General features: G+C 34.9%; 203 protein-coding genes, 3 tRNA genes, 14 pseudogenes, 2 riboswitches and 1 other annotated feature (2 of these 223 only partly in view). Of the genes and pseudogenes, 175 read left to right on the forward strand and 45 right to left on the reverse strand.

What is annotated here, in order from left to right; all coding sequences use genetic code 11:
* On the reverse strand, window positions 1-272 hold the 5' portion of the coding sequence (locus tag EGX70_RS01165) for a hydroxymethylglutaryl-CoA synthase (protein WP_001873466.1). 901 nt of this gene lie to the left of the window's left edge; 272 of the gene's 1173 nt are visible here — the first part of the coding sequence; it begins with the start codon at window positions 270-272; the stop codon falls past the left edge of the window.
* Between the two features lie 153 nt (window positions 273-425).
* Here EGX70_RS01165 and EGX70_RS01170 point away from each other — a divergent pair, with 153 nt between their 5' ends.
* The 4 genes from EGX70_RS01170 to yihA all read left to right on the forward strand — a co-directional run bounded on the left by EGX70_RS01170 (window position 426) and on the right by yihA (window position 3890).
* A complete protein-coding gene (locus tag EGX70_RS01170) occupies window positions 426-1265 on the forward strand; it encodes a thymidylate synthase (protein WP_000158597.1) in 840 nt (279 codons plus the stop codon).
* Window positions 1266-1344: 79 nt separating this feature from the next.
* Window positions 1345-1839: a dihydrofolate reductase gene (locus EGX70_RS01175; RefSeq protein WP_000166043.1), complete on the forward strand. Its 495-nt coding sequence runs from the start codon at window positions 1345-1347 to the stop codon at window positions 1837-1839.
* Between the two features lie 217 nt (window positions 1840-2056).
* Complete coding sequence (gene clpX, locus EGX70_RS01185; protein WP_000918412.1) at window positions 2057-3283, forward strand: ATP-dependent Clp protease ATP-binding subunit ClpX; 1227 nt, start codon at window positions 2057-2059, stop codon at window positions 3281-3283.
* A gap of 10 nt (window positions 3284-3293) precedes the next feature.
* A complete protein-coding gene (gene yihA, locus EGX70_RS01190) occupies window positions 3294-3890 on the forward strand; it encodes a ribosome biogenesis GTP-binding protein YihA/YsxC (RefSeq protein WP_000796925.1) in 597 nt (198 codons plus the stop codon).
* Here the strand turns inward: yihA and EGX70_RS01195 are convergent.
* Complete coding sequence (locus tag EGX70_RS01195) at window positions 3871-4500, reverse strand: TetR/AcrR family transcriptional regulator (RefSeq protein ID WP_000140673.1); 630 nt, start codon at window positions 4498-4500, stop codon at window positions 3871-3873. The genes yihA and EGX70_RS01195 overlap by 20 nt on opposite strands.
* Window positions 4501-4771: 271 nt before the next feature.
* Between EGX70_RS01195 and EGX70_RS11110 the strand changes: the two genes are divergently transcribed.
* The 4 genes from EGX70_RS11110 to mmuM all read left to right on the forward strand — a co-directional run bounded on the left by EGX70_RS11110 (window position 4772) and on the right by mmuM (window position 8358).
* Entirely contained in the window at window positions 4772-5095 is a 324-nt protein-coding gene (locus EGX70_RS11110) for an HXXEE domain-containing protein (protein WP_000959713.1), read from the forward strand.
* 157 nt (window positions 5096-5252) lie between these two features.
* The gene (locus EGX70_RS01210; RefSeq protein ID WP_000120090.1) at window positions 5253-5903 is read left to right on the forward strand and encodes an HXXEE domain-containing protein; all 651 of its coding nucleotides are present in this window, start codon (window positions 5253-5255) and stop codon (window positions 5901-5903) included.
* A 129-nt stretch (window positions 5904-6032) separates the two neighbouring features.
* Entirely contained in the window at window positions 6033-7409 is a 1377-nt protein-coding gene (locus EGX70_RS01215; RefSeq protein WP_000427480.1) for an amino acid permease, read from the forward strand.
* Between the two features lie 4 nt (window positions 7410-7413).
* Window positions 7414-8358: a homocysteine S-methyltransferase gene (gene mmuM / locus EGX70_RS01220; RefSeq protein ID WP_000532341.1), complete on the forward strand. Its 945-nt coding sequence runs from the start codon at window positions 7414-7416 to the stop codon at window positions 8356-8358.
* A 92-nt stretch (window positions 8359-8450) separates the two neighbouring features.
* Here mmuM and EGX70_RS01230 read toward each other — a convergent pair whose 3' ends face one another.
* Window positions 8451-10559: an AAA family ATPase gene (locus tag EGX70_RS01230; protein ID WP_000002806.1), complete on the reverse strand. Its 2109-nt coding sequence runs from the start codon at window positions 10557-10559 to the stop codon at window positions 8451-8453.
* Between the two features lie 270 nt (window positions 10560-10829).
* Window positions 10830-10963, forward strand: a sequence feature (ribosomal protein L10 leader region).
* 29 nt (window positions 10964-10992) lie between these two features.
* Between EGX70_RS01230 and rplJ the strand changes: the two genes are divergently transcribed.
* The 11 genes and pseudogenes from rplJ to EGX70_RS01295 all read left to right on the forward strand — a co-directional run bounded on the left by rplJ (window position 10993) and on the right by EGX70_RS01295 (window position 21949).
* A complete protein-coding gene (rplJ, locus tag EGX70_RS01235) occupies window positions 10993-11493 on the forward strand; it encodes a 50S ribosomal protein L10 (RefSeq protein WP_001287285.1) in 501 nt (166 codons plus the stop codon).
* A gap of 63 nt (window positions 11494-11556) precedes the next feature.
* Complete coding sequence (gene rplL / locus EGX70_RS01240) at window positions 11557-11922, forward strand: 50S ribosomal protein L7/L12 (protein WP_001196976.1); 366 nt, start codon at window positions 11557-11559, stop codon at window positions 11920-11922.
* A 276-nt stretch (window positions 11923-12198) separates the two neighbouring features.
* Window positions 12199-15810 (forward strand): TaqI-like C-terminal specificity domain-containing protein, encoded by a 3612-nt coding sequence (locus tag EGX70_RS01245; RefSeq protein ID WP_123947841.1) that lies wholly within the window; start codon window positions 12199-12201, stop codon window positions 15808-15810.
* A 13-nt stretch (window positions 15811-15823) separates the two neighbouring features.
* The gene (locus EGX70_RS01250) at window positions 15824-16315 is read left to right on the forward strand and encodes a hypothetical protein (protein WP_001129984.1); all 492 of its coding nucleotides are present in this window, start codon (window positions 15824-15826) and stop codon (window positions 16313-16315) included.
* A gap of 51 nt (window positions 16316-16366) precedes the next feature.
* Window positions 16367-17572, forward strand: a complete 1206-nt coding sequence (locus tag EGX70_RS01255; protein ID WP_000884910.1) for a hypothetical protein — start codon at window positions 16367-16369, stop codon at window positions 17570-17572.
* A gap of 234 nt (window positions 17573-17806) precedes the next feature.
* Window positions 17807-18121 carry a hypothetical protein gene (locus EGX70_RS01260; protein ID WP_000857661.1) on the forward strand — a complete coding sequence of 105 codons (315 nt, stop codon included), beginning with the start codon at window positions 17807-17809 and terminating at the stop codon, window positions 18119-18121.
* Window positions 18121-19197: pseudogene (locus EGX70_RS11250) on the forward strand (ATP-binding cassette domain-containing protein). Before EGX70_RS01260 ends, EGX70_RS11250 begins: the two are co-directional and overlap by 1 nt.
* A 1-nt stretch (window position 19198) precedes the next feature.
* A pseudogene (locus EGX70_RS11115) lies at window positions 19199-19812 on the forward strand (hypothetical protein).
* 134 nt (window positions 19813-19946) lie between these two features.
* Window positions 19947-20513, forward strand: coding sequence for a replication protein (locus tag EGX70_RS01285; RefSeq protein ID WP_000031192.1), 567 nt, complete (start codon window positions 19947-19949; stop codon window positions 20511-20513).
* 3 nt (window positions 20514-20516) lie between these two features.
* Window positions 20517-20750 (forward strand): DUF3173 family protein, encoded by a 234-nt coding sequence (locus tag EGX70_RS01290; RefSeq protein ID WP_000198709.1) that lies wholly within the window; start codon window positions 20517-20519, stop codon window positions 20748-20750.
* Window positions 20751-20767: 17 nt separating this feature from the next.
* Window positions 20768-21949 (forward strand): site-specific integrase, encoded by a 1182-nt coding sequence (locus EGX70_RS01295; RefSeq protein WP_001284550.1) that lies wholly within the window; start codon window positions 20768-20770, stop codon window positions 21947-21949.
* Window positions 21950-22150: 201 nt separating this feature from the next.
* Here the strand turns inward: EGX70_RS01295 and EGX70_RS01300 are convergent, their stop codons facing one another.
* Window positions 22151-23386 (reverse strand): AbiH family protein, encoded by a 1236-nt coding sequence (locus tag EGX70_RS01300; protein WP_000248013.1) that lies wholly within the window; start codon window positions 23384-23386, stop codon window positions 22151-22153.
* Between the two features lie 415 nt (window positions 23387-23801).
* Here EGX70_RS01300 and EGX70_RS01305 point away from each other — a divergent pair, with 415 nt between their 5' ends.
* Window positions 23802-25616, forward strand: coding sequence for an exonuclease domain-containing protein (locus EGX70_RS01305; protein WP_123947843.1), 1815 nt, complete (start codon window positions 23802-23804; stop codon window positions 25614-25616).
* 191 nt (window positions 25617-25807) lie between these two features.
* On the opposite strand, the pseudogene EGX70_RS01310 reads toward EGX70_RS01305, so the two are convergent.
* Window positions 25808-26830: pseudogene (locus EGX70_RS01310) on the reverse strand (IS3 family transposase); the annotation flags it as partial.
* A 106-nt stretch (window positions 26831-26936) separates the two neighbouring features.
* Here EGX70_RS01310 and EGX70_RS01315 point away from each other — a divergent pair.
* From EGX70_RS01315 to EGX70_RS01330, 4 genes and pseudogenes are all read left to right on the forward strand, one after another.
* The gene (locus tag EGX70_RS01315) at window positions 26937-28094 is read left to right on the forward strand and encodes an ISLre2 family transposase (protein ID WP_161517632.1); all 1158 of its coding nucleotides are present in this window, start codon (window positions 26937-26939) and stop codon (window positions 28092-28094) included.
* A gap of 535 nt (window positions 28095-28629) precedes the next feature.
* A pseudogene (locus EGX70_RS01320) lies at window positions 28630-31954 on the forward strand (S8 family serine peptidase).
* A 235-nt stretch (window positions 31955-32189) separates the two neighbouring features.
* Entirely contained in the window at window positions 32190-33110 is a 921-nt protein-coding gene (gene lmb / locus EGX70_RS01325) for a metal ABC transporter substrate-binding lipoprotein/laminin-binding adhesin Lmb (RefSeq protein WP_000715197.1), read from the forward strand.
* A gap of 12 nt (window positions 33111-33122) precedes the next feature.
* A complete protein-coding gene (locus tag EGX70_RS01330) occupies window positions 33123-35591 on the forward strand; it encodes a pneumococcal-type histidine triad protein (protein ID WP_123947845.1) in 2469 nt (822 codons plus the stop codon).
* 182 nt (window positions 35592-35773) lie between these two features.
* Here the strand turns inward: EGX70_RS01330 and EGX70_RS01335 are convergent.
* From EGX70_RS01335 to EGX70_RS01350, 4 genes and pseudogenes are all read right to left on the reverse strand, one after another.
* Window positions 35774-36013: pseudogene (locus EGX70_RS01335) on the reverse strand (integrase core domain-containing protein); the annotation flags it as partial.
* Window positions 36014-36052: 39 nt separating this feature from the next.
* Window positions 36053-37185: pseudogene (locus EGX70_RS01340) on the reverse strand (IS3 family transposase).
* Between the two features lie 223 nt (window positions 37186-37408).
* Window positions 37409-38513: pseudogene (locus EGX70_RS01345) on the reverse strand (IS3-like element ISSag2 family transposase).
* A gap of 188 nt (window positions 38514-38701) precedes the next feature.
* Window positions 38702-39298 (reverse strand): Ltp family lipoprotein, encoded by a 597-nt coding sequence (locus EGX70_RS01350; protein WP_123947847.1) that lies wholly within the window; start codon window positions 39296-39298, stop codon window positions 38702-38704.
* Between the two features lie 221 nt (window positions 39299-39519).
* Here EGX70_RS01350 and EGX70_RS01355 point away from each other — a divergent pair, with 221 nt between their 5' ends.
* The 3 genes from EGX70_RS01355 (at window position 39520) to EGX70_RS01365 (ending at window position 41877) form a co-directional block, all read left to right on the forward strand.
* Window positions 39520-40017 (forward strand): hypothetical protein, encoded by a 498-nt coding sequence (locus EGX70_RS01355; RefSeq protein WP_000582587.1) that lies wholly within the window; start codon window positions 39520-39522, stop codon window positions 40015-40017.
* 3 nt (window positions 40018-40020) lie between these two features.
* Window positions 40021-40437 (forward strand): VOC family protein, encoded by a 417-nt coding sequence (locus tag EGX70_RS01360; RefSeq protein ID WP_000245056.1) that lies wholly within the window; start codon window positions 40021-40023, stop codon window positions 40435-40437.
* Between the two features lie 99 nt (window positions 40438-40536).
* Entirely contained in the window at window positions 40537-41877 is a 1341-nt protein-coding gene (locus tag EGX70_RS01365; protein WP_000285046.1) for an MATE family efflux transporter, read from the forward strand.
* A gap of 58 nt (window positions 41878-41935) precedes the next feature.
* Here the strand turns inward: EGX70_RS01365 and EGX70_RS01370 are convergent, their stop codons facing one another.
* Window positions 41936-42703, reverse strand: coding sequence for an epoxyqueuosine reductase QueH (locus EGX70_RS01370; protein WP_000567585.1), 768 nt, complete (start codon window positions 42701-42703; stop codon window positions 41936-41938).
* 158 nt (window positions 42704-42861) lie between these two features.
* Between EGX70_RS01370 and uvrC the strand changes: the two genes are divergently transcribed.
* On the forward strand, window positions 42862-44643 hold the full coding sequence (gene uvrC / locus EGX70_RS01375) for an excinuclease ABC subunit UvrC (protein WP_001003954.1): 1782 nt from the start codon (window positions 42862-42864) through the stop codon (window positions 44641-44643).
* 41 nt (window positions 44644-44684) lie between these two features.
* Here uvrC and EGX70_RS01380 read toward each other — a convergent pair whose 3' ends face one another.
* Window positions 44685-46466: a glycerophosphodiester phosphodiesterase gene (locus tag EGX70_RS01380; RefSeq protein WP_000942622.1), complete on the reverse strand. Its 1782-nt coding sequence runs from the start codon at window positions 46464-46466 to the stop codon at window positions 44685-44687.
* A gap of 169 nt (window positions 46467-46635) precedes the next feature.
* On the opposite strand from EGX70_RS01380, the gene EGX70_RS01385 reads away from it, so the two are divergent.
* From EGX70_RS01385 to EGX70_RS01415, 6 genes and pseudogenes are all read left to right on the forward strand, one after another.
* A complete protein-coding gene (locus EGX70_RS01385) occupies window positions 46636-47238 on the forward strand; it encodes a nitroreductase family protein (protein WP_000670189.1) in 603 nt (200 codons plus the stop codon).
* Between the two features lie 46 nt (window positions 47239-47284).
* Window positions 47285-48691: a dipeptidase PepV gene (pepV, locus tag EGX70_RS01390; protein ID WP_000150958.1), complete on the forward strand. Its 1407-nt coding sequence runs from the start codon at window positions 47285-47287 to the stop codon at window positions 48689-48691.
* Window positions 48692-48787: 96 nt separating this feature from the next.
* Window positions 48788-49372 carry a uracil-DNA glycosylase family protein gene (locus EGX70_RS01395; RefSeq protein WP_000130600.1) on the forward strand — a complete coding sequence of 195 codons (585 nt, stop codon included), beginning with the start codon at window positions 48788-48790 and terminating at the stop codon, window positions 49370-49372.
* Between the two features lie 14 nt (window positions 49373-49386).
* A complete protein-coding gene (locus EGX70_RS01400; RefSeq protein WP_001205488.1) occupies window positions 49387-50121 on the forward strand; it encodes a PHP domain-containing protein in 735 nt (244 codons plus the stop codon).
* 168 nt (window positions 50122-50289) lie between these two features.
* Window positions 50290-54052, forward strand: a pseudogene (locus EGX70_RS01410) (pullulanase).
* Window positions 54053-54186: 134 nt separating this feature from the next.
* Window positions 54187-55104, forward strand: a pseudogene (locus EGX70_RS01415) (TDT family transporter).
* 41 nt (window positions 55105-55145) lie between these two features.
* Here the strand turns inward: EGX70_RS01415 and EGX70_RS01420 are convergent.
* Entirely contained in the window at window positions 55146-55322 is a 177-nt protein-coding gene (locus EGX70_RS01420) for a DUF3042 family protein (protein WP_000239229.1), read from the reverse strand.
* Between the two features lie 110 nt (window positions 55323-55432).
* Between EGX70_RS01420 and miaA the strand changes: the two genes are divergently transcribed.
* The 15 genes from miaA to rfbB all read left to right on the forward strand — a co-directional run bounded on the left by miaA (window position 55433) and on the right by rfbB (window position 71827).
* Complete coding sequence (gene miaA, locus EGX70_RS01425; protein WP_001226486.1) at window positions 55433-56323, forward strand: tRNA (adenosine(37)-N6)-dimethylallyltransferase MiaA; 891 nt, start codon at window positions 55433-55435, stop codon at window positions 56321-56323.
* A gap of 90 nt (window positions 56324-56413) precedes the next feature.
* Window positions 56414-57652, forward strand: a complete 1239-nt coding sequence (gene hflX / locus EGX70_RS01430) for a GTPase HflX (protein ID WP_000573351.1) — start codon at window positions 56414-56416, stop codon at window positions 57650-57652.
* The gene (locus EGX70_RS01435) at window positions 57645-58292 is read left to right on the forward strand and encodes a cystathionine beta-lyase (RefSeq protein WP_000568324.1); all 648 of its coding nucleotides are present in this window, start codon (window positions 57645-57647) and stop codon (window positions 58290-58292) included. Before hflX ends, EGX70_RS01435 begins: the two co-directional genes overlap by 8 nt.
* 41 nt (window positions 58293-58333) lie before the next feature.
* The gene (rnz, locus tag EGX70_RS01440) at window positions 58334-59263 is read left to right on the forward strand and encodes a ribonuclease Z (protein WP_000405388.1); all 930 of its coding nucleotides are present in this window, start codon (window positions 58334-58336) and stop codon (window positions 59261-59263) included.
* A 1-nt stretch (window position 59264) separates the two neighbouring features.
* Complete coding sequence (locus EGX70_RS01445; protein WP_000124587.1) at window positions 59265-60026, forward strand: SDR family oxidoreductase; 762 nt, start codon at window positions 59265-59267, stop codon at window positions 60024-60026.
* The gene (gene recJ, locus EGX70_RS01450) at window positions 60023-62221 is read left to right on the forward strand and encodes a single-stranded-DNA-specific exonuclease RecJ (RefSeq protein ID WP_000622227.1); all 2199 of its coding nucleotides are present in this window, start codon (window positions 60023-60025) and stop codon (window positions 62219-62221) included. The genes EGX70_RS01445 and recJ overlap by 4 nt, the downstream gene beginning before the upstream one ends.
* Window positions 62222-62372: 151 nt before the next feature.
* Window positions 62373-64937: a GBS Bsp-like repeat-containing protein gene (locus EGX70_RS01460; RefSeq protein ID WP_001247509.1), complete on the forward strand. Its 2565-nt coding sequence runs from the start codon at window positions 62373-62375 to the stop codon at window positions 64935-64937.
* Window positions 64938-65059: 122 nt separating this feature from the next.
* Window positions 65060-65578 carry an adenine phosphoribosyltransferase gene (locus EGX70_RS01465; RefSeq protein WP_000365343.1) on the forward strand — a complete coding sequence of 173 codons (519 nt, stop codon included), beginning with the start codon at window positions 65060-65062 and terminating at the stop codon, window positions 65576-65578.
* Window positions 65579-65695: 117 nt separating this feature from the next.
* A complete protein-coding gene (locus EGX70_RS01470; RefSeq protein ID WP_000221657.1) occupies window positions 65696-66376 on the forward strand; it encodes a DnaD domain-containing protein in 681 nt (226 codons plus the stop codon).
* A 103-nt stretch (window positions 66377-66479) separates the two neighbouring features.
* Complete coding sequence (locus EGX70_RS01475; protein WP_000365677.1) at window positions 66480-67163, forward strand: tRNA (adenine(22)-N(1))-methyltransferase TrmK; 684 nt, start codon at window positions 66480-66482, stop codon at window positions 67161-67163.
* A complete protein-coding gene (locus EGX70_RS01480) occupies window positions 67153-67941 on the forward strand; it encodes a Nif3-like dinuclear metal center hexameric protein (RefSeq protein ID WP_000647414.1) in 789 nt (262 codons plus the stop codon). Before EGX70_RS01475 ends, EGX70_RS01480 begins: the two co-directional genes overlap by 11 nt.
* Before the next feature lie 8 nt (window positions 67942-67949).
* Window positions 67950-69053, forward strand: a complete 1104-nt coding sequence (locus EGX70_RS01485; RefSeq protein WP_000716830.1) for an FAD-binding oxidoreductase — start codon at window positions 67950-67952, stop codon at window positions 69051-69053.
* 58 nt (window positions 69054-69111) lie between these two features.
* A complete protein-coding gene (gene rfbA / locus EGX70_RS01490; RefSeq protein WP_000676112.1) occupies window positions 69112-69981 on the forward strand; it encodes a glucose-1-phosphate thymidylyltransferase RfbA in 870 nt (289 codons plus the stop codon).
* Entirely contained in the window at window positions 69981-70574 is a 594-nt protein-coding gene (locus EGX70_RS01495) for a dTDP-4-dehydrorhamnose 3,5-epimerase family protein (protein WP_000139159.1), read from the forward strand. Before rfbA ends, EGX70_RS01495 begins: the two co-directional genes overlap by 1 nt.
* A 206-nt stretch (window positions 70575-70780) precedes the next feature.
* Entirely contained in the window at window positions 70781-71827 is a 1047-nt protein-coding gene (gene rfbB / locus EGX70_RS01500; RefSeq protein WP_000134275.1) for a dTDP-glucose 4,6-dehydratase, read from the forward strand.
* A gap of 51 nt (window positions 71828-71878) precedes the next feature.
* On the opposite strand, the gene hylB is transcribed toward rfbB, so the two are convergent.
* On the reverse strand, window positions 71879-75097 hold the full coding sequence (gene hylB, locus EGX70_RS01505) for a hyaluronate lyase (RefSeq protein WP_000403414.1): 3219 nt from the start codon (window positions 75095-75097) through the stop codon (window positions 71879-71881).
* 217 nt (window positions 75098-75314) lie between these two features.
* Between hylB and EGX70_RS01510 the strand changes: the two genes are divergently transcribed.
* The 6 genes from EGX70_RS01510 to budA all read left to right on the forward strand — a co-directional run bounded on the left by EGX70_RS01510 (window position 75315) and on the right by budA (window position 81271).
* Window positions 75315-75797: an 8-oxo-dGTP diphosphatase gene (locus EGX70_RS01510; RefSeq protein WP_000163512.1), complete on the forward strand. Its 483-nt coding sequence runs from the start codon at window positions 75315-75317 to the stop codon at window positions 75795-75797.
* Complete coding sequence (locus EGX70_RS01515; RefSeq protein WP_000796053.1) at window positions 75787-76248, forward strand: NUDIX hydrolase; 462 nt, start codon at window positions 75787-75789, stop codon at window positions 76246-76248. Before EGX70_RS01510 ends, EGX70_RS01515 begins: the two co-directional genes overlap by 11 nt.
* A 91-nt stretch (window positions 76249-76339) precedes the next feature.
* Entirely contained in the window at window positions 76340-77530 is a 1191-nt protein-coding gene (locus EGX70_RS01520; RefSeq protein ID WP_123947851.1) for an AI-2E family transporter, read from the forward strand.
* On the forward strand, window positions 77520-78746 hold the full coding sequence (locus tag EGX70_RS01525) for a hypothetical protein (protein ID WP_000934868.1): 1227 nt from the start codon (window positions 77520-77522) through the stop codon (window positions 78744-78746). Before EGX70_RS01520 ends, EGX70_RS01525 begins: the two co-directional genes overlap by 11 nt.
* A gap of 109 nt (window positions 78747-78855) precedes the next feature.
* The gene (gene alsS, locus EGX70_RS01530; RefSeq protein WP_000140344.1) at window positions 78856-80538 is read left to right on the forward strand and encodes an acetolactate synthase AlsS; all 1683 of its coding nucleotides are present in this window, start codon (window positions 78856-78858) and stop codon (window positions 80536-80538) included.
* Between the two features lie 13 nt (window positions 80539-80551).
* Entirely contained in the window at window positions 80552-81271 is a 720-nt protein-coding gene (gene budA, locus EGX70_RS01535; RefSeq protein WP_000005478.1) for an acetolactate decarboxylase, read from the forward strand.
* Between the two features lie 53 nt (window positions 81272-81324).
* On the opposite strand, the gene EGX70_RS01540 is transcribed toward budA, so the two are convergent.
* Entirely contained in the window at window positions 81325-82980 is a 1656-nt protein-coding gene (locus EGX70_RS01540; protein ID WP_000006713.1) for an NFACT family protein, read from the reverse strand.
* A gap of 358 nt (window positions 82981-83338) precedes the next feature.
* Between EGX70_RS01540 and trpX the strand changes: the two genes are divergently transcribed.
* The 13 genes and pseudogenes from trpX to EGX70_RS01605 all read left to right on the forward strand — a co-directional run bounded on the left by trpX (window position 83339) and on the right by EGX70_RS01605 (window position 95792).
* Window positions 83339-84343, forward strand: a complete 1005-nt coding sequence (gene trpX, locus EGX70_RS01545) for a tryptophan ABC transporter substrate-binding protein (protein WP_000790867.1) — start codon at window positions 83339-83341, stop codon at window positions 84341-84343.
* 12 nt (window positions 84344-84355) lie between these two features.
* Window positions 84356-85219 (forward strand): ABC transporter permease, encoded by an 864-nt coding sequence (locus EGX70_RS01550; RefSeq protein WP_000587302.1) that lies wholly within the window; start codon window positions 84356-84358, stop codon window positions 85217-85219.
* Window positions 85219-85980 (forward strand): ABC transporter ATP-binding protein, encoded by a 762-nt coding sequence (locus tag EGX70_RS01555; protein ID WP_000245085.1) that lies wholly within the window; start codon window positions 85219-85221, stop codon window positions 85978-85980. The genes EGX70_RS01550 and EGX70_RS01555 overlap by 1 nt, the downstream gene beginning before the upstream one ends.
* Window positions 85981-86275: 295 nt before the next feature.
* Window positions 86276-87937, forward strand: a complete 1662-nt coding sequence (locus EGX70_RS01560) for a ribonuclease J (RefSeq protein WP_123947853.1) — start codon at window positions 86276-86278, stop codon at window positions 87935-87937.
* 56 nt (window positions 87938-87993) lie between these two features.
* Window positions 87994-88781, forward strand: a pseudogene (locus EGX70_RS01565) (alpha/beta hydrolase).
* Between the two features lie 89 nt (window positions 88782-88870).
* Entirely contained in the window at window positions 88871-89581 is a 711-nt protein-coding gene (locus EGX70_RS01570) for a matrixin family metalloprotease (protein WP_123947855.1), read from the forward strand.
* Between the two features lie 237 nt (window positions 89582-89818).
* Entirely contained in the window at window positions 89819-90490 is a 672-nt protein-coding gene (gene rpiA / locus EGX70_RS01575) for a ribose-5-phosphate isomerase RpiA (protein WP_000343882.1), read from the forward strand.
* A 56-nt stretch (window positions 90491-90546) separates the two neighbouring features.
* Window positions 90547-91758 carry a phosphopentomutase gene (locus EGX70_RS01580; RefSeq protein WP_000077187.1) on the forward strand — a complete coding sequence of 404 codons (1212 nt, stop codon included), beginning with the start codon at window positions 90547-90549 and terminating at the stop codon, window positions 91756-91758.
* Window positions 91759-91808: 50 nt separating this feature from the next.
* On the forward strand, window positions 91809-92216 hold the full coding sequence (gene arsC / locus EGX70_RS01585) for an arsenate reductase (glutaredoxin) (protein WP_000411550.1): 408 nt from the start codon (window positions 91809-91811) through the stop codon (window positions 92214-92216).
* A 38-nt stretch (window positions 92217-92254) separates the two neighbouring features.
* Entirely contained in the window at window positions 92255-93064 is an 810-nt protein-coding gene (locus tag EGX70_RS01590; RefSeq protein ID WP_000173387.1) for a purine-nucleoside phosphorylase, read from the forward strand.
* A gap of 1 nt (window position 93065) precedes the next feature.
* Window positions 93066-94322, forward strand: a complete 1257-nt coding sequence (locus EGX70_RS01595) for a chloride channel protein (RefSeq protein WP_000254661.1) — start codon at window positions 93066-93068, stop codon at window positions 94320-94322.
* Window positions 94306-95016, forward strand: coding sequence for a purine-nucleoside phosphorylase (gene deoD, locus EGX70_RS01600; protein ID WP_000022113.1), 711 nt, complete (start codon window positions 94306-94308; stop codon window positions 95014-95016). Before EGX70_RS01595 ends, deoD begins: the two co-directional genes overlap by 17 nt.
* Window positions 95017-95024: 8 nt before the next feature.
* Complete coding sequence (locus EGX70_RS01605) at window positions 95025-95792, forward strand: hypothetical protein (RefSeq protein WP_000129264.1); 768 nt, start codon at window positions 95025-95027, stop codon at window positions 95790-95792.
* Window positions 95793-95816: 24 nt separating this feature from the next.
* On the opposite strand, the gene EGX70_RS01610 is transcribed toward EGX70_RS01605, so the two are convergent.
* On the reverse strand, window positions 95817-96740 hold the full coding sequence (locus tag EGX70_RS01610) for a LysR family transcriptional regulator (protein WP_001222600.1): 924 nt from the start codon (window positions 96738-96740) through the stop codon (window positions 95817-95819).
* A gap of 189 nt (window positions 96741-96929) precedes the next feature.
* Between EGX70_RS01610 and EGX70_RS01615 the strand changes: the two genes are divergently transcribed.
* The 20 genes from EGX70_RS01615 to EGX70_RS01710 all read left to right on the forward strand — a co-directional run bounded on the left by EGX70_RS01615 (window position 96930) and on the right by EGX70_RS01710 (window position 115437).
* Window positions 96930-98387 carry an LCP family protein gene (locus tag EGX70_RS01615; protein ID WP_029140708.1) on the forward strand — a complete coding sequence of 486 codons (1458 nt, stop codon included), beginning with the start codon at window positions 96930-96932 and terminating at the stop codon, window positions 98385-98387.
* A gap of 5 nt (window positions 98388-98392) precedes the next feature.
* Window positions 98393-99124 (forward strand): capsular polysaccharide biosynthesis protein Cps4B, encoded by a 732-nt coding sequence (cps4B, locus tag EGX70_RS01620; RefSeq protein WP_029140707.1) that lies wholly within the window; start codon window positions 98393-98395, stop codon window positions 99122-99124.
* A gap of 8 nt (window positions 99125-99132) precedes the next feature.
* Entirely contained in the window at window positions 99133-99825 is a 693-nt protein-coding gene (locus EGX70_RS01625) for a Wzz/FepE/Etk N-terminal domain-containing protein (RefSeq protein WP_123947857.1), read from the forward strand.
* A 10-nt stretch (window positions 99826-99835) separates the two neighbouring features.
* Window positions 99836-100534 (forward strand): tyrosine-protein kinase, encoded by a 699-nt coding sequence (locus EGX70_RS01630; protein WP_000197400.1) that lies wholly within the window; start codon window positions 99836-99838, stop codon window positions 100532-100534.
* Between the two features lie 12 nt (window positions 100535-100546).
* A complete protein-coding gene (locus EGX70_RS01635; protein ID WP_000659580.1) occupies window positions 100547-101935 on the forward strand; it encodes a sugar transferase in 1389 nt (462 codons plus the stop codon).
* A gap of 23 nt (window positions 101936-101958) precedes the next feature.
* Entirely contained in the window at window positions 101959-102408 is a 450-nt protein-coding gene (locus EGX70_RS01640; RefSeq protein WP_000686635.1) for a UDP-N-acetylglucosamine--LPS N-acetylglucosamine transferase, read from the forward strand.
* Window positions 102408-102899, forward strand: a complete 492-nt coding sequence (locus EGX70_RS01645; RefSeq protein ID WP_000578443.1) for a glycosyltransferase — start codon at window positions 102408-102410, stop codon at window positions 102897-102899. Before EGX70_RS01640 ends, EGX70_RS01645 begins: the two co-directional genes overlap by 1 nt.
* Window positions 102886-103980 (forward strand): hypothetical protein, encoded by a 1095-nt coding sequence (locus EGX70_RS01650; protein WP_000700586.1) that lies wholly within the window; start codon window positions 102886-102888, stop codon window positions 103978-103980. Before EGX70_RS01645 ends, EGX70_RS01650 begins: the two co-directional genes overlap by 14 nt.
* Window positions 103981-104018: 38 nt before the next feature.
* Window positions 104019-104744 carry a glycosyltransferase family 32 protein gene (locus EGX70_RS01655; RefSeq protein ID WP_000612460.1) on the forward strand — a complete coding sequence of 242 codons (726 nt, stop codon included), beginning with the start codon at window positions 104019-104021 and terminating at the stop codon, window positions 104742-104744.
* Window positions 104745-104769: 25 nt separating this feature from the next.
* Complete coding sequence (locus EGX70_RS01660) at window positions 104770-105657, forward strand: glycosyltransferase family A protein (RefSeq protein WP_000965736.1); 888 nt, start codon at window positions 104770-104772, stop codon at window positions 105655-105657.
* A gap of 3 nt (window positions 105658-105660) precedes the next feature.
* The gene (locus EGX70_RS01665; RefSeq protein WP_000420467.1) at window positions 105661-106644 is read left to right on the forward strand and encodes a glycosyltransferase family 2 protein; all 984 of its coding nucleotides are present in this window, start codon (window positions 105661-105663) and stop codon (window positions 106642-106644) included.
* Window positions 106637-107602, forward strand: coding sequence for a glycosyltransferase family 2 protein (locus tag EGX70_RS01670; protein ID WP_000362087.1), 966 nt, complete (start codon window positions 106637-106639; stop codon window positions 107600-107602). Before EGX70_RS01665 ends, EGX70_RS01670 begins: the two co-directional genes overlap by 8 nt.
* Window positions 107599-108555: a glycosyltransferase family 52 protein gene (locus EGX70_RS01675; protein ID WP_001058925.1), complete on the forward strand. Its 957-nt coding sequence runs from the start codon at window positions 107599-107601 to the stop codon at window positions 108553-108555. Before EGX70_RS01670 ends, EGX70_RS01675 begins: the two co-directional genes overlap by 4 nt.
* Window positions 108552-109952 carry an oligosaccharide flippase family protein gene (locus tag EGX70_RS01680; protein WP_001093057.1) on the forward strand — a complete coding sequence of 467 codons (1401 nt, stop codon included), beginning with the start codon at window positions 108552-108554 and terminating at the stop codon, window positions 109950-109952. The genes EGX70_RS01675 and EGX70_RS01680 overlap by 4 nt, the downstream gene beginning before the upstream one ends.
* Entirely contained in the window at window positions 109952-110977 is a 1026-nt protein-coding gene (gene neuB, locus EGX70_RS01685) for an N-acetylneuraminate synthase (protein WP_000262516.1), read from the forward strand. Before EGX70_RS01680 ends, neuB begins: the two co-directional genes overlap by 1 nt.
* 76 nt (window positions 110978-111053) lie before the next feature.
* Window positions 111054-112208: a UDP-N-acetylglucosamine 2-epimerase gene (neuC, locus tag EGX70_RS01690; protein ID WP_000717639.1), complete on the forward strand. Its 1155-nt coding sequence runs from the start codon at window positions 111054-111056 to the stop codon at window positions 112206-112208.
* Window positions 112205-112834: an acetyltransferase gene (locus EGX70_RS01695; protein ID WP_000727601.1), complete on the forward strand. Its 630-nt coding sequence runs from the start codon at window positions 112205-112207 to the stop codon at window positions 112832-112834. The genes neuC and EGX70_RS01695 overlap by 4 nt, the downstream gene beginning before the upstream one ends.
* 10 nt (window positions 112835-112844) lie before the next feature.
* Window positions 112845-114086, forward strand: a complete 1242-nt coding sequence (gene neuA, locus EGX70_RS01700) for an N-acylneuraminate cytidylyltransferase (protein WP_123947859.1) — start codon at window positions 112845-112847, stop codon at window positions 114084-114086.
* Between the two features lie 113 nt (window positions 114087-114199).
* On the forward strand, window positions 114200-114685 hold the full coding sequence (locus EGX70_RS01705) for a hypothetical protein (protein ID WP_001209321.1): 486 nt from the start codon (window positions 114200-114202) through the stop codon (window positions 114683-114685).
* 98 nt (window positions 114686-114783) lie between these two features.
* Complete coding sequence (locus EGX70_RS01710; protein WP_000682956.1) at window positions 114784-115437, forward strand: uracil-DNA glycosylase; 654 nt, start codon at window positions 114784-114786, stop codon at window positions 115435-115437.
* Between the two features lie 65 nt (window positions 115438-115502).
* Here the strand turns inward: EGX70_RS01710 and plsY are convergent, their stop codons facing one another.
* On the reverse strand, window positions 115503-116141 hold the full coding sequence (plsY, locus tag EGX70_RS01715; protein WP_001877125.1) for a glycerol-3-phosphate 1-O-acyltransferase PlsY: 639 nt from the start codon (window positions 116139-116141) through the stop codon (window positions 115503-115505).
* Window positions 116142-116254: 113 nt separating this feature from the next.
* On the opposite strand from plsY, the gene parE reads away from it, so the two are divergent.
* The 8 genes from parE (at window position 116255) to EGX70_RS01755 (ending at window position 123935) form a co-directional block, all read left to right on the forward strand.
* Window positions 116255-118204: a DNA topoisomerase IV subunit B gene (gene parE, locus EGX70_RS01720; RefSeq protein ID WP_001118432.1), complete on the forward strand. Its 1950-nt coding sequence runs from the start codon at window positions 116255-116257 to the stop codon at window positions 118202-118204.
* A 133-nt stretch (window positions 118205-118337) separates the two neighbouring features.
* On the forward strand, window positions 118338-120797 hold the full coding sequence (parC, locus tag EGX70_RS01725) for a DNA topoisomerase IV subunit A (protein WP_000065535.1): 2460 nt from the start codon (window positions 118338-118340) through the stop codon (window positions 120795-120797).
* A 112-nt stretch (window positions 120798-120909) separates the two neighbouring features.
* Window positions 120910-121932 (forward strand): branched-chain amino acid aminotransferase, encoded by a 1023-nt coding sequence (locus EGX70_RS01730; RefSeq protein WP_000217780.1) that lies wholly within the window; start codon window positions 120910-120912, stop codon window positions 121930-121932.
* An 82-nt stretch (window positions 121933-122014) separates the two neighbouring features.
* Complete coding sequence (locus tag EGX70_RS01735; protein ID WP_000037098.1) at window positions 122015-122245, forward strand: DUF2969 domain-containing protein; 231 nt, start codon at window positions 122015-122017, stop codon at window positions 122243-122245.
* Window positions 122246-122305: 60 nt separating this feature from the next.
* Window positions 122306-122386 (forward strand) — tRNA-Tyr (locus EGX70_RS01740).
* A gap of 5 nt (window positions 122387-122391) precedes the next feature.
* Window positions 122392-122463, forward strand: a tRNA-Gln gene (locus EGX70_RS01745).
* A 125-nt stretch (window positions 122464-122588) separates the two neighbouring features.
* A complete protein-coding gene (rpsA, locus tag EGX70_RS01750; RefSeq protein WP_001001614.1) occupies window positions 122589-123791 on the forward strand; it encodes a 30S ribosomal protein S1 in 1203 nt (400 codons plus the stop codon).
* Between the two features lie 72 nt (window positions 123792-123863).
* Window positions 123864-123935 (forward strand) — tRNA-Arg (locus EGX70_RS01755).
* 45 nt (window positions 123936-123980) lie between these two features.
* Here the strand turns inward: EGX70_RS01755 and EGX70_RS01760 are convergent.
* The 9 genes and pseudogenes from EGX70_RS01760 to EGX70_RS01810 form a co-directional block, all read right to left on the reverse strand.
* Window positions 123981-125037, reverse strand: a pseudogene (locus EGX70_RS01760) (site-specific integrase).
* A gap of 127 nt (window positions 125038-125164) precedes the next feature.
* Window positions 125165-125791 carry a hypothetical protein gene (locus EGX70_RS01770; protein WP_000438039.1) on the reverse strand — a complete coding sequence of 209 codons (627 nt, stop codon included), beginning with the start codon at window positions 125789-125791 and terminating at the stop codon, window positions 125165-125167.
* Between the two features lie 54 nt (window positions 125792-125845).
* Window positions 125846-126545, reverse strand: a pseudogene (locus EGX70_RS01775) (S24 family peptidase).
* 385 nt (window positions 126546-126930) lie between these two features.
* The gene (locus EGX70_RS01785; RefSeq protein ID WP_223297780.1) at window positions 126931-127209 is read right to left on the reverse strand and encodes an Abi-alpha family protein; all 279 of its coding nucleotides are present in this window, start codon (window positions 127207-127209) and stop codon (window positions 126931-126933) included.
* Between the two features lie 284 nt (window positions 127210-127493).
* Complete coding sequence (locus EGX70_RS01790; protein WP_000612517.1) at window positions 127494-128117, reverse strand: DUF3862 domain-containing protein; 624 nt, start codon at window positions 128115-128117, stop codon at window positions 127494-127496.
* Between the two features lie 68 nt (window positions 128118-128185).
* Complete coding sequence (locus EGX70_RS01795; protein ID WP_000224248.1) at window positions 128186-128881, reverse strand: LrgB family protein; 696 nt, start codon at window positions 128879-128881, stop codon at window positions 128186-128188.
* Entirely contained in the window at window positions 128862-129254 is a 393-nt protein-coding gene (locus EGX70_RS01800) for a CidA/LrgA family protein (RefSeq protein WP_000781331.1), read from the reverse strand. Before EGX70_RS01800 ends, EGX70_RS01795 begins: the two co-directional genes overlap by 20 nt.
* A 158-nt stretch (window positions 129255-129412) precedes the next feature.
* Window positions 129413-130648, reverse strand: coding sequence for a cation diffusion facilitator family transporter (locus tag EGX70_RS01805; RefSeq protein ID WP_123947860.1), 1236 nt, complete (start codon window positions 130646-130648; stop codon window positions 129413-129415).
* A 63-nt stretch (window positions 130649-130711) separates the two neighbouring features.
* Entirely contained in the window at window positions 130712-132058 is a 1347-nt protein-coding gene (locus tag EGX70_RS01810) for a sodium:alanine symporter family protein (protein ID WP_000956716.1), read from the reverse strand.
* Between the two features lie 156 nt (window positions 132059-132214).
* A riboswitch (glycine riboswitch) is annotated at window positions 132215-132347 on the reverse strand.
* Between the two features lie 307 nt (window positions 132348-132654).
* Between EGX70_RS01810 and EGX70_RS01815 the strand changes: the two genes are divergently transcribed.
* From EGX70_RS01815 to tpx, 14 genes are all read left to right on the forward strand, one after another.
* Window positions 132655-133980, forward strand: a complete 1326-nt coding sequence (locus EGX70_RS01815) for a uracil-xanthine permease family protein (protein WP_000174081.1) — start codon at window positions 132655-132657, stop codon at window positions 133978-133980.
* 132 nt (window positions 133981-134112) lie between these two features.
* Window positions 134113-134499 (forward strand): PaaI family thioesterase, encoded by a 387-nt coding sequence (locus tag EGX70_RS01820; protein WP_000671267.1) that lies wholly within the window; start codon window positions 134113-134115, stop codon window positions 134497-134499.
* Between the two features lie 105 nt (window positions 134500-134604).
* Entirely contained in the window at window positions 134605-136884 is a 2280-nt protein-coding gene (gene pcrA / locus EGX70_RS01825; protein ID WP_123947862.1) for a DNA helicase PcrA, read from the forward strand.
* A gap of 409 nt (window positions 136885-137293) precedes the next feature.
* The gene (locus EGX70_RS01830) at window positions 137294-137539 is read left to right on the forward strand and encodes a GlsB/YeaQ/YmgE family stress response membrane protein (protein ID WP_000523015.1); all 246 of its coding nucleotides are present in this window, start codon (window positions 137294-137296) and stop codon (window positions 137537-137539) included.
* A gap of 47 nt (window positions 137540-137586) precedes the next feature.
* Window positions 137587-137835 (forward strand): GlsB/YeaQ/YmgE family stress response membrane protein, encoded by a 249-nt coding sequence (locus EGX70_RS01835; RefSeq protein WP_000053321.1) that lies wholly within the window; start codon window positions 137587-137589, stop codon window positions 137833-137835.
* 14 nt (window positions 137836-137849) lie between these two features.
* Entirely contained in the window at window positions 137850-138431 is a 582-nt protein-coding gene (gene amaP, locus EGX70_RS01840) for an alkaline shock response membrane anchor protein AmaP (RefSeq protein ID WP_000033484.1), read from the forward strand.
* 9 nt (window positions 138432-138440) lie between these two features.
* Entirely contained in the window at window positions 138441-138635 is a 195-nt protein-coding gene (locus tag EGX70_RS01845) for a DUF2273 domain-containing protein (RefSeq protein ID WP_001288927.1), read from the forward strand.
* A 55-nt stretch (window positions 138636-138690) separates the two neighbouring features.
* On the forward strand, window positions 138691-139233 hold the full coding sequence (locus tag EGX70_RS01850) for an Asp23/Gls24 family envelope stress response protein (protein ID WP_000141117.1): 543 nt from the start codon (window positions 138691-138693) through the stop codon (window positions 139231-139233).
* 46 nt (window positions 139234-139279) lie between these two features.
* Window positions 139280-139477, forward strand: a complete 198-nt coding sequence (locus EGX70_RS01855) for a CsbD family protein (RefSeq protein WP_001288036.1) — start codon at window positions 139280-139282, stop codon at window positions 139475-139477.
* A gap of 21 nt (window positions 139478-139498) precedes the next feature.
* Entirely contained in the window at window positions 139499-140050 is a 552-nt protein-coding gene (locus EGX70_RS01860) for an Asp23/Gls24 family envelope stress response protein (RefSeq protein WP_000431295.1), read from the forward strand.
* Between the two features lie 163 nt (window positions 140051-140213).
* A complete protein-coding gene (locus EGX70_RS01865) occupies window positions 140214-140855 on the forward strand; it encodes a TrkA C-terminal domain-containing protein (protein WP_000253260.1) in 642 nt (213 codons plus the stop codon).
* A gap of 4 nt (window positions 140856-140859) precedes the next feature.
* Window positions 140860-141624 (forward strand): HAD-IIB family hydrolase, encoded by a 765-nt coding sequence (locus EGX70_RS01870; protein ID WP_123947864.1) that lies wholly within the window; start codon window positions 140860-140862, stop codon window positions 141622-141624.
* Entirely contained in the window at window positions 141624-142283 is a 660-nt protein-coding gene (locus EGX70_RS01875) for a DNA alkylation repair protein (RefSeq protein WP_000362931.1), read from the forward strand. Before EGX70_RS01870 ends, EGX70_RS01875 begins: the two co-directional genes overlap by 1 nt.
* Window positions 142284-142355: 72 nt before the next feature.
* Window positions 142356-142850 carry a thiol peroxidase gene (gene tpx, locus EGX70_RS01880; RefSeq protein WP_000206525.1) on the forward strand — a complete coding sequence of 165 codons (495 nt, stop codon included), beginning with the start codon at window positions 142356-142358 and terminating at the stop codon, window positions 142848-142850.
* A 75-nt stretch (window positions 142851-142925) separates the two neighbouring features.
* Here the strand turns inward: tpx and EGX70_RS01885 are convergent, their stop codons facing one another.
* The 3 genes from EGX70_RS01885 to EGX70_RS01895 form a co-directional block, all read right to left on the reverse strand.
* Window positions 142926-143459, reverse strand: a complete 534-nt coding sequence (locus EGX70_RS01885; protein ID WP_123947865.1) for a DUF3278 domain-containing protein — start codon at window positions 143457-143459, stop codon at window positions 142926-142928.
* 99 nt (window positions 143460-143558) lie between these two features.
* The gene (locus EGX70_RS01890) at window positions 143559-143798 is read right to left on the reverse strand and encodes a helix-turn-helix transcriptional regulator (protein WP_001931014.1); all 240 of its coding nucleotides are present in this window, start codon (window positions 143796-143798) and stop codon (window positions 143559-143561) included.
* A 154-nt stretch (window positions 143799-143952) separates the two neighbouring features.
* Window positions 143953-145236, reverse strand: a complete 1284-nt coding sequence (locus EGX70_RS01895) for a hypothetical protein (protein WP_000061232.1) — start codon at window positions 145234-145236, stop codon at window positions 143953-143955.
* A gap of 478 nt (window positions 145237-145714) precedes the next feature.
* Here EGX70_RS01895 and EGX70_RS01900 point away from each other — a divergent pair, with 478 nt between their 5' ends.
* The 4 genes from EGX70_RS01900 (at window position 145715) to EGX70_RS01920 (ending at window position 150656) form a co-directional block, all read left to right on the forward strand.
* Entirely contained in the window at window positions 145715-146401 is a 687-nt protein-coding gene (locus tag EGX70_RS01900) for a hypothetical protein (protein ID WP_000714060.1), read from the forward strand.
* 107 nt (window positions 146402-146508) lie between these two features.
* Window positions 146509-147516 carry a YeiH family protein gene (locus tag EGX70_RS01905; protein WP_029140704.1) on the forward strand — a complete coding sequence of 336 codons (1008 nt, stop codon included), beginning with the start codon at window positions 146509-146511 and terminating at the stop codon, window positions 147514-147516.
* A 73-nt stretch (window positions 147517-147589) separates the two neighbouring features.
* On the forward strand, window positions 147590-148966 hold the full coding sequence (locus EGX70_RS01910; RefSeq protein WP_000323650.1) for an NAD-dependent succinate-semialdehyde dehydrogenase: 1377 nt from the start codon (window positions 147590-147592) through the stop codon (window positions 148964-148966).
* Between the two features lie 142 nt (window positions 148967-149108).
* A complete protein-coding gene (locus EGX70_RS01920; protein WP_000037479.1) occupies window positions 149109-150656 on the forward strand; it encodes a BCCT family transporter in 1548 nt (515 codons plus the stop codon).
* A gap of 22 nt (window positions 150657-150678) precedes the next feature.
* Here the strand turns inward: EGX70_RS01920 and EGX70_RS01925 are convergent.
* Window positions 150679-151374 (reverse strand): annotated as a pseudogene (locus EGX70_RS01925) (polysaccharide deacetylase family protein); the annotation flags it as partial.
* Between the two features lie 368 nt (window positions 151375-151742).
* Here EGX70_RS01925 and EGX70_RS01930 point away from each other — a divergent pair.
* The 14 genes from EGX70_RS01930 (at window position 151743) to EGX70_RS01995 (ending at window position 164777) form a co-directional block, all read left to right on the forward strand.
* A complete protein-coding gene (locus EGX70_RS01930; RefSeq protein WP_000152824.1) occupies window positions 151743-153026 on the forward strand; it encodes a homoserine dehydrogenase in 1284 nt (427 codons plus the stop codon).
* 1 nt (window position 153027) lies between these two features.
* Entirely contained in the window at window positions 153028-153894 is an 867-nt protein-coding gene (thrB, locus tag EGX70_RS01935) for a homoserine kinase (RefSeq protein ID WP_001220328.1), read from the forward strand.
* Window positions 153881-154768: an EamA family transporter RarD gene (gene rarD, locus EGX70_RS01940; RefSeq protein WP_001224294.1), complete on the forward strand. Its 888-nt coding sequence runs from the start codon at window positions 153881-153883 to the stop codon at window positions 154766-154768. Before thrB ends, rarD begins: the two co-directional genes overlap by 14 nt.
* Before the next feature lies 1 nt (window position 154769).
* Window positions 154770-156032 (forward strand): folylpolyglutamate synthase/dihydrofolate synthase family protein, encoded by a 1263-nt coding sequence (locus EGX70_RS01945; protein ID WP_000222113.1) that lies wholly within the window; start codon window positions 154770-154772, stop codon window positions 156030-156032.
* Between the two features lie 18 nt (window positions 156033-156050).
* A complete protein-coding gene (folE, locus tag EGX70_RS01950; protein WP_001133588.1) occupies window positions 156051-156614 on the forward strand; it encodes a GTP cyclohydrolase I FolE in 564 nt (187 codons plus the stop codon).
* A gap of 3 nt (window positions 156615-156617) precedes the next feature.
* Complete coding sequence (gene folP / locus EGX70_RS01955) at window positions 156618-157421, forward strand: dihydropteroate synthase (RefSeq protein WP_000690157.1); 804 nt, start codon at window positions 156618-156620, stop codon at window positions 157419-157421.
* Between the two features lies 1 nt (window position 157422).
* On the forward strand, window positions 157423-157785 hold the full coding sequence (gene folB, locus EGX70_RS01960) for a dihydroneopterin aldolase (RefSeq protein ID WP_000358071.1): 363 nt from the start codon (window positions 157423-157425) through the stop codon (window positions 157783-157785).
* Entirely contained in the window at window positions 157782-158270 is a 489-nt protein-coding gene (gene folK / locus EGX70_RS01965; RefSeq protein ID WP_000214498.1) for a 2-amino-4-hydroxy-6-hydroxymethyldihydropteridine diphosphokinase, read from the forward strand. Before folB ends, folK begins: the two co-directional genes overlap by 4 nt.
* Window positions 158271-158413: 143 nt before the next feature.
* Window positions 158414-159316, forward strand: coding sequence for a UDP-N-acetylmuramate dehydrogenase (gene murB / locus EGX70_RS01970; protein WP_000598027.1), 903 nt, complete (start codon window positions 158414-158416; stop codon window positions 159314-159316).
* 48 nt (window positions 159317-159364) lie between these two features.
* A complete protein-coding gene (locus EGX70_RS01975) occupies window positions 159365-160519 on the forward strand; it encodes an ABC transporter ATP-binding protein (protein ID WP_000184098.1) in 1155 nt (384 codons plus the stop codon).
* A complete protein-coding gene (locus EGX70_RS01980) occupies window positions 160503-161297 on the forward strand; it encodes an ABC transporter permease (RefSeq protein ID WP_000753812.1) in 795 nt (264 codons plus the stop codon). Before EGX70_RS01975 ends, EGX70_RS01980 begins: the two co-directional genes overlap by 17 nt.
* On the forward strand, window positions 161294-162070 hold the full coding sequence (locus tag EGX70_RS01985; protein WP_000712712.1) for an ABC transporter permease: 777 nt from the start codon (window positions 161294-161296) through the stop codon (window positions 162068-162070). Before EGX70_RS01980 ends, EGX70_RS01985 begins: the two co-directional genes overlap by 4 nt.
* Complete coding sequence (locus tag EGX70_RS01990; protein ID WP_001255365.1) at window positions 162063-163136, forward strand: PotD/PotF family extracellular solute-binding protein; 1074 nt, start codon at window positions 162063-162065, stop codon at window positions 163134-163136. Before EGX70_RS01985 ends, EGX70_RS01990 begins: the two co-directional genes overlap by 8 nt.
* A 108-nt stretch (window positions 163137-163244) precedes the next feature.
* On the forward strand, window positions 163245-164777 hold the full coding sequence (locus EGX70_RS01995; protein ID WP_000427431.1) for a ClC family H(+)/Cl(-) exchange transporter: 1533 nt from the start codon (window positions 163245-163247) through the stop codon (window positions 164775-164777).
* A gap of 56 nt (window positions 164778-164833) precedes the next feature.
* Here the strand turns inward: EGX70_RS01995 and EGX70_RS02000 are convergent, their stop codons facing one another.
* On the reverse strand, window positions 164834-165763 hold the full coding sequence (locus EGX70_RS02000; RefSeq protein WP_001086430.1) for an AraC family transcriptional regulator: 930 nt from the start codon (window positions 165761-165763) through the stop codon (window positions 164834-164836).
* Window positions 165764-166387: 624 nt separating this feature from the next.
* Between EGX70_RS02000 and EGX70_RS02010 the strand changes: the two genes are divergently transcribed.
* From EGX70_RS02010 to radC, 5 genes are all read left to right on the forward strand, one after another.
* Window positions 166388-167209: a Cof-type HAD-IIB family hydrolase gene (locus tag EGX70_RS02010; protein ID WP_000598505.1), complete on the forward strand. Its 822-nt coding sequence runs from the start codon at window positions 166388-166390 to the stop codon at window positions 167207-167209.
* Between the two features lie 100 nt (window positions 167210-167309).
* Window positions 167310-167924, forward strand: a complete 615-nt coding sequence (locus EGX70_RS02015; protein WP_000895129.1) for an SGNH/GDSL hydrolase family protein — start codon at window positions 167310-167312, stop codon at window positions 167922-167924.
* 159 nt (window positions 167925-168083) lie between these two features.
* The gene (locus tag EGX70_RS02020; protein ID WP_000989485.1) at window positions 168084-169523 is read left to right on the forward strand and encodes a 6-phospho-beta-glucosidase; all 1440 of its coding nucleotides are present in this window, start codon (window positions 168084-168086) and stop codon (window positions 169521-169523) included.
* Between the two features lie 90 nt (window positions 169524-169613).
* Window positions 169614-170747, forward strand: a complete 1134-nt coding sequence (locus tag EGX70_RS02025) for an AI-2E family transporter (RefSeq protein WP_000667241.1) — start codon at window positions 169614-169616, stop codon at window positions 170745-170747.
* A 95-nt stretch (window positions 170748-170842) separates the two neighbouring features.
* The gene (gene radC, locus EGX70_RS02030; protein ID WP_000274752.1) at window positions 170843-171523 is read left to right on the forward strand and encodes a DNA repair protein RadC; all 681 of its coding nucleotides are present in this window, start codon (window positions 170843-170845) and stop codon (window positions 171521-171523) included.
* A 12-nt stretch (window positions 171524-171535) separates the two neighbouring features.
* Here radC and EGX70_RS02035 read toward each other — a convergent pair whose 3' ends face one another.
* The 5 genes from EGX70_RS02035 to EGX70_RS02055 form a co-directional block, all read right to left on the reverse strand.
* The gene (locus tag EGX70_RS02035; RefSeq protein WP_000605176.1) at window positions 171536-172174 is read right to left on the reverse strand and encodes a redox-sensing transcriptional repressor Rex; all 639 of its coding nucleotides are present in this window, start codon (window positions 172172-172174) and stop codon (window positions 171536-171538) included.
* 154 nt (window positions 172175-172328) lie between these two features.
* Window positions 172329-172676: a DUF1831 domain-containing protein gene (locus tag EGX70_RS02040; protein ID WP_000863499.1), complete on the reverse strand. Its 348-nt coding sequence runs from the start codon at window positions 172674-172676 to the stop codon at window positions 172329-172331.
* Between the two features lies 1 nt (window position 172677).
* Window positions 172678-173793: a cysteine desulfurase family protein gene (locus EGX70_RS02045; RefSeq protein WP_000639602.1), complete on the reverse strand. Its 1116-nt coding sequence runs from the start codon at window positions 173791-173793 to the stop codon at window positions 172678-172680.
* Window positions 173794-173796: 3 nt separating this feature from the next.
* The gene (locus EGX70_RS02050; protein ID WP_000840698.1) at window positions 173797-174771 is read right to left on the reverse strand and encodes a ribose-phosphate diphosphokinase; all 975 of its coding nucleotides are present in this window, start codon (window positions 174769-174771) and stop codon (window positions 173797-173799) included.
* Window positions 174772-174947: 176 nt separating this feature from the next.
* A complete protein-coding gene (locus tag EGX70_RS02055) occupies window positions 174948-175520 on the reverse strand; it encodes a CYTH domain-containing protein (protein ID WP_000149081.1) in 573 nt (190 codons plus the stop codon).
* A 109-nt stretch (window positions 175521-175629) separates the two neighbouring features.
* On the opposite strand from EGX70_RS02055, the gene EGX70_RS02060 reads away from it, so the two are divergent.
* The 6 genes from EGX70_RS02060 to EGX70_RS02085 all read left to right on the forward strand — a co-directional run bounded on the left by EGX70_RS02060 (window position 175630) and on the right by EGX70_RS02085 (window position 181969).
* Window positions 175630-176301 carry a GTP pyrophosphokinase family protein gene (locus EGX70_RS02060; protein WP_000061344.1) on the forward strand — a complete coding sequence of 224 codons (672 nt, stop codon included), beginning with the start codon at window positions 175630-175632 and terminating at the stop codon, window positions 176299-176301.
* Complete coding sequence (locus EGX70_RS02065) at window positions 176276-177112, forward strand: NAD kinase (RefSeq protein ID WP_000192906.1); 837 nt, start codon at window positions 176276-176278, stop codon at window positions 177110-177112. Before EGX70_RS02060 ends, EGX70_RS02065 begins: the two co-directional genes overlap by 26 nt.
* Window positions 177109-177993, forward strand: coding sequence for an RluA family pseudouridine synthase (locus tag EGX70_RS02070; protein WP_000667471.1), 885 nt, complete (start codon window positions 177109-177111; stop codon window positions 177991-177993). Before EGX70_RS02065 ends, EGX70_RS02070 begins: the two co-directional genes overlap by 4 nt.
* 25 nt (window positions 177994-178018) lie before the next feature.
* Window positions 178019-179011, forward strand: a complete 993-nt coding sequence (gene pta, locus EGX70_RS02075; protein WP_001257100.1) for a phosphate acetyltransferase — start codon at window positions 178019-178021, stop codon at window positions 179009-179011.
* A gap of 61 nt (window positions 179012-179072) precedes the next feature.
* Window positions 179073-179834, forward strand: a complete 762-nt coding sequence (locus tag EGX70_RS02080) for an SDR family oxidoreductase (protein WP_000625601.1) — start codon at window positions 179073-179075, stop codon at window positions 179832-179834.
* A gap of 134 nt (window positions 179835-179968) precedes the next feature.
* Entirely contained in the window at window positions 179969-181969 is a 2001-nt protein-coding gene (locus EGX70_RS02085) for a KUP/HAK/KT family potassium transporter (protein WP_001164949.1), read from the forward strand.
* Between the two features lie 70 nt (window positions 181970-182039).
* On the opposite strand, the gene EGX70_RS02090 is transcribed toward EGX70_RS02085, so the two are convergent.
* Window positions 182040-182711 carry a hypothetical protein gene (locus EGX70_RS02090; RefSeq protein ID WP_000853102.1) on the reverse strand — a complete coding sequence of 224 codons (672 nt, stop codon included), beginning with the start codon at window positions 182709-182711 and terminating at the stop codon, window positions 182040-182042.
* 291 nt (window positions 182712-183002) lie between these two features.
* Between EGX70_RS02090 and EGX70_RS02095 the strand changes: the two genes are divergently transcribed.
* From EGX70_RS02095 to EGX70_RS02110, 4 genes are all read left to right on the forward strand, one after another.
* Window positions 183003-184343: an MFS transporter gene (locus EGX70_RS02095; RefSeq protein ID WP_000162146.1), complete on the forward strand. Its 1341-nt coding sequence runs from the start codon at window positions 183003-183005 to the stop codon at window positions 184341-184343.
* A gap of 202 nt (window positions 184344-184545) precedes the next feature.
* Entirely contained in the window at window positions 184546-185529 is a 984-nt protein-coding gene (guaC, locus tag EGX70_RS02100) for a GMP reductase (protein WP_000481327.1), read from the forward strand.
* A gap of 55 nt (window positions 185530-185584) precedes the next feature.
* A riboswitch (purine riboswitch) is annotated at window positions 185585-185680 on the forward strand.
* A 102-nt stretch (window positions 185681-185782) separates the two neighbouring features.
* The gene (locus tag EGX70_RS02105; RefSeq protein WP_000770389.1) at window positions 185783-186364 is read left to right on the forward strand and encodes a xanthine phosphoribosyltransferase; all 582 of its coding nucleotides are present in this window, start codon (window positions 185783-185785) and stop codon (window positions 186362-186364) included.
* Window positions 186364-187638 (forward strand): nucleobase:cation symporter-2 family protein, encoded by a 1275-nt coding sequence (locus EGX70_RS02110; protein ID WP_000671140.1) that lies wholly within the window; start codon window positions 186364-186366, stop codon window positions 187636-187638. The genes EGX70_RS02105 and EGX70_RS02110 overlap by 1 nt, the downstream gene beginning before the upstream one ends.
* Before the next feature lie 98 nt (window positions 187639-187736).
* On the opposite strand, the gene EGX70_RS02115 is transcribed toward EGX70_RS02110, so the two are convergent.
* From EGX70_RS02115 to EGX70_RS02140, 5 genes are all read right to left on the reverse strand, one after another.
* Window positions 187737-188525 carry a formate/nitrite transporter family protein gene (locus tag EGX70_RS02115; RefSeq protein WP_000051848.1) on the reverse strand — a complete coding sequence of 263 codons (789 nt, stop codon included), beginning with the start codon at window positions 188523-188525 and terminating at the stop codon, window positions 187737-187739.
* 98 nt (window positions 188526-188623) lie between these two features.
* Window positions 188624-189859, reverse strand: coding sequence for an NAD(P)H-dependent oxidoreductase (locus EGX70_RS02120; protein ID WP_000673645.1), 1236 nt, complete (start codon window positions 189857-189859; stop codon window positions 188624-188626).
* Between the two features lie 23 nt (window positions 189860-189882).
* On the reverse strand, window positions 189883-190485 hold the full coding sequence (locus EGX70_RS02125; RefSeq protein WP_000766628.1) for an NADPH-dependent FMN reductase: 603 nt from the start codon (window positions 190483-190485) through the stop codon (window positions 189883-189885).
* A gap of 17 nt (window positions 190486-190502) precedes the next feature.
* Entirely contained in the window at window positions 190503-191441 is a 939-nt protein-coding gene (locus EGX70_RS02130) for an FAD:protein FMN transferase (RefSeq protein WP_001177176.1), read from the reverse strand.
* A 148-nt stretch (window positions 191442-191589) separates the two neighbouring features.
* Window positions 191590-191772 (reverse strand): 4-oxalocrotonate tautomerase, encoded by a 183-nt coding sequence (locus tag EGX70_RS02140; RefSeq protein ID WP_001117229.1) that lies wholly within the window; start codon window positions 191770-191772, stop codon window positions 191590-191592.
* A 137-nt stretch (window positions 191773-191909) separates the two neighbouring features.
* On the opposite strand from EGX70_RS02140, the gene EGX70_RS02145 reads away from it, so the two are divergent.
* The 10 genes from EGX70_RS02145 (at window position 191910) to EGX70_RS02190 (ending at window position 201666) form a co-directional block, all read left to right on the forward strand.
* Entirely contained in the window at window positions 191910-192479 is a 570-nt protein-coding gene (locus EGX70_RS02145; RefSeq protein WP_000068112.1) for a thymidine kinase, read from the forward strand.
* A 34-nt stretch (window positions 192480-192513) separates the two neighbouring features.
* Window positions 192514-193593 (forward strand): peptide chain release factor 1, encoded by a 1080-nt coding sequence (gene prfA, locus EGX70_RS02150; RefSeq protein WP_001028826.1) that lies wholly within the window; start codon window positions 192514-192516, stop codon window positions 193591-193593.
* Window positions 193593-194423 (forward strand): peptide chain release factor N(5)-glutamine methyltransferase, encoded by an 831-nt coding sequence (prmC, locus tag EGX70_RS02155; RefSeq protein WP_001104948.1) that lies wholly within the window; start codon window positions 193593-193595, stop codon window positions 194421-194423. Before prfA ends, prmC begins: the two co-directional genes overlap by 1 nt.
* Window positions 194416-195012, forward strand: a complete 597-nt coding sequence (locus EGX70_RS02160) for an L-threonylcarbamoyladenylate synthase (protein WP_000998735.1) — start codon at window positions 194416-194418, stop codon at window positions 195010-195012. Before prmC ends, EGX70_RS02160 begins: the two co-directional genes overlap by 8 nt.
* A gap of 91 nt (window positions 195013-195103) precedes the next feature.
* On the forward strand, window positions 195104-196360 hold the full coding sequence (gene glyA / locus EGX70_RS02165) for a serine hydroxymethyltransferase (protein WP_000575550.1): 1257 nt from the start codon (window positions 195104-195106) through the stop codon (window positions 196358-196360).
* 4 nt (window positions 196361-196364) lie between these two features.
* On the forward strand, window positions 196365-197342 hold the full coding sequence (locus EGX70_RS02170) for a nucleoid-associated protein (RefSeq protein ID WP_000968655.1): 978 nt from the start codon (window positions 196365-196367) through the stop codon (window positions 197340-197342).
* A 1-nt stretch (window position 197343) separates the two neighbouring features.
* Complete coding sequence (locus EGX70_RS02175) at window positions 197344-197946, forward strand: lysozyme family protein (RefSeq protein ID WP_000472259.1); 603 nt, start codon at window positions 197344-197346, stop codon at window positions 197944-197946.
* A gap of 11 nt (window positions 197947-197957) precedes the next feature.
* Window positions 197958-199679 carry an ABC transporter ATP-binding protein gene (locus tag EGX70_RS02180; protein ID WP_000826947.1) on the forward strand — a complete coding sequence of 574 codons (1722 nt, stop codon included), beginning with the start codon at window positions 197958-197960 and terminating at the stop codon, window positions 199677-199679.
* Entirely contained in the window at window positions 199680-201413 is a 1734-nt protein-coding gene (locus EGX70_RS02185) for an ABC transporter ATP-binding protein (RefSeq protein WP_000647638.1), read from the forward strand. It begins immediately after the preceding gene.
* Between the two features lie 13 nt (window positions 201414-201426).
* A complete protein-coding gene (locus EGX70_RS02190) occupies window positions 201427-201666 on the forward strand; it encodes a hypothetical protein (protein ID WP_000746858.1) in 240 nt (79 codons plus the stop codon).
* A 22-nt stretch (window positions 201667-201688) separates the two neighbouring features.
* On the opposite strand, the gene EGX70_RS02195 is transcribed toward EGX70_RS02190, so the two are convergent.
* From EGX70_RS02195 to coaB, 4 genes are all read right to left on the reverse strand, one after another.
* Entirely contained in the window at window positions 201689-203407 is a 1719-nt protein-coding gene (locus tag EGX70_RS02195) for a phospho-sugar mutase (protein ID WP_000222543.1), read from the reverse strand.
* 109 nt (window positions 203408-203516) lie between these two features.
* Window positions 203517-204089 carry an ECF transporter S component gene (locus tag EGX70_RS02200; protein WP_123947867.1) on the reverse strand — a complete coding sequence of 191 codons (573 nt, stop codon included), beginning with the start codon at window positions 204087-204089 and terminating at the stop codon, window positions 203517-203519.
* 45 nt (window positions 204090-204134) lie between these two features.
* Window positions 204135-204677, reverse strand: a complete 543-nt coding sequence (gene coaC, locus EGX70_RS02205; RefSeq protein ID WP_123947869.1) for a phosphopantothenoylcysteine decarboxylase — start codon at window positions 204675-204677, stop codon at window positions 204135-204137.
* Window positions 204670-205356 carry a phosphopantothenate--cysteine ligase gene (gene coaB, locus EGX70_RS02210; RefSeq protein ID WP_032456578.1) on the reverse strand — a complete coding sequence of 229 codons (687 nt, stop codon included), beginning with the start codon at window positions 205354-205356 and terminating at the stop codon, window positions 204670-204672. Before coaB ends, coaC begins: the two co-directional genes overlap by 8 nt.
* Window positions 205357-205509: 153 nt before the next feature.
* Here coaB and EGX70_RS02215 point away from each other — a divergent pair, with 153 nt between their 5' ends.
* The 22 genes and pseudogenes from EGX70_RS02215 to EGX70_RS02325 all read left to right on the forward strand — a co-directional run.
* On the forward strand, window positions 205510-206346 hold the full coding sequence (locus EGX70_RS02215; RefSeq protein ID WP_000455156.1) for a lipoate--protein ligase family protein: 837 nt from the start codon (window positions 205510-205512) through the stop codon (window positions 206344-206346).
* Window positions 206339-207538 carry an NADH-dependent flavin oxidoreductase gene (locus EGX70_RS02220; protein WP_001067079.1) on the forward strand — a complete coding sequence of 400 codons (1200 nt, stop codon included), beginning with the start codon at window positions 206339-206341 and terminating at the stop codon, window positions 207536-207538. Before EGX70_RS02215 ends, EGX70_RS02220 begins: the two co-directional genes overlap by 8 nt.
* On the forward strand, window positions 207535-208521 hold the full coding sequence (locus tag EGX70_RS02225) for an MsnO8 family LLM class oxidoreductase (protein ID WP_000778223.1): 987 nt from the start codon (window positions 207535-207537) through the stop codon (window positions 208519-208521). The genes EGX70_RS02220 and EGX70_RS02225 overlap by 4 nt, the downstream gene beginning before the upstream one ends.
* Window positions 208522-208549: 28 nt before the next feature.
* Entirely contained in the window at window positions 208550-208882 is a 333-nt protein-coding gene (locus tag EGX70_RS02230; RefSeq protein ID WP_000717327.1) for a glycine cleavage system protein H, read from the forward strand.
* Window positions 208875-209693 carry a protein-ADP-ribose hydrolase gene (locus EGX70_RS02235; RefSeq protein WP_001133610.1) on the forward strand — a complete coding sequence of 273 codons (819 nt, stop codon included), beginning with the start codon at window positions 208875-208877 and terminating at the stop codon, window positions 209691-209693. The genes EGX70_RS02230 and EGX70_RS02235 overlap by 8 nt, the downstream gene beginning before the upstream one ends.
* Window positions 209662-210540 (forward strand): NAD-dependent deacetylase, encoded by an 879-nt coding sequence (locus EGX70_RS02240; protein WP_123947871.1) that lies wholly within the window; start codon window positions 209662-209664, stop codon window positions 210538-210540. The genes EGX70_RS02235 and EGX70_RS02240 overlap by 32 nt, the downstream gene beginning before the upstream one ends.
* A gap of 26 nt (window positions 210541-210566) precedes the next feature.
* Complete coding sequence (locus EGX70_RS02245; protein WP_000280832.1) at window positions 210567-211586, forward strand: lipoate--protein ligase; 1020 nt, start codon at window positions 210567-210569, stop codon at window positions 211584-211586.
* A gap of 87 nt (window positions 211587-211673) precedes the next feature.
* Window positions 211674-213344, forward strand: a pseudogene (locus EGX70_RS02250) (formate--tetrahydrofolate ligase).
* A gap of 118 nt (window positions 213345-213462) precedes the next feature.
* Window positions 213463-215058, forward strand: coding sequence for a phosphatidylserine/phosphatidylglycerophosphate/cardiolipin synthase family protein (locus EGX70_RS02255; protein WP_001867974.1), 1596 nt, complete (start codon window positions 213463-213465; stop codon window positions 215056-215058).
* A gap of 684 nt (window positions 215059-215742) precedes the next feature.
* Entirely contained in the window at window positions 215743-217071 is a 1329-nt protein-coding gene (locus tag EGX70_RS02265; protein ID WP_123947873.1) for an LPXTG cell wall anchor domain-containing protein, read from the forward strand.
* A gap of 208 nt (window positions 217072-217279) precedes the next feature.
* Complete coding sequence (locus EGX70_RS02270; RefSeq protein ID WP_000542448.1) at window positions 217280-218356, forward strand: aspartate-semialdehyde dehydrogenase; 1077 nt, start codon at window positions 217280-217282, stop codon at window positions 218354-218356.
* Window positions 218357-218525: 169 nt separating this feature from the next.
* Window positions 218526-218864, forward strand: a complete 339-nt coding sequence (locus EGX70_RS02275; protein WP_001165746.1) for an ATP cone domain-containing protein — start codon at window positions 218526-218528, stop codon at window positions 218862-218864.
* A 130-nt stretch (window positions 218865-218994) separates the two neighbouring features.
* Window positions 218995-220536: an ABC-F family ATP-binding cassette domain-containing protein gene (locus tag EGX70_RS02280; RefSeq protein WP_000025410.1), complete on the forward strand. Its 1542-nt coding sequence runs from the start codon at window positions 218995-218997 to the stop codon at window positions 220534-220536.
* 39 nt (window positions 220537-220575) lie between these two features.
* Window positions 220576-221808, forward strand: a complete 1233-nt coding sequence (locus EGX70_RS02285) for a threonine/serine exporter ThrE family protein (RefSeq protein ID WP_001178659.1) — start codon at window positions 220576-220578, stop codon at window positions 221806-221808.
* 212 nt (window positions 221809-222020) lie between these two features.
* Window positions 222021-222722: an orotidine-5'-phosphate decarboxylase gene (pyrF, locus tag EGX70_RS02290; RefSeq protein ID WP_000890168.1), complete on the forward strand. Its 702-nt coding sequence runs from the start codon at window positions 222021-222023 to the stop codon at window positions 222720-222722.
* 12 nt (window positions 222723-222734) lie between these two features.
* On the forward strand, window positions 222735-223364 hold the full coding sequence (gene pyrE / locus EGX70_RS02295) for an orotate phosphoribosyltransferase (protein ID WP_000362324.1): 630 nt from the start codon (window positions 222735-222737) through the stop codon (window positions 223362-223364).
* 11 nt (window positions 223365-223375) lie between these two features.
* Window positions 223376-224668 (forward strand): dihydroorotase, encoded by a 1293-nt coding sequence (locus EGX70_RS02300; protein WP_000275472.1) that lies wholly within the window; start codon window positions 223376-223378, stop codon window positions 224666-224668.
* 164 nt (window positions 224669-224832) lie between these two features.
* Window positions 224833-225756, forward strand: a complete 924-nt coding sequence (locus tag EGX70_RS02305; protein ID WP_001016471.1) for an aspartate carbamoyltransferase catalytic subunit — start codon at window positions 224833-224835, stop codon at window positions 225754-225756.
* Window positions 225757-225769: 13 nt separating this feature from the next.
* A complete protein-coding gene (locus EGX70_RS02310) occupies window positions 225770-226846 on the forward strand; it encodes a carbamoyl phosphate synthase small subunit (protein ID WP_000826115.1) in 1077 nt (358 codons plus the stop codon).
* Window positions 226847-226876: 30 nt separating this feature from the next.
* Window positions 226877-230059, forward strand: coding sequence for a carbamoyl-phosphate synthase large subunit (gene carB / locus EGX70_RS02315; protein ID WP_123947875.1), 3183 nt, complete (start codon window positions 226877-226879; stop codon window positions 230057-230059).
* A 125-nt stretch (window positions 230060-230184) separates the two neighbouring features.
* Window positions 230185-230508 carry a hypothetical protein gene (locus tag EGX70_RS02320; protein ID WP_000921238.1) on the forward strand — a complete coding sequence of 108 codons (324 nt, stop codon included), beginning with the start codon at window positions 230185-230187 and terminating at the stop codon, window positions 230506-230508.
* A protein-coding gene (locus tag EGX70_RS02325) for a WxcM-like domain-containing protein (protein ID WP_001867955.1) crosses the window boundary here: on the forward strand, window positions 230505-230686 show its 5' end (the start). The gene runs 601 nt beyond the window's last position; only the first 182 of its 783 coding nucleotides appear in the window; it begins with the start codon at window positions 230505-230507; the stop codon falls past the right edge of the window. The genes EGX70_RS02320 and EGX70_RS02325 overlap by 4 nt, the downstream gene beginning before the upstream one ends.

Here is a 230686-nt window from a genome sequence, read left to right on the forward strand (position 1 = left end):
TAGACAGAAGCCGCCTTACTCTGATCGATACTTGATTCTGTAGCGACAATCACCATATCAATAGTTTCTTTGTCCTCATCAGATAAAATATCATTAGCTGCAGAGGCTGCAAGTGTAACGATATCTTCTGTAACTGGCGTAATACTAAGTGAATCTAACAATAATCCCTTGCTGAATTTTTCAGGGTCAACTTGGCGAGCAATAGCCAAATCAGTCATTTCAAGGACATATTGACTGGTTGCAAAACCAATCTTATCAATTCCTATTTTCATTGGTAAACCTTTCTGAATAAAAGTCATTTTTGCTAAATTCCATTTTACCATAAAGAAGCTAAAAATATGAAAAAAAGCTTTAACCTTCAAAGTCTTGTTTCTCACTAGAATATCTTTTAAAAATCTGATAAAATAAGACTTTGGAGGTATCTCATGACAAAAGCCGATTTATTATTTAAAGACAATATCACGAAAATTATGTCTGAAGGTGTATTTAGCGAGCAAGCCAGACCTAGATATAAAAATGGGGAAATGGCTAATTCTAAGTATATTACAGGTGCCTTTGCAGAGTATGATTTATCAAAGGGTGAATTTCCTATTACAACTCTACGTCCAATTCCAATAAAATCTGCTATTAAAGAAATTTTCTGGATTTATCAAGATCAGACAAATGATTTAGTAGTTTTGAATGATAAATATGGTGTGACATACTGGAATGATTGGGAAGTTGGCCATACTGGCACGATAGGTCAGCGCTACGGTGCAGTTGTTAAAAAACATAATATTATATCAAAACTCTTAAAACAGCTTGAAGATAACCCTTGGAATCGTCGTAATGTTATTTCATTATGGGACTATGAAGCATTTGAAGAAACAGAAGGCCTACTACCTTGTGCTTTTCAAACGATGTTTGATGTGAGACGCGTTAATGGTGAGCTTTATTTGGATGCCACATTAACACAACGTTCTAATGACATGTTAGTTGCACATCATATTAATGCTATGCAGTATGTAGCACTTCAGATGATGATTGCAAAGCATTTTGGTTGGAGAGTTGGGAAGTTTTTCTATTTTATCAATAATCTTCATATTTATGATAACCAGTTTGAACAAGCTCAGGAACTCTTAAAACGCCAACCGTCTGAGTGTAACCCCAAACTAGTATTGAATGTTCCAGATGGAACAGACTTTTTTGATATTAAACCAGATGATTTTGCGTTAGTTGATTATGACCCAATTAAACCTCAATTACGTTTTGATTTAGCAATCTAACTATCTCATGTTTTTTAACAAGCAATTTGAGGTAAAATTTGTTAGAATATCTAGAGATAAGTTAGTGAGGAAAAAAGTCATGACAAAGCAAATAATTGCCATTTGGGCTGAAGATGAAGACCATTTGATTGGAGTTAATGGCGGTTTACCATGGAGGCTTCCTAAAGAGTTACATCACTTCAAAGAAACGACCATGGGGCAGGCTTTGCTTATGGGACGAAAGACCTTTGATGGAATGAACCGTCGTGTTTTACCTGGTAGAGAGACAATCATCTTAACAAAAGATGAACAATTCCAAGCAGATGGAGTGACAGTCCTAAATAGTGTTGAACAAGTTATAAAATGGTTTCAGGAACATAATAAGACCTTATTTATTGTAGGTGGTGCAAGTATTTATAAAGCATTTCTGCCTTATTGTGAAGCAATCATAAAAACTAAAGTTCATGGAAAATTTAAAGGTGATACCTATTTTCCTGATGTTAATCTATCTGAGTTTAAAGTTATCTCTAGAGATTATTTTGAAAAGGATGAGCAGAATGCTCATGCTTTTACTGTGACATATTTTGAAAAATAAGGAAGGAATACTATTCAATGCAACGTAGCCTTTTTGGGGTCTTTACCGCATTTTTAGCTGTGATTTGTGTTTTATGTGCAATTCCTGCTATAAAGAAAAAAAGATATGGATTAGGAACGGTTTTTTTGATGAATGCTTTCACTAACCTTGTCAACACAATCCATGCCTTTTATGGAACCTTATTTTAAATTAAATGAATAGAAAAGTTGAGGAAAAAATGGCTGGGAATCGTAATAACGATATGAATGTCTATTGTTCATTTTGTGGCAAAAGCCAAGATGAAGTAAAAAAAATTATTGCAGGTAATGGTGTTTTCATTTGTAATGAATGTGTGGCCTTATCACAAGAAATTATTAAGGAAGAATTAGCTGAGGAAGTACTTGCTGATTTAGCAGAAGTACCAAAACCTAAGGAACTATTAGAAATATTAAATCAATATGTTGTAGGGCAAGATCGTGCTAAACGTGCTTTAGCAGTTGCTGTCTACAATCATTACAAGCGTGTTAGTTATACCGAGAGTAGTGACGATGATGTAGATTTGCAAAAATCCAACATTTTGATGATTGGTCCAACTGGCTCAGGAAAAACCTTCTTAGCACAAACACTAGCTAAAAGCCTTAATGTACCGTTTGCTATTGCAGATGCGACTTCATTGACCGAAGCAGGATACGTTGGAGAAGATGTTGAGAATATTCTTCTTAAATTGATTCAAGCTGCTGATTATAATGTCGAACGTGCTGAGCGTGGTATTATCTACGTTGATGAAATAGATAAAATTGCTAAGAAAGGCGAAAATGTTTCTATCACACGTGATGTATCTGGTGAAGGTGTACAGCAAGCCCTTCTTAAAATTATTGAGGGTACGGTAGCAAGTGTTCCCCCACAGGGTGGGCGTAAACATCCTAACCAAGAAATGATTCAAATTAATACCAAGAACATCCTTTTTATTGTCGGTGGTGCTTTTGATGGTATTGAAGACCTTGTGAAGCAACGTTTAGGCGAAAAAATTATTGGTTTTGGACAGACAAGCCGCAAAATTGATGACAACGCTTCTTATATGCAAGAGATAATTTCTGAGGATATTCAAAAGTTTGGACTGATTCCAGAGTTTATTGGCCGTTTACCAGTAGTTGCAGCGTTAGAACTTCTTACTGCAGAAGATCTGGTTCGTATTCTGACAGAACCACGCAATGCTTTGGTTAAACAATACCAAACCTTATTATCTTATGATGGTGTAGAATTGGAATTTGATCAGGATGCTCTATTGGCTATCGCTGATAAGGCTATCGAGCGCAAGACTGGTGCACGTGGTTTACGTTCTATTATTGAAGAAACGATGCTTGATATCATGTTTGAAATTCCAAGCCAAGAAGATGTAACAAAAGTTCGTATCACAAAGGCTGCTGTTGAGGGTACTGACAAGCCTGTTTTAGAGACGGCTTAGGGAGATAGAGATGGCAGAAGAATTTTTAAATACTCATAATGCGTCTATTTTATTGAGTGCAGCTAACAAGTCACATTATCCTCAGGATGATCTCCCAGAAGTTGCTCTCGCTGGTCGTTCAAATGTTGGTAAATCAAGCTTTATCAACACGCTTCTTGGTCGTAAAAACCTAGCGCGTACGTCGAGTAAGCCAGGTAAGACACAACTACTCAACTTTTATAACATTGATGACAAACTGCGTTTTGTCGATGTCCCTGGATATGGCTACGCTAAGGTGTCTAAAACTGAGCGTGCTAAGTGGGGCAAGATGATTGAAGAGTACCTTGTAACACGTGATAACCTTCGTGTTGTTGTTAGTTTAGTTGATTTTCGTCATGATCCAAGTGCGGACGATATTCAAATGTATGAATTTCTTAAGTACTATGAAATTCCAGTAATTATTGTAGCGACAAAGGCAGATAAAATACCTCGTGGCAAGTGGAATAAACATGAGTCGTCTATTAAGAAGAAATTAAACTTTGATAAAAAGGACCATTTCATCGTCTTTTCATCTGTTGACCGCACAGGTCTTGATGAATCATGGGATACTATTTTATCTGAGTTATAATTTGAGAGTTTATGACAAAAAGAGCTTTGCAGTAGCTGTTGAGACTACTGCAAAGCTCTTTTTTATTTTTTAAATGATTGATAATATCGAAGGAAACTTGAGTTAATTCTTCGATACTTGTTTGGCAGTCTTGATGAATCCACTCAATTAGAACACTGAAAATACCACCAATCGCAAATCGCTGAGCATAGGTATTGGAAGATAAATCACCACGACCTAACTCTATCAAATCAATATGTCGGAACCAGGATTGTTGAAATTGAGGGAGTAGGTCATTCTTTCTAAGAATGAGAAGAAGGGATTTATAATCAGACCAATAACTAAAAAAATTCTGGAAAACTTGGCTAAAAGTAGCTTGTTCCAATTGACCAAGTTGCTTAAAGAGATTTAATGTTAGTCTTTCGATGAAAAGGGTAAGTAGGTCATCTCGACTGTCAAAGTGTCGGTAAAGGGTCCTTCTAGCATAGCCAGATTTCTTGGCAATTTGGCTGATCTGAATTTTCTCATAGGGATACTCTTCCAAAAGTTGGCCAAAAGCTGTTAAGATATCCTCTTGTGTTTGAGTGATTTGTTTTATTCTCTTTTTATTAACTGTCACACTTTCAGTCATTTGTGCATAAAACCTCCAAAGGTATTGATATTATAGGTTCACTTGATTATACTATATGGTATCAAATGTCACAAATCTTGGAGGTCATCTTATGAAAACATTGATAACAAAATGGTACCTCTTTTGTCCCTATCTTGCCTCTCTTTTTGCCTTAGCATTATTTTTTGGAAATTGGGATTTACGAGTGCAGTCACTACTTATATCGGGACTTTTTATTTAATTACACTTTTTCGAAGAATTTGGTTTCCCTGGAGGTTTTCCGCTTATCGCTATGCTAGTTGAACTTAAATCGGTTGAAACTGATACTAGTAAGTGGGACTTAAACCATCTATTAGCCTTTTTCGGGAATCAGTGGTTTGCAGTGATTGTTTATCTTTTGCCGATTTTTTGTCCCAATATACCATTTTTAACACTTGCAGTCATGATTTTTGCATTTGCAGAACTTGCCATGCATCTTTTCTTTTTTAATCTTTCCTTGAAGAAGTGGTATAATCCAGGACTTCTTACGACCTTAGTAGGTCTTGTCCCTGTTTCTGTCTATTATTTAGCTCATGATTGGAAGTTGTATTCTGGACTTGATTGGTTTTTAGGCTGATATGGATTGTTCTTAACTACTTTATAGCCTTTCGTTCCCCAATCTATAAGCGTTTAGGTCGACATTCAAATTACGCATTTAGTGATGTTGATCTTTCACGCTCAAAACCATTTTTAACACATTTTCGTGAAACACAGTTTAAATAGGAGGTATTATCATGTCATATTTTAGAAATTACTGGTATCGTTTTGGAGCAATTTTATTTATTATTTTAGCAGTAATATTGCTTGTTTTTAGACCTGACTGGTCAATGCTTCACTATCTATTGTATTTTAACTTTATGGCACTTCTAGCGCATCAATTTGAAGAATATCAGTTTCCCGGTGGGGCATCACCTATCATTAACTATGTTGTTTATGATGAAGAAGAGCTGATGGATCGTTTTCCAGGCAATACTCAGTCTATTATGTTGGTTAATACTATTGCTTGGTTGCTTTACATTGCTAGTATTGCTTTTCCTCAAGCTTATTGGCTTGGATTAGGAGTCATGTTCTTTAGTCTAACGCAGCTCTTGGGTCATGGTTTTCAGATGAATATTAAACTTAAAACTTGGTATAATCCTGGTCTAGCAACGACAGTATTTCTCCTAGTACCAATAGCTTGCGCATACATCTATCAAGCTAGTGCAGAAGGAATGCTCACTTGGGGAGATTGGCTAGGTGGTTTTATCATGTTGATTGTCTGTGTACTAACTAGTATTATTGCACCTGTACAGCTATTGAAGGATAAGAAGACCAATTATATTATTAGTCCTTGGCAAATGGACCGTTTTCATAAGGTCATTAATTTTGTAAGGATAAAAAAATAAGGTTACCGCTATTTATGATTCGCTGATTTTTTGTAATAGTTTTTCTTTATCATATATGATAGCTAATACCTATTCCCCAATACGACTAGATTGTGGTAGGATAAAAGTATTAGTTTCTTGGAGGTTGTTATGGAAAATCATCGTTATGAAGATGAAGGTAAATTCCAGCGTAAGATGACCAGTCGTCATCTCTTTATGTTATCTCTAGGTGGTGTTATCGGGACTGGGCTTTTCTTGAGTTCAGGTTATACCATTGCACAGGCTGGTCCGCTTGGAGCTGTGCTGTCTTATTTGATTGGTGCCGTTGTGGTTTATTTGGTCATGCTATCACTTGGTGAATTGGCAGTTGCCATGCCGGTGACGGGGTCATTCCACACTTATGCCACTAAGTTTATCAGTCCTGGCACAGGTTTTACTGTTGCCTGGCTATATTGGATTTGTTGGACGGTCGCCTTGGGAACTGAATTTTTAGGTGCTGCCATGCTCATGCAGCGCTGGTTCCCAGATGTGCCGGCTTGGACATTTGCTTCTTTCTTTGCCCTTGTGATTTTTGGCTTAAATGCTCTCAGTGTGCGCTTTTTTGCAGAAGCAGAGTCTTTCTTCTCAAGTATTAAGGTTATTGCTATCATTATCTTTATTATCTTGGGCTTAGGTGCTATGTTTGGTCTAGTTTCCTTTGAAGGTCAGCACAAAGCTATTCTTTTCACTCATCTGACTGCCAATGGTGACTTTCCAAATGGTATCGTTGCAGTTGTCTCAGTCATGTTGGCTGTTAACTATGCCTTCTCTGGTACTGAGTTGATTGGTATTGCGGCAGGTGAAACGGATAATCCAAAAGAAGCTGTGCCAAGGGCTATTAAAACGACAATCGGTCGCTTGGTTGTTTTCTTTGTACTGACAATTGTTGTCCTAGCTTCGCTATTGCCAATGAAAGAGGCAGGCGTATCCACAGCACCATTCGTTGATGTCTTTGACAAGATGGGAGTCCCTTTTGCGGCGGATATCATGAACTTTGTTATCTTGACAGCCATCCTGTCTGCTGGTAACTCAGGTCTCTACGCATCAAGCCGTATGCTCTGGTCCCTTGCCAATGAAGGTATGTTGTCAAAATCTGTCGTGAAAATCAATAAATACGGTGTCCCAATGCGTGCTCTTCTCTTGTCAATGGCAGGAGCAGTGCTGTCGCTCTTTTCAAGTATTTACGCTGCAGACACAGTTTATCTAGCCTTGGTTTCAATCCCGGGCTTTGCTGTTGTTGTCGTATGGCTAGCCATTCCAGTCGCACAAATCAATTTCCGCAAGGAATTCTTGAAAGAGAATCAACTAGAAGATTTGTCTTACAAAACACCTTTTACACCAGTTCTCCCTTATATCACAATCATTTTGCTCTTGATTTCGATTGTAGGGATTGCTTGGGATAGCTCACAACGTGCTGGGCTTTACTTCGGTGTTCCATTTATTATTTTCTGCTATATTTATCACAAACTACGTTACAAGAAATGGTGATCTTATGGGAAGATTTAAAGAACTTTTAGAGAGTAAAAAAACTCTCATCCTACATGGTGCCTTGGGGACCGAGCTTGAGAGTAGAGGTTGTGATGTTTCTGGGAAACTTTGGTCAGCCAAATATCTGATTGAGGATCCAGCAGCTATTCAGACCATTCATGAAGATTATATTCGTGCTGGCGCTGATATTGTGACGACATCAACTTATCAGGCGACTTTACAAGGACTAGCTCAAGTTGGTGTCTCTGAAAGTCAGGCAGAAGATTTGATTCGCTTGACTGTTCAGTTGGCAAAAGCTGCGCGTGAGCAAGTTTGGAAAAGTTTGACAAAAGAAGAAAAATCAGAGAGAATCTATCCTTTGATTTCTGGGGATGTTGGTCCCTACGCTGCCTTTTTAGCGGATGGCTCTGAGTACACTGGACTCTACGATATTGATAAGCAAGGTCTTAAAAACTTCCATCGCCATCGTATTGAGCTTCTTTTAGATGAGGGTGTTGACATTCTGGCACTTGAAACCATTCCAAACGCTCAGGAGGCTGAGGCTCTTATTGAGCTACTTGCCGAGGATTTCCCTCAGGTTGAGGCTTATATGTCATTCACCTCTCAAGATGGTAAGACCATCTCAGATGGTAGTGCTGTTGCAGACTTGGCGAAATCTATTGATGTTAGCCCACAGGTCGTGGCGCTGGGCATTAACTGTTCAAGTCCATCGTTAGTTGCTGATTTCTTGCAAGCAATAGCAGAGCAGACTAACAAGCCTCTTGTGACCTATCCAAACTCTGGAGAGGTTTATGATGGGGCAAGCCAATCTTGGCAATCTAGCCCTGATCATTCACACACCCTACTTGAAAATACAAGTGACTGGCAAAAACTTGGCGCCCAAGTTGTCGGAGGTTGTTGCCGAACTAGACCAGCTGATATTGCTGACCTCTCTGCACATTTAAAATAAGTAAAGTATCTTGAAGAAGGTTAGGGTAAGTTTGATTTCCTTTTTCAATCCACTAGAAAACCCGCTTGGATTCTTCCAAACGGGTTTTGTTTTTATCTTTCAGAAATGACGATTTGGCCATCTTGCAAATTAGCTTTTAGGTGTTTAACGTCTGTATGATCGAGATAGTAGTCTGTGATGCGATCTCGAATTTCTTGCTCGATGACACGGCGCAATGGACGTACTCCCATTGCTTCGTCATAACCCAGTTCAATTAAGTGTGATTTAACATTTTCATCTACCACAAGGTCAATTCCTTTTTTGCCAATTGTTTGGTTAACTTCATCAAGCATCAAATCTACAATTTCGCTTAAGTCATCTTTGCTTAGGTGAGAGAATTCAATAACACCATTGAAACGATTTAGAAATTCTGGACGGAAATATGGAGAAATTCGTTCCATAATTTTCAAGTCTTTATCGCTGTCACCTGTAAATGCTTCGTTTCCAAAACCTGCATTTGAGGTTGCAATGATAACAGTATTTTTAAAGTTAATAGTGTTTCCTTGACCATCAGTTAAACGGCCATCATCTAGAACTTGAAGGAGAAGCGTGATAACTTGCGGGTCAGCTTTTTCGATTTCATCAAGAAGAACAATAGAATAAGGATTTCGACGGATACGTTCTGTTAGTGTATTACTATTGTCGTCATAACCAACGTAACCAGCAGTCGCTCCAATTAGCTTAGAAACTGCTGTACGATCATTATATTCAGACATATCAAGTCTAACGATAGCATCCTTTGATCCGAACATATCAAAAGCTAATTGCTTTGCTAGCTCAGTTTTACCAACTCCAGTTGGTCCAACAAATAGAAAGCTACCAATCGGACGATTACCATCATCGAAACCAGCACGATTTCGGCGAATAGCTCTTGCAACTGCCTCAACAGCATCATTTTGACCAATGACTTTACCTTTTAGACGATTGCCAAGTTCTTTTAAGCGTTCAATATCACTAGCACCCATATTTGATACAGGAACTCCAGTTAGACGCTCAATTGACATAGCGATATCATTGATAGTTGCAGTGACTTTTTGTCCTTCGGTATGATTATCAATCTGGTTTTGTAACTCTTCAATGCGTGTCTTGACCTTAAGAGCTTCTTCAAAATCTTCAGTATTGACAGCTTTTTCTTGCTTGTCTCTTTGCGCAGCGATTTCTTTTTCTAAGGATTTAAGGTCAGTTACGGGATGTTGCGCAGCTAGGTGTGCAGCAGTCATATCAATAAGGTCAATTGCTTTATCAGGGAGACTTCTTTGTGGTATGTATTGAATAGATAAATCTACAGCTGCTTTCAAAACAGAGTCAGGTAAAACAACATTATGATGTTGCTCATAGAGGTTTCTTATCCCCATAAGGATATTGAAAGTATCTTGTGCAGAAGGTGCATTGACTTTAACTTCGTTAAAGCGGCGTGCTAAGGCAGCATTCTTGAGAATGGTGTTACGATATTCATCTTGAGTAGTTGCACCTATAACCGTTAATTCACCACGTGAAAGTGCAGGCTTAAGTATATCTGCGAGCCCCTTAGAGCCACTATCACCACCAGTTGAACCGGCTCCTAATATTTGGTGTATTTCATCAAAGAAGAGAATAATATTTCCTGTTTCCTTAACTTCTTTTATGATATTTTGAATATTTTCTTCAAAACTACCCCTATATTGGGTGCCAGCTTCAAGGCTAGAGATATCTATCGAAATGATTTCTTTATTTTTGATAGCAGCAGGGACATCACCATTTATAATTGCTTGTGCCAAACCTTCAATAACAGCTGTTTTACCAACACCTGCATCACCAACTAGAACAGGATTATTTTTAGTACGACGAGCTAGAATTTCTGCAGTTTCCTGAATTTCTTTGTTTCGTCCAATAACTGGATCTAGCAAATGCTGACGTGCTTGATCGGTTAAATTAGTTCCTAATTTAGTCAAAACACTATCTGCAGAGACTTGGTTTGTAGGAGTATTTTGGTTATTTAGCTCTTGACCGGGGAGTTTTCCAGTTTGACGATATTGACTGAATTCTTCAGGAGTAACTTCCCGTCCATTGATTAAGTATCGTTTATTCTCACTATTATAGCCCCCCATATTTCCCATTAGAGAATTAAAAATATCATCCATATTTCCAAAAGGGTCACGATTATAAAAATTATTATTTGCCATATATTAAATACCTCAATTGATTTTAATTTTTGAAAGTTAATTATTGATTCCTATACTTTAATACATATAGAGAGGTCTAATTTAAATATTTAATTATCTTTCTGGTACTATAATACACCTTTGGTCAGCGAAGGTCAATAAATAAATACTAAAATATTAATTTTTTGATATAAAAGATAACTATTTTAGTATTTTTTGGTACTATAAAATTATTTCAGAAAAATAATAAAAATTATTGACAATGCTAGAATTATAAGTTATACTATTTAAAGTTTCTGATGAAACTGACCTAAGACAGTAGGGGAGCAGTGCTCATAATATTCCTACCGAGGCACAAAACGTCATTATAAAATAACGTATTGTACTTTCGTGTCTAGGTTTAGGTGCGATTTTTTTGTGCCTATCCCAAAAAATAAAAACGGAGGTAAAACTAATGAGTGAAGCAATTATTGCAAAAAAAGCTGAACAAGTTGAACTTATTGCTGAGAAAATGAAAGCAGCAGCAAGTATCGTTGTTGTTGATTCACGTGGTCTTACTGTTGAGCAAGATACTAATTTACGTCGTTCACTTCGTGAAAGCGATGTTGAGTTTAAAGTTATCAAAAACTCAATTTTAATTCGTGCAGCTGAAAAAGCAGGTCTTGAAGACCTTAAAGAACTTTTTGTTGGTCCATCAGCAGTTGCGTTTTCTAACGAAGATGTTATTGCACCAGCTAAAGTTATTAGCGATTTCGCTAAAGATGCAGAAGCTCTTGAAATCAAAGGTGGTTCAGTAGACGGTAAATTCACTTCAGTTGAAGAAATTAACGCTCTTGCTAAATTACCAAACAAAGAAGGTATGCTTTCAATGCTCCTTTCAGTACTTCAAGCGCCAGTACGCAACGTTGCATATGCTGTCAAAGCAGTTGCAGAAAAAGACGAAGAAGTGGCATAAGCACTCTTCAAGTAGCCTAGCTACATAATTTTATATTAAAACATATTTTTGGAGGAAATAACAATGGCATTAAACATTGAAAATATTATTGCTGAAATTAAAGAAGCTACAATTCTTGAACTTAACGATCTTGTAAAAGCTATCGAAGAAGAATTTGGTGTAACTGCTGCTGCTCCTGTAGCTGCTGCCGCTGCTAGTGGTGAAGCTGCTGCTGCTAAAGACTCATTTGACGTTGAATTAACAGCTGCTGGAGACAAAAAAGTTGGCGTTATCAAAGTTGTTCGTGAAATCACAGGCGAAGGTCTTAAAGAAGCTAAAGCTATTGTTGACAACGCACCATCAGTTATTAAAGAAGGTGCTTCAGAAGCAGAAGCTAACGAAATCAAAGAAAAACTTGAAGCTGCAGGTGCTTCAGTTACTCTTAAATAATAGAGTATCGCAATTTGATTGCGGAAGCCTAGTAAATCAAGGTTTTAGAATTGCTTAGAGCGATAAAAAATCGGGAGAATGTTATCATTCCCCACCAAAACCCCACCAAGATTAAATCTTGGTGGGGTTTTATTTATGATATAATATGTATATATATCGCTAAGGGTACCCTTAGTCTATTGCTTACACAATAGACTAAGGGTACCCTTAGTCTATTGCTTACACAATAGACTAATACTATCAGTTCTTAAATAAATCTGTTTAGGAGTCTATTTCATGGCAATAAAGGGAATTACATTAAAAGAGAGTATGAATCGCTCTGTTCAAGCAATTATGCCACTTGATGAAGAAAAAGAGGTATTTAATCAAAAATTGGTTAGTTATTTGACTCATTTAAAAGACAAAGAGGATGAGTCAGAGGAATACCAGAAAAATCTTCTCAAGGTATTTTTAGAAAGTGTATTACCTTACAATTTTATAAATACTTCTAGTAGGATTGACCTTGCTATCTATAATGGTAAAGATGCCAATTCGTCACTAGGTATTCTTTTTGAATGCAAGAGTCTTTTCAATAAATCTGAAATGATGTCAACGGAAAAAATTAATTCTAAAGCATTTCAAGAAATTGTCTATTATTACCTACAAGAACGCCTATTTAATAAAAATTTAGAAATCAAAAAGTGTATTATCACAAACGGTCTATCTTGGTTTGTAATAGAGGCTAAAGAATTTGAAAAGCATTTTTTCCAAAATAAAAAGCTAGTTGACCTCGTGACAAAGTTCAGAAATAATCAACTTTCTAGCAATAAAACAGATTTCCTTTATAGTGAGGTTATTGCACCAGAAATTGACAAAGCATTTGAAAAGGGAATCGTTATTGCTCACTTTGATCTTAGTCAAGCTCTAGTTAAGACCAGTAAGTCTATTGAAATCAAGAAAAATAATCTGACTCAGCTTTATCGATTCTTCACAGCAGAGAATCTCCTCAATAAAGAGATTTTTACTGATTCAAACAAACTCAATAAGAATTTCTATGATGAATTGCTTTATTTGATGGGGCTGGAAGAAACGAAGTCAGGGACTTCAAAAATTATTTCACGCTTAAAACCCATCAAACGTCAGCGATATTCTTTTGTTGAGAATATCATTAATAAATTGGAGATGAAAGATGTTTCAAAAGAAAAGCAGGAAGATATTGCTATTCAACTAACAGTTGTCTGGACAAATAGAATTCTATTTTTGAAACTGTTAGAATCTCAGCTTGTACTCTTTAACAAAGATGAATCTTATAGGTTCTTGACGTATGAAAAACTCCCTAATTTTGAAGAAATTTACGGTCTATTCTTTGCTGTACTTGCTAAGAAAGTATCGGAAAGAAATGATCGAGTGCAAGAAAAGTTCGGTTATGTCCCTTATCTGAACTCATCACTGTTTGAAGAAACAGAAATAGAAATTTCTAGAGATGGGATTGGTATTGATAGATTACCAGAGGGAGATATTGAAATTTTCTCCAAAACAGCCCTTAAAGGCGTAGATAAAAAACGTAAAAAAGGGAACATCAATTTTATTGAATATCTCTTTGAGTTTTTGGATTCTTATGACTTCTCGACCTCCATCAGCCACCATGAAAAATCTAAGAATGACCTTATCAATGCGTCAGTTCTGGGATTAATTTTTGAGAAAATCAACGGCTACCGTGATGGCTCTTTTTATACGCCAGGTAACATTACAATGTATATGTCACGTAAAGCGATTCGTACAGCAGCAGTGGACAAAGTTAATGAATTGCTTGGTTGGAATTGTGAAACTGTTGAAGAGATTAAGTTTGCGATTGGACATAGTGTTGAAAATGCTCGTAAAGTCAGCCAAGCAATTGATGATCTTAAGGTTTGTGACCCAGCGGTTGGATCCGGTCACTTCCTTGTTTCAATCCTGAATGAAATTATTGCTCTTAAAAGTGATTTAAATATTTTGTTTGACGCTGATGGCAACTATATTGGAAACCTGATTCAATGTTATGTTATCAATGATGAGCTAGTCATTCAAGATATGTCTGGAAATAATTTTTTGTATCAGACAGGTAATCAGCAGTCAGAACAAATTCAAAAGGCAATTTTCAACCAGAAAAGGCATATTCTGGAAAATTCGCTCTTTGCAGTGGATATTAACCCAAGCTCGGTCAATATTTGCCGTTTGCGTCTTTGGATTGAACTCTTAAAATCTTCTTATTACTACCAGGATACTGATACCAACCAACCTGTTTTGACGACTTTGCCAAATATTGATATCAGTATTAAAGTAGGCGATAGTCTCTTACATAAGTTTGAATTTGACTATGAATTTGATATGAGAAAAACAGATTTCAAGGACTATCTATCTCTAGTTAAAGACTATAAGGAGACGAATAATAAACGAGTTAAAGCAGAAATCTGGGAGAAAATCGAAAGGCTCAAACATTCCTTTGATGACACAGCTTCAAGCCCTGAATTAAAGAAATTATCTCGGCTCATATCTGAACGAAATAAGGCTGGTGCCATTAGCTTATTTGAGGATGAAAATAAAAATTCTAAAGAAGTAGCGGAATTAAATAAGCAACTAGCAAAAGCTGAAAAGGAATTGGAATACAGACTGAAAAATCCATTATTCGCTAAAGGTATGGAATGGCGAATGGAATTTCCTGAGATCTTGGGAGAAGCTGGCGAATTTATCGGCTTTGACCTTGTAATTGGGAATCCGCCTTATATCTTTGCTCGTAATCAGTCCTTTACAGATGAGATGAAATCCTACTATTCAAGGACTTATCAAGTAAGTGAATACCAAGCCAATACCTATACTATATTCATGGAATTGGCTTATCAACTCTTACGTAAAGGTGGGACATTCTCTTATATCATTCCAAATAATTTTCTGACCATTCAGACCAATTCAAGAGTTCGTCAGTTTATCACGGAGCAGACGAGTGATGTTGTTCTGATTAATTCTCTGGATAAGATTTTTGCGGATGCTAGCGTGGATAACTGTATCATTTTCTTCAAGAAGAATGCGCCAAACTGGATTGAAGTAGCAGAATTGTATCACGGCGAGTTCAACACTGTTGGACGAGTTGCGCCAGATTTCTTTGGTGAAATCCCTACCTTTTCAATCTCGATGGTCAAGTATCGTCAGGCGATTGATATCTTCTGGAAAGTAAACCATTTTCCAATACTAGGACGACCAGAAATTTCGACTGTAAAATCTGGAATCAAAGCCTATGAAACTGGAAAAGGGAATCCTAAAATGACCGCTCAAGATAAGAATAATCGAATTTATCATGCAAGAGAAAGGTCAGATGATTCATACCGTCCCTATCTTGATGGCGAGAATGTATCACGCTATAAACTGACTTGGAATGGTGAATATGTCAAGTATGGTGAAAATTTAGCTGCACCAAGAGATAAAGAAATTTTTGAAAAACCACGAATTTTAGTTCGTCAGATTCCAAGTAAATCAACTTATGCTGTTGAAGCTGTTTATACTGATAGTGATGTTATTAACGACTTAAACTCCATGGTCATCACAGATATTCAGGTTAATCCTTTTTATCTTTTGGGTATTTTGAACTCTCGCTTAATCTCTCTTTGGTTTTTCATGAAGTTTGATAAATTCCAACGTCGCCTATTCCCACAGTTCAAAGTTAATGAACTAGGAGATTTTCCAATTCCAGATGCTACTGATTCCCAGCAAGAAGACATAGCACAAGTTGTTGAGCAACTGATGGAGGAGATGAAAAAAGATTCTCCTGACACTGAAAAAGTCAATCAGCTTAATCTGGAAATTGATGAACTTGTCATGGACTTGTTTGACTTGGCTGAAGAAGAAAAACAAACAGTTAGAGATTTTGAAGTATAGAAAGTAGGTGTAAATGGCAAAAAGTTTGCAAAGTCAATTCAGAGATATTGAGAGAAATTTAGTCAGAGAAACGAATAAAATGGTGAAGAGAGCTAATAAGAAGATAAAACCTGTTATCCTTCCAACACAACTAGATTCCTCTAAAACAGCACTAAACTTTAACGAATATCATCAAGATAATAGTACTCATGTTTCTGTTAATGGAGATTTGATAAACTCACAGATTGGTGGACAAAATAATGCGTTAAATATTACCTATACTGAGATAGAAATTGAGAGAGTATTTGAGAATATCAGAGAGTACTCTAGAACATTAGATGAAGAAGAACAGACAGAATTAGTGACAATTTTAAATGAGGTACAAGAAGTCGGAAAAGTTGATAACCATCAAACTTTTTTTGAAAAACACCCTATACTTGCAATGGCTCTTAGTGCTAGTGTAAGCTGGGGAGTGGAGAATGGAATTGATAGATTAGTTAGTGTCATTTCAAATACATTTAAGTGAAAAGTTTTTTATTTGATGGAAATAGAAAATGGAGAGTTTGAGGTGTAGATGATGTTGGACTTAGAGAAAATTTTGAGGGGAATGATTTCTGCAAAATTCAAGGACTTGAGGGGAAGCATTCCACCAGATATCATTTCAAATGGCCAAAGAACTGCAATCTACAACATTGAAAAAGGTAAAAATCCTAAAAGCGGAAATTTTGTAACCGATACTTTACTGGAGGATTACTCTAGCTATTTTGGAATGGATAAATCAGATCTTATCTTTGGAGATGCTCTATTATTAGAACTGACTCTTTACCATGTATTTTCTCAAATTTTTTATCAAATAGTACCAGATGATAATCGTATTGGCTTGAAGATTGATAGGAACAAAATTCAAAACAATATTGATTCAAGCATTATTGAGCCATTTTTAGAACTATTCTATATTTTTGGGGATTTTGGGCGATGGTATAATATTAGAAGGAAGGATGATGATGAATCAGATAAAGATATAGATTATACGACAATGTATGAAATCGTTTGGCGTTTGATAAAAAGTAGAGTGGTTAGTTCATTTAATCAACATGTAGTTGGAGAAATGTTTGAAAAAGACAAGGTATTTAATTTTAATCAAATCAACAATGTCTTTAATAATTGGTATCATAAGCATTTTGTAAAAATCATAATCCCTGAGGCGTTAAAAAAATTGGAGTCTGACAGTATTTTTAAGATGGGATTTATGGTTAGGAATTTGATTGAAAATTTTTTGGTTTTAGATTTACCACTATCATATTTAGAAGATGTTCCATTAGAGGAATACTACTTACCAATAACGAACTATACCATAGATATTTCAAAGATAGAATCTGAAGAAGTAGAGAATAAAGTTTTAAGAGAATATTTAAGATGGATATTAAGATATAACAGCTTAGAAACATCTGATGATGCAAAGAAATTTGCTGATGAAAATTTTTTTGAAGAATTTGATTTTGTTACTGAAGAAAGGCGTCCATTAGTTGACCAAACCACTAAAATAAATGTAAAAGAGTTGTTAGATTCTATTATAAAGTCCCCAAAACAATTTGATAATGGTCATATTTTACATGCTAGTATAAGAGAAATTCCAGGACTATTAACAGTCAATAGTCAGGTATCAAAATTATTTCAAACAAGAGTTAATGAAGTTTACTTAAAACAAATAGATGATTTAGTCATGTATCAAAACATATATATCAACTTAATCAAACCAGATGAACTAGATTCATTTTTATAACCAAATTATTAAACGGACAGTTACAGGAGTACTTGTCCGTTTTCATTTTGTCCATAAAAGAAGTAGAAACTGAGAACTAAAGTAAGAATTTAGAAGAATGTATTCTCCGATATACTAAAGACATCAAAGCACAGCAAATCTTTGGTAGTCAACGCTCAAGAGAGTTGCAAATCTGTTGAGTCACTTTTCAGGAAGTTGCTGATTCCTGAACGGGTTTTTAATGGAGGATAAAACATGAAGACAAGAAATCGTAAAGGTGGTTATTTAGCGAATACTGCAAATGAGTACATCGACTCTAAACAGGCAATTCATTGCTTGAGTGTAGAACTTGAACCGCAAATTAGGTTTGAAGAGGGTCAGCCTACTGGGGAGATTATCGCTTATAAGGCTTGGTTCTCTCAAAAAGGGCTTCCGCCTTTTATGGTGAAGTTTGAAAATGAAGTGACACTACCAGCATATATGGTAATGGTGCAATTTGAGAATCTTCAAGCTTGTGAGGTTGGGTTCAATGTTTATTTCAAGGCAGACAATCTCAAGGAGGTCAAATAATGACCAAGAAGGAATTGTCACAGTATCTGCTTCAAAGTCTCAATATGGGACTTGGAGCTCTTATGCAAGGGGAAACAAGTTATACCAATAGTTTTGACTGCAAAATTATGGAAGAAGGATTTCTCTTTCTTCCCCGCTTACCAGCGGGATATATTATTGATGATGAACTCTATCAAAAAATATTCCTAATCGCCAATGCTTCACTCTTCCCTCGTTACACACTATTGAAACAAAATTCTGCCTATTTCATGGCACTTGATACAGAAGATATTCATGTTCAACGTGGGCTATTTTTCCCATGGAAAGAAGGCGTATCTGAACGCTTAATCATTTCTGACTTGGAAGATTTCGCAAGCTCTCAAAAGGAAACTCTGATTCCTATCATGAAAAATCTATCTCTTGATTTTAACAAGGTCAATCATATTGCCATTGCAGGAAATTCAGGATCAGGTAAATCTTATGCTCTGACCTACTTTCTGAGTCTCTTAAAAGGGATTTCTTAACTGATTATCGTTGACCCTAAATATGATACTCCAAGCAGATGGGCAAGAGAAAATGGTATTGCAGTGATTCACCCTCAAAAGAATCGCTCTAAGTCTGATTTTGTATCGGAAATCAATGAGAATCTAAGTTCGTGCTTAGAGCTTATCCAACAACGCCAAGAAATTCTCTATGAAAATCCTGACCACGAATTTGACCATCTAACCATTGTCATCGATGAAGTTTTGGCACTTTCAGAAGGAGTGAACAAAGTTATCAAAGAATCCTTTTTCTCACTACTTTCTCAAATAGCTTTACTTGGTAGAGCTACTAAAATTCACTTACTACTGGTATCACAACGATTTGACCATAACACGATTCCGATTTCCGTACGTGAACAGTTAAATGTCTTGATTCAAATTGGCAACATCAATAAAAAAACGACTCAGTTCCTCTTTCCTGACTTAGACCCTGAAGGTATTGTCATTCCAATAGGAAAAGGAACTGGCTTAATTCAAATACTTGATAACGAACATCCTTATCAAGTATTGCCACTCCTTTGTCCAACCTACTATACTAAGAAAGGTATTTTATAAAATGAAAAGAAGTTTCTTCCAAAAAACGTTTAACCTGAATCTGAATTTGCTTTTCTTTGGTTTCATTGCCTTCTTAATCAGTTATGGATTCCATGTACTAGGCAATCAAATCAAGACAAGTTCTTTCTTGAGCTCTCAATCAGTCTTTGCAGATATTCAAACTAAGTTACAAGTGGTAGACCAGTATACTCAGTCAATAGCATATTTGTTTATTCTGATTGCCATTATTCTAACCTTGACTGAACTCTGTCAGCGAATTATGAAGGACTCAATATGGAACTATTTTAAGTCTGTTTATCAAACCTTATGATTGAGACAATTCTTAGACAGGAAGAACATTCTGAACCTGTTATGACAATAGAAAATCAAACGGTCACTCGCTTTAATCCTATCCTAAGAAGTTTCAATCGGGTTGTTTCTAAGTGCACGGTGGATGCCCGAAAGGATTCTGTTTCTGTCTTTCTAAAAGTCCCTAAAACGCAACAGGCACAAAAACTCTTGCGAGAAATGGAAGAACATATCAAGGAAGAAATTTCGAGCCGAAATCCTAAGTATTATTTCTCTACCCCAAATCGGGAGAAAAGTAAGCTCTGGTTTACAGGTACTAAACGGTAAGGGAAAGAGTGGTGCTTGGCTCACGAAGTGAAAGCCAAAAGCACCACTCTTTCTTATAACTGTTTTTAACATGTGTAATGGGGTTACTACGCCCCCCCATTACACCAATAATCAATAATCACGAAAGGAAGTATATGTCAAAAGACAAACGCTCGAATAAATGGGCTTTTCTGCTCTATCAGGAAAGTGTGCCTAAGAACTATTTAGAGGTGCTTGAAGAGTTACATATCCCCTTTGTTTTAAGTCCGTGGCATGATAAAGACGTAAACAAGGAAACAGGGGAATTCAAAAAAGCTCACAAACATGGGGCTCTCTTCTTTGAATCTCTCAAAAGCTATTCACAAGTCTCTGAATTATTGACGAAGCACCTAAACACACCAAGTCATGTTGAAGTTATCATGTCACCTAAAGGAATGTATGACTACTTTATTCATGCGGAGAATCCAGATAAAACACTCTATGATATCAATGACATTGAATCAGGTTGTGGATTTGAGTTAGATAAATTTCTCACCAGCAATAACAATGATAAATTTTTATCTCTGGTAATTGACATTATCGAAGAACAAAATTTCACAGAGTTTAATAATCTGGTTAGATATGCGAGAAGTGAAAATCCTCAACTGCTTGCCTTGATAATGAATAAAACCTATTTCTTTGCAAAATATCTGGATTCGAGAAGATATTCAAGGAGGAAGTAACGATTGACAAGAACAATAAATCATAAAAGATTAATGGAGCTTGGCTTTCCAGAACATACTGCAAGAAATATTATTAAACAATCAAAAGCGATAGCAGTAGCAAAGTTTGAAGAAACTAGTAATTCTACAAATAATTTGGTAAAATTGAGGAAATCGCCCTTTGAAAATTCTAGACTAGACCTTGCACCTACCTATATTGTAGAAGATTTGCTAGGCTTCGAGTTACCTTTTAAGTAAAGAAAGGAAACTTGAAAATGGCAAATAAAAAATATCGTGGTGTATCACGTGATAAACAAGGAAGAATATATTATCAAACGGAGTTCAAGGCTAATAATATAACTGGTAAACGCCAACGCAAAAAGAGTTATAAAGACCAATTTGGAAATCCTTTTCGTTCCGAAAAGCAAGCATATGATGAACTTTGTAGAGTGAGAGTTGAATTCCAAACGAAAGATAACAATGATGGTTATTATCTAAGTTTTTCTCAATACATGGAAGAAGTGTATCTACCTTATTACAAACAAACGGTTCAAGCGGTCACTTATCGGACTGCTCTAACTCATCACAAAATGTTTGTTGAAATCTTTGGTAGTAAAAGACTTTCTGAAATTGATGTTCGAGAGTGCGAAAAATTCAGGATATATCTGATTGAAAAGTATTCACCAAATTATGCTAAAGGTGTATGGATTCGATTTAAGCATTGTATTGGGTACGCAGAGAGGCTGGGATATATTGATGAATTCCCTTGCAAATCTCTTGATAATCCGAAAGGGAAAAGACCAGATACAAAGTTTTGGACTCTAGAAGACTTAAAAAAAGTAGTCGCTACCTTTGACCTACGGGATTATGAAGAAAGGCATAGATTTACTGCCATATGGCTCTATTTCTTTACGGGTCTTCGTGTATCAGAGGGTTTAAGTTTAATTTGGTCTGATATTGATTTCGACAAAAAGCTCTTACATGTTCAAAGTACACTTGAGTATGAAGGAAACGGAGTCTTTACTCGCAAAAATCCAACTAAGACTTCAGCTGGTATAAGGTGGATTGAGTTAGATGATGAAACTCTAAATGTTCTTCTAAGATGGCGTTCAATTCAAGTGGAAAATGGTGATGACAGTTATGTATTGGCTAGATTCGGAAAACCACTCAATAAATGCACATTAAGTAGAATTCTAAAACGCCAAGCTAAAAAAGCAGGAGTAGAAGTAATCACTGGAAAAGGGTTGCGACATTCTCACGACAGTTTTTTGATAAACGTACTAGGAAAAGATGTTCTGTATGTTTCTAAACGTTCTGGACGAGTTGATAAGGCAACTACCTTGAATACCTATTCTCATTTGTATGATAGCAAAAAAGCTAGTGGTGGAAGAGAGATATCCCAAGCATTACATAAGTTTGGAGTATCATCAAACCCCACCAAAACCCCACTAAACTAAATAAGAGCAAGAAAAACCCGATTATATCAATGTTTATAAGCATTGTGTAACTGTTACTCTTAAATAATCATCTATTGGTTGTTTAAAGGTGAAAGCCTAGTTTTAAAGTCTTTTCGTTAAAGTTAAGGCGATTAAAAAAGGAAAGATTCAATTGAATCTTCCCCACAAACACCCCCACAATATTTTGTGGGGGTGTTTTGTTTAATATGGATTTAGAATATCATTATAAAGTATTTCTTGAATAATTAAACGATTTTCTAATTGAAGTTTTGTGAATAAATTTCTGCCATGATTCTTATTATTAAAAGTATCTCCATATTTTTCAATTAATTTATGTACTGCATGAACTTGTTGAGATTTAATTTGTTCCCTAATATTCTCGTTATAACAACTCCAATAGAAAATTAGTACAGTGTCACTGGAATAAAGATTAATTGAGTCAAAAATTGATTGAAAATAAGAATAGTCTGCTTCACCCAGACCATGACCATAAAATTTTATAAAAGTTAATTCAGAGGGAATTGGATATTGAAATATATTTCCGTTCTGTAATATCCTGTATGATTTGGTAAATTCAACAGGCAGGGTAACATTTTTATCTTTTTGTATATCAATTAAAGAATCATAATCTATTCCAAAAATAATATTTTTATCATTCAGGGTTCCATGAATATTACGTTGTAATTTATCTATTCTAGGTAATGTATAATTAAAATTCAATATTGATGTTTCAACATTAAATTCATTATTACTTTCTAAGTCATAAATGTAGCTAAGAAATCCTTCATAGGAATTGAAACAATTTTCGTTATGAAAATCATGTAGTGCAACAAAAGAATTACATGTGAATGCACTAGAAATATTACTTTTATACAAGAGTTCAAAAATAATTCGAGATTTTAATAAGTAATTATTTCCCAAATTAGTTATATCTTTAAAATAATCATCTTTTGATTGTTCCTGGATCTCTATTTGATTAGTTAAATAAGAACAAAACTCATCTTCGACTATTTTTAAATCTTTTTGAATTAGTAATAATAAATTATCTAGTTCTGGAACAATAGGTATACCATTATGATTCCACAAAAAATTATGGAGTGCTTTTTGCGTTAGCTCCTCACTGGTAGAGTAATCATTTCTTGAGTAATCAGTGCTTAATGTTTCGATATATATACTCTCAATATCTTTGCCACTTAAAATTGTTTCGTTATTATATAGTGTTATAATGTTTTTTAGATGTACTGAAATTAATTTCTCAATATCACTCCATAAATCGCTAGACCATTTTTTATTATAACATGATCTCAAAATATAATACCAAAAACTACTAGTACTGTCTGAATCTTTAAATCTAAAATTGAAAAAATCCATATATCCTGACTTTAAATCCGAAGCTCTATCAAATCCATTTTCTAAAATTATTAATTGGTTTACCATTTCTTAAGTCTCCTAAATAATCTAAATATATTATAATTCATTATTAGATTATTTGTTATAGAAAATTTATTTAAAAAGATATTAACAGGTTTAATATCAAGTACAAAATAATATTTTTGTTTTAGATAGTTTTTTATCTTATAGTACTATTTTTAAAAATTCAATATTTTAAAAATAGTACTATAATTATATATATTAAGGTATTTTGATGATTTCAGAAGGAAATTCCTAAATTATGAATAAACACTATTTCGAATTATTAATATTTTCTTTGGGAATTGTTTCTAGATTATCAGTCTCTCTTAAAAAATACCAAATCAATATAAAATTTGGTCATTTAGAAAACTAATATATTAAAATTACATATAGTTAGTATTTGTCGTAAATATTTATATAGATATTATCGGAGGAAAAAATGAGTTTTTTTGGAAAATTATTTAGCAAGTTTAATAAAAAGACAACTAGTGATATTGTTCAATTCAATAATAATTCTCATATTAATCCATTTGGTTTTGTAGATTCCCAACAAATGGATATTAATGACAATAATATAAACTTTATAAAAAATAGATTTATTGCTTTTGATATAGAAACGACAGGTTTAAACTCACAGCAAGATAGAATTGTTGAAGTAGGTGCAGTTCTTTTTGAAAATGGTAAAGTCGTTGATTCATATGAATCATTAGTAAATGCTAAAGTTAACATTTCAGCAGATGTAACTCGAATTAATAACATTACAAATCGTATGATTAAGAATGCTCCATCTGAAAATCAAGTATATTATGAATTAGTAAATTTTTTGGGTGATGCATTAAATGGTAAAACACCGGTTTGTGCACATAATGCTAAATTTGATATGGGATTTTTATGTAATACACTAAGTAGACTTGGATATAATGGAGAAATTAAGTATTTGGATACTCTATCCCTTTCAAGAAAAAATGTAAAAGGGTTGAGGAATTATAAACAAAATACAGCTGCTGAATATTTTAATCTACAGAATAAAAATTCTCATAGAGCTAAAAGTGATGCAATCATTTGTGGTAATATATTAACAAAATTATTTTTTATTATTGAAAACCAAAAATCAAGAAAAAGTTTTTCTTCTAAAAACAACAAAATTTCTCCAGAGGAACTTGAGGTTTGTGCAGTTATACAAAATATTATTTTTGAAAGAAAAGGTGATACTGATTTAGTGGGATATTATAAAAATAGTAGTGGTTATATTGATGTGTACTATTTATACAAGATTGTAAGGTTTAAATTTACTAAAAAAGGTAAGTATATTATCGTACCTAGAGATTTGAAAGGTTCTGAAAATTTTATTCTAGAGTCTTGTACTTTATCAGAAGGTGGTCATGATTTTGTTAGACTATACTTTAATTCTCCACTTGAAGTGAAAGAAATTTCTAGTTATATTTTTGAAGAATATATAAATACTAAAAGATCTGCAACTGAGTATTTAAATTATAATAAAAACTATGTTGATGAATATAAGGCAAGTCCTCTTATGGAAAATGTACTTTCAAACACTGATGTAAAAAATATTTTAGTTAGTATAAATAATAAAGTTTATAACTCACAAAATAATATTATTGAGAAAGATCTTATTGACAGAAAAGATATAAAAATTAATCCTGTTAATAATCGAATTCCTGTTTCAGAAATACAAAATTTGACTAATTGGCATAAAGGATTTGATTTGGGTTTTCCATTCTGGGAAGAAGGGGAAAAATATAGAAAAGAAGGAAATTTAAAACGATCAATTTTGTTATATGATTTAGCTAGATCTAATGGCTATTGTTCGCCCGCACTTTTTGAGTCATATGCAATGGCTTTTCATAGATTAAAAGACTATGAAAATGAAATTGATATCTTAGATGAAGGAATAGAGCGTGAGGGCAATTTAGGTAGATTAATTACACGTAGAAATAATGCGATGAAAATGTTAATCAAATCAAGAAACGAACAAAAGAAAATAAAAGAAAATGAAAGTGCTGAAAACATCCTTTTTAGTGAAATAGAGATTTTAAAAAGAAAAAAAACTAGAAAAAATGCACGTCCAGTCTTGAAAATGGACGATGAAATGAATATATTAGAACATTTTGAGTCTATTTCAGATGCAGTAAAAAAAACAGGAATTAATTCAAAAAGTATACGTGATGCTTCAAAAGGTATTCAAAAGCATGCAGGTGGTTTTGTCTGGAGATACGAGGACGAATATAAGTAGATTCATTCACATATATAAAAGGTTTGATAAGTAATTAATGATTTCATAATAATCGTATTGAATGAAATAATTTACTAAAGTAGACAAGACAAAATAATAATATCAGTGTTTATTTTTAGTCATTATTATAGCATTGGTAAAAACCTGAAAAGGCAACACTTTATAAATGTTGTACAGAAAAGTGTTGCCTTTTCAGTCTTAAGAGCTAGTTCTTCCAGCGATTGAAAGGTTTCTTGATAAACAAATTCAATTTTGAAAGCACGATACGTACTTTCAGCTACGGCATTGTCATAAGGACAACCAGCCTGACTAAGCGAACGTGTGATTCCAAAGGCTTCCAATATTTCATCAATTAACTGATTATCAAACTCTTTGCCACGATCTGAATGGAACATCTTGACTTTGGTCAGGGCGTAAGGGATGCTTTGTATGGCTTGCTTAACGAGTTCAGCGGTCTTGTGCCAACCAAGAGACAGGCCGATGATTTCACGGTTGTATAGGTCAATGATGAGGCAAACATAAGCCCAACGATTGCCTACACGAACATAGGTTAAGTCAGTGACTAAGGCTTGTAGTGGTCTTTCTTGCTTAAATTGCCTGTCTAAGTGGTTGGGAATAGGGGCTTCATTCTTGCCTCTAGAATGTGGTTTGAAGGTGGCTTTCTGATAAACAGAAACCAAATTGAGTCGCTTCATAATGCGTCGAATCCGACGACGTGAAAGTGTGATACCTTCGTTATTCAAGCATATTTTGATTTTTCTGGATCCGTATCTAGACTCGCTATCGAGAAAAATTCTTTTAATAGTTTCTTCAAACTCCGTTTCAGATACTGACTCCACGGCTTGAATAGTAATAACTTGAGCGTGGCATATTCAGCCAGCGACACATCTTTGAAATGCTGTATTTATCCTTATTAGCAGTGATTATTTCCCTTTTTGTGCCATAATCACCGCTGCTTGCTTTAGGATATCTAATTGCATTTCGAGTTCTTTATTGTGTTTTCTGAATTCAATTAGCTCCCGCTGTTCATCTGTCAGATTATCAACAGACTTGAATGAACCAGTTGTTTTGGCTTGTCTAACCCACTTATCGAAGGTGGAAGGGGTTAGCTCATATTCCTTGATGAGACTGCTACGCTTTCTACCAACATTGTAAAGGTCAACAATTTGTTGCTTAAAATCATCGGTGAAGTGACGACGTACTTTTCTAGACATGGTTTTTCTCCAGTTTTTCTTAAGTGTAGAACACTTTATAATTTCTGTCTAGTTTAGTGTAACCTATTCACAGTCTGAACGTACGGTTGTTTTCTCTTTTGGAGAAATAACATTTAGTAGGAGTCGCTGGACAAATGGCTTTGAAACTAGAATACCAGTAGATGAGTGGTTAGGTCTTGAAAAATATAAGAGATATTCAATAGAATTCTTATATCATGTTGCAAAATTGGCTACAATGATGCCTTATCGTCAAGTTTGCAAAGTAATAGATAGCACTTTGCAAACAATCATAACAAAAGACTGTGTTTTAAAAGCAGTAAAATTTGTAGAAAAATTGTTAAAAGAAAAAGAACGCTATCGTTTTTATTTGGAAGAGCCACCCGAACGTAAAAAAGTGAAAAAACTGTATGTTGAGGGTGATGGAGTCATGATTAAAAGCACAGATTCTAGAGAGGAAAGAAGGTATTTAGATTTAACACATTTTGTTATTCATACAGGCTCAAAAAAAGTTTCTACTAAAAGATATGAATTGCAGGACAAGCACGAAATATTACAGCTTAATTATGATAAAGCTAAATATAATCTTTTAGATTATATTTATAATAACTATGAAGTAGATGACGATACTATTTTAATCACTAACTCTGATATGGGTAAAGGCTATACTAGTAGAGTTTTTAAGGAATTAGGAAAAGCACTTAAGGTAAAGAAACATGAGCATTTTTGGGATATCTATCATGTTAAAGAAAAGTTAAGTTCATACCTTAGAAAATATCCAATTGAATTAACCGATTTTGCTTTAGATGCGGTAAAAAAATATAATTCTGATAAGCTTGAATTAGTTTTTGATACTGTTGAATCACTGATTTGTGATGAACTTGAAGATCAAGAATTTCAGAAGTTTAAGAAAAAAGTATTAAATAATTTCAAATATATAAAACCAGCTCATCTTAGAAATCTTTCAAATCGTGGTATTGGTATCATGGAATCACAACACAGAAAGATAACGTATAGAATGAAGCGACGTGGCATGTATTGGTCAAAGTGGGGAATCTCCACAATGGCAAATATGATTATACTTGAAAGAGCTAACGGTTTACGAGAATTATTTTTCGGTTCTTGGAGAAAGGTATACAGTGAGTATAAAGAAGGTTCATTTAGTGCAGGGCGACTTTTTAAAAAGACAGATGAATTAGATAAATTTTCTAAGCCCCTTCTAAAAAATGGCAGAAAATGGAGTATAACAGGAATCAAAACAAAATAGAAAAAGTCTAAAAATACCTTTATTTTAGCGTTTTTTTGCATGTTTTAACTTGCATTAAATCTTCTAAAGTAGTATAATTATATTAAAGAAAAGCAAAAAATACTTGTTTTGGTCTTTTTAAGAATAATTCAAGTTTTCTTAAATTTATGAGGTATCGACTAATCTCAAAATTTCAGACACATACCTGAGTGAACATCAAGAGAGAACCGATCGGTTCTCTCTTTTATGATAGAATAATGAGATTAAGGAGGTCACAAAATAAGCAACTCTTAAAAAGCTGACCTTTACTAATAATAATCTTTGTTTTATAATAAATATGTTAGTAATATAATTAATAAATGAGATACATTTAATCATTATGACAAAAGCAAGAAAAATAGCTGTATCATATGCAAATAACCTCCTGTTTGCTCTTTAAAAAAGACGTTATCCTTATTTCTCCACGCACAGATGGATAACTAGGAGAGAATCGTTTGATTCTCTCTTTTCTTAATGGTCATAAAGACAAAGTCTCTCATCATGAAAGGACGACACATTGCGTAAAAAACAGAAACTACCATTTGATAAACTTGCCATTGCGCTTATGTCTACGAGCATCTTGCTCAATGCACAATCAGACATCAAAGCAAATACTGTGACAGAAGACACTCCTGCTACCGAACAAACCGTAGAAACTCCACAACCAACAGCGGTTTCTGAGGAAGCACCATCATCAAAGGAAACTAAAACCCCACAAACTCCTAGTGATGCAGGAGAAACAGTAGCAGATGACGCTAATGATCTAGCCCCTCAAGCTCCTGCTAAAACTGCTGATACACCAGCAACCTCAAAAGCGACTATTAGGGATTTGAACGACCCTTCTCAGGTCAAAACCCTGCAGGAAAAAGCAGGCAAGGGAGCTGGGACTGTTGTTGCAGTGATTGATGCTGGTTTTGATAAAAATCATGAAGCGTGGCGCTTAACAGACAAAGCCAAAGCACGTTACCAATCAAAAGAAGATCTTGAAAAAGCTAAAAAAGAGCACGGTATTACCTATGGCGAGTGGGTCAATGATAAGGTTGCTTACTACCATGACTATAGTAAAGATGGTAAAACCGCTGTCGATCAAGAGCACGGCACACACGTGTCAGGAATCTTGTCAGGAAATGCTCCATCTGAAACGAAAGAACCTTACCGCCTAGAAGGTGCGATGCCTGAGGCTCAATTGCTTTTGATGCGTGTCGAAATTGTAAATGGACTAGCAGACTATGCTCGTAACTACGCTCAAGCTATCAGAGATGCTATCAACTTGGGAGCTAAGGTGATTAATATGAGCTTTGGTAATGCTGCACTAGCTTACGCCAACCTTCCAGACGAAACCAAAAAAGCCTTTGACTATGCCAAATCAAAAGGTGTTAGCATTGTGACCTCAGCTGGTAATGATAGTAGCTTTGGGGGCAAGACCCGTCTACCTCTAGCAGATCATCCTGATTATGGGGTGGTTGGGACACCTGCAGCGGCAGACTCAACATTGACAGTTGCTTCTTACAGCCCAGATAAACAGCTCACTGAAACTGCTACGGTCAAAACAGCCGATCAGCAAGATAAAGAAATGCCTGTTCTTTGATAAGATTGCAAAAGCTAAAAAAGCTGGTGCTGTAGGAGTCTTGATCTATGACAATCAGGACAAGGGCTTCCCGATTGAATTGCCAAATGTTGATCAGATGCCTGCGGCCTTTATCAGTCGAAAAGATGGTCTCTTATTAAAAGACAATCCCCAAAAAACCATCACCTTCAATGCGACACCTAAGGTATTGCCAACAGCAAGTGGCACCAAACTAAGCCGCTTCTCAAGCTGGGGTCTGACAGCTGACGGTAATATTAAGCCAGATATTGCAGCACCCGGCCAAGATATTTTGTCATCAGTGGCTAACAACAAGTATGCCAAACTTTCTGGAACTAGTATGTCTGCGCCATTAGTAGCGGGTATCATGGGACTGTTGCAAAAGCAGTATGAGACACAGTATCCTGATATGACACCATCAGAGCGTCTTGATTTAGCTAAAAAAGTATTGATGAGCTCAGCAACTGCCTTATATGATGAAGATGAAAAAGCTTATTTTTCTCCTCGCCAACAAGGAGCAGGAGCAGTCGATGCTAAAAAAGCTTCAGCAGCAACGATGTATGTGACAGATAAGGATAATACCTCAAGCAAGGTTCACCTGAACAATGTTTCTGATAAATTTGAAGTAACAGTAACAGTTCACAACAAATCTGATAAACCTCAAGAGTTGTATTACCAAGCAACTGTTCAAACAGATAAAGTAGATGGAAAACACTTTGCCTTGGCTCCTAAAGCATTGTATGAGACATCATGGCAAAAAATCACAATTCCAGCCAATAGCAGCAAACAAGTCACCGTTCCAATCGATGCTAGTCGATTTAGCAAGGACTTGCTTACCCAAATGAAAAATGGCTATTTCTTAGAAGGTTTTGTTCGTTTCAAACAAGATCCTAAAAAAGAAGAGCTTATGAGCATTCCATATATTGGTTTCCGAGGTGATTTTGGCAATCTGTCAGCCTTAGAAAAACCAATCTATGATAGCAAAGACGGTAGCAGCTACTATCATGAAGCAAATAGTGATGCCAAAGACCAATTAGATGGTGATGGATTACAGTTTTACGCTCTGAAAAATAACTTTACAGCACTTACCACAGAGTCTAACCCGTGGACGATTATTAAAGCTGTCAAAGAAGGGGTTGAAAACATAGAGGATATCGAATCTTCAGAGATCACAGAAACCATTTTTGCAGGTACTTTTGCAAAACAAGACGATGATAGCCACTACTATATCCACCGTCACGCTAATGGCAAGCCATATGCTGCGATCTCTCCAAATGGGGACGGTAACAGAGATTATGTCCAATTCCAAGGTACTTTCTTGCGTAATGCTAAAAACCTTGTGGCTGAAGTCTTGGACAAAGAAGGAAATGTTGTTTGGACAAGTGAGGTAACCGAGCAAGTTGTTAAAAACTACAACAATGACTTGGCAAGCACACTTGGTTCAACCCGTTTTGAAAAAACGCGTTGGGACGGTAAAGATAAAGACGGCAAAGTTGTTGCTAACGGAACCTACACCTATCGTGTCCGCTACACTCCGATTAGCTCAGGTGCAAAAGAACAACACACTGATTTTGATGTGATTGCAGACAATACGACACCTGAAGTCGCAACATCGGCAACATTCTCAACAGAAGATCGTCGTTTGACACTTGCATCTAAACCAAAAACCAGCCAACCGGTTTACCGTGAGCGTATTGCTTATACTTACATGGATGAGGATCTGCCAACAACAGAGTATATTTCTCCAAATGAAGATGGTACCTTTACTCTTCCTGAAGAGGCTGAAACAATGGAAGGCGCTACTGTTCCATTGAAAATGTCAGACTTTACTTATGTTGTTGAAGATATGGCTGGTAACATCACTTATACACCAGTGGCTAAGCTATTGGAGGGCCACTCTAATAAGCCAGAACAAGACGGTTCAGATCAAGCACCAGACAAAAAACCAGAAGCTAAACCAGAACAAGACGGTTCAGGTCAAACACCAGATAAAAAAACAGAAACTAAACCAGAAAAAGATAGTTCAGGTCAAACACCAGGTAAAACTCCTCAAAAAGGTCAACCTTCTCGTACTCTAGAGAAACGATCTTCTAAGCGTGCTTTAGCTACAAAAGCATCAACAAGAGATCAGTTACCAACGACTAATGACAAGGATACAAATCGTTTACATCTCCTTAAGTTAGTTATGACCACTTTCTTCTTGGGATTAGTAGCTCATATATTTAAAACAAAACGCCAAAAAGAAACTAAAAAATAGTATTACTTAAACTGATAAGAGCTTATTTAATAGAGAGAACCAATTTGGTTCTCTCTATTTTTTTATATGTGCTACCTCATCAAAAAGAAGTTAGGACAAATAGCTGTCAACAATTGCCTTTTGCTTATCCCTTCAGTTGATGTGATAAAAGATGGTAGTTGCCATTGACAAAGCATTGATAAAGGAGTAAAATTAACTGGTTAATAACTGGTTAAATTATAATTGAGGAGGTACTATGAAAAAAGGGTTTTTTCTCATGGCTATGGTTGTGAGTTTAGTAATGATAGCAGGGTGTGATAAGTCAGCAAACCCCAAACAGCCTACGCAAGGCATGTCAGTTGTAACCAGCTTTTACCCAATGTATGCGATGACAAAAGAAGTATCTGGAGACCTCAATGATGTGAGGATGATCCAATCAGGTGCAGGCATTCATTCCTTTGAACCGTCTGTAAATGATGTGGCAGCTATTTATGACGCGGATTTGTTTGTTTACCATTCACATACCTTAGAAGCTTGGGCAAGGGATCTAGACCCTAATTTAAAAAAATCAAAGGTTGATGTGTTTGAAGCGTCAAAACCTTTGACACTAGATAGAGTCAAAGGGCTAGAAGATATGGAAGTCACACAAGGCATTGACCCTGCGACACTTTATGACCCACATACCTGGACGGATCCCGTTTTAGCTGGTGAGGAAGCTGTTAATATCGCTAAAGAGCTAGGACGTTTGGATCCTAAACACAAAGACAGTTACACTAAAAAGGCTAAGGCTTTCAAAAAAGAAGCAGAGCAACTAACTGAAGAATACACTCAAAAATTTAAAAAGGTGCGCTCAAAAACATTCGTGACGCAACACACGGCATTTTCTTATCTGGCTAAACGATTCGGCTTGAAACAACTTGGTATCTCGGGTATTTCTCCAGAGCAAGAGCCCTCTCCTCGCCAATTGAAAGAAATTCAAGACTTTGTCAAAGAATACAACGTCAAGACTATTTTTGCAGAAGACAACGTCAATCCCAAAATTGCTCATGCTATTGCGAAATCAACAGGAGCTAAAGTAAAGACATTAAGTCCACTTGAAGCTGCTCCAAGCGGAAACAAGACATATCTAGAAAATCTTAGAGCAAATTTGGAAGTGCTCTATCAACAGTTGAAGTAAAGGAGATTATTAGTGAAGAAAACATATGGTTATATCGGCTCAGTTGCTGCCATTTTACTAGCTACTCATATTGGAAGTTACCAACTTGGTAAGCATCATATGGGTCTAGCAACAAAGGACAATCAGATTGCCTATATTGATGACAGCAAAGGTAAGGCAAAAGCCCCTAAAACAAACAAAACGATGGATCAAATCAGTGCTGAAGAAGGCATCTCTGCTGAACAGATCGTAGTCAAAATTACTGACCAAGGCTATGTGACCTCACACGGTGACCATTATCATTTTTACAATGGGAAAGTTCCTTATGATGCGATTATTAGTGAAGAGTTGTTGATGACGGATCCTAATTACCGTTTTAAACAATCAGACGTTATCAATGAAATCTTAGACGGTTACGTTATTAAAGTCAATGGCAACTATTATGTTTACCTCAAGCCAGGTAGTAAGCGCAAAAACATTCGAACCAAACAACAAATTGCTGAGCAAGTAGCCAAAGGAACTAAAGAAGCTAAAGAAAAAGGTTTAGCTCAAGTGGCCCATCTCAGTAAAGAAGAAGTTGCGGCAGTCAATGAAGCAAAAAGACAAGGACGCTATACTACAGACGATGGCTATATTTTTAGTCCGACAGATATCATTGATGATTTAGGAGATGCTTATTTAGTACCTCATGGTAATCACTATCATTATATTCCTAAAAAGGATTTGTCTCCAAGTGAGCTAGCTGCTGCACAAGCCTACTGGAGTCAAAAACAAGGTCGAGGTGCTAGACCGTCTGATTACCGCCCGACACCAGCCCCAGGTCGTAGGAAAGCCCCAATTCCTGATGTGACGCCTAACCCTGGACAAGGTCATCAGCCAGATAACGGTGGCTATCATCCAGCGCCTCCTAGGCCAAATGATGCGTCACAAAACAAACACCAAAGAGATGAGTTTAAAGGAAAAACCTTTAAGGAACTTTTAGATCAACTACACCGTCTTGATTTGAAATACCGTCATGTGGAAGAAGATGGGTTGATTTTTGAACCGACTCAAGTGATCAAATCAAACGCTTTTGGGTATGTGGTGCCTCATGGAGATCATTATCATATTATCCCAAGAAGTCAGTTATCACCTCTTGAAATGGAATTAGCAGATCGATACTTAGCTGGCCAAACTGAGGACAATGACTCAGGTTCAGAGCACTCAAAACCATCAGATAAAGAAGTGACACATACCTTTCTTTGTCATCGCATCAAAGCTTACGGAAAAGGCTTAGATGGTAAACCATATGATACGAGTGATGCTTATGTTTTTAGTAAAGAATCCATTCATTCAGTGGATAAATCAGGAGTTACAGCTAAACACGGAGATCATTTCCACTATATAGGATTTGGAGAACTTGAACAATATGAGTTGGATGAGGTCGCTAACTGGGTGAAAGCAAAAGGTCAAGCTGATGAGCTTGCTGCTGCTTTGGATCAGGAACAAGGCAAAGAAAAACCACTCTTTGACACTAAAAAAGTGAGTCGCAAAGTAACAAAAGATGGTAAAGTGGGCTATATGATGCCAAAAGATGGTAAGGACTATTTCTATGCTCGTGATCAACTTGATTTGACTCAGATTGCCTTTGCCGAACAAGAACTAATGCTTAAAGATAAGAAGCATTACCGTTATGACATTGTTGACACAGGTATTGAGCCACGACTTGCTGTAGATGTGTCAAGTCTGCCGATGCATGCTGGTAATGCTACTTACGATACTGGAAGTTCGTTTGTTATCCCACATATTGATCATATCCATGTCGTTCCGTATTCATGGTTGACGCGCGATCAGATTGCAACAGTCAAGTATGTGATGCAACACCCCGAAGTTCGTCCGGATGTATGGTCTAAGCCAGGGCATGAAGAGTCAGGTTCGGTCATTCCAAATGTTACGCCTCTTGATAAACGTGCTGGTATGCCAAACTGGCAAATTATCCATTCTGCTGAAGAAGTTCAAAAAGCCCTAGCAGAAGGTCGTTTTGCAACACCAGACGGCTATATTTTCGATCCACGAGATGTTTTGGCCAAAGAAACTTTTGTATGGAAAGATGGCTCCTTTAGCATCCCAAGAGCAGATGGCAGTTCATTGAGAACCATTAATAAATCTGATCTATCCCAAGCTGAGTGGCAACAAGCTCAAGAGTTATTGGCAAAGAAAAATACTGGTGATGCTACTGATACGGATAAACCCAAAGAAAAGCAACAGGCAGATAAGAGCAATGAAAACCAACAGCCAAGTGAAGCCAGTAAAGAAGAAAAAGAATCAGATGACTTTATAGACAGTTTACCAGACTATGGTCTAGATAGAGCAACCCTAGAAGATCATATCAATCAATTAGCACAAAAAGCTAATATCGATCCTAAGTATCTCATTTTCCAACCAGAAGGTGTCCAATTTTATAATAAAAATGGTGAATTGGTAACTTATGATATCAAGACACTTCAACAAATAAACCCTTAACCAAAAGAAGATCTCATTGTCAAAGCAAGTTACGGTGATTTTGAAGTCATTCTATGTAACGAGTAGTGATAAAAGTTGGATAATAGCGGTTTTCTTTTGCAAAGAAATGGTATCCATGTTAGAATAGTAAAAAAAGAGGAGGATTCTTGGACTAATGTCAAATAAGTAGACAGAAAACTGTGTTATTTTATTGCGTTAAAATAATTTTCTTCTTTCTGATTAGGGGTTAGTCCTAGATTAGCCGTATGTGGGTTGTAATTGTTATAAAAATTCTCAATGTATTCAAAGCAGTCTAATTGAACCTGTTTGATATTTTGATAATGTTTTCGGTTGATTTGTCTATGCTTTAAATACTTGAAAAATGCTTCAGTTACGGCATTATCATAAGGATATCCAGGATTAGAAAAAGAATGCATGATATTGGCACTGCACCCTAATAGTGAGACGCAAGAAAAACACTTTTAGGCAATCAGTTTTCTGTACTGTACAGGCGACTGGTCGTTTAATCTCTGTTGAATTCTAGTTTCATTATAAAATGTAATGTAATTTTTAACAATATTTGTTATACTATCTTTGTTGTATTTTCTCCTATTATGGAAATAAAAGGTTTCAGTCTTTAGGACGGTGTGAAACCATTCAATACAGGCATTATCTGCAGGTGTTCCTTTTCGAGACATTGAGCGGATAATGTCTTTTTCCGTGCAAGCCTGGTAGTAAGCCATAGAAGTATACACTGAGCCTTGGTCACTGTGTAAGATTGCTCCTTTATTTAGGCAATTTTAACTGATTAAGGGTGTCTAGTACAAAATCCGTGTCCTGACAATCTGAGATAGTGTAAGCTATAATTTCTCGGTTATAGAGATCCATAATTGATGAGAGATACAATTTACAGTTACCGAAATATAGGTAGGTAATATCTGTTACGAGCTTTTCCTTAGGCTTATCGGCATGGAAATCCCGACTCAATTTATTATCTGTTAAATAATAAGCTTTACCCAAATTGGGAACTTTCTTGGTACGTGTCCGACAAAGCCAGCCATTATTTTTCATGATACGATAGACTTTCTTTGTATTAACAGTCAATCCGTGGATTTTTTTGAGCAATCGTGTAATGGTACGATAGCCATAAATAAAGTGATTCTCCATACAGAGCTGTTCAATTAATTCAATAAGGTCATCTTTTTTTGCGGCTTCTCATACTCCTTTTTCCAACGGTAATAGGTCGACCGCTTGACCTTAAAACAGTCTAGAATGAAAACTATCGGGTAGTTGTTTTTATAGTCTTCCACAAGCTTGATAAGACTTACTTTATCGATTTCCTTATCAAGCCTCGATACTTTTTTAAGAGGTCAACCTGTAATTGTAATTGTTCCACTTCAGACAGATGTTCCAAGCCTTTACCGTAGGTATATTGCTTGCCAACACCTTGATGAAAACGATAAAGCTCCTCGTTTTCGTACCATTTCATCCAAGTATAGATTTGACTATTATTTTTGATGCCTAAAGTCTCCATAATAACTCTGTTAGACTTGCCTGCTTTCTTCATATCGATGCAAGCCAGCTTAGTTTCCCATGAATATGCTTTTTTAACCATAATAAAACACTCCTGTTTCTAGTTTACTAAATTTCAACAGGAGTGTTTTTCTTTTGTCTCATTTTAGGGATTCAGTGCCTATTGTTGTCATCAATTATTTTTCTAAATTCCCCGGACTTAAATTGTGACCCTTGGTCGGAATGAAAGAGAAGTGTTCCTTCAATCTTTCTTTTATTAAGTGAAAAGGCAACACTTTTCTGTACAACATTTATAAAGTGTTTTTCTAGGCAATTAATCTTTTAGTCATTGGTGTTTGGTAGTTGAGACTACCATGAATGCGGTGGTAATTCCACCAATGAACATAGTCTTTAGTCTTAAGAGCTAGTTCTTCCAGCAATTGAAAGGTTTCTTGATAAACAAATTCAATTTTGAAAGCACGATACGTACTTTCAGCTACGGCATTGTCATAAGGACAACCAGCCTGACTAAGCGAACGTGTGATTCCAAAGGCTTCCAATATTTCATCAATTAACTGATTATCAAACTCTTTGCCACGATCTGAATGGAACATCTTGACTTTGGTCAGGGCGTAAGGGATGCTTTGTATGGCTTGCTTAACGAGTTCAGCGGTCTTGTGCCAACCAAGAGACAGGCCGATGATTTCACGGTTGTATAGGTCAATGATGAGGCAAACATAAGCCCAACGATTGCCTGCACGAACATAGGTTAAGTCAGTGACTAAGGCCTGTAGTGGTCTTTCTTGCTTAAATTGCCTGTCTAAGTGGTTGGGAATAGGGGCTTCATTCTTGCCTCTAGAATGTGGTTTGAAGGTGGCTTTCTGATAAACAGAAACCAAATTGAGTCGCTTCATAATGCGTCGAATCCGACGACGTGAAAGTGTGATACCTTCGTTATTCAAGCATATTTTGATTTTTCTGGATCCGTATCTAGACTCGCTATCGAGAAAAATTCTTTTAATAGTTTCTTCAAACTCCGTTTCAGATACTGACTCCACGGCTTGAATAGTAATAACTTGAGCGTGGCATATTCAGCCAGCGACACATCTTTGAAATGCTGTATTTATCCTTATTAGCAGTGATTATTTCCCTTTTGTGCCATAATCACCGCTGCTTGCTTTAGGATATCTAATTGCATTTCGAGTTCTTTATTGTGTTTCTGAATTCAATTAGCTCCCGCTGTTCATCTGTCAGATTATCAACAGACTTGAATGAACCAGTTGTTTTGGCTTGTCTAACCCACTTATCGAAGGTGGAAGGGGTTAGCTCATATTCCTTGATGAGACTGCTACGCTTTCTACCAACATTGTAAAGGTCAACAATTTGTTGCTTAAAATCATCGGTGAAGTGACGACGTACTTTTCTAGACATGGTTTTTCTCCAGTTTTTCTTAAGTGTAGAACACTTTATAATTTCTGTCTAGTTTAGTGTAACCTATTCATATTGATAAAAACCCTCCTAAGTCTTAATGAACTTAGGAGGGTTCTTGCTATTTTACAGCTGGAATATTAGCATAAGCTATCAATTCTATTACATAAGGATAGACTATTGGTATGTCATCATTTCAAATGATCTACAGCATATTGGGCTTCATCATTTGTGAATTTATCGCCCAGCGTAGATGTCAATTGTTTATAGATTTCTTCTTTGGATAAAGAAGAACTACTTTGATAACTTTTAGCAGTCTCAAGAGCATTTTCTTTGAAATCTACTTTGAGATGGTCTATAGCATATTGGGATTCTTCTTTTGTAAATTTATCAGAGTGGGTTGCCTTATCTGGAGACTCCGAATAGAGCTGTTCAAAGATAGATTGTTTAGATAAATTCATGGTCTTTGAATAAATTTTGGCAGAAATCAAGGCATTTTTTTTGTAATCAACCTTGAGGTTATTAATCACAAAGTTGATGTCTTCTTGACGATATTTCTTAGAATCCTTTTTTAAATTTTCAATGATACTATCTTTAGACATATGGCCAGACTTAGCATATTCTCTTGCTTTTTTGACAATTTTTTTTTGAGTTTTATTAAATTTAATTTTTGCTTTCTTGGTGGCAGCATAAACGTTGTTATGATTAAAAATAGAAGTTGTTGGTGTATATAAGGCTATTCCTACTAAAAGAGTAGCGCAGATAAATAAGAATATCTTTTTGGTCATGTTTAGCTCCATCAGCTTTTTAGGTGAATCAGGTTTACACCTTGATTGATGCTTTGACATTAAGTCTAGATTAATTATAAGTATTAAGTAGAGAAAGGTCAAGAAATTACTGAGGTGGTAGTGTTCTAAATGTACTACTTTTTATAAGTGATTAGAATGTACTTTTTCTTCAAAAAAGAGTATACTAAATTATCGAAGATTTTAATCAAAAAGGAAAGAACATGATTATCGACTTTAAAACCGTTTCAACTAAAGGTTTGGAGACTTCTCCAGTGGCAGAAGCCTTGGCTGGTTTGCGTGCAAATGAAGCTCGCTATTTCTGGAATAAATTCAAAGTAGCCTACGAAACATTTCCAGTATCAGACTATCCAGAATTGATGGCAGATATTAATCACCTTCTAAAAAATGAACGTAACCTTGTTTTTGCTGCAAAGCCTTTAGAGATTTCACAGCTTTTTTTAGAGAATCGTATTTTATGGACACATGTTTTCTATGAGGATGGTTTAGCCATTAATATTTTATATGAATTAGATAATCCTAAAAAGAGAGCTGTAGGTTTAAAATTATCAGATGGAATGGATATTCCTATTGAATTAGCGGACAAGTTTAAGTTTGCTCGTCAAAAGTCAAAACTCGCAGGTATAATACGTGGTTCTTATTTTACCCTAAAAGGGGAAAATGAAACTCTGATGCAGCGTTGGTTGGATAATATGAAGTGAGGTATGGTAATGAAAGCAATTGAAATTTATATGAATATTAATGGTCGTGGGGCCGAAGCTATTACATTTTATGAAGAGGCTTTTAATACAAAAGCAGAACACGTCACAACTTTTGCACAGGGTTGGCCAGATTGTCCGCCAGAACTTGAACATTTAATTATGAACGCTCAATTTAATATTGATGGTATTCGAATGCAACTTTCTGACAATAATCCTATTTTTGATTTTCAAATTGGACAAAATATGACAGCAGCTTTAATTGTGGAATCTGTAGAAGAAGCGCAAGAGTTATTCAATAAGCTTTCTCGAGATGCAATGAACATTAAAATGCCTCTACAAGCAGTTCCGTGGAGTCCAGCTTATGGAAATGTGACTGACAAATATGGTATGACATGGCAAATCAATACTGAGCTTAGCTAAAATGGGGTTGAGGATTATTTCTCAACCTTTTTAAATAGCATTGACAGAGTATCCTAGCTAAGCTAAAATAAATTGATTAAGGTGAAAAGGAGAAAAAAGATGTATCAAACTCAGACAAATAAGGAAAAATTTGTTTTATTTTTGAAATTATTTATCCCAGTATTGATTTATCAATTTGCTAATTTTTCAGCTACTTTTATTGATTCGGTTATGACTGGACAGTATAGTCAGCTACATTTGGCAGGTGTATCAACTGCTAGTAATTTATGGACTCCGTTTTTCGCTTTATTAGTAGGTATGATTTCAGCATTAGTACCAGTAGTTGGTCAACATTTGGGTAGAGGAAATAAAGAACAAATTCGCACAGAATTTCATCAATTTCTATATTTAGGTTTGATACTGTCCTTAATATTATTTTTAATCATGCAATTTATTGCTCAACCTGTCTTGGGGAGTTTGGGTTTAGAAGATGAAGTTCTAGCAGTTGGTCGTGGTTATTTAAATTATATGTTGATTGGAATCATGCCGCTGGTGTTGTTTAGCATTTGCCGTTCATTCTTTGATGCATTGGGGTTAACAAGGTTATCTATGTATCTGATGCTTTTAATTCTACCCTTTAATTCATTTTTTAATTATATGCTTATCTACGGTAAATTTGGTATGCCTAGACTAGGAGGTGCGGGGGCAGGTCTTGGAACTTCTTTAACTTATTGGGCTATTTTTATTGTTATTATTATTGTGATGTCACTTCATCCTCAAATTAAAACATATCATATATGGACTCTGGAAAGAATAAAAGCTCCTTTGATTATTGAAGATATTCGATTGGGATTACCGATTGGTTTACAAATTTTTGCAGAAGTTGCAATTTTTGCAGTAGTAGGCTTATTCATGGCAAAATTTTCTTCAATCATTATTGCAGCACATCAGGCTGCTATGAATTTTTCATCATTAATGTATGCCTTTCCTTTAAGTATTTCCACTGCTCTAGCTATTACAATATCGTTTGAAGTAGGGGCAGAGCGCATTCAGGACGCAAACACTTATAGTAGGATAGGACGCTTAACAGCGGTAGGGATTACATCAGGAACCTTACTATTTTTATTTCTATTTCGTGAGAATGTAGCAGCAATGTATAATAGTGACCCTCACTTTGTCGCTATTACAGCTCAATTCCTAACTTATAGTCTCTTTTTCCAGTTTGCAGATGCTTATGCAGCTCCTGTACAGGGGATTTTACGAGGCTATAAGGATACAACAAAACCATTTATGATCGGTGCGGGCTCTTATTGGTTATGTGCTTTGCCATTAGCGGTTATCTTAGAAAAAAATAGCCAGTTAGGTCCGTTTGCCTATTGGATTGGTTTAATCACAGGTATTTTTGTTTGTGGTCTATTTCTAAACCAACGTCTGCAAAAGATTAAGAAGTTGTATTATTAAAGTTTGACAAGATTTATACCAAAAAGGCTTAGTTCTTTACTAAGTCTTTTTTTATCATTTACATTGACTTGCCATTAAATGTGAAGCGTATATTAGGAAATTCTTCTTTGCCGTCTTTATCACTCACGAAAGCTTTCGCATCTTTTTTGATTTGGAGAAGATTTATCCCTTGATCTTTAGCACCGAAGATACACCCACAGTAACATTGTCGGTAGATATCATAATCTTTACACATCTCAACGGAACGTTGGTAACCTTTATTTTTTTTAAGGTCGCTAGGAAGATACTGAGTATCATAAATTTTTTGGACATCAATACCAATAGTATTGATTGTTTGAGAGTTTTTGTGAGGACTAATAGTTAGGGCACTGCCAAAGTAATCAAAACCTAGTTCAACGGCTTTTTCCGCTGTCTTATCAAGACGGAAATCATAGCAAACTTTACAACGATCCCCACCTTCAGGTTCTTCTTCTAACCCATGAACAATTTTGAAAAATTCATTTGGTTCATATGGTGCTGATAAGAATTGTACAGAATATCCAGTATTTTTGTTGAAATCATGAACAAATTTTTGAGTAACATATTCGCGGCGATAATATTCATCTTTAGGATGGATATTTGAATTAGCAAAATAGATGGTAACATCTGCCCATTGTGATAAGTATTCAAGGGTATATGTACTACAAGGAGCACAGCAAACATGCATCAGAATTTTCGGACGGATATCACTAGCTTGCCACTGCTTAACCATTTGTTGCATGACCCAATCGTAATTGATTTTTTGGTTAGGTTTCATTTTTTCAAGAATATTCTCAACGTCTATCATAAAAACTCCTCAATAATTCACTTGTTTAAAGTGTAACATAAAATAATTGCTTAGACTAGGAGTATTGGGGTTTTATTCAAGTATTGGAAGATACAATAGATGTTGGGGAATAGTATTTATTTCGTAAAGATTACAGTACATTTTGTTATAATAGTTCTATGAATGAACTGATTAAACATAAGCTAGAATTGTTACCAGACAGTCCTGGTTGTTACCTTCATAAAGATAAGAATGGGACAATTATTTATGTAGGTAAGGCTAAAAATCTTAAGAATCGTGTGAAAAGTTATTTTCATGGGAGTCATAATACTAAGACAGAACTTTTGGTCTCTGAGATTGAAGACTTTGAATACATTGTGACAACATCTAATACCGAAGCTCTATTATTGGAAATTAATTTAATCCAAGAAAATATGCCGAAGTATAATATTCGATTGAAAGATGATAAGTCTTACCCATATATCAAAATAACAAATGAACGTTATCCTCGTCTTATGATTACACGTCAAGTAAAAAAATCAGATGGCACTTATTTTGGACCTTATCCGGATTCTGGGGCAGCAACTGAGATTAAGCGGTTACTAGATAGGCTCTTTCCTTTTAAGAAATGTACTAATCCAGCAAATAAAGTATGCTTTTATTATCATTTAGGGCAATGCAATGCACATACAGTTTGTCAAACTAATAAAGCTTATTGGGATAGTCTGAGAGAAGATGTAAAACAGTTTCTTAATGGTAAAGATAATAAAATTGTTAACGGATTAACTGAAAAAATGAAGAGCGCTGCTATGACTATGGAATTTGAGCGTGCGGCTGAATATCGAGATTTGATCGAAGCAATTAGTTTGTTGCGTACTAAGCAGCGTGTTATTCATCAAGATATGAAGGATAGAGATGTTTTTGGTTATTTCGTTGATAAGGGTTGGATGTGTGTACAGGTCTTTTTTGTTCGAAATGGAAAATTGATTCAGCGTGACGTGAATATGTTTCCTTATTATAATGAACCAGAGGAAGATTTTCTAACTTACATAGGGCAATTTTATCAAGATACAAAACATTTTCTACCCAAAGAAGTCTTTATTCCACAGGATATTGATGCTAAGTCGGTTGAAACAATTGTAGGCTGTAAGATTGTTAAACCACAACGTGGTGAAAAGAAACAGTTAGTAAATCTGGCAATAAAAAATGCTCGTGTCAGTTTACAACAGAAGTTTGACTTACTGGAAAAAGATATTCGTAAAACTCATGGGGCAATTGAAAATTTAGGTAATCTTCTTAATATCCCTAAACCAGTACGCATAGAAGCATTTGATAATTCCAATATTCAAGGGACAAGTCCAGTAGCTGCTATGGTGGTATTTGTGAATGGAAAGCCAAGTAAAAAAGACTATCGAAAGTTTAAAATTAAGACTGTTATCGGACCAGATGATTATGCTAGTATGAGAGAAGTCATTCATCGGCGTTATAGTAGGGTTTTAAAAGATGGCTTGACACCTCCGGACTTGATTGTAATTGATGGTGGTCAGGGGCAAGTAAATATAGCGCGTGATGTTATTGAGAACCAATTAGGTTTAGCCATACCTATTGCAGGTTTGCAAAAGAATGATAAACACCAAACACATGAATTACTTTTTGGAGATCCTTTAGAAGTAGTAGAACTACCGCGTAATTCAGAAGAATTTTTCTTACTTCACCGTATTCAAGATGAGGTACATCGTTTTGCTATTACTTTTCATCGTCAATTACGCTCCAAAAATTCCTTTTCTTCAAAATTAGATGGTATCACTGGGTTGGGACCCAAACGTAAACAATTGCTAATGAAACATTTTAAAAGCTTATCTAGTATCCAAAAAGCTGATATTGAGGACATTATTATGTGTGGTATTCCTAGGAATGTAGCAGAAAGTCTCCGAGATTCTCTTAATGATCCTCCTAAATAAAAAACTTAGTAGATACTGTTCTACTAAGCTTTTTATTTAATTTAACCCTCGCTATCAATAAGTTGGAGAGCTCTTTGATAATAATTAGGGCTATTTTTGATATCTTTATTAATGACCTTGAAAAGATTGAGTTCATCTGTGATGATTCCATTAACTGGGCTTTGTAAATAACGTATCATAAGGTTATCACGGTTAATAGTCCAAACATAGAGCTGTTTATTATATTCTTGGGCGAGATATGCAATCCAATCATTGTATGAAAATTCCTCAATCCCATAAAAGTCAACGTTATGATTTTGAAGCGTTCCCCAATGTAGTGGGATTAGGTAACCTGTATCAAGTTGTGGCAATTTTTTCTCAACCTTTTCAATGAGTGTCAAGTTGAGAGACATTACTTTATGCTTGGTTGATAGACGAAGCTCTTTAAATTCTTTGATAAATTCATCCGCATAGATATCGAGGTTTTGATTATACGGTTTCAATTCAATCATGATTTTTTGATCTAGTGACTGAGCGGTCTTCATAAATTCTGCAAATGATGGAATGTAACTAGCAAAACGCCCTTGGTGAATTGGGATTTTTGTAACTTGATCTAAAGTTAGTTTAGAAACATCTTTGTTCATACCAGAGAGTCGTTTGAGATTATCATCATGAATGACTACTAATTTATGATCTTTTGTCATGATAACATCCATCTCTGAATAATCTGCTTTTGCTTTATGGGCTGCTTTTAATGCTTCAATAGAATTTTCAACGCCATGTGATGTATCACCACGATGGGCTATTAATTCTTTTTTAATTGAAATGTTATCTTGTAAGAGAGCCAGAGCTATAGCATTTTTTAAGGCAGTGGTACCAATAGCTAGAGCTAGAATAACACAAGCAATGTGTTTAAATTTTTGCTTATGGTGGACGCCTTTCCAAGCTCTCCATTGTTGAACAATACTTTTATTTTGTTTAATATCTGCTAATAGGTGACTTATGATTAAACATTTAATAAGAAGTGTTACGGCAAAAAGTATTGATTTTAAAAGGTTATAGAAAGTGGCTTGAAGAGGAAAATTGTTTCCAGAATGATCAATGAATGAAAATGTACCAGCAACAACAGCTAGTGCAACTGTTCCAATTACAGATATAAATAAACTGGTTAAAATAATTTTACTTAGAAGACGCCACTGACGCTTTCCGCGGCTAAGTTTCCAACTCTCTAAAAGTGCTTCTTTAGCATTGTAGTCAGTTAAAATGGTCAGCGGGAGAAAATAAATTAATCGAAGGTTTAAGTAACAAATAAGCAGTAAAAGGGTAGAGTAACCTATCTTTCCAAAGACTGTCTTTGTTAACTCGCCAGAAATAAAGTCAGGGATTTTAAGATGCTCTAGTATACTTGACCTTAGACCAAGGTTAGCTAGAGGAATTGTCAAAAGTAAGTAGATTGATACCCAAATTAGCTGTGGTCCTAAAAGTGATTTTATTTTTTTAGGAAAGATTGTTAGCCATTTTTTGATACTGAGAGAAAATTCAGTTTTCAGTATGGCAATAGTATAGATAGCGAACTCAGTATAGATGAACCCAATTAGGATTACGATATAAAGTATAAAGAGTAATAAAGCTAAGGGATGATTAAAAAGCAAAGTCCAATTGTCTTTAGTCACTGCGGGAGTATTTGACAATATCAATATCCGACGAAAGATAAAACTCAGAATTCCTTTTACTAAATAAGCAACTAAAGTTTGGATTAAGATACCAGTTCCAATGTAAACCCAAAATTGATTTTTTAAAGAGGTTAAGGTTAGAAAAAAATCTTCTTTTAATGCTCGTAGCATGAATAGCTCCTTTTTTATAGTCATTAGATATTGTACCACAAGTTTGTTTGTTTTTTATGGTAGTTTTCAAAACGGTTTCACTTTTTTATCAATTTTGCCTTCAAAAGCTGAAACGCATTTTAAAAAGTGATAGAATAGTAGGGAAAATCAAATAGAATAGGAGGTTTTTATGAAATTTCTAGAATTAAATAAGAAGCGCCATGCTGTGAAACATTTTAATGATAAACCAGTCGACTTTAAAGATGTTAGAACTGCTATTGAAATTGCGACATTAGCGCCATCTGCTAATAATATTCAGCCTTGGAAGTTTGTCGTTGTCCAAGAAAAAAAATCTGCTCTAGCAGAAGGTTTACCGGAAAGTAATTGTAACCAAATTAATCAAGCGCAGTATGTTATTGCTTTATTTACAGATACAGATTTAGGACAGAGATCACGGAAAATAGCTCGTATTGGTCGTAGATCTCTTCCTGATGATTTAATTGGTTATTACATGGAAACTCTACCACCACGCTATGCTTTATATAGTGAAAAACAAACTGGAGAGTATCTCTCTTTAAATGCAGGTATCGTTGCTATGAATTTAGTACTTGCCTTGACAGATCAAGGTATTAGTTCTAATATGATTTTAGGGTTCGATAAAGCGATTACCAATGATGTCTTAGAGATAGATAAACGTTTTAGACCAGAAATATTAATTACTGTTGGTTATAGTGATGAAAAGGTTGAGCCTAGTTATCGTTTGCCGGTTGATCATATTATTGAAAAACGTTAATTTTTAAGCACAAACTACATAATATTTTATAGAAGGAGTTGCCGTAATGACAATTGATTTTAGAGCAGAAGTAGACAAACGCAAAGACGCTTTGATGGACGATTTAATAAATCTTCTTCGCATTAACTCGGAGCGTGATGATTCACAAGCTGATGCAGAGCATCCATTTGGTCCTGGACCTGTAAAAGCCTTGGAATTTTTCCTTGAGATGGCTGAGCGAGATGGCTACGAAACAAAAAACGTAGATAATTATGCGGGACACTTTACATTTGGTCAAGGCGAAGAAGAACTAGGTATTTTTGGGCATTTAGATGTTGTTCCTGCAGGCAGCGGTTGGGATACAGACCCTTATGAACCAGTTATCAAGGATAACCGTTTATATGCTCGAGGCTCATCAGACGATAAGGGACCAACAATGGCATGTTATTATGCTCTAAAAATTATTAAAGAGCTTGGGCTACCAACATCTAAGAAAGTTCGTTTTGTTGTAGGAACTGATGAAGAATCTGGATGGGGAGATATGGATTACTACTTCGAACATGTTGGTCTTCCAAAACCTGATTTTGGTTTCTCTCCAGATGCAGAATTTCCAATTATAAATGGTGAAAAAGGTAATATCACTGAATATTTACATTTTTCAGGAGAAAATAAGGGAGCTGTTAGACTGCATAGCTTTTCTGGCGGACTTCGCGAAAACATGGTTCCAGAATCAGCCACAGCACGTTTCACAAGTCATTTAGATCAGACAACACTTGGAGCTAGTCTAGCTGATTTTGCAAGTAAACATAATTTGAAAGCAGAATTATCTGTAGAAGATGGGCAGTATATAGCTACAGTTTATGGTAAATCTGCTCATGGTTCAACACCACAAGAAGGTGTTAATGGGGCGACTTATTTAGCTCTTTATCTAAGTCAATTTGATTTTGAAGGTCCTGCTCGTGCTTTCTTAGATGTCACAGCCAACATTATTCACGAAGACTTCTCAGGTGAAAAACTTGGAGTAGCTTATGAAGATGACTGTATGGGATCGTTGAGCATGAATGCAGGTGTCTTCCAGTTTGATGAAACTAATGATGATAATACTATCGCTCTTAATTTCCGTTACCCACAAGGGACAGATGCTAAAACTATCCAAACTAAGCTTGAGAAACTTAACGGAGTTGAAAAAGTGACTCTTTCTGACCATGAACACACACCACACTATGTACCTATGTACGATGAATTAGTATCAACCTTAATAGCTGTCTATGAAAAGCAAACTGGTCTTAAAGGACATGAACAGGTTATTGGTGGTGGGACATTTGGTCGCTTACTTGAACGGGGTGTTGCATACGGTGCCATGTTCCCAGGAGATGAAAACACTATGCATCAAGCTAATGAGTACATGCCTTTAGAAAATATTTTCCGTTCGGCTGCTATCTACGCAGAAGCTATCTATGAATTAATCAAATAAAATAATCCTTAAACTAAATATGTGATCAATGATAAAGGGTGGTGAAGACATGAAAGTGTCTTTGCCTCTTTTCATAAGGTTAGATTTGGAGGCTTTATGACTGACTTGGAAAAAATTATTAAAGCAATAAAAAGTGATTCACAAAATCAAAATTATACAGAAAATGGTATTGATCCTTTGTTTGCTGCTCCTAAAACAGCTAGGATCAATATTGTTGGCCAAGCACCTGGTTTAAAAACTCAAGAAGCAAGACTCTATTGGAAAGATAAATCTGGAGTTCGTCTACGCCAGTGGCTTGGAGTTGATGAAGAGACATTTTACCATTCTGGAAAATTTGCTGTTTTGCCTTTAGATTTTTATTACCCAGGCAAAGGAAAATCAGGAGATTTACCCCCTAGAAAAGGTTTTGCGGAGAAATGGCACCCTCTTATTTTAAAAGAAATGCCTAATGTTCAATTGACCTTGCTAGTTGGTCAATATGCTCAGAAATATTATCTTGGAAGCTCCGCACATAAAAATCTAACAGAAACAGTTAAAGCTTACAAAGACTATCTACCTGATTATTTACCCCTGGTTCACCCATCACCGCGAAATCAAATTTGGCTAAAGAAGAATCCATGGTTTGAAAAAGATCTAATCGTTGATTTACAAAAGATAGTAGCAGATATTTTAAAAGATTAAGGATAGGAGTTGGTATGAGAGATAATCATCTACACACGCATTTTTCCTATGATTGTCAAACGGCATTTGAGGACTATATTAATGGTTTTACAGGTGAATTTATCACAACAGAACATTTTGATTTATCAAATCCTTACACCGGTCAAGACGATGTTCCTGATTATAGTGCTTATTGTCAAAAAATAGATTATCTTAATCAGAAATATGGAAATCGATTTAAAAAAGGAATTGAAATCGGTTATTTTAAAGATAGGGAATCAGATATTTTAGATTATTTAAAAAATAAAGAATTTGATTTAAAACTATTGTCAATCCATCATAATGGTAGGTATGATTATCTGCAAGAAGAAGCTCTGAAAGTACCAACAAAGGAGCTTTTAGCAGATTACTTTAATCGTATGGAATTTGCCATAGGCCGTGTGGAAGCGCACGTTTTAGCTCACTTTGATTATGGTTTTCGTAAGTTAAACTTAGATGTAGAAGATTTAAAGCCGTTTGAAACACAATTGAAGCGCATTTTCAGAAAGATGTTATCTAAGGGGTTAGCTTTTGAACTAAATACCAAATCCCTTTATCTATATGGGAATGAAAAACTTTATCGCTATGCTTTAGAGATACTAAAACAGCTTGGTTGTAAACAATACTCTATAGGCTCTGATGGTCATATTCCTGAACATTTTTGTTATGAATTTGATAGACTTCAAGGTCTGCTAAAGGACTATCAAATTGATGAAAATCATTTGATATGAGGAAATTTTTGATAAAAAAGCTAGGCAATATTGCTTAGCCTTTTTGTAATGTCATTGATAGTTTTAGTGAAAATTTCAAAAAAATAAAGAAATCATTTACTTATTGCAAGCGCTTGCGTAAATTGTTATGATTTTATTGGTAACAATTCATTAAAAAAGGAGAATGATATGAAAAGAAAAGACTTATTTGGTGATAAACAAACTCAATACACGATTAGAAAGTTAAGTGTTGGAGTAGCTTCAGTTGCAACAGGGATATGTATTTTTCTTCATAGTCCACAGGTATTTGCTGAAGAAGTAAGTGTTTCTCCTGCAACTACAGCGATTGCAGAGTCAAATATTAATCAGGTTGACAACCAACAATCTACTAATTTAAAAGATGACATAAACTCAAACTCTGAGACGGTTGTGACACCCTCAGATATGCCGGATACCAAGCAATTAGTATCAGATGAAACTGACACTCAAAAGGGAGTGACAGAGCCGGATAAGGCAGGCGACAAGCCTGCTTGAAGAAAATAAAGGTCCTGTTTCAGATAAAAATACCTTAGATTTAAAAGTGGCACCATCTACATTGCAAAATACTCCCGACAAAACTTCTCAAGCTATAGGTGCTCCAAGTCCGACCTTGAAAGTTGCTAATCAAGCTCCACAGATTGAAAATGGTTACTTTAGGCTACATCTTAAAGAATTGCCTCAAGGTCATCCTGTAGAAAGCACTGGACTTTGGATATGGGGAGATGTTGATCAACCGTCTAGTAATTGGCCAAATGGTGCTATCCCTATGACTGATGCTAAGAAAGATGATTACGGTTATTATGTTGATTTTAAATTATCTGAAAAACAACGAAAACAAATATCTTTTTTAATTAATAACAAAGCAGGAACAAATTTAAGCGGCGATCATCATATTTCATTATTACGACCTGAGATGAACCAAGTTTGGATTGATGAAAAGTACGGTATACATACTTATCAGCCCCTCAAAGAAGGGTATGTCCGTATTAACTATTTGAGTTCCTCTGGTAACTATGACCACCTATCAGCATGGCTCTTTAAAGATGTTGCAAACCCCTCAACAACTTGGCCAGATGGTAGTAATTTTGTGAATCAAGGACTATATGGAAGGTATATTGATGTACCACTAAAAACTAACGCCAAAGAGATTGGTTTTCTAATCTTAGATGAAAGTAAGACAGGAGATGCAGTGAAAGTTCAACCCAACGACTATGTTTTTAGAGATTTAGCTAACCATAACCAAATTTTTGTAAAAGATAAGGATCCAAAGGTTTATAATAATCCTTATTACATTGATCAAGTGCAGCTAAAGGATGCCCAACAAATTGATTTAACAAGTATTCAAGCAAGTTTTACAACTCTAGATGGGGTAGATAAAACTGAAATTTTAAAAGAATTGAAAGTGACTGATAAAAATCAAAATGCTATACAAATTTCTGATATCACTCTCGATACTAGTAAATCTCTTTTAATAATCAAAGGCGACTTTAATCCTAAACAAGGTCATTTCAACATATCTTATAATGGTAACAATGTCATGACAAGGCAATCTTGGGAATTTAAAGACCAACTTTATGCTTATAGTGGAAATTTAGGTGCAGTTTTCAATCAAGATGGTTCAAAAGTTGAAGCCAGCCTCTGGTCACCGAGTGCTGATAGTGTCACTATGATTATTTATGACAAAGATAATCAAAACAGGGTTGTAGCGACTACACCCCTTGTGAAAAATAATAAAGGTGTTTGGCAGACGATACTTGATACTAAATTAGGTATTAAAAACTATACTGGTTACTATTATCTTTACGAAATAAAAAGAGGTAAGGATAAGGTTAAGATTTTAGATCCTTATGCAAAGTCATTAGCAGAGTGGGATAGTAATACTGTTAATGACGATATAAAAACGGCTAAAGCAGCTTTTGTAAATCCAAGTCAACTTGGACCTCAAAATTTAAGTTTTGCTAAAATTGCTAATTTTAAAGGAAGACAAGATGCTGTTATATACGAAGCACATGTAAGAGACTTCACTTCTGATCGATCTTTGGACGGAAAATTAAAAAATCAATTTGGTACCTTTGCAGCCTTTTCAGAGAAACTAGATTATTTACAGAAATTAGGAGTTACACACATTCAGCTTTTACCGGTATTGAGTTATTTTTATGTTAATGAAATGGATAAGTCACGCTCAACAGCTTACACTTCCTCAGACAATAATTACAATTGGGGCTATGACCCACAGAGCTATTTTGCTCTTTCTGGAATGTATTCAGAGAAACCAAAAGATCCATCAGCACGTATTGCCGAATTAAAACAATTAATACATGATATTCATAAACGTGGCATGGGTGTTATACTTGATGTCGTCTATAATCACACTGCAAAAACTTATCTCTTTGAGGATATAGAACCTAATTATTATCACTTTATGAATGAAGATGGTTCACCAAGAGAAAGTTTTGGAGGGGGACGTTTAGGAACCACTCATGCAATGAGTCGTCGTGTTTTGGTTGATTCCATTAAATATCTTACAAATGAATTTAAAGTTGATGGTTTCCGTTTTGATATGATGGGAGATCATGATGCGGCTGCGATTGAATTAGCTTATAAAGAAGCTAAAGCTATTAATCCTAATATGATTATGATTGGTGAGGGCTGGAGAACATTCCAAGGTGATCAAGGTAAGCCGGTTAAACCAGCTGACCAAGATTGGATGAAGTCAACCGATACAGTTGGCGTCTTTTCAGATGACATTCGTAATAGCTTGAAATCTGGTTTTCCAAATGAAGGTACTCCAGCTTTCATCACAGGTGGCCCACAATCTTTACAAGGTATTTTTAAAAATATCAAAGCACAACCTGGGAATTTTGAAGCAGATTCGCCAGGAGATGTGGTGCAGTATATTGCTGCACATGATAACCTTACCTTGCATGATGTGATTGCAAAATCAATTAATAAAGACCCTAAGGTAGCTGAAGAAGAGATTCATAGACGTCTGCGTTTAGGAAATGTAATGATTTTAACATCTCAAGGGACAGCATTCATTCATTCTGGTCAAGAGTATGGTCGTACGAAGCGTTTACTTAACCCTGATTACATGACAAAAGTTTCAGATGACAAATTGCCTAATAAAGCAACACTTATTGAAGCTGTTAAAGAATACCCATATTTTATTCATGATTCATATGATTCTTCAGATGCCATTAATCATTTTGATTGGGCAGCAGCCACAGATAATAACAAACACCCAATTTCAACGAAAACACAGGCCTATACAGCAGGTTTAATCACATTAAGGCGTTCAACAGATGCTTTCCGGAAATTGAGCAAAGCAAAAATTGATCTTGAGGTTAGCTTGATTACAGAGGTAGGTCAAGGTGATATCAAAGAAAAAGATTTGGTTATTGCTTACCAAACAATAGATTCTAAAGGTGATATTTACGCAGTATTTGTTAATGCTGATAGTAAAGCTAGAAACGTTTTACTAGGTGAAAAATATAAACACCTTTTAAAAGGGCAAGTAATTGTTGATGCTGATCAGGCGGGGATTAAACCAATCTCAACTCCTAGAGGTGTTCATTTTGGAAAAGATAGCTTGCTGATTGATCCATTAACAGCAATTGTGATTAAAGTTGGCAAAGTTGCCCCTAGTCCTAAGGAGGAATTGCAAGCAGATTACCCCAAAACCCAATCTTTCAAGGAATCTAAAACGGTAGAAAAAGTAAATAGAATAGCTAATAAGACCTCAATAATTCCTGTAGTTTCTAAGAAGGCCGATTCATATCTGACAAATGAAGCTAATTTGCCAAAAACTGGAGATAAGTCATCAAAAATACTAAGTGTAGTAGGAATAAGCATTCTAGCAAGTCTACTTGCTCTACTAGGTCTCTCTTTAAAGAGGAATCGTCACTTAAAATAAAAGCAAACTTTAGAAGAGCTTAAAAAAGAAGTTAGTCAATGGGCTAGCTTCTTTTCATTAAGTTAATAAAATCACTTATCAGCAAAATCTAATTGTGTTATAATAGATGTAAACGTTTTTTTATGAGGTATATGATGAAAAATTGGGAAAAACCACCATTAGTGATGGCGGGATTAGTATTGGGGCTATTAGCTTTGGGGAACCTTCTAGAGGGATATGGCACCTATTTTCGCTATTGTTTAGGGCTAGTAGCGCTTGTTTTTTGGATTTTTTTAATCAAAGGAATATTAAAAAATTAAAAAGAAAGCAGGAAGGAGTTGAGCAATCCTTTGATTGCTTCTGTCTTTACTACTTTTTTTATGGCAGGTATGATTTTATCAACCTATATCTTATTATTTAGAAGTTTAGGAATATGGGTAGCAGTTCTGTCAAAAGGTGTATGGTGGTTGTCATTTATTGCGTTAATCATTCATATGGCTGTTTTTTCATGGAAATATTTGAGACACTTTTCGATGGCTAATCTTTTTCCTTCTTGGTCTGTCCTCTATGTTGGTATAGGGGTAGCTAGCCTGACAGCACCAATTAGTGGACAATTCACTATTGGGAAAATAGTCTTTTGGTATGGTTTTATTGCAACTTTAGTATTATTACCATTTCTATTCATTAAAGCATATAAAATCGGGCTACCTTCGGCAGTTAAGCCTAATATAACTACTATTTGCGCTCCAATGTCGCTAATCACAGCGGGATATGTCAATAGTTTTGTGTCACCAAATAGAGGTTTATTATTGCTATTAATCGTAATGGCACAATTTCTTTATTTTTTCATTCTTTTTCAGGTGCCTAAATTACTGATTGGTGATTTTACACCAGGTTTCTCAGCCTTTACTTTCCCCCTTGTTATCTCAGCTACCTCACTTAAATTAAGTATTCAGCATCTATCATTATCAGTTGATATACAGGGGCTAGTCCACTTTGAAATTGGGACAACAACTCTTATTGTTATGATAGTAATGGTACGTTATATTTTCCTTTTAAGGCGAACAATTTAATATAAAATAACTCCCTTACTAGCTAGTAAGGGAGTTATTGTTTAATGAGAGACACGTTTACGTGCAGCTTTTTTACGATTTTCTTCGATAAAAGCTATTTTTTCTTCCTCAGGTTCAATAATTGTTTTTTTGATAGCAAATGCAGCACCTGCAAGAGTAGCAGCTGTTGCAACGACTCCTGTTGCTATTCCTTTAGCAAATGCGAATTTTTTAACCATAATAATTCTCCAATCTATGATGAAGACTCTGCTTCTATCTATGATATAATTATGGTAACGAAATACTAGTTAAATTTCAAGTAAAAACCTTTATAGAATTGAGAAGTATCATGAGAAAAATCAAGCTTATAGCAGTTGTTGGTCCAACTGCGGTTGGGAAGACAGCATTAGGAATTGAATTAGCTAAAACTTTCAATGGCGAAATCATTAGTGGTGATAGTCAGCAAGTTTATCAGAAGTTAGATATCGGAACGGCTAAAGCTAGTAAAGAAGAGCAAGAACAAGCTTATCATCACTTGATTGATGTTCGTGAAGTAAATGAGAACTATTCGGTTTATGATTTTGTCAAAGAGGCAAAAGTAGCTATTGATACGATTATTTCTAAGGGGAAAATCCCTATTATTGTTGGAGGTACTGGCCTATATTTACAGAGTTTGTTTGAGGGCTATCATTTAGGAGGCGAAGTCAATCAAGAAACTCTTATGGCCTATCGTGAAAAATTAGAGTCTCTAAGTGATGAAGATTTATTTGAAAAGTTGACAGAACAATCCATTGTTATACCGCAAGTTAATCGTCGACGTGCCATCCGTGCATTAGAATTGGCGAAGTTTGGGAGTGATTTGCAAAATAGTGAAAGTCCGTATGATGTTTTATTAATTGGATTGAATGATGATCGTCAGGTGCTTTATGATCGTATCAATAGACGAGTTGATTTGATGATAGACAATGGTCTCTTAGATGAAGCTAAATGGCTATACGATAACTACCCTAGTGTTCAAGCAAGTAGAGGAATTGGCTATAAAGAATTATTTCCTTACTTTTCAAAGCAAATACCATTAGAAGAAGCTGTTGATAAACTAAAACAAAATACCAGACGTTTTGCAAAACGCCAATTAACGTGGTTTAGAAACCGTATGAATGTCGAATTTATTATGGTTGGTGAGGAAAATTATCAACAAAAAATCAAGCGAAAAGTCAGTGATTTTTTATCATCAAAGTAAATAAAGCCGTTTCTCGCATTTAAAGGGCATTATGTTATAATAAAGATTACGTATTTAGAACAAGAAAAAAATATTGAAAGGAGATTATAGGTGATAGAAACTAAAGAAGAGCAAGAACGTGTTATTTTAGTTGGGGTAGAACTTCAAGATACTGAGAATTTTGAAATGTCCATGGAAGAACTTGCTAGCTTAGCTAAGACAGCAGGAGCAAATGTTGTTAATCATTATTATCAAAAAAGAGATAAATATGATAGTAAATCATTTATCGGATCTGGTAAATTAGAGGAGATAAAAGCTATTGTAGAAGCAGATGAGATTGATACCGTTGTGGTTAATAATCGTTTGACTCCGAGACAAAACTCTAATTTGGAAGCTGAACTTGGTGTTAAAGTTATTGACCGTATGCAACTTATTTTAGATATCTTTGCTATGCGTGCTAGAAGTCATGAAGGAAAATTACAGGTTCATCTAGCGCAATTGAAATATATGTTACCACGCTTAGTTGGACAAGGTATTATGCTTAGTCGTCAAGCAGGGGGAATCGGAAGCCGAGGTCCAGGAGAATCTCAGTTAGAGTTGAATCGTCGTTCCATTCGTCATCAAATTTCTGATATCGAAAGACAATTGAAGATTGTAGAAAAAAATCGCGAGACAGTTCGAGAAAGACGTGTTGATTCGACAACCTTCAAAATTGGATTAATTGGATATACAAATGCTGGCAAGTCAACTATTATGAATGTTTTGACCGATGATAAGCAATATGAAGCCAATGAATTATTTGCAACGTTAGACGCTACAACCAAGCAGATCTATTTACAAAATCAATTTCAAGTCACTTTAACAGATACTGTTGGTTTTATTCAAGATTTACCTACAGAGTTAGTTGCGGCTTTCAAGTCTACCTTAGAAGAAAGTCGACATGTCGATTTATTACTTCATGTTATTGATGCTAGTGACCCTAATCATGAAGAACACGAAAAAGTTGTTATGGAGATTCTTAAAGACTTAGATATGATAGATATTCCTCGTTTAGCGATATACAACAAGATGGATGTCACTGAGCAGCTGAATGCAACAACTTTTCCTAATGTGAGAATTGCAGCCAAAAAACAAGGGAGTAGGGATTTATTACGCCGTCTTATTGTGGATGAAATACGACATATCTTTGATGAATTTTCGATTAGAGTGCATCAAAATCAAGCATATAAGCTCTATGATCTCAATAAAATAGCATTGCTTGACACCTACACCTTTGAAGAAGAATACGAGAATATTACAGGCTATATTTCTCCTAAACAAAAATGGAAGCTGGAAGAATTTTATGATTGATTATATTGATTTAGCTTTGACTTATGGTGGTTTTACGAGCTTAGATAAAGTTTATCTAGAGAAAAAACTAGATGGCCTCTCTAAGCAACAACGACTTGATTTTATCACCCCACCTCCTAGTGTGATTAATGCTTATTTTGCTGAAATATATCAAAAGCAAGGGCCAGAAGCGGCAACTGATTACTATTTTGAACTTTCCAAAGCCTTGGGCTTGTTTCCAAAACATTTATCGTTTGATGAAGAAAAACCTTTTATTCGTTTGAATTTATCAGGAAAATCATTTGGTTTTGCTTACCTAAATGATCAAGAAGAAGCGAGTGTTTTTTCTGAAGTTAAAGAAGTCATTACACCGCAGTTACTCTTAGAAATTGCACAGATTTTTCCTCAATATAAAGTCTATCAAGATCGGTCTGGTATCAGAATGGCAAAAATAGATTTTGACGAAACAGAATCTCAAAATATTACACCAGAAACAAGTTTACTAGGGAATGTCTTACAACTTAAAAAAGATATTATTAAAATAACTAGTTTCAATCAAGAAGAGCTATTAGAGTTGGTTAAAACAAAGTCAGGTAAATACTATTATTCTAGTCAAGGACGTGAGTCAGTTATTTATATTGATACTAAATCTACTAATTAAATTTATTAAGTTATGGAAGGATTATAAAAAAGTCAACAAGTATGGAAATTCAATTTTTAGGAACTGGAGCTGGTCAACCAGCGAAAGCTCGTAATGTTTCAAGTTTAGTCTTGAAATTATTAGATGAAATTAACGAGGTTTGGATGTTTGATTGTGGAGAGGGTACACAACGTCAAATTTTAGAAACCACGATTAAACCTCGTAAAGTCAAAAAAATTTTTATCACGCACATGCACGGAGACCATGTTTTTGGTCTTCCAGGTTTTTTATCCAGTCGGGCTTTTCAAGCCAATGAAGAACAGACAGATTTAGATATTTATGGACCGGTTGGTATAAAAAGTTTTGTTATGACTGGCTTAAGGACATCAGGTTCACGTTTACCTTATCGAATCCATTTTCACGAGTTTGATGAATCATCACTCGGAAAAATTATGGAAACAGATAAATTTACCGTTTATGCAGAAAAGCTAGATCATACTATCTTTTGTATGGGATATCGTGTTGTACAAAAAGACCTTGAGGGCACTTTAGATGCTGAAGCATTGAAACTAGCAGGTGTTCCATTTGGTCCTCTTTTTGGGAAAGTCAAAAATGGTGAGAATGTTACCTTAGAAGATGGTAGAGAAATTATTGCTAAAGATTATATTTCTGAACCGAAAAAGGGTAAAGTAATCACTATTTTGGGAGATACTAGAAAAACAGATGCAAGTATTAGGTTAGCTTTGGGCGCTGATGTTTTAGTTCACGAATCCACTTATGGTAAGGGTGATGAGCGAATTGCTAAATCGCATGGGCATTCAACCAATATGCAAGCAGCTGATATCGCTAAACAAGCAAATGCTAAACGATTATTATTAAATCATGTTAGTGCTCGTTTTATGGGGCGAGATTGTTGGCAAATGGAAGAAGATGCAAAGACGATTTTTTCAAATACCCATCTTGTTAGAGATTTGGAAGAAGTAGGTATATAAAATGGCAAGAACGATACTGATTACAGGTGCTTCTGGTGGTTTAGCACAGGCAATTATTAACCAATTACCTCAAGACGACCATTTAATTGTCACAGGGAGATCAAGAGAAAAACTTGAAAAGCTTTATGGAAAGAGACCAAATACCTTATGTTTATCACTAGACATAACTAATGACAATGCTGTAACGAACACGATTGAAAAAATTTATGGTGAATTTGGTCAAATTGATATTTTAATTAATAATGCTGGATTTGGTTCTTTTAAAGAATTTTGGGATTATAGTGATGAAGAAGTCAAAGACATGTTTGCTGTGAATACATTTGCAACGATGTCTATAGCTCGTCAGATAGGACATAAGATGTCTCTTGTAAAATCTGGTCATATCGTTAATATTGCAAGCATGGCTGGCCTCATAGCAACAAGTAAAGCTAGTGTTTATGGGGCTAGTAAGTTTGCTGTCGTTGGATTTTCGAATGCTCTTCGTTTAGAATTAGCAGAAAAAAATGTTTATGTGACAAGTGTAAACCCTGGACCAATCAAAACAGGATTTTTTGCTCAGGCTGATCCAAGTGGTGATTATTTAGCAAGTATAGGTCGTTTTGCTCTAACACCAGAAAAAGTAGCTAAAAAAGTAGTTTCTATTCTTGGAAAAAATAAGAGAGAATTAAATCTTCCTTTTATATTAGCTTTTGCGCATAAATGTTATAGTTTATTTCCAAAAACAGCTGATTATTTTGCCAGAAAGGTATTCAATTATAAATGATATCTGCTAAGTATAGTTGGGTCCTCAATAACCAAAAGCCAGACGCTGGCTTTTTTGAGGCTTCAAAAAAAGAAAAGATAAGTGAAGCGGTGGCTTCCTTAATTTATTCGCGAGGTATTAAGACATCAGCGGAATTACATCATTTTTTACAAACTAATTTGGAAAATCTCCATGATCCTTATTTGTTAAATGATATGGATAAAGCTGTTAATCGTATTAGACGAGCTATTGAAAATAATGAAACTATTTTAGTTTATGGAGACTATGATGCTGATGGAATGACATCAGCATCAATCATGAAAGAAGCTTTAGATATGATGGGAGCTGAAGTCCAGGTTTATCTCCCAAATCGTTTTACAGATGGTTACGGTCCCAATGAAAGTGTTTATAAATATTTTATTGAACAACAAGATGTTTCATTAATCATTACGGTTGATAATGGTGTGGCAGGGCATGAAGCAATTGCATATGCTCAAAATCAAGGTGTGGACGTGGTAGTTACTGATCATCACAGTATGCCAGCAGATTTACCTTGTGCTTATGCTATTATTCACCCAGAACATCCTGATGCTAATTATCCATTTCCTTATTTAGCAGGGTGTGGTGTTGCTTTTAAAGTAGCTTGTGCTCTCTTAGAAACAATCCCGACAGAAATGTTGGATTTGGTTGCTATTGGGACGATTGCAGATATGGTTAGCCTAACTGATGAAAATCGTATCATGGTAAAAGCTGGACTTGAAGTTATGAAAGATAGTGAAAGAATAGGCTTACAGGAGCTAATATCTTTATCAAATATTGATTTAAAAACACTAAATGAAGAAACTATTGGATTTAAAATTGCTCCACAATTAAACGCTTTAGGAAGACTCGATGACCCTAATCCAGCTATTGAATTACTGACAGGGTTTGATGATGAAGAATCTCAAGCAATAGCCCAAATGATTGATCAAAAAAATGAAGAGCGCAAAGAAATCGTTCAAACTATCTTTGACCAAGCTATGCAAATGCTTGATCAAACAAAGCCTGTACAAGTTTTAGCAAAAGAAAATTGGCATCCAGGGGTTTTAGGTATTGTGGCGGGTCGTATTTTAGAGAGAACTGGACAACCTGTTATTGTTTTGAATATTGAAGATGGTATTGCTAAAGGAAGTGCCAGAAGTGTAGAAGCACTTGATATTTTTCAAGCTTTTGACCAGCATCGAGAATTATTCATTGCTTTTGGAGGTCACAGCGGAGCAGCAGGCATGACTTTAGAGGAAAGTAAGGTGGGTGATCTTTCTCAAGTTTTATGTGACTATATCTCTAAAAAACAATTGGACATGAGTCAGAAAAAAACTCTGACAATTGATAGTGAGCTACGTTTTGACGAACTTAGTTTAGACACTGTTAGAGATTTTGAAAAGTTAGCGCCATTTGGAATGGATAATAAAAAGCCAGTCTTTTTGTTAAAAGATTTTAAAGTGAGTCAAGCTAGAGTCATGGGGCAAAACAGTGCTCATCTGAAATTAAAACTAGAACAAGATGGACAAGCACTTGATTTGGTAGCATTTAATATGGGGAGTCAACTACAAGAGTTCCAACAAGCACAACATTTGGAGTTAGCTGTCACTTTATCTGTTAATCAATGGAATGGTGCCACAACCCTACAATTAATGTTGGAGGATGCGCGTGTAGACGGTATTCAATTATTTGATATTAGAAGCAAAGCAAGTAGCTTACCTCATGGAGTGCCAATCCTATCTCAAGAAGAGCAGAGCAAAGAAGTTATTCTTTTGACTGTTCCCGATCATCCACAAGAATTAAAACAAATGACTCAAGGTAAACAGTTTGATGCCATCTATTTTAAAAATGAGATACCAAAAAATTATTTTATATCTGGTTATGGTACACGTGATCAGTTTGCTAGTTTATATAAAACAATATATCAATTCCCAGAATTTGACGTTCGTTATAAGTTAAAAGAGCTCAGTTCCTACCTTCATATCCCTGATATTTTATTAATTAAAATGATTCAAATTTTTGAAGAACTACATTTTGTTACGATTACAGAAGGGATTATGACAGTCAATAAAGAAGCAGAAAAGCGAGATATCTCTGAGAGTCAAATTTATCAAGAATTAAAAGAGACAGTTAAGTTTCAAGAATTAATGGCTTTAGGGACACCTAAAGAAATATATGATTTTATGATGAGTTGATAATATACTAAAGAAGCCACTTTTTAAGTGGTTTTTTTGGTATATAAATAAGTTATTTCAATAATAATATTGCAAATATTATTAAAATATAATAAAATTAAGAAAATAATGGAATTTTTGATAAAGAATATTAAAGGTGAGGATAAAATCTATGAGACCTATCGTTAGAAAAAAGATGTACAAAAAAGGTAAATTTTGGGTCATTGCAGGTATCGTTACTATTTTAGGTGGTAGTGCAATTATTGGTCAAGATGTCAAGGCAGAACAGGCAGAAGCAGTAACTTCAACGATCTCAGAGAAAATTGATAGCAGTCAGACTATTTCGGATACTTCCAAGTTAACGTTACCTGTTAATTCCTCGGAGGCTATGAAAAATAGTGCAGAGCCTTTAATAAAAACAGGCTTTGCTACATCTGTTTCATCTAATCCTAGAGAGATAGCAGCTACCCCAGTCAAAACCTTTGATGCTAGCTCAAAAGTTGTTGTAAAAGCTAGTACTGCTGAGCACTCAGCAAATCAAACAAATTCTAATGTTAATCAAGTAGCTAATGATAGTGAAGTTATTACTCAACAAAATTCAACAAAGCAATTACCAACAGTGACTTACTCTGCTCATGTTCAAGATATTGGATGGCAAAAGTCGGTTGATAATGCAACAGTTTCAGGAACAGTAGGACAGGAAAAGCAGGTTGAGGCAATAAAATTGTCTATTAAAGCACCTGAAGGAATAACAGGAAAACTTAGCTATAAAACTTATGTTAAAGGACAAGGTTGGCAATCTTCAGTAGAGAGTGGTCAAGTTAGTGGTACTGTTGGTCAGAGTAAACCTATTGAAGCACTAAGCATTAACCTTACTGATAATTTACAAAAATTATATGATGTCTATTATCGTGTTCATGTTCAAGATATCGGGTGGATGGCTTGGGCTAAAAATGGAGCTTACGCTGGGACTTTGGAAATGTCAAAGCGCCTTGAAGCTTACGAAGTAAAGTTTACCCTTAAAGGACAATCTGTTTTAACACCAACTATACTTAAGGAAGAGAGACCTGTCTTAAATTATCAGGTTAAGGTAGGCCAAAATGGTTGGCAATCTAATAAACTTGAAGGACAAATGGCGGGAACTTTAGGAGAATCCAAAGCCCTAGATGGAGTAAAATTCACTCTTAGCACCTTGAAGTATGGGGACATTCTCTATCGTACTCATGTACAAGATAAAGGTTGGGGAGAAATTTTAGGTAGTCAAACAAGTAAGGATTATCAAGGAAAAAGACTAGAAGCTATTCAATTGGACTTAAGTGGGAATTTAAAACAAAATTATGATATTTATTATCGCGCTCACGTCCAAGATAAAGGTTGGATGGCTTGGCAAAAAAATAATAGTGTAGCAGGTACAGTCGGAGAATCGAAACGTTTAGAGGCTTTGGAAGTAAAACTAGTAGCTAAAGCTTCAGATTTTAGTTCCCAAACAGATCATTCATTCTTAGAAATGAAGCATCCTGGATTAAGTTATCAAACTTATCTTCAAAAAGATGGTTGGAAACCAACGGTTTTGGAAGGCCAATTAGGAGGTAGTATTGGACTTTCAAAATCTATAAAAGCCATCAAACTTAACTTAGGTAGTACAGCTCTAGGAAATATAGAATATAGAACTTTTCTTAATGGTTCAGGTTGGCAAACTGTTGTTAATTCAGGGAGAGAAAGTAATGTACCAAATGAATCTCAACAAGTAGAAGCTATTCAGATGCGATTGACAGGTCTGCTATCGAAAACCTATAGTGTGATGTATCGAGTTCACATGCAAGATTATGGTTGGCAGGATTGGACTTATAACAATGACATCGCTGGTAGTACTAACCAAGGAAAACGAATTGAAGCAATCGAAATTAAATTAGTTGAGACTGCTAAAATACCTATAACTGTCCAAACGACCTATAAGGGAACTGGAAACTATAATGTACGAGTGACAAATGTTATTAGTCCTGGGAATTTAAAAATTGCTATTTGGTCAGATAAAAACAATCAGGATGACCTTAAGTGGTATACCGTCACACCCAAAAATCATGACGCTACATTGACATTTAATGTTACAAATCATAGAGACAATGGTAAATACTTTATCCATGTTTATCAGGAAAATGCTTCTAATCAAAAACAATTATTGGTAAAAACTTCTCTACAAGTCGCACATTCAAATTATAATACTCCTTACTTTAGCCAACGTGATGGAAGGTGGGCAAGTCGAAGATATGGTATGGCAACTTTAGGAGAAACTGGTTGTGTACCAACTTCTCTAGCTATGATTTTGTCTTCTTTGAAAGGAGAAACTGTTTTACCAACGCAAATTGCAGATTACCTTTACCATAAGACAGTTGAATTTAATCGTGGTGTTCAAGGAACAACTTCTAGAGGAATTTTAAAAGCAGCCAAAGAATGGGGTGTAACTGCAACTGCATTAGGAACTCAAGCTAACCTTGTACAAGCGTTGAAGGATGGTTATCATGTCCTAGCGGCAGTACAAAATAATGTTTTTGTTCTTCATGGAAGTCATGAAATCGTTCTCAAAGGATATAATAACGGACTGACACATGTCTCTGACCCTTACACACCGTCCTTGTCTGGTTGGTATCCAATTTCACAACTTTGGAAAGAACAGAGCTATTATAGTGAGGATAGAATTGATATTGGAGCACCTTTTGTCAAGGTAACAGATGCCTAATTTTTAAAACCATATGCAAAACTAGCATATGGTTTTAAAGTTTCCAGTACTATTTTATTTAATTTTATGATATAATGAAGAGTAAAACATTTTAGGGGTTTCCCCTTAGAAAGACAAGTGAAATGGATTTAAATAATTACATCGCTTCAATTGAAAACTATCCTCAAGAAGGAATTACTTTCCGTGATATCTCCCCATTAATGGCTGATGGTAAAGCATACAGCTATGCTGTTCGTGAAATTGTACAATATGCTGCTGATAAAGATATTGATATGATTGTTGGACCAGAAGCTCGTGGCTTTATTGTTGGTTGCCCAGTTGCTTATGCTCTTGGTATTGGTTTTGCTCCAGTCCGTAAACCAGGTAAATTACCACGCGAAGTTATTTCAGCTGACTATGAAAAAGAATATGGTCTTGATACATTGACAATGCACGCAGATGCTATTAAACCAGGTCAACGTGTTTTAATTGTTGATGACCTTTTAGCTACTGGTGGAACAGTAAAAGCGACAATTGAAATGATTGAAAAACTCGGTGGCGTTGTCGCAGGCTGTGCTTTCCTAGTTGAACTTGATGGATTAAATGGTCGTAAAGCTATTGAAGGTTATGATACTAAGGTATTGATGAACTTTCCAGGATAAGGCCTATTCAAGATAGATGAATGATAAGGGCGCCTCTAAGTGCTATGATAATAGTTGAGAGGTGCTTTTTGTTACACATTTCATAATTTTAGGACGATAGAGAGGATTTGAAAGGTTATGACTTATTTGGAACAATATCAGTCAGGGCAATTGACTCTACCAAGTGCTTTATTTTTTCACTTTAAATCTATTTTTAAGACAGCAGACGATTTTTTAGTTTGGCAATTTTTCTATTTACAAAATACAACTAATTTATCCGATCTAACACCGAGCCGTATTGCGACATCACTTGATAAAACAGTGGCAGATATCAATCGTTCTATATCGAATTTAACAAGTCAAGGTTTACTAGATGTCAAAACAATTGAGTTGAATCATGAAATCGAGATTATCTTTGATACAAGCCCTGTGTTTGCTAAATTAGATAAACTTTTCGAAGAGGATAATCAAGTAATAATAGACAATAAAACCTCTGATTCGAATCGTCTGAAAGATTTAGTAGGAGACTTCGAACGTGAATTAGGTCGCTTATTAAGTCCTTTTGAATTAGAAGATTTACAAAAGACACTGCAAGAAGATCAGACAGATCCTGATATTGTTAGGGCAGCTCTTAGAGAAGCGGTTTTCAATGGGAAAACAAGTTGGAATTATATCAATGCTATCCTTCGCAACTGGCGGCGTGAAGGATTGACGACACTTCGACAAATTGAAGAGAGAAAACAAGCACGTGAAGATAACCAAATGAAAGATTTAGCGATTTCGGATGATTTTAAAAATGCAATGAATTTATGGGAATAAGTTTACTAGGAGGAGACAGAATGGTTGATACATTAGGTCTGCTCCTTTTCTTTTGATGTTAATGATGTTATACTTTTAATAGAGAAAAACTGAAGGAAATACAATGGATTTACAATTATCAAAACGATTACAAAAAGTTGCAAACTATGTTCCAAAAGGAGCTCGGTTATTAGATGTAGGAAGTGATCATGCTTACTTACCTATTTTTTTGTTGCAGATGGGATACTGTGATTTTGCCATTGCTGGTGAAGTGGTGAATGGACCGTATCAGTCTGCGTTGAAAAACGTTTCAGAACATGGTCTCACTTCAAAGATAGATGTTCGCTTAGCAAATGGTTTGTCAGCTTTTGAAGAAGCAGATAATATTGATACGATAACTATCTGTGGAATGGGTGGTCGTTTGATTGCTGATATTTTGAATAACGATATAGACAAACTTCAGCACGTTAAAACACTAGTCTTACAACCTAATAATCGGGAAGATGATTTAAGAAAATGGTTAGCTGCAAATGATTTTGAAATAGTAGCAGAAGATATCTTGACTGAAAATGACAAATGCTATGAAATTTTAGTTGTTAAGCATGGTCATATGAATTTAACTGCTAAAGAATTGCGATTTGGTCCATTTTTATTATCCAATAACACAACGGTTTTTAAAGAAAAATGGCAAAACGAGCTTAATAAATTAACTTTTGCTTTAAACTCTATTCCTAATAGTAAAATTGAAGAACGCGCTATTTTGGAAGATAAAATACAGGATATAAAGGAGGTTCTTGATGAAAGCTAGAGAACTTATTGATGTATATGAAACTTATTGTCCACAGGAATTATCTATGGAAGGAGATATTTCAGGTCTTCAAATTGGATCTTTAGATAAAGAAATAAAGACAGTCATGGTAGCTTTAGATGTTCGAGAGACCACAGTAGCTGAAGCAATTGAACGTCAAGTAGATCTTCTGATTGTAAAGCATGCTCCTATTTTTCGTCCATTAAAGGATTTGGTAGCAACACCGCAAAATAAGATTTATATAGACCTTCTTAAATCAGACATTGCTGTTTATGTGAGCCATACTAATATAGATATCGTTCCTAATGGACTTAACGACTGGTTTTGTGAATTATTAGATATTCAATATCCCGATATATTATCTGAAACAAGTAATGGTTATGGTATTGGTCGCATTGGTGATGTTAGACCCCAGAGTTTTGAATTTTTTGCATGGAAAATTAAAGATGTGTTTGGTTTAGATAGCGTTCGTTTAGTTTCATATGATAAATCTAATCCTGAAATTCAACGAGTTGCTATTTGTGGGGGTAGTGGGCAAAGTTTCTACAAAGAAGCTATTGCAAAAGGAGCAGATGTTTTTGTAACGGGAGATATTTATTATCATACTGCACAAGAAATGATCACAAATGGTTTGCTTGCGATTGACCCAGGTCATCATATTGAGGTTTTATTTGTTTCTAAAATAGCTACTATGATTGAGCAGTGGAAACTTGAAAAAGACTGGGATATTTCAGTTTTAGAGAGTAAAGCTCCAACAAATCCCTTTTACCATATGTAGGAGCTATTATGAAAAAGATAGCAATTATTGGTGCAGGAGCAGTCGGAGCGACACTAGCCTATTACTTATCAAAAGAAAAGGATATTCAGGTTACTGTTTTTGATTATGGAGTTGGACAAGCAACTAAGGCTGCTGCGGGGATTATTAGCCCATGGTTTTCAAAACGTCGTAATAAAGCCTGGTATCGTATGGCGAGGTTGGGGGCTGATTTTTATTCAAAGCTAGTCACGGATTTACAAAAAGATGGTTTTGAAACAAAATTTTATCAGCAAACTGGTGTTTTCTTATTAAAAAAGGACGAGAGTCAGTTAGAGTCATTATTTGCACTAGCAGATAAACGTCGACTAGAATCTCCTCTAATAGGCGATTTACAAATACTAAATAAAAGTGAAGCAAATACTCACTTTCCTGAGTTAGATGGCTATGAACAGTTACTTTATGCGAGCGGAGGAGCACGAGTAGAAGGGGCGGACTTAACACGAATATTGTTAGAAGCAAGTGGTGTTAATGTCATCAAGGATGAAGTTCACTTTACGATAACTGATAATGGCTTTCGTGTTCAAGGAATTGATTTTGATAAACTTGTTTTAGCGAGTGGAGCCTGGCTAGCTAAGATATTAGATGAGCACAACTATCAGGTAGATGTTCGCCCTCAAAAAGGGCAATTGCGAGACTATTATTTTAGCAATATTAATACAGGAAAATATCCTGTTGTAATGCCAGAAGGTGAGCTAGATATTATCCCATTTGATAATGGTAAAGTCTCTATAGGTGCAAGTCACGAAAATGATATGGCTTTTGATTTAAGCATTGATTTTAAAGTCTTAGACAAGTTTGAAGAGCAAGCTATTGGCTATTTTCCGCAATTAAAAAAAGCAGATACGACTTCTGAACGTGTTGGAATTCGTGCCTATACAAGTGATTTTTCTCCATTTTTTGGCCCTGTCCCTTGTATGGAGGGTGCATATGCTGCAAGTGGATTAGGATCAACTGGCTTAACAGTAGGCCCATTAATTGGTTATGAATTATGTCAATTAATCTTAAATAAAGAAAATCAGCTAAATTTAGAGGATTACGATATTACGAAATACGTGAAAAAGATTAGTAGATGATAGCGTTTAAAAAAAGTGTTATAATATGTAGGATTAATATAAATAAGGAGACCTTACTATGAAAGGTATTATTTTAGCGGGAGGTTCAGGTACTCGCTTGTACCCATTAACTCGTGCTGCATCAAAACAATTGATGCCAATTTATGATAAACCAATGATTTATTATCCATTGTCAGTTTTGATGTTGGCAGGAATAAAAGAAATACTGATTATTTCTACTCCACAAGATTTGCCTCGCTTTGAAGATATGCTTGGAGATGGTTCAGAATTAGGAATCTCTCTTTCTTATGCTGAACAACCAAGCCCAGATGGGTTAGCACAGGCCTTCATTATCGGTGAAGATTTTATTGGCGATGATCACGTTGCCTTAGTATTAGGTGATAATATTTATCATGGACCAGGTTTATCTGCAATGCTACAACGTGCAGCCAGTAAAGAAAGTGGAGCAACCGTCTTTGGCTATCAAGTAAAAGATCCAGAACGTTTTGGTGTTGTCGAGTTTGATACTGATATGAATGCCATTTCTATTGAAGAAAAACCAGCGCAACCTAAGTCTAATTATGCTGTCACAGGTCTTTATTTCTATGATAACGATGTGGTTGAAATAGCTAAAAATATTAAGCCAAGTCCTCGTGGAGAACTTGAAATTACTGATGTTAACAAAGCCTACCTTGATAGAGGTGACTTATCAGTTGAGTTAATGGGACGTGGATTTGCGTGGTTAGACACTGGAACTCACGAAAGTCTTCTTGAAGCAGCACAATATATTGAAACAGTACAACGCATGCAAAACGTTCAAGTTGCTAACCTTGAGGAAATTGCTTACCGCATGGGCTACATCACTCGTGAACAAGTCCTTGAGTTGGCACAACCACTTAAGAAAAATGAGTATGGTCAATACCTACTTCGTTTGATTGGAGAAGCCTAATGACTGAACAATTTTTTGATAAAGAATTAACTTGTCGCCCAATTGAAGCCATTCCTGGATTGTTGGAATTCGATATTCCCGTTCGTGGAGACAACCGTGGATGGTTCAAAGAGAACTTTCAAAAAGAAAAAATGATACCGCTTGGTTTCCCAGAAAGCTTCTTTGAGGCAGACAAACTACAAAATAATATTTCGTTTAACAAAAAAAATACTTTACGAGGTCTCCATGCAGAGCCTTGGGATAAATATGTTTCGATCGCTGATGAAGGACGTGTGATCGGTACTTGGGTTGACCTCCGTGAAGGTGACAGTTTTGGGAACGTTTACCAAACGATTATCGATGCCTCAAAAGGTATCTTTGTTCCACGCGGCGTTGCTAATGGTTTCCAAGTTCTTTCAGATAAAGCAGCTTATACTTATCTCGTTAACGATTATTGGGCACTTGAACTCAAACCAAAATATGCTTTCGTTAACTATGCAGATTCAAATCTAGGCATTCAGTGGGAAAACCTTGAAGAAGCAGAAGTCTCAGAAGCAGATAAGAATCACCCGCTTCTCAAAGATGTAAAACCTTTGAAGAAGGAAGATTTATAATTTTCAACTTCTTAAAAGGCATTAATCTTAGCAAGTAAAAACGAATTAGCAATGTTGTTTGACGCAAGGGTGAAAGGAAACATGCAAAAGGCCTGTTCTCTCAGAGATTTGAAATATTGATTTCTTAGGCATGATATTCCATAGAACTACTTCTAACAGAACAGTATCCTTCAAACAGCAAAAAGAAAAAATTTTTCGGAGAAAAAATGACTGAATTTAAAAACATTATCGTAACTGGTGGAGCTGGTTTCATCGGATCAAACTTTGTACACTATGTTTACAATAACCACCCAGATGTTCATGTAACTGTCCTTGATAAATTGACATATGCAGGTAACCGTGCTAACATTGAAGCCATTCTTGGTGATCGTGTTGAGTTAGTTGTTGGTGATATTGCTGACGCTGAATTGGTAGACAAATTGGCTGCCAAAGCGGATGCTATTGTTCACTATGCGGCTGAGAGTCACAACGATAACTCATTGGAAGATCCAAGTCCATTTATCCATACAAACTTTATCGGAACTTACACTTTGCTTGAAGCAGCTCGTAAATACGATATCCGTTTCCACCACGTGTCAACTGATGAAGTTTATGGAGATCTTCCACTTCGTGAAGACCTTCCAGGAAATGGTGAAGGACCAGGTGAAAAATTCACTGCTGAAACAAAATACAATCCATCATCACCTTACTCATCAACTAAGGCAGCTTCTGACCTTATCGTTAAGGCATGGGTACGTTCCTTCGGCGTAAAAGCGACCATTTCGAACTGTTCAAATAACTATGGACCATACCAACACATCGAAAAATTCATTCCACGTCAAATTACAAATATCTTGGCAGGAATCAAACCGAAACTTTATGGTGAAGGTAAAAACGTCCGTGACTGGATCCACACAAATGACCATTCAACAGGTGTCTGGGCTATTTTGACTAAGGGTCGTATTGGTGAAACATACCTTATTGGTGCCGACGGTGAGAAAAACAACAAGGAAGTTCTTGAACTTATCCTTGAGAAAATGGGTCAACCAAAAGACGCTTACGATCACGTAACTGACCGTGCTGGTCATGATCTTCGTTACGCTATCGATTCTACAAAATTGCGTGAAGAACTCGGCTGGGAACCACAATTTACAAACTTTTCAGAAGGTTTGGAAGAAACTATTAAATGGTATACAGAAAATGAGACATGGTGGAAAGCAGAAAAAGATGCTGTAGAAGCCAAGTATGCTAAAACTCAAGAAGTCATTAAGTAATTGAACCAAAAAACCTATCATTTTGATGATAGGTTTTTTATGTACGGCTAGTTAGATAGCTAATTGGTCTGTTTTTGTCATGGTTTGAGGTTGGTAATAGACATTTTGATAGTCATTACCAACTTTTTGTACTAGGTAAAGTCCCGCTTTATTCATTTTGAATTGATTGTTAATGAGACTCTCTTGATTATCGTGTTTGATAACAGTCCAAGTTTGACTGTTTTTATCATAGATAACCTGTTGTTTTGAACTATTTTCTAGTAATTCTACTTCTTTGCTGTTGGCTAATTTATCAAAACTTGTGCGATCAATGTTTGGAACCATCATGTAACCATAGCTATCATCTTTGTTGTCATGCTTTTGGCTTATAGTGATAAAAGGATTGCTAACGATTGAGGTATTTTTAGAAGTACGATTAATGCTGTTCCAAGTACCTGTTTGCTCTTTGCGTTCAATATCAATAGTGCTATTTTTAAAGAAGATATAACCAATATTGCGACCAGGTTCTTTTGATTCTAAAAAGACACTTTTTGTATCTGTAAATTGTTGAGAACTTGCTTGTTTTAAATCAATAGTTTTTCCATTGACGTATGTAGTATAAGGTGTTTTAGAATCGTCTTTTCGTTGATCAATTGTTGTAGAAACATTTCCAATGCCGTTAGTATTCTTGATGTTGCTACCTAAAAAGACAATCTTATCATTTAAGATAACCCAACCTTTTTGTGCTGTTAAGGTGCGATCCCAGTTAGTAAAATCCATAGCGGCAAGAGCAAAGTGATCATTAAGTTTGACGGAACCAACAAAGTCAGATGTTCCTGTAACTTGACCGGTTTTTTCTTTAGCGTCTTTGCTATGTTTGCTCATGAATTCCTTAGTGGTATCTTCACGCTTAGCATCTTTTTCAGTTGTTCCAGCCATTTTATAAGGATTGACGGTTGGCCAAAAATGATTACTATAATGAGATTGATCACTATTATAAAGATAGAACATACCATCTCCGGTATACCAACCACGTGTATTTTCATCATTCATTCCTTCATAGTTGAGGGTACGTTTAGAATGTAATGAAAGCGCGAAACCAAAGTCTTTCTCGGCATTATAATAAGCTAAGCGGTCCATGCTATTAAAGGTTGATAAATTACTTTTTAAAGGTTTAGTAGCGACTGTACTGTCATTAAGCAGCTTATTCATGTTGGCAATATCGGAATACGATTTGAGGTTATTGAAGACATTGTAGAATTTATTTGAAGTGATAATCGTTTTAATAGTTGATTTGAGGTCTAAGTTTCGCTCTTCATTAGATATGTTAGCCAATCTGAGGAAACCTCTGAGAACTTCAACTGCAGCCGCATGCGAAGAAGCTGCCTCTCTACTAATTGAGCGTCCACGACTCATATCCATTAACTCACCTTTTACAATTAAAGGTAAAAATGATTGATTAATCCATTTATAAACCATATCAAGTTCTTGATTAGAGATTTTATAGTCAGTTTCTTGAATGATAGGCAGCAATTGTGTCAAACCATCTATCAGAACATTACCATAGGCGCCAGTATAAGCAACATTTGTATGGTCGATGTAAGAACCGTCAGCATAGAAGCCTTCAGCTTTAGTAGCAGTAGTAAAAAGATTTTTTAGAGAATGAGAAGTTTTTTCGATAATAGTATTGTCTTTACGAAGTAAACCTTCAATGATTTTAACGCGCCCCATATCGACTAGATTACCACCAAGGGCTTTAAATGGATTGACAAGCGTTTTACGGAAATATCCTGCATCAGGAACAAAGTGTTCAATTGGGTCGGTATAAGTTTTTATTTCAGCGTCAGTGAAGTAGTTATTCATGAGAGCTAGGGTACCTGTAATTGAGCGAGGGACACCGATTTCAAAATCCCACCAATTGGCAGAGCCTTCTATATCTTTATTAACATTGTAGAAGTTTTGATGAAGCCAAGCCAGACTCTCTTTTACAGTACGAATAGCTTTTTCATTTTTGTAAATAGTAGAGTGGGGATTGGTGATTTGTTTAGCTAAATCTTCCAAACGACGATAAGTAGCAGTTAACTGTGCTGAATTATTGAGATCTTTCAAGTCTTCCCAAAGGAAAGTGCGATTAGAATCCAGTTTGATAGCTTCGATATTTTTGGCGTTAGTTTCATCTAATTTCTGATTAAGCTTTTGCATGTTCGAATCATTAGTATCGTAAACATGATTACCAATAGTCACGTCGTTCCATTTGTCGAGGAGTTTTGTAAACTTATCTTCTGTTGAAGCTGTAACTGATAACGGTACTTCTTTAATTATTTTGCCAGATTTATCAGATATTTTAACAGTTGTTGAACCAGTAGCGTTTGGATACAATATTCCACCAACAATTTTCCCAAGAGACGGATTGGTTAGAGTGTACTGGTAATCAGCTTTATTAAAAACGTAATTTTTGTTTAAAGCCGTATTAACGCTTTCTTCAATTTGTGTTGTGACGGGTTGTGGATGCTCTGCGTCTTTAGGGCCTTTTGCTTTCATTGATATATTATCAAAAGTAACAGAACCTGTTCCTTTTTCATAATAAAGTTCAAGTGTCACCTCGGAGACATCTAACTTTGGGTTATATATCTTTGTTAAGGTATGTTTGTTAGTAGTACCGCTGGTCATCTCAGAAAGCCAAAGTCGCGTATTGTTGTCTTTTTTCTCCATAATACGAAGGAAAGCTTGTCCAGCCTTGTTACTTGTTTCAATATCAAACTTGACCTCATATTTTTTAGTGGGATCAATGTTCACTTTTTGTGTTACAGCACCTCTAAAGCCTTTGTCGCTGGATAGACTTACTTGGCCTTGTTCGGTACGTTGGATAATAGGTGATTTATCAGCAGTGTTTCCTTTATCAATCCAAGCAGACCATTCCCTAGCGCTTGTATGTGACCAGCTTCCAGATACAGGGTTAGTTTGATTAAAATCTCCGTTTTTCACCAGCTCCTTATTTTGAGTTTGATTATCTACTACTTGTTTCATTGTGCTAGGAGTGGCTGTTGCAGTTGTGGTTGAAGCTGTGGGGTTAGACAGATCTTGTTGTGTGGTTGTGGTGCTAGTCTCTTTGACAGTGGTACTTTCAGTCTGGGGAACTTCAATATTATTAGTTTGAGTATCTCTTATTTGGGACGTTGAGGTAGTTTTGGTAAGCTCTTCAGCTTTAGCTTGGTAACTATTGTTAACCAATATTGTTCCTAAAATAAGGGCTGAATAAAGCATAATACGATGTTTCTTTTTAATTTCCATTTTTTACTCCTTAGGTTTTAAAATTGTAAACCGGTTTTTCCTAATTATAGCATGCTTTAAAGGTTTATGATAAAGAACCTTTAAAATGTCATCAAAGTGAAAAGTAAATAACTGGTAAACAAAATAATTTGTTTAATCATTTGTGTGCTACTTTGATAGTAAATTGCCTAAATAAAGGCTATTTTTTGTTATAATATGAGAATGAGAGGAGTTTGAAATGACTAAATTAGCAACAATTTGTTACATTGACAATGGCAAGGAATTACTTCTATTGCACCGCAACAAAAAAGAGAATGATGTTCATGAGGGAAAGTGGATCTCGGTAGGCGGTAAACTGGAGGCAGGTGAAACTCCTGATGAATGTGCTAAGCGTGAAATTCTAGAAGAAACCCATTTAACAGTAAAAAAAATGGATTTTAAAGGAGTCATCACTTTTCCTGAATTTACGCCAGGTCATGATTGGTATACCTATGTCTTTAAAGTAACAGATTATGAAGGAGAGTTAATTTCAGATGATGAATCACGAGAAGGAACTTTAGAATGGGTACCATATGATCAAGTTCTCTCTAAGCCAACGTGGCAAGGAGATTACGAAATTTTTAAATGGATTTTAGAAGATGTTCCTTTCTTTTCTGCTAAGTTTGTTTATGATGAACACCAAAATTTAATTGAAAAGACGGTTAATTTTTATGAAAAATAGAGATTTTAGGGTCAGAGAACAGCTCGAAACATTCGGAGTCAGAGTTTCTGCTTTAATCATAGGAAATCAAAAACTGCTATTAATATATGCTCCTCATCTCGATAAATACTATTTACCAGGTGGGGCGCTTCAAGTTGGAGAAGATAGCAATAAGGCTGTTGCGAGAGAAGTACTTGAGGAAATAGGTCTTCACAGCCAGGTTGGTGATTTAGCCTATATTGTTGAGAATCAGTTTAATATTAAGAGACATCATTACCACTCAGTTGAATTTTTATATTTTGTTAATCTCTTGGGTCAGGCGCCAGAATCTATCAAAGAAGGAACGCATAAGCGACATTTTGTATGGCTTCCAATAAAAGAATTAACAAAAATTGATTGTAATCCTAATTTTTTAGCACAGGATTTGATAGAATGGCCAGGTCATGTTGTGCATAAAATCGTTCAAAATTAACTTTTTACTCTCTTGTTTTGAGTTTAATTTAATTTAACGTGTTATAATAAATGAGAATTAAAATTAGAATTCATCTTGAAAGGATATGTGAATGAATCGACCATCAGAAAAAGAATTTAAAAATAGTTTGTTTTTTAAATGGATCTTAAATAATCAAGCAGTTATTGCTCTCATGATTACCTTTTTGGTATTTTTAACGATTTTTAATTTTACCAAAATCTCTTTTATGTTTAAACCTGTGTTTGATTTTCTTGCTGTGCTGATATTGCCGCTTGTAATTTCTGGCTTGCTTTATTACCTATTAAAACCTATGGTTACATTTTTAGAGAAGCGGGGAATTAAGCGTGTAACAGCGATATTATCAGTTTTTACTATTATAATCCTTCTGTTAATTTGGGCAATGTCTAGTTTTATTCCCATGATGAGTAATCAATTACGCCATTTTATGGAAGATCTCCCTTCATATGTGAATAAAGTGCAAATGGAAACAAGTTCGTTTATAGATCACAACCCTTGGTTAAAATCTTATAAAGGGGAAATATCGAGCATGTTATCTAATATCAGTAGCCAAGCGGTCTCTTATGCTGAAAAATTTTCAAAGAATGTTTTAGATTGGGCAGGAAATTTAGCTAGTACAGTTGCACGTGTGACAGTAGCAACAATTATGGCTCCCTTTATTTTGTTTTATCTTTTAAGAGATAGCCGCAAAATGAAGAATGGTTTCTTAATGGTTTTACCAACCAAACTACGCCAACCAACTGATCGTATTTTGCGAGAAATGAATAGTCAAATGTCAGGGTATGTGCAAGGACAAATCATTGTTGCTATTACTGTTGGTGTTATTTTTTCAATAATGTATAGTATTATAGGTCTTAGATATGGCGTGACATTAGGGATTATTGCCGGTGTGTTAAATATGGTTCCCTATTTGGGAAGTTTTGTCGCCCAAATTCCAGTGTTTATCTTAGCGCTTGTCGCAGGACCTGTTATGGTTGTTAAAGTTGCGATTGTTTTTGTTATTGAGCAAACTCTAGAGGGACGCTTTGTCTCACCCTTGGTTTTAGGTAATAAACTTAGCATTCATCCAATTACAATTATGTTTATTTTATTAACCTCTGGAGCGATGTTTGGTGTTTGGGGAGTATTCCTCAGTATTCCGATTTATGCATCTATCAAAGTCGTTGTTAAAGAATTGTTTGATTGGTACAAAGCTGTCAGTGGGCTATATACAATAGATGTTGTTACTGAAGAAAGAAGTGAAGAAGTTAAAAATGTTGAATAGTGAAAAAATGATTGTTTCTATCCAAAATCAGGATTTAGAACATGCTAACAAGTATTTCGAAAAAGCGTTGAAAAATGATCCTGAGGAAATCTTATTGGAACTAGGAGCTTATTTGGAGAGTATTGGTTTTTTACCCCAAGCAAAACGTCTCTATGATCAAATCCGACCAAATTATCCAGAAGTTGCTATCAATTTAGCTCAAATTGTTGCCGAAGATGGAGATATTGAACAAGCATTCTTATACTTAGATTATATCTCAGAAGATAGTCAAGAGTATGTTTCAGCCCTCCTCGTTATGGCTGACTTATATGATATGGAAGGCTTGACTGATGTTGCGCGTGAAAAGCTTTTGCTAGCCAGCAAACTTAGCGATGACCCATTGGTTACATTTGGTTTAGCTGAAATGAACCTTAGTTTGGAACATTATCAAGAAGCGATAGAAGGATATGCATCACTTGACAATCGAGAAATCTTAGAAACGACTGGAGTTTCAACTTATCAGCGTATTGGTAAATCCTACGCTATTATAGGGAAATTTGATGCAGCTATCGAATTTTTAGAAAAAGCCGTTGACATTGAGTATGATGATTTAACAGTTTTTGAGTTAGCAACAATCCTTTATGATCAAGAAGAATATCAAAAAGCTAACCTTTATTTTAAACAGTTGGATACTATTAATCCAGACTTTGATGGCTATGAATATATCTATGGTTTATCTCTTCGTGAGGAGCATAAATCTGAAGAAGCTTTACGTCTAGTTCAGCAAGGTCTTCGTAAAAATAGTTTTGATGGTCAACTTCTCTTACTAGCTTCACAATTATCGTATGAATTACATGATGTTCCTTCGTCGGAGTCTTATTTGAAACAAGCTGAAAAAGTTTCTGAAAACCAAGATGAAATTGTTATGAGATTGTCAAATTTGTATCTTGAAGAAGAGCGGTTTGAGGAAGTCTTGGAATTAGACAATGATGATTTAGAAAATATCCTTGCAAAATGGAATATCGCTAAAGCACACAAGGCTTTAGAAATGGATGATAGTGTAGACTATTATCAATCTTTGTATAATGATTTAAAAGATAATCCAGAATTTTTACAAGATTATGCTTACATTTTGAGAGAATTTGGTTACCTTGATAAGGCACAAGAAGTAGGAAAGGCTTATTTAAAATTAGTTCCAGACGATATAGAGATGTCAGAATGGGTGAATAACATTTAAATAGGAAAACACTTACAGAAAAAAATTAAAAATTCACAAGTAAATTTTCACAATCTGATGTAAAAACTGTGATATAATTGAATCATTCTTGTGAAAAGAGGGAGATAAAATGACAGAATCACATAATCAATATGGGGCTGACTTAATTGTCGATAGCCTCATTAATCATGATGTCAAATATGTTTTTGGTATCCCAGGAGCTAAGATTGACCGCGTATTTGACACTCTAGAAGATAAAGGTCCAGAGTTAATTGTTGCTCGTCATGAGCAGAACGCGACTTTTATGGCTCAGGCTGTCGGGCGTATTACGGGAGAACCAGGAGTTGTTATTGCAACTAGTGGACCTGGGATCTCGAACTTGGCAACAGGGTTAGTTACTGCGACAGATGAAGGTGATGCTGTTCTTGCAATTGGTGGACAGGTTAAGCGAGGAGATTTATTGAAACGTGCTCATCAATCAATGAATAACGTTGCTATGCTGGAACCTATTACAAAATATTCTGCTGAGGTTCATGACCCTAATACTTTGTCAGAAACTGTTGCAAACGCCTATCGTCTTGCTAAATCTGGTAAACCAGGAGCAAGTTTTATCTCTATTCCTCAAGACGTTACAGACAGTCCAGTCTCAGTAAAAGCAATCAAACCTCTTAGTGCACCTAAATTGGGTTCGGCATCTGTTTTAGATATCAATTATTTAGCGCAGGCTATTAACAATGCTGTTTTACCGGTACTGTTATTAGGAAATGGCGCATCTTCAGAGGGAGTAACTGCTGCCGTACGTCGACTTCTTGATGCTGTTAAACTACCAGTAGTAGAAACTTTCCAAGGTGCGGGTATTGTGTCACGCGAGCTCGAGGATGAAACATTCTTTGGTCGTGTAGGTCTCTTCCGTAATCAACCTGGAGATATGCTTTTGAAGCGTGCAGACCTAGTTATTGCTATCGGGTATGACCCTATTGAATATGAAGCGCGTAACTGGAATGCTGAAATTTCTGCTCGTATTATTGTTATTGACGTTGAACAAGCAGAAATTGATACGTATTTCCAACCCGAGCGAGAACTGATTGGAGACATGGCACATACACTTGATTTACTTTTACCAGCTATTAAAGGATATGAATTGCCTGAAGGTTCAAAAGAGTATTTGAAAGGGCTTCGTAATAACATTGAAAATGTTAGCGATGTTAAATTTGATCGTGACTCAGCTCATGGACTTGTTCATCCTCTTGATCTCATTGATGTACTCCAAGAAAATACCACCGATGACATGACTGTTACAGTTGATGTGGGAAGCCATTATATTTGGATGGCTCGCTACTTTAAATCATATGAAGCGCGTCACTTGCTCTTCTCAAACGGAATGCAAACATTAGGAGTTGCTCTACCTTGGGCAATTTCTGCGGCTCTTTTGCGTCCCAACACAAAAGTTATTTCAGTTTCTGGTGATGGTGGCTTCTTATTCTCAGCTCAAGAGTTAGAAACTGCAGTTCGTCTTCATCTACCAATTGTTCACATTATTTGGAACGATGGAAAATATAACATGGTTGAATTCCAGGAAGAAATGAAGTATGGGCGTTCTTCAGGTGTTGACTTTGGACCAGTTGATTTTGTAAAATACGCTGAAAGTTTCGGTGCTAAAGGTTACCGTGTAGACAGCAAAGACAGTTTTGAAGAAACACTCAAACAAGCTCTAATCGATGCTGAAAATGGACCAGTGTTGATTGATGTGCCTATCGACTATAAAGATAATGTGACACTAGGTGAAACAATCTTACCCGACGAGTTCTACTAAGACGAGGTCTAATATGTCAGAAACAGTTAAATTATTTCAATACAGTACCTTGAGTTCACTGATGGCAGGATTGTACAAAGGCAGTCTAACTATCGGAGAATTATTAACTCACGGTGACTTAGGAATCGGTACTGTTCATATGATTGATGGTGAATTGATTGTATTGGATGGGAAAGCTTATCAAGCTATTGGTACAGATGGTAAAGCAGAGATTATCCAATTATCAGATGATGTGACAGTACCCTATGCAGCGGTTTTACCACACCATATCCAAAAACAATTTGATATCAATGCTGAGACAGATAATAAGGATTTGGAAGAGATGATTCTAAAAAACTTTGAAGGTCAAAATCTCTTTAAGTCTTTAAAAATCAAAGGAACGTTTTCAAGAATGCACGTTCGTATGATTCCAAAATCTCCACAACATAAACGTTTTGCAGATATTGCATCTAATCAGCCAGAATTTACCAAAGAGAATGTATCTGGTACGTTGGTTGGGATTTGGACGCCGGAATTATTTCATGGTGTGGGGGTAAAAGGATTCCATGTCCACTTTATTTCAGACGATTTAACTTTCGGTGGGCATGTTATGGATTACTCGCTCACACAAGGAAAAGTTGAAATTGGGAAGGTTGACCAACTTGACCAATGTTTCCCAACTCAAGATCAAGAATTTTTGGAAGCTAACTTTGACCTACAAAAGCTTAGAGAAGATATTGATTTAAGTGAATAAGAATACCTATAAATAATTAATAACACTAAAAATAGACAGGGATATGTCCCAGTCTATTTTTTTAGTTTAAGGCTATCTATTTTTTCTTGTGTGGGAGTGACTCGTAAGGTTTTTTGACCAGTGTAAGTTACAAAACCTGGTTTAGTACCACTTGGTTTATTGAGTTTTTTTACTTCAATCATGTCTACTTGAACAAGATTGGAGAGACGAGCTTTAGAGTAATAAGCAGCTAACTCGGCGGCATCTGTCTTAACCTCGTCACTTGGATTGAGGTTATCCCGAATTAACACATGACTTCCGGGGATATCCTTGGCATGAAACCACAACTCCCCTTTACGAGCCATTTTAAATGTTAACTCGTCATTTTGGAGATTATTACGTCCTACCATAATAATAGTCTTGCCATCGGATGCTAAATATTGTTCAGGTTTTTTGCGCTTATGTTGTTTATCATGTGCGCGTCGCTTAATAAATCCAGTTTCAACAAGTTCTTCACGAATATCATTGATATCTTCCATAGAAGCATGATTTAGCGATGTTTCAACAGATTCAAGGTAGGTGATTGTATTTTCCGTATCTGAAATAATTCCTTTTAAATGTTTTACAGCTTCTTTTAATTTTTGATATTTTTTAAAGTAGCGTTGGGCATTTTGGTTGGGTGTTAAAGCTCGATCAAGTGAAATCTCAATCGTTTGGTTGGTGTAATAATTATCAAGCACAACGACATCTTGATTATTTGGTACTATAGAGAGATAGGTAGTTAGAAGCTCTCCTTTTTGGCGAAATTCCTCTGCATTTTCAGTAGCTAGAAGTTCGTCTTGTTGCTTAGCTAGTTTTTTGATATTTTTCTCTAACTCACTTTGAACACGGTGAATGAGGTCACTAGCTTGCTGTGCTATGCGATCTTTTTCAGCTTTCTCTTGGTAGTAATAATCTAACAATTGTCCAAGAGACTGAAATGTTTCGTGACTGCTTGAGAATTGGACAGCGGAAAAGGATTTTTCTGTTAGGCTAGGATGATATTCTCTCGAAAAGAATTGACGAAAATCGTTAAGTTTATTGTCTTTCAAACAGTTAGATAATTCTAGCGCAGTATCGCGTCCTAAACCTTGGAAGAGTTGTTGGAGGTTTTTAGGGCTTAGATCATTGGTTTGAAGCAGCTCAAATAGAGTTTGATCAGAAATATCAAAAGGATTGATTGCTTTTGTTTTGGGTGGGGCAATGTAAGTCGAACCAGGAAGGATAGTACGGTAGGAGTTTTGCGAGAAACCAACATGCTTAATTGATTCAATAATTTTATGTTCATTTTTATCAATCAAGATAATGTTACTGTGTTTTCCCATGATTTCAACAACAAGTGTCGCTTTAATATGATCACCGATTTCGTTTTTATTAGACACGACGATTTCTAATATACGGTCATTTTCAATTTGTTGAATGGTTTCAATCACTGCACCTTGCAAATACTTTCTCATAATCATTGTAAAAGTATTTGGATTTTGAGGATTTTGGAAATTTGCTTCGGTAGTTTGGATACGTCCAAATACAGGGTGAGCAGATAGGAGTAGTTTATAGTTGCGACGATTATTGCGTATTGTTAATACCAATTCATGGTCAAAAGGTTGGTTAATTTTTTGGATACGTCCTTTTTCAATCTGTTCTTGTAATTCATTTGTGAGGTGATGTAAAAAAAATCCATCAAAAGACATGGCGTCCCCCTTATTCTAAAAATTATAGCTTATTTATTATACCATAGGCTGAGCTAAAAATATTTTTTTATAACGCAAAAGGCTTGCAATTTTCAGAATATAGTATATAATTATAGAAAAATTCATGAGAAAGGATGACTAGTAAATGACTAAAACATTATTTACCAATTGGCAAAACTGGCGTAGATAAAGTTGTGTTTATGGGTGCATAGATACGACTTTTTGGAGTACTTCAAAAAAGTATCTATGCGCTGGTCTAGTCTAACAATAGAGAGCGCAAGGTAAGTTATTTATCAGGCGCTTTTTCTTTTGCGCTAAACTCCAGAAAGTCAAGGTATTATTAAAGTGAGGAGAAAATATGAAAAATAAAGGGCTGATAGCTACGCTAATTCTATTGACTATATTAGTGGTTGGAGAATTATTTTATAACAAATCAGAAAAACGTCTTAATTTATCAGAAAAGCAAGTTGTTAAAATTGGTATTTTACAGTATGTAACCCATGATGCTTTGGATGCTATTGAAAAGGGAGTTGAAGATGGTCTAGCTCAAGAAGGATATAAAGGGAAAAAAGTTAAATTAACCGTTTTAAACGCCGAAGCTGATCAAAGTAAAATTCAAGCGATGAGTAAACAATTAGTTAATCATCACAATGATATTTTGATTGGAATTGCGACACCATCAGCACAAGGTTTAGCAGCTTCGACTAAGGACACTCCTATAATCATGGGAGCTGTTTCTGATCCTTTAGGGGCCAAGTTAGTAACGAATATGAAGAAACCAACAACTAATGTTACAGGATTATCAAACGTTGTTCCGACCAAGCAAACTGTGCAATTAATCAAGGATATAACTCCCAATGTTAAACGTATAGGAATTCTTTATGCTAGTAGCGAAGATAATTCTGTATCACAAGTAACTGAGTTTACAAAATATGCTCAAAAAGCAGGGCTAGAAGTTCTTAAATATTCTGTACCATCTACAAATGAAATTAAGACAAGTATGTCAGTCATGACCAAAAAAGTAGACGCTGTCTTTGTTCCACAAGATAATACTATTGCGAGTGCTTTTAGAACAGTTATCGTAGCAGCAAACCAAGCTAATATACCTGTGTATTCCAGTGTTGATACCATGGTTGAACAAGGAAGTATAGCATCAGTAGCGCAGAGTCAATATGGCTTAGGGTTAGAAACTGCAAAACAGGCCATTAAAGTCCTAAGAGGGAAGCCGGTTAAAGATGTACCAGTCAAAGTTATTGATACAGGGAAGCCAAGCCTCAATTTGAAAGCAGCCAAACACTTAGGAATTAAAATTCCTAAGAAGATTATGAAACAGGCAGAAATTACCGTTAAGGTTGACGATTAGAAAGAGGGTTTTATGATTATTTCATCAGTTTCACAAGGTTTATTATGGGGGATATTAGGATTAGGGATATACTTAACCTTTAGAATCTTAAAATTTCCAGACATGACAACAGAGGGCTCCTTCCCTCTAGGGGGAGCGGTTTGTGTTACCTTAATGAATCAAGGGGTTAATCCTATTTTGGCGACGATTCTAGGCATGCTATCAGGGATGTTAGCGGGATTTGTTACTGGTTTACTTTATACTAAAGGAAAGATACCGACGATTTTAGCAGGGATTTTAGTAATGACCTCATGCCACTCTATTATGCTAATGGTTATGAAAAGAGCAAATCTAGGTTTAAATGAGATTCAAACATTGAAAGATTTTCTTCCGTTTTCAAATGATTTAAATCTTCTCGTATTAGGCTTGATAGCTATTCTCTTGGTGATTTCTGCCTTAATTTATTTTCTCTATACACGCTTGGGGCAAGCTTATATTGCAACAGGAGATAACCCTGATATGGCAAAGAGCTTCGGCATTGATACCGACAAAATGGAAATGCTTGGCTTAATTGTATCAAATGGCTTAATTGCTTTATCAGGAGCTTTAGTAAGTCAACAAGATGGATATGCTGATGTATCAAAAGGTATAGGTGTTATTGTTATTGGGTTAGCTAGTATTATTATTGGAGAGGTACTTTACTCTACTGGTTTAACTCTCTTTGAACGTTTAATTGCTATAGTGGTGGGTTCTATTCTTTATCAATTTTTAATAACGGCAGTAATCGCCTTAGGATTTAATACGAATTACCTAAAATTATTTAGTGCAATAGTGCTTGGAATTTGTTTAATGATTCCTGTCCTAAAAACGAAGATTTTGAAAGGAGTACGCTTATAATGGTGATGAAAATCATAGAGTTAAAAGAAGCAACCGTACAAGTCAGTAATGGTTTAGCAGAAATGAAAACGATATTAGACCATGTTAATTTGAGTATTTATGAACATGACTTCATTACAATATTGGGTGGAAATGGAGCTGGAAAATCAACACTTTTTAATGTAATTGCAGGTACCTTGATGTTAAGTAGTGGAAATATTTACATCATGGGACAAGATGTTACTAATTTACCAGCAGAAAAACGAGCTAAATATTTATCACGAGTATTTCAAGATCCGAAAATGGGAACAGCACCTAGGATGACAGTTGCTGAAAATTTATTAGTTGCTAAATTTCGAGGTGAAAAGAGACCGTTAGTTCCTAGAAAGATTATTAACTATACCGAAGAATTTCAAAAATTGATTGCTAGAACTGGTAATGGACTTGATCGCCATTTAGAGACACCTACAGGTTTATTATCAGGTGGACAAAGACAAGCACTTAGTTTATTAATGGCAACTTTGAAAAAACCAAATCTGTTATTATTGGACGAACACACAGCAGCGCTTGATCCTAGAACAAGTGTTTCGCTTATGGGCTTGACTGATGAGTTTATCAAACAAGATTCGTTGACTGCCTTAATGATTACACATCATATGGAAGATGCTCTCAAATATGGAAATCGTGTATTAGTAATGAAAGATGGCAAGATTGTCAGAGATTTAAATCAGGCACAAAAAAACAAGATGGCTATAGCTGACTATTATCAATTATTTGATTAAAAAGAAGTGAAATGGAAGTGTTTCACTTCTTTTTCTATACACTTTGCAAGAAATTATTTTCAAAATATGATATACTAATAATGCTGTAAATCGACTTGTAGAGACAAGGACCGTAAGTACAAATGGGATGAAAATAAGGACACACTCTTTAATTCATATTCCTATTATTGATTAATAAGGTTTTTCTTCAAACCCAAGAAAAGTTACCAATAAATCAATTACTAATGATAATAATTGGACAATTTCTTGTCTGCTTTATAAAAAGAATTAACAAAATTTAAGGAGAAAACTCATTATGAGCGACATAAAAATCATGGCTCTTGGAGGTGTTCGTGAAAACGGAAAAAACCTATATGCAGTAGAAGTCAATGATTCTATCTTTGTTTTGGATGCTGGACTCAAATATCCTGAAAATGAACAACTGGGTGTTGATGTTGTTATTCCAAATCTTGATTACTTAATTGAAAATAAAAAACGTGTTCAGGGGATTTTCTTAACCCATGGACATGCGGATGCTATTGGTGCATTGCCTTATATTATCGCCGAAGTCAAAGCACCTGTGTTTGGCTCACCTCTCACAATTGAATTAGCTAAGTTATTCGTTAAAAATAGTACAGCAGTCAAGAAATTCAATAATTTCCATGTGATTGATAGTGAAACGGAAATTGAATTTCAAGATGCGGTGATTTCGTTCTTTAAAACGACTCATTCAATTCCAGAGTCAATGGGAATTGTTATAGGGACGAAAGAGGGAAATATCGTTTACACAGGTGACTTTAAATTTGATCAAGCTGCAAGGAAATATTACCAAACAGATCTGGCACGTTTAGCTGAAATTGGTCGTGATGGTGTTTTAGCACTTTTATCAGATTCTGCAAATGCTACAAGCAATGAGCAAGTTGCTAGCGAATATGAGGTCGGTGATGAAATTAAGAGCGTTATTGAAGACGCAGAAGGTAGAGTCATCGTAGCAGCAGTTGCAAGTAATCTCATTCGTATTCAACAAGTCTTTGATGCAGCGGCAGAAAACGGTCGTCGAGTAGTTTTAACGGGTTTTGATATTGAAAATATTGTTCGTACGGCCATTCGTATGAAACGCATTCATATTGCTGATGAAAATATGATTATAAAACCTAAAGATATGACACGTTACGAAGATAACGAATTATTAATCCTTGAAACTGGACGTATGGGAGAGCCGATAAATGGTCTCCAAAAAATGGCGATTGGACGTCATCGTTATGTTCAAATTAAAGATGGTGATTTAGTATTTATCGTAACAACACCAAGTATTGCAAAAGAGGCAGTTGTAGCGCGTGTTGAAAATCTGATTTATAAAGCTGGTGGCTCAGTTAAATTGATAACACAGAATTTGCGCGTATCAGGTCATGCAAATGGTCGCGAATTACAATTATTAATGAATCTATTGAAACCTAAATACCTTTTCCCAATTCAAGGAGAGTATAGGGATTTGTCAGCACATGCGGGCTTAGCTCAAGAGGTAGGAATGTCAGCAGATGATATTTATATTGTGAAGCGTGGTGACATCATGGTTCTTAAAAAAGATGGCTTCTTCCATAGTGGATCTGTTCCTGCTGGAGATGTTATGATTGATGGAAATGCTATTGGTGACGTTGGTAATATTGTACTTCGTGACCGTAAGGTATTATCTGAAGATGGAATTTTTATTGTTGTTATAACTGTCAGCAAAAAAGAAAAGAAAATCATTTCTAAAGCTCGTGTTAATACGCGTGGTTTTGTGTATGTGAAAAAAAGCAGAGATATTTTGCGTGAGAGCGCAGAATTAGTTAATACAACGGTAGAAGATTACTTAAGCAAAGATACATTTGACTGGGGTGAACTTAAAGGGAAAGTGCGTGATGAGGTCAGCAAGTTCTTATTTGACCAAACGAAACGTCGCCCAGCAATCCTTCCTGTGGTTATGGAAGTTCGTTGATAGTGTTAAGAGGTTACCAAATTTTGGTAGCCTTTCTTGCTAGAATGGAGGTTTTTATGGCATTTTTTAATATTGAATATCACTCTAAGGTACTAGGAACGGAACGTCAAGTCAATGTTATTTACCCAGATGCTTTTGAGATGCCTGATGATAAAATTGATGATTGTGACATTCCTGTTTTGTATCTTCTCCATGGAATGGGGGGAATGAGAATTCTTGGCAAAAACGCACAAATATAGAGCGTCTTTTACGTCATACTAATCTTATCGTCGTGATGCCATCAACAGACTTAGCATGGTATACCAACACAAAGTATGGGTTGGATTATTTTGATGCAATAGCTATCGAGTTACCAAAAGTTTTGAAACGTTTCTTTCCTAATATGTCTGATAAGAGAGAGAAAAATTTCATTGCTGGATTATCTATGGGGGGATATGGAGCATATAAAATAGCTCTACTGACTAATCGTTTTTCTCATGCTGCCTCTTTGTCAGGTGCACTTTCTTTTGACTTTGATTTATTATTCAATAATGGCAACGATAACATTAACTATTGGTCGGGAATTTTTGGCGATTTGAATAACACTGATAACATAGAGCGTCATTCACTAAGGCGTTACGTTGAGTCTTTTGATATGAAGACTAAATTTTATGCATGGTGTGGTTATGAAGATTTTCCTTTTGAAGCTAATGAAGTCGCAATTGATGAACTTCGTCAATTAGGTTTAACTATTGACTATTCCAATGATCATGGTAAACATGAATGGTATTACTGGAATCAACAATTAGAAAAAGTCTTAGAATGGCTCCCTGTTGATTATGTCAAAGAAGAGCGCCTTTCTTAGTATTAGCTAAATCGTTGAAATCCAAGTAAAGTCTTGTTATACTAAATCATTAAGTTTTGGGAAATTAGACACAGAAGGTGAGATAAAAAATGAGAACACTATTTAGAATGATATTTGCTATTCCAAAGTTTATCTTTAGATTGGTTTGGAATATCATTTGGGGAATATTCAAGACAGTTCTTGTTATTGCGATTATTTTATTTGGCTTGTATTACTATGCGAATCACAGTCAATCAGAATTTGCTAATCAACTTAGTGACATTATTCAGACAGGAAAAACATTTTTAAAATTTGCTGACACTAATCAGTTCAAAAATTCCTTTGCTAATCTAGCTACGGATAACGTTCACCATTCAGAAAATACCAGATGGGATAAAAATCAGGCAACTATCTATATAGCAACTAGAGATTCTGAGTTGGTCTCTGCTTACAAGCAAGCAATCTCCAATTGGAATGCAACAGGTGCTTTTGTGTTACAAACAACAGACAATCCTAATGCTGATATTATTGCTAAGGATTACTCAGATGCTAAAACACAAGCTGCGGGTGTAGCTGAAACCGAGAAAAATGCTTTAACTAATCGTATTTCAAAGGTAACAGTTAAATTAAACACATTTTACCTTAAGAATAAACAGTTTGGTTATGACCATACTAGGATTGTTAATACGGCCGAACATGAATTAGGACATGCTTTAGGTCTAGGACATAATGATCAACAACATTCCGTTATGCAGTCAAAAGGTTCGCATTATGGCATTCAAGAAGTTGATATTCAAACGCTAAAAAACTTATATGCATAAAAAGATGAGCTAAGAAACTCATCTTTTTTGTTTGAACACTTATTTTAGGTGATATAAGTGCGTTAGCAATAGATTATTAAAAATAAAGAATTTGATTATCACTACTAACTAAAATGTATAAAGAACAAAGAAAATGTTTTCCAAAATCACTTAAAAAATGGTATAATGTGTCTTGAGATAGTGTTTTGAATAGACTTATCAAAAATATTAGACAACATTAACTTAGAAGGGGAAAATATGGACGAACTAAAAAAACTTGCTGGAGTGACCGCTGCAAAATACGTTAAAAACGGTATGATTGTAGGTTTAGGGACAGGTTCTACAGCATATTTTTTTGTTGAAGAAATTGGACGCCGTGTCAAAGAAGAGGGATTGCAAGTCGTAGGCGTTACAACGTCAAACCGTACGACTGAGCAGGCAAGAGGATTAGGTATTCCGTTGAAATCAGCAGATGATATTGATGTCATTGATGTCACTGTGGATGGAGCAGATGAAGTAGACCCTGATTTTAATGGTATCAAGGGTGGCGGTGGTGCGCTGCTCATGGAAAAAATAGTAGCTACTCCAACTAAAGAATATATCTGGGTTGTCGATGAGAGCAAACTTGTTGAAACGTTAGGTGCATTTAAATTGCCTGTTGAGGTTGTTAGATATGGTTCTGAGCGTCTTTTTCGGGTTTTTAAATCAAAAGGTTACTGTCCTTCTTTCCGTGAAACAGAAGGTGACCGCTTTATCACTGATATGGGGAACTACATTATCGACCTAGATTTGAAAAAAATAGAGGATCCAAAGCAGTTAGCGAATGAACTTGACCATACAGTTGGTGTTGTTGAACATGGTTTATTTAATGGTATGGTTAATAAAGTTATAGTAGCAGGCAAAAACGGTCTTGACATACTTGAAAAATAATTATTTAAATAATCGGTTTTAGGAGCTAACCGTAACCTCCTTAGAAAGAAGATATAATGTCACAATTTGATCGCATTCACTTAGTTGTCTTAGATTCAGTGGGGATTGGAGCGGCACCAGATGCCAATGATTTTGTCAATGCAGGAGTTCCTGATGGTGCTTCAGACACGCTTGGCCACATTTCAAAAACAGTTGGACTTGCGGTGCCAAACATGGCTAAAATCGGACTTGGTAATATTCCTCGTCCCCAAGCGCTTAAGACCGTCCCTGCAGAAGAAAATCCAAGTGGCTACGCGACGAAGTTACAAGAAGTATCACTTGGTAAAGATACAATGACAGGGCATTGGGAGATCATGGGCTTAAATATTACAGAGCCATTTGATACTTTCTGGAATGGTTTTCCAGAAGATATTATTACAAAGATTGAGGATTTTTCAGGACGTAAAGTTATTCGTGAAGCGAATAAACCTTATTCAGGGACAGCTGTTATTGATGACTTCGGACCACGCCAAATGGAAACTGGTGAGCTCATCATCTATACCTCAGCTGATCCAGTCCTACAAATTGCAGCTCATGAGGATATCATTCCTCTAGAAGAACTCTACCGTATTTGTGAATATGCTCGTAGTATCACAATGGAGCGTCCAGCTCTCCTTGGTCGTATTATCGCTCGTCCATATGTAGGTGAACCAGGCAACTTTACGCGTACAGCCAACCGTCACGACTATGCAGTATCACCATTTGAAGATACCGTATTAAATAAACTAGATCAAGCTGGCATCGATACTTATGCTGTTGGTAAAATCAATGATATTTTCAATGGTTCAGGCATTAATCATGATATGGGACATAACAAATCAAATAGTCATGGTATTGATACTTTGATAAAAACAATGGGGTTATCAGAGTTTGAAAAAGGCTTCTCCTTTACTAATTTGGTTGACTTTGATGCTCTCTATGGTCACCGTCGTGATCCTCATGGTTATCGTGATTGTCTTCATGAGTTTGATGAGCGTCTTCCAGAGATCATTTCAGCGATGCGTGACAAAGACTTACTTTTGATCACTGCCGATCATGGTAATGACCCAACTTATGCAGGTACAGACCATACAAGAGAATACATTCCTCTCTTAGCCTATAGCCCATCTTTCACAGGAAACGGCCTTATCCCAGTAGGGCATTTCGCAGATATTTCAGCAACAGTTGCGGATAACTTTGGTGTTGATACTGCGATGATTGGAGAGAGCTTCTTGCAGGACTTGGTATAAATTTTTATTTCCTTAAGACACTTGTAGCATTAAAAATTGAGAGGAAGATGATGGAAAAAATTAGGATTTACCATAACCCAAATTGTGGGACATCAAGGAACGTACTTGCCATTATTCGTCATTGTGGTATTGAACCAGAAATTATTTATTATCTGAAAACACCACCTAGCAGGATGGAACTGGTTGAACTGTTGTTAGAAATGAAACTTTCTGCGAGGGAACTTCTAAGAACAGATGTTCCTGCTTATGAGAAATTCAATTTGGAATCTTCTAGCGTTACAGATGAAGAAATGATTGATGCGATGATACAAGATCCTATTCTTATCAATCGTCCCATAGTTGTTACGAGTAAAGGTGCAAAACTCTGCCGACCCTGTGAAGCAATTTTAACCATTTTACCTGTAAAGATGGAAAAAGATTTTGTTAAAGAAGATGGACAGATTATCCAAAGTTTATAGCATATTGTATAGTGAATAATGGTTTAGGAGGTAAGTAAATGACATTATTAGAAAAAATTAATGAGACTAGAGACTTTTTGCAAGCAAAAGGCGTCACAGCACCAGAATTCGGCCTTATTTTAGGCTCTGGTTTAGGAGAATTAGCTGAAGAAATCGAAAATCCCATTGTTGTGGATTATGCAGACATCCCAAATTGGGGACAGTCAACAGTAGTTGGTCATGCTGGAAAATTAGTGTATGGGGAACTATCAGGCCGTAAGGTATTAGCGCTTCAAGGTCGTTTTCACTTTTATGAAGGAAATACAATGGAAGTCGTTACTTTCCCAGTACGTATCATGAGAGCATTGGCTTGCCACAGTGTGCTTGTGACTAATGCAGCAGGTGGGATTGGATACGGACCAGGAACTTTAATGCTGATCAAAGACCACATCAATATGATTGGGACTAACCCTCTCATAGGTGAGAACCTTGAAGAATTTGGACCACGTTTCCCAGACATGTCGGATGCTTATACAGCAACATATCGACAAAAAGCTCACCAAATTGCTGAAAAACAGAATATCAAACTCGAAGAAGGTGTGTACTTGGGTGTATCAGGACCCACTTATGAAACACCTGCAGAAATTCGTGCATTCCAAACAATGGGCGCACAAGCGGTAGGTATGTCCACGGTTCCAGAGGTGATTGTTGCAGCTCACTCAGGGCTTAAAGTGTTAGGAATTTCAGCAATTACTAACTTTGCCGCTGGTTTCCAATCTGAGCTCAATCATGAGGAGGTCGTTGAAGTTACTCAGCGTATTAAAGAAGATTTCAAGGGATTAGTTAAATCATTAGTTGCTGAACTTTAAAATGGTTTCTCGATTATACTATGCTGTCAAGTTTATGATAGCCGTTCTATTTATGACAGTTATGGCAGGAGTTGGAGCTATCTTAATGCACTATGTATTAATGTTTACAGAGTGGTTAGCATTTGGTGATAGTAGAGAAAATACTCTGTCTTTGTTAAATAGTGTCACACCAATTAAAAGAGTGTTATCACTTACTTTAGTCTCCTTTTTAGCATCCCTTAGTTGGTATTACTTACAAATCAAACCAAAGCAAATAACTAGTATTAAACAACAGGTTGTTTTTAAGGATTCTTCTGTAAAAAAATCACCTTACTGGCTACATATAGGTCACGCATTTTTGCAATTGATTTATGTAGGAGCTGGTGGTCCTATTGGAAAAGAAGGAGCGCCACGAGAGTTTGGAGCCATAAATGCTGGGAAAATATCGGATTTATTAGCACTTAAAGTGCTGGATAAACGTTTATTAATCATTAGTGGTGCAGCTGCAGGTTTGTCAGCAGTTTATCAAGTACCCCTAGCTAGTGTATTTTTTGCTTTTGAAACTTTAGCTTTAGGAATCTCACTGAAAAATATTGTGACATTGCTAGCCTCTACTTTTGGTGCAGCTAGTATTGCTCAATTAGTTATTTCGACAGCCCCTCTTTATCATATTTCAAAGATGAGTCTGAATTCACAGTCATTAGCTTTTATGTTCTTGATCGTTTTATGTGTAACTCCGATTGCGATTAGCTTTAGATATTTAAATCAAAAAGTGACAGAGAGACGTATTAAAAATATAAAAATATTGTTAAGTTTACCAGTAGTATCATTGATAGTATCTGTTTTATCAATAGTCTATCCCCAGATTTTAGGAAATGGTAATGCACTAGTCCAAGAAGTCTTTAAAGGGACCTCAGTTAGCTTAATCGCTATTTTAGTTGTTCTCAAGATGATAGCAACATTATCCACTCTTTACGCTGGTGCTTATGGCGGTATACTGACACCATCTTTTTCCATTGGTGCTTGTTTAGGTTTTTTGTTAGCTAGTATTTCTATTCCTTTACTTCCCCACATATCGATAGTAACCAGTATGTTGGTTGGTGCAGCTATTTTTTTAGCTATTACAATGAGAGCGCCACTGACAGCTGTCGGTTTAGTCATATCTTTTACTGGTCAATCCGTTATAACTATTGTTCCCTTAACTATAGCAGTACTTTTTGCTACTGCCTATGATTATTTTATAAGAAAAATGAGGAGTTTATATGTCAATCCATATTGAAGCAAAACAAGGTGAAATTGCAGATAAAATTTTACTTCCAGGAGATCCACTCCGTGCGAAATTTATTGCCGAGAATTTTTTAGAAGATGCGGTGTGTTTTAATACAGTTCGCAATATGTTTGGTTATACAGGTACCTATAAAGGACATCGTGTTTCTGTTATGGGAACTGGTATGGGTATGCCTTCAATTTCAATTTATGCTCGCGAACTAATTGTTGATTATGGGGTTAAAACATTGATTCGCGTAGGAACGGCAGGTGCTATTAATCCTGATATCCATGTTCGTGAACTTGTTTTAGCACAAGCAGCAGCAACAAATTCTAATATTATCCGTAATGATTGGCCTGAATTTGATTTTCCGCAAATTGCTGATTTTAAACTTTTGGATAAAGCTTATCACATCGCAAAGGAAATGGATATTACAACTCATGTAGGCAGTGTATTATCTTCAGACGTGTTTTATTCAAACCAACCAGATCGTAATATGGCCTTGGGTAAACTAGGTGTTCATGCTATTGAGATGGAAGCAGCAGCTCTCTACTATCTTGCAGCTCAACATAATGTTAATGCTCTTGCTATGATGACGATTTCAGATAACTTGAATAATCCAGAAGAAGATACAAGTGCAGAAGAGCGTCAAACAACATTTACTGATATGATGAAAGTTGGGCTCGAAACACTTATTTCTGAATGAGGATAGAAATGACAGATTTTTCAACTGCTCTTAAAGTATTAGTGGATCAGTATTCTTATCATAATGCTTTCTTATTATTACAAAAACATGGTCCTTTAAACTCAGATTTATTATTTTTATTGGAAATGATGAAAGAGCGTCGAGAGTTAAACATTGATTTTCTTTTTGCTCATCAAGAACAAGTTGTTATATTACAAGAAAAATACAATATAAAGCTTTTGCATAACCCGTATGATTTAGAGTTGCTGGCAAATTACATCATGGATTTAGAAGCAAAAGTAAAAAATGGATTAATCATAGATTTTGTCCGTAGTGTTAGTCCTATTTTATATCGTCTATTTATGATTTTACTTGCACAAGAAGTACCTCACTTGCATGATTACATTCATAATGCAAGAGATGATCACTACGATACTTGGAAGTTTAAAGAATTAAAGGAGTCAAACCACCCAGTCCTTTTGGCATTCTCTGAAAGGTGGCACGATAGTCGCTTGACTTCTAAAAGCCTTGCAGAATGTTTACAATTAACCGACCTGGATGAAGAAGTGAAATCGACCATCATTCAATTAAGACAGTTCGAAAAATCAGTCAGAAATCCTTTGGCTCACCTGATTAAACCTTTTGATGAGCAAGAACTATATCGTACAACTCAATTTTCTTCTCAAGCATTTTTAGACCAGATTATCTTCTTGGCAAAGGTAATTGGTGTTGAGTATGATACTGTTAATTTTCACTACGATACGGTTAACAAGCTTATTATAAAGATACTTGAGTAATTTAAAAACAGTTCTGAGACAATCTCAGGACTGTTTGTTTTTATGATTAAACGAAACTTCCTCTAATAAATAGTCAATAAATTTTTGTCCCATTTTTGAAAGGTTTGCTTTGTCGTGTCGGATATAGACAATATCAATAATATCATCCACGTCAAGAGGGATTGCGACAATTTCGTCACCGTTCAATTTTGAGTTGAGGATACCAGTTGCCACTGTATAACCATCTAATCCAATCATTAAATTAAACAGAGTTGCTCTATCACTGACAACAATGGATTTTGGGTGAGTAATTTGAGACATCATTTCCTCAGAAAAGTAGAAAGAATTATGCAGGCCTTGATCATAACTCAGATAAGGATAATCTTCTAAATCTTTCATACTTAATTTTTTTCTATTAGCTAAGGGATTGGATTTGCTCACGAAAATATGAGGTGTAGTAGTAAAAAGAGTTGTGGCAATTAAGGAATTATCGTCGAATAATTTGGTTAATACATCTCTATTATAGCTATTAAGAAACAGAACACCAATCTCTGAACGGAAATTTTTAACATCATCAATAATTTCCCAAGTCCTAGTTTCACGTAAAAAAAGTTCGTATTGGGTCATGTCTGTGCCATTAAAGAGAGCTACAAAAGCGTTAACCACAAATGCATAGTGTTGTGAAGAAACGCTGAACAGCTCACGACTTGTATTATCACCCTTATAACGCTCTTCAAGAAGTGCTGTTTGTTCTAGAATTTGTCGCGCATATGACAGAAATTCCATACCATCTTTTGTTAACGTTATTCCTTTTGGATTTCGAATAAAAATTTGGATACCCATCTCAGTCTCAAGGTTCCTAACAGCGTTTGAAAGTGAAGGTTGGGTAATGTAGAGTTGTTTAGCGGCTTCATTCATGCTACCAGTTTCTACAATCTTAATAACATATTGTAATTGTTGAATTCTCATAACTCTAGTTTAAACTAGAATGTAAATAAATTCAATTAGATCAGCTAAATTATCAATATAGATCAATTGAAAATGTTATTTAGCTAATATAATCAGATTATTCCAATATTACTTTCGTTGAATATTGTATTGAAAAATGATATAATATCCAAGTAAAATTAAGGTTTTTTTAAGTATTGGAGAATTACAATGTCTAATCATTCGCGCCGTCAACAAAAGAAACACTCACATACACCTCTACGGGTGATTAATTTATTTCTTTTGGTGATTTTTATTTTGTTAAGTGTAGTCTCATTATTTCTTATGTATCGTCACCATTTTTTGGCATTTAGACACCTGAACGTCATTTATGGAGTTGTAATTGTTTTAATCATTTTAGCAAGTTTATTTCTTTGTATTAAGAATAAAGCTAGAATTTTTACAACTATAATTTTAGTATTAGCTTCTATTTTCGTTGCTACTACTTTATATGGATTTAAGTCAACCATTGATTTGACAAATAATCTAAATAAAACTGCTTCATACTCTGAAATTGAGATGAGTGTAGTTGTACCAAAAGATTCTAAAATAACCAATATAGAAGCTATCAGCAAATTAGCCGCACCAGTTAAAAACGATACTTCAAATATTACTGATTTGATAGAACATATAAAATCAGAAGAAGGAATCTCTATTACACCACAAAAAACAGATTCTTACCAGGATGCATACAATAGAATTAAAAATGGTAATAGTCAGGCTATGGTTTTAAATAATGCTTATGTTAGCTTAATTGAACTTAGCACCCCTGATTTTAAATCGCAGATAAAAACGATTTATACTTACAAAATTAAGAAAAAAATTAATCGTAAAAATACTAATCATAAAGAAGGGGTATTTAATATCTATATTAGCGGTATTGATACTTTTGGCTCTATATCAACAGTATCAAGATCTGATGTAAATATTATTATGACGGTTAATACCAATACCCACAAAGTATTGTTAACGACAACACCACGAGATGCCTATGTAAAAATTCCAGATGGTGGGGGCAATCAATATGATAAATTAACCCATGCAGGTTTGTATGGCGTTGAGACATCAATGAAAACACTTGAAAACCTTTACGACATCAACCTTGATTATTATGCTAGAATTAATTTTTCATCATTTTTAAAATTAATAGACCTCTTGGGAGGAGTGACAGTTTATAACGATCAAGCTTTTACAAGTAAACATGGTAATTTTGACTTCCCTGTTGGTCAAGTAACATTGAATTCTGAGCAGGCTTTGGGCTTTGTTAGAGAACGTTATTCTCTACAAGGAGGCGATAACGATAGAGGTAGAAATCAAGAAAAAGTGATTGCAGCTATTATAAATAAGTTAGCTTCTAGTCAGTCAGTAACAAAATTAAATAGCATTACCTCACAGCTCCAAACGTCCGTTCAAACTAATATGACTATTGATAATATTAATGATTTGATTAACAATCAATTGTCAACTGGACAACGCTTCACTGTCGAGTCACAAGCATTAACTGGTCATGGTTCAACGGGTGAACTCCCTTCATATGCAATGCCAGGAGCTCAACTTTATATGATGTCAATTGATCAATCTAGCTTATCTAATGCAAAATCAAAAATTAAGAACACAATGGAGGAATAACAAGAATGATTGATATTCATTCTCATATCGTTTTTGATGTAGATGATGGGCCTAAAACGCTTGAAGAGAGTTTATCTTTGATAGAAGAAAGTTATCGACAAGGTGTTAGAATAATTGTTTCGACATCACATAGAAGAAAAGGTATGTTTGAAACACCTGAAGATATTATCTTCAAAAACTTTTCTATAGTTAAACACGAAGCGGAAAAAAGATTTGAACATCTTCAAATCTTATATGGTGGAGAATTGTACTATACAAGTGATATGTTAGAAAAACTGAAGTTAAAGCAAATTCCAACTTTAAACAATACGAAATTTGCTTTAATTGAATTTTCTATGCAAACTTCTTGGAAAGATATTCATACAGCTTTGTCAAATGTTTTAATGCTTGGTATTACACCAGTCGTTGCGCATATAGAGAGGTATAACGCTTTAGAGAATCAAAAAGAACGGGTGAAGGAAATTATTAATATAGGGTGTTACACACAAATAAATAGTTCTCATATTTTGAAACAAAAACTTTTTAATGATAAGCATAAACGCTTTAAGAAAAGAGCCCGTTATTTTTTAGAGGAAAATTTAGTGCATTTTGTAGCGAGTGATATGCATAACCTTGATGTTAGACCGCCATTTTTAGCAGAAGCTTATAAGATTATCTGTAGAGATTTCGGTAAAGAACGTGCTAACCAACTTTTTATTGAAAATGCTCAATCTATATTAAAAAACCATTACATTTAGGAGATTTCATGAATAAAATAGCTAATACAGAAGTTGAAATAAATATATTCAACCTTTTTAAAAAATTGTGGAAAAAGAAATTTTTAATCACATTTGTTGCCATTGCGTTTGCAACAGCTGGACTTTTCTATAGTCTTTTTATTGTTACGCCACAATATACTTCTTCAACAAGGATATATGTCATTAACCCTAATACCCCTAATAATAGTATTACTGCACAAGATCTACAAGCGGGGAGTTTTCTTGCAAATGACTATAAGGAGATTATTACGTCTACTGACGTTCTAGAAAAAGTTATTTCTTCTGAAAAATTGAATTATCCTTCGTCTCAGTTGCTGCAAAAAATAACAGTTTCTATTTTAAAAGATACACGTGTTATTTCAATATCGGTCGAAGATGCTAATCCAAAAATGTCTCAAAAATTAGCAAATTCAGTTAGAGAAGCAGCAGTTTCAAAAATCAAGGCAGTTACTCAAGTAGAGGATATCACTACTGTTGAGAAGGGAAATTTACCTAAAGCACCATCTTCTCCTAATATTAAAAAGAATGTACTAATCGGGTTTATTGTTGGTGCAGGATTATCAACTATTGTTTTAGTTATTATGGGTATTTTGGATGATCGTGTTAATACTGAAGAAGATATTGAAAAGGTCCTAGGACTTACTTCTTTAGGTATAGTACCAGATTTGAATAAACTTTAAGGAGAATATAATGACTCGTTTAGAAATAGTTGATAGCAAGTTAAGACAAGCAAAAAAAACAGAAGAATACTTCAATGCGATCCGTACAAACATACAGTTTAGTGGAAAGGAAAATAAAATTCTTGCAATTACCTCTTTTAGGGAAGGGGAAGGAAAATCCACTACTTCAACAAGTTTAGCTTTATCTTTAGCTCAAGCAGGATTTAAAACATTATTAATTGATGCGGATACTAGGAACTCTGTTATGTCTGGAACCTTTAAAGCAACTGGAACTATTAAAGGCTTGACGAATTATTTATCAGGTAATGCAGATCTTGGAGATATTATCTGTGAAACCAATGTTCCTAGACTGATGGTCGTTCCTTCAGGGAAAGTACCACCAAATCCAACAGCATTACTTCAGAACGCTTATTTTAATAAGATGATTGAAGCTATTAAAAATATATTTGATTATATTATCATCGATACTCCACCTATTGGTTTAGTTGTTGATGCCGCAATAATCGCTAATGCTTGCGATGGTTTTATTTTAGTAACCCAAGCAGGTAGAATAAAACGTAATTATGTTGAAAAAGCAAAAGAACAGATGGAACAAAGTGGTTCAAAGTTCTTAGGTATTATTCTTAATAAAGTTAATGAATCTGTTGCTACTTACGGCGATTACGGCGATTATGGAAATTACGGAAAAAGGGATAGAAAAAGGAAGTAAGGAGCTCTTGTATTGAAAGAAAAAGAAAATATACAAAAGATTATTATAGCGATGATTCAAACCGTTGTGGTTTATTTTTCTGCAAGTTTGACATTAACATTAATTACTCCCAACTTTAAAAGCAATAAAGATTTATTGTTTGTTCTATTGATACATTATATTGTCTTTTATCTTTCTGATTTTTACAGAGACTTTTGGAGTCGTGGCTATCTTGAAGAGTTTAAAATGGTATTGAAATACAGCTTTTACTATATTTTCATATCAAGTTCATTATTTTTTATTTTTAAAAACTCTTTTACAACGACACGACTTTCCTTTTTTACTTTTATTGCTATGAATTCGATTTTATTATATCTATTGAATTCATTTTTAAAATATTATCGAAAATATTCTTACGCTAAGTTTTCACGAGATACCAAAGTTGTTTTGATAACGAATAAGGATTCTTTATCAAAAATGACCTTTAGGAATAAATACGACCATAATTATATCGCTGTCTGTATCTTGGATTCCTCTGAAAAGGATTGTTATGATTTGAAACATAACTCGTTAAGGATAATAAACAAAGATGCTCTTACTTCAGAGTTAACCTGCTTAACTGTTGATCAAGCTTTTATTAACATACCCATTGAATTATTTGGTAAATACCAAATACAAGATATTATTAATGACATTGAAGCAATGGGAGTGATTGTCAATGTTAATGTAGAGGCACTTAGCTTTGATAATATAGGAGAAAAGCGAATCCAAACTTTTGAAGGATATAGTGTTATTACATATTCTATGAAATTCTATAAATATAGTCACCTTATAGCAAAACGATTTTTGGATATCACGGGTGCTATTATAGGTTTGCTCATATGTGGCATTGTGGCAATTTTTCTAGTTCCACAAATCAGAAAAGATGGTGGACCGGCTATCTTTTCTCAAAATAGAGTAGGTCGTAATGGTAGGATTTTTAGATTCTATAAATTCAGATCAATGCGAGTAGATGCAGAACAAATTAAGAAAGATTTATTAGTTCACAATCAAATGACAGGGCTAATGTTTAAGTTAGACGATGATCCTAGAATTACTAAAATAGGAAAATTTATTCGAAAAACAAGCATAGATGAGTTGCCTCAATTCTATAATGTTTTAAAGGGTGATATGAGTTTAGTAGGAACACGCCCTCCCACAGTTGATGAATATGAAAAGTATAATTCAACGCAGAAGCGACGCCTTAGTTTTAAGCCAGGAATCACTGGTTTGTGGCAAATATCTGGTAGAAATAATATTACTGATTTTGATGAAATCGTAAAGTTAGATGTTCAATATATCAATGAATGGTCTATTTGGTCAGATATTAAGATTATTCTCCTAACACTAAAGGTAGTTTTACTCGGGACAGGAGCTAAGTAAAGGTAAGGTTTGAAAGGAATATAATGAAAATTTGTCTGGTTGGTTCAAGTGGTGGTCATCTAGCACACTTGAACCTTTTGAAACCCATTTGGGAAAAAGAAGATAGGTTTTGGGTAACCTTTGATAAAGAAGATGCTAGGAGTATTCTAAGAGAAGAGATTGTATATCATTGCTTCTTTCCAACAAACCGTAATGTCAAAAACTTGGTAAAAAATACTATTCTAGCTTTTAAGGTCCTTAGAAAAGAAAGACCAGATGTTATCATATCATCTGGTGCCGCTGTAGCAGTACCATTCTTTTATATTGGTAAGTTATTTGGTTGTAAGACCGTTTACATAGAGGTTTTCGACAGGATGGATAAACCAACTTTGACAGGAAAATTAGTGTATCCTGTAACAGATAAATTTATTGTTCAGTGGGAAGAAATGAAAAAAGTTTATCCTAAGGCAATTAATTTAGGAGGAATTTTTTAATGATTTTTGTCACAGTGGGGACACATGAACAGCAGTTCAACCGTCTTATTAAAGAAGTTGATAGATTAAAAGGGACAGGTGCTATTGATCAAGAAGTGTTCATTCAAACGGGTTACTCAGACTTTGAACCTCAGAATTGTCAGTGGTCAAAATTTCTCTCATATGATGATATGAACTCTTACATGAAAGAAGCTGAGATTGTTATCACACATGGCGGCCCAGCGACGTTTATGAATGCAGTTTCTAAAGGAAAAAAAACTATTGTGGTTCCTAGACAAGAACAGTTTGGAGAGCATGTGAATAATCATCAGGTGGACTTTGTTAATAAGGTAAAAACAATGTATAATTTTGATATCGTTGTAGATATTGAAAGGTTACAAAATGTAGTCTATGAGGGAATGATGAATCGTCCGTTTTTAGAAACTAATAGTAGTAATTTTATTGAAGAATTTAAGGTAATATTAAAGGAGTTGTGCGATGAAAATCAATAAAAACTCTTTATTTTATATTGCAATATTTTTAGTTAATTTTTTTAAATCACTGGGTTTAGGCGAGGGAAACTCAGCTTACAAAATAGTGATGTTAGTTGCAATTTTACTGTGTGGAATAAAATTTTTATTAGATAGCCTTTATTTTGAAAGAAGAAAACTCGTGATCATCTTTTTATTATTTATCGCGACCATTTTGAATTTATTCTTTGTTCATAAGGTTACTTTTATATTAACTTTAATTTTTTTTCTAGCATTAAAGGACATCTCTCTAAAAAAAGCTTTCTCTATAATAATAGGATCGCGTATTTTGGGAGTTCTATTAAATCAAATTTTTGTGAAATTAGATTTAATAGAAATTAAGTATGTCAATTTTTATAGGGATGGACAATTTATTCTGAGAAGTGACTTAGGTTTTGGTCATCCTAACTTTATTCATAATTTTTTTGCTCTAACTATTTTCTTGTATATTGTACTCAATTATAAACGACTAAAGCCTGTTGTGATGGTTTTATTTTTAACATTAAATTATTTATTGTACCAATATACTTTTTCAAGGACAGGGTATTATATCGTAATTTTATTTATTGTACTCATTTATGTGACAAAGAATAGCTTAATAAAAAGAGTATTTATGAAATTAGCACCCTATGTACAATTTTTTTTATTAGTATTTACCTTTTTGAGTTCTACAATTTTTTTTAATTCAAATTTTGTTCAAAAATTAGATGTTCTTTTAACAGGTAGATTACACTATGCTCATTTACAACTTGTAGATGGTTTAACTCCTTTTGGAAATAGTTTTAAGGAAACAAGTGTCCTATTTGATAATAGCTACTCTATGTTATTGAGTATGTATGGTGTAGTACTTACCATGTTTTGTATGATAATCTATTATATCTATAGTAAAAAGATAATCATAATTGAACTTCAACTACTCCTATTTATAATGTCTATAATATTATTTACTGAAAGTTTTTATCCCAGTGTGGTAATGAATATTAGTTGGCTAGTTTTTGGTAAAATATTTTGTGATGGTATCGAACCTATAAAAAAGGAATTTACTATTGTGAATAATATATGACATATTTGCTCTGATATGGCAGGAGGTAAGGAAGGAAAATGATACCTAAAGTTATACATTATTGTTGGTTTGGAGGAAATCCCTTACCAGATAATTTAAAGAAATATATAAAAACTTGGAGAGAACAATGTCCGGATTATGAAATTATTGAATGGAATGAGCATAATTATGATGTTAGTAAAAATGTTTTTATGAGAGAAGCATATACTAAGAAGAATTTTGCTTATGTTTCTGACTATGCAAGATTGGATATTATTTATACTTATGGGGGGTTCTATCTAGATACTGATGTGGAGCTTTTAAAAAGTTTAGATCCTTTGAGGATTCATGAGTGTTTTCTAGCAAGGGAGATTAGTTGTGATGTGAATACAGGATTAATAATTGGCGCTGTTAAAGGACATCACTTTTTAAAATCAAATATGTCTATATATGACAAAAGTGATTTAACTTCTCTTAATAAGACATGTGTAGAGGTTACAACTAATTTATTGATAAACAGAGGGCTTAAGAATAAGAATATTATTCAAAAGATTGATGATATAACAATATATCCGAGAAATTATTTTAATCCAAAGAATTTATTAACAGGTAAGGTTGATTGTCTGACTAGTGTTACCTATTCTATACATCATTACGAAGGAAGTTGGAAAAGTTCTTCATTTATTTCAGATTCTCTAAAGATTAGAGTAAGGCTCATAATTGATTTTTTATTTGGATATGGTACTTATAGAATGCTTCTAAGGTTTCTAAAGTTAAAGAAATAGTTATTATTGTAATAGAAAGGACGAAATGTTATATATTTTTACTCCTACATTTAACAGAGGCTACCGATTATCCTATCTGTATGATTCTCTATGTAATCAGACAAATAAAAATTTTATATGGTTGATTGTTGATGATGGTTCTGAGGACAGTACTAAGGAAATTGTAAGTAATTATATAAAAGAGAATAAAGTTAGTATTGTATATCTGTATAAACGTAATGGCGGTAAGCATTCAGCCTATAATCTAGCAATGAGATATATGCAACCAAGTGATTATCATGTATGTGTAGATAGTGATGATTGGTTATTAGAAGATGCAGTTGAAATTATTTTTAAAGATTTAGAGAGCCTAACGTTGTCTAATAGATATGTAGGCCTTGTTTATCCTCGATATTCATTAAACCAAGGTAATAATTGGTTGAATCCCAAAATATTAGAAGTTAATATTCCTGATTTAAAATATAAATATCACTTAAAAATTGAAACTTGTATTGTTATTAATAATGCTTATTTAGTAGATTTCGAATTTCCTTGTTTCGAAGGGGAGAATTTCTTATCAGAAGAAATAATGTATATATATTTATCAAAAAAGGGATACTTTTGTCCCCAAAATAGGAAAATCTATTGTTTTGACTACTTAGAAGATGGTTTGACTTCTAATATTTTTAAATTATGGAGAAAAAATTTCAAAGGGACTATTTTTTCATTAGAAAATTCATATATGTATGTAATGTCTTTTCCTAATATATTTGATCGCTGGTGGTCAGCTATAAAGATAAAAATGAACATACAGGCTTTGAAAATGACTACTTTAGGGGTAATACCTACACTAAAGAGTGAAGAGGCTGGGTGGAAAATTTTGTTGGGTTTTAGCTATCTTTGGAAGGTAGCAAGGTTTAAAAAGAGCGAGTAAAGAATGGAATTAATTTCAATAATAGTGCCTGTATATAATGGAGAAATATATATTGGGAGATGTCTAGATAGTATTCTTGAGCAAACTTATCAGAATTTAGAGATTATCATAATTGATGATGGCTCTAGTGATCGCACAGGGGATATTTGCGAAAAGTATTTATTGGAAGACAGGCGAATAAAATATTTCTATCAAGAAAACAGAGGCCAATCAGTTGCACGTAACAACGGAGTACTTAGGTGTACAGGAGATTGGATTGCTTTTTTAGACAGTGATGATGTTTATCTTCCTTATTCAATTGAGGTTATGTACAACATACAGAAAGCTACCAATGCCGATATTGTTTTAACTAGTATTGGTAACTTCAACAATACTTACAATACTAGTATTAATTCACAGTATTTAAAAGAGATTAAACTTTATACTTTAGAGGTGGCGTTGGAAGAAATGTATTATGGGAAAACTTATGGAGTTTCCCCGTTAGCAAAATTATATCCGAGAAGTAATTTATTGAGTAATCCATATCCAGAAGGAAAAATTCATGAAGATATGGATACAACTTTTAAGCTTATATCTTGCGCTTCAAAAATAGCAGTTTGTGATATTGTCACTGCAGTGGTGTATTTTAGCGATAATAGTACTACTAGGACAAAATTCAATGAGAGAATGTTGTATTTTTTTGAGGCAATTCAAAATAATATTGTATTTATAAATCTAAATTTTCCACATAATACATCTTTAATCTCTGCTGTAATATATAATGAAGTATTTGGTGGAATAGATATATGTGGGAAGATGATTGATTTTAAATTATATGATACAGTTGATTATTACAGAAAAAAATATAGAAAATATTTTAAGACTATTCTCTTTAATAATAGGATTAGTGTGAAGGAGAAGGTTAAATATATATTATTTATTTCCTCTATAAGATATTTCACTATTGTAAGAAAAATATATAATTTGAGGTTATCAAGGAATGGATAAAGTTAGTATCATTATCCCAGTTTATAACGTTCAATCTTTCCTAAACGAGTGTATAGAAAGTGTTTTAGCTCAAACTTATTCAAATTTAGAAATTATTCTAGTTAACGATGGCTCTACAGATAATTCCGGGGATATCTGTGATTATTATTCAGAAATAGATGGGCGTATATTCGTTTTTCACAAAAATAATGGTGGTTTATCAGATGCTCGTAATTATGGAATTAGTAGAGCTACTGGCGATTATATTTATTTACTTGATTCGGATGATTATCTATATAAAGAAGATGCAATCGAGAGAATGGTTGAATTTAGCGAGAAATATAATTCAGAAATTGTTTTAGGGTGTTATGTTGAAAAAAGAGAACAACATATTATAAATATCGTTTTAGAAGATGAAATGATAGAAACTATTAGTCCAGTACAAGCAATACAAAATATTTATAATTATGATGCCTATAGAGCTATTTTTACTGTAGCACATAATAAATTATATAAGAGAGAATTATTTTCTACGCTGTGCTATCCAGTAGGGAAGTTACACGAAGATGAATTTTTAACCTATAAATTATATTTGAAAGCCAAAAATATAATTTTCTTTAGATATAATACTTATGCATATCGTATTAGAGAAAATAGCATAATGACTGGTTCCTACAATATTAAAAGGCTACATGCTGTAGAAGCACTTAAGGAAAGAATTTATTTATTAGAAAAGTATCCAGACTTAGTATTTCAAAGTGAGAGAGCTTTAATTAAAACTATGGAAGTAAATTTGATAGAGTTATATAAAAATAATTTTTATAAGGAATTTCATACTCTGAAAACTGAATATAAAAAAACTATTTTTGATTTTATAAAAAAACAACGTATGCTACTAAAAATAAAGTATTATTTAAAGTATTGTGTAGTGCATTTTAAAATATTAAATTGTAAAAGAAAGAAAAAGATAAATAAATGAATAATTTTGTGTGTCATACTTTATACCATCTACTGATTACTATAATAAAGTTAAAAGATAAAGAAAATACTAGAATATTTATTTGTGACACTATCACGAATTATGAAACTTGGGTAAAAACATTAAATGAACAGGGAATAAGGACGGAAGCAGTTAAAGAGTTTGCTTATCGGGAGCAGTTACAAAGTAAAAATATTGAAGAAGTGATGGAGCTTGTAGATTCAGACTTAAATCACTACTTTGAGAGAGTAGATACACAAGTCTATCTATTTAATGATGATACTTTAATAGGTCGCTATATGGTGTATTTGGGTAAAAATTATCATCTAATTGAAGATGGTTATAACTGTTTTCAAGCCAAGTTATTCTTGGGTGGTTCTGTCGTAAAACGAGTAATTAAAACTTACTTATTTAAAAAGTATGTTCCGTATGGTTTTTCAAAATATTGTCTCTCAATTGAGGTTAATTCTTTAGTGGGGCTACCTCATGACATAAGGAGTAAGAAATATAAAGAACTACCGAGAAAAAAATTATTTGATAGTCTTAACAAAGAGCAAAAATCACTGATTTTCAAAATATTTAAAACAAAACCATTAACTATAACTCCAAAGTCAGTATTATTGTTGACACAGCCACTTGCACAAGATAAATGTTATAAAACACCTACAGAGAGGTTTCAAAGTATTCAAGAGCAATACGATTATTTTGACGATATTGTCCAGGAATATAGAACGTTAGGGTACAATGTTTATTTAAAAGTTCATCCTAGAGATGTAGTAGATTATTCCAAATTGCCGGTAGAGCTATTACCATCAAATATCCCTATGGAAATTATAGAGTTGATGTTAACAGGACGGTTCGAATTTGGGATAACACATTCGTCCACCGCGCTGGATTTTTTAACTTGTGTTGATAAAAAAATAACTTTAGTAGATCTGAAGGATATTAAATGAATACTAAGAAATTACTTCAATCTGGTTTTATTTATACACTCGGGAATTTATTGGTGCAAGGATTAGCCTTTATCACACTTCCCATCTACACTCGAGTCATCTCAACAGAAGTTTATGGCCAATATAGTTTATATGTTGCTTGGATGGGAATTATTACTCTGTTTATTGGTCTTCAGACGAGCGGTTCTTTAAGTTCGGCTCGAGTCAAATATGGAGAAGAGTTTAAAAGCTACTCTGGGAGTGCCTTTTCTGTAGGTAATATATGGTTTCTTATTGTACTTTTGATAGCTTTTCTATTTAGAAGTTTTCTTGCACCATTAGTTGGTTTTTCTGAATCTATTTTTTTATTAATGGTGTGTCAAAGTTACGCTAACTATGTGGTGACTTTCTTTGGTCAGTATTTTATACAACAACAGAGGAGCTTGGCTAATTTAATACTATCCTTAGCCAATGCAGTTTCATCTGTTGCACTATCTCTATTTTTAATTTTTCATTGGTCCGATGACTTTTTATCTAGGGTTTTTGGAGCTTTTGTTCCTACTATAATAACTGGAATAGTTGCCTTTGCTTATATTTATTATCATAGCAAATCTTTTTACAATCCTAAGTATTTTCGGTTCATTGTCACTGTGTCTATTCCTTTGATTTTTCATTTGTTAGGACATCAGTTATTAAATCAATTAGATAGGATTATGCTAGCTCGCTTATATAGTACTAAAGAAGTTGCAATGTATAGTTTCGGTTATTCGCTTGGAATGATTATTCAGATTGTTTTGAATAGTATTAATATGGCTTGGATTCCATGGTTTTTTGATGCTAGAAAAGAAAAATTACTGCAACTTTCAACTTATATTAGCCGTTATCTCTATTTAGGAGTTTTCTTAACATTAGGTTATTTGACTGTTTTTCCTGAGTTAGCTCAAATAATGGGAGGAGACAAGTATAGTAGTAGTGTTCAATTTATTTCTTTAATTATTGTCAGCTATTTTTTAGTCTTTCTCTATACATTTCCTGTAAATATCCAATTCTTCTATGCTAATACGACATGGATTCCTATTGGGACATTATTAGCTGCTGGTGTAAATTGGTTACTAAACCTTGTATTAATTCCTCATTATGCAGCCTATGGCGCTGCTATGGCTACAATAATATCTTATTTAGCCTTGTTGATTTTTCATCATATTGTTTCGAAAGTTAAATACCATTATTCAGATGTCTCAGTTAGGCAGTACATTATTTTAAGTGGTATAGTATTTAGTTATGCTATGTTAATGAACATGTTCCTAGGTAATATCGTTATTAGATGGAGTTTAGGAATAATTATTCTTATAGTATATAGCGTTGTTTTTCAAAAAGTCATTTTAGACTTATTGGGTAAAAAAAGAAGGAGAAGATAATGGTTTATATTATTGCAGAGATTGGTTGCAATCATAATGGAGATATTAATCTTGCGAAAAAAATGGTAGATGTTGCCGTGTCTTGTGGTGTTGATGCTGTTAAATTTCAGACTTTTAAAGCTGAGAAACTTATTTCTAAATTTGCTCCCAAAGCTGAATATCAAAAAGCAACTACAGGAACAGCAGACAGTCAACTTGAGATGACGAAACGTTTAGAGTTAAGCTTTGAAGAATACTTAGAAATGCGTGATTATGCAATTTCAAAAGGTGTGGAGACCTTTTCAACACCTTTTGATGAAGAGTCATTAGAGTTCTTAATTTCTACAGATATGCCAATTTACAAAATTCCATCAGGAGAAATCACTAATTTACCTTACTTAGAAAAGATTGGCAAGCAACAAAAGAAAGTTATTCTTTCGACGGGTATGGCGGTAATGGAAGAGATCCATCAAGCGGTGAATATTTTACGTCAGAATGGTACAACCGACATTTCTATTTTACATTGTACAACAGAGTACCCAACACCTTACCCCTCTCTAAATTTAAACGTTATTCATACTTTGAAAGATGAATTTAAAGATTTAACGATAGGTTATTCGGATCATTCAATTGGATCAGAAGTACCTATCGCAGCAGCAGCAATGGGTGCAGAAGTTATTGAAAAACACTTTACTTTAGATACTAATATGGAAGGTCCGGATCATAAAGCCAGTGCAACACCTGATATTTTAGCTGCTTTAGTTAAAGGGGTTCGCATTGTTGAACAAGCCTTAGGTAGATTTGAAAAAATCCCAGATCCAGTAGAAGAAAAAAATAAGATTGTTGCTCGTAAATCAGTCGTTGCTTTAAAACCAATTAAAAAAGGCGATATTTATTCAATAGAAAATATTACGGTGAAGCGCCCAGGTAATGGTATTTCTCCTATGAACTGGTATGACATCTTGGGACAAGAAGCGCAAGATGATTTCGAAGAGGATGAAGTTATTCGTGATTCACGCTTTGAAAATCAATTGCCCGAGTTATAATAACACCTAATTATAATCGGCAACAGATGTATTACACGGCTAAGATTATGTAATTACTATATATAGAAGGGATACGATGAAAAAAATTTGTTTAGTAACCGGATCGCGTGCTGAATACGGAATAATGAAGCCATTGATTCAAAGATTGTCAAAAGATAAAGAAGTCAACTTACAAATTATTGCAACAGCAATGCATCTGGAAGAAAAGTACGGCTATACTTATCGTCAAATTGAAGAAGACGGTTTTGATATTGCTTATAAAGTTCCCTTACATCTTTATGATACTGACAGAAGAACTGTATCTACTGCAATGGCGCATTTACAACTAGGATTGACCAAAATTTTTGACAAGGAAGACTATGATCTAGTCATCATTTTAGGGGATCGTTATGAAATGTTACCAGTTGTGAATGTAGCGTTGATTTATAATGTCCCAGTATGCCACCTTCATGGAGGGGAGACCTCATTAGGCAATTTTGATGAGTATATTCGCCATGCAATTACTAAGATGAGTCACCTACACTTAGTCTCTACAGAGGACTTTCGTCAACGTGTGATTCAGATGGGAGAACAACCTCAATTTGTAATTAACACAGGAGCTCTCGGAGTGGAAAATGCTCTATCAATCCCTTCTCTAACCAAAGAAGCAATAGAAAAGCAATTAGGTATTGCACTAGAGGAATCCTATTTTGTTGTTCTCTATCATCCTGTTACTTTTGAACAAGGAAAAAGTGCTGGAGAGCAGATGAAAGCGGTACTATCAGCCCTTTCTAAGTTTGGTGTCCAGTGTCTATTTATAGGATCCAATTCAGATACTGGTTCTGATGATATTGCAAAGGCTATCAATACTTATTTGACAAATCATGAAAATAGTCATTGCTTTGCTTCTTTATCAACCCAACTTTATCATTCCTTAATTCGTCATTCACTAGGACTGATTGGTAATTCGTCTTCTGGTTTAATAGAAGTTCCTTCTTTGATGAAACCTACTCTTAATATTGGTGATCGCCAAAAAGGTAGGCTACATGGAGAAAGTGTAGTAAGTGTACCAGTCGAAACCTCCTCTGTATTGGAGGGATTATCAAAATTGAATGAAGTGACCAACTTTGACAATCCCTACTACAAAGAGAATGCTTCATCTATTGCATATGAAGCAATAAAGCTGTATTTGAAAGATGAACCTTCAATTTCCCAACCATTTTATGATTTAAAGGAGAATAATCTAAAATGAAAAAAAAGTTGGCATTTTTAGGCGCAGGAAGTCATGCTGATGCGATTGCTCCGGTTATTGATCCTCTTGTGTATGATTTCGTAGGTTTTTTTGATGATAAAGATATTACGGAGCATGATGGTTATCCTGTTCTTGGAAAACTTTATGATGTGCTACCTTACCTTGAAGATGGCTCAATAGATGCAGTATTTATTACAATAGGTGATAATGCTAAAAGGAAAGAACTATTTGAATATGTAGCAAAGGATTATTATGACTTTATTATTAACATCATTAGTCCCAATGCTTTAGTATTGACACCAGATAGTATTTGTGGACGTGGTATCTTTATTGGTTTTGGGGCTTTTATAGGTTCTAAAGTGAAGCTGTTTGATAACAACGTTGTTAATACAGGAGCGCTCATTGAACATCATACTGTTGTAGAATCACACTGTAATATAGCACCTAATGCTACCATAAATGGTCTTTGTTATATTAGAGAAGAAGTTTATGTAGGTAGTGCCAGTGTTATTATTCAAACCTTGGATATTTCATCGTGTACGACAATTGGAGCAGGAGCTGTTGTTGTAAAAGATATTATAGAACCTGGAACCTATGTAGGGGTTCCAGCCAAAAAAATTAAATAAAGGATATGTTATGAAGCCAATTTGTATTATTCCTGCGCGATCAGGGTCAAAAGGATTACCAGATAAGAATATGTTATTCCTAGCAGGTAAACCCATGATTTTCCATACTATAGATGCTGCAATTGAATCTGGAATGTTTGATAAGAAAGATATTTTTGTTAGTACAGATTCAGAATTGTACAGAGAGATTTGTTTAGAACGCGGTATTTCAGTGGTGATGAGAAAACCGGAACTTTCAACTGATCAGGCAACTTCGTATGATATGTTAAAAGATTTTTTATCTGACTATGAAGATAATCAGGAGTTTGTGTTACTTCAAGTAACTTCTCCACTAAGAAAATCATGGCATATAAAGGAAGCAATGGAGTATTATTCTTCACATGATGTTGACAATGTTGTAAGTTTTTCTGAAGTTGAGAAACACCCTAGTCTGTTTACAACATTATCTGATGAAGGCTATGCTATAGATATGGTGGGAGCAGATAAAGGTTATCGTCGCCAAGATTTACAACCTTTATACTATCCGAACGGCGCTATTTTTATTTCTAATAAAGAAACTTACTTAAGGGAAAAAAGGTTTTTCACCTCTAAGACATATGCTTATCAAATGGCAAAGGAATTTTCATTAGATGTTGATACGAGAGATGATTTTATCCACGTCATCGGTCACCTCTTTTTCGATTATGCCATTAGGGAAAAAGAGAATAAAGTTTTTTATAAAGAAGGCTATAGTCGTTTGTTCAATAGAGAAGCTTCAAAGATAATTTTAGGTGATTCAAAAACGATATCTATCTCACTAGAAAGTTACCATAATTATTCCCAAGGTGGTGTAACATTAGCAACGATGTTGGAAAACTTACCTAACTTTTTGACAGCTAATGTAACAGAGGCTTTTGTTTCTATAGGGGTAAATGATCTCATTACAGGTTATAGTGTGGAAGAAATATTCAGCAATTTCCAAAAACTCTACTCATTATTAGCTGAGAATAAAATAAAGATGAGATTGACAACTATTGCTTACACCCTTTTTAGAGAAACTGTCAATAATGCAGATATTGAGAAAATCAATCAATGGCTAACAGAATTTTGTTATCAAAATCAGATTCCATTGTTAGATATTAATAGATTTTTATCAAAGGATGGTAATCTAAATTATCATTTAACTAGTGATGGATTGCATTTTACTCAAGAGGCTAATGATTTGTTACAAAGTCAATATCAATTATTTGTAGACGAAGTTAAAACCTTATAATATTTATTTTATAAAATTATTCATCTTATTTTTGCGATTTCAATAGTGATATGGTATATTTAAAGTAAGCTACGTATAGTTTTACCAGTCAGAAATAGTAAGGATGGTTGAGTATGAGAGAAACTGAAACACACGATCACCAAGCGCTAATTCAAAAATTGTTAGTCAGTATTCATTATTTAACCTTGTTTCGTGATGAAATTATATTAGTAGAAAAAACCCCATCTTTACTGGGGAAACATTTTTCTATTGCTATTGTGCAGAATGAACTAGGTGAGATACTTTCTAAAATAGAAGCTTTGAGTAAGCAAAAAAAACTGATTCGTTCTATTTATTGGTATGATGAATCGTCATTTAAAGTCATGAATAAGGCTCTGGCTATTGTAGAAGAATGGATTAAGGGCTTAGATAATCTTTTAGAATTCTGTCAATCACAGACGGTTTTTCAAGCAATTTTAGGTGATGAACGTGCACATGTATTTGGAATCCTTATTGATGTTTATACTTCTTTAAACATTATAAATACTTCTTTGAAAGAAGAAAATTCTAGACCAGTGTCCTTATCTGATTTGGCTCTAGGTCTTAAGGACGAAGATTAATAAAAAAACGTTACTGCTTTGAATGAATAAAGCAGTAACGTTTTTTATAAAATATTGCTATACTAGTAATACAGATATCTAAAAGTAAGGAGTTATAAATGAAACATTCTAGTTGGCATGATTTAATAAAAAGAGAACTACCCAATCATTACTACAATAAAATTAATACATTTATGGATGCAGTTTACGAAAGCGGAATCGTTTATCCTCCAAGAGATAAGGTATTCAATGCCATACAGATAACACCACTAGAAAACGTAAAAGTAGTGATTATTGGCCAAGATCCTTACCATGGACCTCAACAAGCTCAAGGACTCTCATTTTCTGTTCCAGACAATTTACCAGCTCCTCCTTCACTTCAAAATATTCTAAAAGAATTAGCAGAAGATATCGGGTCACGTTCACATCATGACTTAACATCATGGGCGCAACAAGGAGTGCTGCTATTAAATGCTTGTTTAACAGTTCCAGAACACCAAGCTAATGGTCATGCTGGGCTTATATGGGAACCCTTTACTGATGCTGTTATCAAAGTGGTTAACCAAAAGGAAACACCCGTAGTCTTTATTCTGTGGGGTGGCTATGCTCGAAAGAAAAAGTCGCTAATTGATAATCCTATTCATCACATTATTGAGAGTCCTCATCCGAGTCCCCTATCTGCTTATCGTGGTTTCTTTGGTAGCAGACCTTTTTCTAGAACAAATCATTTCTTAGAAGAAAAAGGAATAAATGAGATTGATTGGTTAAATTAGAAGGGAAATCTACTCTCGAAACATTGTTAGTCTTATAATAAAAAACCGCTACTAGCGGTTTTTTATTATTTATTTCTTTGTTTACTTAGGTTTAAGCCAAACGGAACCAAATTTTCTTGCCTTTTTCGAATACGTTTGATATTATCCTGATGTCGGATAATAATCGTGAGGGCCATTAAGATAACCACAGTGGTAAATATCCAGTCGTAGTCCGTTAATATAAAACCTACTAATGGAAAAATTAAGACACTCAGGATACCTACGACAGCTACTGTAATACTGGATAGCGAAATCATGCTAAAAAGATAAAGCGTTAATAAAAAGATAACTAATAAGTAAAGGAAAAAAGAAGGTGCAAATCCTAGCAAAACCCCAGCGCTTGTAGCAACGGCTTTCCCACCTTTGAATTGTGCAAAAATAGGGAAAGTGTGACCTATAATAGCAAAAAAACCGATAAAAAATGGAGATACTGTCGTTACACCTAACATGATAGGAATAAGTGTTGCTAGAGTCCCTTTTAAAATGTCAATAGTCAAAGTGACAATGCCAGCTTTTACACCTAAAATACGGAAGGTATTCGTGGTGCCAGTATTACCACTACCGTGTTGACGAAGATTGACTTGGTAAAAATATTTACCAATCCAAAGTCCAGTTTGGATAGAGCCTAACAGATAGGCAATGATAATCATAATTATAATACTCATACCCTTATTATAACATAAGCATAAAAGTCTTTTTGCTATTTTTAAAAAAATAATTTTGCAAAAACAGCAAAAAACTTGTAATATAAAAAAGATGAAAAAATTTGGAGGTCACTTTGGCTAAACAAGATATAACAGTGACGAATTATGGCGACGATGCTATTCAAGTCTTAGAAGGATTAGATGCTGTTCGTAAGCGTCCAGGGATGTATATAGGTTCCACAGATGGAACTGGTTTACATCATTTAGTGTGGGAAATTGTAGATAATGCAGTTGATGAAGCTCTATCAGGTTTTGGAAATCGCATTGATGTTATTATTAACAAAGATGGGAGTATAACTGTTACAGACCATGGACGCGGTATGCCAACTGGAATGCATGCTATGGGAAAACCTACTGTTGAAGTCATCTTCACGGTGCTTCATGCAGGTGGAAAATTTGGACAAGGTGGTTATAAAACATCAGGTGGTCTCCATGGTGTTGGATCATCTGTAGTTAATGCTTTGTCTTCTTGGTTAGAAGTTGAAATCATTCGCGACGGAGCTATTTACAGACAACGTTTTGAAAATGGTGGTAAGCCCGTTACAACCCTGAAAAAAATCGGCACGGCACCAAAATCAAAATCTGGGACATCTGTCAGCTTTATGCCAGATCAGTCAGTATTTTCAACGATAGATTTTAAGTTTAATACAATTGCAGAGCGCTTAAAGGAATCTGCCTTTCTCTTAAAAAATGTTACTTTAACCTTAACAGATAATCGTTCAGAAGAAGCAGAGCATCTAGAATTTCATTATGAAAACGGTGTTCAAGATTTTGTAGAGTATTTAAATGAAGATAAAGAAACGTTGACACCAATCATGTTTTTCGAAGGTGAAGAACAAGAATTTCATATCGAAGTTGCTTTGCAGTATAATGATGGTTTTTCAGATAATATTCTTTCTTTTGTCAATAATGTTCGTACTAAAGATGGTGGAACACATGAAACTGGCTTGAAATCAGCTATTACAAAGTCTATGAATGACTATGCACGTAAAACAGGACTTCTTAAAGAAAAAGATAAAAACCTTGAAGGTTCTGATTATCGTGAGGGGCTATCAGCCATTTTATCTATTCTTGTACCTGAGGAGCACTTGCAATTTGAAGGCCAAACTAAAGATAAACTAGGAAGTCCCTTAGCACGACCAATTGTTGATGGTATTGTTTCTGAAAAGTTAACTTACTTTCTTATGGAAAATGGAGATTTAGCATCTAATTTAATCCGTAAGGCAATAAAAGCACGTGATGCGCGTGAAGCTGCACGTAAAGCTCGTGATGAAAGTAGAAATGGGAAAAAGTCGAAAAAAGATAAAGGTCTACTTTCTGGAAAATTAACCCCTGCACAATCAAAAAATGCTAAGAAAAATGAACTCTATTTAGTCGAAGGAGACTCTGCAGGTGGCTCTGCTAAGCAAGGTCGTGATAGAAAGTTTCAAGCTATTTTACCGTTGCGAGGAAAAGTATTGAATACAGCTAAGGCAAAGATGGCTGATATTATAAAAAACGAAGAAATTAATACAATGATCCATACCATTGGTGCAGGTGTTGGTCCTGATTTTAATATTGACGATATTAATTATGATAAAGTTATCATTATGACCGATGCTGATACTGACGGAGCTCATATTCAGACACTATTATTAACTTTCTTTTATCGCTATATGAGACCTCTTGTTGAAGAGGGACATGTCTATATTGCTTTGCCACCTTTGTATAAAATGTCAAAAGGAAAAGGTAAGAAAGAAATTGTTGAGTATGCTTGGACGGATATAGAGTTAGAAGAATTACGACAAAAATTTGGTAAAGGCTCACTATTACAACGATATAAAGGGCTTGGGGAAATGAATGCCGATCAATTGTGGGAAACCACTATGAACCCTGAGACAAGGACATTAATTCGTGTAACAATTGAAGATTTAGCAAGAGCAGAACGTCGAGTTAATGTCTTGATGGGTGATAAAGTTCCTCCAAGACGCCAATGGATTGAAGATAATGTCAAGTTTACTTTAGAAGAGAATACAGTATTTTAATAAAGAGTCTTGGTTATTCATGTTTTATAGTGTACAAGTAATATTGTATGCGTTAGACAAGAGAGCCAATCATTCATTTCAAATAAGTGGAAAAATAATACTAAGCCACTCCAACTAGGAGAAAATTAAAAATATGTCTAATATTCAAAATATGTCCCTTGAGGACATTATGGGAGAGCGTTTTGGGCGCTATTCTAAGTATATCATTCAAGAACGGGCGTTGCCGGATATTCGTGATGGCTTAAAACCTGTTCAACGTCGAATCCTTTATTCAATGAATAAAGATGGTAATACTTTTGAAAAGGGATTTCGCAAATCTGCAAAATCAGTCGGTAATGTTATGGGGAATTTCCATCCTCATGGGGATTCCTCTATCTATGACGCGATGGTTCGTATGTCTCAAGATTGGAAAAATCGTGAGACATTGATTGAAATGCACGGAAATAATGGTTCTATGGATGGAGATCCTGCGGCGGCTATGCGTTATACGGAAGCCCGTCTATCAGAAATTGCTGGTTATCTTCTTCAAGATATTGATAAGAATACCGTACCCTTTGCCTGGAATTTCGATGATACAGAGAAAGAACCAACTGTTTTACCAGCTGCCTTTCCCAATCTTTTAGTCAACGGAGCAACAGGAATATCTGCAGGCTATGCAACAGATATTCCACCACATAATTTAGCAGAAGTCATTGATGCTGTCGTGTACATGATTGATCACCCTAAAGCTAAATTAGATAAATTAATGGAATTTCTACCTGGTCCAGATTTTCCAACTGGCGCTATCATTCAAGGAAAAGATGAAATTCGTAAGGCATATGAGACTGGTAAGGGGAGAGTAGCGGTTCGCTCGCGAACTGCTATTGAAACCTTAAAAGGTGGTAAGAAACAAATTATTGTTACTGAAATTCCTTATGAAGTTAATAAGTCAGTTTTAGTAAAACGAATCGATGATGTTCGTGTTAATAATAAAGTTCCAGGAATAGCAGAGGTGCGTGATGAGTCTGATAGAGATGGTCTTCGTATCGCTATTGAGCTCAAAAAAGAAGCCGATGAAACAATTGTCTTAAATTATCTTTTTAAATATACAGACCTACAAGTGAATTATAATTTCAATATGGTTGCTATTGATGACTACACCCCTAAGCAGGTGGGTCTATCAAGAATATTAACTAGCTATATCGCTCACCGAAGAGAAATTATTATTGCTCGTTCAAAATTTGATAAAGAAAAAGCCGAAAAACGTCTCCATATTGTTGAGGGACTGATTAGGGTTCTTTCTATTTTGGATGAAGTGATTGCATTAATTCGTGCTTCTGAGAATAAAGCTGATGCGAAAGAGAATTTGAAGGTCAGCTATGAGTTTTCAGAAGCCCAAGCAGAGGCTATCGTCACATTGCAATTATATCGTCTCACAAATACTGATATTGTGACGTTGAGAGAAGAAGAAGAAGAACTTCGTCAACAAATCACAATGCTTAAGGCAATTATTAGTGATGAACGTACGATGTATAACGTAATGAAACGTGAGTTACGTGAGGTCAAAAAGAAATTTGCCAATACTAGACGTTCTGAACTTCAAGAATTAGCTGAAACTATTGAAATCGATACTGCAAGTTTAATTATCGAAGAGGACACATACGTCAGTGTTACTAGAGGCGGATATGTAAAACGCACCAGTCCTCGCTCTTTCAATGCATCAACTGTTGATGAACTTGGTAAGCGAGAAGATGACGAATTGATATTTGTGAGCAATGCAAAGACTACCCAACATTTATTGATGTTTACTAACCTTGGTAATCTTGCTTATCGTCCAGTTCATGAATTAGCTGATATTCGATGGAAAGACGTTGGTGAACATTTATCACAAAATCTTGTTAACTTTGCTTCAAATGAAGAAATTATTTATGCTGAATTAGTAGATGATTTTACTAAAGAAACTTATTTTGCTGTCACTAGCTTAGGGCAAATAAAGCGTTTTGAACGTCAAGAAATCAGTCCATGGCGGACATATAAGTCAAAAACAGCTAAATATGCTAAGTTAAAAAATGTAGATGATTACGTTGTGACTGTTGCTCCTATCCAATTAGAGGATGTTATACTTGTCACTTATAATGGTTATGCGTTGAGATTTAGTATAAATGATGTACCAGTCGTTGGTAGTAAAGCCGCAGGTGTAAAAGCGATGAATTTAAAAGATAGTGATCACATCGTATCTGCATTTATAGCTAACACCACAAGTTTATATTTATTAACTCATAGAGGAAGTCTTAAACGAATGGCCATTGATGTTATCCCCACAACTAGTCGTGCTAATCGAGGACTTCAAGTTCTTCGTGAATTGAAATCCAAACCGCATCGCGTTTTTAAAGCAGGACCTGTATATTTAGAGGATTCATCTTTTGAATTTGATTTATTTAGTTCAGTATCGAATCATGAAGGAGATACTTTCGTACTTGAGATTATGTCTAAAACAGGAAAAGTTTACGATGTTGATTTAAGTCAATGGAGTTTTTCTGAACGTACAAGTAATGGCTCTTTTGTATCTGATAAGATTTCTGACGAAGGAGTATTCTCAGTTAAAATTAAGTAAAACACATTTGTGTTTTTACTAGTTTGGTAATTTTTCTGAATTTTACAAATAATATTGAAAAAATAATGATAATAGCGTACAATAGTTAGAAACCCAAAGAAAGAGGTACCTTATGACAGTAAATTTAGATTGGGATAATTTAGGTTTTGCTTACAGAAAATTACCATTCCGATACATTTCGCATTTTAAAGATGGGAAATGGGATGATGGCAAGTTGACAGATGATGCAACGCTACATATTTCAGAAAGTTCTCCTGCCCTCCACTATGGGCAACAAGCTTTTGAAGGATTGAAAGCTTATAGAACTAAAGATGGCTCTATTCAGTTATTTCGTCCAGATCAAAATGCAGAACGACTTCAAAGAACAGCAGATCGTCTTTTAATGCCACATGTTCCGACAGACAAATTTATTGCAGCGGTTAAATCTGTTGTACGCGCTAATGAGGAGTTTGTTCCACCGTATGGTACAGGGGCAACATTATACATTCGTCCCTTATTAATTGGTGTGGGAGATATTATTGGAGTTAAACCTGCTGAAGAATATATTTTTACGGTATTTGCAATGCCAGTAGGTAGTTATTTTAAAGGTGGTTTAACACCAACTAACTTTATTGTTTCCAAAGAATATGATAGAGCAGCACCGAATGGTACAGGAGCTGCAAAAGTTGGTGGTAACTATGCTGCTAGTCTTCTTCCTGGGAAATACGCTCATGAGAAACAATTTTCAGATGTTATCTATCTTGATCCAGCGACACATACTAAAATTGAAGAGGTTGGAGCAGCTAATTTCTTTGGAATTACTAAAGATAATCAGTTTATCACCCCTTTGAGTCCTTCAATTTTACCTTCAATTACTAAATATTCATTGCTTTACCTTGCTAAAGAAAGGTTTGGTATGGAAGCGATTGAAGGAGATGTCTTTGTCGACGAATTAGATAAATTCACAGAAGCTGGCGCATGTGGTACAGCCGCAGTTATTTCACCAATTGGAGGAATTCAAAACGGAGATGACTTCCATGTCTTCTACAGTGAGACAGAAGTTGGTCCAGCGACACGTAAACTATATGATGAGTTAGTAGGGATCCAGTTTGGTGATGTTGAAGCACCAGAAGGGTGGATTTATAAAGTAGATTAAGTCTATACTAAAAGCTTGCTCTTGCAAGCTTTTAGTATTTTGTGTACAATAAAAAACAATAAAAGAGATATTGGAGTTAATAGTGAGTAAAAAAGATAAGAAAATTGAAATTCAAATTTCAGACGCTCAAGTAACAGTTAATGGAACTAAGGTTGATGGATACCAACTCGTTATTGGAAAAAAAATTGTAGGTCAAATTGCAGAGCTAGATTCTAAATTTGCTGTGATTAAAGGTGAGCAAGTGAGTGGATTCTATAAAAATTTAGATCAAGCTATGGGAAATATTATTGAAGAATATAATCTTAATCGCTAATATTTATTTAAAAAGCTTGCGTGCTAACAACATCTGTGGTAGAATAGTCAGTGTTGTTACGGAAAGATAGCGAAGAGGCTAAACGCGGCGGACTGTAAATCCGCTCCTTCGGGTTCGGGGGTTCGAATCCCTCTCTTTCCATTATTTGGGGTATAGCCAAGCGGTAAGGCAAGGGACTTTGACTCCCTCATGCGTTGGTTCGAATCCAGCTACCCCAGTCAAAGGTATCAAACTTTTGTTTGACACCGTCAAAGAGATATTTGTTGTCCTTGCGGGTTACCTTGAGAAAATATATTGTTATCAAAAGCTAGCTCGGCTAGCTTTTGTTGGAGGATTTTTTAGAATGAATGAATTTGAAGATTTGCTAAACAGTGTTAGCGAAGTGAACCCTGGTGACGTTGTCACTGCGGAAGTTTTAACAGTTGATAACGGTCAAGCAAACGTTGTTATCGATGGTACTGGTGTTGAAGGTGTCTTGACACTTCGTGAATTGACTAACGATCGTGATGCTGATATCAATGATTTTGTTAAAGCTGGCGACACAGTTGAAGTACTTGTTCTTCGTCAAGTTGTAGGTAAAGATACTGATACAGTAACTTTCCTTGTATCTAAAAAACGCTTGGAAGCTCGTAAAGCATGGGACAAACTTGTTGGTCGTGAAGGTGAAGTTGTTACTGTTAAAGGTACACGTGCTGTTAAAGGCGGACTTTCAGTTGAATTTGAAGGACTTCGTGGTTTCATCCCAGCTTCAATGATTGATACTCGTTTTGTACGTAACACTGAAAAATTTGTTGGACAAGAATTTGATGCTAAAATCAAAGAAGTTGATGCAGCAGAAAATCGCTTCATCCTTTCACGGCGTGAAGTTGTTGAAGAATCTGCAGCTGCAGCACGTAAAGAAGTTTTCTCAAACATTGAAGTAGGTTCAGTTGTAACTGGTAAAGTTGCTCGTTTAACAAGCTTTGGTGCTTTCATTGACCTTGGTGGTGTTGATGGACTTGTACACGTAACTGAATTATCACATGAGCGCAATGTTTCACCTAAATCAGTTGTAACTGTTGGTGAAGAAGTTGAAGTTAAAGTACTTTCAATTGATGAAGAAGCTGGTCGTGTATCACTTTCACTTAAAGCAACTACACCTGGCCCATGGGATGGCGTTGAACAAAAACTTGCTGCTGGTGATGTTATTGAAGGTAAAGTAAAACGCTTGACTGACTTTGGTGCTTTTGTTGAAGTGTTACCTGGCATTGATGGACTCGTACACATTTCACAAATTTCACACAAACGTGTTGAAAATCCTAAAGACGTATTATCTGCAGGACAAGAAGTTACTGTTAAAGTTCTTGAAGTTAATTCAGATGCAGAACGTGTATCACTTTCAATGAAAGCTCTTGAAGAGCGTCCAGCGCAAGCAGAAGGTGAAAAAGAAGAAAAACGTCAATCACGTCCACGTCGTCCACGTCGTCAAGAAAAACGCGACTACGAGCTTCCAGAAACACAAACTGGATTCTCTATGGCTGACTTATTCGGTGATATTGAATTATAATAATTAAAAGACTTGCTTTAGCAAGTCTTTTTGTTTTTGTTGATAAAGTATGCTATAATGTAACATGTACTACCATCTTTAGTGTAATGGATATCACACAAGATTCCGGTTCTTGGGATAGGGGTTCGATTCCCTTAAGATGGATAATAGATGCTCCGTAAAGCTTTATGTTATAGGGTTTATATTAGTTTATGCCCCAAATAATTCCCTAATAATTTCATTGTTCTTGTTTTTTGTATCTTCCAGCAAATGAGCATACGTGCTTAGTGTGATATTTAAATCTTTGTGTCCAACTATCTTGGAAATAGCAAACAAGTCGATTCCTTCTGATATTAAATGAGACACATAAGTATGTCTTAGGGAATGAATGTGTATATTTCTGCCAACTAATTTTTTTAGTGTCTTGTTGACAGCTGTATTTGATATTCCTTCAAATATCCTTGTTTCTGTTTTGAATAACAACCTATATTGATCTAGCAATTTGATAGTTGTGTTATTTATTGGTACATATCTAATTGAGTGTTTATTTTTAGTTGGTTGAAATCCTTTATCACTTCCAAACACTTTGTAAGTCTTGTTGACATGTAGTAGCAACTCATCTCTATCTATATCGCTCCAAGTCAATCCCATAGCCTCTGAAAATCTTAATCCAGTTGTTGCTATTAAATAAATACAAAAATGTGACTTATATTTCACTTCTTTACTAGTCTCTGAAATTAATTTTTGATATTCTGATAGCTCTAAAAGTTTACTATCTACATTACTATCATCTGGTTTCGGAAGGATGACGAAAGCAGTGAAATCTTTAGTAATATAACCTTCATGGATAGCTATTTTTATTGATTGTCTGATGTGAGTATTTATCATTTTAATAGTTTGCCAGTTATACTGGTTTAAATAATCACTAATAAATTTTTGGTAATGACTTGGTTTAATTGATGATAATTTGGCTTTATCGAAATACCCTTTTATCTTAGACAAAGTATAGTTGTACTTATCCCAAGTAGTAGCAGTTACATTTGGCTTTTTATAAAGTTCAGACCAATTTTTAAAGTAAGTACAAAATTCTATATTATTATTTATTTGAAATCTTTTAGATAATTCTATCTCTATCTTATTTGCTTCAAGTTCAGCTTGTTTTTTTTGTTTTAAAACCGCTCTTTGATTTTTGTCGGTACTTACCAGTTACATCTTTATACGATATCCGATACTCCCACCTGTTGTCGCGTTTACGGAAATACGCCATTGCTAAACCTTTCTAAATTTGCTAAAATAGGTACAAGAAAACAAGCCATTTAATGCTTATTTCTTATATTATCTTGCCTCACGCTTTCCTTGACCAAAATTTGAGCGTGGGGCTTTTTGTTTATCATTTATTTTAATCCGTTGCTTGATTTAGAATCAATAACTAGTACGCCATTTTTTTGAATAAAATGAATAGATACGTTTGCATAGTACGAACCATCATTCAAGTCCCAACCACAATCTTTTGAAGGTACCTCAGCATCTGTTTCGATATCGTAGTCCGTGCTGTCAGATACGCTATTAGGTTTCCCAACTTTTGCAACAACTTCGTCGTAAGTTGTCTGACCTTTGACTAACGAATTAAAATAAGATTCTGACCATTTGAATTTAGTGTCCGCATTTTTAACTTTTGCTCTAGAAGAAGAAGCTTCGATAGAAGAAGACTTGCTATAAGAGGTTTCGTATGATTTAGATGTTTTATCGAATGATTTGCTTGCGGTATCAATCACTTTACCATACATTGATTGTGTAACTAGAACAATTATCATTGCTAAAATTGAAATAATGATACTAACATAAGTTAGTGTTTTTTTGCGTTTTCTATTAAAAAATAACGCAAAAACTCCAATGATTAACGCAATTATAGCGATAACAAACGAGCCGTTATTAATGAATGGCATCCATGAGCTAATTAACGCAATTGCGCCAATTACAATTGCAATAATAGCCAAAACTTTCTTTTCAGATTGTTCCATAAAAATCTCCCTACCAGCTTTTTACGTGGATCAGGCATTGCACATTATTTAATACTAATATTCTTCTGGTGTAAAGTGTCCAACAATCTTTCCAATAATTCTTGGATTTTCACTCCAACTAGCAAATTTATCTTTGTACTTCTTATTTATAGATACCAATCTTAAACCGTCTTCTTCTTTATATACTTTTTGATCTAAGTTTGTCCATTCCACTCGATAGCGTATATAGCTCCATCGTAATCAAAACCTGTTTGCTTTATTAGTGCAACTTCGCCATTAAGATAAGCCGGTTCCATTGAATCACCGAAGAACCAAGAAGCAAAATCATAGTCTAATTGCTCATCATACAGAGAGTTTTTCATATACCTTATATTCGTACAACTTTTCTTCTATGGAGGTTATTTTATTTTTTGCTCTTTTAGTTGCTCTGTAGCATAATCTAGTACTTGTTGTTTGCGTGAACATTTAATTCTACAACCGCCTTAGTAATTTTGTTAACGAGCGGAGAAGTAGGAATTTTGAGTTCATGATTTTTCTTACGAGGAGCAAATCTTGGGTCTATATCAGACTTCATTAATTCAAAATAATCTGCTATTTTTTGTACGTTACCTGGAATAGGTAAAGGTGTTCCTTTAACATAACCTGTAAGAGTGCTTGGTGGTATTCCTGTAGCCTTTGAGAGTTCGACTTGCTTTGTACTTGTTTCATTGAGCAAATCATTTAGGTTGCTCGAAAAGAACCTTAATGTCTCTATTTCTTGAGGATCTTCCTCCTGTCATAATTTTTTCCTTTCGAATTTTTATACTTATATAATACCGTTTTAAATCGTATTTGCAAATAATATTTTTGAGAAATACGATTTTTATCGAAAATTATTTATAAATACGATTTAAGTCATAGTATAATATAATCAAGTTTAAGGAATTAAGCAAAACAAAAACTCCCGAGTGGGAGTAGGGAAGAAAGATATGGAGTTTATTTATTCACTAATTATACCATCAATAGTTTCATTTGTTGTATCTATCTTTTGCTCAAAACTAGTCTTCAAAAAAGTAGTAGAAATTATGACAAAAATCGATATTGATTAACAAGAACTGAATGAAACAATGAGAGCTCAAATTTTAGAAGAAATCAAAATATTACGAAACGTCAGGTAAACAAGTTTTTGAAAATCTAACACCAAATAAAGTAAGAGTTATCATTCCTAGATTTGTTAATACTCTTTTGTTTTGTTCTTTTAATTCATTGTTCTTTTTAATGATAAAACTGTTATTAAGAATGTTGTAATATTCTTTCTTATTTACATGTGCTTTGTAATTAATTTGAATTAGTCCTAGTCTTTCTAAGTTAGTTAATGATGAACTTTGAATTGTTATATCATTTTTTTCTAAATTATCTACAAATACATGACTAGCAATATGCTCTTAATATGTATAATAGATGCTCCATAAAGCTTTATGTTATAGGCTTTATATTAGTTTATCTCCAATCTTGCCTCACAAACTGATTCTCCTCATTTCTGATAAGTAAAACCAGGGTTGACAAATAAGGAAGAATTAGTTTGAAATCTGTGTAAGTTAGTATCATAATTAGTTAGTATGACCATTAAGGGGCTAAGTTAAGGTACTAAGATTAAACCATTGTGTAATAAAATATTTCTAATAAGTAATTAAGGTATTAATAAAAAGGCGTTAATGCCTTTTTATTTTAAACCATGCTGTTGTTTGTTAGTGAGTTTATCATTTTCAAATGTAAGGTTAATTCCCGGATCACTGTCTGACGACTGGATGCCACTAATCCATGCAGCCTGTAGTTCCTCTTTATCTGAAGAAACTGCTTGAGAAATATCATCAGGTTCTCCTAGAAGTTCTTTTACTTTATTGTATGACATGCCATTTTTTAAACTATTATAATCTTTTGTTGTGATGTTGGCATCACGAATAAACTTAAAATTACTAATTGAACGAACAATGCTACTATCGTTTAATAATTGTATAGTGATGGAGATATCATCGACATTCCAACGATAGCCTTTAAGAGTGACATTTCCCGCTGGTGTATCAAATTTTTCATTTGGTTCGCCACCAAATAATTGTTTTAATTCAGCGAGACTAGTGCCTCCTTTAAAGTTATTTGCTTTAACCCCTAACTTTACTTTATTAAATTTCAAACGTAATTCTTCGTGGTCAGCTTTGATATTTTTATGTTGTGATACATTTGATTTTGAAGTAGAGGTTTGCTGAGTATTTGAAGAAGAGCATGCTGTTAAACCCAAAAATGAGAGACAGACAATCGTTCCAACAGTTATTTTTTTTAACGGTATCATAATTATTTATCCTAAATTCTATTTTTAAATATTATAACATAATTATTTTGGGTTTACTTTCCTTATCCTCATTTCAATATTAAGCCTGCAACTAAAGGACTGACAATAACATAGCAAATCCCTGTGATACCAATTGCTAGTCCAGCCATGGCGCCTTGAACTTGGCCATATTTTAAGGCTTGTCCAGTTCCTATAGCATGCCCAGTTCCTCCTAGCGCGAGCCCTATAGCAACAGGATCTTCTATCCTTAATAATTTTAGAAAAATAGGACCCAAAACGCTTGTTAAGATGCCTGTAATAACAACTACGACCAGAGTGATAGTAGCTAATCCACCTGCTTTACTTGTAATTCCAACGGCCATAGCTGTAGTTACGGACTTTGGGAAAAGTGAGATTGCTAAGAAATATTTCATACCAAAAAACTTAGCAACTATTGCGGTAAAAACTGTGTTGATAACAGAAGCTAAGATGATGCTAATGCTAATACTTTTAATGTGATGCTTCATTAAATGAAAGGTTCTATAGAGAGGAATAGCCAATACAACCGTTGAAGGCGTAATTAACATCGTTAGAAATGAACCGCCATTGTAGTAATCTTTATAGGAGATATGTGTTAATTTTAAAAAAGCAATTAATAAAATAGTCGCCAAAAGAAGTGGAGTTGTTGCAGGGGAAGGATATTTTCTAAAAATCCTTATGCCAATGTAATACGCCCATACGGTTAACATAATACCAAAGATAGGGTTATTCGTTAAAGTTGCCATTTTTACCTCCAATTTCTGGATAATCTCCTTCATATCTCTTTTTGATCCATTGGGATACCAGTCCAATAGTTAGAATATTGAGAAATAGCGCTCCTAAGATAATGATAGCTATTCCAAAAAGATAGGGCTTTATGTCTTGAAAGTGCTCCATCAGTCCAACTGCTGGTGGTAAAAATAAAATGGTCATATTTGCTAATAGAAAATTCCCCACGGCATCAATATGCCTGAGCCTGATGATTTTGTATTTTAACGCTAGGAATAGTAATATTAATCCAATAATACTACCTGGTACAGGTAAGTTGAATATAGTAGATAGAACCTCACCAGCGAATGAAAAGGTTAAAATAACCATTAATTGAACGTATAATTTCATGAAAAACTCCTTCCATTATAGTCTACTACTCTGAAAGTAATTTTCAAGGCTATGAAACGTTTACATAAAAACAAATTAAAAAGACCGAGATCCTTCTCAATCTTTTTAATTTATTTTTGTAAGCTATTTTTATCAAGAGTAACTGATTAAATAGTATATTAATCAAGGGAAGTGATTTGATATCGTCTCGTTTTATACGGACTTGACTTGGCAGTTATTTGATGGTAGATTAAGAACCATTTTTCATTACGGCGCCAAATACTAGTATGTCGTTTACCTTCCAATTCATAAGACACAAGTTTTGGTTTTTGACTAATTGATTTTACATTGAAATATTTAAAGTTGCTTGCCAATGAATGATTTGTAGCATTAGTAAGCATGTCAGAAGTGATAATATTTCCCTTTTCATTAATCATATAAAAGTCAGGGCTAATAAAGGTCTCATAACCGGGAATTTTTGCTAGGATGATTTTTTCATTTTTGTATAATTTTTGGTAAACATTATCGAAAATTTCGTCTTCTGGAATAGAAGCGGGTTCTACATGAATATCTATGTCATATACAGAAAATTTATCACTGAGTAGTTTTTCCACTCTTTCGGTAATGGCATGACTTTCAAAGACTGAGAGATCAGGGTTCATTTCGAGAACAATATCAAGGTAAATATTACTACCGTAAGTACGTCCACGTTGAGATTTTACAGCGGATATTTTAGGAATTGTTAATATAGCTTTTTCGTATTGTTTTAATTGATAATCATCGAAACCATCCGATAAGCTGAAAGCAGATTCTATAAAAATATCATAAGCTGTTTTAAGAATAAAATAAGTAATAATGATAGCAGCTAAACGATCAATAATAGGAAAATTTAGAGAAGCTGCAATGATAGCAATAGATGTGCCGATAGATGTCACAGCATCAGAAAGGTTATCTTTAGAAGCTGCAACCAGAGCGCTAGACTTTACTCTTTGAGATAATTGTTTATTATAGAGATAAACGCCAAGCATAACAAGAGCAGATATAGCACCTACTATAGCACCTAGAGGATCAATGTTAGTATCAGTATTATTAATAATCTTAGTGACAGTTTGAATAAAAACTTGAATACCTACAACAAACATGATAAAAGAGGTGATCAGGCTTGCTAAATCTTCAATTTTCCAGTGACCAAAACGATGGTTTGAGTCGGCTGGTTGACTAGCCAAGTGTAAACCAATTAAGAGTGCTACATTTCCTAAGATATCAGATAAGTTATTAAATCCATCTGCTACAAGTGAAGTAGCATCAAACCAATAACCTGCAGCTAATTTAGCGACTGCCAGTGTTATATAGGCAATGATACTAATAATAGGCCCTCTTTTTGCAAGTTGTAAGTTTTCAGTAGAAGTTGCCATTTTCCTAATTTCCTTTCATCTACACATTATATCACTTAGGAGCAGACTATAAAACTAGTAAGTTCAAGGCTTAGTGATATTTTTAGTCTCTGAAAAATATTTCTGTGTTTCTTTAACAATAATTGGTGACAAAACTAGGAGAGCTATTAGATTTGGTAAAGCCATTAAACCATTAACGATATCAGCGATAACCCAAATAAGATCGAGCTGTAAGAAACCACCTAAGCCAACCATAATGACAAAAATAATACGATAAGCGTTAATAAATTTAGTCCCAAATAGATATTCAAAGCAACGCTCTCCGTAGTAGCTCCATCCTAAAATAGTAGTAAAAGCAAATAAGACAAGGCAGAAGGTTAGAGCAAAACTACCTAGTGAGCCAAATACGGTATTAAAAGATGCTTGTGTTAATGGAGCACCCTGTAAATCAAATTCTAGCCATTTTCCTGTAACTAAAATTGCAATCCCTGTCAAAGTACAAATAACAATAGTGTCAATGAAGGTTCCTGTCATTGAAATAAGCCCTTGTTCAACAGGTTCTTTTGTTTTAGCTGCTGCTGCAGCTATTGGAGCAGAACCCAATCCAGATTCATTTGAGAAAACTCCTCTAGCAATTCCCTTTTGAATTGCTTCTTTAACGATAGCTCCAGAAAAACCACCAATGGCTGCTGTCCCAGAAAAAGCACCGCTAAAGATGAGTTGGAAAGTATGTGGAATCTTATTGTAATTAACTGCAATAATAATCAGAGTTGCTAAAATATAGCTTATAGCCATAAAAGGCACTATTTTTTCTGAAACTTTTGAAATAGATTTTATACCTCCAAATATAATAAATAATACTATAACAGCAAGAATGAGGCTGGTAAATCTAGTTGATATTTTGAAAGTATGCTCAAGAGAAGAGGTAATTGCATTGACTTGAGTGAATGTCCCTATTCCTAAAAGAGCTACTAAGATACCTGCTGCAGAAAAAAAGACTGCTAATGGTTTCCATTTTTGTCCCATTCCATTGACAATGTAGTACATTGGTCCCCCAGAAATTTCTCCATTAGTATCTTTTGTGCGATATTTGATAGCTAATAATCCTTCTGCGTATTTTGTTGCCATTCCAAAAAAGGCGGCTACCCACATCCAAAACAAAGCTCCTGGTCCTCCAGATTTAATAGCCGTAGCCACACCAACGATATTACCTGTCCCTACCGTTGCAGCAAGAGCAGTTGCAAGGGCAGCATAACTTGAAATATCTCCTTGCCCGTTATCCTCTCGGAAAATCAATTTGAAAGCTCTAGAAAGTTGTCTCAATTGAATAAAACCTAAGCGAAATGATAGGTAAATACCTGTTCCGACTAATAAAGCAAGTAAAGGTGGACCCCAAACGAAGCTATTGATATGAGTAAAAAGTGTTAGCATATGTTCTCCTTTGATACATGACATACCTATGGATTCTGTAATGAAACGAAAAAAGTTATCTCTAAAAGAGATAACTTCTGAAAGATGCTAGCTAAAAAGCGCACAAATAAAGGTAGTAGTAAACTTAATAAGCTTACTACTCATTATTAATATTGGCTTTTAGCTTCTGTCCTTTTGCCTGAGAGATTGGAGGAGTTGTTTTACTCTTCTTGCCCCTTCGGCGCCTAGAGCACATCTTGATGTCAATATAAAGATGTTGCTACTTATAGGTCTCTCCAGAAGTCCGTCTGTCAATCAGTCCTGTCTTAAGACACCTGAGAGTGTAATTCCTTCGGCGAAAGTCTAACTTTCTTCTCCTGAATGACGTCATTCGGTATATTTTATTATGTTAACTATCATAATGAAAAAGCATAGTTTTGTCAATATAGTTTCAAAAAAGTCTTGTTTTCTAAAATGTCTTATGCTATAATTCTTTCAGCGTAGGTTTTTAAACTCATCCCGTGAGGTGAGAAAAACATCAGGAAAAAAATAAAGCCTATGACTATATTGCTATAGAAAGTGGGCTTTTTTGTATGCCCAAGAGGACTAGTTTAGATATGACTTTAAATGCTAAAGGTGAAAGTAATCAAATTCTAGTAGATAAGGAAGTACATTCTACTAACTTATTACTAGATATCGATGAAAAACCAGAATTATTTCAAGGTTTGTTGTTAAGTTTTCAACATGTTTTTGCCATGTTTGGAGCTACGATATTAGTTCCGCTTATTTTAGGGATGCCTGTATCAGTGGCTTTATTTGCTTCTGGTTGCGGAACGCTCATTTATCAAGTTGCGACAAAATTTAAAGTCCCTGTTTACCTAGGCTCATCATTTGCTTATATTACAGCTATGGCATTAGCCATGAAACAAATGCATGGCGATATTTCGGCTGCTCAAACAGGTATTCTTTTTGTAGGTCTAATCTATGTCGTTGTGGCGACGGTTATTAAGTTCGTAGGAAATTCATGGGTTGATAAGATTTTGCCACCAATAATCATTGGACCTATGATTATTGTTATTGGTTTAGGTTTGGCAAACTCTGCTGTAACTAATGCAGGTTTTGTCGCTAAAGGTGATTGGCGTAAAATGCTAGTTGCTGTTGTTACATTCTTGATTGCAGCTTTTATCAATACTAAAGGGAAAGGTTTTATCAAGATTATTCCATTTTTATTTGCAATTATTGGAGGTTATATTTTATCAATCATTCTTGGCTTGGTAGATTTATCTCCAGTTGAAAAAGCTGCCTGGTTTGAATTACCAAAATTCTATTTACCGTTTAAGACAGGTTTATTTCACAGTTATAAACTTTACTTTGGACCAGAAATGCTTGCAATCCTTCCAATCTCAATTGTAACGATTGCTGAAAATATCGGTGATCATACAGTTTTAGGTCAGATTTGTGGGCGTAACTTTCTAAAAAAACCAGGTTTAAATCGTCTTTTAATTGGAGATGGTTTAGCAACCGCATTTTCTGCTCTTATAGGAGGACCAGCTGAAACTACTTATGGTGAAAATACAGGTGTTATTGGTATGACGCGTATAGCTTCTGTAACGGTTATTCGTAATGCAGCTTTTATTGCAATCGCTTTTTCATTCTTTGGTAAATTTACAGCTTTGATCTCTACAATTCCTAGTGCAGTACTTGGTGGAATGGCTATATTACTTTATGGTGTTATTGCAAGTAATGGATTAAAAGTGTTGATTGAAAATCGTGTCAATTTTGCTGAGGTTCGTAATCTAATTATTGCCAGTTCCATGTTAGTTTTAGGCCTCGGTGGAGCAGTCCTTGATCTAGGTGCTCTAACTTTATCAGGAACAGCATTAAGTGCTATAGTGGGTATTATATTAAATTTAATATTGCCAAAAGAAAGCATGAAATCATAACAAAAGAGCTCAGAGTATCTGAGCTCTTTTGTTATGATAGGTCAGTTAAAAAGTTTAAAATAAAAACGTTTACAGTTATGGTTTCCTTATTTTCTGCTATAATGGTCATAGAAAAAGTGAGGTTATAGTAGAATGAAATTCAATTTAGAACAAGTAAAAGTATTTGAGAATTACGAAATTGAGAACTGGGAAGAAGGTCAAGTTACCTTAACAACGAAGGTCGTTGACTCTTCGCTCAACTATTATGGTAATGCTCATGGTGGTTATTTGTTTACACTGTGTGATCAAGTCAGTGGTTTAGTTGCTATTTCAACAGGATATGAAGCGGTAACTCTACAATCAAATATCAACTATTTGAGGGCAGGCCGATTAGATGATCTGCTTACTGTCATCGGTACTTGTGTTCATAATGGTCGTACTACAAAAGTCGTTGATGTTCACATTAAAAATCAGAAAGGCGAAATGGTTACAACTGCTATTTTTACAATGTTTGTAACTGGAGAAAGAAAAGAGAAGTAAAAAAGGTAGGAGTTAGACAGCGTCTGTTTAACTCCTTTTTCTATTGGGAAAAAGATGAAAAAATGATATACTAGAGAAGCAATTTTGACAAAATTAGGAGTAGAAATGAATCCTTTAATAATTGGAATGAATGATAAACAAGCAAAAGCGGTACAAACGACAGACGGACCGCTTTTGATTATGGCAGGAGCTGGCTCTGGAAAAACACGTGTCCTGACTCATCGTATTGCTTATTTAATAGATGAAAAATATGTTAATCCTTGGAATATTTTAGCGATTACTTTTACTAATAAAGCAGCGCGTGAAATGCGTGAACGTGCTATCGCCTTGAATCCAGCTACCCAAGATACTTTGATTGCAACTTTTCATAGTATGTGTGTTCGTATTTTACGTCGTGAAGCTGATTATATTGGATATAATCGTAACTTTACAATCGTTGATCCAGGTGAGCAGCGTACTTTAATGAAGCGAATCATTAAGCAATTAAATTTGGACACAAAAAAGTGGAATGAACGTTCAATTTTAGGTACAATCTCTAATGCTAAAAATGACCTTCTTAATGAAATTGCATATGAGAAGCAAGCCGGAGATATGTATACACAGGTAATTGCTAAATGCTATAAAGCTTATCAAGAGGAATTACGTAGAAGTGAGGCCATGGATTTCGATGACTTGATTATGATGACACTTCGACTATTTGATCAGAATAAAGATGTTTTGGCCTATTACCAACAGAGGTATCAATATATCCATGTAGACGAGTATCAAGATACTAACCACGCTCAATACCAATTAGTTAAGTTATTAGCTTCGCGTTTCAAAAATATTTGTGTTGTTGGTGATGCCGATCAATCTATTTATGGATGGCGTGGAGCTGATATGCAAAATATTCTTGATTTTGAAAAGGACTATCCGCAAGCAAAAGTTGTATTATTAGAAGAAAATTATCGCTCAACTAAGAAAATACTTCAAGCTGCTAATAATGTGATCAATCATAATAAAAATCGCCGTCCTAAAAAATTATGGACTCAAAATGATGAAGGTGAGCAAATTGTATATCATAGAGCTAACAATGAGCAAGAAGAAGCCGTTTTTGTAGCATCAACTATTGATAACATCGTTCGAGAACAAGGAAAAAATTTCAAAGATTTTGCCGTTCTTTATCGTACGAATGCGCAATCTCGTACTATTGAGGAAGCACTTTTAAAATCAAATATTCCATATACAATGGTTGGTGGAACGAAATTCTATAGTCGCAAAGAAATTCGAGATGTTATTGCTTATCTCAATATCCTTGCAAATACTTCTGATAATATTTCTTTTGAGCGGATTGTAAATGAACCTAAAAGAGGGGTGGGGCCAGGAACTTTAGAAAAAATACGGTCATTTGCCTATGAACAGAGCATGTCTCTTCTTGATGCCTCTTCAAATGTCATGATGTCGCCCTTAAAAGGGAAGGCTGCTCAAGCTGTTTGGGATTTAGCTAATCTGATTTTGACTCTACGTAGTAAGCTAGATAGTTTAACTGTGACGGAGATTACAGAAAACCTACTGGATAAGACAGGATATCTAGAAGCACTTCAAGTTCAAAATACATTAGAAAGTCAAGCGCGTATTGAAAATATTGAAGAATTCTTGTCAGTGACTAAAAATTTTGACGATAACCCTGAGATTACAGTAGAGGGTGAAACTGGTTTAGATCGTCTATCGCGTTTTTTAAATGATTTAGCTTTAATAGCAGATACTGATGATAGCGCCACTGAAACGGCTGAGGTCACTTTAATGACATTACATGCTGCCAAGGGTCTAGAATTTCCAGTTGTTTTCTTAATCGGTATGGAAGAAGGAGTATTTCCTTTATCGCGTGCAATAGAGGATGCTGATGAATTAGAAGAAGAGCGTCGTTTAGCTTATGTCGGGATTACGAGAGCAGAACAAATACTTTTCCTTACCAATGCTAATACCCGTACTTTATTTGGTAAAACTAGTTATAATAGACCAACCCGTTTTATACGTGAGATTGATGATGAGCTGATACAATATCAAGGGTTAGCTCGACCAGTTAATTCTTCATTTGGTGTGAAATATTCAAAAGAACAGCCTACACAATTTGGTCAAGGAATGAGTCTTCAACAAGCGCTTCAAGCACGTAAAAGTAATTCACAACCTCAAGTAACTGCCCAACTCCAGGCTCTTAACACGAACAATAGCCATGAGACATCATGGGAGATTGGTGATGTTGCAACTCATAAAAAATTGGGGGACGGTACGGTGCTTGAAGTTTCAGGTAGCGGAAAGACTCAAGAGTTAAAAATAAATTTTCCAGGTATTGGGTTAAAGAAATTATTAGCGAGTGTCGCTCCTATTAGCAAAAAGAAAAACTAACTTTCTTCTATTATATGCTTAAATAATCAGAGACTAAGAATTGTATTCTTAGTCTTTTTGCATCATTTGAATAGAAAAAATAAGTTATCATTTGGTTTTTACTTACTAAAAAGGTTGATATTAAAGCGTTTTCTAAAAGTGACCATACTATTTTAAAAAAAGAAGCGTTTCTCTTGCATTATTCTCTAAAAAGAGTATAATAACAATATCGATTAAATATCAAGTGGTCACTTAAAAAAAAGCATTTACCAAGCTTTTTACTTGGCAGTCACTTTATAAAGTTGTATAATATTAGTATAGTTAACAACTTAATTAATTGCCGAGTGGTCACTTAAGAAACTCTTGTTATTTAGTTAAGAACAAAATAAGTTTGTACACTGAGATGTACTTAGGAAGAAAGGTATTTATCATGGGTTTAATTTGGTCATTAATCGTTGGTGCTATTATTGGTGCTATTGCAGGGGCTGTTACTAACAAAGGTGGATCAATGGGTTGGATAGCTAACATCTTAGCTGGTTTAGTTGGTTCATTTGTTGGTCAAAGTTTACTAGGAACATGGGGGCCTAAGTTAGCAGATATGGCTTTGATTCCTTCAATCGTAGGTGCGATTATCGTTATCATTGTTACTTCATTTGTATTAGGCAAAAAATCATAACTACATAACTAGTGGAATGATTAGTCAAGAAAGAGAAGGTATTTATCATGAGTTTAATTTGGTCATTAATCGTAGGTGCTATTATCGGTGCTATTGCAGGGGCTGTTACTAACAAAGGTGGATCAATGGGTTGGATAGCTAACATCTTAGCTGGTTTAGTTGGTTCATTTGTTGGTCAAAGTTTACTAGGAACATGGGGGCCTAAATTAGCAGGTATGGCTTTGATTCCTTCAATCGTAGGTGCGATTATTGTTGTCATTGTTACTTCATTTGTACTAGGTAAAATGAATAACTAGAAAAGGAGTTACCTATGTCAAAAGGACTAAAAAGTTTATATACTTTACTAGGTCTAATCTCCCTTACCCTACTAGGATTTGTAGCTGTTATCAGTAAACAACACATTTATCTACCATCTTTTAATTGGTTAGATTGGGATTTTAATTTGCCATCACCGATTGACGTTGGTATGTATCATTATTTCTTTTGGGGAGCATTAGTGCTGTTTGTAATCGTTTTACTGGCTATATTGGTAGTTCTGTTTTATCCAAGACGATACACAGAGTATAAACTAGCTGATAAAACTGGTAAATTGATGTTAAAAAAATCTGCAATAGAGGGATTTGTTAAAACAGAAGTATTAAAAACTGGTTTGATGAAATCTCCTAGTGTGACAGCTCATTTATATAAGAAAAAAGTGAAAGTTGATGTTAAAGGTCTTTTAACTTCTCGTACAAATGTACCGGAACAACTTGAACATATTCAAAGTGATGTTGAACTTGGCTTAAAAGAATTCTTTGGGTTGGAAAAGAAAATGAACACTAGAGTATTTGTTAAGCAAGTTGAAGAAGAAAATGTTGGAAATGCTAAGACGAATAAAAGTCGTGTAGAATAGGAGTCTAATATGTCAGAATTCGTGAGGAAATACAGATATCCACTAGGAGGTGCAGTTATTGGGCTCGTTTTAGCTGCTATGATTGTAACCATTGGATTCTTTAAAACAATTCTTGCTCTTGTTATCATTGTGCTAGGTGCTTATGCTGGACTTTATGTGCAAAGAACAGGTATGCTTGACCAATTCTTTAATAAGAGAAAATAAAATTTTTCGTTTATATTTATTCTACATTATTTAAATAAAAGAAAGAGGAACTATTATGACTGAAACTTACATCAAAAACACAACTAACAATTCTGGCACGACAGCTGTTCGTGGAGAATTAACTTTTGAAGATAAAGTGATTGAAAAAATTGTTGGAATTGCGATTGAGCATGTAGATGGTCTTTTGGCTGTAAATGGTGGTTTTTTCTCAAATTTAAAAAATAGCGTTGTAAATTCTGATTCAGTTACAGATGGCGTAAATGTTGAAGTGGGTAAAAAGCAAGTTGCAGTTGATTTGGATATTGTTGCTGAATACCAAAAACATGTTCCAACTATCTTTGCCGATATCAAAAAAGTTGTTGAAGCTGAAGTGAAACGTATGACAGACCTTGAAGTGGTTGAAGTTAATGTTAATGTTGTTGATATTAAAACTCGTGCTCAACATGAAGAAGATTCAGTAACTCTTCAAGATCGTGTAACAAATGCAGCACAAGCAACAGGTGAATTTGCTTCGAATCAAGTTTCAAACGTTAAAAGTGCCGTAGGTAGCGGTGTTGATAAAGTGGAAGACATGAAGTCTGAACCACGTGTACAATAATTGATTTAAGTGTAGTTTAAAGTATTGTTATTAGTAGGAGGCTATTATGTCTGAAGAAAAATTTGATGCAAAAGTTGATAAGGTTTCTGGTTCAGTAAAAGAATCTGTTGGGAAACTTACTGGCGATAAAGAAGTTGAATCTGAAGGTAAAGTTGATAAATTGAAAGGTCATGCAAAAGAAAAACTTGCTGACATTAAAGATACCATTAAGGGTGCTTCAGAGAGCTTTAAGAAAAAGGACTAGAAGGTTTGAGGTCATTTATTTATGGAAAATCAAAAACAAGATATTAAAACTTCAGTAACTTATGAAGAAAAGGTAATTGCTAAAATTGTTGGACATGCTTTAGAATCAGTAGACGGACTCTTAGCTGTGAGTGGAGGTTTCTTCTCTAATCTAAAAAATAGCGTTGTAAATTCTGACTCAGTAACTGATGGTGTAAATGTTGAAGTTGGTACTAAAGAAGTTGCAGTTGATTTAGACATCGTTGTTGAATACGGCAAGGACATCCCAGCTATCGTTGAAAGCATTAAAGCGATTGTCAGTCAAAACGTTGAAGTGATGACCCACCTTAAAGTTGTTGAATTGAACGCAAATGTCGTAGATATTAAGACTAAAGCTGAACATGAAGCTGACTCAGTGACAGTACAAGATCGTGTATCTGATGCAGCACAAGCAACAGGAAACTTTGCTTCTGAACAGGCTGGCAAAGCTAAAGCAGCAATTTCCTCTGGAGCAGAGAAAACAAAAGAAGCAGTATCAAATGGTACTGAGGCTGCAAAAGAAAAAATCTCAGAAGCTCGTACTAGTGAATCTTAATTCAGTAAACTACTTTTTATGATAAGACACTAGGAGCTGGGAGACCAGCTCCTTTTATATGATATTTACTAAAGACATTAGATATTAACAAAAAAGATATATTTGCAATATTTTGCTAATTGTGGTTTAATATGTATGTTTTTATTAGGATAAGGAGGGTTGGATGGTTTCTGAACAATCTGAAATTGTAACATCTAAATATCAAAAAATAGCAGTAGCGGTTGCACAAAGAATCGCAAATGGAGATTATGAAGTTGGAGAGAAGTTGAAATCTAGAACAACTATTGCTTCAACATTCAACGTATCACCAGAAACAGCACGTAAGGGTCTTAATATTTTAGCAGATTTACAGATTTTAACTTTAAAGCATGGCAGTGGAGCCATTATTCTCTCTAAAGAAAAAGCAATTGAATTCTTAAACCAATATGAAACCTCTCATTCAGTTGCTATTTTGAAAGGTAAAATCCGTGATAATATCAAGGCTCAGCAACAAGAAATGGAAGAGTTAGCTACTTTAGTTGATGATTTTTTGCTCCAAACACGTGCGGTTAGTAAACAATACCCACTAGCACCATATGAAATTATTGTCAGTGAAGATTCTGAACACCTTGGTAAGTCAATAGGAGAATTAAATGTATGGCATCAAACTGGTGCGACTATTGTGGCTATTGAACACGAAGGGAAATTTATTGTTTCTCCGGGGCCTTTCTCAGTTATAGAGCAAGGAGATCATATTTTTTTTGTTGGTGATGAAGATGTTTATGCACGTATGAAAACCTATTTTAACTTAAGGATGGGACTTTGAGAGAATGGATTTTGTCTTTGATATAGATGGAACTCTTTGTTTTGATGGTATGAGTCTATCTAAAGAAATACAAGGAATACTAGAGAGAGCCCAGATTGATTATGGTCATAGAGTCACTTTTGCTACAGCGCGATCTTATAGAGACACTATAGGTATCCTTGGCGACAAGCTATCTTTATCAAAAATTATTGGTTTAAATGGTGCGACTTTACATGAAAATGGTCACTTAGTGGATAGTTACTATTTACAAAGTGACTTTTTTAGTACTATTATTTCATATTGTCATCGCCATCAGATTCCATATTTTGTTGATGAGGTCTTTAATTACGCTACTTATCAGGCTTCTAAAATTCCCTTTATTGCTTATGTTGATCCTCAAAAAAGGGGAGAGCTTCTAGAAGTTTCTAAAATTGAGAAACCGATAAAAATGGTGTTGTATTTTGGTGATCAGCTGGGAAGGGCAGACCAAATGTTAGCGGAATTAAATCGTTTTGGACTTAGTAGTCACTTTTTCCACGAATTTGAAAAATGTTTGTACATAAATCCCATTGCAGTTGACAAGGGAAAAGCCACTAAGAAATTATTTGGGAATCGTTTTATAGCTTTTGGCAATGATAAAAATGATATTTCTATGTTTGATGCTGCGCATTATAGTGTTCAAGTAGGGGATTTTGATGAACTGACTCCTTACGCTAATTTACGTGTATCAAGAGAATCTGTACATGAAGGAATTACAACGCTTTTTGGAAAATACAAGGGGATTACGTAATGGATTTATTCCTAAGTTTAGAGAGGAAATTTAAAGCTGCAAGTGACAAAGAAGTTTCTAAGCAACAGGAGGCTTATTTACGCCATCATTTTAAGTGCTATGGTATTAAATCACCTGAGCGACGTATGCTCTACAAAGAGCTTATAAAGGCCGCTAAAAGACAAGCAAAAATTGATTGGCAATTGCTTGATAAATGTTGGCAAAGTGACTATCGTGAATATCATCATTTTGTACTTGATTATCTATTAGCTATGAGTCAATTTCTCACCTATAATGATTGCTCTAGACTAGAGTTTTACGCTCGTCATCAACAGTGGTGGGATAGTATTGATGTTCTGACTAAGATTTTTGGGAACTTATCCTTAAAAGATGACAAGGTTATGAATTTACTATCAGAATGGTCACTTGATCAAGATTTTTGGATGAGGCGACTAGCTATTGAGCATCAACTAGGATTTAAAGAAAAAACAAATACTGATATTTTGTCACTTTTTATTTTAAGAAATACAGGAAGTCAAGAATTTTTTATCAATAAGGCGATTGGCTGGGCGCTTAGGGGTTATTCAAAATATAATAAAGTATGGGTAAAGGACTTTATCAGTAATTATTATGATGAGTTGTCGACTTTGAGCATACGCGAAGGAAGTAAGTACCTCTAATTATCAGTTCAATTATTCGAAAAAGAAGAAGCTTCATAGTAAAATAAAGGTAATTGATAAGGAGGTAAACTTATGACAACATTTCTTGGAAATCCTGTTACTTTTACAGGAAAACAGCTACAAGTTGGGGATATTGCAAAAGATTTTTTACTAATAGCTACAGACTTATCTCAAAAATCTTTAAAAGATTTTGAAGGGAAAAAGAAAGTTATTAGCGTTGTTCCTTCTATTGATACAGGTATTTGTTCAAAACAAACACGTACTTTTAATGAGGAATTATCAGAGCTAGATAACACAGTGGTTATTACTGTTTCTATGGACCTTCCATTTGCTCAGAAGCGTTGGTGCAGTGCTGAAGGCCTTGATAACGTAATTTTATTATCAGATTTTTATGATCATTCGTTTGGTCAAGAGTACGCTCTTTTGATGAATGAGTGGCATTTGTTAACACGTGCAGTTCTTATTTTGGATGAGCATAATAAGGTGACTTACACCGAATACGTTGACAATGTTAATTCAGATGTTGACTACGAAGCGGCGATTAATGCTGCAAAGATATTACCATAAATAATAAGGCTGGAAAATTTTCCAGCCTTATTATTTATATAGACAGTGAGAACAATTAGAGATGAAATGTTGTCATTATTCATCTTTTTCAATATCAACATTGTTTTTAAATATTAGATACATAACTCCATTGTAAGCTACACCGGACATAATACTAGCCAAAATAACTTTTAAAGAAAATAGCGATACAATCAGCGGAGTGTTATTGTTAGTTGTTAAACCCAAGATAAGCCACTGGATGACAGTATAAAATATCCCGATTTTGATAAATTTTTGTTTGTTTTTCTTTATTGCTACTGGATAGTCATTTTTTGAGACTTCTAGTGGCGTTATTAAATCATGACTGTTGAGATAAGAGGGAATAACAATTAGAAAAATACAAAAATATAGAAAGAATGTTAAAGCTAGGAGAGTATATGCAGTCTCTGTGGGATATTTACTTACCGTGAACCAGGCGATGATAGAGGATAAAATGTGATAGAGGCTAGTGGTTGCAAATAATAGATTTCCAAGATAATTGATTTTTTGTTCTCTGTATTCATCGAATGGGCCATTAATACCATATAGGGATTTTATTAATTTTATCCCCAAATTTTTCCTTTCTTTCATAATATTCTCCTATCCTTGAACTATTTAATAAAGTTTGAGATTGAAATAATAACACGACCTAACCTCCCGAGTTTTCATAGATTTAGAGAGTCTAATCTGTTATAGATGTCTACTATCCCAAAAAAGAGTATTGAGGTCTGTTTGTAGGCATTCCGCTAGTCTTATACAAAGATCTAGCGAAGGATTGTATTTATTATTTTCAATAAGGTTTATTGTTTGTCTGGCGACACCAACTGATTTTGCTAAAGCTAATTGAGATATGCTAGCTTTAATTCTGTATTCTCTAAGACGATTCACGATTATTAGCTCCTTTAGTAAAGAATCTAAGAAGAGTGTCATATATAGATGACATTTTGAGTATATATCATTTTTCGAAGACTGTCAATTATATGTGACAAATAAATATAAAAAACTTGTTTCCAGTCAAAATGGAAACAAGTTTAATGATTTTAATCAGTATAAGATAATGAGAGATTAACCCTATCGGTTATAACTATTTTTCTAAATAGCTATAGTTGTATTTAGAGTCAGTATTTTCGCAAGCAAATTGTTTGTTTGGATAACAAGCTGCTTGTGGTTTATTACCCAAAAATTCAGTTGAATCTTCTTCAGTATAGATGTTAGGCTGATTTTCAAGTGATCCTGAAGCGCCTGAGTGATAATCCCAATCAACAGGTCTTGCATCATAAGAAATTACGGGAGCGTTCTCTTCAGAATAAGGTGTTTCTGAAAGGTAAACAGTATATTCTTGTTCAGCTGTTTTTTTCATATTTTGAATAAAATATTTTTCTCCTGATTTTGTAGTTGGGATAAGATTTTCTTCAAAGAGTCTGTTATAGACATTGGAAACAGTTGACAATTGATAACCCGTTAATGTGTGGTTAAATAGCGCTTGTTCAGTTTTGGCATCAACCATTTTAATCGAAATGGTTGATTCTGTACGTGCTAAACTTTTAGCATTTTTAGAAACATAGTAGCGTTCTGTAATGATGTCAGATTCTACTTCAGCTGATGAGCGACTTAATAGTGGACGGATATTCCCGATTTGGTAGTGAATATTTTCCTCATTAAAGTCATAATTGAAAATCAATTTATCAATTTGAAGGTTTTGTCGTACATTCGTGCTAATACGATGTTGAAGTTTGTAACCTTCTTTATCTAAACGAGAGTTTAAAAAAGCTTCGTAAGCAGACTTAGAAAGTGCATAGTCTGTGATATAATCTCCAACACGATAACCGTTAAATTCCGAATAAGCAGTGTGTAGATTTGTGTATTCATCTAAAACTTTTCCAGAAGATTCTTCAACAAAGTAAATACGGTGTGATATATCGACTGGAGTCCCCCATCGAACTTCATGTGTTTCTGTTACGATAGGAGTAACAGTACAAGTTACTGGAACGTCAATCCAAAATTTGTTTGGACCGTCTTTAGGTACAGTAACACCGTCGTTATCAATTGCTATTTCTTCTGTCTTGCCATCATCTAATTGACGCTTCAGATAAGCACTTTCCTTAAACTCGATGTTGCTGTATTGAACGTTTTTACTTTCTCCTCCAACACTAGAGTTTAAATTTCGAGCAATATAATCTAGAATTTCTTTTTTACTTAAAGTTTGTCCCATATTTACATTGACTTCGATATAATGCGGTAAAATGCTATTTCCGTTTTGATCAGTACCTGTAACATTTACAATAATGTGAGGATTTGGGTTTTCTACGTATTGGCGGTCACTAGGACCAGCAATAGCGTGGGCTTTTTCAGTGTAATAAAGACTCATCGATAGTACGAGCGTGCAAACTCCAATCGATAGTATACGTTTAAATGTTTTCCTAGACATTCATAAATCCTTTCGTTTTAAACAATAAATTGTTTAGTTATCCTAAAATAAAGCGGTGAATGATAGGAATTAATCTCTACGACACTAAGTTATACTGAGATAAAAATCAATAAATATAGAAATGTATATATTAATTTAAAATCTATATTTATTTTATATTACCATAAAAAAGCGACAAATAATATAATAATTCGAAAAAATATTTAAATATACAAATGAAAACCTTTACTGAGATTAATTGTTTTATAATTATTATGTAGTAAAATTAAATGTTTTAGATTATGTCATTTTTGCAAATAATAGGTTTTATTAAAATGGATAAAAATACAAACTTTTATATAATTATTTTACTATTTTAATTGAAGGAGTTGTGATATTATGTTATGATTAATGTAGTTTATCATAAGGAGTTTTTATCATGAAAAAGTTTTTAAAAGTTTTTTTAACTGTACTAGTACTTATTTTAATTGTAGGTGCAGGCGGTCTCTATTTCTGGAATAATCATCAGTCACTAGAGGGGAAATGGCGTACAGTTTCTTTAGAGAAGCAAGTTGAGAAAGAAATAGAACAACAACTTGGAAGTCAAGCAGCGGATATGGGGATTAGTGCAGCTGATTTGGTTAAGGGTGCTAATATGCATATGAACGTCAAAAACGATGAGGCAAAGATAACAGTCACTGCTCAAATTGATGAGGTAAAATTCCATCAAGCTATAAAAACTTTTATTGATAAAGCTCTTGAAAAACAATTAAAAGATCAAGGTTTGACTTACAATGATTTAAGTGAAGCAGGTAAAAAGATTTTTGATGAAACAAAAATCACTGACCAACAAATTGACCAACAAATTGATAGAAGTTTCCAAAGTGCTGCACAAGCTGCCGGAGGAAAATATAATACTAATACTGGTGAAATGACATTGCCAGTTATGGATGGTAAAGTACATCGCTTAACAAGTGTTATTAAAGTATCGCATATCAATAAAAAGGCAAATGCGTTCTATGGTAATATTGTGAAAAATGGTGAAAAAACAGCCTATAAAAAAGAGGGCTCTAAATTGATTTTAGGTAATGAAAAATCATATCCATTTATGAAAGTAACTAAATAATTGTGAATTAGTAATGAAAGAGGATCAGAGCATATTCTGGTCCTCTTTCGGTTTTCCTGCCACGTTTTAAAGCTTGTGATATAATAGTCAATGTGAGGAGGACTATCATGTTATTTAAGGAAAAAATTCCTGGACTAATATTATGCTTTATTATTGCTATACCATCTTGGTTGCTTGGGCTTTATCTCCCTTTAATAGGAGCACCAGTCTTTGCTATCTTGATTGGAATAATTGTTGGATCCTTTTATCAAAATCGACAATTGTTTAATAAGGGTATTGCTTTTACGTCTAAATATATTTTACAAACAGCAGCTGTCTTATTGGGTTTTGGACTAAACCTCATGCAAGTGATGAAAGTTGGTATATCATCGTTACCCATCATTATTATGACGATTTCCATTTCATTGATTATTGCTTATGTTTTGCAAAAGTTATTTAAGTTAGATAAAACGATTGCTACTTTAATAGGTGTTGGTTCATCTATTTGTGGTGGATCCGCAATTGCAGCGACTGCACCAGTTATTAATGCTAAAGATGATGAAGTAGCACAAGCTATTTCGGTTATTTTTTTATTCAATATCTTAGCGGCTTTAATTTTTCCAACGCTGGGGAATTTTATTGGTCTCTCTGATCACGGTTTTGCATTATTTGCAGGGACTGCTGTCAATGATACCTCGTCAGTTACAGCAACTGCTACTGCATGGGATGCTATCAATCACAGCAATACTTTGGGCGGAGCTACTATTGTTAAATTGACACGAACATTAGCCATCATTCCAATTACGATTGTATTATCTATTTATCATATGAAACAAACGCAGAAAGAACAATCTGTAAGTGTTACTAAGATATTTCCGAAGTTTGTGCTTTATTTTATCTTAGCTTCTTTGCTAACAACGATAGTTGCTTCATTAGGTTTTTCGTTACGTATCTTTGAGCCACTTAAGGTTTTATCTAAATTTTTTATTGTTATGGCAATGGGGGCAATTGGTATAAATACTAATGTCAGCAAACTAATTAAAACTGGAGGAAAATCAATTCTTTTAGGTGCAGCGTGTTGGTTAGGCATTATTATAGTTAGTTTAACAATGCAAGCTATCCTTGGAACTTGGTGATCTTGTCTAAAGCTAAATATTTGTAATCGATTTCATAAATGTTATAATGAGGATATCAAAAGGAGGGAACATTATGGCATATAAAACAATTTATCCGTACACTAACGAAGTATTGCATGAATTCGATAATATCAGTGACAGTGATCTCGAACAGTCATTAGACATAGCGCATGCCCTCTACAAGACATGGCGCAAAGAAGATAATGTTGAAGAACGCCAAAATCAATTGCATAAAGTAGCAGATTTATTACGTAAGGATCGTGATAAGTACGCTGAAGTTATGACTAAAGATATGGGAAAACTTTTCACTGAAGCACAAGGAGAAGTGGACTTGTGTGCAGACATAGCTGACTATTATGCTGATAATGGGCAAAAGTTTTTAAAACCTGTTCCGTTAGAAAGTCCAAATGGAGAGGCTTACTATTTGAAGCAAGCTGTCGGTGTTTTACTTGCTGTTGAGCCATGGAATTTCCCATTTTATCAGATTATGCGTGTATTTGCCCCTAACTTTATAGTGGGTAATACTATGCTTTTAAAACATGCTTCTATTTGTCCTGCCTCAGCTCAAGCGTTTGAGGATTTAGTCCGAGAAGCAGGAGCTCCAGAAGGAGCGTTTAAAAATATTTTTGCTTCGTATGATCAAGTTTCAAACCTTATATCAGATCCTCGTGTTGCAGGTGTGTGTTTAACTGGTTCTGAGCGTGGTGGGGCATCAATAGCAGCTGAGGCTGGTAAAAATTTGAAAAAATCGTCTATGGAATTAGGTGGGAACGATGCTTTTCTTATTTTAGATGATGCTGACTTTGATTTACTTAGTAAAACAATATTCTTTGCGCGTTTATATAATGCAGGTCAAGTATGTACATCTTCAAAACGTTTCATTGTCATGGCTGATAAGTATGACGAATTTGTAAATATGGTAGTTGAGACCTTTAAGTCTGCTAAATGGGGTGACCCAATGGATTCGGAAACAACCTTGGCTCCACTGTCATCTGCAGGTGCAAAGGATGATGTTTTAAAACAAATTAAATTGGCGGTAGACCACGGTGCTGAGGTAGTTTTTGGAAATGACACTATAGATCATCCAGGAAACTTCGTCATGCCAACTGTTTTAACGAATATCACTAAAGCAAATCCAATCTATAATCAAGAAATTTTCGGCCCCGTAGCCTCTATCTATAAAGTGGATACTGAAGAAGAAGCTATTGCTTTAGCTAATGATTCTAGTTATGGTTTAGGAAGCACTGTTTTTTCTTCTGATCCAGAACATGCTAAAAAAGTGGCGGCTCAGATTGAAACAGGGATGACATTTATTAATTCAGGGTGGACATCATTACCGGAATTACCGTTTGGAGGTATTAAAAATTCAGGATATGGTCGTGAGTTGAGCCAACTTGGATTTGATGCCTTTGTCAACGAACATTTGGTATTTACACCAAATAGTGATTAATCACTAAGTCAAACACAAGAACCAGATAATGTTATTTGGTTCTTTTTTGTTGAGGAGACAAGGAGAGGTCTTGATACAGGTGGTTAAAATGAGAGGAGTATTTATTAAAGTATGCTATACTATTTTAGTATAGGAGGAAATTTTGAGTAAAAAACATATTACGCCTGTATTTACAGGTTCACTAATTGTATCACTTATTTTAGTCTTATTAGGAATTATTGTTCCTCGTGGTTTTCAATCTTGGACACAAATCTTGCGTGAACAGGTATCTACCAATTTCGGTTGGTTGTACTTGTTGTTAGTTACTTCAATTCTTGCTTTGTGTGTCTTTTTTATTATGAGTCCTCTTGGACAAATACGTTTAGGGCAACCTCATTCACGTCCTGAATATTCAACTGTATCATGGATAGCAATGATGTTTTCAGCAGGTATGGGGATTGGTTTGGTCTTCTACGGAGCAGCTGAACCCTTATCGCATTTTGCTATTTCGACACCTGGTGCACCTAAGGAATCGCAAACAGCATTAGCTGATGCATTTCGTTTTACATTTTTTCACTGGGGGATACATGCTTGGGCAGTATATGCATTGGTTGCTTTGGCTCTAGCTTATTTTGGATTTCGAAAGCAAGAGAAATACCTCTTGTCTGTCACTTTAAAGCCTCTTTTCGGTGATAAGACAGATGGTTGGCTAGGAAAAATTGTTGATATCACCACAGTTGTTGCTACAGTTATTGGAGTTGCTACGACACTTGGATTTGGAGCTGCTCAAATCAACGGAGGGTTAAGTTTTTTATTGGGTGTTCCCAATAATGCATTTGTTCAAATTGTTATTATCCTTATTACAACAGCTTTATTTGTTATGTCAGCTTTATCAGGTTTAGGAAAAGGTGTTAAAATTTTATCGAACTTAAATTTGATTTTAGCGGTAGCCCTCTTAGCTTTAGTTATTGTATTGGGACCAACGGTTCGTATTTTTGATACCCTAACAGAGTCTTTAGGCTCTTATTTACAAAATTTCTTTGGAATGAGCTTTCGTGCAGCTGCTTTTGACAATACTAAACGTTCTTGGATTGATAATTGGACGATTTTTTATTGGGCGTGGTGGATTTCCTGGTCTCCTTTTGTTGGAGTTTTCATCGCTCGTATTTCTAAAGGGCGTAGTATTCGTGAGTTTTTAACGGTAGTTCTTTTAATACCGACATTATTGAGTTTTGTATGGTTTGCAGCATTTGGCACATTATCAACTCAGGTACAACAACTGGGTACTAATTTGACAAAGTTTGCAACAGAGGAAGTATTGTTTGCTACTTTTAATCACTACACTTTAGGTTGGCTTTTATCCATTATTGCTATCATTTTAATTTTTTCATTTTTTATTACATCAGCAGATTCTGCAACGTACGTTTTGGCTATGTTGACAGAAGATGGTAATTTAAATCCAAAAAATCGAACTAAAGTAATTTGGGGGCTAGTGTTGGCAGTGATTGCTATTGTCTTACTCTTGTCTGGTGGTCTGTTAGCGCTGCAGAACGTTTTAATTATTGTCGCTCTGCCATTTTCATTCGTAATGATTTTGATGATGCTAGCGCTATTAGTGGAACTTTTCCATGAGAAAAAAGAAATGGGCTTATCAATTTCTCCAGATCGTTATCCACGTAAAAATGAACCATTTAAATCTTATGAAGAATAAAAAGAAGCCAAAAGGCTTCTTTTTATTGGTTAATCGTCTTGATCAAATCATCATCGCTAGTAGTTGGTAAGATACGAACTCGATTAAGAGAAAGCAAACCGTTATCTTTTGTTGCAACTCCTTCGTTTGTTGTAAGGCCTAGTTTATAATATTGACTAGCAATATCCAAGGTTGTAGGATTGTAGCGCCCTGATGGATAAGCAATCGCAAGAGTATCTTGAGAGAGTTTTTGATCTAAAAACTGTTTTGATAGTGTCATTTCTTGGGTTTGTAGTTCTGGAGTTAAGAGAGAAAGATTGGGGTGAGTAACCGTATGTCCTTGGAATGACATGCCGTTTTGCTTCATTTCTAGCATTTGTTGAACGTTGAGGTTAGATTCTCGTCCCTCTTGAACAAAGCCAGTGATGATATTATTAGTGGCTTTAACCTTGTACTTTTTGAGTATAGGGTATGCCTTAGTGTAGAAATCAGCATTTCCATCATCAAAAGTAATCCAAATGACTTTTTTGTCAGGTAAGGCATTTTCGTTTAGTGCACGATATGCCTCGTTAGGGGCTAAGAAGTAATATCCTTCCTTTTTGAGACGTTTTATATGACTTTCAAAAATGTCAGGTGCCACAATTAAGTTAGCACTGGCGGCTTCAGAAGGGTCCATAACATGAACAGCATGGTACATTAAAATGGGTATTTTGACAGGAGTCTTTTGCTTAATCCATTTCTTTTTTTTGATAGATGTGACAATTTTTCGATGACTAGAGGCGTTCGTTTTTGTTTTTATTTCTTGCTTTGAACGATTGTTGAAGAATAGAAATATGCCTATTAAAGCTATTAACAAAAAAAAGACAGAAGCAATAGCTAACCATGGGGAACGTTTTCGTGGTTTACGATGACTAGTAGGTGTGTGTGCCATTTATTTCTCCTTAACTTTTAAAGTACTTTTATTGTATCATCTTTTCTGAAATAATATTCTCTTTTTAAGAATTTTCATAGGACAAGACGCGTTTGCCCTATAAAAAATATTGGTAATTTGTTATAATATAGCCAATGTTTGTCTTGAAGTTAGAGACAATTTCTAAGGAGAAATTCATGACTATTAAAATAGCTTTATTAGGTTTTGGAACGGTTGCTAAGGGTATTCCATATTTGCTAAAAGAAAATCAACATAAGCTACTTTCTTTAGAAGGCGAAGATATTGTGATTGATAAAGTATTAGTAAGAGATAATGAAAGCCGCCAGCGCTTCATCAATCAGGGATTTACTTATAACTTTGTGACAGAGATAAATACTATTCTCCAAGATCCACAAATTGATATTGTAGTGGAATTAATGGGGGGGATTGAGCCAGCTAAAACTTATTTGAGTCAAGCATTAGGATTTGGTAAACATATTGTGACAGCCAATAAAGATCTCATTGCTTTACACGGAAAAGAGTTGATGGATTTAGCAGACGCTAGAGGTCTAGCTTTATTCTATGAGGGAGCAGTTGCTGGAGGCATTCCTATTTTAAGGACCCTATCGCATTCGTTTGCCTCAGATAAAATGACACGTTTATTAGGAATTCTCAACGGTACCTCCAACTTCATGTTAACAAAAATGTTTGAAGAGGGATGGTCTTATGAACAAGCTCTAAAAAAGGCACAAGAGTTAGGTTATGCTGAAAGTGATCCCACAAATGATGTTGAAGGTATTGATACTGCCTACAAAGCCACTATCTTAAGCCAATTTGGATTTGGTATGCCTATTGATTTTGATGATGTTAATTATAAGGGGATTTCTAGTATTCGCTCAGAGGATGTTGAAGTAGCTCAGGAGATGGGCTTTGCCATTAAGTTGGTAGCTGATCTTCGTGAAACTCCAACTGGTATAAGTGTAGACGTTTCTCCGACACTAATTTCTCAAAAGCATCCCTTAGCTGCAGTTAATCATGTGATGAATGCAGTATTCATTGAATCAATAGGGATTGGTCAGTCTCTTTTTTATGGACCAGGTGCGGGACAAAATCCAACAGCAACCTCTGTTTTAGCGGATATCATCGATATTAGTCGTAGTATTCGATCACAGATAAAAATTAAGCCTATGAATACTTATCATTGTCCGTGTAGGTTGTCAATGCAGTCTGATATCTTCAATGAGTACTATCTAGCTATTTCTTTGAGAAATGCTGAAGATAGTGATACACTTGGAAGGTACTTTGAGCAAGAAAATATAGGTTTGAAAAATGTTATCGAAAAAGCATTGGGTGATAAACAACAAGAGATCTATGTATTAACAGATGAAGTTAGCCAAGAGAAAATAACTCAATTTATTGAGGAGTTTCCTGAGAGTGGTGTCATTCAGTTAATCAATGTTTTCAAAGTAATAGGAGGGTGAAATGAGGATAATTGTACCTGCAACTAGTGCGAATATTGGTCCGGGCTTTGATTCAATAGGAGTTGCGTTATCAAAGTATTTAATCATTGAAGTATTAGAAGAAAGTACAGAGTGGTTAGTTGAACACAATTTAGTAAATATTCCAAAAGATCATACTAACCTCCTTATTCAAACAGCTTTGCATGTTAAGTCGGATTTGGCACCACACCGCTTAAAAATGTTTTCAGATATTCCTTTGGCCAGAGGTTTAGGCTCTTCTTCCTCTGTAATTGTTGCAGGAATAGAATTAGCCAATCAATTAGGAAATTTGGCTCTTTCTCAAAAAGAAAAATTAGAGATAGCTACCCGATTAGAAGGACATCCTGATAATGTAGCACCGGCCATTTTTGGTGATTTAGTTATTTCATCAATAGTGAAAAATGATATTAAAAGCTTGGAAGTGATGTTTCCAGATAGTTCCTTTATTGCTTTTATTCCAAATTATGAATTAAAAACAAGTGATAGTCGAAATGTACTACCTCAAAAATTGAGTTATGAGGATGCAGTTGCTTCAAGCAGCGTCGCTAATGTGATGGTTGCGTCGTTGTTGAAAGGTGATTTGGTAACTGCTGGATGGGCTATAGAAAGGGACCTCTTTCATGAAAGATATCGTCAACCTTTGGTGAAGGAATTTGAAGTTATAAAACAAATCAGCACTCAAAATGGTGCGTATGCTACTTATTTGTCTGGAGCAGGACCGACGGTAATGGTTCTGTGTTCGAAAGAAAAAGAACAACCAATTGTCACAGAGTTAAGTAAATTATGTTTAGATGGACAGATTCAAGTGCTTAATATTGAGCGAAAAGGAGTGAGAGTTGAGAAAAGATAATTTAGGAATTATCCTTGGCTTGTCAGCCTATGTTTTATGGGGGCTGTTATCTCTTTATTGGAAATTATTATCTGGAATTGAAGCATATAGTACGTTTGCTTATAGGATTATATTCACTGTTTTAACTATGCTTATTTATATGCTCGTTTCGGGTAGAAAAACAGTCTATTTAAAAGACTTAAAAGGCTTAGTTAACAATAAAAAGTCATTTTGGACAATGTTTGTAGCCAGTATTTTAATTTCAATTAATTGGTTGGTCTATATTTTTGCAGTCACGCATGGTCACGCTACTGAGGCAAGTCTTGGTTATTATATGATGCCGATTATTTCAATTTTGTTGTCGGTCCTTGTTTTACGTGAACATCTGGCAAGAGTAGTTAGCCTTGCAATTTTGATTGCAATCATGGGAGTTGGAGTTTTAGTTTATCAAACTGGTCATTTTCCTTTAATTTCACTAACTCTAGCGCTTTCTTTTGGTTTTTATGGGTTATTAAAAAAATCAATTTCTTTATCTAGCGATTTTTCGATGCTGGTAGAAAGTAGTTTTATTGCTCCGTTTGCACTCATTTATATAGTGTTTTTCGCCAAAGATTTTCTAACTGATTATAATATATTACAATTAGTTTTACTCTCACTTTCAGGAATCATTACAGCAGTTCCTCTTTTATTATTTGCAGAAGCCATTAAGAGGGCTCCTCTAAATATTATCGGTTTTATCCAATACATCAATCCAACCATCCAATTATTGCTAGCATTGTTTATTTTTAAAGAAACTATCGTTAGTGGGGAGATAATAGGTTTTATTTTTATCTGGCTTGCTATTTTAGTTTTTAGTATTGGACAAGTACATACGATGTTAAAGAAAGGTAAATAAGATGACTTATCAAGAAGCGCTAGAATGGATTCATAGCAAATTAGCTTTTGGTATTAAACCAGGTTTGGAACGTATGAGATGGATGCTAGAGCAGTTGGGAAACCCTCAAAACAACCTATCTGCCATTCATGTTGTTGGAACGAATGGTAAAGGATCAACAACTAGTTATTTACAACATATTTTTACCAATTCTGGTTATCAAGTTGGAACATTTACATCACCGTATATTGTTGACTTTAGAGAGCGTATTAGCATTGATGGTCAAATGATTCCAGAGTCTGATTTTATCAAACTTGTTGAAACTGTTCGTCCAGTTGTTGAACGGTTGCACCTTGAGACCAACCTAGAACCAGCTACAGAATTTGAAGTTATAACAGTTTTGATGTTCTATTACTTTGGCAATAGCTGTCCGGTTGATATCGTCATTATTGAGGCTGGAATGGGCGGTTATTATGATTCTACCAACATGTTCAAGGCTTTAGCGGTTACTTGTCCGTCAATTGGATTAGATCATCAGGAGGTTTTAGGACGAACTTATGTAGATATAGCTGAGCAAAAAGTAGGTGTTTTAAAAAAAGGAGTTCCATTCGTATATGCTAATGATCGTCAGGATGTTGAAGAAGTCTTTCAAATAAAAGCCAAGGAAACACACAGCCAGACTTATCGTTTACACAATGACTTTTATATAAAAGAAGAGGAAAATTATTTTAACTATATAGGTCCTCAAGCAAATATTGATCATATTCAGTTGCAAATGCCAGGACATCACCAAGTTTCCAATGCTAGCATAGCTATAACTACCAGTTTATTATTAAGAGACAAATATCCAAAGTTAACCCTACAGACCATTAAAGATGGGCTTGAAATGACAAAATGGGTAGGCCGTACAGAATTAATCTTTCCAAATGTAATGATTGATGGTGCTCATAATAATGAAAGTGTCGATGCTCTCGTTCAAGTTATAAAAAAATATCAGCAGAAAAACGTGCATATTCTATTTGCTGCAATTAATACTAAACCGATAGAGAGTATGTTAGAATCATTGTCTAGTATCGCTCCGGTTTCGGTTACTAGCTTTGATTACCCTAAATCAATAAGCCTAGACAAATATCCTAAAGCGTACACTAGAGTTAGTGATTGGAAGAAATGGCTACATGATATAAATCTGACATCAGATAAAGATTTCTATGTGATTACTGGCTCCCTTTATTTTATTTCTCAAGTTCGTCGGGAACTACTATTAATCAAAACTACAACAACTTAAAAAGGATAGGATAAATTAATGCCCAATCAAGAAAAAATGGAAAAAGCTATTTATCAATTTTTAGAGGCTTTAGGAGAAAATCCTAATCGAGAAGGATTGAAAGATACACCGAAGCGTGTGGCAAAAATGTATATAGAAATGTTCTCAGGACTTAATCAAGATCCAAAGGAGCAATTCACTGCAGTCTTTTCTGAAAATCATGAAGAGGTTGTGATTGTCAAGGATATTCCATTCTATTCCATGTGTGAACATCATTTGGTTCCTTTTTATGGTAAAGCTCATATTGCTTATTTACCGAACGATGGACGTGTTACTGGACTTAGTAAGCTTGCACGTGCAGTTGAAGTGGCGAGTAAGCGTCCTCAACTTCAGGAACGTTTAACAGCACAAGTTGCACAAGCTTTAGAGGATGCTTTGGCGCCTAAAGGTATTTTTGTTATGATAGAAGCAGAGCATATGTGCATGACAATGCGTGGCATTAAAAAACCAGGAAGTAAGACGATTACAACGGTAGCTCGTGGTTTATACAAGGACGATCGATATGAAAGACAAGAAATTCTATCGCTAATACAAAAAGGATAAAAGATGAAAATAGGACAATATGATATTACAGGTAAAGCTTGTATCATGGGGATTTTAAATGTAACGCCTGATTCCTTCTCAGATGGTGGTTCTTATACCACAATTGATTCAGCTTTAAATCAAGTTGGTGAGATGCTTGAACAAGGGGTGGCAATTGTAGATATTGGGGGAGAATCAACGCGGCCAGGTGCAGTATTTGTGACTGCTGAAGAAGAAATTAAACGTGTAGTTCCAATGATTAAAGCTATTAGAGAGGTCTACCCTGATCTTTTGTTATCAATAGATACTTATAAAACAGAGGTAGCTCAAGCAGCCCTTGATGCAGGTGTACATATTTTAAATGACGTTTGGTCAGGTTTATATGATGGTAAAATGCTATCTTTAGCAGCAGAACGAAATGTTCCAATTATTTTGATGCATAACCAGGAAGAAGCTGTTTATCAAGATATCAAAAAAGAAGTTTGTGAATTCTTACTTGAAAGAGCAGAGCGTGCTTTAGAAGCAGGTGTTTCAAAGGATAATATTTGGATAGATCCTGGCTTTGGTTTTGCTAAAACAGAGGAGCAAAATTTAGAACTATTAAAAGGTTTGGAACAAGTGTGTGATTTAGGTTATCCTGTGTTATTTGGGATCTCTCGAAAACGTACTGTTAATTATCTTCTAGGTGGTAATAGGGAAGTAACTGAACGTGATATGGGGACTGCTGCTTTATCGGCATGGGCAATAGCAAAGGGGTGTCAGATTGTACGTGTTCACAATGTTGAAGTAAATAAGGACATTGTGACAGTAATTAGTCAGTTGGTGTAATATGGATAAGATTTATTTAAATAAATGTCGGTTTTATGGTTATCATGGTGCTTTTTCGGAAGAACAAACATTGGGGCAAGTTTTTCAAGTTGATGCTGTTCTATCACTTGATTTGGCAAAAGCATCACAAACTGATGATTTAATTGATACGGTTCATTATGGTGAAGTTTTTGACTGTATTAAAAATCATGTTGAAAACGAACAGTATCAATTAATAGAGAAATTAGCAGGTGTTATTGTTGAAGATATTTTCTTACAGTTTCATCCAGTACAAGCTATTACATTAAAGATTACAAAAGACAATCCACCAATTAATGGGCACTATGAATCAGTTGGAATTGAATTGGAGCGCAAGCGAGCATGACAACCGTTTACTTGAGTTTAGGTAGTAATATTGGTGATAGAGAAACTTTTCTGAAGCAGGCTCTCTTTTCAATTGATCATTTGCAAAAGACAAAAGTCGCGCAAATTTCCGCTATTTATGAAACAGCTGCTTGGGGGAATACTAACCAAGAAGATTTTTTTAATATATGTTGTCAGGTAGAGACAGACTTAGCACCTTTTGAATTATTGGATTATTGTCAAGAAATCGAAAAACGCTTAAAGCGCGTGAGACATGAGCACTGGGGTCCAAGGACAATAGATATTGATATCTTACTTTTTGGTAATCAAGTGATTAACCAAGAAGATTTAGTAGTACCCCATCCGTATATGACGAAGCGAGCATTTGTTTTAGTTCCGTTACTCGAAATAGCACCTCAACTAAGTTTACCTAATGGTTCTAAGCTAGAAGACTATCTCGAAAAATTGAATTTAGGAGAAGTTCATTATTTCAAGCCAGTCGAATAGTCAGTTAGGATTTTAAAATTAAAATACACAGAAATTGTGATAATGTATCGTCAACAACCTATATTTTTGGTATAATAGAAATCGGTTTTATGCCGATTTTTTGTGTCTATAAAACACAATAAAACAGAATTGAGATAAAGGTTATGATTAAAACAATACAAAAAGAATTAGAAGGTCTCGATATTCGCTTTGATGAGCCTTTAAAGAAATATACTTATACTAAAGTAGGAGGACCTGCTGATTATCTTGCATTCCCAAGGAATCGCCTTGAACTATCGCGTATTGTTAAGTTTGCTAACAGTCAAAATATTCCTTGGATGGTTTTAGGAAATGCGAGTAATATTATCGTTAGAGATGGTGGTATCCGTGGTTTTGTTATCATGTTTGATAAACTGTCAACTGTTACAGTCAACGGTTATGTTATTGAAGCAGAAGCAGGAGCTAATCTCATTGAAACAACTCGTATTGCACGTTATCATAGTTTAACTGGCTTTGAGTTTGCTTGCGGAATTCCTGGAAGTGTAGGTGGAGCAGTCTTTATGAATGCTGGCGCTTACGGTGGTGAAATTGCTCATATTTTATTGTCTGCACAAGTTTTGACACCACAGGGTGAACTCAAAACGATTGAAGCTAGGAATATGCAATTTGGTTATCGTCATTCTGTCATTCAAGAGAGTGGAGATATTGTTATATCAGCTAAGTTTGCCTTAAAACCAGGAGATCATCTCATGATTACTCAGGAAATGGATCGTTTAACCTATCTCCGTGAGCTGAAACAACCTTTAGAATACCCTTCTTGTGGTTCTGTGTTCAAACGTCCTCCAGGACATTTTGCAGGGCAACTCATTAGCGAAGCACATCTTAAAGGTCAACGTATTGGTGGAGTAGAGGTTAGTCAAAAACATGCTGGTTTTATGGTTAACATTGCAGAAGGTTCAGCTCAAGATTATGAAAATCTTATTGAACATGTTATTAACACCGTTGAATCAACTTCAGGTGTCCATTTGGAACCAGAAGTTCGTATTATCGGTGAGTCGCTATTATAAAGTAGTTTAGTACTTACTTTAGTCAGAAAAATGGAGGATTTATGAGAATTGACTAACCCAATCATTGCATTTAAAAATGTATCAAAGGTATTCGAAGACAGCAACACGGTTGTCTTAAAAGATATTAATTTTGAACTTGAAGAAGGTAAATTTTACACCTTATTAGGGGCCTCAGGAAGTGGTAAATCAACTATCTTAAATATTATTGCAGGTTTGCTAGAGGCGAGTACAGGCGATATTTACTTAGATGGGAAACGCATCAATGATGTTCCCACTAATAAACGGGATGTTCATACCGTTTTCCAAAACTATGCTTTGTTTCCACATATGACGGTTTTTGAAAACGTTGCTTTTCCATTAAAGTTGAAAAAAATGGATAAGAAAGAAATTCAAAAACGTGTTCAAGAAACTCTAAAAATGGTTCGTTTAGAAGGGTTTGAAAAGCGAGCTATTCAAAAATTATCAGGAGGACAACGCCAGCGTGTTGCGATAGCGCGTGCTATCATCAATCAACCTAAAGTAGTCTTACTAGATGAACCCTTATCAGCATTGGATTTGAAATTGCGTACAGAGATGCAATATGAATTGCGCGAACTGCAACAACGTTTAGGAATTACCTTTGTTTTTGTCACACATGATCAAGAAGAAGCGTTGGCAATGAGTGATTGGATTTTCGTCATGAATGAAGGTGAAATTGTTCAATCAGGAACACCAGTAGATATCTACGATGAACCTATCAATCATTTTGTAGCAACTTTTATAGGTGAATCAAATATCTTATCTGGCAAGATGATTGAGGATTATTTGGTTGAATTTAACGGTAAGCGCTTTGAGGCTGTTGATGGCGGTATGCGCCCTAATGAATCAGTCCAAGTAGTTATTCGTCCAGAAGATCTTCAAATTACCCTACCCGATGAAGGAAAACTTCAAGTTAAAGTGGACACACAACTTTTTCGAGGTGTCCACTATGAAATTATTGCTTATGATGATTTAGGTAATGAATGGATGATTCATTCAACTCGTAAAGCTATTGAGGGTGAAGTTATTGGGTTAGATTTCACTCCAGAAGATATACATATTATGCGTCTTAATGAAACAGAAGAAGAATTTGATGCGCGCATTGAAGAATATGTAGACACTGACGATCATGAAGATGGTTTAATCAATGCTATCGAGGAGGAGAGAAATGAAGAAAACCTCTAGTCTATTTTCAATTCCTTATATGGCTTGGTTATTCTTATTTGTATTAGCACCTGTTGCTTTGATTGCTTGGAACTCGTTCTTTGATATTAATGGGCACTTTACTTTAGCTAATTACCAGACGTTTTTTAGCTCAGGAACCTATCTTAAAATGAGCTTTAACTCGGTCCTATATGCAGGCATCGTTAGTTTCATAACGCTTTTGATTAGCTATCCAGCTGCTTATTTGCTTACAAAATTAAAACACAAGCAATTATGGCTAATGCTAGTTATTTTGCCAACATGGATTAATCTTTTGTTAAAAGCCTATGCTTTTATGGGGATATTTGGTCAACAAGGGGGAATTAACGCCTTCTTAACCTTTATAGGTATCGGCCCAAAACAGATTCTATTTACAGATTTTTCATTTCTTTTTGTAGCAGCTTACATTGAATTACCGTTTATGTTATTACCCATTTTTAATGCCTTGGATGATATTGATCAAAATCTCATTTATGCAAGTGATGACTTGGGTGCAAATGCATGGCAAACTTTTCAGAAGGTTATATTTCCTCTATCTCTGAATGGTGTAAGAGCAGGTGTACAATCTGTCTTTATTCCTAGTTTAAGTCTCTTTATGCTTACGCGTCTTATTGGTGGTAATCGAGTTATTACTTTAGGGACAGCCATAGAACAACATTTTTTAATCACACAAAATAAAGGTATGGGCTCAACCATAGGGGTTATTTTAATTTTAGTGATGGTTGCTATTATGTGGTTAACAAAGGAGAGGAAAGCATGAAAAAATTCGCAAATATCTATTTAGCACTTGTTTTTATTATCCTTTATATTCCTATTATTTATTTGATTTTTTATTCTTTCAATAAAGGTGGGGATATGAATTCTTTTACTGGATTCACCTTTAGTCACTATGGAGAACTGTTTCAGGATAGCCGCTTAATGCTAATTTTAGTGCAAACATTCTTTTTGGCTTTTCTTAGCGCCTTATTAGCTACAATTATTGGTACCTTTGGAGCTATTTGGATTTATCAGGTAAGACGTAGACATCAAACCTCTATTTTATCGCTTAATAATATCCTTTTAGTAGCACCAGATGTTATGATTGGTGCAAGTTTTCTCTTAGTATTTACTGTTATTGGTTTACAGTTAGGTTTCACTTCTGTATTATTGAGCCATGTTGCATTCTCTATTCCTATTGTTGTTTTAATGGTCTTACCTCGTTTAAAAGAAATGAATGATGATATGATTAATGCTTCCTATGATTTAGGAGCTTCAACTTGGCAAATGCTTAAAGAAGTTATGTTACCCTATTTGTCGTCGGGTATTATTTCAGGTTTCTTTATGGCTTTCACTTACTCGCTAGATGATTTTGCGGTTACTTTCTTTGTTACAGGTAATGGCTTTTCAACGCTTTCAGTAGAAATCTATTCACGCGCACGTCGCGGTATATCATTGGAAATTAATGCCTTGTCAACTATTGTCTTTTTATTTAGTATTTTATTGGTAATTGGTTATTACTATATTTCGAAAGAGAAGGGAGAAAAGAATGCGTAGAGTTTATTCCTTTTTAGGCGGTATTATTCTTGTTATCCTGATCCTCTTTGGTTTAACCACTTACTTAGAAAAGAAGAGTAGTTCAACACCTAACTCAGATAAGTTAGTTATTTATAACTGGGGAGACTATATTGATCCAGCCTTATTAAAAAAATTTACAAAAGAAACTGGAATTGAAGTACAATACGAAACGTTTGACTCTAATGAGGCTATGCACACCAAAATTAAGCAGGGTGGGACGACATATGATATTGCTGTACCTAGTGATTATATGATTGACAAAATGATAAAAGAAAACCTTCTGGTTAAACTTGATCATTCAAAGATAGCTAATTGGGATGCTATTGGAGCTAGGTTTAAAAATTTGAGTTTCGATCCTAAAAATAAATATTCGATTCCTTATTTTTGGGGAACTGTTGGGATTGTTTATAATGATCAATTAGTTAAAACTCCTCCTAAACATTGGGATGATTTATGGCGTCCAGAGTTTCGAAATAAAATCATGCTAGTTGATAGTGCACGTGAGGTTATTGGAGTTGGTTTAAATTCCTTGGGATATGGATTGAATACAAAGAACATATCAGAATTAAAAGCCGCTTCTAAAAAGTTAGATGCTCTAACACCAAACGTTAAGGCTATTGTTGCTGATGAGATGAAAGGCTATATGATTCAGGGAGATGCAGCGATTGGTGTTACATTCTCTGGAGAAGCACGAGAAATGCTTGATGGGAACAAGCATTTGCATTACGTTGTTCCTAGTGAAGGATCGAACCTTTGGTTTGATAATATTGTAATCCCCAAAACAGTAAAGCATCGCAAAGAAGCTTATGCCTTTATTAATTTCATGATGGAACCTAAAAATGCGGCACAAAATGCAGAATATATTGGTTATGCGACCCCTAATCTCAAAGCAAAAGCGCTGTTACCAGCAGATATCAAAAATGATAAAGCATTTTATCCTCCTGATAAAACAATTGATCATTTAGAAGTTTATAATAACTTGGGTCAAAAATGGCTTGGTATTTATAATGATTTGTACTTACAATTTAAAATGTATCGTAAGTAATCTATTAACTAAAAGTACTTCTCTGATGAGAGGTATTTTTAGTTACCAAGAGTTCCTAGAAAGTTTGTGATATTTTTGTTAAAATAATTGTAAGAAAAGGAGGAAAATATGGAAAATCATAAAAATGAATTTCAGTTTTCACTTGAATCAATTCTGGGATTTGTTTGGAGAGGAATAGTAGTAGGCTTAATATCAGGATTTGTTGTCAGCATATTTCGATTAGCGATTGAAAAAATTTTTTTAGTTGTTATGGAACTTTATAAAAGTGCCCATTATCAACCAATTATTTTATTGAGCATTACGGTTACTAGTATTATCGCTGCAGTGATAATAGGTTTTTTTATCAAATCTGATCCTGATATTAAAGGTTCAGGTATCCCGCATGTTGAAGGTGAACTTAAAGGAATGCTATCGCCAGACTGGTTTAGTATTGTATGGAAGAAATTCATTGCGGGTATTTTAGCTATTTCTTCGGGACTTATGCTTGGTCGCGAAGGTCCCAGTATTCAGTTAGGAGCTATGACAGGTAAGGGAATTGCACAGTATCTCAATGCTAGTCGAATGGAAAAACGTGTTTTAATTGCTAGTGGTGCAGCAGCAGGTCTTTCAGCAGCCTTCAATGCTCCTATTGCAGGCCTTTTATTTGTAGTTGAAGAAATTTACCATCATTTTTCTCGCTTAGTTTGGATAACAGCTTTGGTAGCAAGTTTAGTGGCAAACTTTGTCTCACTTAATATCTTTGGTTTAACCCCAGTTTTAGCTTTACCATCAGAATTACCATCTTTAAATCTCAACTTTTATTGGATTTTTTTACTCATGGGTCTCTTTTTGGGTATCTTAGGCTTTATCTATGAGTGGGTAATTTTGAGATTTCATGTGATCTATGATTATTTAGGTAAACTATTTCATCTACCATCTCACCTATATGGTATATTAGCGGTAATTTTTATTCTTCCTATTGGTTACTATTTCCCACAATTATTGGGGGGTGGAAATGGCTTAATTGTATCACTGCCTAGGAGTAATCTTAGTCTGATGATGTTAGGATTATTTTTCCTCATTCGTTTTTTATGGAGTATGTTGAGTTACAGTAGTGGCTTGCCAGGAGGAATTTTTTTACCAATTCTAGCTTTAGGATCTTTAGCAGGTGCTTTTTTTGCAGTAGGTATGCAGTACTTTGGTATAATATCTCATCAGCAGATATCTTTATTTGTTGTTCTAGGAATGGCGGGCTATTTTGGTGCAATCTCAAAAGCACCACTAACAGCTATGATTTTGGTTACAGAAATGGTTGGCGATTTAAAACAATTAATGGCTATTGGAATTGTAACAATGGTATCTTATATTGTCATGGATTTATTAAAGGGAGAACCTATTTATGAAGCGATGTTGGCTAAAATGACCTTCAATCCAAAAGATAAAGTAATGACACCTACATTGATTGAATTAACTGTTTCAGATAAAATATCAGGAAAGTATGTCCGAGATTTAGAATTACCAGAAAATGTGCTAATAACGACTCAAATTCATCATAAGACATCGGCTGTAGTATCAGGAAATACTATCTTGAATGCTGGTGACACCATTTTTTTAGTTGTGAATGAATCGGAAATTAAAGAAGTACGTGAGCAGCTGATGTAAACTAATTAACGCTTAAATAATAAAAAATAGAAACTAGTCATGGATTTAACTAGTTTCTATTTTTTTGTATTTATATTTCTATAGACAAGCGTACTACCGTCTTTTTTGTTGGTAAATTGTTTGCGGTACTGGCGAGGAGTTGTATGATAATAGCGTTTAAATTGGCGATTAAAATTTGATAGATTATTAAAACCAACGCTGTTGGCAATATCAATAATGGCCGTAGTGGAGTTAATAAGATGCTCACTAGCTTTATTAAGACGAACTTGTATGATAAATTCTGTACAGGATGTTCCAGTATGCTGTTTAAATACGGTCATAAAATGTGTCTTACTATACCCCATATAATCAGCTAAAAATTCAATGGTAAGATTTTGCTGGTAATTATTATTAATATAATCAATCAGATCACGAATTCTCTCATTTTTTCTGTAGGTATCATCAGTATGTTTTTTAATGACATATTGATGATAATAGAGTAAATACAAGAGTTCGTTTAATTTAGCTTTTAGGAGTAGCTCAAAATGTCGATTTTCTTCTTTTGAAATATTAAAAATATCAAACAAACAATTTTTGATATCATTATATCCTGTCATACTAGGTTTGATACATTGAATAAACTTAAAAGAGCTAGTCTGCAACGGTTGTAAATAACGAAGGCTAACTTGGTCTACAATAGAATATCCTATTAAATCTAAGTGAAATTTAATGCTATCTGTGATATGCTCTTTATTTTCAATCGGATGAATAGAATGCATACCATTTGGACGGATCAAGATAATATCACCAGATTGGCTATTAAAAAAATCATAATCGATGTGATAACGTGCGGTCCCCTCGTGGACATATGAAATTTCAAGTTCCGGATGCCAGTGAAATAAAATGTCAGGGTAACCATTTCTAACCTCAGTATGCATGTGTTCATAGGGTAATAAATGCCGGTTATCTTCTAAATTATGTGATAGTAAATTATCAAGTGAGTTCATCATTTTTCTTTCTAAAATCGTAGGATAGTATTATTATAACAGAAAACTATCAAAAAATGGGTTTCGTAGGATAGTATTATTTTTTGAAAGGATAGTGTAAGTTTTGTATAGGAACATGACATATAATATAAGTCATAGAGAAAACGCTTTAAAATTTTTGCTTAGAGTGTTTCTAATAACTTCAAAATCCTTACAGGGTCGTTTAATCTCCTTATCTCATGTAAGGATTTTTTGTTGTATTAATATGACCAAATTTATTAATATACTCAATTATTTATTTTTTCCAAACAGAATAACTATGTGAAAAAAAATAATGTTAGGTCTCTCAAAAACACGTATAGCAATTTCGAATCTCAAATATTTTATTATGACTATTGTAATAGTTACGAATCTATTATTCAACTCAACAATAAGAAAACTCTTCAGTAAATCATTATGTTAAACAAGCTCTGATAGTATGGAGATAAGTATAGGTAAAAGTCGATTTAATCTCTGAAACAAAATTTAACTTAATTAATAGAACCGTTGACGTATCAGGTATCAAATCTTTTTGGTTTATATGTGATATAATGAAAGAACATATTGAGATATTTGGCACCCTCTTGAAAGGCAAAGGTTACTTGTATGATTAAAGTAATAGCAACAGATATGGATGGAACTTTTCTACGCTCAGATAAAACTTATGATAAAGCACGGTTTTCTTCTTTATTAACGTTGATGGAGAAGTATGATATTAAATTTGTAGCTGCTAGTGGTAATTTATACGATCAATTGTTGTTAAACTTTTTGGAATACCCTAATCGTATCGCCTACGTCGCTGAAAATGGTGGTCGTGTCATTGACCAAGATGGCACATTACTAAAAGAAACTTATTTATCTAATGATACAGTTGCAGCTGTTTTATCCTATTTATATCAGAACTATCCTGAGACACTCATCAGCTTATCTGGTGAAAAACGTTCATACCTTGAGCGAAGAACTCCTATTAATAGGCGGACTGAATTAGAATACTATATGCCTAATTTTATCTATAAAGACCATTTGCTGCCCTTAGATGATGACCGATATTTTCAAATGACACTTTGGGTAAATGAAAATCTTGTTTCTGAGATGTTGTTAGATATTAGTGAACACTTTAAAAATCATCATATCAGATTGACCTCTAGTGGTTTTGGTTGTATCGATGTCTTACCAGCTGATGTCAATAAAGCGGATGGTATCGCTATTCTCCTTGAAAAGTGGGGATTGAAACAGGATCAAGTGATGGTTTTTGGTGATGGGGGCAATGATGTGGAAATGTTGAGAGCAGCAAATATTTCTTACGCTATGTCAAATGCGCCAGAAGAAATTAAAGCTATTGCTAAATATCAAACAGTTAGTAACGATCAAGATGGTGTGTTAGAAACGATAGAGAACTTTCTTCACAAGATGAGTGATAATGAATAGAACCACGTAGCTTTTCACGAAGCATACTATTCAATTCTCAGGTGAAATTTTGTTATAATACAAGAAAGCCTAGAGAAATATTTAAGAATGAAGGAGAACGATGTTAGAAGTTATTGACAAAGCTTTAAGAGATTATCAAATGAAACGAGAACAGTTTTTTGAGATTAACAATCAGACAGTACAAGAAGGTGCCATTGTTTTCACAGGAGATTCTATCGTTGAGTTTTTTCCTTTAAAAAAACATTTAGGACGTGACTATCCTTTAGTTAATAGAGGAGTAGCAGGATCAGATACTTATTGGCTTTTAGAAAACTTGAGAACCCAAGTATGGGAACTATTACCATCCAAAGTATTTATTTTAATTGGAACAAATGATATTGGTTTAGGGCATTCACAGTCAGAAATCATAGCTAATATCACGGATATAATTGCAGAAATTCGTGCGGAATCTTATATGACAGAGATTAATATACTGAGTGTTTTACCTGTTAGTGAAGAAGATGACTATATAGAGCGTGTCAAGGTAAGAAATAATCAAGCAATAAAAGCTTTAAACAAAACCTTATCAGTAATTTCTGGCATTAATTATATTGAATTGTATGATTTATTAGTTGACGAAAAAGGTCAGCTTGCTAGCAGTTTTACAAAAGATGGTTTGCACCTAACAGATCAAGCCTATGCTAAAATTTCTGAAACGATAAAACTCCACCTTTAAAAGTGTTTAGATACTATTTTTAAGTATTTAAATACACAGAATTAGTGAAAAGACCTTCTAAGTAGAAAGTTCATGTCACGGATAGTACCAGTATTTGGCGAATCAATGTCAGTAACTGGTCTTTTTTAATATTATGATAAGAAAAAACAAGAGGGGTAAATGATGGTAAAACAAGTATTTCCAAAAGGTTTTTTATGGGGCGGGGCAACTGCTGCCAATCAATGTGAAGGAGCTTACAATGTTGATGGACGTGGCCTAGCAAATGTAGATGTTGTTCCTACTGGAGAAGATCGATTTGCAATTATTTCAGGACAAAAGAAAATGTTTGATTTTGAGGAAGGATACTTTTATCCAGCAAAAGAATCAATAGATTTTTATCATCATTATAAAGAAGACCTTGCATTACTTGCAGAAATGGGTTTCAAAACCTATCGTATGTCAATAGCATGGACGCGTATTTTTCCAAAGGGTGATGAGCTATATCCAAATGAAGCTGGTCTTCGGTTTTATGAAAATATTTTTAAAGAGTGTCGTAAGTATGGTATTGAACCTTTGGTAACCATCACACATTTTGACTGTCCTATCTACCTTATTAAACATTACGGTGGGTGGCGGAGCCGTAAAATGATTGGTTTTTATGAGCGCCTTGTACGAGCTTTATTTACTCGTTTTAAGGGGTTAGTTAAATATTGGTTGACCTTTAACGAAATCAATATGATTTTACACGCTCCTTTTATGGGCGCTGGCTTATATTTTGAAGATGGTGAAAATCAAGAGCAAATTAAATATCAAGCAGCTCACCATGAGTTAGTGGCTTCGGCTATTGCAGTAAAAATTGCTCATGAAGTTGATCCAAATAATCAAATCGGATGTATGTTAGCTGCAGGTCAATACTATCCAAATACGTGTCATCCACAAGATTATTGGGCTTCGATGCAAAAAAATAGAGAAAATTATTTTTTTATTGATGTGCAAACGCGTGGCAAATACCCTAATTATGCTAAAAAATATTTTGAGCATTTAGGTATTTCAATTCAAATGACAGCAGAAGATCTTGCTTTGTTAAGAGACTATACGGTTGATTTTATTTCATTTTCTTACTATTCAAGCCGAGTAGCTTCAGGTAATCCAACTGTCAGTGAACAGGTTCAAGAAAATATTTTCGCATCTCTTAAGAATCCTTACTTGAAATCTTCTGAATGGGGATGGCAAATTGATCCGCTTGGATTACGCATTACCTTAAATGCTATCTGGGATCGTTATCAAAAACCGATGTTTATTGTTGAAAATGGACTTGGAGCAGTAGATATTCCTGATGAGAATGGTTACGTAGAAGATGATTATCGTATTGATTACCTCCGTCAGCACATTGCTGCAATGAGAGATGCTATATATGTAGATGGTGTTAATCTAATTGGCTATACTACATGGGGATGTATTGATTTAGTATCTGCAGGAACTGGTGAAATGGAAAAACGCTATGGTTTCATTTATGTTGATCGCAATAATAAAGGAGAGGGAACACTCAAGCGTTACAAGAAAAAATCGTTTTATTGGTACAAGAAGGTTATTGCAAGTAATGGCAGTCAAATAGAATAAAGAGCAGACTAATAACTGTTAACTCTCTTTTTCTCTTTCATAAAATAGTGTATAATAATTGAAAGAAATTAAGATTAATAAGGAGATTTCATGAAATTTGAAAAACGGCAGGTCTATTATGTTGTCATAACATTTGCTATTTGCTATGCTATACAGGCTTATTGGGGAGCTGTTTCTAATATTTTAACTACGCTTCATAAGGCAATATTTCCTTTTTTGATGGGAGCTGGAATTGCCTATATTATTAATATTGTAATGTCAGTCTATGAGCGATTATATATAAAGCTTTTTAAAGGATCTAGACTATTAATGGCAATCAAGCGTAGTGTTTCTATGATTTTATCCTATGCAACTTTTATTGGTTTAATTGTCTGGCTATTTTCAATTGTCATTCCAGATTTGATTTCTAGTTTGAGTTCTTTATTGGTTATTGATACCGGAGCACTTGCTAAATTGGTTAATAATCTCAATGAAAATAAACAAATTTCTGAGGCTTTAAATTATATGGGAACAGATAAAGACTTAGTTTCTACTTTAAGTGGTTATAGCCAGCAGATTTTGAAGCAAGTTTTATCTGTTTTAACAAATTTACTAACCTCAGTTTCCTCTATTGCGGCAACACTTCTGAATGTTTTTGTTAGTTTTATTTTTTCAATTTACGTTTTGGCAAACAAGGAGCAGTTGGGACGTCAATTTAATTTGTTAATTGATACCTATTTAGGTTCAACAGGCAAAACATTCCATTACGTTCGTCATATCCTTCATCAACGTTTCCATGGTTTTTTTGTAAGCCAAACTTTAGAAGCTATGATTTTAGGAAGTTTGACGGTTATTGGTATGTTGATTTTCCAATTTCCTTATGCTTTAACAGTTGGGGTTTTAGTTGCTTTTACAGCTCTAATACCGGTTGTGGGAGCCTACATTGGTGTTACAATCGGTTTCATCTTAATTGCTACTGAATCGCTTACTGAAGCATTCTTGTTTGTTCTTTTCTTGATCCTTTTACAACAATTTGAGGGAAATGTCATTTATCCGAAAGTTGTCGGTGGATCGATTGGACTGCCTTCTATGTGGGTTTTAACGGCTATTACTATCGGAGGTGCTTTATGGGGGATCTTAGGCATGTTACTTGCTGTTCCTGTTGCAGCTACTATCTATCAGATTGTAAAAGATCATATTATCAAGCGACAAACGCTTAGAAATCGTGCACGAACCTATCGTTAAATAAAAAATACTTAGATTTTTCATCTAAGTATTTTTTATTGATTTAAAACATGAGTTTTTGATTGGTTTACGAATATTATGACTGGAGGTGTTTTATGTACCATATTGAATTAAAAAAGGAAGCTTTACTACCAAGAGAACGCCTAGTTGATTTAGGCGCAGATAGATTGAGTAATCAGGAGTTATTAGCCATTCTCTTACGTACAGGTATTAAAGAAAAACCTGTTCTTGAAATTTCAACGCAAATTTTAGAAAACATAAGCAGTTTAGCAGATTTTGGTCAATTATCCTTACAGGAGTTGCAATCCATTAAAGGAATCGGTCAGGTTAAATCCGTCGAAATAAAAGCTATGCTAGAACTAGCAAAACGGATTCACAAAGCTGAATATGATCGTAAAGAGCAAATTTTAAGTAGTGAACAATTAGCGAGGAAAATGATGCTCGAATTAGGGGATAAAAAACAAGAACATTTAGTAGCTATTTATATGGATACACAAAATCGTATTATCGAACAGAGAACTATTTTTATTGGTACTGTACGTCGTTCAGTAGCAGAGCCAAGAGAAATTCTACATTATGCTTGTAAAAACATGGCAACTTCTTTGATTATTATACATAATCATCCCTCAGGTTCTCCAAATCCCAGTGAAAGTGATTTAAGTTTCACTAAAAAAATAAAACGATCATGTGATCATCTGGGAATTGTCTGCCTAGATCACATCATCGTTGGAAAAAATAAATATTATAGTTTTCGAGAAGAAGCAGATATTTTATAAATAATGAACTATTTATCGCTGCTGGTTCATGAAATAAAGTAAAGTTTGTAATTCGCTTGTTAAATCTACATACTGAACAATGATATCTTTTGGTAATGTTAAATGAACTGGAGAAAAACTCAAGATGCCTTTTATACCTGCTTTGACTAAGATGTCAGCAACTTCTTGGGCTTCTGTACTAGGTACTGTTAGGATAGCAGTTTCAATATCACTATCTATTAAATGGTCATTGATAGTCGAAATACCGTAGACAGGAATGCCATCCTCGGTTGTTTTACCAACTAAATCATTGCTATCTAAATCAAAAGCCATTGAAATTTGCATTTTATTGCGATCGTGGAAACGATAATGCAAGAGAGCTCTACCGATATTTCCACATCCCACCAACATAACATTTGTTGTAGAGTGATCGTTCAATATTTCTGCAAAGAAGTTCATAAGTTTTTTGACATCATAACCAAAACCACGGCGTCCTAGTTCACCAAAATAAGAAAAATCACGTCGAACAGTAGCAGAATCGATACCTAGGGCATCTGCAATTTGTTTGGAACTAGCTTTTTCGATGCCATCAGTATTAAAACGTTTAAAAATACGGTAGTACAGTGATAAACGTTTAGCAGTTGCTTTAGGAATAGACTTATCCATAATCACAAAATTATCTCCTTGTTAAAAATTTTATTATTCGATTTAGAATTAGTTATATAACTTAATTCTTCACATCTCTATTGTACAAAAAGATTGTGAAAGTGACAACAAAATGGTTCGCAAAAAGACCACTAAAATGTTAAAAATAGTGGTCGATAAATTATTTTGCAGTTTTCGTAAAGATATCACGCTCAACAAGGCTGTCCATTAAGAAATAAAATTTGTCTTGAAGAATTTTATGATCGGTAGATTTAAAGATATTTACTATTCTAAGGCCAGATTTATCAGTAATTAAGAGCTTAAAACCAGAAAGTTCTTTATTGATTGTAATCTTTAGAGGAAAGCCATCGCCAGAATTAGGTACTGTTTCTAGGAGACGCTCTAATTCATAATTACCTAAGCGATTTTGAGTGAATGTAGTATCGCGTAAGGTATATTTTTTAATGTTCGGGCTGATAGTATAAATGTAATTGCAGTCTGGAAGATTTATTTCTTTTTCAAATGCCATATTAATCTCCTATAATTTTTCTTAAGGTTTTAGCTAATTTAAGAATTTCTTCTTGGGTATTTAGTTCTGAAAAACTAATACGTATTGATTCATTTAGACGTGGTGAGTTGGCTCCGTACAAGCTTGTTAAGACATGGCTAGGTTCGACTGTTCCTGCAGTACATGCAGAACCTGTTGAAACTGCGAATCCAGCTAAATCTAATTGTGTCAATAACAAGCCATTATTCTGTCCAGGAAAACCTATATTAAGTACATGAGGTAAGCAGTCTTGACCGTTATTAAGATAGAAGTCAAGGTCTGAAATAGCATCTAAAAAGGTCGTTCTCAGCTGACTAATGTGAGTCCAATTTTTAAGGGTGTTAGTCGTAGCATCAGTAAGAGCTTGAGACATTCCAGCAATACCAATTATATTTTCAGTTGAAGCACGCCTTTTTTCCTCTTGGTCTCCACCATGAAGTAGACTATCAAAGTGATGGGGAGCACAGTAAAGTATCCCAACACCTTTTGGACCGTGAAATTTATGGGCAGAAGCAGCTAAAAAGTCAATTCCTAAAGAATGAGGATCAAGTTCCATTTTGCTAAAGACTTGAACGGCATCAACGTGAAAAACAGCTTGGTGGTTCCTGAGAAGCTGACCAATCTCTTGAATTGGTAAAAAGTCCCCGGTTTCATTATTAGCAAACATGAGAGATACCATAATAGTATCATCTCGTAAAGCTTCTTGAACGTCTTTTGCAGTAATTTGTCCATGGTTTGGTTTTAAGTAAGTAATATCAAAACCAAATCGCTCTGATAAGTAAGTCATAGTATGTAGGACTGAATGATGTTCAATTTCAGAGGTAATAATATGTTTACCTTTTAGCTGATTTGCAAGAGCATACCCTTTGATAGCTGTATTGTTGCTCTCAGTTCCCCCAGAAGTGAAAATAATTTCACGTGAATTAACATTTAGATATTCAGCAATAATTTGTCGACATTCACGTAAAAGTTGATTTGCTTGACGCCCAAAGGTATGTATACTAGATGGATTACCATAGTTACTTGTCATGACATTGGTCATTTTCTCAATAACAGATGGGGTTAGAGCGGTAGTAGCAGCATTGTCTAAATAAATCATCAATTAATCCTTCTTATCTGAACGATATGAAAATAATGGACTTAAAGGTTTTCTTTCATGGATACGGATAATAGCATCTGCAATGAGATGGCTAGCTGTCAGATATTTAATATTGCTAGGAATACGCTCTTTAGATAAAACAGAGTCTGTTACGATAATTTCTCTAATTGGTGCAGACTCTAAAATATCAGCTGCGCCGCCAGCAAAAAGCCCATGACTAGCAACAGCATAAATCTCAGTTGCTCCACCACGTTCTAAAATTTTTGCAGCTTCGGCAAAGGTTTTTCCTGTATTTAAAATATCATCAATAATAATAGCTTTCTTACCTTCTACCTCACCAATAATATAGCCTTCTTCACGTTCAGAATCATCTTGTGCATAATCAATGATAGCAATTGGAGAGTCAAGGTATTCTGCCAAACTACGAGCACGCTTGATTCCAGAATTTTTAGGACTAACAACGACGACATCTTCACCAGAGAGACCGAGTTGATTATAGTGTTCAGCAAATAGTGGGACAGTAAAAAGATTGTCAACTGGGATATCGAAGAACCCTTGTACTTGTACTGCATGTAAGTCGAGGGTAAGAACTCGATCAACTCCAGCTTTAACTAACATATTAGCGACCAATTTTGCAGTAATAGGTTCACGAGATGCAGCGATGCGGTCCTGACGAGAGTAACCAAAATAAGGGACTACGATGTTAACAGTATTAGCACTTGCACGTTTGCAAGCGTCAATCATAATGAGTAATTCCCAGAGATTATCATTGACTGGGAAGCTTGTAGATTGGATGATATAGATATCGTCACCGCGCACCGTTTCCTCAATATTAATCATAATTTCGCCATCAGAGAATTGACGTGATGACATCTTACCCAAAGGAATTCCTGAAGCTTGGGAAATTTTTTCAGCAATTTCTCTATTAGCGGTTAATGAGAAAAGTTTGATTTGTTTATCGGCGTATTGTTCTGCCATGAGATAGATGACTCCTTTAGATTGATACTAATAGTTTACCAAAAAAATAGAAAAAATTCACGATAAGAAACATGAAAATGCTTGCAATAACAATGTTGAGGAGAGATAGTATGAGATTTTAAGTTCTTGCTTAAATGAGAATTATAAAAGAGATTGGAAAATCCAATCTCTCAACGTTAGTTATTCTTTAAAGTAGCAGAGAATCTAGCCACCTTACTTTTGGCGTATTTAAAATTAATATTATTTTCCTTTAAAAACTGGTCGAAATCTCTTTTCCCTTGTTTAGGTTGTTTGACTTCTAACTCAAGTTCATAATCTTTAATATCAGCATATATATTGCTGTCTAGAGCCATTAAGCCGATTGAAGTTTCCATCTCTCGTCTTGTTGTTGTAAGTTGTCCAAAGACAACTAATTTGGTTGGATCAACTCCCTTTTCAAGGATTAAAGAAGCAATCTCAGTATCTTCAGGGAACTGGCCATTTTTAACGATATATTTAGCTTCTTCTAAAGTAAGGCCATGATTGTGCTCTAAATTTCCCACTTCTCTAGGGATTTTTAGTGTTAGTTCGGCACGGTTAGGTAACGTTCTAATACGAAGTGACATTCGGTGTGCTTTCATTTCAAATGTTTCTGTGTCAAAATAGTAATTGGTTTGAGTAATAGGTTGAACATGAGAAAATAAGCTTGTTAGACGATTAAATTCGTCTTTATTCAATAGAGTTTTGTATTCAATTTCTAGGTGTGTCATCTTATCACTTCCTTTTCCTAAATATGGTATAATATTAATTGTTGTGTTAATTTTATAGAAAAAAAGTTTATTTTACAAGAGAGTACATTAAATATTTTGGAGGATTAGAATGTCAATGGATTGGGAAACATTTCTAGACCCTTATATTCAAACGGTTGGTGAATTAAAAATAAAGCTTCGTGGTATTCGTAAACAATTTAGAAAGCAAAATCGTCACTCTCCAATAGAATTTGTTACTGGACGCGTAAAGTCGGTTGAAAGTATTCAAGAAAAGATGGTTTTACGTGGTATTTCAGAAGAAAATCTTGCTCAGGACTTGCAAGATATTGCAGGTCTTCGTATCATGGTACAATTTGTAGATGACGTTGATGAAGTCCTTGCCTTATTGAGAAAACGTCATGACATGACAGTGGTTCAGGAGCGAGACTATATTACCCATATGAAATCTAGTGGATATCGTTCATATCATGTCGTTGTAGAGTATCCTGTAGACACAATAGATGGACAAAAGAAAGTTTTAGCAGAAATACAAATTAGAACTCTGGCTATGAATTTTTGGGCAACCATCGAACATTCATTAAATTACAAGTATCAGGGGGACTTCCCTGAAGAAATTAAACAAAGACTGGAGAAAACAGCAAAAATCGCTTTAGAATTGGATGAAGAAATGCGTAAGATTCGCGAAGATATTCGTGAAGCACAGCTTTTATTTGATCCTTTAAATCGAAAATTGAGCGATGGTGTAGGAAATAGTGATGACACAGATGAATTTTACAGATAGAGCAACACGTGTTGCTATAATTGCTAACGGAAAATATCAAAGCAAGCGTGTAGCCTCAAAGCTCTTTGCTGCTTTTAAACATGATCCTGATTTTTATTTATCAAAAAAGGATCCTGATATTGTCATTTCTATTGGTGGAGATGGTATGCTTTTGTCAGCCTTCCATATGTACGAAAAACAACTGGATAAAGTAAGGTTTGTCGGTGTTCATACAGGACATTTAGGGTTTTATACAGACTATCGAGATTTTGAAGTTGACACATTAATTAATAATTTGAAAAATGATGAAGGTGAACAAATCTCCTATCCCATTTTGAAAGTAACTATTACCCTTGAAGATGGTCGAGTTATTCGTGCGCGTGCTTTAAATGAGTCTACTATTAAGCGTATTGAAAAAACAATGGTAGCGGATGTTGTTATTAATCAAGTGGTATTTGAAAGGTTTAGGGGAGATGGCATTTTAGTTTCTACACCAACCGGTAGTACTGCTTACAATAAATCACTAGGGGGGGCAGTACTCCACCCAACGATAGAAGCCTTGCAACTAACAGAAATTTCTAGTCTTAATAATCGCGTCTATCGTACCTTGGGGTCATCGGTTATCATCCCCAAAAAAGATGCTATAGAGATAGTTCCTAAACGAGTTGGTGTCTATACAATTTCTATAGATAACAAAACGGTCCATTACAAAAATGTTACCAAAATAGAATATAGTATTGACGAAAAAAGTATTAACTTTGTTTCAACTCCAAGTCACACTAGCTTTTGGGAACGTGTTAACGATGCTTTTATCGGAGAACCTGAACATTGAAATTTGAATACATAGCAGAAGAAAGGTGCAAAGTTAAAACACTTTTGAAAAGTCATGATGTTTCAAGGGGGTTATTAGCAAAGATTAAGTACAGAGGTGGTAAGATTTTTGTCAATGGTGAAGAGCAGAACGCTATTTTCTTATTAGAGATTGGCGATGTTGTTACGATAGATATTCCTGACGAGCCTTCTCACGAAACTTTGGAACCAGTACCTCACGATTTAGATATTGTTTATGAGGATGATCATTTTTTGATTTTAAATAAACCTTTTGGTTTCGCTAGTATTCCTAGCTCTATTCATTCAAATACAATTGCTAATTTTATAAAACACTATTATGTGTCTAATAACTATGCCAATCAGCAGGTCCATATTGTGACCCGGTTGGATCGAGATACAAGTGGATTAATGTTATTCGCCAAGCATGGTTATGCCCATGCTCGTCTAGATAAACAACTTCAGGCTAAAGCAATTGAAAAAAGGTATTATGCATTAGTATCAGGGAGTGGTGATTTAGCAGATAGTGGTGATATTATAGCTCCTATTGCACGAGATGTTGATAGTATTATTACGAGGCGAGTCCATGAATCAGGCAAATATGCACATACTAGTTATCAAGTAGTTGCTCGTTATGGTGATGTTAGATTAGTGGATATCAAATTACATACAGGGCGTACTCATCAAATTAGAGTTCACTTTGCTCATATCGGCTTTCCTCTTTTGGGAGATGATTTGTACGGAGGACGTATGGATCTAGGAATAAACAGGCAAGCATTGCATTGTCATTCTTTGTCTTTTTACGACCCTTTTATGGGAAAAATAAATAAACAGACGCTAGACTTGACAGATGACTTTGACAGCGTTATCATGGAATTACATTAATTTAGAAATAGAAGGTTTTATATATATGCGTTCCTTATTTGGTGGTTTAAGAGAAAAAGTTGCAAGTGATTATGTTAAGATTGTTTTCCCTGAGGGAAGCGATGAACGTGTATTACGTGCAGCAGCTCGTTTGAAATTTGAAGGTCTTGTGGATCCTGTTATTTTAGGTAAGGCTGACGAAGTTCACGATTCTTTGGCAAGACTTGGTTTTGTTGATCAAGATTATAGCGTTATTGACCCTGAACAATACGAAAAATTTGAAGAGATGAAAGAAGCTTTTGTTGAGATTCGTAAAGGCAAAGCTACTATGGAAGATGCAGATCGTCTTTTGAAGGATGTTAACTATTTTGGGGTTATGTTAGTAAAACTTGGTTTGGCAGATGGTATGGTATCAGGGGCCATTCATTCAACAGCTGATACTGTACGTCCTGCTCTTCAAATTATTAAAACAAAACCAGGAATTTCACGCACTTCAGGTGTATTCTTGATGAACCGTGAAAGTACACAAGAACGTTATATTTTTGCTGACTGTGCTATTAACATTGATCCTAATGCACAAGAGCTAGCAGAAATTGCAGTAAATACTGCGGATACAGCCAAAATATTTGATATTAATCCCAAGATTGCTATGCTTAGTTTTTCAACAAAAGGAAGTGCAAAAGCGCCTCAAGCTGAAAAAGTTCAAGAAGCAGCTAAAATTGCCAAAGATTTATCTCCCGAATTAGCTGTTGATGGAGAATTACAATTTGATGCAGCTTTTGTTCCGGAAACTGCAGAAATTAAAGCTCCTAATAGTGATGTTGCTGGAAAAGCAAATGTTTTTATTTTCCCAGACCTTCAATCAGGAAATATTGGCTATAAAATTGCACAACGTTTGGGTATGTTTGAAGCAATCGGACCGATCTTACAAGGATTGAATGCTCCAGTAAATGATTTATCACGTGGATCAAGTGCTGAAGATATTTACAAACTTGCTATCATTACAGCTGCTCAAGCTATTGATGAGAAATCAAAATAAGTTATAAAACGAGAAGGATTTTTCCTAGCTCGTTTTTCTATATACTAGAGGAGGAGTATTTATGATATCACGTAAAGTTGCGCTTGTGACGGGGGCATCTGCTGGTTTTGGTGCAGCTATTGTTACTAAATTAGTTTCAGATGGTTATAGCGTTATTGGTTGTGCTCGTCGAATGGATAAATTAAAATGCCTTGGAGAAAAGTTTTCAGAGGGTTACTTTTATCCACTTCAAATGGATATTACAAGTAGAGAATCGGTTGACAAAGCTTTAGAAAGTCTGCCTAAAAATTTGCAATCAATTGATTTGTTGGTTAATAATGCAGGTTTAGCACTTGGATTGGATAAATCATATGAAGCTGATTTTGAAGATTGGATGACTATGATTAATACTAACGTTGTAGGATTAATTTACTTGACACGATGCATTTTACCGAAAATGGTAGAAGTTAATAGAGGGTTAATTATCAATTTGGGATCAACCGCAGGAACAATTCCTTATCCAGGAGCTAATGTCTATGGCGCATCAAAAGCTTTTGTAAAACAATTTTCTCTCAACTTGCGTGCCGATTTAGCTGGAACTAAAATCAGAGTTACTAACCTAGAACCCGGTTTATGTGAAGGGACAGAATTTTCAACTGTACGTTTCAAAGGAGATCATAAAAGAGTTGAAAAACTTTATGAAGGTGCGCATGCAATTCAAGCAGAGGATATTGCTAATACCGTGTCATGGGTTGCTAGCCAACCAGAACACATTAATATTAATCGCATAGAAATAATGCCAGTCAGTCAAACTTATGGACCTCAACCTGTTTATCGTTATTAAAATAGTAAAGACCAGGAAACGCTTTAATAATTTCTGGTCTTTTTATAGATAAGTGTTGTTTTTTTAACTTAATCTGCTATAATGAGTTCAGCCATTTTTTTGACTAATATTATTTAATCGGAGGGTTGGCAGAAATGCAACATGTCAATCATTCTTCTTTTGATAAAGCATCAAAAGCAGGATTTATTATTGCTTTAGGCATTGTTTATGGAGATATTGGTACAAGCCCACTCTATACGATGCAATCATTGGTTGAAAACCAAGGTGGTATTTCTAGTGTCACAGAATCGTTTATCTTAGGTTCTATATCTTTAATCATATGGACCTTGACACTTATTACAACTATCAAGTATGTGCTTGTAGCTTTAAAGGCGGATAATCACCACGAAGGTGGTATTTTTTCTTTATATACCCTTGTTAGAAAAATGACACCTTGGTTAATTGTTCCGGCTGTTATTGGAGGTGCAACCTTGTTGTCAGATGGAGCTTTGACGCCAGCTGTAACCGTAACTTCAGCCGTTGAAGGATTAAAAGTAGTTCCTAGTTTGCAGCATATTTTCCAGAATCAGAGTAATGTTATTTTTGCGACCTTGTTTATTTTACTGTTACTTTTTGCCATCCAAAGGTTTGGAACGGGTGTTATTGGGAAATTATTTGGGCCAATTATGTTTATATGGTTTGCCTTTTTAGGTATTAGCGGTCTCCTTAATAGTTTTGCCCATCCAGAAGTTTTCAAAGCAATTAATCCATACTACGGTTTGAAATTGTTATTTAGTCCAGAGAATCATAAAGGTATTTTTATTTTAGGATCTATTTTCCTGGCGACAACGGGGGCAGAAGCACTATACTCTGACTTAGGTCATGTTGGGCGTGGAAATATACATGTTTCATGGCCGTTCGTTAAGGTTGCCATTATACTTTCTTATTGTGGGCAAGGGGCATGGATTTTAGCTAATAAGAACGCAGGAAATGAATTGAATCCCTTTTTTGCTAGTATTCCTTCGCAATTTACAATGCATGTCGTTATTTTAGCTACTTTGGCAGCTATCATCGCTTCACAGGCACTGATTTCTGGATCATTTACCTTAGTTTCTGAAGCTATGCGACTAAAAATATTCCCACAATTTCGTTCAACTTATCCTGGTGACAATATTGGTCAAACCTACATACCTGTTATTAATTGGTTCTTATTTGCCATTACAACCTCTATTGTTTTGCTTTTTAAGACTTCAGCGCACATGGAAGCAGCATATGGATTAGCGATAACAATTACGATGCTAATGACAACTATTTTACTGTCTTTCTTTTTAATTCAAAAAGGAGTAAAAAGAGGTTTAGTCTTATTGATGATGATTTTCTTTGGTATTTTAGAGGGAATCTTCTTCCTTGCTTCAGCTGTTAAATTTATGCATGGAGGCTATGTTGTTGTTATTATAGCAGTAGCAATTATATTCATCATGACTATCTGGTATAAAGGTAGTAAAATTGTTTCGCGTTATGTTAAGTTGTTGGATTTAAAAGATTACATCGGACAATTAGATAAACTTAGACATGATCATCGTTATCCGATTTATCATACTAACGTTGTTTATTTGACAAATCGTATGGAGGGAGACATGATTGATAAGTCTATCATGTATTCTATCCTTGATAAGCGCCCTAAAAAAGCACAAGTTTATTGGTTTGTAAACATTAAGGTCACTGATGAACCTTATACAGCTGAGTATAAAGTTGACATGATGGGAACCGACTTCATTGTGAAGGTAGAACTTTACCTTGGATTTAAGATGCGTCAGACTGTGTCACGCTATCTTCGTACGATTGTAGAAGAATTACTTGAAAGTGGACGTCTGCCTAAACAAGGAAAGACATACAGCGTTAGACCTGATAGTAAAGTAGGAGATTTTAGGTTTATTGTCCTTGATGAACGTTTTTCAAGCAGTCAAAACCTAAAACCTGGTGAACGATTTGTTATGCTAATGAAATCATCTGTAAAGCATTGGACAGCAACACCAATACGATGGTTTGGTCTACAATTTTCCGAAGTTACAACAGAAGTAGTTCCTTTGATTTTTACAGCTAATCGAGGTCTACCAATTAAAGAAAAAATTGAACTTACAACAACTGGAGATTGATTAATAAAAGGCGCTGGAATTAAACCAGTGCCTTTTAGTTATTAGTTTTCTTTTTAGAGTGACGAGTGGATTATAGTTCAAAATCATCGTTAGAGATAGAAGCACCAGACGTGACATCAGACCATCCAACGATAGCTTGACCGGATTCTTTTAAATACCCCTCTAATAGTGGTTTAATATTATGGACATGTTCAATATAACCAACTAGTTGCCCACTATCATTTTCTAAGCGTTTATAAGATTGTACTAGAATATAATCTTGTGATGCGCCAGGTAAGAGTAAATGTAGCTCTTTCGCTTTTTTCTCTATTAGACTGTTTTGAACCCATTTGTCTATAGGATATTCTTCTTCAGGATAAATATCAAAAGGATCTTCAGGTTTATGGTTCGAATAAATTGTTTGACCGTCCTTATTATGCAATCTAAAACGATATGGGAGATGGTTAAATAAGTCAAAATTTAGCATATAGTGAAACTCGGTCATTGTTTTGGAGAGTTCCGAGAACGTTTTAATATCGTTAGCCTCTGTTTTTGAGTTAGTCTGACTAATCGCTAAGTAGTTGGAGTCAATTACCAGATGAGGTATGCTAGTTTCTATATCATGGAATGCAAAGCTACCGTCAAAATCTGCATGATTGAGAGTTGAAATATCTGTAATGATTTGAATAGAAAACAAATAATTAAAGTAAGTCTTTAACGTAATAAAGAAATTATTTTCAGATTCATTTGAGGCAAAAGCCACTATTTTCTTGGGTATTAGCATATGAACATGATAACGGTATTAAGAGTAAATTGCAATTGTTATGTTCTCTGAAGTGGTGATTGATGGGTAGAGAATAGATAAGAAAGTGAAGGCATTAATATTCAAAAAACTCTTTGTTTTTCTTAGCTTTATTTGATATAATAAGAACTGTTGATTGTCCTTTGACAACTAATATAAACAATTTAATTTTAATTCTAATGAATTAAATGGAGCACCTTGATTTAGCGGGGTGCTCTATTTTATGATAATAATCAAAGTAAGGAGATTTTAATGACTAAAAAGGGATGGCGTATTATGCCTGCCATAATTACAACGGCTATATTAGGTTTTTCAGGGATTCTTATTGAAACATCTATGAATGTCACTTTTCCGCTTTTGATGAAAGAATTTGGGGTTAACCCCGCTGTTATTCAATGGGTGACAACAGGAAATTTGTTAGCTGTTGCTGTGACTGTGCCTTTGTCAGCATTTATGATTAAAAATTTATCAGAGAGACAAATTTTTACATTGGCAAATGTGCTTTTTTTATCTGGTGTTTTAATTGATAGCTTTGCCCCTAATTTAGCTATATTGTTAGTAGGGAGAGTCTTGCAAGGTGTTGGGACAGGATTAGCCCTCCCTTTATTGTTTCATATCATTCTTACACAAATCCCGATGGAGCGTAGAGGACTAATGATGGGAGTAGCTGCTATGGTCACACTTTTAGCACCGGCAGTTGGACCTACTTATGGTGGTGTCATTTCAGGAATGTTAGGATGGAAGATGATTTTTATGCTTCTGGCACCAATACTTATCATATCTACCTTTATAGGTTTGGCTTCTATTCCCAAACGTCAAGTAAGAATTAATGATAAACTCAATTTTCCTGCCTTTGTCAGTTTAGGTATTGGCTTGGCAACCCTTCTTTTAGCTATTGAAAAGATGTCTATTTTTTACTTATTAGTAGCTATTGTTAGTTTTGTTATTTTTTACTATTTAAATAAACAGCTAGAATTTTTGAATTTGAATGTTTTTAAAGATAAAGATTTCTCAATCTTATTGTATGGCGTCCTGGCTTTTCAAATGATTCCTCTAGCACTTTCGTTCTTATTACCTAACCTCTTGCAACTTGTTTTACATCAAACTTCAACCAAAGCTGGTTTGTTTATGTTTCCAGGTGCAATAGCAGTAGTTTTTTTATCCCCTTTTGCAGGTTATCTCCTGGATAAAATTGGTGCATTTAAGCCAATTATGATAGGTATCTCCCTTTCTTTGATAGGTTTAATTGGTACAGCTATATTCATTCCTGCGAAGTTTGTTGTAGTACTTTTAGCCTTTGATATTCTTACTAAAATTGGTATGGGGATTGGAGCAAGTAATATGGTTACGACAGCTTTAACAAAACTAAAGCCAGCACAGTCAGCGGATGGTAATAGTATCTTAAATACACTACAACAATTTGCGGGAGCTTTTGCAACCGCAGTAGCCTCACAAATTTTTACCATCGGACAAGTAGCTATTCCGAAAAATGGAGCTATAATCGGTAGTCAATTTGCAGTTCTATTCGTTATCATTGTTGTTATCTTAGCTATTGTAGGATTAACTTATCTTCGAAAAAGAAAAGCAATATAATAAATGTAAAATCCTATAGAGTACTGCTCTATAGGATTTTACATTTATTTTGAAAAAACGAACATTATTCAAATAAATTGATCAAAAATTGACTAAAAATAAATAAAGTCTATAATTTAAAAAGGAAAGGTATGTTTTTACCTAGCGATGCTTTGTTATACAAAGTTATAGGAAGGTCATTTTACTCATTAGGAGAACCATTATGTTTAACGATATTCCTGTTTTTGATTATGAAGATATTCAATTAATACCAAACAAGTGTATTATATCTAGCCGCTCACAAGCTGACACAAGTGTCAAACTTGGAAACTATACCTTTAAACTTCCAGTAATCCCTGCTAATATGCAGACTATTATTGATGAAGAGGTAGCTGAAACATTAGCGTGTGAAGGTTATTTTTATATTATGCACCGTTTTAATGAAGAAGAAAGAAAACCTTTTATCAAGCGTATGCATGATAAAGGTTTAATTGCATCGATTTCGGTTGGGGTCAAAGACTATGAATATGACTTCGTGACAAGTCTGAAAGAAGATGCTCCTGAGTTTATCACTATTGATATTGCACATGGCCATTCTAACAGTGTTATAGAGATGATCCAACACATTAAACAAGAGCTTCCAGAAACTTTCGTTATTGCTGGAAATGTAGGAACGCCTGAAGCTGTTAGAGAATTGGAAAATGCAGGTGCAGATGCAACTAAAGTTGGTATTGGACCTGGTAAAGTTTGTATTACTAAAGTCAAGACAGGTTTTGGTACTGGAGGTTGGCAATTAGCTGCCTTACGTTGGTGTTCTAAAGCTGCTCGTAAGCCAATTATTGCTGATGGTGGTATTCGAACACATGGGGATATTGCAAAATCTATCCGCTTTGGTGCTAGTATGGTAATGATTGGTTCGCTGTTTGCTGGTCACCTTGAAAGTCCTGGAAAACTTGTGGAAGTAGATGGACAGCAATTTAAAGAATACTATGGCTCAGCTTCTGAATATCAAAAGGGAGAACATAAAAATGTTGAAGGTAAGAAAATTCTATTACCTGTTAAAGGGCGACTAGAGGATACTTTGACAGAAATGCAACAAGATTTGCAAAGTTCTATTTCTTACGCAGGAGGAAAAGAATTGGATAGCTTGAGACACGTTGATTACGTTATTGTTAAAAATTCTATTTGGAATGGTGATTCCATTTAAATTAAATCTTGAAATCTTAATTAAAAATGTTACAATAGTTATCTATCATACATAACAATTAAATATATGATTTACTTATTTATGCTGAGGATTGGCTTAGCGTCTCTACAAGACACCGTAATGTCTAACAATAAGTAAGCTAATAAATAGCTTGCCTGTTGGTTCATGTTAATGAAGCGATAAATTAGAGGAGATTTGTGTCCTCTGATTGAGGTAAGTTATTTTTTATTTTCTAAAGAGTGAAGGGGTTATTATGAAGTTATTGGAAGAACGTATTCTTAAAGATGGTGATGTTTTAGGTGAGAACATTTTAAAGGTTGATTCTTTTTTGACTCATCAGGTAGATTTTGAGTTAATGCAGGAAATAGGTAAAGTTTTTGCTGATAAATATAAAGAAGCCGGCATTACGAAGGTTGTTACGATTGAAGCATCTGGAATTGCACCAGCAGTGTACGCAGCTCAAGCATTGGGCGTACCAATGATATTTGCTAAAAAAGCTAAGAACATTACTATGACTGAAGGTATCTTAACTGCTGAAGTGTATTCTTTTACAAAGCAAGTTACGAGTCAAGTTTCTATTGTGAGTCGCTTTTTATCTAACGATGATACTGTACTCATCATTGATGACTTTTTAGCAAACGGTCAAGCGGCTAAAGGATTACTTGAAATTATTGGTCAAGCTGGAGCTAAGGTTGCTGGTATCGGAATCGTTATTGAAAAATCTTTCCAAGATGGGCGTGATTTGTTAGAAAAAACAGGTGTTCCAGTTACTTCTCTTGCTCGTATTAAAGCGTTTGAAAATGGTCGAGTTGTTTTTGCGGAGGCTGATGCTTAATGAAATTTAATGAGCAAAGTAACTCGCAAGCAGCACTTCTAGGCTTGCAACACCTGTTAGCTATGTATGCAGGATCCATTCTTGTACCTATCATGATTGCTAGTGCTCTTGGTTATAATGCTGAGCAACTAACTTATCTTATTGCGACAGATATTTTTATGTGTGGGATTGCCACCTTATTACAATTACAATTAAGTAAGCACTTTGGAGTGGGTCTTCCAGTTGTATTAGGGTGTGCCTTTCAGTCTGTAGCTCCTTTATCAATTATTGGTGCACAACAAGGTTCCGGCTATATGTTTGGAGCTTTAATTGCTTCAGGAATATATGTCGTTTTAGTTGCTGGCATTTTTTCTAAAGTTGCAAATTTCTTTCCTCCAATTGTAACAGGATCAGTTATTACTACAATTGGTTTGACATTAATACCAGTTGCGATGGGAAATATGGGTGATAATGCAAAAGAACCGAGCTTACAATCTTTAACTTTATCACTGGTAACGATTGGTGTTGTTTTATTAATTAATATTTTCGCAAAAGGCTTTTTGAAGTCAATTTCAATCCTTATTGGACTCATATCAGGTACAATTCTTGCAGCATTTATGGGCTTAGTTGATGCTTCTGTGGTAGCAGAAGCACCACTTGTACATATTCCGAAGCCATTTTATTTTGGAGCTCCTAGATTTGAATTTACTTCTATTTTAATGATGTGTATTATTGCAACAGTTTCTATGGTAGAATCAACAGGTGTTTACCTTGCGCTTTCAGATATTACAAACGATAAATTAGACAGTAAGAGACTTCGTAATGGTTACCGTTCAGAAGGATTGGCAGTATTACTTGGCGGCTTATTTAATACCTTTCCATATACCGGTTTTTCTCAAAATGTGGGACTGGTACAGATATCTGGGATACGTACGCGTAAGCCGATATATTTTACAGCTCTCTTCTTAGTTATACTTGGCTTGTTACCTAAATTTGGCGCAATGGCTCAAATGATTCCAAGTCCAGTTCTTGGTGGTGCTATGTTAGTTTTATTTGGTATGGTAGCACTTCAAGGGATGAAAATGCTTAATCAGGTTGATTTTGAGCATAATGAGCATAACTTTATCATTGCAGCCGTATCAATTGCAGCAGGAGTAGGTTTTAATGGGACAAATCTCTTCATTAGTCTTCCTAATACTTTACAAATGTTTTTGACAAATGGTATTGTTATCTCAACCCTGACAGCTGTTGTTTTAAATATCATTTTGAATGGATTGCCTAAAAAATTAATATGATACTTTTCTTTATTTATCAAAAAAGTTAATTTTTAGTTATTGATTTCATGATGAGAATATAAAAGAAAAACTGAGTAATAAATTACTCAGTTTTTCCTTTATTCATGGTGAGAAGTTTTTGTTTTATTTAACCAAGCATAGGCTAGGCCGATGAAAACGCCCCCTCCTATCCAGTTACCAAAAAATACAAGTGTCCATTGGCGGATAACGTTTAAAAGAGTAAAACCTTTAATATGTTCGATATGGCTAAAAGCAGCTAACATAAAGGATGCAAAATTAGCAATTAAGTGTTCGTTTGATAGAAAAACAAACATAAAAATAGCAGATAAAATAACCGTCATTTTTGCCGATTCTTCTTTTAATAACATGTAAGCAAGGATAGCTAAATTCACAAACATATTAGCAATAATACCTTCTAGGAAAGCTCCTGAACTAGGTTTTCCTAACTTTTTAGCAACGACATGCCCTAAAAAGCTATCATTTGTTAAATGCTGGAATGAGTACGATTGATTAAACAACCAAGCTAATATACAAGCACCAACGAGGTTGAAAAAAGTACAATAAATTAAAATTGTTATGGCTTTTTTCCAAGAGATATTTTTATTATAGGCTCCTGCAGTGAGATAAAGCATATTAGATGTCGCCAATTCACCATTAAATATTAAAACATAAATAAGTCCAAAACTAAAGATGAAAGCAAATACAAAACCTGATAGAGCAGGAGAAATTTTACCAATAGTATCAGCTGCGACGATACCGGCAGCAGTACTCATTGTCAAATAAGCCCCTGCTAGCATTGATCTCAAGGCGTAGCGTCCTAAACTCTCTTTATAAAGCGCTTCCTTTTTAGCGCAATTGTAAGCAATTTTTTCTTGAAAAAGTGACATAGTATATTCCTTTTATGTGATTTTATTAACTTGATTAAATCTTAAAAAGGAGGATCTTGATATCTTTTTAAGGTATCAGATCCTCAAAAGCGAGGAGATTAATGTTCAGAGGCACCAGAAGTGGCATCTGTGGCTTGATCAACGGGAGCATCCTCTGTGCTAGTTGAAGCGCTAGAAGTAGCGTCAACTGCTGAAGCTCCAGGAGCAGCAGTAGTTCCACCGACCAAACGTTGTCCAGTAGTTTGGAGGTACCAATCTAACCACGGTTTAAAGTTAAAGATAATTTCATTAATACCAGCATAAGATCCGTCTGGGTAGTACATAGCTTGATAGTTGTGAGTATTGATAACTTCTGGAGGTGTACCAGGAACGACTGTACGTACATATTCTTGATTTCCATTACGAAGAGTACCGATAACCCATTCAACATTTTTCATTCGTGCCGGTGGTAAACTACCATGAACTGTGGCCATACGGTTTCCTACTTGTTCACGAACACGTTTTCCTAACATTGTATCTGGATCTGGATGATTATTATTGTAATATAGAAATTGATTATTATCATCTGCATATGTTAGCTCAAATGGCATAGCATTTAAAAACATATTAAGTTGGTTAACAGTAAGTAAACCATTGTCTAGTTTAACGTAAGCATCCCCTTCAACGGCGTTAACTTTCTCGGCTGCCTTGTCTAACCAATCAGGATCATCTGGATCGATACCAGTAATGGTTGTATCGATTTGTCCCTGACAGTAGAGGTCTTCAGATTCAATAGCTTTAGGTTTTCTCAATGATGATACAACTCCTACATATTTGATAAAATTATCAAGACAAGTTTCTAAAAATTGAACAGTCCCAGGATTGATAATGTTTCCATTATCATCAAAGGCTTCTTTAGCTTTTCCTAATAAGAATTCATTTCCTGGAAGTGTGTAAGCATTAACGCCAGGAGCATCAAGGATTTTACGAAGGTGTATTTGAGCACGTGATGTGCCTTGATCATAATATGAAGCACCGACAATCATAACAGGTTTATTTTCGAGTGGATGCACAGCAAATGAGAGCCACTCAAGCACACTTTTAAGAGCGGCCGTAATAGTATGATTATGTTCAGGAGTGGCAATAATAACGCCATCAGCTCGTGTGATCTTATTATTAAGAAGACGAAGTTGGAAACTTTCTTCCCAATTTTGGACTTGATTAAACATTGGAATATCATCGATTTCAAGGACTTCCAATTCAAATTTGGTTTTAAAATTCTTGCGAATAAATTCAAGCAACATACGATTATATGATTGCTCTGCATTTGAGCCAACAATACCTACAAATTTCATCTTAGTTATTCCCTTCTATACTCTTATAAACTTTCCCAGTCAAAATTTTCTGCTTCTTTTTGAAGTAAATCACGAGCATTTGATAATTTACCAGTAATCTTAACAAAAAGACGAAAATCATCAAAGATAGCATCTAGCTTCTGACTTGTTTCGATATCGTGTAGGTTGCCATCTTTATCAAAGGCTTGGAGAGAGTGTGATAACAAGAATTCGTCAGGTAAAACACTTGCTTTTAGTTCAGGAGCGTTAAGTATTTGACGTAATTGTAATTGTGCACGTGATGATCCAAGTGTTCCATATGAAGCACCAGTAATCATAACGGGTTTGTTGAGAAGTGGGTAAATACCATATGATAGCCAAGCTAAAACACTCATTAAGGCCGAAGGTATAGAATGATCATATTCTGGCGTACCAATAATAACACCATCAGCTTCTTCAATTTTAGCAGCAATATCTAAAATTACTTGGGGAACATTTTTATCAGCAGGTTTATTAAATAACGGAAGGTCTTTAACTTCGATGAGTTCAATTTCTGCTTTGTCAGCAAAGTGTTGTTGCATGTATTGTAATAATTGACGATTTGTTGATTTATTTGAGTTAGTTCCAACGATGCCAATAAGTTTCATATTAGAAATCCTCTTTCTTAATGATAAAATAGTTGAAAATGATGTTTTAAGCCATCAGATAAATAGATACGATCATCTTTAGTGATGATAATGCCTTCAATGTAGGAAACAGCGTTTAAAATATCAAGAGCCTCTTTAATGGATAAGCCAAACAACCTTGTGGTCCAGATTTCACAGTCGACGGATTGTTTAGAAACAATAGAAATGCTAGCCATCTCTGTTTGTATCGGATAACCAGTCTGTCGATCAAAAATATGATGGTATTCCTTATCGTCAATAATTAGACGGCGTTCATAAGTACCTGAGGTTACAACAGATTGGTTTTTAATTTTGACAGCTCCAATATTTTGTCCCCGTTTCTTTTTCGGATGTTGAATACCGATAACCCAATACCCTTCTGAACGATTAGGATTATCTCCGTGAACTAAAACGTTTCCGCCTAAGTTAATGATAGCAGAATCAATCATCTCATTTTTGAGATAGATTATAATTTTGTCAGCGATATATCCTTTTGCAAGTGCACCCAAATCAATTTTCATTCCTATCTGATTTAAAAAAACAGATTGATTTTTTGAATCTAGAAGTATATGAGTTGGGTCAGATAAAATCATAGCTTCTGATATTTCACTAGGGCTAGGTAGTTTAGCATCTGAAAATCCAATTCTCCAAGTTTGCACTAAAGGACCAATAGCAATATTTAGGTTACCAGGCCTAGCTAAGCTGTGCTCTTTCCCAATTGTGATTAATTCAAAGAGGTCTGGATGTACTTGAATAGGCTTGATACCAGCGTTATTATTTATAGCCATTAACTCTGAATTAAAGTCATTTGCACTAAAGCGATTTTTGTAGAGCTCCAAGAGTTCTATGACCTCTTGGATTTGTTTTTGAGCATTTTTAGAATTAATTTGAATATCGATAGTCGTTCCCATGAGTCTTAAACTATGAGAAAGTTGCAAATTTTCCACCCCCAAAGCAATATATTCTAATGATACCGTTTTCTAACTTGAAAATCAATACTTATTTTCAAATATTTTCAATTTGTCAAGAAATATGCTTGCAAAGACTATCAAAAGAGGTTACCTGGGTAACCTCTTTTACTATTTCTTATTTTTTCTTAAGTTCACCTTGAGGATAGTAGGTTCCTTCAGGCATATCGTTGATAAAAACATGGATATTTTCTTTAGGTGCTTTTGCAATGCGTGATACTACTTCAGTAACCTCGCGAGCTAATTCATTTTTTTGTTCTTGTGAGCGTCCCTCAAACAAGTCAATTTTTACAAATGGCATAATGTTACTCCTTTATGTTATTGGGCATCATTGTAACATAATGTTGTGAAAAAGTACACACTGTTTTCAATGGCTGGGAAAACTTCAGCCTTTGTGGTAAAATAGGTAGAATACTATAGAAAGTAGGATTTTCCGCTTTGGCTCAACTCTATTATAAATATGGGACAATGAATTCTGGTAAAACCATTGAAATTTTAAAAGTTGCTCATAACTATGAAGAACAAGGAAAACCTGTGGTTATTATGACAAGCTCCTTGGATACTCGAGATGAATTTGGAGTCGTTTCAAGTCGTATTGGAATGCGTCGTGAAGCAGTTCCAATTTCAGATGATATGGACATTTTCTCCTATATTCAGAATTTACCACAAAAGCCTTATTGTATTTTAATTGATGAATGTCAATTTTTGAGTAAGAAAAACGTCTACGATTTAGCTAGAGTAGTAGATGACTTAGATGTACCAGTCATGGCTTTTGGTTTGAAAAATGATTTCCAAAACAATCTTTTTGAAGGTTCAAAACATTTGCTATTATTGGCCGATAAGATTGATGAAATCAAAACAATTTGCCAATACTGTAGTAAGAAAGCAACCATGGTTTTAAGGACAGAAAACGGAAAACCTGTCTATGAAGGTGATCAGATACAAATTGGTGGTAATGAAACATATATCCCAGTTTGTCGAAAACATTATTTTAATCCAGATATTTAAAAGATAATCGGTTTTAAAGGAGATACAAAGAAAAATGAATATTTATGATCAATTGCAGGCAGTTGAAGATCGTTATGAAGAGTTAGGTGAGTTACTTAGTGATCCAGATGTTGTTTCAGATACAAAGCGATTTATGGAATTATCACGTGAAGAAGCTAATACTCGAGAAACTGTCACAGCTTATAGAGAATATAAGCAAGTCATTCAAAATATTTCAGATGCTGAAGAAATGATCAAGGATGCTTCTGGTGATGCTGAATTGGAAGAAATGGCTAAAGAAGAACTTAAAGAATCAAAAGCAGCTAAAGAAGAGTATGAAGAAAGATTAAAAATCCTTCTATTACCTAAAGATCCTAACGATGATAAAAACATTATTTTAGAAATTCGTGGTGCTGCTGGTGGCGATGAAGCAGCGCTTTTTGCTGGTGATCTTTTAACAATGTATCAAAAATATGCTGAAACTCAAGGATGGCGTTTTGAAGTTATGGAATCATCCGTTAATGGTGTTGGTGGTATTAAAGAAGTGGTTGCTATGGTTTCTGGTCAGTCAGTTTATTCTAAGCTTAAATATGAATCAGGAGCTCATCGTGTTCAACGTGTCCCGGTGACAGAGAGTCAGGGTCGTGTTCATACTTCAACTGCAACTGTTTTGGTAATGCCAGAAGTTGAAGAAGTAGAATACGAAATTGATCAAAAAGACCTTCGCGTCGATATTTACCACGCGTCTGGTGCTGGTGGTCAGAACGTCAATAAAGTTGCTACTGCAGTTCGTATGGTACACATTCCTACAGGAATCAAAGTTGAAATGCAAGAAGAACGTACTCAGCAAAAAAACCGTGATAAAGCGATGAAAATCATTCGTGCTCGTGTTGCTGACCATTTTGCGCAAATTGCTCAAGATGAACAAGATGCTGAACGTAAATCAACAGTTGGTACTGGTGATCGTTCAGAACGTATTCGCACTTATAATTTCCCACAAAATCGTGTAACAGATCATCGTATTGGTTTGACACTTCAAAAATTAGATACTATTTTATCTGGAAAAATGGATGAAGTTATTGATGCACTTGTTATGTATGATCAGACTCAAAAGTTAGAAGCCTTAAATAAATAATGAATTATGCGCAGTTAATCAAGCATTACGGACAGTTATTAGAAGCTTGTGGTGAAGAAGTCGAAAATTTTATTTATGTATTAAAAGACCTAAAACAATGGTCAACAACTGATTACCTTTTAAATCAAAATAGTAGTGTGAGTGATACTGATCAGCAATTAATGGAAAATATTTTTCAACAGCTTAAAAAACATAGATCACCGCAGTATATTACAGGTAAAGCTTACTTTAGAGACCTTATTTTCTTTGTTGATGAACGAGTTTTAATTCCGAGGCCTGAAACAGAGGAGTTGGTTGATCTAATCTTATCAGAGAATAAAGTAGAAGATTGTTCTGTTTTAGATATTGGTACAGGTAGTGGAGCAATTGCCATTTCTCTAAAAAAAGAACGCCCCTCTTGGGATGTTCTAGCTAGTGACATTTCTGTATCTGCATTAGACTTGGCAAAGGAAAATGCTAATAATTGTGATGCGGAAGTGACTTTTATAGAATCAGATGTCTTTAGTAACATTTCAGGTAAATTTGATATTATTGTGTCTAATCCTCCCTATATTTCTTACAATGACAAAGACGAGGTGGGGAAGAATGTGCTAGCTTCAGAGCCTCATAGTGCCCTTTTTGCAGACGAAGAAGGATTAGCTATTTATCGTAAAATCATTGAAAACTCAAGAGAATATTTGCAACCTAGAGGTAAATTATATTTTGAAATAGGTTACAAACAAGGTGATGATTTACGAAGTTTATTGAAAAGATATTTTCCAAACAATCGTTGCAGAGTTTTGAAAGATATATTTGGTAAAGATAGAATGGTGGTATTAGATAATGAATGATTTGGGACAGATTTTAGAGGATCATGGCGCAGTTATTATGCCAACAGAAACAGTCTACGGAATTTTTGCCAAAGCTTTGAGTGAAGAAGCTGTGAACCACGTCTATGAGCTTAAAAAAAGGCCTCGTGATAAGGCTATGAACTTAAATATATGTGATTTTGAGACTATTTTAAAATATTCTAAAAATCAACCGACCTATTTAAAGCAATTGTACGATGCTTTTTTACCAGGACCGCTAACCATTATTTTGGAAGCTTCACAAGAAGTTCCGCATTGGATCAATTCTGGGTTATTAAGCGTAGGATTTCGGATGCCTAAGCACCCTGTAACCCTTGATATGATTGCTAACCATGGTCCACTGATTGGTCCTTCTGCTAATATTTCTGGATGTGATAGTGGTCGTGTGTTCTCAGAAATTCAAAAACAGTTTAATCATCAAGTTTTAGGTATTGAAGATGATAAAGCATTGACAGGTGTGGATTCTACTATTATTGATTTGTCTGGTGATAGAGTTAAGATTTTAAGGCAAGGTGCAATCACGCAAGAGGTACTAACGGCTACGATACCTGAATTAATTTTTGAAAATTAATTTAATCATCTTGCAACTAATAGTAAAAATGTGATAAATATAATGATTGAAACCATTATTTAAAAGTTATAACGAGCTTAAGGAGTAAAAAATGATTTTTGATAAAGACAATTTTAAAGAAATTGACCAAGAACTTTGGCAGGCTATTCATGATGAGGAAATTCGCCAACAAAATAATATTGAATTAATTGCATCAGAAAACGTTGTTTCAAAAGCTGTTATGGCAGCACAAGGTTCTGTTTTGACAAATAAATATGCCGAAGGGTATCCTAGTCATCGTTATTATGGAGGAACAGATTGTGTTGATGTAGTTGAAAGTTTAGCTATAGAACGAGCTAAGACGTTATTTAATGCTGAGTTTGCTAATGTTCAACCACATTCTGGTAGTCAGGCTAATGCAGCAGCTTACATGGCTTTAATCGAGCCGGGAGATACTGTCTTAGGGATGGACTTAGCAGCAGGTGGGCACTTAACACATGGCGCTTCAGTTAGCTTCTCAGGAAAAACTTATCATTTTGTTTCTTATTCTGTTGATCCTAAGACGGAGATGCTAGACTATGATAACATTTTGAAAATAGCACAGGAAACGCAGCCTAAATTAATTGTTGCAGGGGCATCGGCTTATTCTCGCATTATTGATTTTGAAAAATTTCGTCAAATAGCAGACGCAGTAGATGCTTACTTAATGGTTGATATGGCTCACATTGCAGGTTTAGTTGCTTCTGGTCATCACCCTAGTCCTATTCCTTATGCTCATGTAACGACAACGACAACACATAAGACTCTACGTGGACCTAGAGGTGGTTTGATTTTAACCAATGATGAAGCAATTGCTAAAAAAATTAATTCTGCAGTCTTTCCAGGACTCCAAGGTGGACCATTAGAACATGTAATTGCTGCAAAAGCTGTAGCTTTGAAAGAAGCCCTAGATCCTTCCTTTAAAATATACGGTGAGGATATTATTAAAAATGCTCAAGCCATGGCTAAAGTTTTTAAAGAAGATGATGACTTTCATTTGATTTCTGATGGTACTGATAATCATTTGTTCTTAGTAGACGTCACAAAAGTTATTGAGAATGGCAAAAAGGCACAAAATGTTCTTGAAGAAGTCAATATCACTCTTAACAAGAACTCTATACCGTTTGAGCGACTATCACCATTTAAAACATCAGGTATTCGAATTGGTACTCCAGCAATTACTAGTCGAGGAATGGGAGTTGAAGAATCTCGAAGAATCGCTGAATTAATGATTAAGGCACTCAAAAATCATGAAAATCAAGATATCCTCACAGAAGTTCGTCAAGAAATTAAATCATTAACGGACGCTTTCCCCTTGTATGAGAATTAATGTTATGATGGATTTTTATATCAAACAGATTATTATACATCAGTTTTCTCCTAACGACACAGAGTTAGTGCTATCAGATACTCCGTTAACCCTAACTCCAAGGATTGATGACTACTTTCGTAAAAAATTAAGTAAAGTTTTTTCTGATGAAGCTAAGCGTGGCTATTTTGGAGAGGATAATGTATTTATGAGTCATTTACAAGATGATTTATATGTTTCTTCCTGTCAAATTGCGCAACTTTGGAAAGAAGAGTTTGTCATATCGGAAGATCAAAAAACGAATGACTTAGTTTTTATTCAATTTGACAAGGATGGAATGGAACATTTTGCTTTTCTTCGAATCTCATTAAAGGAACAATTTGCTCATGTTTCTGAAAATCAAGAGCAGCCAATTACAATAACACAGAATAACCTTCCAAGTGCTGCTCAAACTCCAGATGAAGCTTTGGTTGTTAACAAGTCATCAAAGCAATACTATTTAATTGAAAAGCGTATCAAACACAATGGTTCATTTGCTAATTATTTTTCTGAAAATTTATTACAAGTACAACCAGAACAGTCGGTTAAAAAATCTATCAAAATGGTTGAACAGACTGCTCAAAAAATTGCTGAAAATTTCAACAAAGATGATTTTTCTTTCCAATCAAAAATGAAATCGGCTATTTATAAGAATTTAGAAGAAGAGCAAGAATTGTCTCCAGAAAAATTAGCAGATCAATTATTTGATGATAATTTAACAGCCAGGCTGACTTTTGTTGATGAATTGAAAGATGCAATACCTGGACCTGTTCAAGTAAGTGATATTGATCATTCCCGTCAAATTAAGAAGTTAGAGAATCAGAAGCTATCTCTTTCAAATGGTATTGAATTGATTGTACCCAACAATGTCTACCAAGATGCCGAATCAGTTGAATTTATCCAAAACCCTGATGGTACATACTCAATACTAATCAAAAACATACAGGATATTCAAAATAAATAATATGTTTAAATTTTTAAAACGTTTGATAGCATTAATTATTATTATTTTCATTGGGTACCGTCTGGTTATCATCCATGAAAATGTTAAAAAAGTGCTTCAATATCATGATTTAGTGCAGAATACTCTTGCAGAGAATGGTTCAGAGGCTAATGTGCACTTAGTATTATCTATGATTTATACTGAAACTAAGGGAGATGCTATAGATGTGATGCAATCAAGTGAAAGTATCAGTGGAACTACGAACAGTATTACGGATAGCCACACCAGTATTAAACATGGCGTCACTCTGTTGTCACAAAATATAAGTCAAGCTAAAAAAGCTAAGGTTGATGTATGGACTGCTGTCCAAGCATACAATTTTGGTTCTTCTTATATTGATTATGTAGCGGATCATGGGGGTGAAAATTCCATTGAGTTGGCCAAAAATTACTCTAAAAATGTTGTAGCTCCCAGCCTAGGAAATTATAACGGGGACACTTACTTTTACTATCATCCTCTCGCCTTAATTTCAGGAGGGAAGCTCTATAAAAATGGTGGTAATATTTACTACTCACGTGAAGTTCAATTCAACCTTTATTTGATAAAAATAATGGAGTTGTTTTAAGAAGGGTAAGTATGAAAAGACTAACTTATTATTTTAAGGGGTATATCAAAGAAACTATCTTTGGACCCCTTTTCAAATTATTAGAAGCCTCTTTTGAACTTTTGGTACCAATCGTTATTGCAAAAATGATTGACGAGACCATTCCACGAGGGGATAGAAGTAGTTTACTGTTGCAAATTGGATTGATTTTCTTTTTGGCTGCGGTGGGTGTTGTAGTAGCGATAACTGCTCAATATTATTCTTCAAAAGCCGCAGTTGGTTATACGAGACAATTGACAGAGGATCTCTACCAAAAAGTCATGTCACTGGGGAAAAAAGACAGAGATGAATTGGGAACTGCTAGTTTGATTACTCGTTTGACTGCTGATACATTTCAAATCCAAACTGGTTTAAATCAATTTTTACGTTTATTTTTGAGGGCTCCGATTATTGTTTTTGGTGCCATAATTATGGCTTTTTCCATTAGCCCCTCATTGACTATTTGGTTCTTGGTAATGGTTGTCACGTTATTTATCATTGTTTTTGTAATGTCTCGACTATTAAATCCTATTTACCTTAAAATCAGAACTTCAACCGATTATTTGGTAAAGTTGACTAGGCAACAACTTCAAGGTGTACGAGTTATCCGTGCCTTTAATCAAGTAGATAGAGAGAGTGAAGCATTTAATGATATCAATTATCATTATACGAATTTACAATTAAAAGCAGGTAGGCTTTCTAGTTTAGTAACGCCTCTAACATTTCTAGTTGTTAATATCACTTTGGTTGTGATTATTTGGCGTGGTAATTTAAATATAGCTAATCATCTTTTATCACAAGGAATGTTGGTTGCTTTAATTAATTACTTATTGCAAATTCTTGTTGAATTGTTAAAAATGACAATGTTGGTGACATCACTGAACCAAAGTTATATCAGTGCTAAGCGAATTATAGCCGTTTTTGAAAGACCGTCTGAAATAATTGATGACAAACTTGAGCCAAAATATTCGAATAAGGCTTTAGAAGTACAAGAAATGGCATTTTCTTATCCAAATTCTTCTGAAAAAGCTTTATCTGATATTACTTTTTCTATGAATGTAGGAGAAACTTTAGGGATAATTGGTGGAACTGGCTCTGGGAAATCAACCTTGGTTAATTTACTGCTTCATATTTATAAAGTGCAAGAAGGGGATATTGATATATATCATCAGGGAAAAAGTCCAGATACAATTTCAAATTGGCGTACCCTGGTAAGAGTTGTTCCTCAAAATGCTCAGTTGTTTAAAGGAACTATTCGTTCTAACCTTTCTTTGGGACTTGGTAAAGTTAGTGAGGAAAAACTTTGGACTGCTTTAGAAATAGCACAAGCTAGTGATTTTGTAAAAGAAAAAGATGGTCAACTTGATGCCCCTGTAGAGAGTTTTGGTAGAAATTTCTCTGGTGGTCAAAGGCAAAGGTTGACGATTGCAAGAGCTTTAGTTCAAGATAAGATACCATTTTTGATTTTAGACGATGCAACATCTGCATTGGATTATTTAACAGAAACTCGTTTATTTAAAGCCATAACTAAACATTTCAACCAAACTAATCTTATTATTGTATCACAGAGAATTAATAGTATACAAAATGCAGATAGAATCTTACTCCTTGATAAGGGGAAACAAGTTGGTTTTGATAATCATCAATCTTTATTAGCTCATAACAAAGTTTATAAGTCCATTTACCATTCACAAAATTTTAAGGAGGAGGAGTAAATGAAAGCAAGTCATCCTAAAAAGATACAAAAAAAGCTTGTTCAAGATCTTCTTTCTAAAAAAAGCTTAGTAGGAATGGCATTATTAGGGACGGTTGTACAAGTTTGCCTCACTGTTTATTTGCCTGTTCTAATTGGACAAGCGGTAGACGTTGTATTATCGCCTCATTCTATGATATTATTGTTACCTATAATGTGGAAGATGATTGCAGTCATTTTAGCAAATGCTATTATTCAATGGATTAATCCTCTGCTCTATAACCGCTTAATTTTTCATTATGTTGCTTCTTTAAGAAAGGCTGTAATGGAAAAGTTGAATCTATTGCCTATAGCTTACCTTGATAAACGTGGCATAGGTGACTTGATTAGTCGTGTGACTACCGATACGGAGCAATTATCAAATGGTTTATTAATGGTTTTTAACCAGTTCTTTGTTGGTTTATTAACTATTCTAGTTACTATTTTTAGTATGGCAAAGATTGATTTATTAATGCTTTTTTTGGTATTATTTCTGACGCCTTTATCACTCTTTCTAGCCCGCTTTATTGCTAAAAAGAGTTATCACTTATATCAAAATCAAACGGCATCACGAGGACGACAAACTCAATTCATTGAAGAGATGGTGAGTCAAGAAAGCCTTATTCAAGCATTCAGTGCGCAAGAAGAAAGTAGTAATCATTTTAGGACTATTAATCAAGAGTATGCTAACTTTTCTCAATCAGCAATTTTTTATTCTTCAACTGTCAATCCATCAACCCGATTTATCAATAGTTTGATTTATGGCTTCTTAGCTGGGATTGGTGCCCTTCGTATTATGTCAGGGGCTTTTAGTGTTGGTCAATTAATCACTTTCTTAAATTATGTCAATCAATATACTAAGCCATTTAATGACATCTCTTCCGTCCTGTCTGAGATGCAAAGTGCTCTGGCTTGTGCAGAACGCCTTTACTCTATTTTAGAAGAATCGTCACCAAATATAACAGGGACAGAAAAACTTGATTCATCAACGGTCAAGGGTCAAATCGATTTTAAAAATGTTGTTTTTGGTTATAATAAATCAAAACCACTATTGAATGGTATTAATTTACACATTCCAGCAGGAGCTAAGGTCGCTATTGTAGGACCAACAGGTGCTGGGAAGTCTACTTTAATCAATTTATTAATGCGTTTCTATGAAGTTGACGGGGGAAATATCCTTTTAGATGGTAAGCCTATTACTGATTATGAGCCATCACAATTAAGGCAAGAAATTGGAATGGTATTACAAGAAACGTGGTTAAAAAGTGCTACGATTCACGATAACATTGCATATGCCAATCCTAAAGCTAGCCGTGACGAAGTGATAGAGGCTGCAAAAGCAGCTAATGCAGATTTCTTTATCAAACAATTACCGAATGGATATGATACGTATTTAGAAGATGCTGGAGACTCGTTATCACAGGGGCAATGTCAGCTATTGACAATTGCTCGTATTTTTCTTAAATTACCTAGAATATTGATATTAGATGAGGCAACATCGTCTATAGATACTCGTACTGAAGTTCTTGTTCAAGAAGCATTCCAAATGTTGATGAAGGGGAGAACAAGCTTTATTATTGCACATCGCTTATCTACCATTCAAACAGCAGATATTATTTTAGTTATGGTATCTGGTGAAATTGTAGAAGTGGGTAACCACTCTGAATTAATAGCTCAAAAAGGTATTTATTATCAAATGCAAAATGCACAAAAGTAGTAAGAGGAATTATATGAAAAAAAGGCTTCAACTATTATTACTGATATTTATTTCTGCAGTTTCATGGTTTATCAGTAACCAACTAGCAACTAAGAATACGGTATTATCTGTTTTAATAGGTTTAGTTGCAGTTATTGGGATAACGTGGTTAATTGTAAGTCTGCTCTATTATTTGATCGTGAAGTTAATTGCAGTTATATTTCATATAATTGAAAATAATAGAACATCGTTAGATAGATATAAAAAAAGCTAGGAGTAAGTTCCTAGCTTTTTTATTAATTTACAAATGTTGTAATCTCTTTTTCAATATTGGCGATTTTTGTTTCTGCATCTGCTAAATCATTACCGACCGTAGCAATATAGAACTTGATTTTTGGTTCAGTTCCTGAAGGGCGAACTGCAATCCATGAATCATCAGCTAACGTGTACTTCAAAACATTACTTGGAGGAGTTGTTAAGTTAGATATTATTCCATCATTTTTAGTAGCGGTTTGTTTTTGGAAATCTTCTAATAATACAATATCAGTATTGTTAAATTGTTTTGGACCATTTTCACGGAATTTGTCCATAATCTTCTTAATTTCAGCAGCTCCATCCACTCCTGAAAGTGTTACTGAAATCGTTTTTTCAGCAAAATAACCATATTCTTTGTAAATTTCATCAATACCATCTGCAAGTGTTAAACCACGCGAACGGTAATAAGCTGCAATCTCAGCAACCAAAAGAACTGCTTGAATAGCGTCTTTATCACGGACAAATGGTTTAATAAGATATCCGAAGCTTTCTTCAAAACCAAACATATAGGTGTGGTTATGTTTTTCTTCAAACTCTTGAATTTTCTCAGCGATGAATTTAAATCCAGTTAAAACGTTAAACATTGTAGCGCCATAACTTTCGGCAATTTTTGTTACTAATTCTGTTGATACGATTGATTTAGCGAGAGCAGCATTTTCTGGAAGTGTTCCTGCTGTTTTATGAGCTTCCAGGATGTATTTCGCAATAATCGCTCCAATTTGATTTCCAGAAAGGTTTTTATAAGAACCATCTGGTTGGCGAATTTCAACGCCTAGGCGGTCTGCATCAGGATCAGTAGCTACTAAGACATCTGCATCAACTTCTCGTCCGAGTTCTTCAGCAAGAGCAAAGGCAGCTTGGCTTTCAGGGTTAGGAGATTTGACAGTAGAAAAGTCTGGATCTGCCTTAGCTTGTGATTCTACTACAACAACAGATTCAAAACCGGCTTGAGCAAGGGCACGGCGTGTCAACATCTCACCAGTTCCGTGGAGAGGAGTATAGACAATTTTCATGTCTTTTCCAAAGTTATTGATTAAATCTTGATTGATATTAACATCTTTAACCTCTCTAAGATATTCAATATCAACATCTTCACCGATAACTTGAATAAGACCCGCTGATTTGCTTTCATCTAAATCAGCAAGTTCAACTGCAAATGGATTTTCAATAGCACGGATAAAGTCTGTTAGTGCATCAGCATCAGCTGGTGGTAGTTGACCTCCGTCTTGTCCGTAGACTTTATAACCATTGAAAGGTGCTGGATTGTGGCTTGCAGTAACCATAATACCAGCATAGGCATTTAAATGGCGAACAGCAAAAGAGAGTTCTGGTGTTGGACGAAGAGCTTCAAATACGTAAGATTTAATTCCATGCTGTGCCAAGACCTGTGCAGACTCAAAAGCAAATTCTGGAGAGAAGTGGCGCGAATCATAAGCGATAGCTACACCACGTTTTTTAGCTTCCTCTCCCTTAGTTTCGATTAATTTTGCCAATCCTTCGGTTGCTTGACGGACAACATAAATATTAATACGATTTGTACCAGCACCAATATAACCACGCATACCAGCAGTACCAAATTCTAAGTTTGTGTAAAAAGCATCTTCTTTTGTTTTTTCATCCATTGATAGTAATTCTTGACGAAGATAGTCAGGAAGCTGCTCAAAATCTAACCATTTTTGAAAATTTTCTGTGTAAGTCATTGAAATACTCCTTCAATATTTATAAACGCTTTCATTATAACATGTTTTTTTCAATATGACTATAAAATATAAGTAAGAAAAGCCAGGAAGATTTCTTCCTGGCCAGTTTTTAATGTTTAATATTGAGAATACGAGGAACAGTTAGATATACAATGATAGCTGCAATGACCATCTCAGCTAATGAATTAGATGAAATAATCCCAGCGAGCATTAGCTTGATATTCCCATTATAAGTACTTGAAAAAAAGATAAAAATTCCAGATAAAACAAATACTGTGTTTGTTAGAGAGCCTATAGCACCTGAGATAGCCAAACCAAAGCGGTTGTGTAGTAATTTGTAAACGAAATAAGGAATAATCCCGATTAGAATACGTGGTACAAGTGCAATAATTAGCGAATAAAAATTACCATTTTCAACAAAAGGTGAGAAGAGGTAACTCGTTGGTAATAGAACAATGCTGCTGTTAGCTACGCTGATCCCACCCATTAAGGCGCCTAGAGTTGCACCAATACGAGGTCCATAGGCTATAGATGCAATAATAACTGGGATATGCATCAAAGTAGGTTTAATGGGGACTAACCAAAAACTAAAAATAAATGATGACAAAAAATGAATGACAAGCATAATAGCAAAAAAGATTGCAATTATAGCAATGTTAGAGGATTTGTTTTTCCTTTTCATTATAACTCCTTAAATTAAACTAGAAATAGTATACAAATTTACAGCCTAATTTGCAACTTCTTGTATACATTTAAGTATAGTAGAGATATCAGCTAGGGCTCCTTGACCGGTATCACCACAGGCAAGCAAACTAATACGAGGTTCAATTTCCTGATAACCTATTTTTTTCCAAATATCAATGTTACGTTGGGTGATTGTATTATGATACATCTTTGTATTCATTGCTGGTGCGATAAGTTTTGGAGTTTCATCAGGCATAGCAAGAGCAACGCTTGTTACGATGTTATCAGCGAAGCCATATGCTAGATGAGCAATAGTATTAGCAGAGGCAGGTGCAACGATAAATAAATCTGTGCGTTTTGCTAATTCGATATGGTTGATGATTTTTGGGTTATGCTCATCCATAACATCTAAATGAATAGGATTTTTTGATAATACTTGCAGAGTTAACGGTGTAATAAATTCTGTGGCAGCTTGTGTCATTATGATATGAACATCATAGCCAATTTTAGTTAATTGACTTGTAAGGTCTGCTGCTTTATAGGCCGAAATTGAACCGGTGACGGCTAGTGTAATACGTTTAATCATATTTTTTTACCTTTTCGTAAATTAATTGAGCAATGTCTTCTTTGGTGGTAGCTTTATACACATTATCATGATCAAGTAGGTAGGCTATGTGATGTTTTGAGGTAATATCAATGAGGTCATTAGCTAAAATAAACGTAGCTTTATTTTTGATTAAGCTATGACGAGCAACTTTAAAAAGATTTTCTTTAGTAACGTTCACAAGTAGTTTAAAACCTACTAGAATAATTTGAGGATTCCATTTTTTTACAAGGCTGATAACTTTTGGTGTTTTTTTGAGAAAAAGGACTTGATATTCTGATTCAGATGATATTTTCCCTTCGTGGTTATCTTTGCGCAAAAAAGTATCTAAATCATCGCTTGATTTAACCTTTTCGAAATCAGCCATGTAGACGGGGGTATAGTCAGACACTGCCATGCTATGAATTAAAATATCATGCTCTTTCACTAATGGCTTCAAGGTTTTTATTAATGAGTCAACGTCCTCAATCTCAAATATGGATAAGTTGGTAGCAGATTCTGGTTTGATTGCATTTTTAGTAGTCACGAGTGTCACCTGATGTCCTTCTCGTAAATATTTTTCTGCAATTATTTTTCCTAAAGCTCCTGTTGCGTGATTCGTGATACTCCTAACGGTATCAATTTTCTCGGTAGTTCCACCTGATGTAATCAAAATTTTCATAGCCATATTGTACATAAAAAAATGCTTTTCGTAAATAAAAGATATATTTCTTCTTGATAGTAATGGAATTTGAGGGAAACTTACTGGAAAATTTCAAGCGATTGCGATAAAATAAATCTTGCAGAGTTTTCTAGAGAAAGGAGGTCAGATTTATTGGAATGGCAAGATCTAGCGCAGTTACCTGTATCTATTTTTAAAGACTATGTTACAGATGCTCAAGACGCGGAAAAACCTTTTATATGGACAGAAGTATTTTTAAGGGAGATTAATCGCTCAAATCAAGAAATTATTTTGCATATTTGGCCGATGACTAAGACAGTCATTCTGGGGATGTTAGATCGAGAATTACCACATTTAGAATTAGCTAAAAAAGAAATCATCAGTCGTGGCTATGAACCAGTTGTTCGGAATTTTGGTGGTCTCGCAGTTGTAGCTGATGAAGGAATTTTAAATTTTTCATTGATTATTCCAGATGTTTTTGAGAGAAAATTGTCTATCTCAGATGGGTATCTTATAATGGTCGATTTTATTAGAAGTATATTTTCAGATTTTTATCAACCTATTGAGCACTTTGAAGTAGAGACCTCCTATTGTCCTGGTAAGTTTGATCTTAGTATAAATGGCAAAAAATTTGCTGGCTTGGCTCAGCGCCGTATAAAGAATGGTATTGCGGTATCGATTTACCTTAGCGTTTGTGGCGATCAAAAAGAGCGGAGTCGAATGATTTCAGATTTTTATAAGATTGGTCTAGGTGATACGGGTAGTCCAATTGCTTATCCAAATGTAGATCCTGAAATTATGGCTAATCTATCTGATCTATTAGATTGTCCTATGACAGTAGAAGATGTTATTGATCGTATGTTGATTAGCCTTAAACAAGTAGGTTTTAATGATCGTTTACTGATGATTAGGCCCGATTTAGTTGCAGAGTTTGATAGATTTCAGGCTAAGTCTATGGCTAATAAGGGGACGGTGAGCAGAGATGAATAATGTCCAAGGTAATTTATTTCGTCCATTAATACTTCCCAATGGATTGAGCTTAGAAAATCGTTTTGTTCTATCACCTATGGTAACTAATTCTTCTACATCAGAAGGTTTTGTAACTGATGACGACATAGCATATGCTGTTCGTCGTGCTAAATCCGCTCCATTACAAATTACTGGAGCAGCATATGTTACAGAATATGGTCAGTTATTTGAATATGGTTTTAGCGTTTCAAAGGATGAGGACATTCCTGGTTTGACTAAATTGGCTAAAGCAATGAAGTCTAAGGGAGCGAAAGCTGTTTTGCAGCTGACGCATGCTGGACGTTTCTCAAGTCACACTTTGGCAAGACACGGATATGTATATGGTCCCAGCCCTATGCAATTGCAATCGCCATACCCACATCAGGTTAAAGAACTAACACACAAAGATATACTAATGATTATCGATGAATATGTCCAGGCTACAAGACGAGCTATACAAGCTGGATTTGATGGTGTTGAAATATCTTCTGCACAACGATTACTAATTCAAACTTTTTTCTCAACCTTCTCAAATCAAAGAAAAGATGAGTATGGTCCTCAAACTTTGACTAATCGCTGTCGTTTAGGCTTAGAAGTTTTTAAAGCGGTACAAAAAGTTATCAGAGAAGAAGCAGAGTCAGATTTTATCCTTGGTTTTAGAGCGACGCCTGAAGAAACTCGCGGTTCACAAATTGGATATAGCATTGAAGAGTTTATGGAATTTCTTGAAAAAATTTTAGCGATTGCTCAGGTAGATTATCTTGCTATTGCAAGCTGGGGGCATGATGTCTTTAGAAATACTATACGTTCTGAGGGAGTTTACAAAGGGCAGCTGGTTAATCAAGTTATATTTGAACATTTTGGTGATAGAGTTCCAATTATGGCAACTGGAGGTATTAATAGTGCTTCAAAGGTGTTTGAAGCCTTACAACATGCTCATATGGTAGGAGCTTCCACGCCCTTAGTAGTTGATCCGGAATTTTTACAAAAAATAAAAGCTAAGCGTTCTGATCAGATTAATTTAAGGATTAAAGTGAGTGATTTAGAAGGTTTGGCGATTCCAAAAGCCTCCTTTAAAGATATTGTTCCTTTGATGGATTATGGAGAATCTTTACCAAAGGAAGCTCGAGAAGTTTTTAGAGAACTTCGAAGCAATTATAGGGAGGAAAGATGAAATTAAGTGTCCTTGATTATGGGCTTATTGATTATGGAAAAACTGCAAGTGATGCAATACAAGAAACGATTCTTTTATCACAAGAGGCGGAGCGACTAGGATATCATCAATTTTGGGTGGCTGAACATCACGGTGTTAAGGCATTCAGTATTAGCAATCCAGAATTAATGATAATGCATTTGGCTAACCAGACTAAATCTATCAAAATTGGCTCTGGAGGTATAATGCCTCTGCACTATAGTAGTTTTAAACTCGCGGAGACTCTCAAGACATTAGAGACATGTCATCCGAATCGAGTAAGTATTGGTTTAGGAAATTCACTAGGGACAGTTAAAGTTTCAAATGCACTTCGTAGCTTACATAAAGCACATGATTACGAAGAGGTACTGGAGGAATTGAAGTCATGGCTTATTGATGAATCATCCAGTAAGGAACCATTAGTTCAACCGACTCTTTCTAGCTTCCCAGACTTATATGTGTTGGGGAGTGGTCAAAAATCAGCTTATTTAGCGGCTAAACTTGGCTTAGGCTTTACCTTCGGTGTTTTTCCTTTTATGGACAAAGACCCATTGACAGAAGCTAAAAAGCTTTCATCTCTTTATTATCATCAGTTTGAAGAATATTATCCTAATAAGTCTCCTAATTTGATGGTAGCTGCATTTGTAGTTATAGCTGATACTTCAGAAGAAGCTGAAAACATAGCAAAGACTTTAGATATCTGGATGCTAGGAAATAAAGACTTCAATGAATTTGCAACATTTCCTACTATTGAAGAAGCTAATCATTACCAATTGACTCCTGAACAAAAAGCAAAAATTAAATCAAATCGCCACCGTATGATTGTAGGTGATCCAAAACAAGTTAAAGACAGCCTTGACGCTTTAGTTAATGCTAGTCAAGCAGAAGAACTACTTTTGATTCCTCTTGTTCCAGGACTTGATCAACGAATCAAATCCTTAAAATTATTATCACAGTTATATTAATCACGTTTTCTCAGAAAGGAAAATACTCATGAAAAAAATTGCGAACTACTTATTAATTGAAAAAAATGAAGAACGTTATACTATCAGCTTAACTCCCGAACTTCAAGATGACTTGGGAACTGTTGGATATGTAGAATTCACAGATGATACAAATTTAGAAGTTGATGATGTTATTTTAAATATTGAAGCTTCAAAGACGGTTATGGCAATTTTATCTCCTCTTACAGGTAAAGTTGTTAAAGTTAATACAGCTGCAAGTCAAGAACCAACTTTGTTAAATTCTGAAAAAGCTGACGAAAATTGGTTGGTTGTGTTAACAGACGTTGATTATGCTGCTTTTGAAGCTTTAGAAAATGCCTAATCAAAAACAACTATTGCTAGCCATGATTGAGTATCTTCGGTCAGAAAAATTAACAGACGTTGATGACTTGAGGACCACCGATTTGCAAACGGTTTGGCGTGCTCTAGTTAATCAACAAGATCCTCAAAACATTAGTCAAGAGTACCTGTCTTTAGAAGATAGGTATTTGTCACATTGGTGGAATACTCAAAAAGTAAAAACGATAGACGTCTGTCATCAAACGGTATATTCAAATGTATTTACCTACCATGGGGATATTTGCTTATTACAAGTGGATGCTATTGTTAATGCAGCAAATGGTAAGTTGTTAGGTTGTTTTATTCCTAATCACCATTGTATTGACAATCATATTCATACGTTTGCAGGTTCACGATTACGTTTAGCATGTCATCAATTGATGACACAACAAGGACGAATGGAAGCCGTAGGACAAGCTAAACTTACCGAATCCTATCATCTTCCTTGTAAGTATGTTATTCATACAGTCGGACCTTACGTAAAAGTTGATCAAAAGCCATCTCGTATAAGAGAGGATTTATTAAAGTCTTCTTATAAATCCTGCTTACAGTTGGCAGTTCGAGCTAATCTTAAAACAATTGTCTTCCCTTGTATATCAACGGGAGAATTTGGTTTTCCTAATCAAAGAGCTGCTGAATTGGCTGTTCAAGCGATATTAGAGTGGCAACGCGAAAATCAGCACAAACTCTATATTATTTTCAATACATTCACACCTAAAGACCAAGAGATTTATCAAAAATTATTATTAAAAGAGGAAATAGATGACAGTGTGGAAGACTCTAGAAAAAACTAATCATTCTCAATCAGAAATACTAAGTCAGTTAATAGAAGAATCAGATGCTATTGTAGTTGGTATTGGTGCAGGCATGTCTGCAGCGGATGGATTCACCTATATTGGCCCCAGATTTGAAGAAGCTTTTCCGGATTTTATTGCTAAATATCAACTATTAGATATGTTGCAAGCAAGTCTTTATGACTTTGAAGATTGGGAAGAATATTGGGCCTTCCAAAGTCGTTTTGTGGCACTTAATTATTTAGATCAACCGGTAGGACAAGCTTATCTTGATTTAAAGGATATTTTAGCGAAAAAAGAATATCATATTATTACAACTAATGCTGATAATGCCTTCGCTGTGGCTGATTATAATTTAGAAAAAGGTTTTCATATTCAAGGTGAATATGGCTTATGGCAGTGTAGTCAACATTGTCATCAACAAACTTATCGAAATGATCAGGCAATTCGTCAAATGATTGCACAACAAAAGGATATGAAGATTCCTAGTAACTTAATCCCCAAATGCCCAAAGTGTGATCAACCGTTTGAAATTAATAAACGTAACGAAGAAAAAGGTATGGTGGAAGATGCTGACTTTCATGCTCAACGACAACGTTATGAAAATTTCTTATCACAACATCAAAATGACAAAGTTCTTTATCTAGAGATTGGAGTTGGACATACCACGCCACAATTTATTAAGCATCCGTTTTGGCGATTCGTCTCTTTAAATGAAAACTCTTTATTTGTTACTCTTAATCACAAGCATTATCGCATTCCTCAAAAGATTCGCTCAAGGAGTGTGCAACTGACACAGCATATCGCTGAATTAATTGCTGAAGCGAAAAAAGAAATTATTGGATAACTAAATTGCTATAAAAGGAGACCTAAATGTATCTTATTGAACCAATTAGAAATGGTAAGCGTATCACAGACGGTGCGATTGCACTTGCCATGCAAGTTTATATTTTACAAAATGTTTTTTTAGATGATGATATTTTATTTCCATACTATTGTGATCCTAAAGTTGAAATCGGAAAATTTCAGAATGCAGTTATAGAGACTAATCAAGAATATTTGAAAGAACATGATATTCCTGTTGTTCGTCGAGATACTGGTGGAGGGGCTGTTTACGTTGACTCAGGTGCTGTAAATATTTGCTATCTAATGAAAGATCATGGACAATTTGGTGATTTCAAACGAGCTTATGAGCCAGCTATTAAGGCCCTAAAAACTTTAGGTGCTTCTAGTGTTGAAATGAGGGGACGAAATGACTTAGTTATTGATGGTAAAAAAGTATCAGGTGCAGCAATGACGATAGTAAACGGTCGTATTTACGGTGGTTACTCTCTTTTATTAGATGTTGATTTTGATGCTATGGAAAAAGTGTTAAATCCTAATCGGAAAAAAATTGAATCTAAAGGGATAAAATCTGTCCGAAGTCGAGTAGGAGATATTCGTAGCCACTTGTCAGAAGATTATCGTCATATCACAACCGATCAATTTAAAGATTTAATGGTTTGTCAATTATTACATATTGATCATATTGATCAGGCAAAACGCTATCATCTAACCGAAAAAGATTGGGCTGCGATTGACGCTCTAGCTGATGAAAAATATAAGAATTGGGATTGGAATTATGGTAACTCACCACAGTATTCGTATCACAGAGATGCTCGTTTTCCGTCAGGAACTTACGATTTTCACTTAGAAATTGAGAAAGGTATTATTACGAATTGCCGTATTTATGGTGACTTTTTCAGTTCTAAAGATATTTCAGATATTGAAAACCTTCTCATTGGTTGCCCTATGAAAGAAGAATTAGTCTTGGAAAAATTAAGTACTGTATCACTAGAAGATTATTTTGGTCAGACTAGCCCAGAAGAAATAAAAGCAGTTTTATTTCCATAAGACGAACATTTTAAATTTTTTTGCAAAAAAATATGTTTTTATAGGGAATATTGCTATACTATTTTTATTATTTAGAAGGAGAATATCATGAAAACAGATATTGAAATAGCGCAAAGCGTCGCCCTAAAGCCTATTGCTGAGATTGTTGAGCAAGTAGGAATTGGTTTTGATGATATAGAATTGTATGGTAAATACAAAGCAAAATTATCTTTTGATAAGATTGAAGCTGTAAGATCTCAAAAAGTAGGAAAGTTAATTTTAGTAACTGCTATTAATCCGACACCAGCAGGTGAGGGAAAATCCACTATGAGCATTGGATTAGCTGATGCTTTAAATAAAATTGGTAAAAAAACGATGATTGCGCTTCGCGAACCTTCTTTAGGTCCTGTAATGGGTATTAAAGGAGGAGCTGCTGGAGGTGGATACGCACAAGTACTACCAATGGAAGATATTAATTTGCATTTTACTGGTGATATGCACGCAATCACAACTGCTAATAATGCTTTATCAGCTCTACTTGATAATCATATTCATCAAGGCAATGAATTAGATATTGACCAACGTCGAGTGATTTGGAAGCGTGTAGTTGATCTTAACGATCGTGCTCTTCGTCAGGTGATCGTTGGCTTAGGAAGCCCTGTCAATGGGATACCACGTGAAGATGGCTTTGATATTACTGTTGCTTCTGAAATAATGGCTATTCTATGTTTAGCTACTGACCTATCAGATTTAAAGAAACGCCTGTCAAATATTGTTGTGGCTTACTCAAGGGACCGTAAACCAATCTATGTTAAAGATTTGAAGATTGAAGGAGCTCTCACACTTATCCTAAAAGATGCTATCAAACCTAATTTGGTTCAAACCATTTATGGGACACCGGCTCTTGTCCATGGGGGACCATTTGCTAATATTGCACATGGATGTAATTCTGTCTTAGCGACTTCAACAGCTCTACGCTTAGCAGATTACGTTGTTACTGAAGCTGGTTTTGGAGCAGACTTGGGCGCTGAAAAGTTTCTTGATATAAAAACGCCAAACCTTCCGACTTCTCCCGATGCGATTGTTATTGTTGCTACATTGCGTGCATTGAAAATGCATGGAGGTGTTTCAAAAGAAGATCTTTCACAAGAGAACGTCAAAGCAGTTAAAAGAGGTTTTACAAATCTCGAGCGTCACGTTAACAATATGCGTCAATATGGTGTTCCGGTAGTTGTAGCTATCAATCAGTTTACTGCAGATACAGAAAGTGAAATTGCAACTCTTAAAACCTTATGTAGTAATATTGATGTGGCAGTTGAATTAGCAAGTGTGTGGGAAGATGGAGCAGACGGTGGCCTTGAACTTGCACAGACTGTTGCTAATGTGATTGAAACACAATCATCCAATTACAAACGCTTATATAATGATGAAGACACTATTGAAGAAAAAATTTAAAAAATTGTTACTAAAATATATGGTGGTAATAAAGTTCATTTTGGACCTAAGGCACAAATACAATTAAAAGAGTTTAGTGACAATGGCTGGGACAAGATGCCTATTTGTATGGCAAAGACACAATATAGCTTTTCTGATAATCCAAATTTACTTGGTGCTCCAACTGACTTTGATATAACTGTTCGTGAATTTGTTCCAAAAACAGGAGCTGGTTTTATAGTTGCTCTTACTGGAGACGTATTGACAATGCCTGGTTTACCTAAAAAACCTGCAGCTCTCAATATGGATGTTTTAGAAGACGGTACAGCCATTGGATTATTTTAAATAATAAAGAGGTAGGGCTTGTGATGCTAGCCTCTTTTTATTGGGGATTAGATTTTAACTAGAGATAATTTAGAATAATAGAATGCTATTCAAGTGACAGTATGCTATAATAAAATGATTGATTTGCAGGGGGGAAAAACTTATCAGTAATAAAGTCAAAATTGTTCGTTTACTTAATAAGAGTAAGAAAAGTTTACTAAGGGGTATATTTAGTCGAACAACCGTTATCGCTATTTTATTGATTTTACAATTATTGTTTTTACTAGCCTCTTACTCATGGCTAGAGCAGTATCGTGTTTGGTTAGCAACCGTTGAGCATATCTTAACAATTGGAGCGGTCTTATATTTAGTTAATAGTGAAATGGATGCTTTGTCCCGAGTAACTTGGTTAATATTGGTAATGATTGCCCCTTTACTAGGGGCGATGTTCCTAATGTACACCAAATTTGACTGGGGTTATCGTGGTTTGAAACAAAGATTGGAGACATTGATTGATGAGAGTCAGATTTATCTAGAGGATGATCCTGAAACTTTGAATCAGCTTAAGTCAAGTACATCCACAACATATCATTTGGTTCAATATTTTGAAAAAGCACATGGAAATTTCCCAGTTTATCGAAATACTGATGTGACATTTCTACCAACGGGAGAAGCATTCTTTGAAAAAATGAAAGAAGAACTACTAAAAGCTAAAAAGTATATCTTTTTAGAATTCTTTATCATTGACGAAGGAATAATGTGGGGAGAAATACTTAGTATTTTAGAACAAAAGGTGGAAGAAGGTGTTGAAGTCCGTATCTTATATGATGGTATGATAGAAATTACAAAATTATCCTTTGATTATACGAAACGACTTGAGAAAATAGGAATAAAAGCAAAAGCATTTTCTCCGATTTCTCCTTTTATTTCAACTTATTATAACTATCGTGACCATCGAAAAATTGTTGTTATTGATGGAGTAGTAGGCATGACTGGTGGTGTAAACTTAGCCGATGAGTATATTAATCACATTGAGTTATTTGGGCATTGGAAAGATTCAGGTATTATGTTAAAGGGGAAAGCAGTGGATAGTTTCCTCCTACTTTTCTTACAGATGTGGTCCATTACTGAGGAAAAAATGTTAGTAGCGCCTTACCTCGGTGTACACGATGATTTAGTTGAAAATGAAGGCTATGTTATTCCTTATGGAGATTCTCCTTTAGACACTGATAAAGTAGGGGAAAATGTTTATATAGATATTCTTAATCATGCTAGAGAATATGTTTACATCATGACACCTTATTTAATATTAGACAGTGAATTGGAACATGCCATTCAGTTTGCTGCGGAACGTAGTGTAGATGTACGTATTATTATGCCGGGTATCCCAGATAAGCCAATCCCTTATGCTCTTGCTAAAACTTACTATCAAGCTTTAACAAAATCAGGTGTTAAAATATATGAATACACCCCTGGATTTGTTCATTCAAAAATATTCCTTAGTGATAATACAAAGGCTGTTGTAGGTACGATAAATCTTGATTACCGTAGCCTGTATCACCATTTTGAATGTGCTGTTTATCTTTATAAGGTAGATGCAATCCAAGACATTTATCGAGATTATATGGATACATTAAATAAATCAAGGTTAGTTAGCTTGAAAGATATAAATAATATTCCAAAATTCCAAAAAGTAATTGGCATAGTGACAAAAACTATTGCTCCCCTGCTTTAGAAATAATTTATTTTTAATTTAATATTAAAAGTAAACTGAAGAATCTAGTTATATTTAAAAAGTAAAGGTTGCATTTTAACTAAATTATGTTAAACTACTGTTATGCGATGAGTCGATATGTGGTTTTACCACTATTGCGCAGGGAGATTATAAACGCAGGAGCGGATCTTGATAAGTTGTGTGAACCTTCTTGTCACACTTGAAAAGGTGCCCTTAGCTTACTACTACTTGTAATTTCTTACAAATTGTGGTAAGTAGCTGAAAAGCAAAAAAGAAAGAACCAAACTGGTTCTTTCTTTTTTGCATAAATAAGTCACAATTTCCTTCTTAAAATTATGTCTTTACTTAACTTTAATTGAATATGCTACCATCACATTCTTTGTAAAATTTTTAAATAATCTAGTTTCTGATGGTTTAGATGAAGTATTAAAAATATACTATTACCTCATTGTAAATCTTAATGTTAGTATGACTATCTATCATGCTTTATAATATTAAAGGAAAATTTTAAAATATCATGTTTTAGATATCAACTATTTAATTTTAAACATACAAATTAATAATAAATTGCAACTAAATAATAAATTATCTTGACATAACTTATAAAATGTTTTAATATATAATCTAAATAAAAGTAATAATAAAATGACTTTTAAAATTTTAAAAAAGTAAGGAGAAAATTAATTGTTCAATAAAATAGGTTTTAGAACTTGGAAATCAGGAAAGCTTTGGCTTTATATGGGAGTGCTAGGATCAACTATTATTTTAGGATCAAGTCCTGTATCTGCTATGGATAGTGTTGGAAATCAAAGTCAGGGCAATGTTTTAGAGCGTCGTCAACGCGATGTTGAGAACAAGAGCCAAGGTAATGTTTTAGAGCGTCGCCAACGCGATGCGGATAACAAAAGTCAGGGCAATGTTTTAGAGCGTCGCCAACGTGACGTTGAGAACAAGAGCCAAGGCAATGTTTTAGAGCGTCGTCAACGCGATGTTGAGAACAAGAGCCAAGGTAATGTTCTAGAGCGTCGTCAACGTGATGCGGAAAACAAGAGCCAAGGCAATGTTCTAGAGCGTCGTCAACGCGATGCAGAAAACAGAAGCCAAGGTAATGTTTTAGAACGTCGTCAACGCGATGTTGAGAACAAGAGCCAAGGTAACGTTCTAGAGCGTCGCCAACGTGACGTTGAGAACAAGAGCCAAGGTAACGTTCTAGAGCGTCGTCAACGTGATGCAGATAACAAGAGCCAGGGCAATGTTTTAGAGCGTCGCCAACGTGATGTTGAGAACAAGAGCCAAGGTAATGTTCTAGAGCGTCGCCAAAATAATGTCCTTATTAAGAGTCAAGATAATGTTCTAGAGCGCCGCCAACGTGATGCGGATAACAAGAGCCAGGGCAATGTTTTAGAGCGTCGCCAACGTGATGCGGATAACAAGAGCCAGGGTAACGTTCTAGAGCGTCGCCAACGTGATGTTGAGAACAAGAGCCAAGGTAATGTTCTAGAGCGTCGCCAAAATAATGTCCTTATTAAGAGTCAAGATAATGTTCTAGAGCGCCGCCAACGTGATGCGGATAACAAGAGCCAGGGCAATGTTTTAGAGCGTCGCCAACGTGATGCGGATAACAAGAGCCAGGGTAACGTTCTAGAGCGTCGTCAACGCGATGTTGAGAATAAGAGCCAAGGTAATGTTTTAGAGCGTCGCCAACATGATGTTGAGAATAAGAGTCAAGTAGGTCAACTTATAGGGAAAAATCCACTTTTTTCAAAGTCAACTGTATCTAGAGAAAATAATCACTCTAGTCAAGGTGACTCTAACAAACAGTCATTCTCTAAAAAAGTATCTCAGGTTACTAATGTAGCTAATAGACCGATGTTAACTAATAATTCTAGAACAATTTCAGTGATAAATAAATTACCTAAAACAGGTGATGATCAAAATGTCATTTTTAAACTTGTAGGTTTTGGTTTAATTTTATTAACAAGTCTCTGCGGTTTGAGACGCAATGAAAATTAAGTATAATCAACCATTTAGTAACTATTATAATGATATATGCAATCAATAAAAAAGGAATCGAATACGAGATTCCTTTTTATAATTAGGTTGGTTAGGGTGACTTTTTTCATTTGGCTATTCTTGAAAGTTTATAAAAATGTAGTATAATAGTCACATTAAAATGTTTTGGAAATATTGATGAACAACATCATCAAATAGAGGTCATTATATGGGATATACCGTTGCTATCGTGGGCGCTACAGGTGCCGTAGGAACACAAATGATTCGTCAATTAGAACAATCGAATTTACCAATAGAACAAGTGAAACTTTTATCATCAAGTCGCTCAGCAGGTAAGATTTTACATTTTAAAGATGAGGCTATACGTGTTGAAGAGACAACTAAAGAATCATTTTACGATGTTGATATTGCCTTGTTTTCAGCTGGTGGATCTATTTCAGCAAAATTCGCTCCTTATGCAGTAAAGTCTGGAGCAGTTGTAGTAGATAACACGTCATATTTTCGTCAGAATCCTGATGTTCCACTAGTTGTTCCTGAAGTAAATGCTCATGCCATGACTGGTCATAATGGTATCATAGCTTGCCCCAATTGTTCTACTATTCAAATGATGATTGCTTTAGAGCCCATTCGTCAAAAATGGGGGATAGAGCGTGTTATAGTTTCCACCTATCAAGCTGTTTCGGGTTCAGGTGCACGTGCTGTTGAAGAAACTAAGGAACAGTTGAGACAAGTTTTAAATGATAACCTTTCACCTGATCAATTAATTGCAACAGTCTTGCCATGTTCTAGCGATCAAAAACATTATCCTATCGCATTCAATGCATTACCTCAAATTGATACTTTTACTGATAATGATTATACGTACGAAGAAATGAAGATGACTTTGGAGACAAAGAAAATTATGGAAGATGCTACTATTAAGGTTTCAGCTACCTGCGTCCGTATTCCCGTTTTATCGGGTCATTCTGAGTCCATTTATATTGAGACGAAAGAATTAGCCTCAATCTCTGAAATTAAAAAGGCTATTGCTAATTTTCCTGGTGCCGTCCTACAAGACCTTCCATCTCAGCAAATTTACCCTCAAGCGATTAATGCTGTAGGTCATAGGGAGACCTTTGTTGGTCGTATTCGAAAAGACCTTGATCAAGAAAATGGTGTTCATATGTGGGTAGTTTCAGATAATCTATTGAAGGGGGCAGCTTGGAATTCTGTTCAAATCGCAGAAACATTGCATAAGAATGGGCTGGTTAAACCAGCGAAAGAGTTAAAATTTGAATTAATATAGAAGAATATGACATTGCTTAATACTTATGCTGACTGCTAGTGATATTGATTAAAAATCAATATCAGGTAAAATACTTGACAAATTATGAAAACATTTGCATAATGAAATTAACAAATGAAAATGATTGCAAATCGTTTTAACATTGTTTCCACATTAAGGAGGGGCTCTTATGCAAATCATCAAACGTGATGGACAGATTGTTGAATTTGATCCTGAAAAAATCTACCAAGCTATCTTGAAAGCTGCTCAAACAGTTTATGTGCTTGATGAGTCACTTCGTCAAGACCTTGCTCAAGTGACTAAAAAAGTAATCTTAGATTTAGAGGATGCTCAGGTTGAACGACCAACGATCAATATGATTCAGTCTTTGGTTGAAAATCGTTTATTGGATGCAGGATACATTCATATTGCTGAACACTATATTTCATACCGTTTGCAACGTGATTTAGAGCGAAATGGTTATGATGATCAAATCACTGTTCATTTACACTTTGAAAAAATTAAGTAAGGTTTGACTTTTAAGTTTAAACTCTCTATACTTGTATATGGAACTTACTATGTAATGTACTAATTTAAAAACTTGTAGAGTGTCTCTATGAGTTTTTTAATAACCTCTATTATCAATCAAAGGATTTTAAATGAGTATTTTAGAAGTAAAAAACTTAAGTCACGGTTTTGGTGATCGTGCTATTTTTGAGAATGTTTCTTTTCGCCTTTTAAAAGGTGAACATATAGGACTTATTGGTGCTAATGGTGAAGGAAAATCAACATTCATGTCAATTGTTACAGGTCATCTTCAACCTGATGAAGGAAAAATTGAATGGTCAAAATATGTAACTGCTGGTTACCTTGATCAACATACTGTGTTAGAAGAAGGTCAAACAGTTCGTGATGTTTTGCGAACAGCATTTGATGAACTTTTTAAAACAGAGGCACGTATCAATGATATATATATATCCATGGCAGATGATGGCGCAGATGTAGATAGCCTTATGGAAGAAGTTGGAGAACTACAAGATCGTTTAGAATCACGTGATTTTTATACACTTGATGCTAAAATTGATGAAGTCGCACGGGCATTAGGAGTTATGGATTTTGGTATGGATTCTGATGTTACTGAATTATCTGGTGGTCAAAGGACAAAGGTCCTTTTAGCAAAACTGTTATTAGAAAAGCCAGATATCCTCCTGCTTGATGAGCCTACAAACTACCTTGATGCTGAACACATTGATTGGTTAAAACGCTATTTACAAAATTATGAAAATGCTTTTGTTTTAATCTCACACGATATTCCATTTTTGAACGATGTTATCAATATTGTCTATCATGTTGAAAATCAAGATTTAGTAAGATATTCCGGTGATTATACTAATTTTGAATCAGTCTATGCAATGAAAAAGGCTCAATTAGAAGCAGCCTATGAACGTCAACAAAAGGAAATAGCTGATCTACAAGATTTTGTTAATCGTAATAAAGCACGCGTTGCAACACGTAATATGGCAATGTCTCGTCAAAAGAAACTAGACAAAATGGATATTATTGAGTTACAAGCAGAGAAACCAAAGCCAAGTTTTGAATTTAAAGAATCACGCACACCAGGACGTTTTATTTTCCAAGCTAAAGATCTTCAAATTGGATATGATCGTGCTTTAACAAAACCTCTAAACCTAACATTTGAACGTAATCAAAAAATAGCCATTGTTGGAGCAAATGGGATAGGAAAAACAACATTACTTAAGAGTTTACTAGGTATTATCCCCCCTATTTCTGGTAATGTTGAACGAGGTGATTTTATTGATTTAGGTTATTTTGAACAAGAAGTACCCGGAGGAAATCGCCAAACTCCACTTGAAGCAGTATGGGATGCTTTTCCTGCTTTGAACCAAGCAGAGGTTAGGGCAGCTCTTGCTCGTTGTGGTTTAACTTCAAAGCATATTGAAAGTCAGATTCAGGTGTTATCTGGTGGGGAGCAATCAAAGGTCAGATTTTGCTTATTAATGAATCGCGAAAATAATGTCCTTGTACTTGATGAACCAACCAATCATTTAGATGTAGATGCTAAAGATGAGTTAAAACGTGCTTTAAAAGCTTATAAGGGATCAATCTTGATGGTATGTCATGAACCGGACTTTTATGAAGGATGGATGGATGATGTTTGGGACTTTAACCAACTTAGTTAAGTGGCTAGGGTAATAAAGTAGAAGGCAGGGCCAAATAAGATGCAAAATGATATGAGCGTTGTTCTTAGAGCAGGTAAATTACTGATTGAAAGCGGAGCAGAAGTCTATCGTGTCGAAGACACGATGAAGCATTTTGCTAAGGCTCTTCAGATAGAAAATTTTGAAGCTTATGTGGTTAGTAGCAGTATTATCGCTTCCGGGATTAACCGCTATGGTAAACAAGAAGCTAAAGTATGCAATACAGATGGTGTAACAGCAAATTTAGGTAGACTTGAAGCTGTTAATAACCTTTCTAGGCAAATTGCTAAACAAGACTTAGTATCTCCAGAAGAAATTGTAAAGCAGTTAGACTTAATTGAACATCAAAAAGATTATAGTTTACTTGTTACTTTAATTTCTTATTTTTGTGGAGCGGGTAGTTTTTCTTTAGCCTTGGGTAGTTCCTTATTAGATTCATTTTCCGCTGCTGTAACAGGCTTAATTTTAGGATATTTTCTGAATTTGATGGAAAGTCGTATACATACAGGATTTCTTTTGACCATTCTAGGTAGTTCTGTAGTGGCTTTAAGTGCTAATTTATTATATTTTTCAGGATTAGGTGAGCATCGTAGCATTATCATATTAGGGGCACTAATGGTGATGGTGCCAGGGGCTGCCTTTGTTAATTCGGTGAGAGAATTTTCACAGAATAATTTTTCAACAGGTTTAGCTTTGATTATGTCTGCTTTACTCATTTGTATTTCTATATCAGCAGGCGTGGCTATTACAATTGAAATTATTCCGTTTGCAGAACAAATGACAGGTTCTTTTTCTGGTGTTCCTAACACCATCCTTGAGATTACCATCAGAACACTGATGGCCGGTTTAGGGACGATAGCCTTCTCTATCCTCTACCATGTTCCAAAACGTTATTTCCTTGACTTAGGTATACTAGGATCAATATCTTGGATGCTCTACCTGATCTTATGGCAACAATTTCATATGGATGCTATAGCCGTATTTTTTCCAGGGCTTTTCATCACTTATTTTTCACGGCTATTAGCTGCTAAACGTAAGTGTCCTGCCACTGTCTTTTTAGCGACAAGTATGTTTCCTCTTATTCCAGGACTTAGCTTCTATAGAGCTGTTTACTTTTTATTGACGGGAGCAGATGCCTTAGCAATGGAATATTTTAGATCCTGTTTTGTAACAGCTTTTACAATTGCTATAGCAATTAGTATTGTACAGCAGATTCCTCTATCGTTCTTTATTAGACGTAAAATGATAAAATAATTTAGTATTTATTTGACAAAATGATTGTAAACTTGTAGAATACCTACAAATGTATCTTTAAGTGAGTCCAGAGAGGCGAACAAGGTCACCATCATAAGTCAAATAGCGAGTGCTTTTTCGCTAACTTTTTATGAAACCTTGCCCTCAGGCAAGGTTTTTTGTGTCATACTGGTACATTTCCAACAATTATTATTTCTATAGAGAGGAATTATATGTTAGAAAAATGCCCTATCATTGCCTTAGATTTTTCTGATTTGGCTTCTGTAATAACTTTTTTAGAACATTTTCCAAAAGAAGAATTGCTTTTTGTCAAAATAGGAATGGAGCTTTATTATTCCGAAGGTCCCTCAATTATTAGATATATTAAATCCTTAGGACATCGCATTTTTTTGGATTTAAAATTACATGATATCCCTAATACAGTTCGATCATCTATGTCTGTCTTAGCCAAATTAGGCATTGATATGACTAATGTCCATGCTGCAGGAGGAGTCGAAATGATGAAAGCAGCTAGAGAAGGTTTGGGGGAGGGTCCAATACTATTAGCAGTGACACAATTAACCTCGACTTCACAAGAACAAATGCAGGTGGATCAACATATTAACTTAAGTGTAGTTGATTCGGTTTGCCATTATGCTCAAAAAGCTCAAGAAGCAGGCTTAGATGGAGTAGTCACATCGGCTCAAGAGGTAAAGCAAATCAAGAAACAGACTAACGAACATTTCATTTGCTTAACGCCTGGTATCAGACCTCCACAAACCAATCAGTTAGATGATCAAAAAAGAACGATGACTCCTGAGCAAGCACGTATAGTTGGGGCTGATTATATCGTTGTGGGAAGACCTATAACGAAAGCAGAAAATCCATATCAAGCATATCTAGACATAAAAGAAGAATGGAATCGTATTAAATAAAGGAGTACTGAGATGGATTTAGCAAGACAGATTGCCATGGAACTATTAGATATTCAAGCTGTTTACTTAAGACCCAAACAACCCTTTACTTGGGCTTCGGGGGTCAAATCGCCAATTTACACTGATAATCGTGTAACCTTATCGTATCCTGAGACAAGGACACTGATTGAAAATGGTTTTGTTAAACAAATACAGGAACATTTCCCAAACGTTGATATCATCGCAGGGACAGCGACTGCAGGCATACCACATGGCGCTATTATAGCTGATAAGATGAACTTGCCCTTTGCCTATATACGCTCGAAGGCAAAGGATCATGGTGTGGGGAATCAAATCGAGGGACGTGTTTACTCAGGCCAAAAAATGGTTATCATTGAAGATTTGATTTCAACAGGAGGATCTGTTTTAGAGGCTGTTACGGCTGCGCAGAGTCAAGGTATTGAGGTTTTAGGGGTAGTAGCGATATTTACATATCAATTAGCTAAGGCTGAACAAGCATTTCGTGAAGCTGATATTCCTTTGGTGACTTTGACGGATTACAATCAATTAATTAAAGTTGCTAAAGTTAATGGATATATTACAGCTGACCAACTGGTATTACTGAAAAAATTTAAAGAAGATCAAATGAATTGGCAAAGTTAGAGAGGACAGATATGTATATCATTAAAAACGGATTGATTATCGACCCTCAAAGTGGTTTTAATCAAGTATCAGACATGCTGATTGATCAAGGAAAAATTAAACAAATATCGAAAGAAATTGATATTAAAGGCATTCCAATCATTGATGCAAGCAATAAAATTGTAGCTCCAGGATTAGTCGATATTCATGTACATTTTCGTGAGCCTGGACAGACACATAAAGAAAATATCCATACAGGAGCCTTATCAGCTGCAGCAGGTGGTTTTACGACAGTTCTTATGATGGCCAATACTAACCCAACGATTTCTAGCCCAGAAATTGTAAAACAAGTTAAGGAGAGTGCAGCAAAAGAAGCAATTAAGATTGAAACAGTTGCTACAATTACTAAATCCCTGAATGGTAAAGATTTAGTTAATTTCGAAGAACTATTAGAAGCTGGAGCTGCTGGATTCTCAGACGATGGTATCCCTTTGACAGATACTAAGGTTTTGCAAGAAGCTATGAACTTAGCTAGAAAACATGATGTTGTCCTATCGTTACATGAAGAGGATCCATCGTTAAATGGTGTTCTTGGTATCAACGAACATATTGCTCAGAAAATTTATCATGTCTGTGGAGCTAGTGGTCTTGCTGAATATTCAATGATTGCGCGAGATGCTATGATTGCTTACCAAACACAGGCGAAAGTCCATATCCAGCATTTGTCAAGTTCAGAATCAGTAGAAGTAGTTGATTTTGCGCAGAAGCTTGGTGCTAACTTAACAGCAGAAGTAACCCCCCAACATTTTTCAAAGACAGAGGACTTACTTTTAACTAAGGGTGCTAATGCAAAATTAAATCCACCACTGCGACTTGAAAAGGATAGACAAGCCCTCATTGATGGTCTTAAAAGTGGTGTTATTTCAATTATTGCAAGTGACCACGCTCCCCATCATATTATGGAGAAAGCAGCAGATAATATTAGTCAAGCGCCCTCTGGTATGACTGGCTTAGAGACATCATTAGCCTTAGGGATTACTTATTTAGTATCTACTAAAGAACTCTCAATGATTGACTTTTTGGCAAAAATGACATGTAATCCTGCACAGTTATATGGATTTGATGCAGGTTATCTCAGAGAAGGTGGACCTGCAGATATCGTTATTTTTGATCAAGCTGAAGAGAGAATAATAAAGGCAGAATTTGCCTCCAAATCCAGCAACTCTCCTTTTATCGGTGATAAATTGAAGGGAGTTGTTCACTACACAATTTGCAATGGTGAAATAGTCTATCAAAAAGATAGCCACGCAGCGACATTGGTATAGGTAAAACATTTCTTATTAATATCCTTTAAGGTATTGTCCAGAGAGGCAAACAAGGAATTGCGTTAACAAATAGTAAGTTAGTTCTCTATCTAGCTTACTATTTTGCAGAGCCTCCTTGTTTTAGGAGGCTTTTTTCTAGCTAAAATTTATAGAAAGAAATTATCATGAATCATCAAACACAAACACTTTCATTAGAACATTTTGTCAGTTTAGAAGAATTATCAAATCAAGAAGTTATGTCTTTGATAAAGAGAAGTATCGAAGTTAAAGAAAATCCTAGCAACATTGGTTTTGATAAAGATTACTATGTGTCAAATCTCTTTTTTGAGAATTCAACAAGAACACATAAGTCATTTGAAATGGCAGAACTCAAATTAGGATTAAAAACAATTGAATTTAATGCTGATACAAGTTCTGTTAATAAAGGAGAAACTCTTTATGACACTATCTTAACAATGAGTGCTCTAGGATTGGACGTTTGTGTCATTAGGCATCCTGATATTGACTATTATAAAGAATTGATTGCTAGTCCGAACATTCATTCAGCTATTGTCAATGGGGGTGATGGCTCAGGCCAACATCCAAGCCAATCACTTTTGGATTTGGTAACTATTTACGAAGAATTTGGATACTTCAAAGGGCTAAAAATTGCGATTGTAGGAGATTTAACTCACTCACGGGTAGCTAAATCTAACATGCAAGTGCTAAAACGATTAGGAGCTGAAATTTTCTTTTCTGGACCCAAAGAATGGTATAGTAGCCAGTTCGATGAATATGGGCAATATTTACCAATAGATCAGTTAGTTGATCAAATTGATGTCCTTATGCTTTTACGTGTTCAACACGAACGTCATGATGGTAAAGGGGCGTTTTCAAAAGAAAGCTATCATCAACAATTTGGTCTTACAAAAGAACGCTATAAACATTTAAGGGATACAGCAATTATTATGCACCCAGCACCCGTCAATAGGGATGTAGAGATTGCTAGCGATTTAGTAGAAGCAGATAAGGCTCGAATAGTGAAACAGATGAGTAATGGCGTCTATGCAAGGATAGCTATCTTAGAAGCAGTGCTCAATAGCAGATAATAAAGGAGATAAAATGAAGCGTCTATTATTACTGGAAGATGGTAGTGTGTTTGAGGGTGAGGCTTTCGGAGCGGATGTAGAAACAAGTGGTGAAATCGTTTTTAGTACAGGAATGACAGGGTATCAAGAATCTATAACAGATCAATCTTACAACGGTCAAATCATCACTTTTACTTATCCTCTTATTGGAAATTATGGGATAAATCGAGACGATTACGAATCTATTAGACCAACATGTAAGGGAGTAGTTGTTTATGAATGGGCAGAGTATCCAAGTAACTGGCGTCAACAGATGACACTTGATGAATTTTTAAAATTAAAAGGAATACCTGGAATTTCAGGTATAGATACTCGAGCATTAACAAAAATTATTCGAAAACATGGAACAATGAAAGCTTGTTTAATAAACGAGGGAAATTCTATTCATGAAGCACTAGAAAACCTTCAAAAAAGTGTTCTTTTAAATAATCAAATTGAACAAGTATCAACCAAATTAGCTTATGCTTCGCCTGGAGTTGGCAAAAATATTGTATTAGTTGACTTTGGTTTAAAACATTCTATTCTAAGAGAACTGTCACAACGTCAATGTCATATTACAGTGGTCCCTCATACTACGACAGCGCAAGAAATCTTAAATCTCAATCCAGATGGAGTACTCTTATCTAACGGCCCTGGGAACCCAGAACAATTACCGAATGCTTTACAAATGATCCAAGAAATTCAAAGCAAAATTCCAATTTTTGGTATTTGTATGGGACATCAACTATTTGCTAAAGCCAATGGTGCAAAGACTTATAAAATGACTTTTGGTCATCGAGGTTTTAATCATGCTGTTCGTCATTTGCAAACAGGACGGGTTGATTTTACAAGTCAAAATCATGGTTATGCTGTCTCGAGAGAAGATTTCCCTGAGGATCTCTTCATTACACATGAAGAGATTAATGATAAAACCGTCGAAGGTGTTCGACATAAATACTATCCTGCCTTTTCAGTGCAGTTTCACCCAGATGCAGCACCAGGGCCGCATGATACATCTTATCTTTTTGATGAATTTATTAATATGATTGATGATTTCCAGCAAAAAAGCTAGCTTTAAAATATAGAATTAGAGGAGTTTGATATGCCAAAGCGCACAGACATACGTAAAATTATGGTTATCGGTTCTGGCCCGATTGTGATTGGACAAGCAGCAGAGTTTGACTATTCTGGTACACAAGCCTGTCTCTCTTTAAAAGAGGAGGGATACCAAGTTGTTTTGGTCAATTCGAATCCAGCTACTATCATGACAGATAAAGATATTGCTGATAAAGTTTATATTGAACCTATTACCTTGGAGTTTGTCACAAGAATTCTCAGGAAGGAAAGACCTGATGCTCTCCTTCCAACTCTTGGAGGTCAAACTGGATTGAATATGGCTATGGCTCTATCAAAAAATGGTATCCTAGAAGAATTAAATGTTGAACTATTAGGGACCAAATTATCAGCCATTGATAAAGCTGAAGATCGTGATTTATTTAAACAGTTGATGGAAGAACTCAATCAACCTATTCCAGAATCCGAGATTGTTAATTCGGTAGAAGAAGCTATTCAATTTGCAGAGCAAATCGGGTATCCATTAATTGTTCGTCCTGCCTTTACTTTAGGAGGTACAGGTGGAGGCATGTGCGATAATCAAGAACAATTGGTTGACATCACGACGAAGGGGTTAAAGTTATCGCCTGTGACACAGTGCCTTATTGAACGTTCAATTGCTGGCTTTAAAGAGATTGAATACGAAGTTATGCGTGATGCAGCAGATAACGCTCTTGTTGTTTGTAATATGGAGAATTTTGATCCTGTTGGTATCCATACAGGGGACTCTATAGTTTTTGCACCCGCACAAACGTTATCTGATGTAGAAAATCAGTTATTACGAGATGCGAGTTTAGATATTATAAGAGCTTTGAAAATTGAAGGAGGATGCAATGTTCAACTAGCCCTTGATCCGAATAGTTTTAAATACTATGTCATTGAAGTTAATCCAAGAGTATCAAGATCTTCTGCTTTAGCTTCAAAAGCTACTGGATATCCAATTGCTAAATTAGCAGCTAAGATAGCTGTTGGTTTGACACTAGATGAGGTAATTAATCCTATTACAAAAACGACTTACGCTATGTTTGAACCTGCTTTAGATTACGTAGTCGCAAAAATGCCGAGATTTCCTTTTGATAAATTTGAAAGTGGCGATAGAAAATTGGGAACACAGATGAAAGCTACAGGCGAAGTCATGGCAATAGGACGGAATATAGAAGAATCTTTGTTGAAAGCTTGTCGTTCACTAGAAATAGGTGTCGATCACATTAAAATAGCAGATTTAGATAATGTATCAGATGATGTTTTATTAGAAAAAATAAGAAATGCAGAAGATGATCGCTTATTTTATCTAGCAGAAACTTTACGTAGACATTATAGTATTGAAAAATTAGCAAGTTTGACTAGCATTGATTCTTTCTTCCTTGATAAGTTAAGAGTGATTGTAGAGTTAGAAGATTTATTATCTAAAAACAGACTGGATATCAATATTCTCAAAAAGGTTAAAAATAAAGGTTTTTCAGATAAAGCTATAGCGAGTTTATGGCAAATAAACGAAGATCAAGTTCGTAACATGCGAAAAGAAGCAGGAATTCTTCCAGTTTATAAGATGGTTGATACATGTGCGGCTGAGTTTGATTCAGCAACACCCTACTTTTATTCAACTTATGCCGTAGAAAACGAGTCATTGATATCAGATAAAGCCTCTATTTTGGGTTTAGGATCGGGCCCAATCCGAATTGGACAGGGCGTTGAATTTGATTATGCAACGGTTCATTCTGTTAAAGCTATCAGAGAGTCTGGTTTTGAAGCGATTATCATGAACTCTAATCCAGAGACTGTCTCAACAGATTTTTCTATTTCAGATAAGCTTTACTTTGAACCTTTGACTTTTGAAGATGTTATGAATGTTATTGACTTAGAAAAACCTGAAGGGGTCATCTTACAATTCGGTGGTCAGACTGCTATTAATCTAGCAAAAGATTTAAACAAGGCAGGGGTTAAAATACTAGGCACACAATTAGAAGATTTGGATCGTGCTGAAAATAGAAAACAATTTGAAGCCACTTTGCAAGCCCTAAATATCCCTCAACCACCAGGTTTTACCGCCACTACGGAGGAAGAGGCAGTTAATGCAGCGCAAAAGATTGGTTATCCCGTGTTGGTTAGACCATCATATGTTCTTGGTGGACGAGCTATGAAGATAGTTGAAAACGAAGAAGATTTACGTCATTATATGACAACCGCGGTAAAGGCAAGCCCAGATCATCCAGTGCTTATAGATGCATACCTTATAGGTAAAGAGTGTGAGGTTGATGCTATATCCGATGGTCAGAATATACTGATTCCTGGAATAATGGAACATATAGAGCGAGCTGGTGTTCATTCAGGAGATTCCATGGCTGTATACCCTCCTCAAACATTGTCTGAGACCATTATCGAAACTATTGTAGATTATACAAAACGCTTAGCAATTGGATTAAACTGTATCGGTATGATGAATATTCAGTTTGTAATCAAGGATCAGAAAGTATACGTTATTGAAGTTAATCCTCGTGCTAGTAGAACACTTCCATTCTTATCAAAAGTAACTCACATTCCTATGGCCCAAGTAGCAACAAAAGTTATCTTAGGAGATAAACTCTGCAATTTTACATATGGTTATGATCTCTATCCAGCTTCAGATATGGTCCACATTAAAGCCCCTGTCTTTAGTTTTACCAAACTTGCTAAAGTAGATAGTTTATTAGGTCCTGAAATGAAATCAACAGGCGAAGTGATGGGATCAGATATTAATCTTCAGAAAGCCTTGTATAAAGCCTTTGAAGCAGCATATCTCCATATGCCAGACTATGGTAACATTGTTTTTACAGTAGATGATACAGACAAAGAAGAAGCTTTAGAACTTGCAAAAGTCTATCAAAGTATTGGTTATCGTATTTATGCTACCCAAGGGACTGCAATTTATTTTGATGCTAATGGTTTAGAGACAGTTTTAGTAGGTAAGTTAGGAGAGAACGATCGAAATCATATTCCTGATTTAATTAAAAATGGTAAGATTCAAGCAGTTATCAACACAGTTGGGCAAAATAACATTGATAACCATGATGCTCTCATCATCAGACGTTCTGCAATTGAACAAGGAGTTCCTCTATTTACATCTTTAGATACTGCACATGCAATGTTCAAAGTTCTTGAAAGCAGAGCATTTACATTAAAAGTACTAGATTAATCAAACGGTCAAGGTAAAATTAACTTCCAGCAAAACAGAATCGGACTAGATTAAATATAGTTTGTTCTGTTTTTATAAAAAAGCCTAATTGTGATAAAATAGGGAACAAACTTAAGGAGTTAATTATGTTAAAAACACGAACACATATTAATGAATTAGAAACAAAAATCGCCCTTGATTTAGTACACAGATATCTAGGTATTCAACAACTTGTTTTTTCAAAGTGGAGACATTCTTTAGAAACTGGTTCATGGTCTTCTATTATAACAATAAATGGCGCTAATATTATCAATTACATTGTTGATGATATTAGTGACAGTGATAGTATTTCAGGTATTATTTGTCATTCTAAAAGTTTTCATCTCAGACCTAGAGAAAAAAAGGAACCTATTCAGTCTATTGATGAGTTAGATATCATCTGGTCTTTGAATAGAGAGGAAAATGAATGATTCCAGATAGTAGTTTTAAAGTGCTATCAGACATGGCATATAATATTGAAGAATCCAAAGCAAAAAGTAATGGACACCTTAAAATTATAGAAGGTAGTCAAATTATTGATTTCCATCAAAAACGCTCTTTTATGGTATTAGAGGTTAATGATGATATCGATAATGGTATGCAGGCTAT

The organism is Streptococcus sp. FDAARGOS_522 (genome assembly GCF_003812445.1).
Classification (GTDB): domain Bacteria; phylum Bacillota; class Bacilli; order Lactobacillales; family Streptococcaceae; genus Streptococcus; species Streptococcus agalactiae.

Excerpts from the sequence above, each read along its gene's own strand:
- guaC (WP_000481327.1), top strand. The coding sequence starts at position 184,546 with ATGTTTAACGATATTCCTGTTTTTGATTATGAAGATATTCAATTAATA.
- EGX70_RS02105 (WP_000770389.1), top strand. The coding sequence starts at position 185,783 with ATGAAGTTATTGGAAGAACGTATTCTTAAAGATGGTGATGTTTTAGGT.
- EGX70_RS01845 (WP_001288927.1), top strand. The coding sequence starts at position 138,441 with ATGTCAGAATTCGTGAGGAAATACAGATATCCACTAGGAGGTGCAGTT.
- rnz (WP_000405388.1), top strand. The coding sequence starts at position 58,334 with ATGGAAATTCAATTTTTAGGAACTGGAGCTGGTCAACCAGCGAAAGCT.
- EGX70_RS02305 (WP_001016471.1), top strand. The coding sequence starts at position 224,833 with ATGAATCATCAAACACAAACACTTTCATTAGAACATTTTGTCAGTTTA.
- EGX70_RS01910 (WP_000323650.1), top strand. The coding sequence starts at position 147,590 with ATGGCATATAAAACAATTTATCCGTACACTAACGAAGTATTGCATGAA.
- EGX70_RS01420 (WP_000239229.1), bottom strand. The coding sequence starts at position 55,322 with ATGGTTAAAAAATTCGCATTTGCTAAAGGAATAGCAACAGGAGTCGTT.
- EGX70_RS01230 (WP_000002806.1), bottom strand. The coding sequence starts at position 10,559 with ATGGCAAATAATAATTTTTATAATCGTGACCCTTTTGGAAATATGGAT.
- EGX70_RS01210 (WP_000120090.1), top strand. The coding sequence starts at position 5,253 with ATGTCATATTTTAGAAATTACTGGTATCGTTTTGGAGCAATTTTATTT.
- cps4B (WP_029140707.1), top strand. The coding sequence starts at position 98,393 with ATGATTGATATTCATTCTCATATCGTTTTTGATGTAGATGATGGGCCT.
- EGX70_RS02175 (WP_000472259.1), top strand. The coding sequence starts at position 197,344 with ATGTTTAAATTTTTAAAACGTTTGATAGCATTAATTATTATTATTTTC.
- carB (WP_123947875.1), top strand. The coding sequence starts at position 226,877 with ATGCCAAAGCGCACAGACATACGTAAAATTATGGTTATCGGTTCTGGC.
- EGX70_RS01175 (WP_000166043.1), top strand. The coding sequence starts at position 1,345 with ATGACAAAGCAAATAATTGCCATTTGGGCTGAAGATGAAGACCATTTG.
- EGX70_RS01855 (WP_001288036.1), top strand. The coding sequence starts at position 139,280 with ATGTCTGAAGAAAAATTTGATGCAAAAGTTGATAAGGTTTCTGGTTCA.
- yihA (WP_000796925.1), top strand. The coding sequence starts at position 3,294 with ATGGCAGAAGAATTTTTAAATACTCATAATGCGTCTATTTTATTGAGT.
- neuB (WP_000262516.1), top strand. The coding sequence starts at position 109,952 with ATGGTTTATATTATTGCAGAGATTGGTTGCAATCATAATGGAGATATT.
- EGX70_RS02020 (WP_000989485.1), top strand. The coding sequence starts at position 168,084 with ATGATGGTAAAACAAGTATTTCCAAAAGGTTTTTTATGGGGCGGGGCA.
- EGX70_RS02160 (WP_000998735.1), top strand. The coding sequence starts at position 194,416 with ATGAATGATTTGGGACAGATTTTAGAGGATCATGGCGCAGTTATTATG.
- EGX70_RS02320 (WP_000921238.1), top strand. The coding sequence starts at position 230,185 with ATGTTAAAAACACGAACACATATTAATGAATTAGAAACAAAAATCGCC.
- EGX70_RS01245 (WP_123947841.1), top strand. The coding sequence starts at position 12,199 with ATGGCAATAAAGGGAATTACATTAAAAGAGAGTATGAATCGCTCTGTT.
- tpx (WP_000206525.1), top strand. The coding sequence starts at position 142,356 with ATGACAACATTTCTTGGAAATCCTGTTACTTTTACAGGAAAACAGCTA.
- EGX70_RS01475 (WP_000365677.1), top strand. The coding sequence starts at position 66,480 with ATGGATTTACAATTATCAAAACGATTACAAAAAGTTGCAAACTATGTT.
- EGX70_RS01875 (WP_000362931.1), top strand. The coding sequence starts at position 141,624 with ATGGATTTATTCCTAAGTTTAGAGAGGAAATTTAAAGCTGCAAGTGAC.
- EGX70_RS01815 (WP_000174081.1), top strand. The coding sequence starts at position 132,655 with ATGACTTTAAATGCTAAAGGTGAAAGTAATCAAATTCTAGTAGATAAG.
- EGX70_RS02015 (WP_000895129.1), top strand. The coding sequence starts at position 167,310 with ATGTTAGAAGTTATTGACAAAGCTTTAAGAGATTATCAAATGAAACGA.
- EGX70_RS02190 (WP_000746858.1), top strand. The coding sequence starts at position 201,427 with ATGAAAAAAAGGCTTCAACTATTATTACTGATATTTATTTCTGCAGTT.
- EGX70_RS01400 (WP_001205488.1), top strand. The coding sequence starts at position 49,387 with ATGAGAGATAATCATCTACACACGCATTTTTCCTATGATTGTCAAACG.
- EGX70_RS02065 (WP_000192906.1), top strand. The coding sequence starts at position 176,276 with ATGACACAGATGAATTTTACAGATAGAGCAACACGTGTTGCTATAATT.
- EGX70_RS01610 (WP_001222600.1), bottom strand. The coding sequence starts at position 96,740 with ATGAGAATTCAACAATTACAATATGTTATTAAGATTGTAGAAACTGGT.
- EGX70_RS01510 (WP_000163512.1), top strand. The coding sequence starts at position 75,315 with ATGACTAAATTAGCAACAATTTGTTACATTGACAATGGCAAGGAATTA.
- EGX70_RS01195 (WP_000140673.1), bottom strand. The coding sequence starts at position 4,500 with ATGACTGAAAGTGTGACAGTTAATAAAAAGAGAATAAAACAAATCACT.
- parC (WP_000065535.1), top strand. The coding sequence starts at position 118,338 with ATGTCTAATATTCAAAATATGTCCCTTGAGGACATTATGGGAGAGCGT.
- EGX70_RS01550 (WP_000587302.1), top strand. The coding sequence starts at position 84,356 with ATGATTATTTCATCAGTTTCACAAGGTTTATTATGGGGGATATTAGGA.
- folB (WP_000358071.1), top strand. The coding sequence starts at position 157,423 with ATGGATAAGATTTATTTAAATAAATGTCGGTTTTATGGTTATCATGGT.
- prmC (WP_001104948.1), top strand. The coding sequence starts at position 193,593 with ATGAATTATGCGCAGTTAATCAAGCATTACGGACAGTTATTAGAAGCT.
- EGX70_RS01580 (WP_000077187.1), top strand. The coding sequence starts at position 90,547 with ATGTCACAATTTGATCGCATTCACTTAGTTGTCTTAGATTCAGTGGGG.
- EGX70_RS01355 (WP_000582587.1), top strand. The coding sequence starts at position 39,520 with ATGATTATCGACTTTAAAACCGTTTCAACTAAAGGTTTGGAGACTTCT.
- EGX70_RS02115 (WP_000051848.1), bottom strand. The coding sequence starts at position 188,525 with ATGTCACTTTTTCAAGAAAAAATTGCTTACAATTGCGCTAAAAAGGAA.
- EGX70_RS02060 (WP_000061344.1), top strand. The coding sequence starts at position 175,630 with ATGTCAATGGATTGGGAAACATTTCTAGACCCTTATATTCAAACGGTT.
- EGX70_RS02300 (WP_000275472.1), top strand. The coding sequence starts at position 223,376 with ATGTATATCATTAAAAACGGATTGATTATCGACCCTCAAAGTGGTTTT.
- EGX70_RS01460 (WP_001247509.1), top strand. The coding sequence starts at position 62,373 with ATGAGACCTATCGTTAGAAAAAAGATGTACAAAAAAGGTAAATTTTGG.
- EGX70_RS01285 (WP_000031192.1), top strand. The coding sequence starts at position 19,947 with ATGTCAAAAGACAAACGCTCGAATAAATGGGCTTTTCTGCTCTATCAG.
- EGX70_RS01790 (WP_000612517.1), bottom strand. The coding sequence starts at position 128,117 with ATGATACCGTTAAAAAAAATAACTGTTGGAACGATTGTCTGTCTCTCA.
- EGX70_RS01650 (WP_000700586.1), top strand. The coding sequence starts at position 102,886 with ATGAAAATCAATAAAAACTCTTTATTTTATATTGCAATATTTTTAGTT.
- EGX70_RS01250 (WP_001129984.1), top strand. The coding sequence starts at position 15,824 with ATGGCAAAAAGTTTGCAAAGTCAATTCAGAGATATTGAGAGAAATTTA.
- EGX70_RS02230 (WP_000717327.1), top strand. The coding sequence starts at position 208,550 with ATGAAAAAAATTGCGAACTACTTATTAATTGAAAAAAATGAAGAACGT.
- EGX70_RS01885 (WP_123947865.1), bottom strand. The coding sequence starts at position 143,459 with ATGAAAGAAAGGAAAAATTTGGGGATAAAATTAATAAAATCCCTATAT.
- EGX70_RS02195 (WP_000222543.1), bottom strand. The coding sequence starts at position 203,407 with ATGACTTACACAGAAAATTTTCAAAAATGGTTAGATTTTGAGCAGCTT.
- EGX70_RS02010 (WP_000598505.1), top strand. The coding sequence starts at position 166,388 with ATGATTAAAGTAATAGCAACAGATATGGATGGAACTTTTCTACGCTCA.
- EGX70_RS01480 (WP_000647414.1), top strand. The coding sequence starts at position 67,153 with ATGAAAGCTAGAGAACTTATTGATGTATATGAAACTTATTGTCCACAG.
- prfA (WP_001028826.1), top strand. The coding sequence starts at position 192,514 with ATGAATATTTATGATCAATTGCAGGCAGTTGAAGATCGTTATGAAGAG.
- EGX70_RS02040 (WP_000863499.1), bottom strand. The coding sequence starts at position 172,676 with ATGGCATTTGAAAAAGAAATAAATCTTCCAGACTGCAATTACATTTAT.
- EGX70_RS02140 (WP_001117229.1), bottom strand. The coding sequence starts at position 191,772 with ATGCCATTTGTAAAAATTGACTTGTTTGAGGGACGCTCACAAGAACAA.
- EGX70_RS11110 (WP_000959713.1), top strand. The coding sequence starts at position 4,772 with ATGCTAGTTGAACTTAAATCGGTTGAAACTGATACTAGTAAGTGGGAC.
- alsS (WP_000140344.1), top strand. The coding sequence starts at position 78,856 with ATGACAGAATCACATAATCAATATGGGGCTGACTTAATTGTCGATAGC.
- rplL (WP_001196976.1), top strand. The coding sequence starts at position 11,557 with ATGGCATTAAACATTGAAAATATTATTGCTGAAATTAAAGAAGCTACA.
- EGX70_RS01670 (WP_000362087.1), top strand. The coding sequence starts at position 106,637 with ATGGATAAAGTTAGTATCATTATCCCAGTTTATAACGTTCAATCTTTC.
- EGX70_RS01870 (WP_123947864.1), top strand. The coding sequence starts at position 140,860 with ATGGATTTTGTCTTTGATATAGATGGAACTCTTTGTTTTGATGGTATG.
- budA (WP_000005478.1), top strand. The coding sequence starts at position 80,552 with ATGTCAGAAACAGTTAAATTATTTCAATACAGTACCTTGAGTTCACTG.
- EGX70_RS01255 (WP_000884910.1), top strand. The coding sequence starts at position 16,367 with ATGTTGGACTTAGAGAAAATTTTGAGGGGAATGATTTCTGCAAAATTC.
- EGX70_RS02085 (WP_001164949.1), top strand. The coding sequence starts at position 179,969 with ATGCAACATGTCAATCATTCTTCTTTTGATAAAGCATCAAAAGCAGGA.
- EGX70_RS02270 (WP_000542448.1), top strand. The coding sequence starts at position 217,280 with ATGGGATATACCGTTGCTATCGTGGGCGCTACAGGTGCCGTAGGAACA.
- EGX70_RS01770 (WP_000438039.1), bottom strand. The coding sequence starts at position 125,791 with ATGGAACAATCTGAAAAGAAAGTTTTGGCTATTATTGCAATTGTAATT.
- recJ (WP_000622227.1), top strand. The coding sequence starts at position 60,023 with ATGATATCTGCTAAGTATAGTTGGGTCCTCAATAACCAAAAGCCAGAC.
- neuA (WP_123947859.1), top strand. The coding sequence starts at position 112,845 with ATGAAGCCAATTTGTATTATTCCTGCGCGATCAGGGTCAAAAGGATTA.
- EGX70_RS01595 (WP_000254661.1), top strand. The coding sequence starts at position 93,066 with ATGGTTTCTCGATTATACTATGCTGTCAAGTTTATGATAGCCGTTCTA.
- EGX70_RS01365 (WP_000285046.1), top strand. The coding sequence starts at position 40,537 with ATGTATCAAACTCAGACAAATAAGGAAAAATTTGTTTTATTTTTGAAA.
- EGX70_RS02235 (WP_001133610.1), top strand. The coding sequence starts at position 208,875 with ATGCCTAATCAAAAACAACTATTGCTAGCCATGATTGAGTATCTTCGG.
- EGX70_RS01665 (WP_000420467.1), top strand. The coding sequence starts at position 105,661 with ATGGAATTAATTTCAATAATAGTGCCTGTATATAATGGAGAAATATAT.
- EGX70_RS02095 (WP_000162146.1), top strand. The coding sequence starts at position 183,003 with ATGACTAAAAAGGGATGGCGTATTATGCCTGCCATAATTACAACGGCT.
- deoD (WP_000022113.1), top strand. The coding sequence starts at position 94,306 with ATGTCAATCCATATTGAAGCAAAACAAGGTGAAATTGCAGATAAAATT.
- EGX70_RS01895 (WP_000061232.1), bottom strand. The coding sequence starts at position 145,236 with ATGAGTCTTTATTACACTGAAAAAGCCCACGCTATTGCTGGTCCTAGT.
- EGX70_RS01730 (WP_000217780.1), top strand. The coding sequence starts at position 120,910 with ATGACAGTAAATTTAGATTGGGATAATTTAGGTTTTGCTTACAGAAAA.
- EGX70_RS02240 (WP_123947871.1), top strand. The coding sequence starts at position 209,662 with ATGACAGTGTGGAAGACTCTAGAAAAAACTAATCATTCTCAATCAGAA.
- trpX (WP_000790867.1), top strand. The coding sequence starts at position 83,339 with ATGAAAAATAAAGGGCTGATAGCTACGCTAATTCTATTGACTATATTA.
- EGX70_RS01820 (WP_000671267.1), top strand. The coding sequence starts at position 134,113 with ATGAAATTCAATTTAGAACAAGTAAAAGTATTTGAGAATTACGAAATT.
- EGX70_RS01995 (WP_000427431.1), top strand. The coding sequence starts at position 163,245 with ATGGAAAATCATAAAAATGAATTTCAGTTTTCACTTGAATCAATTCTG.
- EGX70_RS01945 (WP_000222113.1), top strand. The coding sequence starts at position 154,770 with ATGACTTATCAAGAAGCGCTAGAATGGATTCATAGCAAATTAGCTTTT.
- EGX70_RS01930 (WP_000152824.1), top strand. The coding sequence starts at position 151,743 with ATGACTATTAAAATAGCTTTATTAGGTTTTGGAACGGTTGCTAAGGGT.
- folE (WP_001133588.1), top strand. The coding sequence starts at position 156,051 with ATGCCCAATCAAGAAAAAATGGAAAAAGCTATTTATCAATTTTTAGAG.
- EGX70_RS01555 (WP_000245085.1), top strand. The coding sequence starts at position 85,219 with ATGGTGATGAAAATCATAGAGTTAAAAGAAGCAACCGTACAAGTCAGT.
- EGX70_RS01590 (WP_000173387.1), top strand. The coding sequence starts at position 92,255 with ATGACATTATTAGAAAAAATTAATGAGACTAGAGACTTTTTGCAAGCA.
- EGX70_RS02180 (WP_000826947.1), top strand. The coding sequence starts at position 197,958 with ATGAAAAGACTAACTTATTATTTTAAGGGGTATATCAAAGAAACTATC.
- EGX70_RS02120 (WP_000673645.1), bottom strand. The coding sequence starts at position 189,859 with ATGAAATTTGTAGGTATTGTTGGCTCAAATGCAGAGCAATCATATAAT.
- EGX70_RS01370 (WP_000567585.1), bottom strand. The coding sequence starts at position 42,703 with ATGATAGACGTTGAGAATATTCTTGAAAAAATGAAACCTAACCAAAAA.
- EGX70_RS01850 (WP_000141117.1), top strand. The coding sequence starts at position 138,691 with ATGACTGAAACTTACATCAAAAACACAACTAACAATTCTGGCACGACA.
- pepV (WP_000150958.1), top strand. The coding sequence starts at position 47,285 with ATGACAATTGATTTTAGAGCAGAAGTAGACAAACGCAAAGACGCTTTG.
- murB (WP_000598027.1), top strand. The coding sequence starts at position 158,414 with ATGATTAAAACAATACAAAAAGAATTAGAAGGTCTCGATATTCGCTTT.
- mmuM (WP_000532341.1), top strand. The coding sequence starts at position 7,414 with ATGGGAAGATTTAAAGAACTTTTAGAGAGTAAAAAAACTCTCATCCTA.
- EGX70_RS02110 (WP_000671140.1), top strand. The coding sequence starts at position 186,364 with ATGAAATTTAATGAGCAAAGTAACTCGCAAGCAGCACTTCTAGGCTTG.
- EGX70_RS02285 (WP_001178659.1), top strand. The coding sequence starts at position 220,576 with ATGCAAAATGATATGAGCGTTGTTCTTAGAGCAGGTAAATTACTGATT.
- EGX70_RS01360 (WP_000245056.1), top strand. The coding sequence starts at position 40,021 with ATGGTAATGAAAGCAATTGAAATTTATATGAATATTAATGGTCGTGGG.
- EGX70_RS02125 (WP_000766628.1), bottom strand. The coding sequence starts at position 190,485 with ATGAAACTTATTGGCATCGTTGGAACTAACTCAAATAAATCAACAAAT.
- EGX70_RS01525 (WP_000934868.1), top strand. The coding sequence starts at position 77,520 with ATGTTGAATAGTGAAAAAATGATTGTTTCTATCCAAAATCAGGATTTA.
- EGX70_RS01435 (WP_000568324.1), top strand. The coding sequence starts at position 57,645 with ATGATTGATTATATTGATTTAGCTTTGACTTATGGTGGTTTTACGAGC.
- EGX70_RS01385 (WP_000670189.1), top strand. The coding sequence starts at position 46,636 with ATGAAATTTCTAGAATTAAATAAGAAGCGCCATGCTGTGAAACATTTT.
- EGX70_RS01800 (WP_000781331.1), bottom strand. The coding sequence starts at position 129,254 with ATGAAATTATACGTTCAATTAATGGTTATTTTAACCTTTTCATTCGCT.
- EGX70_RS02200 (WP_123947867.1), bottom strand. The coding sequence starts at position 204,089 with ATGAAAAGGAAAAACAAATCCTCTAACATTGCTATAATTGCAATCTTT.
- EGX70_RS02310 (WP_000826115.1), top strand. The coding sequence starts at position 225,770 with ATGAAGCGTCTATTATTACTGGAAGATGGTAGTGTGTTTGAGGGTGAG.
- EGX70_RS01990 (WP_001255365.1), top strand. The coding sequence starts at position 162,063 with ATGCGTAGAGTTTATTCCTTTTTAGGCGGTATTATTCTTGTTATCCTG.
- EGX70_RS01300 (WP_000248013.1), bottom strand. The coding sequence starts at position 23,386 with ATGGTAAACCAATTAATAATTTTAGAAAATGGATTTGATAGAGCTTCG.
- EGX70_RS01305 (WP_123947843.1), top strand. The coding sequence starts at position 23,802 with ATGAGTTTTTTTGGAAAATTATTTAGCAAGTTTAATAAAAAGACAACT.
- EGX70_RS02025 (WP_000667241.1), top strand. The coding sequence starts at position 169,614 with ATGAAATTTGAAAAACGGCAGGTCTATTATGTTGTCATAACATTTGCT.
- EGX70_RS01470 (WP_000221657.1), top strand. The coding sequence starts at position 65,696 with ATGACTTATTTGGAACAATATCAGTCAGGGCAATTGACTCTACCAAGT.
- EGX70_RS01980 (WP_000753812.1), top strand. The coding sequence starts at position 160,503 with ATGAAGAAAACCTCTAGTCTATTTTCAATTCCTTATATGGCTTGGTTA.
- EGX70_RS01350 (WP_123947847.1), bottom strand. The coding sequence starts at position 39,298 with ATGACCAAAAAGATATTCTTATTTATCTGCGCTACTCTTTTAGTAGGA.
- EGX70_RS01615 (WP_029140708.1), top strand. The coding sequence starts at position 96,930 with ATGTCTAATCATTCGCGCCGTCAACAAAAGAAACACTCACATACACCT.
- pyrF (WP_000890168.1), top strand. The coding sequence starts at position 222,021 with ATGTTAGAAAAATGCCCTATCATTGCCTTAGATTTTTCTGATTTGGCT.
- EGX70_RS01170 (WP_000158597.1), top strand. The coding sequence starts at position 426 with ATGACAAAAGCCGATTTATTATTTAAAGACAATATCACGAAAATTATG.
- EGX70_RS02080 (WP_000625601.1), top strand. The coding sequence starts at position 179,073 with ATGATATCACGTAAAGTTGCGCTTGTGACGGGGGCATCTGCTGGTTTT.
- clpX (WP_000918412.1), top strand. The coding sequence starts at position 2,057 with ATGGCTGGGAATCGTAATAACGATATGAATGTCTATTGTTCATTTTGT.
- EGX70_RS01835 (WP_000053321.1), top strand. The coding sequence starts at position 137,587 with ATGAGTTTAATTTGGTCATTAATCGTAGGTGCTATTATCGGTGCTATT.
- EGX70_RS01985 (WP_000712712.1), top strand. The coding sequence starts at position 161,294 with ATGAAAAAATTCGCAAATATCTATTTAGCACTTGTTTTTATTATCCTT.
- EGX70_RS01540 (WP_000006713.1), bottom strand. The coding sequence starts at position 82,980 with ATGTCTTTTGATGGATTTTTTTTACATCACCTCACAAATGAATTACAA.
- EGX70_RS01645 (WP_000578443.1), top strand. The coding sequence starts at position 102,408 with ATGATTTTTGTCACAGTGGGGACACATGAACAGCAGTTCAACCGTCTT.
- hylB (WP_000403414.1), bottom strand. The coding sequence starts at position 75,097 with ATGGAAATTAAAAAGAAACATCGTATTATGCTTTATTCAGCCCTTATT.
- EGX70_RS01680 (WP_001093057.1), top strand. The coding sequence starts at position 108,552 with ATGAATACTAAGAAATTACTTCAATCTGGTTTTATTTATACACTCGGG.
- thrB (WP_001220328.1), top strand. The coding sequence starts at position 153,028 with ATGAGGATAATTGTACCTGCAACTAGTGCGAATATTGGTCCGGGCTTT.
- pta (WP_001257100.1), top strand. The coding sequence starts at position 178,019 with ATGCGTTCCTTATTTGGTGGTTTAAGAGAAAAAGTTGCAAGTGATTAT.
- EGX70_RS01560 (WP_123947853.1), top strand. The coding sequence starts at position 86,276 with ATGAGCGACATAAAAATCATGGCTCTTGGAGGTGTTCGTGAAAACGGA.
- rplJ (WP_001287285.1), top strand. The coding sequence starts at position 10,993 with ATGAGTGAAGCAATTATTGCAAAAAAAGCTGAACAAGTTGAACTTATT.
- EGX70_RS01570 (WP_123947855.1), top strand. The coding sequence starts at position 88,871 with ATGAGAACACTATTTAGAATGATATTTGCTATTCCAAAGTTTATCTTT.
- EGX70_RS01810 (WP_000956716.1), bottom strand. The coding sequence starts at position 132,058 with ATGCTAACACTTTTTACTCATATCAATAGCTTCGTTTGGGGTCCACCT.
- EGX70_RS01640 (WP_000686635.1), top strand. The coding sequence starts at position 101,959 with ATGAAAATTTGTCTGGTTGGTTCAAGTGGTGGTCATCTAGCACACTTG.
- EGX70_RS01260 (WP_000857661.1), top strand. The coding sequence starts at position 17,807 with ATGAAGACAAGAAATCGTAAAGGTGGTTATTTAGCGAATACTGCAAAT.
- EGX70_RS01675 (WP_001058925.1), top strand. The coding sequence starts at position 107,599 with ATGAATAATTTTGTGTGTCATACTTTATACCATCTACTGATTACTATA.
- rfbA (WP_000676112.1), top strand. The coding sequence starts at position 69,112 with ATGAAAGGTATTATTTTAGCGGGAGGTTCAGGTACTCGCTTGTACCCA.
- EGX70_RS01655 (WP_000612460.1), top strand. The coding sequence starts at position 104,019 with ATGATACCTAAAGTTATACATTATTGTTGGTTTGGAGGAAATCCCTTA.
- plsY (WP_001877125.1), bottom strand. The coding sequence starts at position 116,141 with ATGAGTATTATAATTATGATTATCATTGCCTATCTGTTAGGCTCTATC.
- EGX70_RS01605 (WP_000129264.1), top strand. The coding sequence starts at position 95,025 with ATGACAGATTTTTCAACTGCTCTTAAAGTATTAGTGGATCAGTATTCT.
- coaB (WP_032456578.1), bottom strand. The coding sequence starts at position 205,356 with ATGAAAATTTTGATTACATCAGGTGGAACTACCGAGAAAATTGATACC.
- folK (WP_000214498.1), top strand. The coding sequence starts at position 157,782 with ATGACAACCGTTTACTTGAGTTTAGGTAGTAATATTGGTGATAGAGAA.
- EGX70_RS01515 (WP_000796053.1), top strand. The coding sequence starts at position 75,787 with ATGAAAAATAGAGATTTTAGGGTCAGAGAACAGCTCGAAACATTCGGA.
- EGX70_RS02185 (WP_000647638.1), top strand. The coding sequence starts at position 199,680 with ATGAAAGCAAGTCATCCTAAAAAGATACAAAAAAAGCTTGTTCAAGAT.
- folP (WP_000690157.1), top strand. The coding sequence starts at position 156,618 with ATGAAAATAGGACAATATGATATTACAGGTAAAGCTTGTATCATGGGG.
- uvrC (WP_001003954.1), top strand. The coding sequence starts at position 42,862 with ATGAATGAACTGATTAAACATAAGCTAGAATTGTTACCAGACAGTCCT.
- EGX70_RS02170 (WP_000968655.1), top strand. The coding sequence starts at position 196,365 with ATGATGGATTTTTATATCAAACAGATTATTATACATCAGTTTTCTCCT.
- EGX70_RS01625 (WP_123947857.1), top strand. The coding sequence starts at position 99,133 with ATGAATAAAATAGCTAATACAGAAGTTGAAATAAATATATTCAACCTT.
- EGX70_RS01630 (WP_000197400.1), top strand. The coding sequence starts at position 99,836 with ATGACTCGTTTAGAAATAGTTGATAGCAAGTTAAGACAAGCAAAAAAA.
- EGX70_RS01860 (WP_000431295.1), top strand. The coding sequence starts at position 139,499 with ATGGAAAATCAAAAACAAGATATTAAAACTTCAGTAACTTATGAAGAA.
- pcrA (WP_123947862.1), top strand. The coding sequence starts at position 134,605 with ATGAATCCTTTAATAATTGGAATGAATGATAAACAAGCAAAAGCGGTA.
- EGX70_RS01830 (WP_000523015.1), top strand. The coding sequence starts at position 137,294 with ATGGGTTTAATTTGGTCATTAATCGTTGGTGCTATTATTGGTGCTATT.
- EGX70_RS01660 (WP_000965736.1), top strand. The coding sequence starts at position 104,770 with ATGTTATATATTTTTACTCCTACATTTAACAGAGGCTACCGATTATCC.
- glyA (WP_000575550.1), top strand. The coding sequence starts at position 195,104 with ATGATTTTTGATAAAGACAATTTTAAAGAAATTGACCAAGAACTTTGG.
- EGX70_RS01705 (WP_001209321.1), top strand. The coding sequence starts at position 114,200 with ATGAGAGAAACTGAAACACACGATCACCAAGCGCTAATTCAAAAATTG.
- pyrE (WP_000362324.1), top strand. The coding sequence starts at position 222,735 with ATGGATTTAGCAAGACAGATTGCCATGGAACTATTAGATATTCAAGCT.
- miaA (WP_001226486.1), top strand. The coding sequence starts at position 55,433 with ATGAGAAAAATCAAGCTTATAGCAGTTGTTGGTCCAACTGCGGTTGGG.
- EGX70_RS01495 (WP_000139159.1), top strand. The coding sequence starts at position 69,981 with ATGACTGAACAATTTTTTGATAAAGAATTAACTTGTCGCCCAATTGAA.
- EGX70_RS01380 (WP_000942622.1), bottom strand. The coding sequence starts at position 46,466 with ATGCTACGAGCATTAAAAGAAGATTTTTTTCTAACCTTAACCTCTTTA.
- neuC (WP_000717639.1), top strand. The coding sequence starts at position 111,054 with ATGAAAAAAATTTGTTTAGTAACCGGATCGCGTGCTGAATACGGAATA.
- EGX70_RS01695 (WP_000727601.1), top strand. The coding sequence starts at position 112,205 with ATGAAAAAAAAGTTGGCATTTTTAGGCGCAGGAAGTCATGCTGATGCG.
- arsC (WP_000411550.1), top strand. The coding sequence starts at position 91,809 with ATGGAAAAAATTAGGATTTACCATAACCCAAATTGTGGGACATCAAGG.
- EGX70_RS02000 (WP_001086430.1), bottom strand. The coding sequence starts at position 165,763 with ATGAACTCACTTGATAATTTACTATCACATAATTTAGAAGATAACCGG.
- amaP (WP_000033484.1), top strand. The coding sequence starts at position 137,850 with ATGTCAAAAGGACTAAAAAGTTTATATACTTTACTAGGTCTAATCTCC.
- EGX70_RS01520 (WP_123947851.1), top strand. The coding sequence starts at position 76,340 with ATGAATCGACCATCAGAAAAAGAATTTAAAAATAGTTTGTTTTTTAAA.
- EGX70_RS01900 (WP_000714060.1), top strand. The coding sequence starts at position 145,715 with ATGAAAAAGTTTTTAAAAGTTTTTTTAACTGTACTAGTACTTATTTTA.
- lmb (WP_000715197.1), top strand. The coding sequence starts at position 32,190 with ATGAAAAAAGGGTTTTTTCTCATGGCTATGGTTGTGAGTTTAGTAATG.
- EGX70_RS02245 (WP_000280832.1), top strand. The coding sequence starts at position 210,567 with ATGTATCTTATTGAACCAATTAGAAATGGTAAGCGTATCACAGACGGT.
- EGX70_RS01485 (WP_000716830.1), top strand. The coding sequence starts at position 67,950 with ATGAAAAAGATAGCAATTATTGGTGCAGGAGCAGTCGGAGCGACACTA.
- EGX70_RS02055 (WP_000149081.1), bottom strand. The coding sequence starts at position 175,520 with ATGACACACCTAGAAATTGAATACAAAACTCTATTGAATAAAGACGAA.
- EGX70_RS02275 (WP_001165746.1), top strand. The coding sequence starts at position 218,526 with ATGCAAATCATCAAACGTGATGGACAGATTGTTGAATTTGATCCTGAA.
- EGX70_RS01295 (WP_001284550.1), top strand. The coding sequence starts at position 20,768 with ATGGCAAATAAAAAATATCGTGGTGTATCACGTGATAAACAAGGAAGA.
- EGX70_RS02225 (WP_000778223.1), top strand. The coding sequence starts at position 207,535 with ATGAAATTAAGTGTCCTTGATTATGGGCTTATTGATTATGGAAAAACT.
- EGX70_RS01215 (WP_000427480.1), top strand. The coding sequence starts at position 6,033 with ATGGAAAATCATCGTTATGAAGATGAAGGTAAATTCCAGCGTAAGATG.
- radC (WP_000274752.1), top strand. The coding sequence starts at position 170,843 with ATGTACCATATTGAATTAAAAAAGGAAGCTTTACTACCAAGAGAACGC.
- EGX70_RS02050 (WP_000840698.1), bottom strand. The coding sequence starts at position 174,771 with ATGGCAGAACAATACGCCGATAAACAAATCAAACTTTTCTCATTAACC.
- EGX70_RS01395 (WP_000130600.1), top strand. The coding sequence starts at position 48,788 with ATGACTGACTTGGAAAAAATTATTAAAGCAATAAAAAGTGATTCACAA.
- rpiA (WP_000343882.1), top strand. The coding sequence starts at position 89,819 with ATGGACGAACTAAAAAAACTTGCTGGAGTGACCGCTGCAAAATACGTT.
- EGX70_RS01710 (WP_000682956.1), top strand. The coding sequence starts at position 114,784 with ATGAAACATTCTAGTTGGCATGATTTAATAAAAAGAGAACTACCCAAT.
- EGX70_RS01795 (WP_000224248.1), bottom strand. The coding sequence starts at position 128,881 with ATGGCAACTTTAACGAATAACCCTATCTTTGGTATTATGTTAACCGTA.
- EGX70_RS02280 (WP_000025410.1), top strand. The coding sequence starts at position 218,995 with ATGAGTATTTTAGAAGTAAAAAACTTAAGTCACGGTTTTGGTGATCGT.
- EGX70_RS01445 (WP_000124587.1), top strand. The coding sequence starts at position 59,265 with ATGGCAAGAACGATACTGATTACAGGTGCTTCTGGTGGTTTAGCACAG.
- rpsA (WP_001001614.1), top strand. The coding sequence starts at position 122,589 with ATGAATGAATTTGAAGATTTGCTAAACAGTGTTAGCGAAGTGAACCCT.
- EGX70_RS01805 (WP_123947860.1), bottom strand. The coding sequence starts at position 130,648 with ATGGCAACTTCTACTGAAAACTTACAACTTGCAAAAAGAGGGCCTATT.
- EGX70_RS01905 (WP_029140704.1), top strand. The coding sequence starts at position 146,509 with ATGTTATTTAAGGAAAAAATTCCTGGACTAATATTATGCTTTATTATT.
- EGX70_RS01865 (WP_000253260.1), top strand. The coding sequence starts at position 140,214 with ATGGTTTCTGAACAATCTGAAATTGTAACATCTAAATATCAAAAAATA.
- EGX70_RS01890 (WP_001931014.1), bottom strand. The coding sequence starts at position 143,798 with ATGACACTCTTCTTAGATTCTTTACTAAAGGAGCTAATAATCGTGAAT.
- coaC (WP_123947869.1), bottom strand. The coding sequence starts at position 204,677 with ATGATTAAACGTATTACACTAGCCGTCACCGGTTCAATTTCGGCCTAT.
- rfbB (WP_000134275.1), top strand. The coding sequence starts at position 70,781 with ATGACTGAATTTAAAAACATTATCGTAACTGGTGGAGCTGGTTTCATC.
- EGX70_RS01465 (WP_000365343.1), top strand. The coding sequence starts at position 65,060 with ATGGATTTAAATAATTACATCGCTTCAATTGAAAACTATCCTCAAGAA.
- EGX70_RS02220 (WP_001067079.1), top strand. The coding sequence starts at position 206,339 with ATGAATAATGTCCAAGGTAATTTATTTCGTCCATTAATACTTCCCAAT.
- EGX70_RS02045 (WP_000639602.1), bottom strand. The coding sequence starts at position 173,793 with ATGATTTATTTAGACAATGCTGCTACTACCGCTCTAACCCCATCTGTT.